This is a genomic window from Micromonospora sp. NPDC047730 (assembly GCF_043204765.1).
Taxonomy (GTDB): domain Bacteria; phylum Actinomycetota; class Actinomycetes; order Mycobacteriales; family Micromonosporaceae; genus Micromonospora.
Genome location: NZ_JBIDCU010000011.1, coordinates 1 through 227,216, shown reverse-complemented (window position 1 = coordinate 227,216; position 227,216 = coordinate 1). Strand labels below are relative to the sequence as shown.

The window sequence follows — 227,216 nt, the reverse complement described above, 5'->3', positions numbered from 1 at the left end:
CGTTACCCGCCCCGCTCCGGAGCCGCCCGGCAGCGGTCCCGCGGTCACGAACCGCCCGCGCGGAGGGCGTCGCGGGCGTCCATCAGGGCGAAGCCGAGCAGGTTCGCGCCCTGCCACGCCTGCGGATCCTCCGCGCGCGGATCGTCGGCGGCCAGCCCGATGCCCCAGACGCGGTCCACCGGGCTGGCCTCCACGAGCACCCGCTCGCCGGTGGCCAGCAGGAACGCCCGCAGGTCGTCGTGCTGGCCGAACTTGGCGACGCTGCCCGCCACCACGATGTCGTAGCGCCGGGCCGCCCAGGTCGCCTCGTCGAAACCGCGCACGCGGCGGCCGAGCGACTTGGCGCGGTGCGGGTGCCCGGCCGCCAGGACCTCAGCGGCGACGTCCGCGTCGCCGAACAGCATCGCCTTGTGCCACATCATCCAGTGCTCGGCGGTGGCATACGTCCGGCCGCCGTCGCGGAACGGGGCCGGCCACCACTGGCTCAGGCAGCCGGGCCCGACGCCGCCGTCGCGGCGCGGCCGGTGGCCCCAGAAGTGCAGGTAGCGGACCCTCTCGCCGGCCTGCGTGGCGGCGACGAGGGCGGCGACGGATCGCGGCGACATGCCGGAGAGTCTGCCCGACGGCTCCGACAGAACGCCGCACGTTTCTCCGGGGCGCCCTCAGCGGTCGCCGTCGTCGTCGGGCGCGTCGCCGGGCCGCCCGCGTAGCCGCCGTTCGCGCATGCCCCGGGCGAGCTCGGTCGCGAGGGCCTGCAGGGGCGGCGTCCAGAACCGACGGAAGTGGTCGAGCCACTGGTCGACCTCCCGCAGGGGCCGGGGGTCGACGGCGTAGAGCCGTCGGGTCCCCTCCGCGCGCACGGTGGCGAAGCCGTTGTCCCGCAACACCTTGAGGTGCTGCGAGACGGCGGGCTGGGAGATCCCGAACTCGCGCCGGATCACGTCGCACAGCCCACCGGCGGTCATCTCACCGTCGGTGAGCAGTTCGAGGATGCGGCGCCGCACCGGGTCGCCGAGCACATCGAAGGCGTGCACCCGTCATTTATATCAACTTCAACTTAATTAGGCGAGACCTGATGAACGCGGGTCGGTGTCGGAGACGCGACCCCAGGTCGTACGCCCGGGCTGCCCTGACCGCGACCAACCGCGCCACCCCGCGCCGGCGGTCGTCGCCCCTGGGGCCGCCGGCCCCCGGCGACGATGTCGCACCCGTGGTCCATGATCCTCGTCGTGACGGCGGCGCCGGGTCCATCCGGTGTCGGCGTGGTCACGGCGGCGCCGCGCGGCGGCGGACGGGAGGTTCGGACAGTGGCGGACGCGGAACTGGCCGCGTGGAGACGGCGCAGCACCGTGCGGGTGGTGCCGCCCGCACGGCCCCGCAAGCTGGCCAAGGTGCCCTTCGTGGAGCTGGCCGACGGGCGGTTGCAGGGCGTGGTGTCCTCCGGGTCGGACGTCGAGCGGGTCTACGTGTCCTCGATCGGGGCCGGCACCCACGCCTACCACTGCAGCACCAACAACAACCGCCCCTGTGGCGGGCTGCGCGGTGCCCTGTGCAAGCACCTGCACGCCCTCGTGGACGAGGCCGTCCTCCAGTACGGCGTCGACCGGGTCGCCCGCTACCTGCGGGTCGAGGTCGGCGACGGGGCGAGCAGCGGAGCGGACCTGACCGCCGCCCTGGACGCGCGGCACGAGCCGACGCCCGCCGCGGTCGTGTTCAGCCGCTTCCTGCGCCACCTGTCCTATCTGGAACTCCCCGGCAGCACGGCACCCCTGCCCGAGCTGCACTGGTTCCCGGCCACCGGGGCGGGCCGCTGATGCTCGGCACGCAGCTCGCCGTCCTGCGCGACGGCGCACCGACCGGTCTGACCGACGCCCTCGACCTCGTCGCCGGTCTCGACGGCGCCCTGGTTCGCGGGTTCGCCCGGGTCGACGAGGAGGACGCGGCGGCGCTGGCCGCGCTGGCCGGAGCGCTCGCCCCCACCCCGCTCGGCGACCTGGTGGCCGAGGCGGTCGGCAAGGTGACCGCCGGTTCGGTGACCGAGGACCATCTCGTCGCCCTCGCCGGTGCCCGGTGCGCGCTGCTCGGCGCGGCCCACGACGCGCTGCTCGGGCAGCTCGACACCGCCCTGGGCCGGGCGCGCGCCCCCTGGGCGCCGGGCCCGCCCGGGCCCGCTGCGGACGCGCCGCCGCCGCTCGCCGGCGTCCGCGCGTGGCTGCACGAGCTGGCGCTCGTGGGGTGGGGCGGCGTCGACCACGAGCTCGTCGCCGCGGCCGCGACGCCGATCGAGGCCGCGCTCGCCGAGCCGGGCCTGCGTCGGCTGGCGGTGCTGCTCGACGGCCTGGCCGCCGAGCTGCGGGCCTGCGCGCCGGTCGCCACGATGGCGCATCCGCCGGTCCGGCGCTGGGCCGACCTGTGGGCGCGGGGCCTGCTGCTCGCCCAGGACGCGGCGGCCGTGGCCGCCCCGCCGGCCGTCGAGGAGGTGTCCGGGCGGCTCCTCGTGCTCGGTGTCGACGTGCACGAGCACGACACCGCCGTGCAGGCACAGGTGCACGGCATCCTCGAGCCGGCCGATGGTGGGACGCCCCGCCTGGTCCGCGCCGCCGTCGGGGCGGTCAAGGTGGAGACGATCGTCGGGCCGGCGCTGTGGCGCCTGCTGGACGCCCACCCCGTGCTGTTGGCCGCGCTGGCCGAACGACGGGGCCTGACGGTCAGCGGCCTTCCGCTGCGCGGCGCCGATCTGATCTGGCGTGACGACCGGGCGCGACCCGGCGAGGCAGCCGACCCGTTCGCCACCGCGCGGGTCCTGCTGCCGGCGGCGGTCGCGGCGGCGCCGGCGCCGCTGGACCGGCACCCGGTCGGGATCGCCGAGCCCGTCCTGCTGGAGGGCTACACCGTGCGCGACGACGACGGCGCGCTCACCGTCGAGCTCGACGGCCACCCGCTCGCCGTCGCGGTCGACCGGCTGCCCTCCTGCGGCCCGCTCACGCCCGACCTGGTCGCGGCCTCGTCGGCGTGCCTCGGCCTGGTCCGGTGGGACGACGGCCGGTGGCTGCTCCAGCCGCTGGCGGTGCAGGCCACCGTCAAGCGCAAGCCGGTCGGCGCGCACGCCGGCGACTGGGCGTGCGGAGTCACCGACCCGAAGGCCGCCAAGGCCGACGCCAAGGCGGGCGACGCCGTGGCGGTGCTGCGCGAGCGCGCGGGACGGTTGCTGCGCCGATGACCGACTCCCTCGCCCCCGCGGACCACGCCGACGCCAACCGGCGCCAGGTGCTCTACTGGCGCCTGCTCGCCCGGCTCTTCGACCCCGACGAGCAGCCCGCCCTGGAGTCGGCCAGCATGGCGGTCGTCGACGACCTCGGCCTGCCGGCCGCCCTGCTGGACCCGGCGGTGTCGGTGGACACCGTCGTCCAGCGCTTCCCGGCCCTCGCCGCCGAGCTGCGCGGCCTGCTCCAACCGGAGCAGGACGCGGGCGCGGGCGCGCCGCCGGGCGGTGGGCCCACCCCGCCCGACCCCGCCGCCACCACGGACGCCGGGGCCGGCGCCGACACCGGATCGAGCGCCACAACGGGCACCGGATCGAGCGCCACGACGGGCACCGGGTCGGGCGTCGACCTCGGGTCCGGCGCCGATACCGGGTCGGGCGTCGACAGCGGATCGGGTGTCGACCTCGGGTCCGGCGCCGATACCGGGTCGGGCGTCGACAGCGGATCGGGTGTCGACCTCGGGTCCGGCGCCGACGCCGGGTCGGGCGGTGCGGGATCGGGCGGTGACGGGCCGGCGACCGGGCCGGGCGCCGCGGAGGTGCGCCGCGCCGCGCTGGTGTCGAAGCTGCTGCTCAACGTGTTCGCCACCGGCCACGGGGCGGTCGACGCCGGTCAACTGGCCCGGTGGCAGTCCGACGCGGGCTGGTTCGAGCAGGCGCTCGGCCTGGAGCCCGGGGGGCTGCGCCGGCAGGGCGGCACCGACGGCCTCGGCGGGGTGCTCGCCGGCCTGGAGGGCGACCTGGTCCGCCGGATGCACCTGCGGGAGGTGCTGGCCGACCCGGCGCTGGCCAGCCGGCTGACGCCGAGCATGTCGCTGATCGAGCAGCTCCTGCGGGACAAGGCCAACCTCTCCGGCGTGGCTTTGGCCAACGCCAAGGCGCTCATCCGCCGCTTCGTCGACGAGGTCGCGGAGGTGCTGCGTACCCAGGTCGCGCAGACCAGCGTCGGTGTCGTCGACCGGTCCGTGCCGCCGAAGCGGGTGTACCGCAACCTCGACCTCGACCGCACCATCTGGCAGAACCTGACCAACTGGAGCCCGGAGGACGAGCGCCTCTACGTCGACAAGCTCTACTACCGGCAGACGGCCCGCCGGGTCACGCCGGCCCGGCTGATCGTGGTGGTGGACCAGTCGGGCTCTATGGTCGACTCGATGGTCAACTGCACCATCCTCGCCTCGATCTTCGCCGGGCTGCCCAAGGCGGACGTGCACCTGATCGCGTACGACACGCGGGCGCTGGACCTGACGCCGTGGGTGCACGACCCGTTCGAGGTGCTGCTGCGCACCAACCTGGGCGGCGGCAACGACGGCCCGGTCGCGATGGCGCTGGCCCGCCCCAAGATCGTCGAGCCGAGGAACACGGTCATGGTGTGGATCTCGGACTTCTACGAGTTCAACCGCTCCCAGCCGCTGTTCGACGGCATCGAGGCGGTGCACCGCTCCGGGGTGCGGTTCATCCCGGTCGGCTCGGTCAACAGCTCGGGCCAGCAGAGCGTCAACCCCTGGTTCCGGCAACGCTTCAAGGACCTGGGCACGCCGGTGATCTCCGGCCACATCCGCAAACTCGTCTTCGAGCTCAAGAGCTTCCTCACCTAGGAGAACGAACCCCTCATGTCCGAGATGCTGCGTGCCCCCGCCGAGGTCAAGTACGCCGAGGAACTCGACTACCTGGAGTCGGTCGACACCGACCCGAAGCCGTTCTCGTGGCGGCTGAGCCCGCGGATGGTCCGACTGTTCGTCCTCGGCTCGGAGCGGGCCGACGGGCTCGACCGGGAGATCCCGCAGAAGTGGTTCGGCGACCGTACGTTCGTCGAACGGAGCATCGTGACCCTGGCGTCGGACCGGGGCCTGCTGCTGATCGGCGACCCGGGCACCGGCAAGAGCTGGCTCGCCGAGCTGCTGGCCGCCGCGGTCTGCCGCAACTCGACCCTGGTGGTGCAGGGCACCGCCGGCACCACCGAGGACCACATCAAGTACTCGTGGAACGTGTCGATGGTGATCGCCAGGGGGCAGTCCCGGGAGTCGATGATCCCGTCGCCGATCATGACGGCGATGGAGCAGGGCGTGGTCGGCCGGTTCGAGGAGTTGACCCGCTCCACCAGCGACGTGCAGGACGCGCTGATCTCGATCCTGTCGGAGAAGTACGTCTCCATTCCGGAGCTGGACCGCGACAACATCGTCTTCGCCAAGCCCGGCTTCTCGATCATCGCCACCGCGAACAGCCGGGACCGGGGCGTGAACGACCTCTCGTCCGCGCTCAAGCGGCGGTTCAACTTCGTCCGGATCCCCGTGGTGACCAACAAGCGCAGCGAGGCGGAGATCGTCCGCTTCCGCACCGAGGAGCTGCTGCGCCGGCACCAGATCACGCTCGACGTGCCGCCCACCCTGCTGGACATCCTGTTGCAGAGCTTCGCCGACCTGCGTGCCGCGGCCTCCTCGGCGACCAGCGACGACGAGAAGCTGGAGTCGGCGCTGTCCACCGCCGAGCAGATCGGCGTCCTGGAGGACGCCATCCTGCACAGCCAGTTCTTCGGCGACCGCACCCTGCGCGCCGCGACGCTGGCCGGGTCGCTGGTCGGCTCCCTGGCCCGGCGCAGCCCGGAGGACCTGGCGATCCTCAACAAGTACCTGCACGGGGTGGTGGAACCGCGCGCCAAGCAGGACGGCGGCCCCTGGGAGGGCTTCCTCGACGGCGGCCGCCAGGCCATCGCCTCCCTGTCGTGACCGCGCCCACCGAGGCCGGGCCGTTCGGTGAGCTGCGCCAGCAGCTCACCGCCGCCGCCACCGCCTTCGCCGACAGTCCGGGCGCCGTCGCCGACATCCTCGCCGGCATGGTCGACGACGTCGACCGTGCCCTCGGCGAGGAACTGGAGATCTTCCCGGTCTGCCACCACTCGCCGGCGTCCGCGCTGGCCATGGTCCGGCGGCTGCGCGCCAAGCAGCCGAAGGTGATCTACCTGGAGCTCTGCGAGGACCTCCAGCCGCTGCTGGGCGAGCTGCGCAACTGCCGCCTCCCGGTGGCGGTGCAGGCGTTCGCCTCCGAGCTGGAGGGCTTCCCGGCCGACTGGGGGCCGCTCAGCGTGGTCGCGCCGATCACCGAGGCCAGCGCCGAATACCAGGCCATCGCGTACGCGCTGGAGACGCCCGGGGTCGAGCTGGTCCTGGTGGACCGCTCCACCGACCACGTCTTCCAGTGGCTGCCCCGCCCACCCGGCACCGCCGACGATGCCCCGGCGGGCGGGGACGTCGAGCCGACCGCGCCGGCGGAGGAGGAGGCGGCCCTGCACGGGGACGCCGTCGGGGTCGAGATCGGGGACCTGCGGCCCCGCTTCGCGGAACTCGAGGCGTACCTGCTGCACCACGGCAAGGTGCGGCACTGGTCGGAGTGGTGGGACCAGTACGTCGAGCAGCCGCTCGCCGACGCCGACCACGACACCTACCGGCAGGTGATGCTGCTGATCGGCAGCCTGTTCCGGCGGCTGCGCCCGGCCGGGGCGGACCGGCGCGACCGCGACGAGGACCGGGAACGCCACATGTGGACCCGGATCCGGGAGCACCTGGCCAGTTCGGGTGCGGATCCGGCGGAGTGCCTGCACGTCTGCGGGGCGTTCCACGCCGCCAGCCGGGTCGAGCAGTTCGGCCTGCGTTCCGACGTCCCGTTCGAGATCAGCCCACGTACCGGCACCCGGTGGCACTACGGCTTGATCCCCTCCAGCCACTCCGCCATCGAGGCGCAGTTCGGGCTCGCGGCCGGGTCGGTGTCGATCGCCGCGGCGACCTGGACGAAGGCGGTCGCCCGGTCCGGGCTGTCGCCGTTCCAACTGGAGGGGCAGCGCGGCACCCGCACCCGCGCCGGGCGCCGCCGCGCCGCACCGGTCCCGGTGCCCGCCGCCCCGGTCGCCGACCGGCTCTCCGGCTACCTCGGGCGGCCACCGGCGGTGCAGGGCCTCGACGAGGCGGAGCTGCGGGGCTGGTGCGTCGACATCGTCCGGCTGGCCCGGCGCAACGGCTACCTGGCCAGCACCGCCGACGCCATCGCCGTCTTCGAGACCTCGATCCTCCTCGCCGGCCTGCGCAACCGGGCCCGCCCCACGCCGTACGACTTCGCCGACGCGGCGGTCACCTGCATCGAGAAGGACGTCGTCCCGGGGCGCCGGGACGTCCGCCGGCTCTGCGAGATCCTGTTCGGCGGCGACCGGATCGGCCAGGTGGGCTACGAGGCCCTTCCGCCGCTCGCCCGCGACGTCCACGACCGGCTCGCCCCGCTCGGGCTGGACCTGGAGAAGCGCCCGGTCCAGCGGGCGCTGCTGGACCTGCACGCCGACCCCGGGCTGGCGCCCTGCTCCGACCTGCTCTGGCGGCTGCGACACCTGCTGCCCCCCGACGCGGTACGACCCATCATGGGCGAGCGCCGGTTGGGGCACCGCTCGATCCAGGAGAGCTGGGACCTGGCCCTCGGCCGCCACCAGCGGGCGCTGATCGAGCTGGGCTACGAGGGCGTCACCGTCGAGCAGGTGCTGGAGCAGCGGCTGCGGCGCGCCGTCCGGGGCCCGGACGCCACGGCCTCGGTCGCGCTGGAGGCCGTCGAGGACGCCGTACGACTGCTCGACAGCCCGCGCCTGGTCGACGAGCTGGGCAACCGGGCGGTGGAACTGCTCGCCGCCGAACGCACCGTCGACGACGCCCCCGAGGTGCTGCGCCGGATCCGGCGGCTGCTGGCCCACCATCGCGCCACCGGGCCGCTGCCGGCCTGGTGCGAGGCGTTCGTGACCACCGGGTACGCCCACTACTGCACGCTGCTGCCCACGGCGTTCGTCGACGAGGGGAGCGGGGTCCGGCAGGTCGGCGCCATGCTCGGCTTCCTGTTCGGCATGGAGAGCCTGGCGCTTTCCCTGGGCTGCGACCGGTCCCAGCTCGAACTCGCCGTCGCGCAGTCCCACCCGGAGGCGCCGGCCAAGGTCGCGCTGCTCTGGGTCGCCCGGCACCAGCTCGGCCTGCTGTCCCTGGCCGAGCTGCGCCGGCGGTGCGCCGACCTGCTCGGCAACCCGCTGGTGGTGCCCGCCTTCCCGCAGTACCTCAGCGGCTTCGTGCAGGCCCTGGAGTCGGTGCCGGGGCTCGCCCCGTTCGTCGTGGAGGTGATGTCGTCCGCGTTCGCCCGGCTGCCCGATCCGGTCCTGCTGCCCTGGCTGCCCACGCTGATCACCACCCTGCGCGACCACGGCCCGGAACTGGTGCCGCTGCTGGTGCGGGAGGCGGGCCGTACCTTCCCCGCGTCGCTGCCTGCGCTGGACGCCTGGGTGCCGCCGTGGTCGGCGTCGGCGTCCCCGCCGGCGCCGGCGGTCCCCGCCGTCGCGTCCGGCCCGGTGGCCACCCTGCTGTCCGGCCACCCGCAGGCCGTCGACGCCGTCGCCGCCCTGCTCGGCTGCGACGGCGGGTGGCGCGAGGAGGCTGCCGCCACGCCCGCCACCCCGCCGGGGCTGACCGCCCTGCTGGCCACGCATCCGGCGGCCGCCGACGCCGTGGCCGCGTTGCTGACGGGCGAGCCGGGCTGACGGCGGGCCGGCGGGACGTCCGACCCGCACGGCGGGCCGATGGCGCTCGTCGGCCCGCGGGCGCGGACCAGCGTCGGCGAGCTGGTCCGGTCGCCGGATCTCGCGCGCGGGTTGTCGATCCGGGCTCGCCTCGTTCGTGTGGAGGATGAGAGGCCGGCGGTGGCGCCGGCCGTCGACACGAGGAGAAGCCATGAAGCAGTACCTGCTCAGCATCTACCAGCCCGGCGGCGAGGAACTGGTGGCCCCGGAGTTCCTGGCCGGGGTGATGCGCGAGCTGGGCGCGATCCGCGAGGAGCTGGAGGCGTCCGGGTGCTGGGTCTTCGGCCAGGGGCTGCACGCGCCGGACACGGCGACCGTGCTGCGGCCGTCCGACGGCGACGTGCTGGTCACCGACGGGCCGTTCGCCGAGGGCAAGGAGTACCTCGGCGGCTTCACCGTCATCCGGGCGCCCGACCTGGACGCCGCGCTGGCGTGGGGCCGCCGGTACGCGCTGGCCACCACCCTGCCGATCGAGGTGCGCCCCTTCCAGGGCGAGGACTGAGCGTGTCGGACGTGGAGGCGGCGTTCCGCGCGGAGTACGGCCGTGCGGTCGCCGTCCTGGTCCGCCTCCTCGGCGACCTCGACCTCGCCGAGGAGGCGGTGCAGGAGGCATTCACGGTGGCGGTGGCGCGGTGGCCCGAGACGGGGCCGCCGCCCAGCCCGGCCGGCTGGATCATCACGACCGCCCGGAACCGGGCGATCGACCGGCTGCGGCGGGAGGCGTCGCGGGCCGACCGGCACGCCCAGGCCGTCCTGCTGCACACCCGCGACGTGCCGGCCGGGGAGGGACCCGTGCGCGACGACCGGCTCCGCCTGATCTTCACCTGCTGCCACCCGGCGTTGGGCCAGGCGGCCCGGGTCGCGCTGACCCTGCGGCTGCTCGGCGGGATGGGCACCGCCGAGATCGCCCGGGCCTTCCTGGTTCCGGAGGCGACGATGGCCCAGCGGATCGTCCGGGCCAAGGCCAAGATCCGCGACGCCCGCATCCCGTACCGGGTGCCGGGGGACGCCGACCTGCCGGACCGGCTCTCCGCCGTGCTGGCCGTGCTCTACCTGATCTTCACCGAGGGGCACACCGCCAGCTCCGGCGACCGGCTGGTCCGCGACGACCTGTGCGCCGAGGCGATCCGGCTGGGCCGGCTGCTGGTGGAGTTGATGCCGGACGAGCCGGAGGCGCTGGGGCTGCTGGCGCTGATGCTGCTCACCGAGGCGCGCCGCCCCGCCCGCACCACCGCCGACGGCGTGCTGGTCCCGCTGGGCGAGCAGGACCGCCGCCGGTGGGACGCCGGGCTCGTCGCGGAGGGGCAGGCCCTGGTCCGCCGGTGCCTGCGCCGCGACCGGCCCGGTCCGTACCAGATCCAGGCCGCGATCGCCGCCGTGCACAGCGACGCGCCCAGCGCCGCCGGCACCGACTGGGCCCAGATCCTCATGCTGTACGACCAGCTCACCGCGTGTGCCCCCGGGCCGGTGGTGGCGCTGAACCGGGCCGTCGCGCTGGCCGAGGTGGCCGGGCCGGCGGTGGCGCTGGCCGCCGTCGACCGCCTCGACCTGGCCGGCTACCACGCGTTCCACGCCGTCCGGGCCGACCTGTTGCGCCGGCTGGGCCGGGCGGGGGAGGCGGCCGAGGCGTACCGGACGGCTGCGGAGCGGACGGACAACGCGGCCGAACGCGCCTTCCTGGCCGCGCGGGCGGTCGCGGCACGATCCGGCGTATAGCGCCGCCCGACGGCGGTCGCCCCGGCTCGCCAGCGCGCTGCGGGCGGCCGGGGCTGCGCTGCGGGGCCGCCGGGCCGCCGGGCCGTGCTGCGGGCCGCCGGGACAGCGCTGCGGGGCCGCCCGGCCGCCGGGCCGTGCTGCGGGCCGCCGGGACAGCGCTGCGGGGCCGCCGGAGCGTGCAGCGGGCCGCCGGCGGTCCCCGGGCACCGCCGGACGGCCGGGCGGCGGTGCCCGGCGTTTGCTCGCTCCCGGGGCCGGGAACGCGGGTCTCCCGGCAGCGCGGCGCCCCGGCGCGCCGCCCGACGAACGGACGCTCGACGGCCCATGACGTACCGCCCGGCAGTCACCACCGCGGTGCCCGACCTGGCCGCCCTCACCCTCGGGGTCGAGGAGGAGTACCTGCTGCTCGATCCCCGGACGGGGGAGAGTCTTCCGGTCGCCGACCGGGTGCTCGCCGCCCTGTCCGGGACGGCCCGGGACCAGAGCCGCCAGGAGTTCCGGCACAGCATGGTGGAGATGGTCACGCCGGTCACCGCCGACCTGACCGAGCTGCGCGCCCACCTGGTGGCGCTGCGCCGTTCGGCCGCCGACGCGGCCCGTGCCGCCGGGGCCCGGCTCGTCGCGGTCGGTGCCACCCCCGTGCACGAGCCGCACCGGACGGTACCGGACAAACCTCGCTACCACGCCATGTCCCGCCGCTTCGGCCCGGTCGCGCACGATCCGGCGGTCTGCGGCTGCCACGTCCACGTCGGGCTGCCCGACCGCGAACTGGCCGTCCAGGTGTGCAACCACCTGCGCCCGTGGCTGCCGGTGGTGCAGGCGGTCACCGCCAACTCGCCGCTGCACGACGGCCGCGACACCGGGCACGCCAGCTGGCGCTCGATGCAGCTGGAACGCTGGCCCAGCATCGGGCCGACCCCGCACTTCGAGTCGGCCGCCGACTACGACGCGACCGTGGACGACCTGATCCGCGCCGGGATCATGCTCGACGCCGCGATGGTCTACTGGTACGCCCGCCCCTCCACCGCGTACCCCACGGTCGAGATCCGGGTGGGCGACGTCTGCCCGGGCGTGGACGACACGGTGCTCGTCGCCGGCCTGGTCCGGGCGCTCGTCGCGACGCTGGCCGACGACGTCCGCGCCGGTGTTCCCGCCCCCCGGATCCGGGACTGCCTGGTCTCCGCCGCGCACTGGCGGGCCGCCCACGACGGACTGGAGGGCGACCTGATCGACCTGCGCTCCGGCGACGCCCGCCCCGCCTGGGACCTGGTCGACGAACTCGTCGCCACCGTCGCGCCCGCCCTGGCGCGCCACGGCGACCTCGACCACGTACGCGACCAGGTGGCCCGGGTGCGCCGGGACGGCAACGGCGCCACTCGGCAGCGCCGGGTGATGGCCCGCACCGGCAACGACGTACGGGCCGTCCTGGACCACCTGGCCGCCGAGACCCTCGCCTGCTGAAGCCGCCCGACCCCGGGTGCCGCCCCCGCCACGCGGCACCGGCGGCGCAGGGTGTGGGCCGAGGCGGGCCGGGGCCGTGCCGGTCAGCGGATGTCGTGGGACTGGAGCCACAGCTCCAGCAGGCCGAGCTGCCACAGCTTGTTGCTGCCGGCGGCGGCCTGCGCCCGGTCCGGCACCGCGAGCAGCTCGTCGAGGTACTCACGGCGGAACAGGCCGCGCTCCCTGGCGGCGGGGGCGGCGAGGGCCTCGGTGACGAGCTGCCGCACGGGGCCGTCGACGTTGCGCAGCGCCGGCACGGGGAAGTAGCCCTTCGGCCGGTCGACCACCTCGGCCGGCAGCACCTCCCGGGCGATCTCCTTCAGCACGCCCTTGCCGCCGCCGGCCACCTTGTGCTCGGGCGGGCAGGCCGCCGCGAGGGCGACCAGATCCTGGTCGAGGAAGGGCGTGCGCACCTCCAGCCCCCACGCCATGCTCATGCTGTCCACCCGCTTCACCGGGTCGTCGGGGAGCATCAGGTGGGTGTCCAGGCGCAGCACGGCGTCCAGCGCGGTGTCCGCCCCGCTCGCCGCCAGGTCGGCGGCGAGCAGTTCGCGGCTGGCGTCGCGGTCGCAGGCGTACGCGGGGCTGACCACCCGGCACAGTTCGGCGTGGTCCCGGTCGAAGAACGCGTCGGCGAAGGCGTCTGCCGCGCCGTCGCGGGGCACCCGGGCGAGGGGCTGGTGGTAGCCGTAGCCGGCGAAGACCTCGTCGGCGCCCTGCCCGGACTGGGCCACCTTGACGTGCCGCGCGACCTGCTCGGACAGCAGGTGGAAGGCGACCACGTCGTGGCTGCCCATCGGCTCGGTCATCGCGTGGACGGTCCGGCGTACCGCCGGGACCAGGTCGTCGTCGGCGAGCCGGATGCGGTGGTGGTCGGTGTCGAAGGCGCGGGCGACGAGGTCGGAGTAGTGGAACTCGTCGCCGACCTCGCCGCCGCGGCTGTCGAAGCCGATGCTGAACGTCTGGAGGTGGTGCTGCCCGGCCTCGGCCAGCAGCGCCACGATCATGCTGGAGTCCAGGCCGCCGGAGAGCAGCACGCCGACCGGGACGTCGGCGACGAGCCGCCGTCGAACCGCCGTGCGCAGCGCGCCGCCGATCGCGGCCCGCCAGTCCCGCGCGTCCATCCCGCCGTGGGCGGGGTCCCGGGCGTAGTCGGGCCGCCAGTAGACGTGCTCGCGGCTGCGCCCGTCGGCCTCCACGACCCGTACGGTGGCCGGGGGGAGCTTGCGCACGCCGCGTAGCACGGTGCGGGGCGCCGGCACGATCGAGTGCCAGGACAGGTAGTGGTGCAGCGCCACCGGGTCGATCGTGGTGTCCACGTCGCCGGCGCGCAGCAGCGCGGGCAGGGTGGAGGCGAACCGCAGCCGGCCGGGGGACTCGGCCAGGTACAGCGGCTTGATGCCGAGCCGGTCGCGGGCCAGCACCAGCCGCCGCCGCTGCCGGTCCACGAGGACCACGGCGAACATGCCGACCAGGTGGTCGACGAAGCGTTCGCCCCACTGCGCGTACGCCGCCAGGATCACCTCGGTGTCGCTGGTGGAGTGGAAGGTGTGCCCGGCCTCCCGAAGTTCGTCGCGCAGTTGCGGGTAGTTGTAGACGCAGCCGTTGAAGACCAGCCCCAACCCGAGGTCCTCGCGCACCATCGGCTGGCCGCCCGCCTCGGAGAGGTCGATGATGGTGAGGCGGCGGTGCCCGAGGGTCACCCAGCCGTCGTTCCACAGGCCCTCGCCGTCGGGGCCCCGGGACCGCATCGCCTCGGTCATCCGGGTCACCGCGTCGGCGTCGGGCGTCGACCCGTCGAACCTCGCCTCGCCACTGATGCCGCACATCGTCAGCGGTCACCGGCTTTCGGGGGAACCGGACCCACCGTCACCACTCCCGTCGGCGTCGCAGGTGGCGGACCACCCGCTCGCAGGGGCCCGGTCCCGTCGCCAGGACGGGCGGCTGGGCTACCCGACCCCGGGCGGGCCAAACCCCCGGCACGTGGCCCGGGCCGGCCCGCGGGGCGGTGCCGGCCCCGTCGGCGGCCGGTCAGTCGCGCAGCGTACGCAGGATGCGGGCGAGCTGTGCCCGGTCGGCCGGCGTGAGGCCACCGAAGAGGTCCTCGGCGGCGGCCCGGCGGGCGGCGTGGATGGCCTTGCCGGCCCGCGTGCCCTCCTCGGTCGGGGCGACCAGGGTGGCGCGCCGGTCCGCGGGGTCGGGTCGGCGTCGCACGAGGCCGCGCGCCTCCAGGTTGTCGACGACCTCGGTGGCCGAGCGCGGGGCGATGCGGAGGTGCTCGGCGAGCGCGCCGGGCCGCAGCGCGCCGTGCCGGATGAGCACGCCGAGCGCCCGGGACTGGCCGGGCGTGACGTCCCAGGGCGCGAGCGCCTCCCGGGTGCGGTGCCGAAGCCGCCGGGTCACCGCCCAGAACGCCTCGGCGAGGCCGTCCCCGGCATCGTCGGTGTCTCCGGTCACGGGAATACGGTAGCAGGAGGAGCTGTTGTTCCCTCATGTTGAGGTAACCTCAGCATCCCCGACGTGAGGAAGTACCCCTTGGAACCCCACCCCTCCGGCCGCGACCGCGGCCCCCGCAAGGTCAGCGCCGCCGAGAAGGCACAGGCCCGCCAGGTGTCGCTGCGGCGCATCGGCCGGCTGTTCGCCCGGCACCGGGGCGCGCTCGCCACGGTCACCGCGATCATCGTGGTGTCCTCGGTGCTCGCCATGGCCTCCCCCTTCCTGCTCCGCGCCGTGATCGACCGGGCCCTGCCGGAGCGCGACCTGGCGCTGCTCGGCTGGCTGGTGGCCGGCATGGTCGCGGTCGCCGCGGTGACCTCGGTGCTCGGCGTCCTCCAGACCTGGATCTCCACCCGGGTCGGGCAGCAGGTCATGCACCGGCTGCGCACCGACGTCTTCACCCACCTGCAACGGCAGTCGCTGGCGTTCTTCACCCGCACCCGCACCGGCGAGGTGCAGTCGCGGATCACCAACGACATCGGCGGCATGCAGAGCGTGGTCACCTCCACCGCCACCTCGATCGCGTCCAACCTGACCACCGTGGTGGCCACCGCGGCGGCGATGGTCGCGCTCTCCTGGCGGCTCTCGCTGGTCTCCCTCGTCGTGCTGCCGCCGGCCGTCTGGCTGACCCGCCGGGTCGCCCACCTGCGCCGCGAGATCACCGCGCGACGCCAGCGCGAACTCGCCGACCTCAACGTCACCGTCGAGGAGGGGCTGTCGGTCAGCGGCGTACACCTGGCGAAGACCCTCGGCACCGGCCCGGCGCTGGCCGCGCGCTTCACCGCCTCGTCGGCCCGCCTGGTCGACCTTGAGCTGCGCTCCGAACTCGCCGGCCGCTGGCGGATGGCCTCGATGAGCGTCGTCTTCGCCGCCATCCCGGCGGTCATCTACCTCAGCACCGGCCTGCCCGGCGCCGCCGGCACGCTCAGCATCGGCACCCTGGTCGCCTTCACCGCGTTGCAGGGCGGGCTGTTCCGGCCGCTGATGGGCCTGCTCAACGTGGGCGTCTCGGTGACCGCCTCGCTGGCGCTGTTCGCCCGGATCTTCGAGTACCTGGACCTGCCGGTCGAGGTCGACGACCCCGCCGAGCCGGTCGACGTCGACCCGCGCCGGGTCCGGGGCGACCTGCGGTTCACCGACGTCACCTTCAGCTACCCGGGCAGCGACACCGCCGCGGTCGCCGGGATCACCCTCGACGTGCCGGCCGGCACCGGCCTCGCCCTGGTCGGCGAGACCGGCTCCGGCAAGAGCACCCTGGCCGCGCTGGTCAGCCGGCTGCACGACCCGACGAGCGGCCGGATCAGTGTCGACGGCGTCGACCTGCGCGACCTGCGCCTGGCGGACCTGGCGGCGATCGTCGGCGTGGTCAGCCAGGAGACCTACCTGCTGCACACCACCGTGCGGGAGAACCTGCGCTACGCCCGCCCGGACGCCACCGACGCCGAGATCGAGGGCGCCGCCCGCGCCGCCCGGATCCACGACCTGATCGCCGGCCTGCCCGACGGGTACGACACGGTCGTCGGCTCGCGGGGGCACCGCTTTTCCGGCGGCGAGAAGCAGCGCCTCGCCATCGCCCGCACGCTGCTGCGCGACCCGCGCATCCTGATCCTCGACGAGGCCACCAGCGCGCTGGACACCGAGACCGAACGCGCGGTGCAGCGGGCGTTCGACGAGGTGGCCCGGGGCCGCACCACCATCACCATCGCCCACCGGCTCTCCACCGTGCGGGACGCGGAACGGATCGCCGTGCTCGACCACGGCCGTATCGTCGAGTCCGGCACCCACGACGACCTGCTGGAGCGCGCCGGCCGCTACGCGACGCTGGCCGCCTGACGGCCGGGGCCGCCGTCGGCGGTGTGCGTCGACACCCGACCCCGGGCCGCCCGCGCGGCCGGTGGACGATCACAATCAGGCGGTGCAGCGTCGGGGGTGGACATGGGCCCTGCTCGTCCTCGTGGCCGTCGTCGCGGCGGCCGGGACCGCCTGGGTCTGGTTGCGGTACGACTTCGAGAAGGTCAACTGGGCCTGGGGCGTGATCGCCGGTGTCATCGCCGTCTACGTCGTGCTGGACCAGGTCCTCACCAACCGGCAGGCCGGCTCGGCAGCGGCGGCGGTCCACCGCCGGGCGGCCGCGGACGAACTCTTCGAACTGGTCCGGCGCGAGCCGGGTGACGAGGCGCTGCTGCGGGCGGTCGACGAGCCGTACCCGCTCCCGGTGACCTGGCGTACCGCCGCCGAGCGGCTCCTGCCGTCCTGGCGGGCCATCGGCCGGTCCAGCGAGGCCGGTCCGATGGACCTGTCCGGCCGCCACGGGACACTGTGGAGCCGCTACCGGAGCATCCCGTCCGGGCGGTTGCTGGTGCTGGGACCGGCCGGATCCGGTAAGTCGGTCATCGCCCTGCGGATGGCGCGTGAGCTGCCGCCGCACCGGGACCCCGAGGCGCCCGTGCCGGTGCTGCTGCCCGTCGCGTCGTGGGACCCGACCGTGGAGACGTTCCGTGACTGGCTGGTGGACCGCCTCGCCCGGCGGTACACGCAGCTCGCACCCCGCCATCCCCGTCGCGTGGCGGTGCTGCGGGACCTGGTCGAGACGGACCTCGTCGTGCCCGTGCTCGACGGCCTGGACGAGGTGCCCGAGGAGCGGGTGACCGCCTGCCTCGAGAAACTCAACGAGTTGCCCACGCAGCGCTTCGTCCTGACCTGCCGGACGTCGGTGTACGAGAGGTACCTCGACCAGGGCGAGAGGGTGCGCGGCGCCGCGGTGGTGGTGATCGAGCCGCTGGTGCCGGACGAGGTGGCGGAGTACCTGGTCGACGCCGCGCCCCTGCACCAGGCCGGCAACTGGTCGACCGTCGCGGCGCGCATCGACGGCGACGCGGAGCTGAGCGGGGCGCTGGCCACGCCGTTGATGGTGGCGATGGCCCGCAGTGCGTTCGACCAGCCCGGCACCGACCCCCGCGACCTCGTGCCGCTGGCGGCCAGCCGGGGGCGGGGCGCCGTGGAGGACGAGCTGCTGTCCCGGGCGGTCGACGCCGCGCTGCGGTCGCGCCGGGGCGCCCAGGGGCTGCGCCGGTGGGAACCGGAGCGGGCCCGGCGCTACCTGACCTTCGTGGCCGCGCACCTGGAATCGCTCGGCGTCCGCGAGTTCCGCTGGTGGCAGCTGCCGGCCGCGCTGCCCCGGTTGTTCTGGGCCGTCGTCGGCGGCCTGCGTACCGGGCTGGCGGTGTGGCTGGCCCTCGCCCTCGCCGGGGAGGCCCTCCGGTCGGTGGCCGGGATGGTCGCCGACCCGGGCACCCGCGAGCTGCTCACCGCCCTCGCCGACCATCCCGCCGACCTGGGGGTGGCGGCCGCCGCGGTGGCCGTGCCGGCCGCCGCGCTGGGCGGTGGCGCCCGCGACCCGGGCAGCCGGCCCACCCGGGTGGTGTTCGTCGGCGGCCGGGGCGCGCTCCGCGAGGGGGTGCTCGACGGGCTGCTCCGGGGAGCGTTCTGGGGGTTCCTGACCTGGTTCGTGCTGTGGCTGTTCACCCCGCCGCCCGAGCTGGCCGCCGCGACGGGCCGGCTGCCCGGGCTGACCGGATGGCCGGTCGAGCTGCGCGCCGCGGTCGTGCTCGGCGCCGCCTGGTTCGCCCTCGTCGCGGTCCGGTCCGCGCTGCGGATAGACGTCGCCGCCCCGGCCGCGGAACTCGGGGCCACCGGCGTGGTCGAGACCGTCCGGGCCGACCGCGCGGCGACGATCGCGTCGGTGGTGCCGAGCGTCGCCGCCGGGTTCGTCGGTGTGCTGGCCGGCTCCGCGCTGCTGTGGGTGACCGGCCTGCTGCCCCGGCTGCCCTCGCCGCAGGCCCTCGGCTACGCCGGGCTCGGCGCGGGGCTGGGCTGGTGGGTGCACACGCGCGGGGACGGCGCGTGGGTCCGGTTCTGCCTGGCCCGGGTGGTCCTGGCGGCAGGCGGCCGCCTGCCGCACCGGCTGCTGGCGTTCCTCGGCCACGCCGAGACGGTCGGCCTGTTGCGGCACGGCGCCGGGGCGTACCGGTTCCGGCACGGCCGCCTGCAGAGCCGGCTGGCGGCGGGCTCGCTGGCGGGGCGGCGGGGCGGCCGGCCGCGCGAGGCATTCGGCGTCGAGCTGGCCCGGGCGGGGTTCTGGCCGGAGGCGCTCGGCGTGTTCGCCGCCGTCACGCGGGCCCGCGCGGCGAACGTCGGGCCGGCCGACGACCTCACGCTGGCCGCGCTGCGCAAGGCGCTGCTGGTGGGCGCCGCCGCCGGGGAGTGGAGCCGGCTGGGGGAGCTGTTGGCGCCCATGCCGGCACCGCTCGCGCGCACGGGTGCGACGCCGGCGGCGGCGCAGCGTCGGCGGGTGTCCGAGCTGGTTGCCGCCGCCGCGCCGCTGGCCGAGCTGCGGGCCGCCGCCGACGAGCTGCTGCGTGGGGAGGAGCAGGCGGGCGAGCCCCTGTCCGCCACCCGGGAGTTCCTGGCGGCCGTCCGCTACGCGGAGGGCGACGTCGACGCGGCTCGGGAGCACCTGGAGCGGCTGGTCGCGGTGGAGAGCGACGACGACGGCGCGGGCCGGTCGACGCCCCTCGGCGCGGGAATGCTGGCCCGGATCATGCTCGACGGGGACGGGGACACCGGCGCGGCCCTCGCCCTCTGCCACGAGCAGCTGCTCCTGGCCGACTGCCCCGACGACTCCGACGACCGCACCGATCCGCTGCTGCTCGTGCAGGCATGGTGCTGGTCGGTGGCGGTGCTGCGGCGCGTCGTCGACGAGCGGGCGGAGGTGCGCGACCGGCTCCGGGCCGTGCTCGCCGAGCGGCGGGCCCGCGGGCGGCGGATGGAGCTGGGCCGACGGGAGCTGGCCGAGATCGGCTTGCAGGCGTGCCACGCGGTGGTCGGCCACCCGACGCTGGGGGCACCTGCGGCGGCCGCAGCCCGCAGGCTGGTCGACGTGTTGTCCGCCCCCGACATCGCGGCGCGGACCCTGCGCCGCGGCGCCCCGATGTGGCACGACGGCTGACCGGTCGGCAGACTCCTGCCGCGTCTCAGAACCGTCTCGTAACGTGTCTCATTATTCGACGACCGGGTCCAGGTGGCGGTAGACGGTGGCCCGCGAGACCCCCAGCGCGGCGGCGATCTCGTCCGCCGAGTGGCTGCCGGCGGCGTGCATCCGCCGCGCCGCCTTGACCTGCTCCGGGCTCATCGCCCGCGGCCGGCCGGGCCGGCGTCGGCCGCTCGCCGCGCCGCCACCGTCCCCGGCCGCGCCCGGTTGGTCCCCGGGCGGCGCGCCGTCCAGCAGGCGGTGCACGCCGTCGAGCATGTCCGCCCGCAGCACCTCGTCGGGCACGTCGGCGAAGAAGACGACGGGGTCGCTGCACATGGCGACCGCCTGCACCGCCCGGACCCGCTCCCGCCGCCCGGCGTCGGGCCCGGCGATGAGGTCGTTGGCCCGCATCGCGATCCGCATCAGCCGGTTGAACGTGTCGCCGCGCGTGATCAGGGCGATGTCGTGGAAGAGCATGCCGAGCGGGCGGCGGTGGGTCAGCATGGTGTCCACCCAGCCCTCCAGCACCGCCCGACGCGCCCGCTCGGGCGGCCCCGCCTCGGCCGCGTCCAGCAGTGCCTCCAGGTCGGCGACCAGCGGCTCGACCAGGGCCGTGAGCAGGTGCTCCTTGGTGGGAAAGTGGTAGAGGATCGCGGCCTTGGTCAGCCGCAGCCGCTCGCCGATCTGGCGCAGCGGGGTGCGCTGGTAGCCGTGCTCGGCGAACAGGTCGAGCGCCGCGCGCAGGATCCGGGTGCGCGTGTCGTCGGGTGCCTCGACGGTCATGCCGGCAAGCCTAGCCGCGTCTGACCGGTGGGTGACACCACCGTTGATTCGGCTGACCATCGGTCAGTACAGTGGGGACGGTCGGCACCGCCAGCGGCAGGAGGGGTCATGCCCGTCATCTCCATCGACAACCTCGTCAAGACGTTCGGCAGCGTCCGGGCGCTCGACGAACTGGACCTGCGGGTCGAGGCGGGGGAGGTGCACGGCTTCCTCGGCCCCAACGGCTCCGGCAAGTCCACCACCATCCGGATCCTGCTCGGCCTGCTGCGCCGCGACGCGGGCGACGTGCGGGTGTTCGACGCCGACCCGTGGCGGGAGGCGGTCGCCCTGCACCGCCGGCTGGCGTACGTGCCGGGCGACGTGAACCTGTGGCCGAACCTCTCCGGGGGCGAGGCGATCGACCTGTTCGGCAAGCTGCGCGGCGGGCTCGACCGGCGCCGCCGCGACGCCCTGCTGGAGCGCTTCGACCTCGACCCGACGCGCAAGTGCCGCACCTACTCCAAGGGCAACCGGCAGAAGGTCGCGATCGTCGCGGCCTTCGCGTCCGACGTCGAGCTCTACGTGCTCGACGAGCCGACGTCCGGGCTGGACCCGCTGATGGAGGCCGTGTTCCAGGACGAGGTTCGCCAGCTCAAGCGCGACGGCGCCACCGTGCTGCTCTCCAGCCACGTGCTGGCCGAGGTCGAGGCGCTCTGCGACCGGGTCAGCATCATCCGCGAGGGTCGGTCCGTCGAGTCCGGCACCCTCGCCGAGCTGCGCCACCTGACGCGTACGGCGGTCACGGTCGAGACCGCGCGGCCGGCGACCGGCCTGGCGGCCCTGCCGGGCGTCCACGAGGTGCGGGAGGTCGACGGGCGCATCCACCTGGAGATCGAGCCCGCCCACCTCGACGAGCTGCTCGGGCACCTCGTCCGCTTCGGCGTCCGGGCCCTGACCAGCGCCCCGCCCACCCTGGAGGAACTGTTCCTGCGCCACTACGGCGACGAGCGCGCGGCCATCGCCGCCAACGGTCACCGGGCCGGCGCCGAGCGGCAGGCGGGCACCCGATGAGCGCGTTCACCGGCACCGGGCGGCTCGCCCGGCTCGTGCTGCGCCGCGACCGGGTCCGGCTCGCCGTCTGGGTGCTCGGCACGCCCCTGCTCGGCTACGCCCTCGCCGGGAGCGTCAAGGAGTTCTACCCGGACGAGGCGTCCCGGGTCGGGTACGCCACCACGTCGGCGTCCAGCCTGGTCGCCCGCGCGTTCAACGGCCCCATCGCCGGCACGGAACTCGGCGCGGTGGTGGTCGCCGAGACGTACGTGACGCTGGCCCTGCTCGCCGCGCTGCTGAGCACGTTCGCGGTGGTCCGGCACACCCGGCAGAACGAGGAGACCGGCCGGGCGGAGCTGCTGGGCGCCTCCGTCGTCGGCCGGTACGCGCTGCTCACCGCCGCCCTGCTGGTCGTCGTCGCGGCGAACGTGCTGGCGGCGGCCCTGCTCGCCGTCGCCCTGGCCGGCGCCGGCCTGCCGCCTGCCGGGTCCGTCGCGGCGGCGGCCGCCGTCGGCGGCGTCGGGGTGGCCTTCACCGGTATCGCCGCGGTCACCGCCCAGGTGTCGGTCACCTCGCGGGGCGCGAACGCACTCGCCGCCGCGACCGTCGGGGTCGCCTTCCTGCTCCGGGCCGCCGGCGACGTGCTCGGCGAGCAGACCGACGGCGGCCTGCGCGTGGTCAGCGCCTGGCCGTCCTGGCTCTCCCCGCTCGGCTGGGGCAACCAGGTCCGCGCGTACGTCGGCGAACGGTGGTGGGTGCTCGCGCTGCCCGTCGCGCTGCTGGTCGCCGGCGTGGCGCTCGCCTACGCCCTCGCCGACCGGCGGGACGTCGGCGCGGGGCTCGTCGCGCCCCGACGGGGGCCGGCGACGGCCGCGCCCCGGCTGCTCAGCCCCGCCGGGCTGGCCTGGCGGTTGCAGCGCGGCGCGCTGCTCGGCTGGGCGATCGGGGTGGCGGTGCTCGGGCTCTCGATGGGCATCGCCGGGGACGAGTTCAACGCCATGATCGAGGAGAACCCGGCCGCCGCCGAGGCGATCAGCGCGATGGGCGGCGGCGCGAAACTGATCGACGCGTACCTGGCGGCGATGCTGGGGCTGTTCGCGCTGACGATCGGGGCGTACGTCGTGCAGGCGCTGCTGCGCACACGCGGCGACGAGACCGACGGCCGGCTGGAGGCGATCCTGGCCACCGCCGTCAGCCGTACCCGCTGGCTGACCACCCAGGTGGTCGCCGCCACGCTCGGCGCGCTCGCCCTGGTGCTGCTGGGCGGCCTCACCACCGGGCTCGGCTACGGCCTGGTCACCGGCGACCCGCTCGGGCAGACCGCCGAGCTGGGCGGGGCGGCGCTGGTGCGGCTGCCGGCCCTGCTGGTGGTGGCCGGGGTGGTGACGGCGCTGTTCGGGCTGCTGCCCCGCTGGTCGGTGGCGCTGTCCTGGGCGGCGCTGATCGGGTTCCTGCTGCTCGGGCAGCTCGGCGCGGTGCTCGACCTGCCGCAGGCGGCGCTGAACCTGTCCCCGTACACGCACGTGCCGTCGGTGCCGGCGGTCGACCTGGCGGCGCTGCCGCTGGTCGTGCTGACGGGGGTGGCGGTGGTGCTGCTCGCGGCCGGCCTGGCCGGCTTCCGCCGCCGCGACGTCCCGAGCTGACCGTGTGAAAGGAAGGGACCCCTGTTAACGCATCCGGTAGTACAAGGGTCCCTTCCTAACATCTCGGGCGGGCCGCCGTGCTCACGGTCAGCCCAGCTCGGCGAGGACCTTCTCGACCACGGCGTCGGTGGCCAGGCCGTACCGGTCGTGCAGCGTCGGCAGGGCGCCGGCGGCCAGGAACTCGTCTGGCAACGCGACCGGCACGACCCGCTTGCCGAGCCCGGCCCGGACCACGGCCGAGGCGACCGTCTCGAAGAGCCCGCCGACCACCGTGTGGTTCTCCAGCGTGAGCACCAGCCGGTCGCTGTCGACCTCGGCCAGCACGGTCTCGCTGTCGAACGGCTTGATCGTCGGCGTGTGGACGACCGCCACGTCGACCCGGTGCCGGGCCAGTCGCTCCGCGGCCTGCAACGCCCGCATCGTCATCAGGCCGCTGGAGACGAGCACCACGTCGGCGCCGCCGCGCAGCACGGCCGCCTTGCCGAGCCGGAACGTGTAGTCGTACTCGTCGAGGACCGTCGGCACCTTGCCGCGCAGCAGGCGCAGGTAGGTCGGCCCGTCGCTCGCGGCGAGCTGGGGCACCGCCTGGGCGATGTCGACCGAGTCGCACGGGTCGACGATGGTCAGGTTCGGCATGCCCCGGAAGATCGCGATGTCCTCGGTCGCCTGGTGGCTGGGGCCGTACCCGGTGGTGAGGCCGGGCAGGCCCCCGACGATGTTGACGTTCAGGTTCGGCTCGGCGATGTCCAGGCAGAGGAAGTCGTACGCCCGCCGCGCGGCGAACACCGCGTACGTCGAGGCGAACGGCACCAGGCCGACCTCGGCCATGCCCGCCGCCGCCCCCAGCAGCAGCTGCTCGGCCATGCCCATCTGGAAGAACCGCTCCGGGTGGGCCTTGGCGAAGATGTGCATGTCGGTGTACTTGCCCAGGTCGGCGGTGAGCCCGACGATCCGCTGGTCCTGCTCGGCGAGGGCGGCCAGGGCGTGGCCGAAGGGCGCGTCCGCGGTCTTCTGCCCGGGGTCGGCGAAGGACGCGATCATCGCCGACGTGGTGAGTCGCTTCGGTGCCGTCGCGCTGGTCATCGTGCCTCTCCTGCCTGGTGTCCTGCCGTCAACTGCTGGCGGCACAGCTCCCACTCGTCCGCGTCGATCCGCATGAAGTGGGCCTTCTCGCGGGTCTCCAGCAGCGGCACGCCGCGCCCGATCCGGGTGTCGCAGAGAATCACCGAGGGGCGTCCGTGCGACTCGGCCTGCGCGGCGACCGCGTCGAAGGCCGCCAGCAGCGCCTCGACGTCGTTGCCGTCGACCCGCTGCGTGAACCAGCCCGACGCCGCCCACTTCTGCTCGGCCGGCTCGATCTGGAGCACGGACTCCGTCCGGCCGTCGGCCTGGAGGGCGTTCATGTCGACCAGCGCGGTCAGGTGGCCCAGCCGGTGGTGCGCCGCGCCCATGGCCGCCTCCCACGTCGAGCCCTCGTTCAGCTCGCCGTCGGAGAGGAAGTTGACGACCCGGGCCGCCCGGCCCTGGTGGCGCAGGCCGAGCGCCATGCCCACGGCGACGGTCAGCCCGTGCCCCAGCGAGCCGCCGGAGATCTCCATCCCCGGGGTGTACGAGGCCATGCCGGACATCGGCAGGCGCGAGCCGTCCGAGCCGTACGTCTGCAGCTCCTCGACCGGGACGATGCCCGCCTCGGCGAGGGCGGCGTAGAGCGCGATGGCGTAGTGGCCGGTGGAGAGCAGGAACCGGTCCCGGTCCGGCCAGTGCACGTCGTCCGGCCGGTGCCGGAGCTGGTCGATGTAGACGGCGGCCAGCAGGTCGGCGGCGCCGAGCGCCTGCCCGACGTAGCCCTGCCCCTGTGCCTCGCCCATGTCGAGGATGTGGTGTCGCATCCGGTACGCCGCGTCGCGCACCCGCTCGGCCCGCGCCGGCAGGGCGAGCCGGGCGTCGGATCGCGGTTCGCTGATGGTGGTCACGTCGTTCACGGTCCTTCGGATCAGACGAGGGCGGGCTGGGACTTGGCCGGTGTGGCCTGAGGGTCGCCGACCTTGGCCGGTGCGGTCTCGGGCGTGAAGGCGGCGGCGGCCGTGGAGACGACGCCGAGCAGCGTGAACAGCACCGCCGGCCCGATCCAGCCGATCCAGCCGTAGAGGGCGGTCGCCCCGAAGGGCAGCAGCCCGGCGACCAGGGAGGCACCGTTGTAGCCGAGCGAGATGCCCGAGGACCGGACGTCGCGGGGGAACTGCTCGGAGAACCAGGACGACTCGACCGCGAAGATCGGGTCGTGGCTCAGCAGCAGCCCCAGGGCCACCGCGACGATCACCATGATGACCGCCCCGGTGTTGATCAGCAGGAACATCGGGATGCCGAAGGCGATGGTGAAGACCGACCCGATCAGGAAGACCGGCTTGCGCCCGACGCGGTCGGAGAGCGCGCCGAAGAGCAGGTGGCTGCCGAGGCCGAGGGCGGAGCCGACCATCGTGCCGATCAGCACGTTCTGCTTGTCGGTCAGCTCGGCCAGCACCACGTACGAGAGCATGAAGCTGGTGGTGACGTAGTAGCCGCCGGTCTCCGCCAGGCGCAGCGTGACGATCTTGAGGATGACCCGCCAGTCCCGCCGGATGACCTCCAGGGCCGGGGCCTTGCGGATCTCGTTGTTCGCCTTCATCTCGGTGAAGTCGGGGGACTCGGCGACCCGCATCCGGATGAACAGGCCGACGGCGACCATCACGATGGAGAAGAGGAACGGCGCGCGCCACACCCAGCTGCCCTCGAACAGCGCCTCGCTGAGCAGGAAGGCGCCGTTGGCCAGCAGCAGCCCGGCGGGGATGCCGATCTGCGGCACCGCGCCGAAGAAGCCGCGGCGCCGGGCGGGGGCGTGCTCGACGGCCATCAGGACCGCGCCGCCCCACTCGGCGCCGAAGCCGATGCCCTGGACGATCCGCAGCAGGATCAGCAGGATCGGCGCGATCACGCCCGCCTGGGCGTACGTCGGCAGCACGCCGACCAGGACGGTCGCCACGCCCATGACGACCAGCGACCACATCAGGATGGTCTTGCGGCCCAGCCGGTCACCGTAGTGCCCGGCGAGGTAGCCGCCGAGCGGGCGGAAGAGGAAGCCGATGGCCAGCGTCGCGAACGACGCGAGCACGCCGACGAGCTTCTCCTCGGTGTGGAAGAAGACCGTGCCGAAGTACGCCGCCGAGGCGGTGCCGTAGATGAAGAAGTCGTAGCTCTCGACGGCCGTGCCGATCATCGAGGCGAACGAGACCTTGCCGGGGTTGTCCGGGCGTGTGGCCACGCCGGTGGCAGCACTCATTGTCCTGCTCCTTGCTGTTACCGATGGGGGTCGGTGGGGGACGGGTATGTCTCGATGACGCGCGAGTCGTCGCGCGTCGCCAGGCCGGCGTCGGCGGCCTGTTGGTAGCGCGCCCGGGCGATGTCCAGCAGCGGGGTGTCCGCATCGGCGGCGCGGGCGGCGGCGGCCACGAGGCCGCTGTCCTTGACGAAGATGTTGATGGTGCTGGTGACCTCGACGTCGGTGCCCCGCAGCATCCGGGGCCCGCGGTCGGAGAGCATCCACGAGCCGGCCGCGCCCTGCTCGACGAGGAACAGCACCTGCTCCCGGTCGAGCCCGAGCCGGCCGGCCAGGGCGAGCGCCTCGGCCGCCGCCACGATGTGCACCGCGCAGAGGTGCTGGTTGACCACCTTGATGGCCTGGCCGTCGCCGACCGCCGCGCCGACCGGCCGGACGGTGCCGAACCGGTCGAGCACCACCCGGGCGGCGTCGACGTCGGCCGCCGCGCCCGAGGCGAACAGGGTCAGCTCGCCGGTGCGGGCCCGCGCCACCCCGCCGGTCACGGGCACGTCGACGACCCGCGCACCGGCCGCCGCGAGCCGGTCGGCTTCCTGGCGTACGGCGTCCGGGCCCACGGTGCTCATCACGATCCACCGCTGCCCGGTCAGGTCCGTGGCGACCGCCTCGGTGACCAGGTCCGCGAGCTGGGCGGGGGTGGCGACCATGACCACCACGAAGTCCGCCCGGGGCGCGGCGGCGAACCGGTCGACGGCGGTCAGTCCGGCGGTTGCGGCCCGTTCCCGGGCGGCCGGCACCGGGTCCACGCCGGTCACGGGGTGGCCGGCGGCGACCAGTCGGCTCGCCATCGGCAGCCCGATGGCGCCGATGCCGACGAAGACGACGCTGGGGTTGCTCATCGCTGTCCCTCCGGTCCGGCGCCGGGTGGCGCCCTGTGCGGTCAGGCTGTTTTCGGGTAGCAGCCACCCGGTGCGCGGCCGGGATCGCCGCGTCACGGGTGGGTGTGCAGTGCTGTGGGCGGTAGGTGGCGGCCTTCCCGTCCGGGCTTCCCGTCCGGGCTTCCCGGCCGGGCCTACCGGCGGGGCTTCCCGTCCGGCGTACCGGCGTCAGGGGAGGCGGCGGTGAGGGAGGACCAGACCGTGAAGTGCCGGCGCATCGCGATCCGGGCGCCCTCGCCGTCGCGCTCGCCGATCGCCTCCACGATTCCGTAGTGCACGGTGTCGATCACCCGGGTCTTGCCCGTCTGGAGGGGTTCCCGCTCGACGGCGCGCCGGCGGCGCTCGACCACCTCGCTGCGCAGCGCGTGGCTCAGGCCGTCGTGCAGCAGTGTGAAGATCGGGTTGTCGACGATCCGGTAGAGCCGGCGGTGGAACTCCAGGTCCGCCTCCAGGGCGCGGTCGTCCTCACCGGCGGCGCTGGCCTGGACCATCTCGTCGACCAGGCCCCGCAGGGCGTCGACGTCGTCGGCCGTGGCCATCCGGGCGGCGGCCTCCGCGACCGACACCTCCAGCATCTCCCGCGCGGAGGTGAACTGGTCGTCGCTCAGGTGACCGAGCTGCCGGCAGAGGTCGAAGTAGAGCTGGATGAAGCTGGCGTCGGGCACGTCGAGGTAGGAACCCCGGCCCTGCGTACGGTCGAGGAAACCGAGGATCTCCAGCATCGACAGTTGCTCCCGCAGCGCGCCCCGGCTGACGTCCAGCGACGCGACCAGCTCGCGCTCGGTGGGCAGCCGGAGGCGGCCGGTCTGCGGCTCGGGGTTCGCCCGCTCGGCGAGGCTCTGCACCAGCAGCGCCAGGTCGGTGCCCATCCGCCCACCTCCGGGTGAGATTGGTCGTACCAATGCCCCGAGGTTATGTCGGCGTTACGTGCGCGTCAACAAATTGGTCCGACCTTTCTGCGGCAGGGTGTGGCGGGTGCGCCTCGGCGGCGCCACCGGCCGAGGGTGAGTCGGATGCGTAGAGTAAGGTGTCCGTGACTTGGGGTAGTCGCCGTTGGGGTCGGTTCGAGATGCCGGTGCAGAAGCACGATGCCCGTCCGGTGGCGCGGCCCTCGGGTCTGGTGCCACCGGCCGTCGCGCTCGACGGCGTGACGGAACTGCGGCTGCACGGGGTCGGGGGCACGACACCGGAGAACCTGCTCGCCGACGTGGCACCGCAGCTCGTCTCCGGCGACGGGGTGGCCGGCTTCTTCCGCACCGCCGACGCCAAGGGGCGCCACGTCGAGGCGTACTCCTGGGGCGGGCTGACCTCGCGCAGCGCCACCCGCGCGCTGTGGTTGCTGCTGCTGCCGTTCACGCTGGTCAACGTCGCGGGCTGGATGTGCACGCCGACGGCGTGGCGCGGCGCGCTCCGGTTCCGGGTGCACCGCGCGGTGGTCCGCTGGGCGGCGCTGGGCCTGACGGTCAACCTGCTGCTGCTCGTCGCGATGACCACGATGGACGTCGTCGCCTACCAGTGCGGCGTCCGGGTCGCCTGCGCCGACCGGTGGTGGCTGCGGTGGCTGCACACGGACGGATTCGTCGACCATCCGGCGCGCCGGATCCTCGTCGGCGCCCTGGTGCCGTTGCTGGTCGCGATCGGGCTGCTGGCCCTCAGCGGCCGGTCGCTGTCCCGCTACGAGCAGGTGCCGCCGCCGCAACGGGGCGAGTCGCTGCGGGCGATGAGCGACGTGACGCCGGCCCGGCCCGGGGTGGGCCTGGCCGACCCCGACTTCTGGAACGGCGGCGGCAGCGTCGCCCGGCTCGCGCTGCTGCACCTGGGCGCGGCCTGCGGCTTCGTCGGCTGGATCACCGCGTACACCGCCCGGTCGATCCCCCTGGCGGCGGGTGTGGTGCCGGCGTACGACGGACTGGCGACCCTGGTGACCTGGCTCGCGGCGGCGGCCGGCCTGGGCGCGGTGCTCCTGCTGACGCCGGCCCGGATCGGGCGGGCGGCGGCGCTCTCCGTCACCGGTCTCGGCCTGCTGGCGGTGACCGGGGCGGTGGTCGTCGCGCTGGCACAGCCGGCGGTCGCCCCGCCCGGGGCCGGCCGGTGGGCGCCGCTGCCGGGCATGCAGACGGCGGTGGACTGGACGTACGCCCTCTGCCTCGGCGCGACGGCGGCCGTGCTCGCGTCGGCCGCCGTCAACGGGCACCGGCGCGGGGCGTTCCGCTACGCCGGCCCGTTCGCGCTGACCGTGCTGGCGGCGGTGGTGCTCAACGCGGTCGGGGTCGGCACGATGATCCGCGTCGCCGACCTGCTCGGCACGGTCTCCAACCCCGGCACCGGCGACGGCCGCCCCGACCGGCTTTACGTCTACGACATGGTCTACGCCCTCACGCCCTACCTGACGCTGCTGCCGATCGCGATCGTGGTGGGCTTCGCGCTGGTGCAGGCGGTGGTGCTGTGGCGGGCAGCCGGCCCCGACCGCCGCCAGCGCATCCACGACGAGTACGCCGCCCTGTCGACACCGGAGCCGCCGAGCGCCTGGGACGCGTCCGCCCTGAACGAACCGGCGCGCCACAACCGAGCGTGGCCCGGCGGCTGGACCGCCCGGATCGCCCGGGGCCGGCAGTTGGCCGTGTTGGCCCGGGACGTCGACCTGCTGTTCAGCCTCCTGACCGTCGCCGCCCTCGCCGTCTTCGGGTACGTGCTGGTCACCGCCGGGGTCCACCACTCGCTGCCGTGGGCGCCGCGCGGCGCGCTCACCGTGTCGACCTGGCTCGCCGCCGGGGCGCCGGTGGCGGTGCTGACCCTGATGCTGCGAGGCTGGCGCGGGCTGGCGGACCGCCGCCATCTCGGCGTGCTGTGGGACATCGGCACCTTCTGGCCCCGCGCCTACCATCCGCTCGCCCCGCCGTCGTACACCGAGCGCGCCGTGCCGGACCTGCAGCGCCGGCTGTGGCGCGTCCACGACCACGGCGGCGCGGTGGTGCTGGCCGCGCACAGCCAGGGCACCGTCATGGCGGTCGCCGCGCTCCTGCAGGAGACCAGCCGGCCGCAGCGCGAGGGCCGGCCCGCCGGTCACGTCGCGCTGGTCACCTTCGGCAGCCCGCTGACCAAGCTGTACGCGTGGGGCTTCCCCGCCTACTTCGCCGACGGCGCGCTGGGTGCGGACCGGCCCACGGTGTGGCGGTGGCGGAACTTCTACTACGAGACCGACTTCATCGGCGGCCCGATCTTCCCGGACGACCCGGCGAACGAGATCGACCAACTGCTCACCGACCCGCCGACCGCCTGGTACGTGCACGGCCAGCAGCCACCCGTCCTCGGCCGTCACTCCGGCTACTGGACCGACCCCCGCGTCTGGGACCTGGTCGACCGCTACGCCGAGGAGTTGCCGCTGCCCGGGAACCCGCCACCCGCCCCCTGACCCGGACGCACTCGCCGGTGGGTCGTCGTGGCTGCGGACCCGCGCCGCCGGGCCTTCCCGCCGTGCGGCGGCCCCTACGCTCTCATCTGCTGGGCGGCCGGCACCGCCTCTGCCGGCAGGTGGCGGCGTGCCGGCGAAGAGCGGTGTCTGCGACTCCTGCGCGTAGGGACCGGTGACGGACGGAGGCCGGCGAGTCGGACGTAGACCTCGCGCTTGGCGGTCGCCTCGCCGCGACGGTCGAGGACGTAACCGGTCAGCCAGATCCAGCCGTCATACGTCGGTTGTTCGGACACCGAGACGACGCGGAAGGTCAGGGCGCGCTCCCCGGCGAACTGCACCGAGGCCCGGCCGTCGATGACGAGCAGGTCGCCGGGGGAGGGGCGCGCGGTCACCAGCGGCCGTGGTCGGGGTGTTCCTGCGGCGGCCGACACTCGCGCGCGTGCAGGGTCTGCCAGTCGCGCAGCGCCCGCCTCACCCGGTCGTTCTCCAGGGTGAGCAGCCGTACCGTCTCGTTGAGCATGGCGAGTTCGTCGGCCACCCGGGCCTGGAACTCGCGTACCTCCACCGGGTCGACGCCCCGTCGGCGGGCGGCGAACTCCCGGGTCCGCACCTCGTGGGGCGTCATCCGGCCCGGGTAGCCGCCTCCGGAGAGCCGGCCACCTCGATACACCTGAGCCACGACGATCCTCTCTCCGGGAAGGCGGGAGCGAAGGCTCCCTGCCGTGGGCATGGAAGGGCGGGTCGTCCGCGCGGGGGCCGCGGACGACCCGCCCGCTCCGCCGTCGCAGCTCTCGGGTCAGCGGTACGACAGCAGAGCAGCCCGTCGGGTCGGGGCGGGCACCCACGCCCGCCCCGACCGGGGGATGAGCCGAACTCGTTGCCACGCGAGGAGCGGCCCTCAATCAACTTATCTAGACAAGCTAGATGAGTCAACGCTGCTTGTTAGGCGCGTCGCGGTGTGATCGAATCGGATTGCCACGCGAGGAGTGCCATGCGAGACGTGCCGGACTACTGGCGCATCGCCGACGATGTGATCGCCGACGTCAGGTCCAAGAAGTTGAAGCCGGGGGACAGGCTGCCCTCGATCGCCGAGTTGCGCGAGAGGTATGGAGTCAGCCACGGGACGGTGCAGATGTCCTACGCCCGGCTGGAAGCGCTGCGCGTGATCCGTCGCCAACAGGGCAAGGGAGTCTTCGTCACCGACCCGAAGACCTGGATGCGGGAGCCGTAGCGGTCGGCGGGTCGCTCGGCGGCTCCGGAAGCTCCTGGCCCGGACGGTCCATGGTGCCGTCCGACCCGCCTCCTTCGTGTGGGGTGCCGTCGTGGCGCAACCGGTGGCCGAGCAGCTCCTCGATCCACTGGGCGGCGGCCTTCCGCCTCGCCGTCATCTCCTGAAGCGCCCTGGTCAGCTCGTCCTCCAGCCCCTGCGCCGCTTGGTCGGCGGCGAGGCCGTCGACGTGCCTCTGCAGGATCGTCATCCACCTGCGGCTGAGTTGCTCGGCGCTGCGGGCCTGTCTGAGGTGTACGTCGAGCTCGTGCTCCAGTTTCAGTCGCGCCTCCGCGTACGGTAGGAGAGCGGCCTTGACGCGGTCGTCGAGTTGCACCCAGGCGTCGGGCTCACACGTGAGCTTCCTGCCGTTCCGGGTGTAGGGCCACGGTTCCATCGCGCGCAGCCTCTGTTGCAACTCCTCTTCGAGTTCCCTGGCGGCGTGCGGTGGGAAGCTGCGGGAACGCTCGGCCGCGAAACGCGCCAACCTCTGCGTCGCGTGCGGCATGAAGGACTGGGCGTGCCAGCTCAACAACTCGGGATGCAGCCCAACGGACGACCAGGTGAACGTGGCCTGCACGGTGAAGGTGAAGACGTAACCTCGGGCCGGCACCACGATCGGCTCCGCCCTTCGTTGCTCGACGACCCGGCCGGGCGCGGGCGGGTCCGGCGCCGGGGCGAGTTCCAGCCGCTGGAGTGTGGCGTGCAGGCTCTTCCAGCGCTTCTTCGACCACTCGCCGACGTCTTTGCCCACGTCCCGCGCGGCCCCGAGCGCGCGGCTGCCGCGCTTCTTCCAGCCTTCCGAGGGTGTCGACTCGGGGCTGGGGGTGTCGGTCACGTCAGCCCTCCCCTCGTCGCGGTCTTCCTCTGCGTGAGCGGCCAGGCTGGGCGGCTCCCTCTGGTGCGGGTCCGGGCGGGGATGGGCTCCTGACCGACGAACGCCAGGGCGATGAGCAGCATCGACTCGTCGTCCGTGACGTGATGATCCGTCCTGAAGTTAACAAGGCGGCGGCCAGACTGGCTCCCGCCGCGCGGAGGTGAGAGCGTCCAATCAAGATATTTTGACAAATGCGGCTATCCGGGCATCTTGCATGCCATCCGGTGCCCCCGCGGCGGTGCCCGTCACGGCGATCGACATGTCACAGCCAGCCCTGCCCGCTGCTCCGAGAGCCCATCGACATGCGGCCCTGGCGGCCCTGGCGGCTCGCCGGGCTGGCCGGGCTCGTCGGGCTCGTCGGGCTGGCCGGGCTCGTCGGGCTGGCCGGGCTGGCCGGGCTCGTCGGGCTGGCCGGGCTGGCCGGGCTCGTCGGGCTGGCCGGGCTGGCCGGGCTGACCGGGCTCGTCGGGCTCGTCGGGCTCGTCGCGAGCGCACGAGCACGAGGTGGCGCTCGGCCTGGTCCATAGCACAGTCAGCCGCCCCTGCGGAGCCTGTCCACAGGCGGTCGCGTCGTCCACACCGGTGCCGATCGCGCTGGTGGGAAAGCGGACGGCGCGGCACCGTCGGGGCATGGACTCCGTCATCCAGGCGCTGGTCGAGCGCGGTGGTGGGCTGGTGACCCGGGACGCCGTGCTCCGGTGCCGACCACGCTCGACGCTGGAGAGCGCCTGCCGCTCCGGCCGCCTGCTCCGGCTGCTGCCCGGCGTCTACGTCGACGCCGCCCTGGTCGACAATCCGCAGCGCACCTCACCGGCCGCAAGAGCCGGCAGCGCTGTCGACACCGCACTGCTCACCCGGGCGATCGTGCCGCCGCTCGCCCGGATCGCGCCGGCCCTGGCCCGACGGGCGGCGCTGGCGTACGCCGACGGGCGGGGCGCACTGAGCCACCTCACCGCGCTCGACGTGTGGGGCCTGCGGCGGCAACCCGCGGGCGAGCCGCTGCACATCGACGTGCCGATCACGTCCGGGCTGCGCAACCGCCCGCACCTGCTCGTGCATCACCGGCGCCGGTTCGCCCCGCATCCCCCGCACGCGCTGGTCCGAAACGGCGCGCCGGTCACCCGGCTGGACCGGTCGCTGGTCGTCGCCTGGCCGCTGCTGCCCGTGGTCGAGCGCGCCGGCCCGGTCATCCGCGCCGTCAACGACCGACTGACCACGCCGGAACGGATCGGTACGGCGCTGGAGGGCGTGCCGAGACTGGCGGACCGGGCCACGCTGCGCGGGCTGCTGGACCGGCTCGCCGCAGGCTGCCGCAGCCCGCTGGAGATCTGGGGCCACGACCGGGTCTTCACGGGCCCCGGCATGCCGGCGTTCCTTCGGCAGGCGCGGGTGCAGGTGGGAGGCCGCGTCGTCTACCTCGACCTGTACGCCGAGGCGGAGCAGGTGAACATCGAGCTGGACGGCGCGACGACCCACGGCGACCCGCGCGAGCGCGAAATCGACCTGCGCCGGGACGCCCTGCTCGCCACCCGTGGCATCCTCGTGGTCCGCTTCACCCACCGCCGCCTGCTGCACCACCCTGACGACGTACGCCGCGAAACCCTCGCCATCCTCGCCACCCGGCGCCGGGCTCCCATGATCAGTTGATCGGAACCCGTCCGAATGCCCGCCTCGGCGACGGTTCTCCATCAACTGATCATGGGGCTGATCGGTGCGGCGGCGCGAGGCGCCGCCGCAGCGGGACGCGCGCCCCACCCCGGAGCATCGTCAGTTCGGGTGGACCGGTTGGTCGAGGATGGCGCTGAAGCGCTCCTCGGCCAGGTCGAGCTGGTCGAGGATGTGCCGCTTCACCGGCGCCGACAGGGGAGTGTCCGGCCGGGTGACGAGGTCCCGGTAGACCGGCACCAGCGGCCGGTACTTCGCCGCCGACGAGGCCACCTTCGGCCCGACGGTGTGGATGACGCCCACCCCGTTGTCGGTGAAGTCGGAGATCTTGATGACCCGCGCCCACGGCTCCCGGGCCAGGCTGGCCGCCACGTGCTCCCGGTACTGGACGTGCTTGTCGCGCCCCGGGTCGTACGCCGGGTTGGTGACCGCGCCGACCAGGCGGGCCACGCGCGGGCCGAACCGCTCGGCCAGGACGGCCAGCGCGGCGGCGGTCGGATCGTCGCCGGCGTGCTCGCCGGCCAGCTCGTCGGGGTGGTCCTCCACCGCGTCGTGCAGCAGGCCCGCCACGATCACGTCGACGTCGCGGACCTGGTAGTGGTGCATCATCCGGATCGCCACCCGCAGCAGGTGGTTCAGGTAGGGCTCGCGTACCCGCCGGTCGTCGCGGTGCAGCTCGGCGGCCAGGTCGAGGGCCTCGGTGAGCCGCTCCCGGGCGGCCTCGTCGAACGCGCGCAGCTCCAGCCGGAACCGGGCCAACAGGCCGGGCTCGCCGTGGATCTCGGTGATCGCGTGCATCGGCATGGTGGCCAGGTAGGCGGGAAACTCCATGCGCCACTTATAGCCGATCTTCACCATGCCGCGGGCCCCTGGCGTCGGGTGCCCGACGCACCGCCCCGCGTACGAGGGCCGGCGCGGGGCTCAGGCCCGGCCGTCGCCGGAGCGTTCGGCGGCGCCGCTGACCCGGACCGCCTTGACGATGGCCGGGATCGAGCCGATCAGCAGCACCAGCCCCCAGACGACGGCGACGACGGCGAAGACCAGCGCCCCGAGGTCGTCGACGACGCTGACCAGGATCACCGGCACCAGCCGGTGCAGGAACTCCAGCACGACGGTGCACAGCAGCGTGGTGAGGGCGAGCAGCACCAGGCCCTTGTTCTGCAAGAATCGGGGTTGGGCCGCCACGAGCAGCCCGGCCCAGGCGAGCTTGAGCAGCAGCACCAGCCCGAGCAGCACCGAGGCGTCGCCGACCGGGAAGAACCCCCACAGGGCCAGGTAGGCCAGCGTGCCGAACGGTGGGGCCAGGAACAGCGACACCATGACGGTCAGCTCGACGAAGGCGACCAGCAGCGCGACGAACGCCACGACGATCAGCACGATCGAGAAGACCAGCGTCGCGACACCCTGCACCCGGCCCTGGACCCGGTCCGGCAGCACCAGGCTCAGGCAGAACAGCCCGGTGCTCCAGACGGCGACCGCGTCGACCAAGGCCAGGTAGCCGGTGCCCCGGCCGGACGGCTCGCTGACCCCGGACACGTCGGCGATCGCCACGTCGAGCGTCCCGGCGCTGTCCCGCAGCGCCGCGCCGGCGTCGCCGCCGCCGACGAGCAGCCCGGCGCCGAGCTCGACGCCGAGCGCCAGGCCGACGGCGAGCATCGCCAGCAGCAGGAACGGCTTGCGCAGCTCACCCATGTCGGGCCTCCGATGGGTCAGGACGTGGTGACCGTGACGGCGCAGCCGCCGACGCCGGGGCAGCTCAGCAGCACGTCGGTGGCGCGGTCGACGGCGATCCGGGCGACCGCCCCGGTGCCGTCGGCGGCCGGCGTGACCTCGTCGCGGACGGTGAACTCGGCGTCCCCGGGAGCCGGCGCCTCCACCGTGAACGGGGCCGGGCTGCGCAGGACCAGCGTCCGCAGCCCGCCCGGGTCGGCCACGCGCAGCACGCAGGTGCCGGTGAAGACCAGCCGGCCGGCCTCGGCGCAGTCGGCCCGTACCGTCGCCGGGTCCACCGCGGCGCGCCCGCCGCCGAGCCGGCCGAGCCGCTCCACCAGCCCGGAGGGGTCGCCGGGGTCGCCGGTGTCGTCCCGGCCGGCCCCGACGGCGACCGCGAACAGCGCCGCGAGCAGCACGCCCAGTGCCGCGAGCAGCGCCTTCTGCCCGCCGCTCATCGGGCGTCGGCCGGCGAGGGGACCTCGGTGAACCGGATCGCGTCGACGCCGGCGAAGTAGCGGTCCGTGCCCTGGGTCTTGCCGACCACGACGAGCGTGACCCGGTGCGGCCCCCGGGTCAGCGCTACCGTGCCGACGTCGACCCAGTCCGTCTTCCGCACCTCGGGGGTGAAGCCGAGGAACGCGCCGCCGACCTGGGTGCCGTCGATGGTGAAGACCGTGTTGGCGTAGTCGAACGAGGTGGTGCGGACGGCGGCGAACCGCCAGGTGCCGTCGGCGGGGATCTCCACCGTCACGCTCACCTGGTCGCCGATCGCGCGGCCCTGGAAGAACAGCTGGGCGTCCTCCGACCAGGTCACCCCGCAGCAGTTGGGCTGGACCTCCACCGCCACCGACGAGCCCATCGGCGGCCCCAGCACCGCGCCGGCCACCAGGCTCTCCGCCTCGACGGTGACCACCCGCGGCTCGCCCGGCGCCGGTTCCCCGTCGCGGGCCAGCAGCCAGACCACCGCCGCGCCGACGACGAGGACCAGTGCCGCCGCGGCGGCGATCCACGGCCACGGCGTACGCCGGGGCGGGGCGACCGCCCGGACCTCGTAGGTGACCCGCCCGCTGGAGCGGGAACTCTCCTCCGGCGCGGTGTTCGCCGAGTACGCGAACCCGGTCATGTCGTAGCGCCGGGGCGCGGTGCCCGGCGGCACGGTCAGCCGGACCAGGAAGGAGACGGAGCCCTGCCCGGGCACCACCCGCTGCGGTTCGGTGACGGTGAACCAGGACCGCTGCGAGCCGTCGCCGGGCGCCACGTCGAAGACGACGGTGTCCGGGGCCGTGCCCGGGTTGGAGACGGTGAACGTCAGCTCGCCGGTGTTGCGGGCGTCCAGGGTGAACTGCTCGGCGGCGGCGGCGACCGCCCACTCGGTGGTCATGGTGGCTCCTCTGCGACGACGATCTCGGCGGTGGTCGACGCGGGCTTCTCCGCCTCGACGATGCGGGTGATCACGGCGAGCTGCCCGGCCGCGGCCGGCGGCACGGTGACCACGACGTGGAACGGCCGGTCCCGGGGCTCGTCGATGGCGAAGCCGCCCGTCCCGGTGGCCACCTCCAGGGCCCTGCGCATGCCGTACGGGGTGCCGCGCCAGCGGGCCAGCAGCGCGCCGTGGGACACCAGGTCCCGCAGCCGGCCCAGCGGCAGCGGTGGCGGGGCGTCCGGCCGGGGCGAGGCGACCACGTGGTCCATCGCCACCCAGCGGGCCAGGTAGGCGACCATCCCGTCCGGGGCCCGGTACGGGTCGAACAGCGCGTCGACGTCGGCGAGCACCGCCTCGTCCGGGGCGTGCAGCGCCTCCATGACGTCCAGCAGCGCCCACAGCACGCTGCCCGGCACGCAGGCCCGCTGGTACGCCGCGGGCAGCAGCCGCTCAATCGCCGCGCGTCGCATCCTGCCGCACCACCTCGATGTCGTGCTCGCCGGAGCAGAGCAGCCACGTGTCGGGAACGGTCACCACGTCGGCGGTGGCCTGGTTGGCGCTGGCCGCCCAGTCGACCGCGTCGGTGCTGCGGTGCACCCCGCGCTCGCCGCCGGCCAGGATCAGCCGGTCCGGGCCGCCGGTCGCGGCGACGGCGTCCACCGGCACGAACCGGGTGCGGTCCCGCAGCGGCAGCCCGCAGTTGACCGACACCGGCGCCCACTGTGGCGCGGCGGCGAGGGTGTCCAGCCGCAGCACCCCGCCGCTCTGCGTCGCCGCGACCGCGAGCGGCCCGGAGAACGCGAGGTCCCGGCAGGTGCCGCCGATCCAGCCGGACTGCACCGCCTGCCACTGCACGTCGGACTCGAACAGCCGGGCCCGGCGGCAGCCCTGCCCGGGCTTCTTCGGGTCCGGCTCGCCCGCGCCGCTCCACAACAGGGTGGCCGGGCCGTCGTACTGGACGGCGAGCACGCGGTTGTCGACGTTGGCCAGCCCGACGTGGGCGAAGCTGCCCGGGTGGCCGGCCTGGGTGGACAGGTAGACCCCGAACCCGGCCTGCGCGGCCACCGCCACGCCTGGCGCGCCCCGCTCGGAGACGAACGCGCGGACGGCGTAGAAGCCGCGGTCGGCGTCGCCGGGGTCGACCAGGATCTGCAACGGCACCGCGCCGGGCAGCAGGGAGACCTCGTACAGGCCGGTGTCGGTGGCGACCAGCAGCGCGCCCGCGCCGTCCCGGTCGATCCAGGCCAGGTCGGAGACCCGCGAGTCCAGGTCGGTCAGCAGCGACCACGTCTCGCCGAGGTCGGTGCTCAGGTGCACCCGGGACCCGCCGTCGGCGCGGACGGTGGCGACCGCCACCGAGCCGGGCCGGGGCACGATGCCGGGGCGCACCGGGGCGGGGGCGGGCGTCACCCGCAGCACCGTCTCGCCGTCGGCGAACCGGCCGGCCGGCTCCCAGCCGGCGCCCGCGTTGGTGGAGCGGAACAGCACCGGCCCGCGCCCGGCGTACCAGGTCCGCGGCTGGTACTGGTCCACGGCGAGGGTACGCACCTGCGCGTCGGGCGCCTCGTCGACGACGAAGCGGACCGACTCGACGTAGCGCACCCCCGGCTCGGCGTGCTCCAGCAGCCGGTACACGTTCGACGCGCGCAGCGGCTCGCCGAACGCCCAGCCGGCCGGGTTGAGCGGGGTCGGCAGCGGGCTGAGCGTGGAGTGCAGCCGGTCGTGGACGCGGCGGCGGACCGCCTCGACGTCCTCCTCCCGGCGCACCACCACGCGGGCCCGCACCGACACCGCCTTGTAGCGGGCCCAGGTCGCCCGGCAGGAGGTGCCCAGGGCGCGGCGGCGCTCCAGGTCCGCCTCGACCCGGGCGCGGGCCTGGTCGACCTCGTGCTCCCGCAGCACCGCCACCGGTAGCCGCCCGCCGGGCCGCGCCGTCTCCGGCACGTACGGCACCAGCACCACCTCCACCTCGCCGGGCCGGGCGAAGCTGTAGACGGCGGCGCGGGTGAAGGCGCGCGCCCGGGCCACGGCCCCGGAGCCGGTGGCGAGCACCTCGAAGTCCCGCGCGGTGACCGCCCGCTGCTGGGCGAAGAACTCGTACGGGCCGCGCAGCAGCGCCGACTCCATGGACTCCATCTCCCGCCCGCCGGCCGCCGGCGCGGGGTTGTCGACGCGGACCCCGGGCAGCGGGTCGCGCAGGCTGGTCAGCGTGTCGGCCGCCACGTTGCCCGCCGGCCCGCCGCCGGCCCGGTACCACAGCCGCACCTGCCGCCCGGCCGGCGGAACGGCGGCGACGGTCACGGGGCCGTCCGCCGGCGTGGCGCGGCTGCCCGGCGGGCCGGTCGCGGCTGCCGGGCCTCCCGGGTCGGCGGGGTCACGCAGGTCCAGGGCGGGGGCGAAGGTGACCGTGCCGGAGCAGCGGTCGACCAGGTAGACCCTGTCCTGCGGGCCGAGCCCGGCGAAGCTGTCCACCGGCCGCCAGATCTCGAACGTGCGGCCGTCGTGCTCCCGGGCGGCGGCGCCCAGCTCCACCGTCCCGGCCGGCACCTCGACGCCGAGCAGCAGGTCCAGCGGCTCGGCGGTGCGCGCCAGCGGCGCCCGGGCGGCGCGCAGCACCTGACCGGGCTGGCCGGTGCCGACCCCGAGCAGTTCCGCCTCCACCGGCTCGCAGTGGTGCATCCGGACGGTGACCTCGTCCTGCCCGGCCGGCAGCAGCGCCGGCTCGGTGGTGACGAAGACGACCGGCCGGGGGTCGGCCCCGCGCGCGGCGGCGACCCGGGTACCGGCCGGGATCCGGACCGGCCCGCGGTCGCCGCCGGACCGGGCGAACCGGACGTCCGCCCAGGCCACCGTCGGGGCGTGCCGGGCCACCCCGAGCAGGTTCAGGAACGCCACGTACGCCTTCTCGGGCAACTGGTTGAGCCGGTAGATCATCACCTCGGTGAGGTGCGCGAACGCCTCCAGCAGCGCGATGCCCGGATCGTGCGCGGACAGGTCGGTCCAGCCCGGGCAGGACTGCCGGATCCGCTCCCGGGCCTCGGTGACGAGGTCCAGGAAGGCGCGGTCGTCCAGGTGCGGCACGGGCAGCGTCATGACGTTCCTCCCTCCGGCGGCACCCGGCCGGGCGGTGGCGGGCCGCCGGCCGGGAGGTGACCGTCGTCGGGGGCCTCCCGCTCCGGGTCGTCGGCGGGCAGCAGGTCGACGGAGAACACCAACTGCCCCGGCGCGAGGCTGGCCCGGATCCGGTAGTCGAGCCGGATCACCAGCCGCCACTCCTCGTCGGGGTCGGGGCCGGCGTCGACGTCGAGGACCTCCACCCGGGGCTCCCACCGGGCGACGGCCGCCCGTACGTAGTGGATGGCCAGCCCGGCGGTGGTGTCGTCGTTCGGCGCGAAGACGAGGCGGTGCAGGCGGGAGCCGTACCCGGGACGCATCAGCCGCTCGCCCGGGGTCGTGGCGAGCAGCAGGAACAACGCCTGGCGTACGGTCTCGTCGCCCTCGGTCATGGCGAGGCCGCCGGCGGCGGTCAGCGCGAGCCCGCCGCCCCGCCCGGGGTCGAAGCCGGCGCCGACGAACCGGAAGGCCCTCACCGGTCCGCCCCCAGGAAGCCCTGCCGGGGGGCGCGTACCCGGTGGTGCACCAGGCCGGGCGGGGTGCCGTCGGTGAACCCGTCGAGGTGGGACAGGACCACCCGCCGGCCGCCGACACGCACCCAGTCGCTGTAGCCGACCCGCACCCGCAGGGTCCTCCCGCACGGCTTGATCGTCGGCCCGTAGTTCGGGCAGGCGGTGATCTCCCGGCCCTCCGGGTCGTCGTCCACCAGCACCGGCACGCCGGCGACGGTCACCCAGTCCTGCGAGGCCCGGTTGCCGACCCGCCCGTCGTGGTCGCACCTGATCAGCGAGTCGCGGTGGATCCAGCGCATCAGCCGCCTCCTTCGTGGTGGGCGCGGGCCAGCGTCCGGGCCCGCTGCGCGGCGGTCGCCGGGTCCTCGGCCGCCTCCGCATGCAGGAAGTCCACGCTGCGGGCGCGCACGACCATGGCCCGGCCGGGCGCGGAGAGCACCAGGTCGGTCGCGGCGTGCAGGGTGGCCAGTTCGGGGGTCAGCTCCAGCCAGCTGCCGCCCTCGGTGGCCAGCCGCAGGCTCCGCGCGGCGTCGTCGACCACGATCGACTGGCCGCGCGCCGTCCGCAGCGACCAGCGTCGCGCCCGCCCGTCGTCGACCCCCGCGTCGTACGCGCCGGCGGCGCCGAACAGCGCGCCGAGCACGATCCCGGACGCCGGCTCGCCCCCGGGCAGCACCACCAGCACGGCGTCCTCGGGGTCGGGCAGCGCCACGAGGCCCTTGCCGGGGCCGGCCCCGGGGCAGAGCACGGCCAGCCACCCGGCGTCGAGCCCCCCGTACGCGGGCAGCTCGACCCGGGCCCGGCCCAGCCCCTCGGGGTCGGCCACGTCGGTGACCCGGCCGAGGGTGACCACGGCCGGGGCGGGCGGCCCGGCCGGCGGGGCCGGGGGAGGGGCGGTGGAGAACCGGCTCAGCGGGCCGGCCGCGTCGACGGTGTGCACCACCTCGGTCAGCACGTACGTCCCCTCGACGGCGGCGGGCACGCCGGTGAGCGCGATCCGCCGGCCGGGCCGCAGCGCGGGGTCGGCGTCGGCCACCCCCTCGGCGGTGACCAGGGCGGCGACCCGCGCGTCCAGCCGCGCCTGGGCGAGCGCGGCCAACTCGTCGTCGCCCCGCCCGGGCTGGTCCACGGCGGTCCGTACGCCGTCCGCGCCCACGTCTGCCGGGTCGGGGTCGGCGACGATCCGCCGGCCGCTGCGGGCCGTGCCCACCTGCTGGCTGATCGGCTCGGCCCGCTGCGGGTGCCAGCCCAGCGCGCTGCTCTCCCCGCCGGCCGTGTCGAGGTTGGTCGACAGCCGCAGCGAGTGCAGCCCCCGGCCCAGCTCCAGACCGACCGGCTCGCCGTGGCCCTCCAGGGTCAGCAGGCGCAGCCGGTCGCCGTCGGCGACCACGTGCAGGCCGGCCCGCCCGGTCACCTCCCGCAGCAACTCCAGGTCGCTGTGCTGGTGCTGGGACAGCCGCTCCAGCCGGGGGCCGTCGGCCTCGGCGTGCACGGTCAGCCCGACGTCCCCGCACAGCTCGCGGGCCAGGTCGGCGGCGGTCACCGCCTCGAACACCCGCAGCCGCTGCCGCCGGCGCAGCCGGTGCAGCGCGTCGTACGCCCGCACCCGCAGCAGCGCCGCGCCGTCGGCCGCGTACTCGACCTCGACGCAGGTGACCTCGCCGGCGAAGAGGGCGTCGGAATGACCGTCCAGGCGCAGCTCCAGGCTCGCCCCGGTGCGCACCGGCGGGGTGAGCGCGGCGGCGCCGGGCGCGGTGGTCAGCGCCACCTCGCACTGGGTCGGCCGGTCGAGCCGGGCCGCCACCCGGGCCGACACCAGCCGGCGGGCCGCCCCGTCCGGCAGCGGAGCCCCGTCGAGCAGCACGGCGAGCGCGCGCGGGGCGGTCACGGCGCACCCGCCGGGGGTTGGGCGGCCGGGGCAGGCTGCGGCGGGACCGCCAGCGGCGTACTGGGTGGCACGGCGAGCGGGTCGGTGATCCGGTTGTGCTCGGCCAGCAGCCGCCACCGCAGCGGCGAGCCGAGCGCGTCGTGGGCGAGCAGGTCGAAGCGTACGCCCGAGTGGTCGGGCCCGGTCGCGCCGTCGCCGGCGGCCACCACGGCGCCGCCCGGCGCGGCGGTCGGGGTGCTCGCCGCGGCGAGTTCCGCCGCGAAGCCCTCCCGCGCCCGGTCGGCGTCCTCCGCGACCCGGACCAGCTTCAGCCGCAGCCAGGACCGGTGCGGCGAGCCGGTCGCGGTGAACGCGTCGAAGCGCTCGGCCACCGCGACGACGACACCCGGCACGTTCCAGGTCTTGCCCCAGACCAGCCGTACCAGCGGCGGCCGGAGCCAGCCGTGCTCGGTGGCGGAGTTCTCGGCGAGCATCCACAGCGGGCGGGTGAGCGCCCGCACGTCGATCGGTCGGACCTGACCCTCGGCGAAGTCCACGTCGAACAGCAGGTCCAGCACCAGCTCGGTGCGGCCCCCGCCGGTGAAGACCAGCGGGTCGTCGGCGAGCCCGGCCCCGGTGAGCTGCCCACCCGCGGCGCCCCGGTGGCGCACCCCGGCCAGCCGGGTCACCTGCACCGTCTCCGGGTTGAGCAGGCAGTCCACCCGCTCGCCGGTGGCGTCGATGAGGAAGGCGACCCGTTCCATCAGCCACCCGCCTGTTCCCGGTCCAGCCGGCGGACGCGCTCGTCGTCGAGGGCGGGCGCGGGCACCGTCCACAGCGGCCAGTCGTCCGGCAGCGCCGGCCACGGCCCGTCGGCCCGCTCCGACCCGCCGGCGCGCGCCGGTCCCGCACCGTCGGCGTCGGGCAGCGCCGGCCAGGGCGCGGTCGCGTCCGGCCGCCCCGACGGGGGTACGCCCGCCTCGCCGCCGCCGTCCCACCGGCCTCGGGTGCCGTCCCACCGGCCTGCCCGGCCTTCCCACGGCGCGGCTCTCAGCCCGGCGCCACCGACAGGATCGGGGCCTCCTCCGGTAGCCGCCGGCTGGTGTCGATGCCCGGACGCGGGTCGCAGCCGGTCGGCCCCTGGGTGTCCCGTCCCGTCGTACGACAGCGGAACCCGGGCCCCCGCCCCGGCTCCTGTCGCCGCTTCTCTGCCCGGGGTGCCTGACGACGCCTCCCGCGCCCTGGCCGCCCCGACGTACGCGGCGGCCCCGGTCGCGCCTCGGGACGCCGCAGATCTTGGTACGGAACGGCCGCTCCAGGGGCCAGTTCGTACCAAGATCTCGGGCGACGGCCCGTTGGCGTCGGGTGCCCCGCCCGTCGGGCCGTGGGTGCGTCGGTCGCCGGCCGACCATGGGCCCGTGCTGCCGCCGGCCGGGCGGCTGGTGGCCGGCGTGCCCCGGCGGGTCACCGCTTCCGGCGGGGGAACCGCCGGCCGGAGCACGGGCCAGCCGGCCGCCGCCGACGGTCGACCGACCGAGCCACCCCCTCCATTTCTCAGGCAGAGATCCCACCGGCCGGCCCGGCCCTCGGCTGTCGTCTGGGCGCCTGGCCGTCCGTCGCCACTTGTCCGCCCAACGTCGCCCGGCCGGCCGCCCCGCCTTCCCGGGCCGTCGTCGCCCGGCGAGTCGGTGCCGGCCGGCCAGCCGTCTCCGGTCGGCCAGTCCCGCCCGCTCGGCGGCACGTCTCCTGCCGACCAGAGGTCGCCGATCGACCGTCGGTCGCCGCTCCGCCAGACGCCTGCCGCCGGCGGGGTGTCCTCGTCACGCCCGCCCGATTCGTAGGGGTACGAGCCGGCAACGCCGGCCCGCGTCGGTCCCCACCCGGGTGGCACGGCGGGCGGTCGCGGGTCGGCCGTCCGGGGCGGCGGGTCGCCTGGCGGACAGTCAGCAGGGCGGATGGCCTGGTCCGCACCAACGGGACGGGTTTCGCCGTGGTCCGCGCCGACGGGCGGCGGGGGAGCGGGGTCGGCCGGGCCGAGGTCGAGGTCGAGGTCGCGCAGCAGTCCGGGGGCGTGCGCGGACACCACCCGCAGCCAGTGCGCCGGGGGCTGGCCGGGGCGGCGTGCCGGCACCTCGGTCCCCGTCGCGGCGGCCGGCGACCGGTCGGGCGGAGACCAGCCCTCGGGCGGGTACCTGTCGTCAGATGGATACCAGTCGTCGGGTGGGGACGGCGGGCCGGTTGCGGCCGGTCCGGCGGAGTCGACCAGCCGGGCCAGTTCGTCGACCGCCGTGGCAGTCGCGCGCAGCCGGGCGGCCAGCCAGCTACGCGGTGGTCGGCGCGGCGGCACCGCCGGTCTCCAGTTCCAGGCTCTCGTACCGCAGGGTGAGCGCCGCGATCGCCAGCTCCTGGCCGAGGGTGTTCAGGTGGGCGCCACGCCACCTCGTCGGCCAGGCGTTGATCAGGTTCCAGCGCAGCACCTCCGCCGTGCCGGCCGCGTCCAGCAGCACGATCGAGACGTTGCGCCGGCTCACCGTGCCCCGGGCCACCGCGTGAATCCAGTCCCACAGCTCCCGGGAGGCGGTGAGCCCGAAGTGCAGGGTCACCGGCGCGTACTCCACCTGGCCGGGGACCATCCGGATGCGGTCGTTGCCCTGTTCCCGGTACGGCACGCCGGGAATGGTCATCTCCAGGCCGCTGACCTCGGTGAAGTGGCCGTTGGTCACGCCGTTGACGAGGAGCTTGAAGTTGTAGGCCCGGTACGGGTCGACCGGGGCGCCCGGCTGCGGGGTGGCGGTGGTCGGCATGTCAGCCTCCGATCGTCTCGGTCTCGGCGCCGCCGGCCCACTGGCTCAGCCTGAACACCACGAACTCCGCCGGCTTGACCACCGCGATGCCGATGTGGGCGACGACCATGCCCGCGTCGCGGACGTCCGCCGGATTGGTCTCCTCGTCGCACTTGACGAAGAACGCCTCCTCGGGCGTACGCCCCAGCAGCGCGCCGTCGCGCCAGACGCGGGTGAGGAAGGCGCCGATGTCACGGCGGATGGACCGCCAGAGGGTGAAGTCGTTCGGCTCGAAGACCATCCACCGGGTGCCGTTGGCGATCGCCTGCTCGATGGCGATGCAGAGCCGGCGGACGTTGAGGTAGCGCCACTCGCTGGCCTCGGCGGCGAGGGTGCGGGCGCCCCAGACCCGGATGCCCTCGCCCGGGAAGTAGCGGATCACGTTGACGCCCTTGGGGTTGAGCACGTCGTGCTCGGGCCGGGTGACCAGGTGGGCGAGGTCGACGGCGCCGCGTACGGGCTCGTTGGCCGGCGCCTTGTGCACCCCGCGCAGGGCGTCCGTGCGGGCCCAGATGCCGGCCATGTGCCCGCTCGGCGGGGTGAGCACCAGCTCGCCGCTGAGCGGGTCGCGTACCCGCAGCCAGGGATGGTAGAGCGCGCCGAAGTCGGACTGCCGGGGCCGGCACGCCGTCGGCGCCTCGTCCCCCGACACGGACCCGCCGGAGCCGGACCCCGGGCCGCCGGAGCCCGCCGAGCCGGACCCACCGGACCCGCCGGAGCCCTCGGCCGCCTTGGGCGGCCTGCCGGTGGACGGCGTCGCCACCCTGGTCAGCGCCGAGATGTCCGTGACGTCCGGGGGCGGGTCGCAGATGGCCACCATCGTGCGGGTCCGCTCCGCCATGCTGAGCAGCGCCTCGTGCGAGACCGGGTCGTGGAAGCCGGGCGCGGCCACGATGGAGACCTCGTCGACGGCCTCCAGCAGTTGCAGGCCGCCGCGCCGCTTCCCGGTGCCGGTGATCTCGCCTCCCGCGCCGACGTTGACGACCCAGCAGCGGCTGCCGCCGTTGTCGAGGAAGCCGAAGACGGCCCGGGCCAGCGGGGTGCTCTCCAGGCGGTCCCCGTTGGCGTAGAGCCGCAGGAACTCCGTCCAGTTGTTGACCGCGACGGCTCTGCCGAGCTGCGCGGTGGGGTCCGGGGCGACCCCGACGAAGGCGGCCGTGCTGGTGCTGGCCGGTCCGATCGGGCGGGCGCCGCCGGGGACCTCCTCGACGTAGATGCCGGGCGAGAAGTAGGTGGGCATCGGTCCTCCCGGTGCGGTTCGCGGTCGGCGGCGTGGGACGTCCGCCGGAACGGGGTCAGCGGGGCGGGGGTGCGCAGACGATGACGATGTCGGGCTCGGTCGGGTCGACCTCGGCGGTGAGGACCCGCCCCCGGCCGGTGAGCCGCAGCCGTACCGGACCGGGGTGGTCGGGGTCGTGCGGCACCCCGACGACGCGGAACCGGCCGGCGGGGTCGGTCGTGGTGGCGCACGCCGTGCCGACGACCTCGATCCGCACGGCCGCGAGGGGCTGCTGCTCGGGCCCGACCACCCGGCCGTCGAAGGCCAGCATCTCCAGCTGCCGCAGCCGCAGCGGCCGCAGCACCGGCGGCGCCGGCGGCGTCGGGTGGGTGACCTGGGCCGGCACGTCGATGAGCAGGGCCGGGCGGGGTCCGGTGCCGAACGCCGCCCAGAGCCGCGGGTCGCCGGCCTCCAGCACGACGGCGCGCTCCCCGCCGGCGGTCGCGGCGGCGAGCACCCGGTCCAACCCGGGCAGCGCCGCCGGCCCGCCGGCGCAGAGCAGGTAGCGGACGGTGAAGCGGTACGGCTCCCGGCCGCCGCTGCCCCGGGTCTGCCGCGCCGGGCGCAGCTCCATCGGCCAGAGCGTGAGCCGGGCGGGGTCGTCGTCGGGGCGCGGCGGACCGACCGGGACGGGTTCCCCCGCCGCCCCGGCCAGCCAGCCGGCCAGCTCGGCGGTGGCCGTCTCGATCGGGCCGCGCCCCGGCGTGGTCATCGCGGCGGCGTCCCCTGGACGCGGTACGCGATGGCCTCGTTCCACACGTGTGGGTAGACGCCGATCTCGAAGTACCGGGTGAATCGGTTGATGGGTGCGTTGGTGTGGTCGTGGTAGAGCAGCCAGACCGGGGCGATGGTGAACAGCACGTAGTTGGCGAGCACCAGCGGGATGTAGAGCGGGCCGAGGATGCGCGCCTGGAGGATGTGCACGTCCTCGTGCCGCTGGATGCCCGGCCCGGAGCCGGCGCAGACCGTGCCGATGGTGGTGGCGTACCGGGGGGAGACGCCCTCGACCACGTTGACCCGGCAGCTGTGCTGCGAGGTGGGCCGGTCCAGCGAGTGCCCGACGAGCACGTGGGCGGCCAGGTAGACCGCGCCGACGACGGTGTTGAGCAGGCTCCAGGTGTGGTCGACGACGAAGAGGAGGACGCCCTTCGCGTCCGGCCCGTAGACCCGGGCCGAGGCGACCGCCCAGCCGAAGATCCCGCCGACGAGCAGGCCGGCGACCGCGCCGATCAGCAGCCCGACGGTGCCGCGGGCCAGTTGCCCGAGGACCGCGCCGGTGGCCACGTGGGCGACGGCGCTGAGGATTCCGTAGATCATGACGGCTCACCTCAAACCCAGGAGCGGAGGATGCGGGGCTCGCGTCCCTGCGCCATCCGGGTCGGCGACGCCTGGGTCGCCTGCCGGTTGCCGGGCGGGAGCTGGTTGATGCCCAGCGCGGCGGAGAAGATGACCAGCCCGTTGAAGAACGCGATGATCCACTTCTCGGCGCCGGCGTCCGTGGCGAACGCCGCGGTGAGGTAGGACAGCGCGAGCGCGATGCCCAGTGCGATCCACTTGCGGGCCTTGTCGCCGCTCGGGCCGATCAGCCCGCCGACGACGTTGGTGGCGAGCAGCGTCGCGGCGCTCGCGCCGGTGAGGCTGCCCAGGGCGGCCCAGGTGAAGAGATCGTTCATCGCCGATCTCCCTTCGGTTGTGCGGTGGTGCGACCGGGGTGTGGTGGTGGTGAGGCCGGCGGCTCCGGGGAGTCTCCGACGGGCCCGGTCCGCCGCCGGCGGGCGGCGGGCGGGAGGGGGTGGGGGCCTCAGGCGGGCCCCGGTGGGCCGGCCGCCGTCGGGTCGCCGGGCGACTGGCCCGGCGCGGCCGTCGGGCCGGTCGTCTGGCCCGGCGCGGCCGTCGGACCGGTCGCCTGGCTCGGGACGACCGGGCCGCCGGCCGCCGGCGCCGGCCGGCGCGAACGCCGCAGCAGCAGGACGACCCCGACGGCGACGAGCAGCAGGAGCGCCGCCGCGCCGGCGACCAGCAGCCAGGGGAACCCGCCGCCGTCGTCGCCCGCCGCCGGGGAGGCCGACGGCCTCGGCGGGGCCTCCGCGACCGCCCGCAGCTCGGTCGGCTTCTCCTGGTTGCTGCCGACCTTCCAGCTGACCGACCGGCCGTTGACCGTGCCGTTGGTGTCGAGGACCCGGCCGGGGAAGGTCACCGATATCTCGAACGACATCAACCGCATGAACGCCTGCTGATTCTGCGGATTCTGTTCCGCCACCTTCCCGCCGTATTTCTTCGGGTCGAGGGGAAGGGTGAAGCGGTAGAGATCGTCCTCTCGGACGAGCCGCACGCTCTCGCTGTTGAAATCGCGCAGCGGGGTGTTCCGATAGGTGATCTGGGAACCGAAGAGCTTGGCGTCCTCGTAGCGGGTCTCCTCGCCCGGCGGCAAGGCGGGAATGTTCTTCCGCAGCTCGGCGAAGCCGGCCTCGACGGTGCGGTTGCCCGAGGTCAGCACGCTCTTCTGGGCGGTCAGCAGGAGTTGGCCGTCGACCGTGTCGTCGGCGTTGACGGTCAGCCCGAGATTCAGTTGCATGCAGCCGGTCAGCGTGGCCGCCAGAACGAGACACGCCGCGACGCGGAGTGTCCTGCCGCGGATGTGTCCCGTATCCATGGGCACAGTGTGTGTGATCCGGATCACAATCAGCAGTCAGCGATCAGTCACAACGAAGTCGCCGATCTTACCTGGCCGCTGTCCCCTTCGGCCGAGGTCGAAAATCGCCGAAATCGATATCCTGAAGGTTTGGCCGAGGTCGCCGTTTTTCCCTCCCGCGAAAACGTCCCGCCGCCTGTCCCGGGGCGGGCGTGGACGCCGCCGAGAAGGTCGGCCGGCCGCGCGTCCTCGGGTCAGGGCGCGGTGGGCGGCTGCCAGTCCGCGTACCGGGCCATCGCGCGGAGCGACGCGCGGGCCGGGGTGAGCCGCAGCAGGGTGTCGCGCAGCGCGACGGCCGCCGGGTGGCGCAGTTGCTGACCGAACCGCCCGGTCCGGAACGACGCCCGGGCGACGGCCTGGCTGCGGCGCCGCCGCTGCCGGTCGTACGCGGCCAGCGCGGCGGGCACCGTCCCGGCCCCGCCGGCGCACACCGCCCCCAGCGTCACCGCGTCCTCGATCGCCTGGCAGGCGCCCTGCCCCAGGTTCGGCGTCATCGCGTGCGCCGCGTCGCCGAGCAGTGCCACCCGCCCCCGCACGTACGACGGCAGCGGCGTGGCGAGGTGGTGGATGTCGTTGCGCAGCACCGCCTCCGGTGGGGTCGCCGCGAGCAGCGCCGGGATCGGGTCGTGCCAGGAGCCGAAGCGCTCCCGGACCGCCGCCAGTTCGTCGGGCGCGTGCCCGCCGGGCGGGGCCGTGACGGCGCCGAACCAGTAGAGTCGGCCGCCGCCGACCGGCACCATGCCGAACTCGGCGCCCCCGCCCCAACTGATCGCGGTCGGGACCGGCCCGGGGAAGTCGACCACCGCCCGCCAGGCGGTCGTGCCCGCGTACGCCGGGGGCGGGGTGTCGGGCCAGAGCCGGGCGCGCAGCGCGCTGCGCAGGCCGTCGGCGCCGACCACCAGGTCGGCCCGGAGGCTGGCCGGCTCGCCGTGCCGCCGGTAGCGCACCTCGCCGGCCTCCGGGTCCACGTCGGACACCTCGGCCCCGGTGTGCACGGCCTCCGCCGGCAGCGCGTCGCGCAGGATGCCGTGCAGGGTCGCCCGGTGCACGCCCAGCGCGGTGGTGCCGAGCAGCCTGGTCAGCTCGTCGGCGTCCACCCGGGACAGCCAGCGCCCCCGCGCGGTGCGGATGCCGCCCGCCGCCCCGGCGTCCCCGCGCGCCCGGACCGCCGCCCCGACGCCGAGCGCGTCGAGGCCACGCACCGCGTTCGCCATCAGGGTCAGCCCGGCACCGACCTCGCGCAGCTCGGCGGCGCGTTCCAGCACGGTGACCCGCCAGCCGCCCCGATGCAGCGCGAGCGCCGCGGCGAGGCCGCCGATCCCGCCCCCGACCACGACCGCGTCCGACCCGACCATGACATCCCGCCCTTCTACGCCTGTAGAAGAGGCATACTACATCCGTAGAAATTGGCGTGGGGAGGGCGTGTGGCGGGGCGGACCAACCGGGTGGCGTTGCTGGCCGACGCGGCCATCGAACTGCTCGCCGAGGGCGGCATGCGGGCGCTGACCCACCGGGCGGTCGACGCCCGCGCCGGCCTGCCGCCCGGCAGCACGTCGGCGTACCTGCGCACCCGGCAGGCGCTCATCGAGGCGGTGGTGCGGCGCCTCGCCGACCTCGACCGGGCCGACCTGGCGGCCCGCGAGCTGCCCGCCGACGCGCCGCCCCCCACGCCGGGCCCCGCGCTGACCGGGGCGGACCTCGACCGGCTCGCGGACGGGGCGGGCGAGGTGCTGGACCGCTGGCTCACCGTCGGGCGCAGCCGCACCCTCGCCCGGTACGCCTGCCTCCTCGAGGCGGTGCACCGCCCCGAGCTGCGGCGGATCCTGGAACACGGCACCCTGCTCCGGGTGCAGGCCCGCGACCTGCTGGCCCGGGCCGGCGCCCCGGACCCCGACCGGCGCGGCGACCAGCTCGTCGCGTTCGTCGACGGGCTCCTCTTCGACCGCCTCGTCGGCGCCGGCGCCCTCAGCGCACCCCCGCCCGGCACCCCCGCCAGCCGCGCCGACCTGGCCGCCGCCGTCCGCGCCCTGCTGCGCGCCCTGACCACCACCTGACCCCGGCGCCCCGGCCGCGTTGCCCGGCGGGTCCCGGCGCGTCGCCCGACGCCCCGGCAGCGTCGACCGGCGGCCAGCCGGTGCCGGAGCGCACGACCCGGCAGCGGCAGCCGCCGCGCGTCCCGGCCGGGCGGGGAGGCGGGCGGTCAGGACGCGGCGAGGCGGTGGTCGCGCGGGGTGACCCCGCGGACCCGGCGGAACGCCGTGCTCAGCGCGAACGGGCTGCCGTAGCCGACCTTGCGGGCGACCGCCCCCAGGGTGGCGTCCGGCTCGCGGAGCAGGTCGGCGGCGAGCGCCAGCCGCCACCCGGTCAGGAACGTCATCGGCGGCTCGCCGACCAACTCGGTGAACCGGCGGGCCAGCGCCGCCCGGGAGACGCCCACCTCGGCCGCGAGGGAGGCGACCGTCCACGGCCGGGCCGGGTCGTTCTGGAGCAGCCGCAGCGCCGGGCCGACCACCGGATCGGCGGCGGCGACGTACCAGGCGGGCGCGGCGCCGGGGCGGGCGAACCAGGTGCGCAGCGCGGCGATCAGCAGCAGGTCGAGCAACCGGTCCAGGACCGCCCCCTGGCCGGGCGCGTCCCGGGTGACCTCCTCGGCGAGCAGGGGCACCAGCGGGCTGCGCCACTCCTCGCCCCCGACCACGAGCAGCGGCGGCAGGGCGGTGAGCAGCCGTCGGCTCAGCTCCCCGGGAAGCTGGTAGGTGCCGGTCAGCAGCACGGTCGCGCCGTCCGAGCCCGTGCCCCAGGTGCGTACGCCCAGCGACATCGTCTCGGCCAGCGGCTCCCCGCGCAGCGTGGTGCACCGCTGCCCGGGATGGATGACCACCTGCGGCGGGGTGGCCGGGTCGTCCGCCACGAGATAGCCGTCGGGCCCGCGCAGCACCGCCACGTCGCCCGGCCCCAGCGCGACGGGCGCGCCGTCGTCGGGCACCACCCAGGCCGCGCCCCCGACCAGGGCGACCACGGTCAGCGGGGCGCGGTCCTCGATGCGCAGCGCGAACGGGGGATCCAGCAGCGACCGGAGCAGGAAGGCGCCCCGGGCCCGCGGCCCGTCGAGCAGCCCGGTGAGCGGATCCATCCCGCGAGCGTAGACGAGCGCGCATGGCGCCGGCGGGCATGCGTCGTCCGGCGTCTCAGGCGTGGACCGACCGGGTCAGTCTGCGATCGTCAGCCAGTCGGCGGCGCGGTGGCGGATGTCGGCGGGCACCTCGTGCGGGCCCGGGAACTCGTCGTAGGTGACGTCGTAGCCGAGCGAACGCAGCCGGGGCACCAGGCGGCGGCTGCACACGTCGACCGGCAGGACCGGGTCGTCGGCGCCGTGCGAGACGTAGACGCGGGGTCGGCCGTGGGTGACCAGCGGCGCGGCGAAGCCGGGGGAGAAGGCCACCACCGCGTCGACCAGGTCGCCGTTGGTCAGGCCCAGCGAGAGGGCGTACGAGGCGCCGTCGGAGAACCCGCCGAACGCCACCTGCCCGACGGGGTAACCGGCGAAGGCCGTGGCCAGCAGCCCGTCGATCCGTCGGACGTCCACCCCGAAGCCCTCCACGATCAGGTCCCAGCTGCTCGACGCCGCCTGCGGGGCCACCAGCAGCAGTTGGTGCGCGTCGGCGACCGGCAGCAGCAGGTCCACGCCCTGCCGGGCCGAGCCGCCGGCCCCGTGCAGCAGCAGCACCAGCCGGTACGGCCGGCCGTCGACCGGCTCCGGGGCGTACACCATCGCCAGCGGCCCGCCGTCGGCGTCGGTCAGCGTCACCATGCCGGTGGCCGCCCGGGTGACGGGCGGCGCCGGACGCGCGGTGAGCCGGCCGTGCCGTGGGTTCTCCTCCGGCTGCCGGTGCGGCGCGGCGGGTTCGGCCACGGGATCACCGCTCCTCGTCCTCGGCGGGGGTGCGCCAGCGGTTACCCCGCTGCCCCGGGGTTAACCCTGCCGGGCCGCCTCCGGCGCGACCAGCGACCCCTGCCGGCCGAGGGCGCGCCGGCCCGGGCACGCCGGACACCGGACGGGAGGCGCTGGCCGCGACCGGCTCATCCGCTGACCCGGCGGACCAGCCGGGACGGGAACACCGTCGCCGGCGGCACCGGCCGTCCGGCCAGCACGGCGGTCGCCGCCGCCGTGGCGATCTGCCCCACCGGGTGCGTCGCCGTGGTCAGCGCGGGGGTGGTCATCGCGGCGAGCGGGATGTCGTCGAAGCCGGTGACGGCGACGTCCCCGGGCACCTGGACGCCGTCGCCGCGCAGCCCGTCGATCAGCCCCAGCGCGGTCGCGTCGCTGATCCCGACGATCGCGTCCGTGTCCGGCCAGCGCGCCAACACCTCCCGGGCCGCCGCCCGGCCCCGGTCCGCGCTGAAATCCCCCGGCACCAGCCGCACCGGCAGGCCCGCGTCGCGCACCACCCGGCGGTACGCGCCCACCGACCGGCCGGCGCAGGACAGCCAGCGGGGGCCGGTCACCATCGCGATGCGGCGGCGGCCGGTGGCGTACAGGTGCCGGACCACGGCCTCCGTGCCGCCGCCGTTGTCCACGTCGAAGGCGGGTACGAGGGCGGAGCCGATGCCGATCGAGGCCACCCGGCCGCGCAGCGCCGCCGGGACCGCCCGGAGCACCGCCTCGGTGGTGTTGACCAGGATGATCCCGCCGACGCCGCGGTCCTCGGCCAGCCGGCGCAGCCCGGCCGGCTCGCGCCTCGGGAGCCAGTGCAGCGCGACCCCGAGCCCGTACGGCGCGCAGACCCGGGCGGTCGCCCCGACCACCCGGTCGACGTACGGGTCGTCGAGAACGGTCGGGGCGACGCCGGAGACCACGACCACCAGCCGCACCCCGGTGCCCCGGACCAGCGCGCGGGCGGCCAGGTTCGGTGCGTACCCGAGCCGGTCGGCGGCGGCGGTGACCCGGTCGCGGGCGGTGGGCGAGGCGTAGCCGGTGCCGGCGATCACCCGCGAGGCGGTGGCCCGGGAGACGCCCGCCGCCCGGGCGACGTCGTCGAGTGTGGGCGGTCGGCCAGTCGTCGTCATGCCTGTCCTCCCCGTGGTCGCCGTCCCCGGCGCGGACGGTCGATGCGCATCATCTCTCTCGCGGGCCGGCGCCGGTAAGGGTGGGAAGGCGTTGTCCTGGCAGCGCTCTCAGGTGTGGGATCGTGCGGCAGACCGCCCGAGGCGAGAGGACGCCACCGTGAGCCGCACCACCGCCGCGCCCGCCGCGCCGACCCCGGCCGTACCCCGGGCGGTGCTGGCCGCCCGTACCGGCGTGGCGGTGGTGTTCGCGCTCAACGGCCTGGCCGTCGCCACCTGGTTCTCCCGGGTGCCCGCCGTCCGGGACGCGCTGGGGCTCAGCGCGGGCCGGCTCGGGCTGCTCCTGCTCGCCATGTCCGCCGGTTCGCTGCTCGCGATGCCCACCGCCGGCCTGGTGGCCCAGCGGCTCGGGGCGGCCCGCACGGTGGCCCTCGGCTGCCTGCTCGTCGCGGCCGGGCTGACCGTGGCCGGGGTCGCCGCCCCGGCCGGTTCCCTGGTCGGGGTCGCGGTCGGGTTGTGCGCGTTCGGCTACGGCTCCGGCATCTGCGACGTCGCCATGAACGTCGAGGGCGCGGCGGTCGAGCGGCGGCTCGGACGCACGATCATGCCCCGCTTCCACGCCGCGTGGAGCCTCGGCTCCGTGGCGGGCGCCGGGCTCGGCGCGGGGGCCGCCCGCCTCGGCCTGCCGGTCGCCGCGCACCTCGCCGCGCTGGCGGCGGCGGTGTTCTGCGGCACGCTGCTGGCCGTCCGGTCGTTCCTGCCGGCGGCCGAGAGCGGCACCGCCGCCGCTTCGGCCGCCCCGGCCGAGCGCCGCCGCGACCTGCTCGCCGCCTGGCGGGAGCCGCGCACGCTGCTCATCGGCCTGCTGGTGCTGGTGTCGGCGTTCGCCGAGGGCAGCGCCAACGACTGGCTCGCCGTCGCCTTCATCGACGGCCACGGCCTCAGCGAGGCGGCCGGCGCGGCCGTGTTCGGGGTCTTCGTCGTCGGCATGACCCTGGGCCGCACGGCGGGCACCGTCGCGCTGGACCGGTGGGGCCGCGTGCCCGTCCTGTCGGCCACGATCCTGCTCGCCACCGTCGGCGCGGGCGTGGCGGTGCTCGCCGGCTCCGGGCCGGTGGCGGTCGCCGGCGTCGCGCTCTGGGGGCTCGGCGCGTCGCTGGGCTTCCCGGTGGGGATGAGCGCGGCGGCCGACGACGAGCGGCAGGCGCCGGCCCGGGTCAGCGTGGTCGCCGTGATCGGCTACACGGCGTTCCTCGCCGGCCCGCCGCTGCTCGGCCTGCTCGGCGACCGGGTCGGCACGCTGCCCGCCCTGCTCGTGGTGCCGGTGCTGCTGCTGCCCACCCTGGCCCTGGTGCCGGCCACCCGCCCGCCGGCCCGCTGACGCGGCACATCCGCAGGGCACTCACACCCGGCTCGCAGCCGCCTCCCAGGAAACGGTGCTGCACTGGGAGGACGCCGAGGAGAGGAGCGGGGGGATGGGCTGGTTCAGTCGACGGTCGCGCGGCACCGACGCGGCCCCCACGAAGCTCGACCGCGAGGCGACCCGCGAGGACCTGGCCGCGCTGGAGGCGTTCGTCACCAGCCGCCGGGGCGTGGAGTTCTACCTGGAGCCGGAGACCACGGCGACCGACACCACCGTGGTGGCGATCGCCCACGACGGCGAGTGGATCCGCCGCCGCACCGGCTCGCCGCGCGCCGCCGGGTCGATCGCCCGCAAGCACGCGGTGCCGCTGTACGAGGCCGCCCGCACCGGCTACCCGGAGCGGATGCGGGCCTGGAACCGGGCCCACCCGGAGCGCCGCGTCCGCTGACCGTGGCGCCGCCGTGGCGTCACCGCCCGGCGGCGACCGCCGCGCGTGCCTCGTCCAGCGTCATCGGCGGCTGGTGGCTCGCGACGTACCAGTGGACGTCGTCGGCCAGCAGCCGGCGTACCAGGGCGAGGTCGGGCCGGTCCTCGGGGGTGCGCAGGTGCGCCGGCGGCGGATAGAAGCAGTCGCCGAGCAGCAGCACGCCCGAGTCCGGCACCGCCACCACCGTCGAGTCCGGCGCGTGGGCGCCCCCGACGTGCCGCACCCGCACGCCGACCGGCAGCTCCAACTCGTCGGTGAAGGTCCGGGTCGGCGGCAGCACCGCGAAGCCGTCCCACGAGTCGACCGCCAGCGCCCGGGCCCGGAAACTCGGGCCGAGCCGCGGATTCGCCCGCACCTGCTCCCGCAGGTACCGATGGCTCCACGGCCGGGCCGCCTCCGCACGCAGCAGCCGCTCGCCGGCGACGTGGCCGACGATCTCCACGCCGGGCCAGGCGCAGGCGCCCCAGACGTGGTCCCAGTGGTGGTGCGTGTAGACCAGCCAGCGGGGCGGGGGCAGCCCGGCGGCAGCCAGCGCGGACCGGATCTCCCGGGCGTGCGCGGGGCTCTGCCCTGCGTCGACCAGCACGCTGCCCCGGTCGTCGGCGACCAGGGCGACGCCGGCCTGGACGGCTTCCGGGTCCGGATCACCCGGGCAGAGCCAGACCCGACCGGCGAGGTGCTGGAACGTTACGGCGGCCATGGCGCACAACTCCCTGGATTCCGGACGACGCGGCGGACTGGCGCCCGATCGTAGGTGCTGGAAGCTCGACGGCTGTCCCCGAGGTCAGGAGCGCGCGTCCCGCCCGTCCGTGCCGGGCAGCTGTCGTCGGCCGCCCCTGCCTGGCGGCGCCACCCGGGGGGACGGGGCGGGCGGTAGGGTGTCCGGCATGGCTGACCGGTCGTCGGCCCTGGGCCGTCCCTTCTGGACATTCTGGAGCGCCGCCGCCCTGGCCAACCTGGGCGACGGCATCCGCGTGGCGGCGTTCCCGCTCCTCGCCGCCGCGCTGAGCGACGACCCGGTGGCGGTGGCCGCCGTGGCCGCGGCGCAGTTCCTGCCCTGGTTGGTCACCGGCCTGTTCGCCGGAGCGCTCGCCGACCGCAGGGCAGCCCGGGAGATCATCGCCGCCGCCGACGTGGGCCGGGTCCTGGTCCTGTCGACGTTGGCCCTGGCCGTCGCGACGGCCCGGCGGGGTCGGCCTCCGATCCCGTCGCGTTGACCCGGGGACCGGGGGTGTGGCAGCATTCGCGGCCTGACGGCAGTGAAGGAAGCCGGTGTGATTCCGGCGCGGTCCCGCCACTGTCACCGGGGAGCGATCCCCCCTCGTGAGTCACGGCCGTGCGTGCGCGGTTGGAAGACCGGGGGTGAGCGTCGATCCGGGAGCCAGGATACTTCGGCCGTCGGGAGTGACCCCAGGGCGTGGACACCCGAGGAGGACCCGATGACGCACCGCGTCTCCGCCATCGACGATCATCGTCGCATCGTGCCCGGCCGCCACAGCGCGCCGGCGAGCAGCCGTATTTCCGCAGCCCCGTCCGGCCGCCGCGGCGCGCGTCCGGCCGACCGTGGTGTGCCCGCCCCCGGTCGCCCCGCAGCGGTCGGGCGCGTCGCCCGTCCCTGACGCCCGCACCGCGCCGCCCGACCCCGTCGGCCCGCCGGTGAGCCGCTTCCCGGCCCGCCGTACCCGCTGAACCGCGCCCACCCCTCGTACCGCCCGATCGTCCTCGCGTCGATCCGGGCGTCACTCTCCGGAGCCGTCCGTGCGCATCCTGCTGCTGTCCACCGCCGACACCGACCTGCTCGCCGCCCGCGCCAGCGGCGCCGACTACCGACTCGCCAACCCCGCCCGGGTCGCCGCCGACGCCGTGCCCGCGCTGCTCGACGGCGTGGACCTCGCGGTCGTACGCCTGCTCGGCGGCCGGCAGGCGTGGCCGGACGGGCTCGCCACGGTGCTGGCCTCCGGCGTGCCCACGGTCGTGCTCAGCGGCGAGGCCCTGCCGGACGCGGAGCTGATGGCGGCCTCCACCGTCCCCGCCGGAGTGGCCACCCAGGCGCTGGCCTACCTGGTCGAGGGCGGCCCCGAGAACCTCGCCCAGCTCGCCCGGTTCCTCTCCGACACGGTGCTGCTCACCGGCGAGGGGTTCGCCCCGCCCGCGCCCACCCCGACGTACGGCGTCCACGGCGACCGGCCCGTGCGGCCCGACCGGCCGACCGTCGGGATCGTCTTCTACCGGGCGCACGCCCTCGCCGGCAACACCGGCTTCGTCGACGCCCTCGCCGACGCCGTCGACGCGGCCGGCGGCAACCCGCTGCCGATCTTCTGCGGCTCGTTGCGCGGCCTCACCGCCGGCGCGGGACCGCTGGGGCTCTTCGGCCGCTGCGACGCCCTGCTGGTCACCGTGCTCGCCGCCGGCGGCACGGTCGCCGCCGACGCCTCCGGCGGGGGCGACGAGGACGCCTGGGACGTGGGCGCGCTCGCCGCCCTCGACGTGCCGGTGATCCAGGCGCTCTGCCTCACCAGCACCCGCGAGCAGTGGGCCGGCAGCGACGCCGGACTGTCCCCGCTGGACGCCGCGATGCAGGTGGCCATCCCCGAGTTCGACGGCCGGATCGTCACCGTGCCGTTCTCGTTCAAGCGGATCGACGCCGACGGGCTCTCCAGCTACGTCGCCGACCCGGAGCGGGCCGCCCGGGTGGCCGGCATCGCCGTGCGGCACGCCCGGCTGCGGCACGTGCCCAACGCCGACAAGCGGCTCGCGGTCGTGCTCAGCTCCTACCCGACGAAGCACTCCCGGGTCGGCAACGCCGTCGGCCTGGACACCCCGGCCTCGGCGGTCCGGCTGCTCGCCGCCCTCGCCGAGGCCGGCTACCACCTCGGCGACGCCCCCGTGCCCGACGACGGGGACGCGCTCATCCACGCCCTCATCGCCGCCGGGGGGCACGACGTCGAGTGGCTCACCCCGGAACAGCTCGCCGCCGCCGAGGCGCGGGTGCCCGGGGCGACGTACCGGCGCTGGTTCGACCAGGCGCCGGCGGAGCTGCGGGAGCGGATGCTCGCCCACTGGGGGGAGCCGCCCGGCGGGCTCTACACCGACGGCGGGGACATCGTGCTGGCCGGGCTGCGCTTCGGCAACGTGGTGCTGCTGATCCAGCCGCCGCGCGGCTTCGGCGAGAACCCGATCGCCATCTACCACGACCCGGACCTGCCGCCGAGCCACCACTACCTGGCCGCGTACCGCTGGCTGGCCGCGCCCGCCACCGACGGCGGCTTCGGCGCGGACGCGGTGGTGCACCTGGGCAAGCACGGCACCCTGGAGTGGCTGCCCGGCAAGGGCCTCGGGCTGGCCGCCGACTGCGCCCCCGACGCCGTCCTCGGCGACCTGCCGCTGGTCTACCCGTTCATCGTCAACGACCCCGGCGAGGGCACCCAGGCCAAGCGCCGCGCGCACGCCGTCGTCGTCGACCACCTGGTGCCGCCGATGGCCCGCGCCGAGACGTACGGCGACCTGGCGAAGCTGGAGCAACTCCTCGACGAGTACGCCACCGTGCAGGCGCTCGACCCCGCCAAGGTGCCCACCGTGCAGGCGCAGATCTGGGCCCTGGTGCGCGCCGCGGAGCTGCACCACGACCTGCACGCCGAGGACATGCCGGCCGCCGAGGACTTCGACGACTTCGTGCTGCACCTCGACGGGTACCTCTGCGAGGTCAAGGACGTGCAGATCCGCGACGGCCTGCACATCCTCGCCGCCGCGCCCACCGGCGAGCCCCGGGTCAACCTCGTCCTCGCCGTGCTGCGCGCCCCGCAGGTCTGGGGCGGCGCCCGTGCCCTGCCCGGCCTGCGCCAGGCCCTCGCCGCCGCGTACGGGCTCGACGAGCAGGAGCTGCTCGCCGCGCCGGGCCAGCGGCTGGCGCTGCCCGAGGCGCTGACCGACACCGTCGACGGGCCGGCCGGCACCGCCGCCGACGCCGTCGACCTGATCGAGGCCCTCGCGCGCCGGCTGGTCGTCGGCATGGAGACCCTCGGCTGGGACGCCGACAAGGTCGACGCCGTGGTCGAGGAGGTCACCGGCCGGGCCGTCCCGGACGCCGCCGCCGTGCTCCGCTTCGCCGCCACCGAGCTGGTGCCCCGGCTGGACCGTACGACCGACGAGATCGACCGGGTGGTGGGTGCGCTCGACGGGCGGTTCGTGCCGCCCGGCCCGTCCGGCTCGCCCACCCGGGGCCTGGTCAACGTGCTCCCCACCGGCCGGAACTTCTACTCCGTCGACCCCAAGGCGATCCCCAGCCGCAACGCCTGGGATGTCGGGGTGGCCCTGGCCGACTCGCTGCTCGCCCGGCACCTCGCCGACACCGGCGAGTACCCGCGCTCCGTCGGCCTGACCGTCTGGGGCACCAGCGCCATGCGCACCCAGGGCGACGACGTCGCCGAGGTGCTCGCGCTGCTCGGCTGCCGTCCCACCTGGGACGACCGCTCCCGCCGGGTCACCGGCGTGGAGGTGGTGCCGCCGGCCGAGCTGGGCCGCCCCCGCGTCGACGTCACCGTGCGGATCTCCGGCTTCTTCCGGGACGCCTTCCCGCACGTGGTCGCGCTCATCGACGACGCGGTGCGGTTGGTCGCCGCCCTGGAGGAGCCCGCCGAGCAGAACTTCGTCCGCGCGCACGTCGCCGCCGACCTCGCCGAGCACGGCGACGAGCGGCGGGCCACCGCCCGCGTCTTCGGCTCCAAGCCGGGCGCGTACGGGGCCGGGCTGCTGCCGCTGATCGACTCCCGCAACTGGCGCAGCGACGCCGACCTCGCCGAGGTGTACGCCGTCTGGGGCGGCTACGCCTACGGCCGGGGGCTGGACGGGCGGGAGGCGCGCGCCGACATGGAACGCTCCTTCGCCCGGATCGCGGTGGCGGTGAAGAACCAGGACACCCGCGAGCACGACATCGTCGACTCCGACGACTACTTCCAGTACCACGGCGGGATGGTGGCGATGGTCCGTCACCTCACCGGCGCCGCCCCGGCCGCGTACGTGGGCGACTCGGCGATGCCGCACGACGTGCGTACCCGCACCCTCGGCGAGGAGACCCGGCGGGTGTTCCGGGCCCGGGTGGTCAACCCGAAGTGGATCGCCGCGATGCGCCGGCACGGCTACAAGGGCGCGTTCGAGCTGGCCGCCACCGTGGACTACCTGTTCGGCTACGACGCCACCGCCGGCGTCGTCGACGACTGGATGTACGAGCACCTGGCCGCCGCGTACGTCTTCGACGAGACCACCCGGGAGTTCCTGGAGCAGTCGAACCCGTGGGCGCTGCGCGGCATCACCGAGCGGCTGCTCGAGGCGGCCGACCGGGGCCTGTGGGCCGAGCCCGAGCCGACCACCCTGGACCGGCTCCGCGAGACGTACCTGGCCAGCGAGGGCGACCTGGAGGACCGGCAGTGAGCGCGAGGAGTGAGCCGGTCCTGCGAGCCCCGCAGTCGCGAACGGAAAACGACACAGTGACCACCTACCCGTTCAGCGCGGTGCTGGGCATGGACGACATGCGGCTCGCCCTGCTGCTCAACGCGGTTTCCCCGGCGATCGGCGGGGTGCTCGTCCGCGGCGAGAAGGGCACCGCCAAGTCGACGGCCGTGCGGGCCCTGGCCGCGCTGCTGCCGCCCGTGGAGCGGGTGGCCGGCTGCCGCTTCGCCTGCGACCCGGCCGCCCCCGACCCGTCCTGCCCGGACGGCCCGCACCCCGACGCGCCGGCGGCCGAGCGGCGTCCCGCCCGGCTGGTGGAGCTGCCGGTCGGCGCGGCCGAGGACCGGGTGGTCGGCTCGCTCGACTTGGAGAAGGCGCTCGGCGAGGGCGTCCGCGCCTTCGAGCCGGGCCTGCTCGCCGCCGCCCACCGCGGCGTGCTCTACGTCGACGAGGTCAACCTGCTCCACGACCACCTGGTCGACCTGCTCCTCGACGCCGCGGCGATGGGCCGTTGCCACGTGGAGCGGGAGGGCGTCTCGGTCAGCCACGCGTCCCGGTTCCTGCTGGTCGGCACGATGAACCCGGAGGAGGGGGAGCTGCGCCCACAGCTGCTGGACCGGTTCGGGCTGACCGTGGAGGTCGGGGCCAGCCGCGACCCCGCCGTACGCGTCGAGGTGGTCCGCCGGCGGCTCGCCGCCGACGCCGACCCGGCCGGCTTCGCCGCCCGCTGGGCCGACGCCGACGCGCAGGTCGCCCGCCGGGTCGCGGCCGCCCGGCAGCGGCTGGAGCGGGTGCTGCTGCCCGACGCCGCGCTGCGCCGGATCGCCGAGGTGTGCGCGGCGTTCGACGTGGACGGCATGCGCGCCGACATCGTCACCGCCCGCACCGCGCTGGCGCACGCCGCCTGGCACGGCCGGGACGTGGTCACGGTGGAGGACGTCCGCGTCGCCGCCCGGCTGGCGCTGCCGCACCGCCGCCGCCGGGATCCGTTCGACACGCCCGGACTGGACGAGAAGCGCCTCGACGAGGCCCTGGACCGGGCCGGCGACGACGACCCCGACGACGACCCGGGTGGTCCCGGCGGTCCCGGCGACGGCCCGTCCGGCGGGCCCGACGGTCCCGGCCCGGACGGCGGCCCGGGCGGCCCCGGGCGAACCCCGGACGACGGCGGATCCGGCGGGACACCGCCGGCCGGTCGCGACGAGCCGGGCCCCGGGCACGGCGACGCCGCCGGCGGGGACGGCGGCGACGGCCCGGAGCCCGCCAGCGGCGACCCGGCGCAGGGACGGTACGACGACGACCGGGCCAGCCCGGCCGACGGAGGCCCGGTCGACGGCGGTGGGCCCGGGCCGACCGGCTCGGCGGACGGCCGGCCCGGCGCCGGTGGGCAGGCGGTGGCCGTACCCCGGCAGGGGCTCAGGGCGCGGCTGCTCACCGCGCCCGGGATCGGCGACGGGGTGCCCGGCCGACGCTCCCGTGCCCGCACCGGGCGGGGCCGCACCACCGGGGCGCGGGTGCCGGCCGGCCGGGCCGGGGTGCTGCACCTGCCGGCGACCCTGCGGGCCGCCGCCCCGCACCAGGGCGCCCGGGGGCGCGTCGCCGGGCCGCTGCGGTTGCGTCCCGACGACGTCCGCGAGGCCGTCCGTGAGGGACGCGAGGGCAACCTGGTGCTCTTCGTGGTCGACGCCAGCGGCTCGATGGGTGCCCAGGCGCGGATGGCCGCCGTCAAGGGTGCCGTGCTCGCCCTGCTCACCGACGCCTACCAGCGCCGGGACAAGGTCGCGGTGGTCGCCTTCCGGGGAGCCGCCGCGCAGACCCTGCTGCCGGCCACCTCCTCGGTGCTCGCGGCCTCGACGCGGCTGGCCGAGCTGCCCACCGGCGGGCGCACGCCGCTGGCCGAGGGGCTGCTCGCCGCCGCCGACCTGCTGCGGGTGGAGCGGCTGCGCGACCCGAAGCGCCGCCCCCTGGTGCTGGTCGTCACCGACGGCCGGGCCACCGCCGGGGGGCGCCCGCTCGACCGGTCGGCCCGCGCGGCGGCCGTGCTCGCCGCCACCGGCGCCCCCTGCGTCGTCGTGGACTGCGAGAGCGGCCCCGTCCGCCTCGGCCTGGCCCGCCGCCTCGCCGCCCAACTCGGCGCCGACCACCACCGGCTCGACGAGGTCGCCACCGCCCCCCTCACCACCCTCGCGGCCGGCCGACCGACACCCGCGCCGGAGTCCCCTCGCGGGCGGTCCGCCGCAGATCTTGGCAGGAAGCGGCCCCCCGAGGGGCCCTCCCCTTCCAAGATCGTCACTGCCGCCGCCTCCACCGCCGTCAACGCCGCCACCATCGCCGTCGCCGTGGCGCAGAACAGGAGTGTTGCCTGATGCCGCAGGGGAAGCCGTCCCACGTGCCCGCCGACGGGTTGACGACGCGGCAGCGGCGCAACCGGCCGCTGCTCGTCGTTCACACCGGGCAGATGAAGGGGAAGTCGACCGCCGCGTTCGGGCTGGCGCTGCGCGCCTGGACCGCCGGGCTGCCGATCGGGGTGTTCCAGTTCGTCAAGAGCGCCAAGTGGCGGGTGGGCGAGGAGAACGCCTTCCGCGCCCTCGGCGAGGTGCACGAGCGCACCGGGCAGGGCGCCCCGGTGGCCTGGCACAAGATGGGCGAGGGCTGGTCCTGGATCCAGCGCGGCGGCGAGGCCGACCACGCCGCCGACGCGCTGGAGGGCTGGCGGCAGATCCAGCGCGACCTGGCCGCCGAGCGCTACGGCCTGTACGTGCTCGACGAGTTCACCTATCCGATGAAGTGGGGCTGGGTGGACGTCGACGAGGTGGTCGACACCCTCGCGAACCGCCCCGGGTTCCAGCATGTCGTGATCACCGGCCGCGACGCCGACCCGCGCCTGGTCGACGCCGCCGACCTGGTCGCCGAGCTGACGAAGGTCAAGCACCCGATGGACGCCGGCCAGAAGGGCCAGAAGGGCATCGAGTGGTGACGGTCGAGCCGTGGGCGCTGCCCCGGGTGGTGGTCGCCGCACCCGCCAGCGGGCACGGCAAGACCACCGTCGCCACCGGGCTGCTCGCCGCGCTGCGCCGCCGTGGCCTGGCCGTCAGCCCGCACAAGGTCGGCCCGGACTACATCGACCCCGGCTACCACGCGCTCGCCGCCGGTCGCCCCGGCCGCAACCTCGACCCGTGGCTGGTCGGCGAGGAGCGGATCGCGCCGCTGCTGCGGCACGGCGCCGCCACCCCGACGCCGGCCGACATCGCCGTGGTCGAGGGGGTGATGGGGCTGCACGACGGCGCGGTCGGCCGCCGCGGGTACGCCTCCACCGCGCACGTCGCCCGGCTCGTCGACGCGCCGGTGCTGCTGGTGCTGGACACCACCGCGCAGGGCCGTTCCGCCGCCGCGCTCGCCCTGGGCATGGCCGCGTTCGACCCCGGCGTGCGGATCGGCGGGGTGATCCTCAACCGGGTCGGCTCGCCCCGGCACGAGTCCCTGCTGCGCGACGCCCTCGCCGAGGTGGACGTGCCGGTGCTCGGGGCGGTCAGCCGCGCCGCCGAGGTCGCCGCCCCGGCTCGTCACCTCGGGCTGGTGCCCGTCGCCGAGCGGGCGCCGGAGTCGCTGGCCATCGTGGCCGCCCTCGCCGACCTCGTGGCGTCCACCGTGGACCTCGACGCGGTGCTCGACCTGGCCCGCACCGCCGGGCCGCTGACCGCGCCCGCCTGGGACCCGGCCGCCGCCGTCGGCGGCCCCGCCGGCGGCGAGCGCCCGGTGGTCGCGGTCGCCGGCGGGCCCGCCTTCACCTTCTCCTACGCCGAGACCGCCGAGCTGCTCGCCGGCGCCGGCGCCGCCGTCGTTCCCTTCGACCCGCTGCGCGACGCCGGCCTGCCCGCCGGCACCCGCGCGGTGGTCGTCGGCGGCGGCTTCCCCGAGGCGTACGCGCCGCAGCTCGCCGACAACGCCACGCTCCGCGCCGAGCTGGCCGGCTTCGACGGCCCGGTCGTCGCCGAGTGCGCCGGGCTGCTCTACCTCGGCCGGTCCCTCGACGGCGTACCCATGTGCGGCCGGCTCGACCTCACCGCCCGGATGACCGACCGGCTCACCCTCGGCTACCGGGACGCCGTCGCCGTCACCGGCTCCCCGCTGCACCGCCCCGGCGACCCGGTACGCGGCCACGAGTTCCACCGCACCGCCACCGACCCGGGGCACGGTGACCGGCCGGCGTGGCGCTGGGACGGCGCCGACCACGGCTTCGTCGCCGGCCGGGTGCACGCCTCCTACCTGCACACCCACTGGGCCGGGCACCCGCACGCCGCCCGCCGCCTGGTCGAGGCGGCGAGCCGGTGAGCGCGCAGGAGCACGGCGAGCGGGTGGCCGGGCACGACGGCGGCGAGCCGGTGAGCGCGCGCGGCGGGACGCCGGGCGGGGACGCCCCCACCGCCACGCTGACCGGGGTGGGGGTCGGTCCCGGCGACCCGGAACTGCTCACCCTCCGGGCGGTCCGGGTGCTGGCCGAGGCCGACCTCGTGTTCGTACCGGTGCTGGACCGCCTCGCCGCGGACGGCGACGCGCCGCCCGGGCGGGCCGAGACCACCGTGGCCGCGCACGTCGCGCCGGACCGGCTGCGCCGGCTGCCGTTCGCCCTGGACGACCGGGGCGGGGTGACCGCGCGCCGGGAACGGGCTTGGGACGACGCCGCGCGGGCCGTGGTGGACGCGGTCGACGGCGGCGCCCGCGCCGTCGCCTTCGCCACCATCGGCGACCCGAACGTCTACTCCACCTTCGGCTACCTGGCGCAGACCGTCCGCGCCCGCCGCCCGGCGGTCGAGGTGCGCACGGTCCCCGGGATCACCGCCATGCAGGACCTGGCGGCGCGCAGCGGCGTCCCGCTCTGCGAGGGCCGGGAGCCGCTGACCCTGTTGCCGGCCACCGCCGGGCTGGCGCTCTTCGCCGACGCGCTCGCCGGCCCCGGCACCGTCGTGGCCTACAAGGGCTGGCGGCGGCACGCCGATCTGGTCGCCGAGCTGCGCCGGCAGGGCCGCCTCGGCGACGCGGTGCTGGGCCGGGGCCTCGGGCTGCCCGACGAGCGGATCGGCCCCGTCGCCGACGCCGCCGACGACCTGCCGTACCTGTCGACGCTGCTGGTCCCGGCCCGCCGGGACCGTAGAGGAGGAAAGCTGTGACCACCGCGCCGACCGCGGACCGCGCCGACGACGGCGGGCCGACCAGCACGGGCAAGGTGTGGTTCGTCGGGGCCGGCCCCGGCGCGGCCGACCTGCTGACCCTGCGCGCCGCCCGGGTGATCGGCGCGGCCGACGTGGTGGTCTGGGCGGCCAGCCTGGTGCACGCCGACGTGCTCGCCCACGCCCGCCCCGACGCGGAGATCGTCGACTCGTCGCGGCTGCCGATCGAGGGGGTGCTGCCGCTCTACCGGCGGGCCGCCGCCGAGGGGCTGACCGTGGCGCGGATCCACTCCGGCGACCCGGCGCTGTGGGGCGCGGTGCAGGAGCAGCTCGACCTGTGCCGGGCGCTCGGGCTGGCCGTCGAGATCGTCCCGGGCGTCTCGTCGTTCACCGCCGTCGCGGCGATCGTCGGCCGGGAACTCACCATCCCCGAGGTCGCCCAGTCGGTGATCCTGACCCGGCTGGAGGGCGGCAAGACCCCGATGCCGCCGGGCGAGCGGGTCCGCGAGTTCGCCCGGCACGGCACCACCATGGCACTGTTCCTCTCCGCCGCCCGCTCCGGGCAGGCGCAGGCCGAGCTGCTGGCCGGCGGCTACCCGCCCGACACCCCGGTCGTGGTGGCGTACCAGGCGACCTGGCCGGACGAACTGGTGGTGCGGTGCGCCCTCGGCGACCTGGAGGCCACGGTCAAGGAGCACAAGCTCTGGAAGCACACCCTCTTCCTGGTCGGCCCGGCGCTCGCCGCCGCCGGCACCCGCTCGCACCTCTACCACCCCGGGCACTTCCACACGTTCCGGCGGGCCGAGCCGGCCGCCCGCGCCGACCTGCGCCGCGCCCGGGCCACCGGCGGGACGGCGGGGGACGGGCACACCGGATGACGTACGCCGAGCCGCCGCTGCGCGAGCCGGACCTGCCGCGTACGGCGAAGGTCCGGCCCACCGCGCTGCGCACGGGCTGGACCACCGGCGCCTGCGCGACGGCGGCGGCGAAGGCGGCGGTGACCGCCCTGGTCACCGGCGTGCCGCAGCGGGAGGTGGAGATCGGTCTGCCCGCCGGCCGCCGGGTCCGCTTCCCGGTGGCCCGCTGCGAGGTCCACGCCGGCACGTCGGCGGAGGCAGTGGTGGTCAAGGACGCCGGCGACGACCCCGACGTCACGCACGGCGCCGAGCTGACCGTCACCGTCGGCTGGCGGGACGTGCCCGGGCTGCGGCTCGACGGCGGGCCGGGCGTCGGCACGGTCACGAGGCCGGGACTCGGGCTGCCCGTCGGCGGGCCGGCGATCAACGAGACCCCGCGCCGGATGATCGGCCAGGCCGTCGCCGAGGTGGTCGACCTGGCCGAGGTGGGCGTCCGCGTGGTGGTCAGCGTGCCGCGCGGCGAGATCATGGCCCGCAAGACCACCAACCGGCGGCTCGGCATCCTCGGCGGCATCTCCATCCTCGGCACCACCGGCATCGTGCGGCCGTTCTCCACCGCCTCCTGGCGGGCCAGCGTGGTGCAGGCGGTGCACGTGATGGCCGCCCAGGGGGAGCGGACGGTGGTGCTGTGCACCGGCGGGCGCACCGAGCGGGCCGCCCGCGCGCTGCTGCCGGAGCTGCCCGAGGTGTGCTTCGTCGAGGTCGGCGACTTCACCGGCGCGGCGGTCACCGCCGCCGTCGGCGACCGGATGACCGGGGTGGTCTTCGTCGGCATGGCCGGCAAGCTGGCGAAGCTCGCCGCCGGCATCCTGATGACCCACTACACGCGGTCCAAGGTGGACCTGTCCCTGCTCGGCGACGTCACCGCCGAGGCGGGCGGCGACCCCGACCTGGTGGCGGCGGTCGCCGCGGCGAACACCGGGCGGCACGCGTACGAGTTGTGGGAGGCCGCCGGGTTGCTCGGCGCCGCCGGTGACCTGCTCTGCCGGCGGGTACGCCAGGTGCTGCTCCGGTTCGCCGGGAACGCGGTCACCGTCGACGTGGCGATGGTCGACTTCGCGGGCGACCGGGTCGTCGCCTCGTCGGGCCGGTGGGCGGCGTGACCGGGAGCCCGCCCGCCGGGGGCGCCGGGCCGGCCGTGACCGTGGTGGGGATCGACGCCGGAGGGGGGCCGCCGCACCCCGCCGCCGCGCCCGCGCTCGCCGGGGCCCGGCTGGTGGTGGGCGCGGCCCGGCACCTGGCCGCCGTACGCCTGCCGGCCGGCGCCGACACCGTCGCCCTCGGGCCGCTCGCGCCGGCGCTGGACCGGCTGGCCGCCGCCGTCGCCGCCGGAACGGAGGCGGTCGTGCTGGCCAGCGGGGATCCCGGGCTGTTCGGCGTCGTCCGGCGGCTGCGGGCGGCCGGGCTGCCGCTGCGGGTGCTGCCGGCCGTGTCCAGCGTGGCCGCCGCGTTCGCCCGCGCCGGGCTGCCCTGGGACGGCGCGGCCGTGGTCACCGCCCACGGCCGGGACCCGCGACCGGCGCTGAACGCCTGCCGGGCGCTGCCCGCCGTCGCGGTGCTCACCGCGCCCGGCGCCGGGGCCGCCGAGCTGGGCGCCGGTCTGGTCGGCTGGGCCCGCCGGCTGGTCGTAGCCGAGCACCTCGGCACCGACGCCGAGCGGCTCACCGAGACCACCCCCGAGGCGGCCGCCGCCCGCGTCTGGGCCGACCCGCACGTGCTGCTCAGCCTCGCCGGGGAGCCCGGGGCCGCCGGGATGCGGGCGGACAACCAGCCGGCCGCCGCGCCGGCCGGCGGGTGGGCGCTGCCCGAGTCCGCCTACGCGCACCGCGACTCGATGATCACCAAGTCGGAGGTACGCGCCCTCGCCGTGGCCCGGCTGCGCCCCCGCCTCGGCCGACTGGTCTGGGACGTCGGCGCGGGCAGCGGCTCGGTCGGCATCGAGTGCGCCCTGCTCGGCGCGGCCGTGGTCGCCGTCGACCGCGACCCGACGGCGCCGGTGCGCGCCAACGCCGCCCGGCACGGCGTCGACGTCAGGGTGGTGGTCGGCGCCGCCCCCGGGGCGCTGCACGGGCTGTCCGACCCGGACGCCGTCTTCGTCGGGGGTGGCGGCACCGACGTGCTCGCCGCCGTGGCGCACCGCCGGCCGGACCGGGTGGTGGTGACCCTCGCCGCCGTCGACCGGGTCGCCCCGGCGGTCGGGCTGCTGCGCGCCGGCGGCTACGCCGTGGAGGGCGTCCAGCTCTCCGCCGCCCGCCTCGCCGACCTGCCCGGCGGATCCATCCGACTCGCGGCCACCAACCCGGTGGTCGTCCTCACCGGGGAGCGCCCGTGAACCACCCGCCCACCGCCACGGACCAGCCGACCCGGATCGGCCTGGTCGCCGCCACCGCTGCCGGGCGGCGGCACGCCCGCACCCTCGCCGACGCCTGGCCGCACGCCCGCCTGGTCACGGCGGACACCGTCGCGGACGCGCTGCGCGCCGCCTGGGCCGAGTGCGACGCGGTGGTGGCGTTCCTGGCCACCGGGGCGGTGGTGCGCATCCTCGCGCCGCTGCTCGGCGACAAGCACACCGACCCGGCCGTGGTGGTGGTCGACGAGGCGGCCCGGCACGCGGTCGCGCTGCTCGGCGGGCACGCCGGGGGCGCCAACGACCTCGCCGGGCGGGTCGGCGCGGCGCTCGACGCGCGGCCGGTGGTCACCACCGCCACCGACGCCGTCGGCATGCCCGGGCTGGACACGCTCGGCTGGCCCGTCGAGGGCGCCGTCGCCGCCGTCAGCCGCGCCATCCTCGACGGCGAGCCGGTCACCCTCGTCGCCGACGCCGCCTGGCCGCTGCCCGCCCTGCCCGACAACGTGCGCCCCGCCCCGGCGCCGTCCGGACCGGTCGAGCCGGCCGGGTCCGCCCCGCCGGCCGGCCCGGTCCCGCCCGGCGAGCGGGTCGAAGCCGGCTCCGCGCCGGCCGGGCCGACGGTCGGCGGGTACCGGCTGCTGGTCAGCGACCGGGTGGTGCCGCTCGACGACCGGACGGCCGTGCTGCGGCCTCCGTCGCTGGTCGCCGGCGTGGGGGCCAGCCGGGGTGTGCCCGCCGCCGAGGTGCGCGGCCTGCTGGACCGGGTGCTCGCCGAGGCCGGCCTCAGCCCGGCCAGCCTGCGGCACCTGGCCAGCGCCGACATCAAGGCCGACGAGGCGGGCATTCGGGCGACCGCCGACGCGCTCGGCGTACCCCTGGTGACGCATCCGGCGGCGGAGCTGGCGGCGGTCGACGTGCCGCACCCCAGCGAGGTGGTCCGCGCCGCCGTCGGCACCCCCAGCGTCGCCGAGGCGGCGGCGCTGCTCGGCGGCGACGCCGCGCTGCTGGTGCCGAAGACCGCGACGGCCATGGCCACCGTGGCGGTCGCCCGGCACGCCCCGCGCGGCCGGCTGGCGATCGTCGGCCTCGGGCCCGGCGCGCCCGACCTGCGCACCGCCCGCGCGGTGGCCGAGCTGCGCCGCGCCGCCGTGGTCGTCGGCCTCGACCAGTACGTCGACCAGGTCCGCGACCTGCTCCGCCCCGGCACCCGGGTGCTCGCCAGCGGCCTGGGCGCCGAGGAGGAACGGGCCCGTGCCGCCGTCACCGAGGCCGTGGCCGGTCACGCCGTCGCGCTGGTCGGCTCCGGCGACGCCGGCGTGTACGCGATGGCCAGCCCCGCCCTGGAGTACGCCGACGAGCGGATCGACGTGGTCGGGGTGCCCGGGGTGACGGCCGCCCTCGCCGCCGGCGCCCTGCTCGGCGCGCCGCTCGGCCACGACCACGCCTACCTGAGCCTGTCCGACCTGCACACCCCGTGGGAGGTCATCGCGCGCCGGGTGGCCGCCGCGGCCGAGGGCGACTTCGTGGCGCTGCTCTACAACCCGCGCAGCCGCGCCCGCGACTGGCAGCTCGGCGCGGCGCTGGAGGTCTTCGCCGCGCACCGGCCGCCGGACACCCCGGTCGGGGTGGTGCGCAACGCCAGCCGACCCGACGAGCGGGTGCACCTGGCCACCCTGGCCGACCTCGACCCGGCGCTGGTCGACATGTACAGCGTCGTGGTGGTGGGCAGCAGCCAGACCCGGGTGGTCGCCGGCCGGATGGTCACCCCTCGGGGGTACCGGTGGCGGCGGTGACCATCGGCGCCTGCCAGGGCTGCGGCGCCTGCCTGCTCACCTGCCCGACGCACGCCATCCGACCGGTGCCCGGCGGCCTCGCCGTCCGCGCGGACCGCTGCACCGGCTGCCTGGAATGCCTGGAGATCTGCCCGGTGGACGCCATCCGCGCCACCGGCACCGACGAACGTGGAGGAAGCCGATGAGCCCGACCGCGGTCAGCGCCGCACCCCCGGCCGGCCGGTGGAGCCGCGCCGAGCGGGTACGCCTCGGCGGCATCGTGCTCGCCGTCGCCGTGCTGCACGTCGCCGGCTGGAGTCTCTACCTGTACTGGAACAACCAGCCCGCCGCGGCCGGCGGCCTCGCCGGGGCCGGCACGCTGGCGTACCTGCTCGGGGTGCGGCACGCCTTCGACGCCGACCACATCGCGGCGATCGACGACACCACCCGGCTGATGCTGCTGCGCGGTCGGCGCCCGGTCGGCGTCGGCTTCTTCTTCGCCCTCGGGCACAGCGGGGTGGTGCTGCTGCTGGCGCTGGTCGTCGGCCTCGCCTCGGCCAACCTCGCCGGCCCCGGGCTGGCCGAGGCCCGCGAGGTGGGCGCGACCGTCGCGATCCTCACCGCCACGCTGTTCCTCGCCCTGGTCGCGGTGCTCAACGCGGCGGTGCTGGCCGGCCTGGCGCGGCTGTGGCGGCGGCTGCGCCACGGCGACCTGGACGAGCGCGAGCTGGACCTGCACCTGCTCAACCGGGGGCTGGTGCAGCGGGTGCTCGGCTCCCGGGCCCGCGCGCTGGTGCGCTCCTCCTGGCACATGGCGCCGGTCGGGTTCCTCTTCGGCCTCGGCCTGGAGACCGCCAGCGAGGTGACCCTGCTCGCCCTGTCGGCGAGCACCGCCGCCGCCGGCGGGCTGCCCGTGCTCGCCCTGCTCACCCTGCCGCTGCTCTTCGCCGCCGGGATGTCCGCCATGGACACCGCCGACAGCCTGCTGATGAGCCGCGCCTACTCGTGGGCGTACCGGCACCCGGCCCGGCGGCTCTACTACAACCTGGCCACCACGGCGGTGACGGTGCTGGTCGGCGGCCTGGTCGCCAGCGTCTACGCCGCCGGCCTGCTGGTCGACCACCTCGGGCTGTCGGCGCTGTCCTGGTACGCGGGGATCGCCGACCACTTCGAGCAGCTCGGGTACGCCGTCGTGGCGCTCTTCGTGTTCGCCTGGGCCGGCGCGGTGGCGCTGTGGAAGCTGCGCCGCTACGACGAGCGCTACGGTGCCGGGGCGGTGCGGCCGTGAGCCGGGCCGTGCACCCCATCGAGCGGGAGTCGTACCGGATCCTGCGCTCCCGGGTGGACCTCGCGCACCTGCCGCCGCTGACCCGGGCCGTCACCGAGCGGGTGGTGCACGCCAGCGCCGACCTCGACTACGTCACCGACCTGGTCTGCGACGAGGCGGCCCTGGCCGGCGGGCTGGCCGCCCTGCGCGCGGGCGCGCCGGTGGTCACCGACGTGGCGATGGTGGCCGCCGGCATCACCGGTCGGCGGAGCGTCTGCCCGGTCGCCGAGCCGGCCGCCGCCGACCTGGCCCGCGCGGCCGGGATCACCCGGTCGGCGGCGGCGGTGCGGCTCGCCCTGGAGCGGGTCGGCCCCGGCGCGGTGTGGGTGGTCGGCTGCGCACCGACCGCGCTGGAGGAACTGATCACCCTGGACGCCCGGCCGGCGCTGGTCGTCGGGCTGCCGGTGGGCTTCGTGGGCGCCGCCGAGTCGAAGGCGGCGCTGCGGGCCAGCGGCCTACCCGGGGTGTCCAACCGGGGCGAGAAGGGCGGCTCGGCGGTCGCCGCCGCCGCCCTCAACGCCCTGCTGTACGTGGAGGAGGAGCAATGATCGCTCTGGTCATCGTCGGGCACGGCACGCGCAGCGCGGCCGGGGTCGACCAGTTTGTGGCGTTCGTGGAGCGGGTCCGCCGGCGCGCCGCCGGCGCCGTCGGCGACGTCGAGGGCGGCTTCATCGAGCTGTCCCGGCCGCCGCTGACCGACGCGGTGGGCGCGCTCGTCGACCGGGGACACCGGTCGCTGGTGGCGCTGCCGCTGGTGCTGACCGCCGCCGGCCACGGCAAGGGCGACATCCCCGCCGCGCTGGCCCGCGAGCGGCAGCGCCACCCCGGGCTCAGCTACGCCTACGGCCGGCCGCTGGGCCCGCACCCGCTGCTGCACACCGCTCTGGAGCAGCGGATCGACGCCGCGCTGGCCGGCGCCGATCGGGCCGGCACCTGGGTGGCGCTGATCGGGCGCGGCTCCACCGACCCGGACGCCAACGCCGAGGTGGCCAAGGTGGCCCGGCTGCTCTGGGAGGGGCGCGGCTACGCCGGCGTCGAGCCGGGCTTCATCTCGCTCGCGGAGCCGTCGGTGCCGGCGGTGCTGGACCGGCTGCGCCGGCTCGGCGCGCGGCGCATCGTCGTCGCGCCGTACTTCCTCTTCGCCGGCGTGCTGCCCGACCGGATCGTCGCCCAGTCGGCCGACTTCGCCGCCGCCCACCCCGAGCTGGACGTGCGGGTGGCCGACCTGATCGGCGACTGCGACGCCCTCGCCGACCTCGTCCTCGAACGGCACGCCGAGGCGCGCCGCGGCGACATCCGGATGAACTGCGACACCTGCGCGTACCGGGTGCTGATGCCGGGCTTCGCCGACAAGGTGGGCCGGCCGCAGACCCCGCACGACCACCCCGACGACCCGGTCGACGGCCACGGCCACCACCATCACGGGGACCACCACCAGCACGGGGACCACCACCACGGTGGCCGTCACCACCACCGCGACCAGCGGCCCGGCCTGCGCCCGGGACAGGTCGCGGTCGTGGGCGGCGGCCCCGGCCCCGACGACCTGATCACCGTACGGGGGAAGGCCCTGCTGGACAGCGCCGACGTGGTGGTCGCCGACCGGCTCGCCCCGCGCGGGCTGCTCACCGGGCTGCGCCCGGACGTGGTGGTGGTCGACGCCGCCAAGGTGCCGCGCGGGCCGTCGATGCCGCAGGACACCATCAACGACACCCTGATCGCGTACGCCCGCGCGGGCAAGCGCGTGGTCCGGCTCAAGGGCGGCGACCCGTACGTCTTCGGCCGGGGCCACGAGGAGGTCCAGGCGTGCGCCGCGGCCGGGGTCGAGACCGTGCTGGTTCCCGGGGTGAGCAGCGCGCTGGCCGTGCCGGCCCTGGCCGGCGTCCCGGTCACCCACCGGGGCGTCGCCCACGACGTCACCGTCGTCTCCGGGCACCTGCCGCCGGGGCACCCCGACTCCCTGGTGGACTGGGTGGCGCTGGGCCGGTCCCGGGGCACCGTGGTGCTGCTGATGGCGGTGGACACCATCGCCAAGATCGCGGCGGTGCTGGTGGAGCACGGCCGCGCCCCGGACACCCCCGTGCTCGTCGTGGCCGACGGCGGCCAGCCGGAGCAGCGCACCTGGTCGTCCCGGCTGGACGAGGTGGGCGGGTTGGCCGCGCGGGAGGACGTCCGGCCGCCGGCGGTGTTCGTGCTCGGACCGGTGGTGCGGCTGCGGGAGACCGGCATGGCGGCCGGTCAGCCGGTGGCCGCGCGGGCGAGGGCGTAGCCGGCGGTGGCCGCGGCGAGGCCGGCGGCGACGCTGAGGGCCATGTTGGCCAGCGCGGCGTGCCGCCGTCCCGCCCGGGCCAGCCGCAGCGTCTCGTAGCTCAGCGTGGACCAGGTGGTCAGCGCCCCGCAGAAGCCGGTGCCGACCAGCGCCGTGAGTGCGGGGTCCGCCGGCAGGCCGGTGACCGCACCGAGCAGCAGCGACCCGACTACGTTGACCGTCAGCGTGCCCCACGGGAACCCGGTGCCGAAGCGGGCCTGCACGGCCCGGTCGGTGAGGTAGCGCAGCGGGGCGCCGAGCGCCGCGCCGAGCGCCACGAGCAGGGCGGTCAACGGCCGCTCCGGGCGAGCAGCCGCCCGGCGGCGGCCTCGCCGGCCCAGACCGCGAGCAGCGCGCCGACCAGCGTGGCGCCGAGGGCGGCCAGCGCGGTGCCGGGGGCGCCGGCGAGCAGCGCCTGGTGCGCGTCGACCGCGTAGGTGGAGAAGGTCGTGTACCCGCCGAGCACGCCCACGCCGAGGAACGGGCGGGCCAGCGGTCGGCCGCCGCCGACGTGGCCGAGCACCGCCATCAGGACACCGATCAGCAGGCACCCGCTCACGTTGACGCAGAAGGTGGCCCAGCCGAACGTGGCGGGGGAGTGCGGGACGGCGGCCTGCAGGCCGGCCCGGGCCAGCGCGCCGAGCACACCCCCGGCGGAGACGGCGGCGAGCACCGCCGCCGGGTGCGCGGTGAGTTCGTCGCGGTCGGCCGGGACCCGAAGGTCGACGTCCGGGTCGACGCGCGACGGCTCGGACGGGCCGGTCACGTCTCCTCCCACGGTGCCGTCGGCCGCCATCCGGCCGTCGCCGCAGCATACGCCGGGTCGGCCGCGGACGGCCGACCCGTGCCGTGGTGCCCCGCCGTCAGCGCACCGCCGCGACGGCGGCGTCGGCGCCGCCGCGCCAGACCACGCCGGCCTCGGTGAAGCCGGCGTCGGTCAGCGCCGCCAGGTGCCAGGAGGCCGGCGGGTTCCACTCCGGGCTGTGCCCGGTCGGGTAGATCTCGCGCCGCCGTTGCACCAGTGGGGCGAGCGCCGGGTCGGCCGCCGCCCGCTCCCACCAGTCCGACCAGGAGAGCACGGCGCCGCTGGCGTAGCGGGCCTCGCGCCGGGTCCGCGCGCTGTCCAGCAGGCGCTTGGTCAGCTCCGGCAGCGCGTCGTCGGGCATGTGGTCGGCGTTGAGCAGGATCCCGCCCGGGCGCAGCACGCCGTGCAGCTCGGCGTAGAGGCGGGCCAGCCGGTCGCCCGGCAGCCAGTGCAGCGCGGTGGCGGTGAGCACCGCGTCGTACTCCCGCACCGGCAGCGCGGTCGTCCACTCCGGCTGCCCGAGGTCGGCCTCGACCACGGTGACCCGGTCGCCGAACGTCGACCTGGCGATGGCCAGCAGCGCGGGATCGAGGTCGACCAGGGTGATCTCGGCGTCGGGGAAGCGGCGCAGCGCCCGGGCCGAGATGGTGCCGGTGCCGCCGGCCAGGTCGAGCAGGCGGGGTCGCCCGCCGTCGAGGATCGCCTCGACCGCGTCGAGCATCGCGGTGAACCGGTGCTCCCGGTCCGGCAGGTACGCCTCCTGCTGCCGGTCCCAGCTCTCCTGCCAGGCGGCGACGTTGCTGATGTAAGGACTCATAGCGATGAGGCTAGTTACCGTTCCGGAGCGCTGTCCAGACCTTGTTGCCAATAATTTGCAACAGCGAGAAGATTGCAGCGGGATGGTCCGGGTCGGGGCGGCGGGGCCCGGCCCGACCGGCCCCGCTGCCGCCGGTCGGTCAGGTCGAGGCGACCAGTTCCCGCTCCGCCGGCCGCGCCGCGGCCTGCCGGCGGGCCAGTCGCAGGGCGGCCAGCAGCACGCCCAGGCCGGCCAGGGTGACCGCCGCGCCCGCCCAGATCGGGGCGGTGTAGCCGAGCCCGGCCGCGATCGTCGTCCCGCCCACCCACGCGCCGAGGGCGTTGCCGACGTTGAAGGCCGCGATGTTCGCCCCGGAGGCCAGCGTCGGCGCCTGGTGGGCGTACCTCATGATCCGCATCTGCAACGGGGGAACGGTGGCGAAGCCGAACCCGCCCATCAGCAGCAGCGAGGCCACGGTGAGCGGCCGGCTGCCGGCGGTCAGGGCGAAGAACGCGAGCACCACGGTCAGCGCCGCGAGCACGACGACCAGGGTGCGCGACAGCGACACGTCGGCGGCGCGACCGCCGAGCAGGTTCCCCACGAACAGGCCCACCCCGAAGAGCACCAGCAGCCACGGCACCGTCCCGGTGGCGAAGCCGCTGACCTCGGTCAGGGTGTACGCGATGTAGGTGAACGCGCCGAACATGCCGCCGAAGCCGAGGACGGTCACCGCGAGCGACAGCCACACCTGCGGATGGGTGAAGGCCCGCAGTTCGCCGCGGAGCCCGTCGGCGGGGCGGTCGGCGTCGCCGGTCGGGCGGGCCGGGACGAGCAGGGCCAGGCCGGCGAGCGCGACCACGCCGATGCCGGTGATCGCCCAGAACGTCGACCGCCAGCCGAGATGCTGGCCGAGGAAGGTGCCGAACGGTACGCCGAGCACGTTGGCCGTGGTCAGCCCGGCGAACATCAGCGCGATGGCGCCCGCGCGCCGGGCCGGCGCGACCAGTCCGGCGGCGACCACGGCGCCGATGCCGAAGAACGCCCCGTGGCAGAGCGCGGCCACGATCCGGCCGGCCATCATCACGCCGTAGCCGTCGGCCAGGGCGGAGAGCAGGTTGCCGATGATGAAGAGCGCCATCAGGCCGAGCAGCACCGGCTTGCGCGGCAGCCGGGTGACCGCCGCGGTCAGCGCCACGCCGCCGATCGCGACGCTGAGCGCGTAGCCGGAGATCAGCCACCCGGCGACCGACTCGGTCACCGCGAAGTCGGCGGCCACCTGGGGCAGCAGCCCCATGATCACGAATTCGGTGAGGCCGATGCCGAAGGCGCCGACGGCCAGCGCGAGCAGTCCACCGGGCAGGGGCCGGTTCCGTCCAGACATGGTCTTCCGTTCCAGGAGAGAGGCAGATAGCTGGCGCATGCAACTACACGCGGAAGCAACAAAATAGTTGCACGCGCGGGATAACGGCGCAAGCCTGTTAGGCTGGGGGTCGACCAGGTCACACCGCGAGGAGGTCGGATGGGCATCGGCGACGACGCCGTGGAGGTACGCGCACAGGGCTGGCGCACCCTCGCCGCGCTGCACGGCCTCATCGAGGCGTCCCTGGAACGCGCGCTCCAGGCCGGGCACCAGCTCTCCGTGGTCGAGTACACGGTGCTCGACGCGCTCTCCCGCCAGGACGGCTGGCACATGCGAATGCGGCAGCTGGCCCGGGCCGCCGCGCTCTCCGACAGCGCCACCACCCGGCTGGTCACCCGCCTGGAGGACCGCGGCCTGCTCACCCGGGTCCTCTGCGCCGACGACCGACGCGGCATCTACACCGAGCTCACCCCCGCCGGGTGCGAGCTGCTCGCCCAGGCCCGGCCCACCCACGACCGGGTGCTGGCCGAGGCGCTGGCCGAGGCCGAGGCCGCACCGGAACTCGCCCCGCTGGTCGACGCGCTGCACCGGCTCCCGGCGTCCCGCTGACCCGCCGATCCGCCGATCCGCCGTTTCGCCGCGCCGTTTCGCCGCGCCGTTTCGCCGCGCCGTTTCGCCGCGCCGTTCCGCCGCGCCGACCCGCCGACCCGCCGTTTCGGCAGCGCCGAGCCGGGGCACATGCCCGACAGGGGATCGTCGAGAGGGGGTCGTGATGGCGGATACGACGACGCCGGCACAGGTGCGTCCGTCCGGTCCAGCGTCCGACGGGGGAGGTCCGCGCCGCAACGCCAGGCGGGCCGGGGGGCCGCCGTTCCGGAAGCCGCGCTGGCCCCGGGCGTACGCGTTCGCGCTGGTGACCGGGGCGCTGTTCCTGTTCTCCTGGATCGGACAGTTCGTCTTCCAGGCGGTGGCGGAGAGCAACGAGGCGAGCCAGCACGGTCAGTCCTTCGCCTGGGCGGACTTCCTGCCGCAGTTCCTCGCCTCCACCTTCGAGAACTGGCAGTCCGAGTTCCTCCAGCTGATCTGGCAGGCGGCCGGCCTGGCCCTGTTCTACTACTGGGGATCCTCCCAGTCCCGCGAGTCCGACGAGCGGATCGAAGCCAAGCTGGACGCGCTGCTGCGCGAGCGCAACCTCGACCCGGAGAACCCGTGACGTGTGGGCGGCGCCACCGCGCCGCCCGTTGACCTAAACCCCGCTTCACGTCCGAGGCTGGACCACGTCGGCGAGCGATGTGGAGGGTGACATGCGGGTGATCGAGGTGGCGACGTTCGGCGGGCCGGAGGTGCTGGCCCTGACCGAGACCCCCGAGCCGGTACCCGGTCCGGACGAGGTCGTGGTCGAGGTGTCCGTCGCGGACGTGCTCTGGGTGGAGACGATGATCCGACGCGGGCAGGGCGGCGAATACTTTCCCGTCCGGCCGCCGTACCGGCCGGGGGTCGGGGTCGCCGGCACCGTCGGCGCGGTCGGCGCGGGGGTCGACCCGGGCCGGATCGGCCGGCGGGTGGTCACCAGGACCGACGAGCGGGGTGGCTACCTGGAGCGCGCCGTGGTGCCCGCCGAGGGGCTGGTGCCGGTGCCCGACGGGGTCTCCCTGCCGGCCGCGGCGGCGCTGCTGCACGACGGGACGACCGCGTTCGGCCTGCTCGACCTGGTGCCGGTCCGCCCCGGGGACCACGTGCTGGTCACCGCCGCCGCCGGCGGCCTCGGCGTGGTGCTCGTGCAGGAGGTCCGCGCCCGAGGCGGGTTCGTCGTCGCGGCGGCCCGGGGCGCGGCCAAGCTCGACGCGCTGCGCCGGCTGGGCGCCGACGTCGTGGTGGACTACGCCGAGCCGGACTGGACGCTGCGGGTCCGGGCCGCGACGGACGGCCCGCACGTCGTCTTCGACGGTGCCGGCGGCGACTACGGCCGGGCGGCGTTCGACCTGGTGCGCGACGGCGGGCGGTTCTCCGCGCACGGCACCCCGGCCGGGGAGTTCGCGGTGCCCGCCGCCGAGGCCGCGCGCGCCCGGGGCATCACCGTCACCGGCATCGGCGACGTCCAGTTCACCCCCGAGCAGGCGCGCCGGCACCTGCGGGCCGCGCTCGACGCCACGGCGGCGGGGCGGATCGCGCCCCTGGTCGGCCAGACCTTCCCGTTGCACCGGGCCGCCGACGCCCATCGGGCGATCGAGGAGCGTGCCGCGATCGGCAAGACGCTGCTCACCGTCTGACCGCCGGGCCCGCCGGCCGTCCCGGCCACCGGTGGTGCCGCGCCGCCGGCCGGCGTACGGTACCAAGATCGGCAGGCGGGGCGGCCCGGTTCCGGGGCGATCCGGAGGTGTCGGCACGCGACCGCCGCCGCCGCGCCAGCGTGACGTGCAGGAGGCACCGATGCAGGACCGCACCCCGCGCCCCGAGGACCTGGAGCCGATCGAGCGGGCGAGCGTCGACGAGCTGCGGGCGGTGCAGCGGGAGCGGCTGCGCTGGTCGCTGCGGCACGCGTACGACAACGTGCCGCACTACCGCCGCGCCTTCGACGCCGCCGGGGTGCACCCCGACGACTGCCGGGACCTGGCCGACCTGGCCCGCTTCCCGTTCACCGGCAAGGCGGAGCTGCGGGAGAACTACCCGTTCGGCATGTTCGCCGTGCCGCGCGAACGCATCGCCCGGCTGCACGCCTCCTCCGGCACCACCGGCCGGCCGACGGTGGTCGGCTACACCGCCGACGACCTGCGGACCTGGGCCCGGCTGATGGCCAGGTCGATCCGGGCCGCCGGCGGCCGCCCCGGCGACCGCGTGCACGTCGCGTACGGCTACGGGCTGTTCACCGGCGGGCTCGGTGCGCACTACGGCGCGGAGGAACTGGGCTGCACCGTCATCCCCGTCTCCGGCGGGATGACCGAACGCCAGGTGATGCTGATCCGGGACTTCGAGCCGGAGGTCATCATGGCGACCCCCAGCTACCTGCTCGCGATCGTGGACGAGATGGAGCGGCAGGGGATCGACCCGCGCGCCACCTCGCTCCAGGTCGGTGTCCTCGGCGCGGAGCCGTGGACGGAGGACATGCGCCGGGAGATGGAACAGCGCCTCGACATGCACGCCGTGGACGTCTACGGCCTCTCCGAGATGATGGGCCCGGGCGTGGCCAACGAGTGCGTGGAGACCAAGGACGGGCCGCACCTGTGGGAGGACCACTTCTATCCGGAGATCGTCGACCCGGTCACCGGGGAGGTGCTCCCCGACGGCGAGCGCGGCGAGTTGGTGCTCACCTCGCTCACGAGGGAGGCCATGCCGGTCGTCCGCTACCGCACCCGCGACCTGACCCGGCTGCTGCCCGGCACCGCCCGCCCGATGCGCCGGATGGAGAAGATCACCGGACGCAGCGACGACATGATGATCGTGCGCGGGGTGAACGTCTTCCCCACCCAGATCGAGGAGCTGATCCTGCGTACGCCGCAGCTCTCGCCGCACTTCCAGTGCGTCCTCGGGCGGGAGGGGCGGATGGACACGCTGACCGTCCGGGTGGAGCGGCGGGCGGGGGTGGCCGCCGAGGCCGCCGAGCGGGCCGGCGGAGCACTGGTCGGGCTGGTCAAGAACACGATCGGAGTGAGCGTGGCGGTCGAGGTGGTCGCCCCGGACGGGGTGGAGCGGTCGATGGGCAAGATGCGGCGGATCGTCGACCAGCGGCGGGGCGCCTGACATGGCGGGACGCAACGCCGCGTACGAGATGTTCGACGCCGACGCGGCGTCGAAGGGGCTCGGCATCGAGCTGGTGGACGCCGCCGACGGGGCGGCGGTGGCCCGGATGCGGGTGACCGGTGCGATGGTCAACGGCCACGCGATCGCCCACGGGGGCTTCGTCTTCCTGCTCGCCGACACCGCCTTCGCGCTGGCCTGCAACAGCCACGGTCCGGTCACCGTCGCCGCCGGCGGCGAGATCACCTTCGTCCGTCCCGCCCGCGAGGGCGACCTGCTGACCGCCCGCGCCACCGAACGCACCCGGTACGGCCGCAGCGGCATCTACGACGTCACCGTCACCCGCGACGGCGGCGAGGTGGTCGCCGAGTTCCGGGGCCGCAGCCGCACCCTGCCGACGCCCGCCGGCTGAGCCTCGCGCCGCCGCCGATGCGCCCCACCTCGCCGCCCCCACGAGCGTTACCGGCGCGGCTAGCATCGGGGCGGTGCGAGTTCTGGTGGTCTCCGCGCCGTTGATCGGGCACGTCTTCCCCCTGCTGCCGCTGGCCGCCGCGCTGCGTGCCGCCGGGCACGAGGTGCTCGTCGCCACCGCCGCCGACGGCCTGCGGGCGGAGCAGTCCGGGCTGCCGGTGCGCGATGTCGCGCCGGCGTTCGACTTCGGCCGGATCGCCCGGGGCGTCATGCTGCGCCACCCGCTGATCGCCCGGGCCGAGCTGGCCGGCACGGCCGGCACCCGGGGCGCGGCGCTGCTCTTCGGCGCGGTCAACGACCAGATCGCCGACGGGGTGGTCGCCGTCGCCGCGGGGTGGAAGCCCGACCTGGTGGTCCACGAGCCGTTCGCGGTGGCCGGCGCGCTCGCCGCCGCGACGCGCGGGGTGCCCGCCGTACGCCAGGAGAACGCCCTCTTCGACGGCCGGGAGCTGGTCCGGGTCACCCTCGCGCGCCTGGGCGGGGCCCTGCGCCGGCACGGCCTGACGGAGCTGCCGCCCCCGGCCGCCGCGATTGCCGTCGCCCCGCCCAGCGTGCGGCACCAGGACGGCTGGCCCATGCGCTACGCCGCCCACGCCGGCGGCGGCGAGTTGCCGGGCTGGCTGCGCGAGCCGGGGGAGCGCCCGCGGGTGCTGGTCAGCCGCAGCACCGTCGCCGGCCCCGGCAGCGCCGGGCCGATGCCGGCGGTCGTCGCCGCCGCCGACCGGGTCGACGCCGAGTTCGTCCTGGTCCGCCCGGACGCACGGCTGGCCCGCCGGGCGCTGCCCGGCAACGTGCGCACCGTCGACTGGATTCCGCTCGCCGAGGCCCTGCCGGCGAGCGCGGCGCTGGTCCACCACGGCGGCGCGGGCAGCGTCTTCACCGCGCTGACCGCGGGGGTGCCGCAGCTGGCCACCGTCGGGCCCGGCGACCGGCGGCACAACGCCGAGCTGGTGGCGGCGCGCGGCGCGGGAATCGCGGTCCGGGCCCGCGACATCACCGCCGACACCCTGACCCGGCTGGTCGGCGATCCGGCGCTGCGCGACGCGGCGAGGCAGGTCAGCGCCGAGATCGCCGCGATGCCGGGGCCGGCGGAGCTGGTGCGCCGGCTGGAGTCGCTGGGCTGACGCCGTCCCGCCCGCGCGGCGGCCCGTTCCGGTCGGGGGTGTGAGGCAGGATGCCTCCATGGGACATGTCGTGCTGTTTCACTCCGTCTACGGGCTGCGGCCGGCCGTGCTGACCGCCGCCGACCGGCTGCGCGCCGCCGGGCACACGGTCGTCACCCCCGACCTCTATGGCGCGCCGGCCGCAGCGACGGTGGAGGACGGCTTCGCCCTGCTCCGCAAGATCGGCCAGGACGCCGTGCTGGACCGGGCCCGGGAGGCCCTGCGCGAGGCGCCGGCCGACGCGGTGCTGGCTGGCTTCTCGATGGGCGCGGGGGTGGCCGGCGCGATGCTCGCCGAGCGTCCCGACGCGGCGGCGTTGCTGCTGCTCTCCGGCGTCGGCGGCGAGCCGGAGTCGGTCCGGCCGGGCCTGCCGGTGCAGCTGCACCTGGGCGACCCGGACGACTACGACGCGGAGCCGGAGGTCGCGCAGTGGCGGCGGGCGATGACCGACGCCGGCGCGGAGCTGTCCGTCCACCGTTATCCCGGCGTCGGGCACCTCTACACCGACCCGCACCTGCCCGACCACGACGCGACGGCCGCCGCGCAGACCTGGGAGCGGGCCATCGCCTTCCTCGCCGACCGCTGACCGGACTCCGGCGGGGCGGGCCGCCGGCCCGCTGAGCCGCCCCGGGCCGGGCCAGACCGACCGCCCAGCCGGGGCGGGCCGGGCCGGGCCGGCCGGGCCGCTCAGCCGAGGCGGGCCAGGTCGTCGGCGGAGAGTCGGATCGCGCCGGCCGCCACGTTCTGCGCCAGGTGCTCCGGGTCGCCGGTGCCGGGGATGGCCAGCACGTGCCGCCCCCGGTGCAGCGTCCAGGCCAGGCGGACCTGGTGCGGAGTCACCCCGTGGGCGCGGGCCACCGCGCGCACCGCGTCGTCGTGCTCGCCGGTCGCGCCCGCCTCCCGCCCGGCGCCGGCGATCGCGAAGAACGGCACGAAGGCCACTCCGCGCTCGCCGCAGACCCGCAGCAGGTCGTCGGCCCACCGGTTCGTGTCGAGGGCGTACGCGTTCTGCACGCAGACCACCGGCGCGACGGCCTGCGCCTCGTCCAGGTGGTCCACCCGCACGTTGGACAGGCCGAGGTGCCGGATCAGCCCGGCGTCGCGCAGCTCGGCGAGGGCGGCGAAGCGCTCCGCCACCGAGTCCCGCCCCTCGCGCCGGACGATCCGCAGGTTGACCACGTCCAGGTGGTCCCGGCCGAGGCGGCGCAGGTTCTCCTCCACATCCCGGCGCAGCTCGGCCGGGGCCAGCTCCCGGTGCCGGTTCGCCGCGTCGAACGACGGCCCGACCTTCGTGGTGATGACCAGGTCGTCCGGGTACGGCGCGAGCGCCTCCCGGATGAGTTCGGTGGCGTACCGGCGCGGGCCGGTGCCGACGCCGAGCGGCCCGCCCGGCGAGACGTAGAAGGCGGCGGTGTCGATGTGGTTGACGCCGAGCTCGACCGCCCGGCGCAGGACGCGGAGGGCGCGCGCCCGGTCGGGGTCGGCGGTCAGCCGCATCGACCCGAAGCCCATCCGGTGCACGGTGCGGTCGCCGAGGGTCCAGGTGCCGGCGGCGGAGGCGGTGATCTCTTCGACAGGCATCAGGCGAAGCTAGCCAGGGGGACCCGGCCCGCGCACTCGGTCAGCCGCCCGATACCGCCCGGGGCCGGCACCGCCTTAACATGGATCGTGGGGGAGAGAAGGCCCTCTGTCACGCCGCCGCCGACGCCCCGCGCGGCAGCCCCCACGCCGACCGCCATTCGCGGCGCCTCCGCCAGTCCGACCGTGCCGGCCGGGCCGACGGGGCGCGGTCGCGTTCGACGGGCACGGCGGAGGACGAGGCGGCCCCCGACGCGGTTACGGCCGCCGCGGCGAGCCGGCGGGCCGGCGCCGCCGGATCCGAGGGCTGCCCGGCCCACCCGGCGATCGCGGCCCGCACCGCCCTCGGCAGCCGGGCGTACGCGACCTCGCGCAGCACCGGGTCGGCGACCGCGTACCCGCCGCCGGCGCGGCCGACCAGCAGGCCCGAGGCGGCGAGGGCGCGCAGCTCCGGCACCGCCCGGGCGGGCGACCAGCCGAGCAGGTGCCCCACCGCCGACGCGGTGACCCCCGCGCCGAGGGCCGCGACGCCGAGGGCCGCCACCGCCGTCAGCGCCGCCCGCCGGACGCCGTCGAGGCGGTCCAGCCGGGCGTCCACCTCCCGGCGCACCGACTCGGGCACGGGCGGCAACGCGGTCGGCGCCATGTCGGTCGGCGCCACGTCGAGCGACGCCACGTACGCGGCGGCCCGGCCGGGGTTGCCCCCGACCAGCGGCAGCAGGCGCGCGGCCTCCGCCGCCGGCCGGTCGACCCGGCGCAGCAGGTGACGCAGCAGCCGGCCGGTCTCCACCGGGCGCAGCGGCGGCACGTCCAGCCGCTGCCGGCGGTCCCGGGCCCCGGGCAGCACGTCCGCCCACTCGGGACGGTGCAGCACCACGACCGCCAGCGGCAGGGACCGGGCGGTGGCCGCCGCGAAGAGCCGGTGCATGAAGCGGTTCAGCTCCCCGGTGGCCCGGTCGAGGTCGTCCACCGCCACCACCAGCGGCTCCCGGGCGGCGAGCGACAGCAGCACCTCCCGCGCCACCTCGGCGCCCCGCGCGGCCTCATCGGCGGCGTCCGGGCCCGCCAGGAGTCCCTCCAGCGCGGACACCGCCTCGGTCAGGCCGGCGGGCGGCACCAGGCCCGCGAGGGCGGCGGCGAGCCGACGGCGTACGACCGGAGGTGGGTCGTTCGCGCGGAGGGCGGCGGCCCCGCGCACCAGGTCGGCGACGGGCGCCAGGGCCTCCGGGCACGGCGGGCAGTGCGCGACGCACCAGCGCACCGGCACGTCGTCCACGGTCGGGACGGCGTGCCGCAGCTCGTGCAGCAGCCGGCTGCGCCCGCTGCCGGCGGGACCGACCAGCGACAGCCAGCGCGGGCTGCGGTCCCGCACGGCGCGGACGATCAGGTCCCGGGCGGTGGCGAGTTCCCGCCGTCGCCCGACCAGCGGGCCCTCGTGCGGGGCCGGGGCCGGCCGGGTGGCGCCGGTGGCGTGCCACACGTCCACCGGCAGCGCCTTGCCGGCGAGAGCCACCGGCGGCACGCGGCGCTGGTCGATCAGCCCCACGGTGGCCCGGTGGGTGGCCGCGCAGAGCGCCACGCCGCCCGGCGGTGCGTACTCCTGCAACCGGGCGGCGGTGCTGGTCACCGCGCCGCTGGCCGCGCCGTGCCCGCCGTCGTGTGTCGCGGCGAGGTCCACCAGCGCCTCGCCGGTGGCCACCCCGACCCGGACCCGCAGCCGCGGCGCGCCGGGCACGGGACGCCGGTCGAGGGCCCGCTGGATGTCCAGCGCCGCCCGCACCGCCCGGTACGCGTCGAACCCGTCGGACTCGCGCGCGCCGAACAGCGCCATGACCGCGTCGCCGACGTACTTCTCGACCACCCCGTGCCACCGGCGCAGCACCCCGGCGACGGTGGCGAAGTAGGCGCGCTGCAGGGCCCGTACGTCCTCGGGGTCGAGCCGGTCGACGAGCGCGGTCGACCCGACGATGTCGGCGAACAGCACGGTGACCATGCGTCTCTCCTCCGGTGCCGGCCAGCCTGCCGACGCGACACGTTGCGGACCGGCGACGATGGTGAGCATGGGCATCGCACCCGCCTTTCCCCCCGTTGCCTGCCGACGCCTCGGAGACTGTCACCTGTGGGTCGACGGGGGATCTGCAGAACGACGTATGTCGGCCAGCCGCAACCTCCGGTCGCAATGTCGACGCGACGGGTACCACAGGGGCAGAAGACCCGTAGAACGGTGCGCGGACGTGTGACTAGGCTGCGTGCCATGGCCAGCGATGTGGACGCCGCACCGCTCGTCGGCCGGGCCGACCTGGTGACGACGGTACGGTCCGCGCTGCTCGACGAGGTCGCGCAGGGGCACACCGCCGCCGTCTTCCTCACCGGCGAGAGCGGCGTGGGCAAGACCCGGCTGCTGCGCGAGGTGGGCGCCCGGCTGCGCGACGCGGGCGCCCTGGTGCTCACCGGCTCCTGTCTGGACATCGGCGACGCGTCCCCGCTGCACCCGCTGCTGCAGGCGTTGCGCCGCTTCGACGCCGAGCTGACCGGCTCCCACGCCCGGACGTCCTCGGCCGTCCGCGGCCTCCTGCAGATGTTCGCCGACGAGACCGCCGGCCCGGACGGCGCCGGGGCGCTGCTGGAGCGGGTCTCCCGGGGGCTGCACCTGATCGCCGAAGGGCGCCCGCTGGTGCTCGTGCTGGACGACCTCCAGTGGGTCGACCGCAGCACCCGCCAGTTGCTGCTCTATCTGCTCGCCGGCCTCGGCGACCTCCAGTTGTCCGTGCTCGCCGCGGTGCGGGCCGAGTCGTTGCAGGGCGCGCACCCGCTGCGCCGGGTGCTCACCGAGCTGCGTCGGCTGCGCTCGGTGCGGGTGCTCGACCTGGCCCCGTTGGACCGGGCCGGCACCGACCAGCTCGCCGCCGCCGTGGTCGGCCGACCGCTCGCGCCTGAGGCGGCGGAGCTGGTGTGGCGGCGCAGCGGCGGCAACCCGTTCGTGGTGGAGGAGCTGGCCCGCGACCTGCGCGACGGCCGGGACGGCCTCTCCGACACGCTGCGCGAGATCTTCCTGGCCCGGGTCGACGCGCTGCCCCAGCACGCGCACGCCGTGGTGCACGCGGTCGCGGCCGGCGTCGAGCCGGTGGAGCACTGGCTGCTGGCGCGGGTGACGCGGCTGCCCGAGGACGAGCTGATCGAGGCGGTCCGCGCGGCCGTCGCGCACCGGCTGCTGGTGGGCGCGGACGACGGCTACCGGCTGCGGCACCGGCTGGTCGCCGAGGTGCTGGAGCACGAGCTGCTGCCCGCCGAGCGGGCCGCCCTGCACCGCCGCTACGCCGAGGCGCTCACCTCGGCCCCGGCGGAGCTGCACCAGGCCCGCCTGGCGCACCACTGGCGGCTGGCCGGTGAGCCGGCGCGGGCGCTGCCGGCGGCGACGGCGGCGGCCCGGGAGGCCGAGCGGCTGCACGGCTGGGCCGAGGCGCACCGGCACTGGTCGGTCGCGTTGCAGCTGGCCGGCTCGCCCGGCGTGGGTCCGCTGGACGTGGACCGGGTGACCCTGCTGGAGCGCGCCGCCGAGGCCGCCCACCACTGCGGCGAGCACGCCCGCGCGCTGACCCTGATCGAGGAGTTGGCCGGCTCCGGCGCCGACCGGTCGACCTGTGCGCTGCACATCCGGCGGGCCCGCTACCTGGCCGCCGTCGGCCGGTCGGCGCTCGCCGAGGCGGAATACCGGCGGGCCCTGGAGGCCGCCGACTGCACGCCCCGGGAACGCGCCACCGCCGCCGCCCACCTGGCCGAGCTGCTGCTGCACCTCGGCCGGTACGCCGACGCCGGACGGCGGGCCCGGGAGGCGCTGGAGCTGTCCGCCGCGGTCGAGGGCTCCACGTCGGAGGTCGTGCTGGCCAGCGCGGCCCTCGGGTTCTCCGAGGCGTACCTGGAGGACCCGGACGCCGGGCTGGCGGTGATGCGCCGGGCGCTGGAGACCGCCGAACGGTCCGGCCGCCCCGAGGACGTGGCCTGCGCCTACCTGCACCTGGCCGAGCTGTTGACCGGGCCGCTGAACGTGCTGGAGGAGGGCGTCGTCGTCGCCCGCCGGGGTGCCGAGCGGGTGGCCGAGCTGGGCCTCGGCCGCACCTGGGAGACCCGGCTGCTGGCCATCGCCACCAACGGGCTGTTCCGCGTGGGCCAGTGGGCGGAGGCGGAGAAGGTCGTCGCGGCGGCGCTGCGGCACCGCCCCTCCGGCGCGGACGCGGTCGAGCTGCTGCTGGCCCGCTGCCGGCTGTCGGTGGGCTACGGCGACATCGCGGCCGCCGACCGCGACCTGGACGCCGTGGCCACGGTGCTCGCCGGCGGCGGGGCGCGGCACGTGATTCCGTTGCTCACGCTGCGGGCGGGGCTGGCCATGTGGCAGGGCCGGCACGACCTCGCCCGGCAGGCGGTGCAGCGCGGCCTGACCGAGAGCCGCTCCGACGACGTGGGCATCCTCGCCGCGCTGGTGTGGCACGGCCTGCGGGCCGAGGCGGAGGCGCACGCCAGCCGGACGATCGCGGTGGACGAGACGGCGGTGCGGCGGCTGCGGGAGGTGGCCGACCGGGTGGCCCGCAAGAGCGAGCACGCGGCCCGCCCGGTGCGCGACGTGGTCGACGGGTTCCTGGCGCTGTGCGCCGCCGAGGTGAGCCGCCTCGACGGCAGCGACCCGGAGCTGTGGGCCCGGTCCGTGGCGCAGTGGGACCGGCGCCACCACCCCTACCCGGCGGCCTACTCGCGGCTGCGTCAGGCCGAGGCGCTGCTGGCCCGGCGCAGCCGCAGCGCCACGGCGGGCAAGCTGCTGCGGCAGGCGTACCAGGTGGCGCAGGGGCTCGGCGCGGTGCCGTTGACCTCGGAGATCCGGACCCTCGCGGGCCGGGCCCGGGTGGCGCTGGAGGACCGGCCGGTCGCGGGCGAGCAGACCGCCGGCCCGGACGGCGACGAGTTGGCGGTGCTGACCGCGCGGGAGCGGGAGGTGCTCGCCGCCGTCGCCGAGGGGCTGACGAACCGGGAGATCGGCCAGCGGCTGTTCATCAGCGAGCGGACCATCGGCGTGCACGTCTCGCACATCTTCGACAAGCTCCAGGTCCGCACCCGGGTGCAGGCCAGCGCCATCTTCCTGCGTAACCGGCCCACCTGACGCGCGTACGGATACGTCGTTCTACTGATCCGGCCGACGGTCGTCGGCTGGCAGGCTGTGCAGCGTCGCCGACGGCACGGGGTGCCGGGAACCACTGTGGAGGAGAGATGACGGAACCGGTGTGGGGGCCCGTGCATCGGGACGTCGTCGACCTGCTCGCCGACCACCCCGCCGACGTGCCGGCGGTGGTCGACCACCTCACCAAGCTCCAGGACCTGCTGGTCCGGCTGCCTCCGCTGGAGGCGAGCTGCCCGCTGGCCGACTTCAACAAGCTCTATCTGACGATCACCGAGAGCGTGTTGAACGGGCTCTACGACGACCGGTTCTCCGACCCCGTGTTCCTGTCGCGCCTCGACGTGGAGTTCGCCGCGCGCTACTTCGACGCGATGCGGCTGTGGACCGACTCCAGCCCGGGCACGCCGAAGGCCTGGACGTGCCTGTTCGAGCGGATGCGCGGGCCGGACGCCCGCCCGCTGCCGTCGGCGGCGGCCGGGGTGAACGCGCACATCAACTTCGACCTGCCGTTCGCGCTGGTGACCACGTTCGACAGCCTGGAGTCGGAGCCGGTCGACGGCACCGAGCAGCATCGCGACTACCTCGAGATCAACAACATCTTCGCGGACAAGATCCCCGGCCTGCGGCGCGGCTACCTGGAGCGGTGGCAGCTGCTCATCGACATGCTCAACGGCGACATCGACGACTGGTACCAGGGGGAACTGGTCGAGTACACCCGCGACGTCGCCTGGCGCAACGCGCAGAAGATCTGGCGGTGCCGGCACGACCCGGCCGCCCACGAGTGTGAGCGCGCGCGGTTGGACGACACCGCCGCGGCGCTCGGCCGGCTGCTGCTCTCGCCCCTCGGGGCGTTCCTGCAGTAGCCGGGACGGGGGGTCCCCGCGCTCCGCACCGGCACACGGCGGAGCGCGGGGACGCGTCCGCGCCGCGCCGCGCGCACGGCCGCCCGTCGCCGCCCCGCCCGCCATCCGCCGAGGCCGGTCGGGCGCGCCGCCGGCCGCGCCGGGTGGCGCGCTCAGGGGCGTTTCGACCTGCTGCGGTACGCCGCCGCGGCGGCTGCCCGGTTGGTTACAGCTCGCAGCAGACGCGCTGCCGGGCCGACACCCGGGACGACCGGGCGGCCTGGCTGGCCGGGCGGCTGGCACCGGCCGGCTGAGGGCGGCGCCGACGGCGGCCGGGCCCGGGGGGGTGCCCGGCCGAAGTCGGCGCGCGGCGGGCGGGTCCGGGGGGTGCCCGGCCGCCGTGGCCGCCCGGCGGGCGGGCCGTGGTCGGGGGTTGGGGGGGAGGGCCGGCCGGCTCGGGGGGTGTCGGCCGGTCCGCGCGGGGTACGCCCGCGCCGGCCGGTGTCGGCCGGTCCGGCCGGCGTCCCCGGCCGGCCCGTCCGTCCGGGAGGCCTCCCGACTCGTGGAAGGGCGCTCCGGGTTCGCCGTTCCGGCGGGCGGCCGGCGGGAGACCGCCTACGGTCGGGTCAGGACGGCCGAGGGGCGGGGACGGGGGATGGCTGACGAGCACGGGGCGGGGTCGCGGCGCACGCGCGGCCGCCGCCCGCCGCGCGGCGGAATGGACCGGGAGCTGCGCGCCGCGCGCGATCCCACCCACCCCGGCCGCCGCGCGGGTCGCCCGGTCGCCGTTCCGGAGGTCGTGGCCAGTCCCAGCCGGCCGGTGGCGCCGCCCAGCCCGCTGCGACGGTGGCTGTTGACGCACCGGGTGCAGCCGGTGGGCCCCGAGTCGGCGGAGGGCCAGGCCCGCTCGCACGCCTGGTGGCAGGTCATGTGCCTGACCGGGGTGGACTACTTCTCCACCCTGTCGTACCTGCCGGGGATCGCGGCGGTCGCGGCCGGGGCGCTCTCCCCGCTGGCCACCCTGCTGATCGTCGCGCTGACGCTGCTGGGCATGCTGCCGATGTACCGGCGGGTGGCCCGGGAGAGCCCGCACGGGCAGGGCTCGGTGGCGATGCTGGAACGGCTGCTGCCGTTCTGGCGGGGCAAGGTCTTCGTGCTGGTCCTGCTCGGCTTCGTGGCCACCTCCTGGATCATCACGATCACCCTCTCCTCGGCCGACGCCACGGTGCACCTGCTGGAGAACCCGCTGCTGCCCGAGGGCGTCGGCGGAACGGCGGTCGCCGTCGGCGTCACCGTCGTGCTGCTGCTGGTCCTCGGCGGCGTCTTCCTGCTCGGCTTCCGGGAGGCGGTGGCGGTGGCCATTCCGCTGGTCGCCGTCTTCCTGGCGCTGAACGCGGTGGTCGTCGCGGTCTCGGTGGCCGAGATCGCGGCGAACCCGGGGGCGCTGGCGGGCTGGACCTCGGCGCTGAGCGCGGGTCGGGGTCCCGGCGAGGTGGTGGTGACCGCCGTGCTGGCCTTCCCGCTGCTGGTGCTCGGGCTCTCCGGTTTCGAGACCGGGGTCAGCATGATGCCGCTGGTGGCCGGGGAGGGGCCGGACCGCGCGGCCCGGTTTGCCGCGCGGATCCGCAACACCCGCCGGATGCTCGCCACCGCCGCCCTCGTCATGTCGGTCTACCTGGTCTCGACCTCGCTCGTGACCACGGTCCTGATCCCGCCCGGTGAGTTCGCGCCGGGCGGGGCCGCCAACGGCCGGGCGCTGGCGTACCTCGCCCACGAGCACGTCGGCGAGGTCTTCGGCACCGTCTACGACGTCAGCAGCGCGCTCATCCTCTGGTTCGCCGGCGCCTCCGCGATGGCCGGCCTGATCAACATCGTGCCCCGCTATCTGCCCACCTACGGCATGGCGCCGGAGTGGGCCCGCGCGGTGCGGCCGGTCGTGATCGTCTACACGCTGGTCAGCATCGCGATCACCGTGGTGTTCCGGGCCGACGTCAACGACCAGGCCGGGGCGTACGCCACCGGGATCCTCGCCATGATGGTCTCCGCCGCCGTGGCGGTCACCATCTCCGCGGCCGGCCGCCGGGAGCGCGTCGCCGCCGTCGGCTTCGCCGTGCTCACCCTGGTCCTGTTGTACGCCCTGGCCGAGAACGTCATCGCCAAGCCGGACGGCATCACCATCTCGGTCCTGTTCATCCTCGGCATCGTCGCGGTCTCGCTGGTCTCGCGGGTGAGCCGGACCACCGAGCTGCGCACGGAGCGGATCGAGTTCGACGAGCCGGCCCGCCGGTTCGTCGCCGACTCGCTGGCGCACGACGGCCGGCTGCACCTCATCGCCCACAAGCGGGCCCGGGGCGCGGTGAAGGAGTACACGATCAAGGAGCGGGCGCAGCGGGGGATGAACCCGGTCCCCGGCGAGGGCGACATCCTGTTCCTGGAGATCGAGGTGGTCGACCCGTCCGAGTTCAGCCAGGTGCTGCGGGTCCACGGCGTGGAGGTCGGGGGCTTCCGGGTGTTGCGGGCCAGCAGCCCGGCGGTGCCGAACGCCATCGCGGCGATCCTCCTGGCGCTGCGCGACGCCACCGGCGTCCGCCCGCACGCCCACTTCGAGTGGTCCGAGGGGAACCCCCTCGCGCACCTGCTGCGCTACCTGATCCTCGGTCGGGGCGACACCCCGCCGGTGGTCCGGGAGATCCTCCGCAAGTCCGAGCCGGACCCGGCGCGTCGGCCGGGCATCCACGTCGGCGGCTGACCCCGGCACCCCGCGCCGGCCTCGGGCCGGACAGCCGTTCTCGACCGTCTCAAGATGAATCGTACGTTTATTCATCTTCGACTGACTTGCCCGAGTTTCGCTCGTATTGTGGCCTTCGGTGGCTGTCGGGATGTCAGTCACCCCGCGCCCGGTTCGGGCCGGCCGTGTCATGCACCGAGAGGCAGGGGAAGCCTGATGTCGACGTATCAAGGGAACCGGCGAGCGGCACCAACCAGGCGACGGTCCCGGTGGTTCTTAGCCGGTGGGCTCGTGGCGGGCACCCTGGTGGCCGGGGTGGCGGGCGGCGTCGCGGTGGCCGCGGGAGCGCTGCCCGTCGCGCCGGAGACGCCGTCCCTGGTGCTGCGCGGCGACGACTCCGGCGCGGAGCACCGCGACGACCGCCGCGAGCAGGGCCGCGCCGCCCTCGGCGGGCAGCCCTCCGGCGATCCTGCCGGGCAGCCCTCCGGGGCTGCCGCCGGGGAGCCCTCCGGCGACCGGTCGGGCGACTCCGCCGGGGAGCACCGGGGCGGGGAGGAGGGCCGGGACGGGTACCCGGACCCGGGGCCCGGGGCCGGGCGCCGCGCGGAGGTCGCGGTGCCGTGCGACTCGACGAAGCTCATCGCCGCGCTGGTCCGCGCCAACGCCGAGGGCGGTGCCCACCTGCGGCTCGCGCCGAAGTGCACGTACGAGCTGACGCACGCCTTCCAGCAGCCCGACGACTACGACGGCGGGATCCGGGACGCCCGGGAGGCGGCCGACAGCGCGGAGAACCCGGGCGACGCCGAGGCCCCGCCGCGCAACCCGCAGCACGACAGGGCGGGGCTGCCGGTCATCTACCACCCGATCACCATCCGGGGCGAGGGCGCCACGATCGAGCGGGACGTGCACGCCGAGGCGTTCCGGTTCTTCACCGTCCGCGACGGCGGGGAACTGACCCTCTCCGACGTCGTGCTGCGCAACGGCCTCTCCGCCGCCGAGGGCGGCAGCATCCACGTCGTGCACGGCGCGTCGGCGGTGGTCGAGCGCACCGCCGTCGTCGGCAGCACCTCCCTCTCCGCGGAGGGCGGCGGTGGCGGGATCTTCAACGACGGCAACATGGTGGTCGTCGACAGCACGTTCGTCGACAACCACGCCGCCGGCAAGGCGGGCAAGGGCGGGGGCCTGCTCAACGGCGGAGTGCTGACCCTGCGCACGTCGGACTTCCGGAACAACACCGCCGTCGCGTACGGCGGCGGCCTCGGCAACTACCGCGGGGCCGCCGAGGTGCGGAAGAGCACCTTCACGCACAACAACGCGGCGCAGGGCGGCGGCATCGCCAGCTTCTCGGCCCGCACCAGGGTGGCCGACAGCAAGGTGCTCGGCAACACCGCCCAGACCGGTGGCGGCATCGCCAACTCGGACGCCCTGATCTTCCTGCGCGGCCTGGAGGTGCGCGACAACACCGCCACCGGCAACGGCGGCGGCATCTCGACCTCCCAGGGCCTGCTTCCGCTCGACGACAGCGTCGTCGCCGGCAACACCGCCCGGGGTGCCGGCGGCGGCGTCTACGCCGCGAAGTCCAACCTGCTGGTCCGCCACAGCGAGGTCGACCGGAACCACGCCGTCGGCGCCGCGTCGACGGGCGGTGGAATCTTCGCGACCCAGGGTCAGGTCTCCCTCTACCGCAGCCGGGTGAGCGACAACACCGCCACGGGGAAGCCGGGCGGTCTCTTCGCCGACAAGGCCCGGGTCAGGGTCGACGACGAGACCGACATCGTCGACAACGAGCCCACCAACTGCGAGGGCAGCCGGGTGCCGGTGGCCAACTGCTTCCGCTGACCGGCCGCCCCGAGGGGCGCACCCGGCCCCGCTCCCGACGATCGTGAGGATCCTCGGCGGCGCGGGCCGGGTGCGCCCCTCGTCGCGTGCCCGCCGTCCGGACGCGCCCCTCCGCTCGCCGTCCGTCCGAGCTCGCCTGCGCGAGCTCGGCGGTCGGCCGCTCCGGCCGGGCCCAGCGACCCTACCGGGAGGTGGAGCCGCTGGCGGTGTAGCCGCTGCCCGGGAGAGGGCGCGGCTACACCGGTACGGTCCACGGGACCGGGTTCACGACGTGGGCGTCGTCACGGGCAGCTCGTCGGCCTGGTCGCGACCGCCGTGCTGTGCCGTCCGCCCCGGGACCGCCCTCGGTGAGGCGGGTCCGGGCCGGTTGCGTGCGGCGCGGAGCATGGTGGCGATCAGGATGGCCCCGCCCGCCGTCAGGACGACGCTGACCATCGCGGCGATCCGCATCTCGTGGGTGAAGGCGTCGAAGGCAACGCTCCGCAGCGCCTCCGCGGTCTGGTGCGGTAAGGCCGCGGCGGTGTCGACGGCGCCGCCGAGGGTCTCCTCCGCCGCGGCCAGCTCTTTGGAGGTGAGGCCCGCAGGGGCCTGGGACTCCATCTGCGAGCGGTAGACGGCGGTGCCGATGCTGCCGAGGAGCGCGATGCCCAGCGCTCCGCCGAACTCGGCGGAGGTCTCCGCCAGGGCGGAGGCCGCCCCGGCTCGCTCCGGCGGCGCGGCGGACAAGATCACCTCGGTGACGACGGCGGACACACCGCCGATGCCGATGGAGACCACGGCCAGTGCGCTGACCAGGTAGACGATGCCCGAGTCGGTCCGGATCAGGGACAGCGCGACGTATCCGGCGGTCGCCACCAAAAGCCCGGCGATCATCACGTTGGGCTTGCCGATACGCGGCGCCATCGCGGTGGCCAGGGCGACACCCACGGGCAGCACGAGGAACGTGGGCAGCGACCACAGGGCCGACTCGAACGGGCTCATGCCCAGGACGAGCTGCATGAACTGCCAGTTGAACAGCGAGAAGCCGATCATCGCGAAGGTCACCAGGGCGTCGATGAGCAGCGGCACGTTGAACCGGCGGGTGCGGAACAGCGCGAGGTCGATCATCGGGTTCACGGCCGTGCGCTGGCGGCGGATGAACAGTGCTCCCACGGCGAGTCCGGCGGCGATGCAGGCAGCCGGGGTCCATCCGAAGCCGTGCTTCGCCGTCAGCTTGATGCCGTAGATCACGGCGAGGACGGCCACCAGGGACAGCAGGGCGCCGAGCAGGTCGAAGCGGCCCGGCTTGGGATCGCGGTACTCGGGCAGCAGCAGCGGCCCGAGGAGCAGCAGCAGGATCATCACGGGGACGTTGATCAGGAAGACCGAGCCCCACCAGAAGTGCTCCAGCAGCAGGCCGCCGATGATGGGGCCGACGACGGCACCGCCCGCGAAGCCGGCCGTCCAGACGCCGACGGCGGTGGCCCGCTGCCGGTCGTCGTGGAACATGTTCCGGATCAGGGAGAGGGTGGAGGGGGCCAGCGAGGCTCCGGCGATGCCCATGAGCGCGCGGGTCGCGATCAGCATCTCGGGGCTGGACGCGTAGGCCGCGAGGACCGAGGCGAGACCGAAGGCCGCAGCACCGGTCAGCAGCACCCGCCGCCGTCCGATCCGGTCACCGAGGGTGCCCATCGTGATCAGCAGGCCGGCCAGCAGGAAGCCGTAGGCGTCCATGATCCACAGCAGTTCGGAGCTGCTCGGCTGGAGGTCGGCCGTCAGGGACGGGAGCGTGACGAACATGACGGACATGTCCATGGACGCCAGTACGCACGGCACCACCAGAACGGCGAGCCCGACCCACTGTCTGGTTCCGGCTCTCTTACGTTCTTCGGTCATGTCCTTCGCTCCTGCTCTTTCGGTTGGGACGGATTCCGTCACGCAGTGCGTACTTAGTACGCGCATAGCTGTGTACAGGATACGCACACGCGTGCGGGTGGCTGCAAATGTGTTTCGGGCCTGCTATTTTCCCTGCTTCATGCGCTCGCTTCGATGGCGGGATAGAATTTCGACACACCTTCGCCGGGTGTGACGAAAAGGAGTGTGGTGATGTCGGAGCAGTCGGCCTGCGCGTCCTGCGGAAAGACGCTGGAGCATGCGGAACGGGGGCGGCCGCGGCGCTACTGCTCCCGCGCCTGCCAGGCGCGGGCCTACCGGGGCCGTAGGACGGAGGCGCCGGCCGACGTCCTGGAGGCGAGCGACAGCGCACCCCACCTCACCGTCGAGCGCATCGTGCGGGCCGGAATCGACGTCGCGGACGCGGAGGGGCTCGACGCGCTGTCGATGCGCCGGGTCGCCACGGACCTCGGCGCGAGCACCATGGCCCTGTACCGGCACGTGGCGTCCAAGGACGATCTGGTGGCCCTGATGGTGGAGGCGGCGATGGCCGACGTCCCTCTGCCCGACGCGCCGCCGCGGAACTGGCGGCACGGCCTCGAACGAGCCGCCTACCGCGACTGGGAGCTGTACCACCGCCACCCGTGGATCCTGTCGAGGGTCCTGGTGACAACCCGCGCACACTTCAGCCCGGCACTCGCGGCGGACAGCGAAAGCACCTTCTCCTCCTTCGACGGACTCGGCCTCGAACCTGCCGACGCCTTCCGGTACATGTTCATGTTCGCCTCCTACGTGCAGGGTGTGGCGCTGACCTACGTCAGCGACGTGGAGGCGGAACGGCAGGCGGAAAGCACCACGCAGCGGACGGCGCACGCCCCGGACGAGGAACGCAGCCCGCTCTTCGAGTCCGGCGCGTACCCGCGGCTCGGCTCCGCGATGCGCGCGGGCGCCGCCCCCTGGGACCTCGACGCCCTGTTCGCCTCGGGCCTCGCCGGAGTCCTGGACGGCATCGCGGCCGATCTTGCACGGCGGGGCATCGAGGCCTGAGTCGCGGCGGGCGGTTTGTCACGCGGCCCGGATCGCTCCCGAGCAACTCGGAGTCCATCGCCCGGCGATCACCCGCAGTGTCGCCGAGGTGCGGCCGCTGCTGGCCGAGCGTGGCTGCTGGGTGCACGACGGAGTGCGGATACGGACCCTCGCCGACGTGGTGGCCTACCTGGACCATCACCCGTGCGCCTTGATGGACGCCACCGAGGTGCGGATCTGCCGACCGTTCCCGCCGCCCGCTCCGGCAAACGTGCCCCGCCTCCGGCGCGGGTTCGGTCCCGTCGACCTGACAGCCCATCCTCCTAGGATGCCTTAGGGGATGTGCGGTAGGCGGGCGGCTTGGCTGCCCCTCGGATGCCCGCCCGTCGCCCACCCCGGTGACGTTCCTAGGTTGGTCTACGGACGTCGTCGCTGCCGCGCCCGCGCCGCCGGCGGTTATCGCGTTGACGATTGCTCCGCGCCGTCACTAGGGTTTGCGTCGTGTCCAGCCCCGAGGCGTCCAGACGCCAGCCACCGGTGTCCGGTGGCTGGCCCTCGTTGACGTCGCACTAGGCGCTGTCGGAACCGGACAGCGTCCCTCGGGCGTCCCCGCCACCGATCGCCGTCATACCGGCTGCTCCCGGGCGTCACCTGCGCGTCACCACGTCGTGCCGCGTCCACGCACCCGGGAGGCCCTCGCGCGGTGGTCTCCGCGCCCGGCTGGACGGTTGTCCCGTGCGCCGCCCGGCCGTGGCCGCCGTGACCCACCCGCGTCCTCTTCATCCATCCACGACGCGGAATGTGGAGTGTCATGCCGTTCGCCATCTACCTGCTCGGACTGGCGGTCTTCGCCCAGGGAACGTCTGAGTTCATGCTGTCCGGCCTGGTGCCGGACATCGCCCGGGACCTGCACGTGCCCGTCCCGGCCGCCGGCGCGCTGACGTCGGCCTTCGCGGTAGGGATGATCATCGGAGCGCCGCTGATGGCCGCCCTCAGTCTGCGGTGGCCCAGACGTCGGGCGCTGCTGGTCTTCCTGACCGCCGTCGTCGTCGTGCACGTCGTCGGGGCGGTCACCGACAGCTTCGGCATGCTGCTGGCCACCCGGGTCGTCGGAGCGCTGGCGTACGCCGGGTTCCTCGCGGTGGGCTTGGCCACGGCGACCGACCTGGCCGGACCCGGGGCCAAGGGCCGGGCCGCCTCCGTGCTGCTCGGGGGTCTCACCCTCTCCTGCGTCGCGGGGGTGCCGGCCGGGGCGTTCCTCGGCCAGCTGTGGGGATGGCGCTCGGCGTTCTGGGCGGTGGCCGTCGTCTCGCTGCCCGCCGTCGTGGCCATCCGGCGCGCGGTCCCGGCCACGCCACCGGACGCGGCCGTACCGAGCGCCCGGCACGAGATTCGGGCGCTGCGCCGTCCCCGCCTGCTCCTGACCCTGCTCCTGGGCGCCCTGGTGAACGGGGCGACCTTCTGCACCTTCACCTACCTGGCGCCGCTGATCACCGACGTCAGCGGCTACGACCGGAGGTGGGTGCCGGTCCTGCTGGCCCTCTTCGGCCTGGGGTCGTTCGTCGGTGTGACGGTCGGCGGTCGCGTGTCGGACTCACAGCCCATGCGGGTCCTGGTGCCCGGTGGGGTGGCCCTGCTCGTCGGCTGGCTCCTGTTCGCGGCCACCGCGGCCAGCGCGCCCGCCGCGTTCCTGCTCGTCTTCGTCCAGGGGGCGCTCTCGTTCGCGGTCGGATCCACACTGATCACCCGGGCGTTGTACGCGGCCGTCGACGCGCCGTCCCTGGGCGGCTCCTTCGCGACCGCTGCCCTGAACGTGGGCGCGGCCGTCGGCCCCCTGCTGGGCGGGGCAGCCATCGGCGCGGGGCTCGGCTACCGGTCCCCGCTGTGGGTCAGCGCGCTGCTGGTGGCACTGGCGTTCGTCGCCGCCGTACTCACCTGGACGGTGTGGCGGGATGCCGGGACGGAGTCGCCCGCGCGGACGGTCGCTTCCTAGCCCGCGTCGCGGTCCCTCGGCGAGGCCGTCCACGGGTTCCGGCCCGCGCCACCCGCCAGGCGCGGGCCGGGGGCCGTCCTACTCGGAGGGCTGGGGCAGCTCGCAGTCGACCTTTGGGTTGGCGCCGATGTAGTTCAGCGGCCCGGCCACGATGGTCACCAGGATGGTGCCCGCCTCGGCGCAGTTGGTGTCGTCGCCGTTGTAGTAGCCGCGCTGGCCGGCGGCGACCGCGCCGATGATCAGCCAGATGACGACGATGACTCCGAATATCGACGTGCCGCGCATCGCTGCCTCCAGAAAGGGGTGTGGTGGTTCGAGGTGTCGAACGTTGTACCCAGTCGCGTGGAACGGCTAACGACGCCGCCGATCGACCGACCCGCCGGCCGCCCGGCAGGCCCCGCCGGCCTGACGGCCCGCCCCCGGCCGACCGCCCGGACCGGGGCGCGCCGGTGCGCTATCGGATCGGCGACCGACGGCCGCGCGCGGCAGCCCGGCGGGCGTACAACTGCGTCAGAAGCACCGCACAGGAGGACACCATGGACGCCCCGACCCCGCATCTGTACGTCGACCGCCCCGAGGACGTCGCCGTCGCGGCCCGCGCACTGGCGGGGGGCGCGGTGGTGGCGGTGGCGTTCGGGAACTTCTACGCGCTGGTGACCCGCCCGGACGCCGCCACCGTGCGCCGGGTCAACATCGCCAAGGGTCGGCCGGCCGACCAGATCGGCAGCATCACCACCGTCTTCGGGCGGATCCCCGCGATGTTCGACTGGGCGCGGCTGCCGCACCGGCTGCCCGCGCGCCGGGTGCGGCAGCTGATGGGCGTCCTCTACGGCGCGGGCCCGTTCGGCTTCCGCGGTCCGGCCGTCGACCGGCTGCCCGCCCACCTCACCCGGCACGACCGGGGCGTACGCACCACGCAGGTGATCGCGCCGGGGCTGGCCTGTCCGTCGAACGTGTTCTTCGCGCGGGCGGTCGGCGAGACCGGGGTGGACCACCTCCACATCACCTCGGCGAACCGTTCCCGGCACCTGACCGGGGTCGCGGAGGAGCCGGCGCACTGGAAGGCCGACGGCATCGCCGAGGACTTCGCCCACCTCGACGACCTGGTGGTGCTCGCGCACCGGGACGAGGCGGCGGCCCGGGCGGCGCACCCCGGGCACCTGCCGGCCTCGGTGACGCTGCTGTCGTTCCACGCCCCGGCCGGGGAGCCGGAGGAGCCGCCGGTGCTCACCGTCGACCGGCACGGCTCGCTGCACGTCGACGACGTGCGCCGGGCCGCCGCGCCGCTCGGCCTCCAGGTGCGGCTCGGCCCCACCGCCGGTCGGCGTCTGCAGGTCCGGGGGTACGCGGAGGCGCTGGTCTGACCGGGCACCGGATCGGCCGGTGGTGTTCGGCTCCCCACGAATGCCGCCCGGTGGCTGGTCGGCCTCCGCCCGAAATGCCCGACGTCGCGGCGTCCGGGTGAGCGGACGTCGCGACGTCGGTGGCATCGGGTGGATCCTGTCGTGGCGCCGTCCCGGCTCGCCGGGGAGCGGCGTCCGGGGCCGCCGTCGGTGCGGCGGCCCCCGGGTCAGGCGTCGTCGCCGCCGGTCGGCAGCGCGGCGGCCGCCTCCTGCGGGGCGCCCGCGAGTACCTTCGCCTGCTGGGGCCAGGTCGCCAGGCTCGGCGCGGCCCGCAGCCCGGCTCCCCGGATCGTCTCCCGCAGCGCGGCCTCGTCCAACTCCGCGAGCTGCCCGTACGTGCGGATGCCGGCGGCCTGCAGCGCCGCCGCCATCTTCGGGCCGACGCCCTGGATGCGGCGGAAGTCGTCGGCGTCCACGTCGGCCGCCGACCGCACCGGCGGAGTCGCCACCGCGCCGCGCGCGGCGGGCACGACCACCGGCTCGGCCGGTTCCTCCACCGGCTCGGCCGGCTTGCTCGGTTCGTCCACCGGGTCGGCCGGCTTGCTCGGCTCGTCCACCGGCTCGGCCGGCGTGGTCGCCGCCGGCGTCGCGTCCGGCCCGGCCGGGGCGGCGGGGGCCGGCTCCGCCGGGCCGGCGGCTGCGGGGACCGGCTCGGCCTCGGGCTGCGCCTGGGCGGGGACGGCGACGGCCCGGACGGGTTCCGGCTCGGCGGCCGGGACGGGCTCCGCCCCGCCGGTGCGCGCGGGCTCCGGCTCGGCGGCCGGGGCCTCGATCGGGGCGGCGGCCGGCACCGGCTCCGGTTCGGTCGCGGCGACCGGTTCCGGCTCGGTGGCGGTGGTCGGCTCCTCGGCCGGCTCGCGGTCGACGGGGCCGGTCACCCCGGCAGCGGCCGGCAGCACGACCTCGGCGTCCGGCCGGTCACCCGGGGCGGTGTCGCTCGGCGCGGCCGTCGCCACGGAGTCGGTGTCGGGCGCCGGCACCGGGTCGCCGGTGAGCGCCATGTCGGCCGGGTCGATCTTGTCGGCCCGCCCGGCGTCGGTGGTGACGACGGTGACCGGGGCGGCGTCGGCGTCGGCCGGGGCGTCGGGGGCGGGCACGGGGTCGGCGACGGCGTCCGGGGCCCGGTCGAGGGTCGCCTCGGGGCGTACCTCGTCGGTGGTGGCGGCGGGCGGCGGGTCGACCACCACGGCGGTCATGCCGGCGACCGGATCACCCTCCACCGTGGGCGAGCCGTGCCCGGCTGCCGCGCCCTGCCGGCCGCGCCAGAACCAACCGGCCGCCACACCCACCAGCAGGGCCACGATCAGTATCAGCCAGTGCCCGAAAGACCACGCCACGGCAGACCTCCTATTCGTTCGCGTCGAAACTTCGAGAAAAACTCGCCGCAGCTTCGCACACGCGTCGTTCGGGCGGCAGGCAGGATCGGCCGGTCACGGCGCATGTGGGACGGGTTGCACCGGCGGTGTCCGCCGGGCGACGGACCGTCGTCGCCCGGCGCCGTCCACGCACGGGGCGGGGTGGGCACGCGGGGACCCCGGCGCCGGGCGGGCGCCGGGGTCCGGGTCGGACGATCAGTCCTCCTCGCCGCGGTAGGTGTAGAAGTCGTTGACGAACTTGCGCGCCAGTCGGGGCACCCGGCTGGTGACGCCGAAGTAGCCGCGTGCGCCGAGCAGCGCGAGCCGGCCGACGACGGGCTTGTACATCCCGTCGTCGCCGTTGGTGCCGCTGCGGTTGAGCGAGTCGGCGACCCGGGCGAAGCCGTACGGCACCATCGCGGCCTCGTAGTCGGCCACCGCCTGGAGCAGCGTCTTGTCGCCGGCCGCGGCCAGCCGGAGCTGCCGGCAGAGCAGGGCGGCGTCGCGCAGCGCGGTGTTGGCGCCCACGCCGCGCCCCGGGGTCATGGTGTGGATGGCGTCGCCGAGCAGGGTGACGGTGCTGCTCTTCCACGGCGGCACCGGCTCGCTGGTGGACACCCGGATCGGCAGGGCGCTGCCCGGGTCGCTGCGGGCGAGCAGTTCGCGCAGGTGGGGGTGCCAGTTGCGGGTGAGTTGGAGGGCGAGCAGGACGAGTTCCTCGCCGCGGCGCTGCATGACGTCGGGCGGGAACCGGCGGGCGGTGCTCCAGATGACCAGGTTTATGTTGTCGCGGGTGGTGTCGTGGCGCAGCCCGGGCCAGTCGCGCAGCAGCGCGGCGTCGGCGGGGTCGACACCGGGTTTCAGCGTGCCGTCGCCGTTCCACTTGAACTCCATCACGTGCAGCACGCCCATCATCCCGCCGGTGCCGAAGATCAGCGAGATGCCCTGCTCGATCCGTTGCGGCAGCAGCTGGCGGGTGTGCGGGGTCAGGGGGATGCGGGTGGCGATGTTGATCGTGCCGGCGTCGCGGGTGACCGCGTGCGGCAGGTACTGGCGGCGCACGGCGGAGTGCGTGCCGTCCGCGGCGACGAGCAGGTCGCCGGTGGCGGTGCTGCCGTCGGCGAAGTGGGCGGTGACGGTGCCGTCGTCGCCTTGCTCGTACCGGGTGAAGGTCTTGTCGAAGTGGACCGCGTCCTCCATGCCGGTGAGCAGGACCTGGCGCAGGGTCATCCGGGCCACGGACCGTTCGGTGTCCACCGGGTCGGTGTCGGGGCGCAGGGTGAACGAGGCCGTCTGACGCATCCGCTGGGTGATGACGTTGAAGTAGCGGGGGGATCGGGCGCAGGTGGCCAGGTAGGTGTCGAACAGCCGTGGCGGCAGGCACTCCCGTAGGGCGCGGCTGCCGGTGGGGCCGATGCCGACGCGGTAGCCGAGCAGTCCCTCGCCGCGGGTGCGGTACTTCTCGTAGACGGCGACGCTGATTCCGGCGCGACGCAGGCCGTGGGCCAGGCACAGCCCGCCGGTGCCGGCGCCGATGATCAGGACGTGGGGTGGCCTGGGTGACATGGGCCGCCTCCGCTCAGCCGGCCGTGTGCGGGGACGGCGCGTCGGCGGCGTCCCAGCGGTAGAAGCAGCCGGCGATCGCGTCGCGTGGCGAGCGCCAGGTCGGCAGGTACGGCGAGGTGTGCGCGGACAGACGCTCGTTGACCTGGCGGTACAGCGGGTGGTTGCGGGCGCCGGCCAGGGCGTCCGGGTCGACGTCCGCGGTCTCCATCAGGTGGACGCACAGGTCGTGCAGGCAGTACAGGGACCGGTGCCGGACCCCGGTCAGGGCGGGCAGTTCGGTCGCGTCGGACTCGGCGAAGATCTGCGCGACCCGACCCTCCGCGCCCGGGATGATCCTGCTGACGATCAGTAGACGGCTCATGGGACCCCTCTCGCCGGTGGCGCTCCCCGAGCGGTGTCGGAGGCCACGGACTGTTGTGCGGCCAACCCTGCCCGGGCGGCTGTCACCTGCCCGTCACGCGCGCGGCCGCGCCGGTGACGCCGGTTCAGCGGGCGCGGGGCGCGACCCGGGCGGACGGCGTGCGGCGCGGCGGCGTCGGGGTGTCCCGGGTGGCCTCCCGGATGGGCGCGAGGGTGTCGTCGAGCAGCGCGGTCATGGCTGCGGAGGGTTCGAGTCGAAGTTCCCGCAGCAGCAGGTCGCGGTAGACGTAGAAGGCGTGCACGGCCTCGAAGGCGTTGCCCTCGGCGAGGTGGATGCGCACCACCAGCCGGTGCGGGGTCTCGCGCAGGGGCTCGGCGGCCATCGCCTCGAGGGCGGCCTCCAGGGCCTGCCCGTGCTGGCCCGCCGCCAGGTGCTGGCCGGCCAGTTCCTCCAGCATGTGCAGGCGCAGCTGGCGCAGCCGCTCCCGGTCGGCGAGGACCCAGTCGTCGTACCAGCCGGGGAGCAGGTCGTGCCGGCCGGCGGCGAGGGCGGCGGCGCACGGGTCGTCGCCGTCGCGCACCCGCGCGGCCGTGCCGATGAGGGCGTCGACGTCGACCTGGACGGTGGGGCCGAGGCGTACGGTGTCGCCGACGGTGGTGAGCGGGCAGCAGGGGTCCTGGCGCAGCCGCCACAGCGCGGTCCGCAGGGACGACAGCGCGCGGTCCTCGGGGGCGTCGGGCCAGAGCAGCCCGGCGAGGTGGCTGCGGGTGGCGCCGGGGCGCAGGCCGATCAGGGCGATGACCCGTTGCAGGCCGCGCGGCACCACGACGGGGGTGTCGCCGTGCAGCAGCCGGAAGCCGCCGAGCAGGTGCAGCGATATCTGCGTGCCGGGGCGGCGCCCGGTGGTCGGCATCGACGGATCAGCGGCCACGGCGGCACCCCCTGCGGAACGCTCGTCCCGACTCCTCTGCTGTCCCGGCGCGGCTGCCCTTGACCCCACTGTCGGGTCGCTCCGCCGCGGCGCGGCGTCGCGCGCCGCGGTCGCCGGGCTGACCGTGACGAAGATTATCAATCGCGGTCACTCTCGGTCAATATTTCAGGCGAGATCCGACTGTCGGCGACGCGTCCACGAGAACGGTTCTGAACTGCGGATAGTCCACCGTGGTGGGCGGTTGTTGTACAGCGGATACACAGCCTGCGTCAACGCAGCGTCACGAAGTGGCGTCGCCGGGCGGCGGGCTGCGGTGACGCCGCCGTGACGCCCGTGGCCGCATCGTGTCGCCAGTCGTCCGGCTCGGCCGGCGCCGTCGTCACCGACGTCGGACGCCGTGGAGGGAGGTCCACCCATGGACCGTTCGCTGATCGTCGCGAAGGTGGTGCCGAGCGCCGAGGCGCGCGTCGCCGAGATCTTCGCCGAGTCCGACGCGACGGAGCTGCCGCACCTGGTCGGGGTGCGGCACCGGTCGTTGTACCGGCTGGGTGACCTCTACGTGCACCTGTTGGAGACGGACGCGCCGGCCGGGGCGGCGGTCGAGGCGGCCCGGGGGCACCCCGAGTTCGTGCGGGTGAGCGCCCGGCTGCGCCCGTACGTTTCGCCGTACCTGCCGACGTGGCGGGAGCCGCGCGACGCCATGGCCCGGTGCTTCTACCGCTTCGACGCCGCGCCCGCCGGGCGGCCGTCGTGACCGCCACCGCGCCCCGGGAGGGGCAGCTCTGGTCCCGCTGCGGCGGCTGCGCCACCCTGCTGTACCGCAAGCGGCTGCGCCGCAACCTCGACGTCTGCCCCGAGTGCGGCACGCACGCCCGCCTCGACGCGCCGGAGCGGCTGCTCCAGCTCGTCGACCCGGGGTCGTTCACCGCTCTGCCGGACCGGCCGGCGGAGGTCGACCCGATCGGCTTCGTCGACCTGCTGCCGTACCCGCACCGGCTCACCGCCGCCCGGGCCGGCACCGGGCTGGCCGAGGCGGTCGTCTGCGGCACCGCCACCATCGGCCGGCATCGGTGCGCGCTCGCGGTGATGGACTTCCGCTTCCTCGGCGGCAGCCTCGGCTGCGCCGTCGGGGAGCTGATCACCCGGGCCGCCGAGCGGGCGCTGGAAGACGGCACGCCGCTGATCCTGGTCACCGCCTCCGGCGGCGCGCGGATGCAGGAGGGCGTCCTGTCGCTGATGCAGATGGCCACGGTCAGCCAGGCGATCGCCGCGCTGCGGGAGGCGGGGCTGCTCACCGTCAGCGTGCTCACGGACCCGACGTACGGGGGAGTGGCGGCCTCGTTCGCCACCAACACCGACGTGGTGCTCGCCGAGAGCGGGGCGCGGATGGGCTTCGCCGGTCCCCGGGTGATCCGGCAGGTCACCGGCCGGCCGCTGCCGGAGGGCTTCCAGACGGCCGACTTCCTGCTGCGGCACGGGCAGGTCGACATGGTGGTGCCCCGGCACGCCCTGCGGGGCCGGCTGGCGGCGCTGCTCGCCGCGGCCCGGGCGGGACGTCGGCCGGCGGTGCGTCCCGCCGTACCCCGGCAGGAGCCGTCGCCGGTCGTGGCGCGGCCGGCCGGCGAGGCGGGTGCCGCGACGGCGCCGGGCCCGGCCGACCCGCCGGGCGGCGACGCCTGGGAGACGGTGCGGCTGGCCCGGCACCCGGGCCGGCCGACCACGCTGGACTACCTGGAGTCGGCGTTCGACGGCTTCGTCGAGCTGCACGGCGACCGGCTCGGCGCGGACTGCCCGGCGGTGGTCGGCGGACTGGCCCGGCTGGACGGCCGGCCCGTCATGGTGATCGGGCACCAGAAGGGCCACACCACCGCCGAGCTGGTCGCCCGCAACTTCGGCATGGCCAGCCCGGCCGGGCACCGCAAGGCGCTGCGGCTGATGCGGCTGGCCGCCCGCCTCGGCCTGCCGGTGGTCACCCTGGTCGACACGCCCGGGGCGGATCCCGGCGTGGGCGCCGAGGAGCAGGGGCAGGCGGCGGCCATCGCGGAGAACATCCTCGCGCTCGCCGTGCTGCCCACCCCGGTCGTCGCGGTGATCACGGGGGAGGGCGGCAGCGGCGGCGCGCTGGCCCTCGCGGTGGCCGACCGGGTGCTGATGCTCCAGCACGCCGTCTACTCGGTGATCAGCCCCGAGGGCTGCGCCGCCATCCTCTGGCCGGATCGGGGTGCCGCCCCGCAGGCGGCGCGCGCCTTGCGGTTGACCGCGCCCGACCTGTGCCGCCTGGGGGTGGTCGACGACCTCGTGCCCGAGCCGGCCCCGGCCGCGCACCACGACCCGCAGGCGGCCGCGCGGGCGTTGGGGGCGGCCGTGTCGGCGGCCCTGCTGCCGCTGCTGGACGTGCCCCCCGCCACGCTGGTCCGGTGCCGGCGGCAGCGGTTCCGGCGCTTCGGCGCGGCCCGCCTCGGCGCCCGGGCGGGTGTCCGGTGAGCGCGGGCGGTGCCCCGGTCGACACCGCGCCGGCCGGCGCGGAGTCGGCGTCCGGGGTGGACGCGGTGCTGGCCGGGCTGCGGCGGCACGCCCGGGACCTGGTCGCCGAGCTGGCCGGCCCGGTCCGCCGGGTGCGGCTGCGCAGCGGCGACACGGTGCTGGAGGTGGAGTGGCACGGCGGGCCGCCCGCGGAGACGCCGGAGACGGTGCCCGCCCGGCCCGCGCCGCCGCCCGTGGCCGACGGCGAGCCGGGCCGGTACGCGGTGCGCTCGCCCATCGTCGGCACGTTCTACCGGGCGCCGGAGCCGGGCGCCGCGCCCTTCGTCGCCGTCGGCGACCTGGTCCGCCCCGGCCAGGTCATCGGCATCGTCGAGGCGATGAAGCTGATGAACGAGGTGACCGCCGACCGGGGCGGCCGGGTCGCCGAGGTCCTCGCCGCCGACGGCCAGCCGGTCGAGTACGACCAGCCGCTCGTCGCGCTGGACCCGGTCTGAGGCGGTGCGTGATGTTCGAGAAGGTGCTGATCGCCAACCGGGGTGAGATCGCCCTGCGGGTGCTGCGCGCCTGCCGCGAGCTGGGGGTGCGTACCGCCGTCGTCTACTCCACGGCGGACGCCGACTCCGCCGTGGTGCGCCTCGCCGACGAGGCCGTCCTGATCGGTCCGCCGGCCAGCCGGCGCAGCTACCTCAATGCCGCCGCGATCGTGGAGGCGGCCCGGCAGGTCGGCGCGCAGGCGGTGCATCCCGGCTACGGGTTCCTCTCCGAGGACGCCGACTTCGCCGAGATCTGCGCCGACAACGGGCTGACGTTCATCGGTCCGCCGCCGGAGGTGATGGCCGCGCTGGCGGACAAGTCCTCGGCGCGGGCGCTGATGCGCCGGGCCGGGCTGCCGCTGCCGCCGGGCAGCGTCGCGCCGGTGCCCACCGCGGCCGCGGCGGCGGAGGTGGCCGCCGAGGCGGGCTACCCGGTGATCGTCAAGGCGGCGGCCGGCGGCGGCGGCCGGGGCATGACCGTGGTCGCCACCCCGGCCGAGCTGCCCCGGGCGTACGCGCGGACCAGGGCCGCCGCGCAGGCCGCGTTCGGCGACGACCGGGTGTACGTGGAGCGGTTCCTGACCGGCGCCCGGCACGTCGAGGTGCAGTTGCTGTGCGACTCCCACGGCAACGGGGTGCACCTGGGCACCCGGGACTGCTCGGTGCAGCGCCGGCACCAGAAGCTGGTGGAGGAGGCGCCCGCCCCGGCGCTGTCCGCCGGCACCCTGGAGGCCATCGCGGAGTGCGCCCTGCGCGGTGCCCTGTCCGCCGGCTTCACCGGCGCCGGCACGGTGGAGTTCCTCGTCGACCCCGACGAGCGGTTCCACTTCCTGGAGATCAACTGCCGGATCCAGGTCGAGCACCCCGTGACCGAGATGATCACCGGGATCGACCTGGTGCACGAGCAGCTGCACATCGCCGCCGGGGTGCCGCTGCGCTGGCGGCAGGAGGACGTCCGCCCGCACGGGGTCGCCATCGAGTGCCGGGTCAACGTGGAGGACCCGGACCGCGGGTTCGCGCCGACCCCCGGCCGGCTGGACCGCTTCGTCCCGCCCGGCGGCCCGTTCACCCGGGTCGACACGCACGGCCACGCCGGCTACCTGTTCGGCCCGTACTACGACTCCCTGCTGGCCAAGGTGGCGGTGTGGGCGCCGGACCGGGAGCTCGCGCTCAACCGGCTGGAACGCGCCCTCGACGAGTTCGACATCGCCGGGCCCGGCGTCCGCACCACCATCCCGTTCGTCCGGCGGGTGCTCGACGACGCCGGGTTCCGCAAGGGCCGCTACTCCACCGGCCTGGTCGACCAGTTGCTCGCCGGCCCGTCCGACGCACACCACAGGAGGCTCCGTTGACCGTCACCCATGGCCGTCCGCTGACCGCCGAGATCACCGACATCCTGGTAACCAACTGCGGGCTGGACGCCGACGCGGCCGCCCGCGCCCCGGCCGCGTCCCTGGAGGAACTCGGCATGGACTCGCTGGCGCTGCTCGAACTCTCCGCCGTGGTCGCCGACCGGTGGCAGGTGCAGATCCCCGAGCAGGCCGGGCAGCTCAGCATCGCGGGCGTCGCCGAGCTGGTGGCCCGCCGCGCCGACCCGCCCGGACACACCGAGAACAGCGTGCTCATCGCCGCGCCGCTGCCGCTGGTCTGGGACGTCACCAACGACGTCGCCGGCTGGCCCGAGCTGTTCACCGAGTACGCCCGGGCGGAGATCCTGGACCGCGACGGCGACACGGTGCGGTTCCGGCTCACCATGCACCCCGACGAGAACGGGGTGGCGTGGAGCTGGGTCAGCGAACGCACCGCCGACCCGGCCACCCGGCAGGTGCGCGCCCGGCGGGTGGAGACCGGGCCGTTCGAGTACATGCGCATCCACTGGAGCTACGCGGAGGAGCCCGGCGGCACCCGGATGACCTGGGTGCAGGACTTCGCGATGAAACCGACCGCGCCGGTGGACAACGCCGGCATGACCGACCGGATCAATACCAACAGCGCCGTGCAGCTCGCCGTCATCAAGGAGAAGATCGAGCGGTTGGCCGCCGCCGACGGCGGTCGGGCCCCGGCCGGTGCCGACGGGTCGACGGGAGCCGGCGATGAGTGAGGACACCCTGCGGCTGGTCGCCGCCGCCGACGTCGCGCCGGACGGCCGCCGCGGCGGCGAGCTGCGGGTGCTGCTCGGCCCGAAGACCGTCGGCAGCACCTCCGGCTTCATGGGGGTGGCGACGCTGCGCCCGGGGGAGCGGATCGCCGAGCACTACCACCCCTACAGCGAGGAGTTTCTGTACGTCGTCCGGGGCACGATCACCGCCGACCTGGACGACGAGGCGGTGCCGCTGGCCGCCGGGGAGGCGCTGTTCGTGCCGCGCAACGTCCGGCACCGGCTGCGCAACACCGGCGACGAGCCGGCCGAGGTCGTCTTCCACCTGGGACCCCTCGCACCCCGGCCGGAACTGGGCCACGTCGACACCGAACTCGTCGAGCAGCGGGGCGGGTCGTGAGCGCGAGGAGTGAGCCGGTGTTGCGAGCCCCGCAGTCGCGAACCGAGGTGGCGTCGTGAGCGCGAGGAGTGAGCCGGTGTTGCGAGCCCCGCAGTCGCGAACCGAGGTGGCGTCGTGACCGGGCGCCGCACGGTCGTCACCGGCGTCGGGGTGGTCGCGCCGGGCGGCGCCACCCGGGACAGCTTCTGGAAGACCGTGACCGCAGGGCGTACGGCCACCCGACGGATCACCTTCTTCGACCCGTCGCCGTTCCGCTCCCAGATCGCCGCCGAGTGCGAGTTCGACCCCGACGCGGCCGGCATCACCCTCGCCGAACGGCAGCGCGCCGACCGGTACGTACAGTTCGCCCTGGCCTGCTCCATCGAGGCGCTCGCCGACAGCGGCCTGGAACTCACCGACGCCGAACGGGAGGTCACCGGCGTGGTGCTGGGCACCGCCGTCGGCGGCACCATGGCGCTGGAGCAGGAGTACGTGCGGGTCAGCGACTCCGGCCGGCGGTGGCTGGTCGACCACGCCCTCGGCGGGCCGTACCTGTACCCGGCGCTGGTGCCGAGCACCCTCGCCGCCGACGTGGCCGTCCGGCACGGGCTGCACGGCCCCGCCCAGGTCGTGTCCACCGGCTGCACCTCCGGCATCGACGCCATCGGCTACGCCCACCAGCTCGTCGTCGACGGGGAGGCCGACATCGTGCTGGCCGGGGCGTCGGACTCGCCGATCTCCCCGGTCACCGTCGCCTCCTTCGACGCGATCAAGGCGACCAGCCCGGACAACGACGACCCGGCGCACGCCTCCCGCCCGTTCGACGCCGACCGGCACGGCTTCGTCCTCGCCGAGGGCGCGGCGGTGCTGGTGCTGGAGGAGTGGGAGCACGCCCGCCGCCGGGGCGCGCACGTCTACTGCGAGCTGGCCGGGTACGCCAGCCGCGCCAACGGCTTCCACATGACCGGGCTGCGCCCGGACGGGGTGGAGATGGGCCTGGCGATCACCGACGCGCTGCGCCAGGGCCGGCTGTCCCCGCAGGACGTCTCCTACATCAGCGCGCACGGCTCCGGCACCCGGCAGAACGACCGGCACGAGACGGCGGCGTTCAAGCGGGCGCTCGGCGAGGCCGCGTACGGGGTGCCGATCAGTTCGATCAAGTCGATGGTCGGGCACTCGCTCGGCGCGATCGGCTCGATCGAGATGGCCGCCTGCGCCCTGGCCATCGAGTACGGCGTGGTGCCGCCCACCGCCAACTGGGCCACCCGGGACCCGGAGTGCGACCTGGACTACGTGCCCAACGTGGCCCGGGAGACCCCGGTGGACGTGGCCCTGTCGGTGGGCAGCGGCTTCGGCGGCTTCCAGTCCGCGATGGTGTTCCGGCGGCTGGCGGCGGCGGCGTGAGCGCCCGGGCCGTGGTCACCGGCATCGGGGTGGTGGCCCCCAGCGGCGTCGGCGCCGACGCCCACTGGCGCACGGTCGCGGCGGGAACCCGGTGCACCGGCCCGATCACCCTGTTCGACCCGGCGGACTACCCGACCCGGGTCGCCGGTGAGGTGCCAGGCTTCGACGCGGCGGCGTACGCCGACACCCGGCAGCTCGTGCAGACCGACCGCTGGACGCACCTGGGCTTCGCCGCGACCAGGCTGGCGTTGGCCGACGCCGGGCTGCCCGAGCGGGCCCCCGAGCCCTACGGCTGGGCGGTGACGCTGGCCAGCTCGTCCGGGGGGAACCTGTTCGGGCAGCGGGAACTGCAACGGCTGTGGGGCGGCGCCACCTGTACGGTGGGGGCGTACCAGTCGATCGCCTGGTTCTACGCCGCCAGTGTCGGGCAGCTCTCCATCCACCACCAGTTCAAGGGGCCGTGCGGGGTGCTGGTCGCCGAGTCCGCCGGTGGGCTGGACAGCCTCGCCCACGCGGTGCGCACCGTGCGCCGGGGCACGCCGGTGGTGATCGCCGGGGCGACCGAGTGCCCGCTGAGCCCGTACGCGCTGACCTGTCAGCTCCGCTCCGGGCTGCTCAGCGACGTCGCCGACCCGGAGGTGGCGTACCGGCCGTTCGACCGGTCGGCCGGCGGCTACGTACCGGCGGAGGGTGGGGCGGTGTTCGTGGTGGAGGAGTTGGGGCACGCGCTGGCCCGGGGCGCCCGGGTCTACGGCGAGGTGACCGGCTGGGGCGCCACCCACGACGCCGCGCACACCGGCCCGGACGCCGGCGGCGACTCCGCCCGGTACGCCCGGGCGATGCGGCTGGCCCTGGACCGCTCCGGGGTCACCGCGGACGAGGTGGACGTGGTGGTCCCCGACGCCCTCGGGGTGCCCCGCTTCGACCGCGCCGAGGCCGAGGCGCTGCGCGCGGTCTTCGGCGACCGGCCCCCGCCGGTGAGCACGCACAAGGCGCTGACCGGCCGCGCCCACCAGGGCGGCTCCGCGTTGGACGTGGCCACCGCGCTGCTCGCGTTCCGCCACGACACGCTGCCCGCCTCCGCCGGTCCCCGCGAGCCGGCGCCGGGCTGCGAACTGGACTTCCTGCGGGCGCCCCGGCAGCCGCACAGCCGGCTGGCGCTGGTCTGCGCCCGGGGTTTCGACGGTTTCAACAGCGCGCTGGTGCTGCGCGGAGCGCCACCGGCACCGAGGGGAGCAGCGGAATGAGCGGGACACGGGCTCGGGTCGTCTTTCTCGTGCGGGTGGCCGAGGAGCGGACGGCGGACTTCCTGCGGGCGTACGAGGCGGTGCGTCACCTGGTCGCCGACGGTGTGCCGGGGCACCTGGTCGACCAGGTGTGCCGGTCGGCGGCGGACCCGGAGCAGTGGCTGATCACCAGTGAGTGGGAGTCCCTGGCCGACTTCGAGGCGTGGGAACGCAGTCCCGGGCACCGGGAGCTGGTGCGGCCGATGCGGGAGTGTTTCACCGACGCCCGCTCGCTGCGTTTCGTCGTCCACGCGCAGACCCCCGAGGTGGCGCGCGTCTGACCGCCCGGCGGCACGCCGTGCCGCAGCATCACCGGCGTACGTCTTCCTGCTTCTCGCGATCTGGTGCCGAGGTCCTCGGCACCAGTCTGCTCAGGGCGACCGACGGGTTCACCCGGCTCTGGCCGGCGCTCGGCCTGGCCGTGCTCAACGTCGGCGGCGCGCACCAGGGCGACGCGCGACGGAACCGGAGGGAGCGCGCCCGCACGCCCGTCGGTCGGACAGGTCCTCGGCCGCCTGGGCCTGAGTGGGCCCCCGGCGGTCGCCGGGGTCCCGTCGCCGGGTGAGACCCCACGCGACCCGTGGGCCTGCATGCCGTGCGGACGGGCCGGTGGGCCAATGCCGAGCTGCGGACGCAGCTCACCCATAGTGAGCGGCGCGCTGCCGTACGCGCCCGATACTGCCTGTCCGATCGAGGGTCTGCAATCCGGCCAGCCGCTTTTTTTGATCTAGCCATTTGCATCTAGTAATGGTTCTTGCGGCTGTCGTAGTGTTCCCGCAGCACCCCGAAAGATGCACCCTATGGGCGTACTCGCCCTATTTCAGGCTGGGCGGTGGACGGCGGTGAGCATGGATCGTCCGACGGAAAATCCTGCGGCAGGGACCCCGGAATGGGTCGACGACGTGTTGCTCGCAGGTCCTGCGAACGACATTTGTCTGCGACTTCCGGAACCGGTGGAGCGGGGCACGTTGCGGCGTTTGGTCGGCGATGCGCAGACCCGTCTCGCCGCCGCCGGACTGCGTCCCGGCGGGGCCGCCGCGCTCCGCCTGCCGCCGTCGCTGGCGTACGTGGTGAACCTGCTGGCCACCTGGCGCACCGGGGCGCAGGCCGTCCTGCTCGACCACCGCCTCACCGACCACGAGGTGGACCGGGCGCTGGAGCGGCTCACCCCGCAGGTGGTCGTGGCCCCGGTGCGCAGCGGCGGCGGGGCGCTGCGCATCTTCGTCGACGTCACCGAGGGCGTCACCCCGTACGCCGACCGCCCCGCGGTCAGCGGGCACGCGGTGATCCAGCTCAGCTCGGGCTCCACCGGACCGTCCAAGGTGATCGGTCGCACCGCCGACGACCTCGTCGCCGAGGTGCACCGCTACACCCGCATCGACGGGGTGGCGCTGCCCGGCGAACGGATCATCCTGCTGCCCTCGATGGTGCACGTGCTCGGCCTGGTCGGCGGCCTGCTCTACGGCCTGCACGCCGGCGTCGAGCTGGTGCCCCCGGAGCGGCTCAGCGGCGACGCCGTGCTGGCCGCGATCGCCGCCGACGACTCACCGGCCACCGTGCTCGGCGTACCGTTCCACATCGGACTGCTCGCCTCCACCCGGCCCACCGGACCGCTGCCGCAGTTCAAGCGGATGACCACCGGCGGCGAGCTGGTCCCGGCCGCCGTCGCCCGCGCCTTCACCGACCGTTACGGCGTGCCGCTGGGCAACATGTACGGGATGACCGAGGTCGGCGTCATCGGCACCGACCTGTACGGGCGGCACCGCCCGTCGATCGCCCCCGCCCCCGGCATCGAGGTCCGCGAGGTCGACGGCGAGCTTCGGGTCAGCTGCCCCGCCTCGCCGTACGTCGGGCTGAGCGACCCGACCCGCTGGGCCGACGGCTGGCTGCACACCCGCGACGCCGGCACGGTCGACCCCGACACCGGGCTGGTCACCGTGCGCGGGCGGCTCGACTCGCAGGTCTCCGTCGGCGGCCTGAAGGTCGACCTCACCGAGGTGGAGACGACCGTCGCCGGGCTGCCCGGCGTCGCCGCCGCCGTGGTCGTCTGGGACAACGGCATCACCGCGTACGTGCAGCCGGACGGGCCGCTGTCGGAGGAGGTGCTGGACAAGCTGCTCGCCGAGCGGCTGGCCGGCTACAAGCGGCCGCGCACCCTGCACCTGCTGGATCAGCTGCCCCGCACCACGACCGGCAAGCTGGTCCGCTCGGTCGACGCGCTCCGGGCAGCGGCGACGTGACCGCTCCGCGGCGCCGCCCCGATCGTCCCGTCCCCGTCCACCTGGACCTCCAGCACCTCGACCGGCGGCGCGTCGGCGCCGACCACCGCGACCGCCACGACGAGGCCCCCGCCGACCGGCGGGTGCCCGACGCGCAGCCCCGCCACGCCGGGCACCGGCCGCAGCTCGCCGCCCGCCGGCGGTGCGGTGTCCGCGCGCCGGGGCGTGCCGGCAGCGGCGGGCACCGGCATCCGCCGGCGCAGGCCGCCGTCGCGCAGCCCCACCCCGAGCGCCTTGCCCACCGCCTCCTTCGCGGTCCACAGCCGCAGGAAGTCCGCCGCCCGGCCGCCGGCGGGCCGCCCGGCCAGCCAGGCCGCCTCGGCCGGGGCGTACCACCGCCGGGCCAGCGCCAGGGCGGGCAGCGGCCGGGACCGCTCCACGTCGACCCCGACCGGGCCGGCCAGCCGGGTGGCGACCACCACCACCCGGTCGGCGCGGCTCACGCTGACCGACACCTGGGCGTCCACATCGGACGAACTGACGAGCGGTCGCCCGTCCGGGCCGTGGCCCACCACGATCTGCGCCTCCGCGCGGCCGAGCAGCGTGGCACCCGCCCGCCGCAGCAGCCGCCCGGCCGGGATCGGCCGACCGCCGTCCCCTCGGCCGACCCACACGTACACGGTGTCCCGACCGGGCACCGGTAACTGGCTCACGGAAAGAGGTTAACCATGCGAGCCGAGATCCGCGCCTTCGTCGTCGAGCAGCTCGAGGACATGAACTACGACGTCGAGGGCATCGACGACGAGACCACCCTCGGACCGTCCGGGGTGGACCTGGAGTCGTTGGCCCTCGCCGACCTGGCCGTGCGGGTGGAGGACCGCTACGGCCTGAAGTTCGCCGACGACGAGTCGGAGAAGCTGGCCCTGATGACGGTCGGCGAGTTCACCACGATGGTCGCCGACCGGGTCGCCGGGGCGACGAGCGACGACTCCTGATGGCCGGTCAGCCCGACCTGGGGCGAGCTGACCTGGTGACCATGCTCGCCGAACTCACCGAGAAACCGGCCGCCGAGGTCGGCGACCGGATCGGCTCGATGGAACTGGCCTGGCTGGTGCACCTCGTCGAGCAGCGCTACGACCGGCGGCTCGACCTCACCGACGACCAGCTCGCCGGCATCCGTACCGTCGACGACGCCCTGGCGGTCTTCCGGACCTCCCTGACCGCCCCCGCCGATGGCTGAGCGGGCCGCCGTCCAGCTCACCGGCGTCCACGCGACCAGCGCGCTCGGCAGGGGACCCGACGCGCAGCTCACCGGCGTCCTGGCCGGGGCGCCCGCGTTCCGGCCGGTGGACCGCTTCGACACGGCGTCGCGGCGGGTCGACGCCGCCGCCACCCTGCCCGACGTCGGCGACCTGGCCGACGAGCTGGCCGAGGCGGTCGACGCCGCCTGCCGAGCCGCCGGGCTCGACGCCGGCCGCCGGGCCGGCACGGCGCTGCTGCTGGCCGTGCACGGCGGCGCGGGCGTGCCGGCGCTGACCACCGGCCTGGCCGCCCGGACCGGGCTCACCGGCCCGACCCGGGCGTACACCACCGCCTGCGTCTCGGCCAGCAGCGCGGTGGCCGACGCCGCGGCCCTGATCCGGCGGGGCGACGTCGAGCGGGCGGTGGTCGCGGCCGGCTACCTGGTCGAGCCGGACCAGTACGCGCTCTTCGACGCCGGCCGCGCCCTCGCCACCGACGGCGCGGTGCGCCCGTTCAGCGCCGGCCGCACCGGGCTGCTGCTCGGCGACGGGATCGCCGCGGTGGTGCTGGAGTCGGCGGCCGTCGCCCGGGCGCCGGTGGCCGACCTGCTCGGGTGGGGCCGGGCCGGGGACGCGTTCCACCCCTGCCAGCCGGAGCCGGGCGGGCGCGGCCTGGCCCGCGCCGTCGCCGCGGCGCTGTGCCGGGCCGGGCTGGCGGCGGAGGCGATCGGGTACGTCAACGCCAACGCCACCGGCACCGGCTACAGCGACGCCTCCGAGGCGGCGGCGCTGCGCGCGGCGCTCGGCGCGGCGGCGGCGCGGACCCCGGTCAGCTCCACCAAGGCGCTGCACGGGCACGCCCTGGAGGCCTCCGGCCTGCTGGAACTGGTGGTCACCGTGCTCGCCCTGCGGCGCGGGAAGCTGCCCGTCAACGCCGGCTGGCTCGGCCCCGATCCGGCCTGCCCGGTCGACGTCATCCGCGACGCGCCCCGGCCGGCCGCCACCGGGTACGCGCTGAGCCTCAACGCCGCCTTCGGCGGTGCGAACACCGCCCTGCTGGTGGGCGCCGCGTGAACGCCGGAAGCGGGCCCGCCGGCACGCGCCCGGTCGGCACGCGCCCGGACAGCGGCCAGGCAGTCGCCACCGGCCGCCTCACCGTGCTGGCCGAGGCGGCCTGGCCCGAGCCGGGCGACGGCGCGCCGCCGCCGGTGCCCGGTTTCGTGTACTCCAGCTTCCCACCCCTGGTCGCGGCGGTCGCCGAGCGTTGCCTTACCCGGGCGTACGACGGGCGACCCGCACCCGACGGGGAGCGGACCGCGGTCGTGCTGGCCAGCGCGGCGGGGGACCGGGCCAGCGCGGCGCAGGTGCGCGCCACGGTCGCCGCCGGCAACCGGCCCGGGCCGCTGTTCTTCTTCCAGTCGGTGCCCAACAGCGTGGCCGGGCACGTGGCCGCCCGCTGGGGGCTGGGCGGGCCCGTGGTCTGCCTCGCGCCGACCGGGGACCCGCGCGACGAGGGGATCGCCGAGGTCGACCTGCTGCTGCACGACGGTGACGCCGACCGGGCGTTGCTGGTCCTGATCGAACAGGCACCGGACGACGGCGGTGCGCGGGGCCCGGGCGGGGAGCCCGGCGCCCGGGCCGTCGCGGTGCTGCTGGGGGGAGGAACGCCATGAGGACCAGGGGACTACGCGGGACACTGGCCACCGACGAGGGGATCGGCGCCGGCAACGTGCTGGCCCGGGTGCTGGCGCACGGCGCCGACCCGCAGGGGCCGGGGCTCACCTTCGACACCGCCGTGGACGGCCACCCGGCCGAGCGGCCGCTCACGCTGGGCCGGCTCGACGAGCGGGTCGCCGCCCGCGCCGCGTGGCTGCACGAGCGGGGGATCAGGCCGCGCGACCCGGTGGCCGTCTGGGCCACCGCCGCCGCCGACATGGTGCTCAGCTACCTCGCGCTGACCCGGCTCGGCGCGATCCCGGCGCTGATGAACGGCAGGCTGCGCCCGGAGATCGCCGCCGAGTACATCCGCCGGCTGCGCGGCGTCGGGGTGCTCGCCGACGACGCGCACACCGCGCTGCTGGCCGGGCACGACCCCGGCGTGCCGGTGATCGGCACCCCCGCCGAGGCGGGCACGGGCGACCCGGCCGCCGCGCCGGCGCACTACCGGCACCACGCCGACGACCCGGTCGTCATCACCCACACCTCCGGCACCACCGGGGTGCCCAAGGCGGTCCTGCACTCGCACGCGAGCCTCTTCGCCGCGACCCGGCACCTGCTCGCCATGCCACAGGCGCAGGGCACCAACCGCATCCTCAACGCGCTGCCCGCCCCGCACACCGCCACCGTGCTCATGGTCAACCAGGCCCTCGGCAACCGGGCGGAGATGTTCCTGCTGTCCGACCAGGGCGGTGAGCGGGTGCTGGACGCGATCCAGCGCTGGCGCCCCGACGGGGTGTTCGGCTTCTCCGTCACCTGGGCGGAACTGGCCCGCTTCGACCTGTCCGCGTACGACCTGGACTCGGTGTCGCTGTGGTTCAACACCGGCGACTGCTCACACGAGCCGCACGTGCGCCGGCTGGTCGCGGTCGGTTCCCGGGACGTGGTGACCCGCGACGGGATCACCCGGGTGCCCGGCTCGGTCTTCATCGACGGGCTCGGCTCCAGCGAGATGGGCCACTCGATGTTCCACATCACCCACCGCACCGACACCGACCGGTACGGCCGCTGCATCGGCCGCCCCTACCGGTTCGCCCGGGTCGCCGTGCTCGACGCCGCGGGCGAGCCGGTGCCGACCGGCGAGGTGGGCTGGCTCGGCATCGACTCGCCGTCGCTGTTCCGCGGCTACTGGAACGACTCGGTCACCACCCACCGCTTCCGCCGGCGCGGCTGGTACCTGACCGGCGACCTGGTGTACGCCGACGACGAGGGCCGCTACTACCACCTGGACCGGGCCGTCGACTCGGTCGACGCGGGCGACGGCCGGCGGTTCTACACCGCGCTGTCGGAGGAGCGGATCCTCGCCGCCTGCCCCGACGTCACCGACTGCACGGTGGTGATCGTCGCCGAGGCCGGCCGGGTGGTCACCGACGTGCTGCTGGAACTCGCCGCCGGCGCCGACGACGCCGAGGACCGCACCGCGCGGGTCCGGGCGGCCCTCGGGCCGGACGTCGGCGCGACCCTGCGCCGGGTGGTGCCGGTGCGGCCCGCCGACCTCCCGGTCACCGTCACCGGCAAGGTGCGCAAGGTGGCCCTGCGGGAGCGCTATCTCACCGAGGCGCCGTCATGACCGCCGTCATCACCGGGATGGGGCTGTTCACCCCCGTCGGCCGGGGCGTCGCGGCGACGTTCGAGGCGCTCCGCACCGGGCGGTCCGGGCTGACCCGGCCGCCGGCCGGGCACCCCGCCGCCGGGTCGCTGGAGGTCGCCGGCCTGCTCCCGGAGATCGACCCGCGCACCGTCGCCTCCGGGCCGGAGACCCGGGTGCTGGACCGGATCGTCGTGCTCGCCCTGCTCGCCGCCGCCGACGCGCTCTCCGACGCCGGCATCGAGGTGGGCCGGGACGTGGACCCGGGCCGGATCGGGGTGATCGTCGGCGGGGTCGGCGGGATGTCCACCCTGGAGGCGCAGGTGCTGGCCCGGGCCGAGCGGGGCCGCGCCGCCGTCAGCCCGTACCTGCTCACCGGAATCCTGCCGAACATGCCGGCGGCGCGGATCGCCATCGCGTACGGCATCCGCGGCTACACCTCCTCGGTCGGCACCGCCTGCGCCTCCGGCGCCCAGTCGGTCGCCGACGCGGTCCGGCTGATCCGTGCCGGGGAGGCCGACGTGGTGCTCTGCGGGGCCAGCGAGGCGCCGCTGTTCCCGACGTTCGCCGACACCTTCGGCAACGCCCGGGCACTGGCCCGGGGTTGGGACGACCCGACGGCGGCGAGCCGGCCGTTCGACGCCCGCCGCAACGGGTTCGTCCTCGCCGAGGGCGCGGCCCTGCTGGTGCTGGAACGCGCCGAGCACGCCGCCGCCCGGGGCGTCACCGGCTATGCCGAGGTCGCCGGGTACGGGGCGACCACCGACGCGTACCACCCGACCGCCCCGCGGCCGGACGGCGCCGGCGCGGCGGAGTGCATGCGGCGCGCGCTGGCCAGCGGCGGCGTGCCCGCCGCGCGGGTCGGCTACGTCAACGCGCACGGCACCGGCACGAAGCTCGGCGACATCGCCGAGACCACCGCCCTGGCCGAGGTGTTCGGCGACGGCGGCGTCCCGGTCAGCTCCACCAAGGCGCTCACCGGCCACCTGCTCGGCGCCTCCGGGGTGCTGGAGACGGCGGCCACCGCGCTGGCACTCGGCCGGGGCCTGCTCCCGCCGACGCACAACCTCGACGACCCGGACCCGGCCTGCCCGGCGGACCACATCCGCAAGGAGCCGCGGGCGACGGACACCGGCTACGCGCTGACCAACTCCTTCGGCTTCGGCGGCCAGAACGTGAGCCTGCTGCTCGCGCGGGCCGCCCGGCCGAGGGCCTGAGACACGCTCCACCCCGGGCGGGGCGCGCCCGGGCGGCAGACCACGGGGGACCCGTGGAAAGGGCTGAGGACATGGACATCCGTGGAATAGACCACATCGAACTCTACGTGGGGGACGCCCGGCAGGCGGCCTTCTACTTCGGCCGGGCGGTCGGCTTCCACCTCTGCGGCCAGGGCGGTCCCGAGACCGGGCTGGCCGACCAGCGGTCGCTGCTGCTGTGCCACGCCGACATCCGGATGGTGCTGACCTCCGGGCTCACCGCCGAGCACCCGGCGTCCCGGTACGTGCAGCGGCACGGCGACGGCATCGCCGTGGTCGCGCTGGAGGTCGACGACGCCGCCGACGCGTACGCCGAGCTGGTGGGCCGCGGGGCGGCGGGGGTGACGCCGCCGACCACCTGGACCGGGCCGGCCGCCGAGGTGGTGACCGCCGAGGTGGGCGGCTTCGGTGACGTGCTGCACCGCCTGGTGTCGCGGCGCGGCGACCGGACCGAGTTCCTGCCCGGGGCGGTCGAGTTGACGCCCCCGGCGGGCGGCAGCGACGACAAGCTGCTCGCCGAGATCGACCACCTAGCGGTCTGCGTGCCGCCGGGCCAGCTCGACGAGACCGTCCGGCACTACCGCGAGGTGTTCGGGTTCGCGGAGATCTTCGCCGAGCACATCGAGGTCGCCGGGCAGGCGATGAACTCCAAGGTGGTGCAGAGCCCGTCGGGGCGGGTCACCCTGGTGCTGCTGGAGCCGGACCGCAGCCGCCGGCCGGGGCAGATCGACGCCTTCCTCGACCAGCACGCCGGCGCCGGGGTGCAGCACCTCGGGCTGCGCACCGACGACATCGTCACCGCCGTCGGCACCCTCGCCGACCGGGGGGTGCGCTTCGCCGGCACCCCCGGCAGCTACTACGACGCCCTCGAGGCGCGGGTCGGCCGGGTGGACGCGCCGCTGGACCGGCTGCGCGACCTCGGTGTGCTGGTCGACCGCGACCACGGCGGGCAGCTGCTGCAGATCTTCACCGAGTCCATGCACGTGCGCCGCACGCTCTTCCTGGAGCTGATCGAGCGGCGCGGGGCCCGGACGTTCGGCAGCGGCAACATCAAGGCGCTCTACGAGGCCAAGGAACGGGAACTGGCCGCGGCGGGGGCGAGGACCGCCGTCGCGGCCGCGACACTGCAGGAGGTGCGGGCGTGACCACGACCGAGTTCGAGCCGACACTCACCGCCGAGGAGGAGGCGCTGCTCCCGTCCGACGAGGACGTCGCCTTCTACGCCGAGCACGGCTGGTACCTGTCGAAGAAGCTGTTCACCGACGACGAGGTGGACGCCCTCACCGCGGCGTCCGACCGCTACTACGACGGCGAGCGGCACCGCCGCCTGCCGGTGCGCCCGCCGAAGCTCGCCTACTGGGAGCCGTCGAAGGGCGCGGTGCAGCGGCACAACGACTACGTCCACCACGAGCACGACGGGCTGGGCGCGATCCTGCGCAAGCCGCTCGTCGGCGCGGTCGCCGCCCGGCTCGCGCGGGCCACCGAGATCCGCGTCTTCCAGTCCACGCTGATCTACAAGCCGCCGATCTCCGGCGAGCCGTCCAACATCGTGCCCTGGCACTTCGACAAGCACTACTGGGCGTCGTCGTCGTCGGAGAACATGCTCACCGCGTTCATCCCGTTCCACGACTGCGGGGAGGAGATGGGCACCATCACCATGGTCGACGGCTCGCACCGCTGGCAGGAGATCGGCGCGGACGACACGGTGGTGCGCCACTTCGCCGACCGCGACCGCGACCAGCTGGAGGAGATGCTCGCCGAGAACGCGGCCCACAACGGCGCCGAGATCCGCAAGGTGCCGATGGTGATCCCCAAGGGACACGTGAGCTTCCACCACTGCCGCACCTACCACGGCAGTGGCGCCAACGTCAGCGGCCGCCCGCGCCGGGCGATCTCGCTGCACCTGCAGGACGGCGACAACGCCTGGCGGGAGTACCCGCTCTCCGACGGCACGCGCGCCGCGTACAACCACGACGTGCTGGTCCGCCGCACCCCCGACGGGCGGCCGGACTACGCGGACCCCGAATACTGCCCCGTCATCTGGCGCCACCGCGCCCCACAGGGAGGCTGACATGTCACGGTACGACTGGGGAAGGACGCACCCGGGCATCGAGCGGCTGGAGAAGGCGGTGACCGACCGCCGCGACGTGGTGGTCCGGCACCCGCTCTACGCCAACCTCGACACCCACGAGGCGCTGGTCACCTTCATGGAGCACCACGTCTTCGCCGTGTGGGACTTCATGTCGCTGCTGAAGTCGTTGCAGCGGCAGCTCACCTGCGTCACCGTGCCGTGGATCCCGACCGGCCCGACCGGCAGTCGCCGGCTCATCAACGACATCGTGATGGTGGAGGAGAGCGACGAGCTGGGCGACGGCTACATCAGCCACTTCGAGCTGTACGTGCAGGGCATGCGGGAGGCCGGCGCCGACACCACGGCCGTGGAGAGGCTGATCGACCTGCTGCGGGCGGGCCGGCCGGTGGCCGAGTCGCTGGTCGAGGCCGGCGTGCCCGGGCCGTCCGCCGCGTTCGCCGCCACCACCTGGCGGATCATCGAGGAGACCCCGGTGCACTGCCAGGCGGCGGCGTTCGCCTTCGGCCGGGAGGACCTGATCCCCGACATGTTCACCCAGGTCGTCGCCGTCAACGAGCGCAGCCGCAAGCTGAACACGTTCGTCGACTACCTGGAGCGGCACATCGAGGTCGACGGCGAGCAGCACACCCCGATGGCGATGCAGATGCTCGCCGACCTGTGCGGCGACGACGACACCAGGTGGCAGGAGTGCGCCGACACCGTCAACACCGCGCTCGCCGCCCGGGCGAAGCTCTGGGACGACATCCTCGCCGCCGTGAAGGAGGGGCGCGAGCGGTGACCGACGCCGACCCGGTCCGGCTCTACCGGACGGTACGGCTGATCCGCCGGTTCGAGGAGCGGGCCATCGAGCTGGTCCGCTCCGGGCACGTCGTCGGCGGCATCCACCCGTACCTCGGGCAGGAGGGGATCGCCGCCGGGGTGTGCGCCGCCCTGGGTGCCGACGACGTCGTCGCCGGCACCCACCGGGGGCACGGGCACGTGCTCGCCAAGGGCGCCGACCCGGCCCGGATGCTCGCCGAGCTGTGCGGCCGGGTCACCGGCCTCAACGCCGGCCGGGGCGGCTCGATGCACGCCGCCGACTTCGGCGTCGGCGTGCTCGGCGCCAACGCCATCGTCGGCGCGTCCGGGGCGATCATCACCGGCGCCGTGTGGGCGCGCCGACGGCGCGGCGACGACACCGTCGGGGTGAGCTTCTTCGGCGACGGCGCGGTCAACGAGGGGATGCTGCTGGAGGCGTTCAACCTGGCCGCGCTGTGGCGGGTGCCGGTCCTGTTCGTCTGCGAGAACAACGGCTACGCCACCACCATGCCCGTCGCGGGCGCGGCCGCCGGCAGCATCCCCGGCCGCGCCGCCGCGTTCGGCATCCCGGCCGCCGTCGTGGACGGCCAGGACCCCGAGGCGGTACGCGACGCCGCGGCGGCCGCCGTCGACCGGATGCGCGCGGGCGGCGGCCCCGAGCTGATCGAGGCCCGGACCTACCGGTTCGACGCCCACCACACCTTCGAGCACGCGGTACGCCTCGACTACCGCCCGCCCGACGAGGTGGCCCGGGGCCGGTCCCGGGACCCGGTGGACATCCAGGGCGGGCGGCTGCCCGCCGACGCGCGGGCCGAGGTCGACGCCGAGGTCGAAGCCACGCTGGACGGGGCCGTCGAGTTCGCCCTCGCCGGCGGAGAGCCGGACCCGGCCGACGCCCTGGCGCACCTGTACGCCAGCGGGCTGACCGCCCGCACCGGAGGTGGGTAGATGCCCAGACTGTCCTACCGCAAGGCGCTCACCCGGGCGCTCGCCGACGAGTTGGCCCGCGACGAGTCGGTGTTCCTGCTCGGCGAGGACATCCGGGTGGCCGCCTCGAACGTCACCGCCGGGCTGTTCAAGCGGTTCGGCCCCGAGCGGGTGCTCGACACCCCGCTGTCGGAGCAGGCGTTCACCAGCTTCGCCACCGGGGCGGCACTGGCCGGGATGCGGCCGGTGGTCGAGTTCCAGATCCCGTCGCTGCTGTTCCTGGTCTTCGAGCAGATCGTCAACCACGCGCACAAGTTCCCGCTGATGACCGGCGGGCAGTGCGCCGTACCGGTCACCTACCTGGTGCCCGGCTCCGGTTCCCGGACGGGCTGGGCGGGCCAGCACTCCGACCACCCGTACAGCCTCTTCGCCCACGTCGGGGTGACCACCGTGGTGCCGGCCACCCCGGCCGACGCGTACGGGCTGCTGGTGTCGGCGGTGCGGTGCGACGACCCGGTGGTGGTCTTCGCCCCGGCCGGGGCGCTCGACGTCCGCGACGACGTGGACCTCGCCGCGCTGGCTCCGGTGCCGCTGGGCCGGGGCCGGGTGCGCCGCTTCGGCGACGACGTGACCGTGGTCGCGGTCGGGCACCTGGTGCACGACGCCGTCGCGGTCGCCGAGGAGCTGGCCGACCAGGTGTCGGTGGAGGTGTTCGACCCCTGCACGCTGTACCCGTTCGACTGGGACGGGCTCGTCGAGTCGGTGTCACGCACCGGGCGGCTGGTGGTGGTGGACGACTCCAACCGCTCCTGCGGCATCGCCGGGGAGATTATCGCGACCGTGGTCGAGCGGGTGCGCCTGGTCGCGCCGCCGCGCCGCGTCACCCGCCCCGACGGCGCGGTGCTGCCGTTCGCCCCGGCGCTGGACCGGGCCGTGCAGCCGAGCCGCGAGCAACTCCTGGCCGCCATCCAACACGTGATGAAGGACTGATGTATGACCGACGCTGACTACCGCTGGCCCTCCGCCGCGCAGGCGTGGCTCGACCTGCCCGCGCCGATCCGCGCCGAGATGGTGGCCGCCGGGGCGGAGTCCTGGCGGGAGATCTTCGACGGCCGGGCCACGTACAACAAGCAGTGGCGGCTGGCCCGGCCGCCGGTGATGGACGAGACCTCCCTCGGCGTGCTCAACGCCGTCTCCGACCGCCTCGCCCAGCTCGTCTTCGAGGCGTGCCGGCGGCGGGCCGGCACGGCGGGGGAGCTGCGCCGGCTGCTGAACGTGCCCGACGGCGAGACCCGGCTGCTCGACGACGACGAGCCGCTGACCGAGGCGCTGCTGGAGGCGTTCCGGCCGGACGTGCTGCTCTCCGACGGGGTGCCCCGGTTCGTCGAGTACAACATCGACAGCAGCCTCGGCGGGGCGTTCGACGCGGACACCACCGTGCGTCGCTTCGTCGACGTCTACCGGCGGCGCGGCCTCACCGACCGGGTCGGCCTGGCGGCGGCGCCCTCGGCGGTGGACCAGCGGTTCGCCGCGATCCGCGCCGGGCTCGGCCTGCCCGAGGGCGCCCGGGTCGCTATGCTGATCGACTTCGACGCCGAGTACCCGGGCCTGGACGACCCGCAGCGCTTCTTCCGGCTGCTGTCGCCGGTGGTCGAGCGGGCCGCCGCGTCCGGCATGGACCTGGTCATCGCGCCGGTCTCCCAGGTGACCCTCGACGACGGGAAGCGGCTCGTCGCCGGGGGCGCCCCGGTCGACGGGGTGTTCCGCCTCTTCGTGCCCAACCGGGTCACCCCGAGCGCCGGGGTGGACGCCCTGGAGGCGGGGCTGGCGGCCGGGACGGTGCCGATGTGGGTGTCGGCGGCGGCCTGGCTGATCGCCAACAAGCGGGCCTTCGCCTGGCTGTGGGAGGGTGCCGACGCGCTGGCGCCGGCGGACCGGGACCTGGTCCAGCGGTACGTGCCACGGACCTGGTCGCTGACCGCCGACCTGCTCGACCGGGCGGTGGCCGACCGGCCCGGCCTGGTGGCGAAGCCGGCCGACGGCTCCGCCGGGGTGGACGTGCTGATCGGCCGGGAGACCGACACCGACACGTGGCGGGACGGGCTGGCCCGGGCCGTCGAGCGGGGCGGCTTCATCCTCCAGGAGTACGTGAAGGCCGACGACGTCCCGCTGGACTTCGTGCACATCGAGACCGGCGAGACGGTCAGCGCCGAGGTGCCGTACAGCATCGCCCCGTACCTGTTCGGCCGCCGGGCCGCCGGCGCCTGCATCCGCACCGGCTTCCCCGGCTGCGACGGGGTGCTCAACCTGGCCCGCGGCGTCCTCCTCTCCGGCCTCCTGGTGGTCGACTGAGCTGAGCGGCAGACGGTGGGACGGCCGCTGCCGGTCGTCCCACCGGGTAACGCGCTTCCCCGCAGGGGTGACGCCGGGGCAGGATCGCCGGGTGGGCGGGGCGAGGGTGGGGCTGACGGTCGACCAGTTGCGCCCGGTGGCGCGGGCGGCGTGCGGACGTCGGTCCCTGTGGTCGGCGGAGCGGTTGGCGGGCGGCACGAAGAAGGGCGTCTACCGGCTGACCCTGGACGACGGCTCCACCGTCGTCGCGTACGTGTGGCACCCGGCGGAGGACTACTGGCCGGCGCGGGCGGTACCGGAATCCGACGACCTGTTCGGGCATGCCACCGGGGCCGGCCTGTTCGCGGCGGCGCACCGGGAGTTCGCCGCCGCCGGGGTGCCGGTGCCCCGGCTGCTGCTCGCCCCCACCGCAGGCCTGCTGCCGGGCGAGGTCGCCGTGGTGCAGGACGTGCGGGGCGGCACCCTGCAGGACCTGCGCCGGCACGATCCGCGACGTGCCGAGGCGGTGCTGGCCCGGCTCGGCGACGCCGTCCGGAGCATGCACGCCCGCCGGCGCGACCGGTACGGCCGGCCGGGGCTCGACGGGCCGGTGCCGGGCCGGCCGGTGGAGCGGCTCGTCCTCGACCGGGCGCTGCGCGACCTGGCCGAGGCCGCCGCCCGCGTCGAGCGGATCGCGGCCGTGCGGCAGCGCCTCGCCGACGCCCTCGCCGAGCGGTACGCCGCCGTGCCGCCCCGATCCCGGTACGGCCTGGTCCACGGTGAACTCGGCCCGGACCACGTGCTCGTTGACGACCGGGACCGCCCGGTGCTGGTCGACATCGAGGGCGCCACGTTCCTCGACGTGGAGTGGGAGCATGCCTTCCTCGAACTGCGCTTCGGCGACGACTACCCCGCGCTGGCCGTCGACGGTCTCGACGGGCACCGGCTGCGCCTCTATCGGCTCGCGCTGCACCTGTCGCTGGTGGCGGGCCCGCTGCGGCTGCTCGACGGCGACTTCCCGGACCGGGCCGGCATGCTGGCCATCGTCGAGCACAACATCACCCGGACGCTGGCCCAGCTCGCCTGAGCCGTCGTGGCCGCCCGGGGTTACCGGCCCGCCACTGGTCGCTATCCTCTCGGCATGTCCGTCGACCTGGAGGCCACCCTGCCGCGGCCACTCACACTCGCCACCGTGATGGACGCGGCGCAGGGCACGCTCGCCGAGCTTCTCGGGCTGGACGCGGCACCGCGGCTGCGCCTCCTCGCTGACCGGCGTTACGAGCAGGGACGACGCCTCTCCGAGGGCCGGCAGGTGGATCGGGCGGAACTGCGGTCCACCGTCATCGGTGAATCCGTCGACCACGAGGTCGACGCGATATCGCACTCGGTCCACTACGAGGTCGACGTCTCCGGCGGAAACGACACGGTGTGGATGATGGTCATCCACCACCTGTCTGAGGCCGGCGGCGGAGTCGAAGCCGTCCTCAGCCCCAGCCGCACCTGCGTCGGTGTCGTCACGGCGACGGCCCTGGCGCTGGCCGTCGCCAGCAGCGCCGGCGGGGAGTTCGTCGACGAACAGATCGGCATGCTGCGGCCCCGCTCGTCCGATCCTGCCCACGTCATCGCCGCGACCCGCCTACCCCCTGGCAGTGACGACTTCGTCAGCGCCTGCGAACGGTACCTCCGTCAGTTCTCCCACCTGAACGGCTGGCCCAGGAGCCTGTCGATGCCCTGACCGGTCGCCAGCCCCGATGCGAGATCGAGGCCCGGCGGGGCGTGGTCAGCGACGGAGGGTTGTGGAAGGCGACTCCCCGAAGCGGGACCGGTACTCGCCGGCGAAGCGACTGAGGTGGGCGAATCCGTGGTCGAGGGCGACGGTCGTCACGGACGCCCCGGGTCCGGCCGCGCGCAGCGCGGCGTGGACCGCGTCGAGCCGGCGGGCGCGCAGGTACGCCATCGGGGTGGTCTGTAGCTCGCGGCGGAAGCATTCCTGCAGCGTCCGTACGCTCACCCGAAGTGCCTCCGCGACGTCGCCGACCGTCAGTGCCTCGCCGTGGTGCTCCGTCATCAGTGCGCAGGCGCGTCGGACGAGGCGCCCGGGTGCCGGGTGCCTCGCCGGCCCGGCGAGCAGGTCAGTGTACGTGTGGCGGTGGGTCAGCAACAACTTGCCGATGAGCGCCTGCTCGAAGCGGCCGACGACCTGCGGGTGGTCGAGGAGGGAGGCGCCCTTCGGCTGGGACAGCTCCTCGGCGAGGAAGTCCACCCCGCGGGCCCAGGCCACCGCCGCGGGCGTGCTCATGGTCATGCCGACGTCGAAGTGGACCTGGCCGTCCACGGGTCGGCCCAGCAGTCGGGCGAGTTCCCGGTCGACCGTCTGCCGGTCGGCGTAGAAGATCCGGTGCGGAGACGCCTCGGACCAGTGCATGTCCGAGGCGTCATAGGGAGAGAGGACGGAGGCGGTGTCGGGCGTGGAGGCCACGGTACGCCCGGCGTGCCGGACCTCCGCCCGGCCGCCACGGGGAATCTGCACCAGGTAGAAGGTCTCCAGCGCGGCCGGCTGGATCCGCACCGCCTGCGCGTAGTCGAGGTCGACGACGCCCACGCCGCCCGACCGGCGGGCCGTCATTCGCAGGCGGACGCTGCGGACGCCCGGCTGGGGCGTGAGCCGGTGCGGACAGAAGACACGACCGACCTCCGTGCGGGCGCGCTCGATGTCGTCCGTCCTGACCGTCGTGGCAGCCATCTGGCACCTCCTGATGGGGCCGGGGCGGCTGCGCATCGCCGGTGACCCGCACGGAACCGTCGGTTCGCCCGGACCGGCGGCCCCGCGCCGAGACGCCCTGCTGTGCCGAGATTAGGACCGGGGGCAGCGTGATCAGCAGAGGCGTGCTCCAAACCCGACACCAAGGGCGCCGGGAAAAGTGCCCAAGTTGCGCGATGCGGATGCCGCGCGCGTCCAGCGGATAGCAGCCCTGCCGTCGTGCTCGTTAGCGTGCGATCGCCGCCGGCGCCCCGCTGTCGCGGCTCCCGTCAACGGGTCGCAGAGTCTGTGGAGGTTCGCCATGAGGATCGCCGTCGTCGGTGCTGGATTCGCCGGCCTGAGCGCAGCGAAGGTGCTGCGGCAGAGTGGCTTCGAGGTCTCCGTGTTCGAGAAGGCGCCCGACGTCGGAGGCGTCTGGAGCAGCACCCGGAGATACCCCGGCCTTCGCACGCAGAACAACAAGGGCACCTACCACCTCTCCGACCTGCCGATGCCCGCTCACTACCCGCAGTGGCCGTCGGGCGAGCAGGTTCAGCAGTACGTCGAGAGCTACGTGGACCGGTTCGGGCTCCGCCCCGTCCTGCGCCTCTCCACGGAGGTCGTCGCCGCGAAACTCGTGGACGACGAGACCGCGTGGCTGATCGCGTCACGACCGACGGGTGGGCGGGACCCGGCGACCTGGGAGCGGTACGACCACCTCGTCGTCGCCAACGGCATCTTCTCCGAGCCGCTCATCCCGCCCTTCGAGGGCCGTGCGGACTTCGTCGCCGCGGGGGGACGTGTTCTGGCCTGCGGGGAGTTCCACGATCTCGAGGCGGCGCGGGGAAAGCACGTCCTCGTCGTCGGGTACGGCAAGTCGTCCTGCGACGTGGCGGTCCCGCTGAGCGACGTCGCCGCGCGGACCCACGTCGTCGCCCGCCAACTGCTGTGGAAGATGCCCAAGAAGCTCGGCGGAGCGGTCAACTACAAGTACCTTTTGCTCACCCGGATGGGTGAGGCGCTGTTCCGGTACATCCGCGTGCAGGGCTTCGAGCGGTTCCTGCACGGCCCGGGCAACGGTCTGCGCCGCGGCATGCTCGACAGCGTGGGGTCGGTCGCGACCCGGCAGCTCAAGCTGCGCGAGCTGGGTCTCGTGCCGAACGGGACCTTCGAGGACATCGCGCGAAGCACCGTCAGCCTCGCGACGGACGGTTTCTTCGAGCGGGTCGCCGACGGTCGGATCAGCGTCCACCGCGATCGCCAGATCGGCGAACTCCTGGTCGACGGGGGGCGGCCGGCCGCCCGGCTCACGGACGGCACGGTGCTCCCCGCCGACCTGGTCATCTGCGGCACCGGGTTCCGGCAGCACGTGCCCTTCTTCGACGCCGCCCTGCACGCCCGGCTCGAAGACGACGACGGCAACTTCATGCTCCACCGCCAGATCCTGCCGGTCGACGTCCCGCACCTGACCTTCGCCGGCTACGACTCCTCGTTCTTCAGCCCGCTGAGCGCCGAGATGGCAGCGGTCTGGACGGCCGCCCATCTACGGGGAGGGATCGCGCTGCCGTCCAGGGAGCGGATGCGGGAGCAGGTGCGTACGCGGCTGGCCTGGATGGCGGCGCGGACCAACGGGCAGCACGCCCGCGGCACGAGCATCATCCCGTTCTCGATGCACAACATCGACGAGGTGCTCGACGACCTCGGGCTCAACCTCGGCCCGCTGGCCCGCGCCCGCCAGTGGCTGCTGCCCGTCGACCCGCGCGCCTATCGGAGGGTCACGCCCCGCATGATCCGGCGCACCGCCGCGACGGCGCCCCGGGAGTCAGTGAGCCAGCCGGCCTGACAGGGGGAAGGAGCAGCAGCCGCGGGGATCCTCACCGAGCCGCCCCGTCCGCGCTTCGGGCGGTCGTGAGGTGGGCGCCGAGGCGGCGGACGGTCTCGGCGGCGGCGACGGCGTCGCTGCGGGCGCTGCCGTGCCGGCCGTCGCTGCTGTAGATCGACGGGTCGGCGGTGAGCGGGTGGTCGGTGAGCCGCACGTGCAGGGTGCCGAGCCGTTCGGCGAGCGCGCCGGTGTGCGCGGAGAGCCGCCGCATCCGCTCGGCCAGGCCGGCCCGGTGCCGCTCGGGCACGGCCGGGCTGTGCGAGACGTCGAACATGCCGACGGTGATCACGTCGGCCCCCGCGGCCCGCAACGCCTCGATCATCGCGGTCAGCTCGGCGTCGACCGCGTCCGCGTCGTACGCCGGGTGGAAGGCGTCGTTGCCGCCGCACACCACCAGCGCCAGGTCGGGCCGGAACGCCAGCGCCGGGGCGAGCTGGGTGGCGCGCACCTCGTGCGCCCGCAGCCCGCGCAGCCCGAGGTTCAGGTACGCCAGCTCCGGCCGGACGGCCCGCAGCTCGGCGGCGACGCGGTCCGCCCACTGCACCTCGGGATAGCCGTCGACGGGCTCGCAGAGCCCCTCGGCCACGCTGTCGCCGAGCACCGCGAAGCGCCGCCACGGGTGGTCGCGCAGCAGGGCGACGCTCTCCCCGTCGCGGAGGCACCACGGATCCGTCGATTCGGTCAGCGTCGATGGCATGAGCGCACGCTAGTCGACCGGGTCGCCGCCGGCCAGCGGCCCGTCGGGCAGGCGGCCTCCGCCAGGTGGACGCTCGTGCGCTCCTCGTGACGAGTGGCGACAACGATCGGCGTCGAGCCCTTTACCTCCTGTGCGGCCGATGGAAATATGTGTCCATCGATCGATAGACAGTCGGTCCAGCCCTCCCTGGAGGAACGCGTGAGACTCACTCGACGTGGCGTGATGTCCGCCGTCGCCGTCGCCTGCCTCGGCGCCACCATGGCCGTGTCGCCGGCCCACGCCGCGCCCGCCGTCCTGACCGCCGACGGAGCGGCCAGCCTCGCCGCCGGCCTCGGTCCCGACCGCACCGCCGGCTCCTACGTGGACGCCGCCTCGGGGCGTACGGTCGTCGCCGTCACCGACGAGGCCGCCGCCGCCAGGGTCCGCGCCGCCGGCGGCGTCGCCCGCCTGGTCACCCACAGCACGCGCGCCCTGGAGGCCGCGCAGTCCCGGGTCGACCTGGGCGTCACCGGCACCGCCCTCTGGGTCGACCCGGTCAGCAACCAGGTGGTCGTCGGCGTGGACAGCACGGTCGGCGCCGCCCAGTCGGCCCGCATCCGCGCCGCGGTGGCCGCCGCCGGCGGCACGGCCCGGGTCACCCCGCTCGCCGGCACACTGAGCATGCGGATCTCCGGCGGCGACGCCATCTACGGCGGCGGCTACCGCTGCTCGCTCGGCTTCAACGTGCGCAGCGGCAGCACCTACTACTTCCTCACCGCCGGGCACTGCACGGACGTGGTCTCCGCCTGGTACGCCAACTCGGCCCAGAGCACCAAGCTCGGCGACCGCACCGGCACCAGCTTCCCGGGCAACGACTACGGCATCGTCCGCTACACCAACACCTCGATCGCGATCGACGGCTCGGTGGGCTCGCAGGACATCACCGCCGCCGGGAACGCGTCCGTCGGCCAGCAGGTGACCCGGCGGGGCAGCACCACCGGCACCCACAGCGGCACGGTCACCGGCCTCAACGCCACCGTCCGGTACGCCGAGGGCACCGTGCGGGGCATGATCGCCACCAACGTCTGCGCCGAGCCCGGCGACAGCGGCGGCCCGCTCTACTCCGGCAGCATCGCGCTCGGCCTGACCTCGGGCGGCAGCGGCAACTGCCGCACCGGCGGCACCACCTTCTTCCAGCCCGTCACCGAGGCGCTCAGCAAGTACGGCGTCTCCGTGTTCTGACCCGACCGACCGTGGCGCCCCGGCGGATCCCGCCGGGGCGCCACGTCGCGTCGGGCATCATGGCGGCATGGTGCAGGTGGCGGTGTGCGGGCCGGCGACCGCGTCGGGCGCCGAGCTGGCGTACGCCCGCCGGGTGGGCGAGCTGCTCGCCGAGCGCGGCGCCACCGTGCTCTGCGGGGGCGGTGGCGGGGTGATGTCCGCCGTCGCCGCCGGCGCCCGTTCCCGGGCCGGCCTGGTCGTCGGCGTACGCCCCGACGACGGCACCGCGCCCGGCCCCGTGGCGGACGTGTCGGCCACGGTCGTCACCAACATGGGCCAGGCGCGCAACGCGATCCTGGTGTGGAGCGCCGACGCGGTGATCGCGGTCGGCGGCTCGTGGGGGACGCTGTCGGAGGTGGCCCTGGGCATGCGGCGCGGCGGCATCCCGGTGGTGGTGCTCGGCGGGTGGCGGATCGTCGACGCCGACGGTGTGGCCGTCGACGGCCCGCTGCACGTCTCCACCCCCGAGGAGGCGGTCTCGGCGGCGTTGCCGCGTTGACGTCGCCCCGCCCGCTGGCGGCCGGCGCGCCGGGGCGGATCAGACGTGCTGCCCGGCCCGGTACGCCGCCGCGAGGCGCTTCGGCGCACGCTCCTGCCACGCTTCGACGACCAGCTCGGTCAGCTCGTCGGGGTCGATCCGGTCGAGCCGGACCAGGACGACCGGGCAGCCGTCGAAGTGCGGGGTGGCGAAGTAGACGCCGGGGTCGTCGGCGAGCAGCGCCTCCTTCGCCCCCAGGTCCGGCACGCGCACGCCGAGCACCGGGCCGTCGGGCGCCGCCGCCCCGAGGGCGTCGAGGTCGGCGCGGCGCAGCGGGCGCTCCCAGACGAACGCCCGGTCCCGGACCTTCCACGCCGGGGCCCCCTGGTAGGAGGGGTGCTCGCTGGTCTCCGGCAGCCCCAGCGCGATCCGGCGTACGTCGTCCCACGTGGCCATGTCCGGACCCTACGCCTGACCGACGACGCGCGGTTCCCGCTCGGCCGTCGCGGGGGCCGACCGGGGGCGGAGGCCGGGCAGCAGCGGCAGCAGGGTGACCACCAGGCAGAACGCGGTCATCACCAACAGAGCGGGGCGGAGGCCGAGCGCGGTCACCGACCAGCCGCCCAGCAGCGCGCCCAGCGGCAGGCCCGCGAACGCCAGCGACCCCGCCAGCCCGATCACCCGGGTCTGCAACTCGGGTGGCACCCGCTCGTAGATCGCCACGCCGAGCAGCGGGTTCACCGCCGCGATGCCGATGCCGGACGCGAACGTCACCGCCAGCACCACCGCCAGCTCCTCGCTCAGCGCCAGGACCAGCAGCCGCGGGGCGCCGCTGACCGCCGCCCCGACCACGAAGGCCAGGTACCGGGGCAGCCGCGGGCCGTACGCGGTGAACAGCAGGTTCCCCAGCAGGGCGCCCGCGGAGAACGCGCCCAGCACCAGGCCCAGCCCGACCGGGCTGCGCAGCACGTCGGCCACCCAGAGCGGGATGTAGACGGCGACGCTGGCGTTGACCACCATGTTCAGCGCCGAGATCACCAGCAGCATGGTCAGCAGCATCCGGTCGTGGCCGAGGTAGCGGAACCCGCCCGCCAGCGCGCGCAGGTAGCCCTCCGGCCGCCCGGGCGCCGCCGGGGGCGCCGGCGGTCGGACGAGGAGCCCGACCAGCAGCGCGCAGACGGCGAAGCTGGCGGCGTCGATGAGGATCGCCTGGGTCACGCCGAACCACCAGATGAGCAGCCCGCCCAGCCCCGCGCCGAGGAGGGTGACCACCCGGCCGAGCCCGTCGTAGACGGAGGTGAGCCGGATCAGTCGCACCCCGGCGGCCTCGGCGGCCGGGCGGAACATGACGTGCTTGACCCGGTCGCCGACGCCCCGCAGCGCGCCGACCACGGCGACCAGCGCGACCAGCGCGCCGAAGCCCAGCCACGGGGTGAGGGCCACCGCGACCATCAGCCCCGCGCTGCCCACGTCGACCAGGATCGAGGTGCGGCGCAGCCCGATCCGGTCCGCCCAGGGAGTGCCCAGCGCGCCGGAGAGCAGGTAGGGCAGCGTCTCGGCGGCGGCCACCACGCCCATCTTCGCGGGGCTGCCGGTGGTCTCCAGCACCAGCCACGGGATCGCCACCACCGAGACCCGGCTGCCCAGGTTCGAGATCAGGTCGGCGGCGACCAGGGTGGTCAGTTCCCGCCGGGGCGTCACGCCAGGCTGCCGATCGACGCCTCCGGGTGCTCCACCGCGCTCGGGTGGGCCTCGGCGTACCGGGCCCGCAGCGCGCGCTTGTCCACCTTGTTCGAGCGGTTGAGCGGCAGCCGGTCGACGAACTCCACCCCGCCCGGCGCCCAGGTGTCGCTGAGCGCGGCGGTGACCAGGTCGATCAACTCCCGCGCGGTCACCGTCGCGTCGGGCGCCGGCACCACGTAGGCGTACGGCAGCTCGCCGGCGACCTCGTCCGGCACGCCGATCACCGCCGCCGCGCGGACCTGCGGGTGCCCGGCCAGGAGGTCCTCGATCGGGCGGGAGTAGATCGGCCAGCTACGCCGCCGGGTGAGGATCCGGTCCTGCAACCGGTCGACGAGGTAGAGGTAGCCGTCGGCGTCGACGTGCCCGATGTCGCGGGTGCGGACCCAGCCGTCGACCAGCGTCTCGGCGGTCAGCTCGGGCCGGCCGTGGTAGCCGGCGAAACGCAGGTCGGTGTGCACCCACACCTCGCCGTTCTCGCCGGGCGGCAGCACGGTGCCGTCCTCGGCGCGGATCTCGACGCGCACGTCCCCGTACGGCCGACCGCAGGAGCGCAGCCGCTCCGGGTGCTCCGGGTCGTCGGTCAGCCCCGGCAGGGCGGTGATCACCACCGCCTCGCTGAGTCCGTACACGATGCGCAGCACCGGGCCGAAGCGGGCGATGGCCTGGCGCAGGCGGGCGGGCGCGGCGGGCCCGGCGCCCACGTTGAACATGAACATGGCGGAGAAGTCCGCGCCGTCCAGCGCCGGGTGGTCGAGCACCTCGTAGAGCATCGGCGGGGTGACGAAGGTGGAGTTGATCCGCTCCCGCCCGACGGTCTCGATGAACCGCGCCGGGTCCCAGCCGTCGCGGGGGAACAGCACCCCGCCGGTGAACAGGTTGAACAGCGTGGTGATCTGGCCGCTGGCCAGCCACATCGGCGAGTGCGACAGGTGCCGCAGCAGCGGGTACCCGGCCGCGCGGAAGTCGGCGGCCAGGGCGAGGATCTGTGCGTAGAAGCTCTCCCGGTGGTGCACCAGCTTGGGCGTGCCGGTGGTGCCGCTGGTCTGGAGGAAGGACTCCGGCGCCGGCGGTCGCGCCGGCAGGTCGTCCCCCGCCGTGGGGGGCCCGCCGGCGGTCAGGTCCCGGCCCGCGCCGCCCGGACCCAGGCAGAAGACCGGCACGCCGGGCAGCCCGGCGGCCAGTTCCGGGCCCAGGCTCGCGGGGTCGCGGGCGTCGTAGACGAAGGCGTCGGGGCGGGCCAGCCGGACGAACTCGTCCACCTCGCGGCGGGAGGTGACCGGCGCGATCCACATCGTCCGGCAGCCCAGCAGGTGCAGGGCGAGCTGCACCAGCGGCGCCTCCACCGGGTTGCCGAGCGCGACCAGCACCCCGTCGCCCGGCCGTACGCCGTGCCCGCGCAGCGTCGCGGCCAGCCGGCGCACCTCGGCGGCGACGTCGGCGTAGCTGAGCCGGTGCCCGTCGCCGACCAGCGCCTCCCGGTCACCGAAGTCGGCGAACAGCTCCAGTGCCCGGTGTACGTAGCCGTCCCGTCGCTCCGGTCCGTCAGTCATCCCGCAGCCCCCATCGGCGAAGAGGAGTGGCCGTCCGCCGGCCAACCCGGGGACGTGTACACCGCGTCGGCGGGCCAGATCGCCGGCGCGGCGGGTGGGCGCGCGCCTCGGCGACCGCACCGCCGCCGTCCGTGAGCGTAGGCACCACCGCCTGTCACGGGACAGAGACCGAACGGCGTTCCGGCCAGACCGGAGGACATTTGATCACGTCGATCAGGTTGATTGACGCCCGTAAAACGGGGCGGCTAGGTTTCTGGACCATCGTCCAGGCGGTGCCGTCAGCGGACGGCCCTGGGCTGCCAACGATGGAGGTTCAATGTCGACCCCGAAGAGATGGCCTGTCATCGCGTCCGCGGCCACGCTGTTGATCGCGGGAACCCCTGCGGTGGTGGCCAGCGCCGGCCCGCCGGACGCCGAGGCGGCCCGCCAGCAGCGGACGGTCTGGGCGGGCAGTTGGGCGGCCGCGGTCACCCGGGGCAACGCGACCGGCCTGACCAACAACGGCCTCAACAACCAGAGCGTCCGGATGGTCGTGCACACCAGCGTGGGCGGACCGCAGTTCCGGGTGCGACTGAGCAACATGTACGGCGAGCAGGCCGTCAAGGTCGGCCGCGCCACCGTGGCGAAGCCGAACACCGCGACCCCCGACGACCTGTCCGACATCGACACCTCGACCCTGCGGGAGCTGACCTTCGACGGGGCCACCTCCGCCACCATGAACCGCGGCGCCGAGCTGCTCAGCGACCCGGTCGCCCTGCCCGTCGGCGACCAGCAGGATCTGGTGGTGACCCTGCACTTCCCGACGCCGACCGGGCCGGTGACCTTCCACGGCCAGTCCCGGCAGACCAACTTCATCGGCGCCACGGACCTCACCTCCGCCGCCGACGGCGCCGGGTTCACCATCCGGCCGAACTGCTGCTGGTTCTTCCTGTCCGGCATCGACGTGCAGCGCCGGCACAGCCCCGGCTCGGTGGTGGTCTTCGGCGACTCGATCGCCGACGGCAACGGCAGCACCGTCAACGCCAACAGGCGCTGGCCGGACCTGCTCGCCGACCGCCTCGTCGACGCCCGCCCCGACGTACGCACCCCGGGCGTGCTCAACCTGAGCCTGGCCGGCAACCGGCTCAACCACGAGGGCACCGAGCCCGGCGCGGGCGGCTTCCCCGGCTACCACGAGCTGGGCCCCAACGCCCTGGCCCGGCTCGACGAGGACGTCTTCGCCCAGACCGACGCCCGGACCGTCGTCACCCACCTGGGCATCAACGACATCTGGATGTCGGGCGACTCCGCCGAGAGCATCATCGCCTCGCTGCGGCAGGTCAACCAGCAGGTGAAGGCGCGCGGCCTGCGCAGCCTGGTGTCGACGCTCACCCCGTACGAGGGGCACGGCAACCCGGGGGTGTGGACGCCCGAGAAGGAGGCCACCCGGCAGGCGGTGAACGCGTGGCTGCGCGGCAGCGACGAGTTCGACGGGCTGCTCGACTTCGACCGGGTGCTGCGCGATCCCGCCCAGCCCAGCCGGCTGCTGCCCGCGTACGACTCGGGTGACCACATCCACCCGAACGACGCCGGCAACCAGGCGATGGCCGACGCCGTGCCGCTGCGACTGCTCGGCTTGTGACATCCGGCGCGGGCGGCGGGGCCACCCCCGCCGTCCGCGCCACCGTTCCTGGGGGGGGGAGACCGATCGACGTGGACGTCACGCAACTGCTGACCCGTCTCTACAGCGACGAGGGCCGGCAGGACCCGTATCCCTGCTACGCGGGGCTGCACGAGCTGGGGCCGGTCAGCCCGGTGCCGGCGCGCGCCGAGCACCGGTCGGTCGCCGCCGTCGCCGTCGGCTACGAACTGGTCAGCCAGGTGCTGCGCGACCCGGAGTGGTACAAGCAGCCGCCGCCGGGCTGGCAGGAGCAGGAGGTGCTGCGCACCCTCCAGACCTCGATGATGTTCGTCAACCCGCCCGACCACACCCGGGTGCGGGCGGTCTTCGCGAAGACCTTCACGCCGCGCCGGCTGGGCGCGCTGGAACCGGCCGTGCACCGGGTCGTGGACGGACTGCTGGACCGGATGGCCGACGCCGGGGAGACCGGGTTCGACTTCGTGGCGGAGTTCGCGTACCCGATGCCGGCCCTGGTGATGGCCGAGTTCATCGGCATCCCCGCCGGTGAGCTGGACTTCTACCGGCAGCGGGTGGAGCGGATCGACGAGTTCCTGGACGTGGCGGGCAAGACCCCGCAGCGGCTCGCCGCCGCCAACACCGCTGCCGCCGAGCTGCGCGACTTCTACGCCGACCTGATCGCCCACCGGCGCCGCCAGCCGGGCGAGGACCTGATCAGCGGGCTGGTGGAGGCGGTCGACTCCGGCGACGTGGGGCTCACCGCCGACGAGCTGGTCAGCAACCTGATCGTGCTGTTCAACGCCGCCTTCGTCACCACCGTCTACATGTTCAGCAACGGCCTGCCGCTGCTGCTGGCGCACCCCGACGTGGCCGCCGCGCTGCCCGGCGACGACGCGCTGGCCCGGGGCGCCGTCGACGAGATCCTGCGGCTGGAGGCCCCGGTGCACTTCCTGGCCCGGGCCGCGCCCCGGGACACCGAGCTGGGCGGGGTGCCGGTCGCGCGGGACGAGAACGTCCTGCTGATCATCGCCGCCGCCAACCGCGACCCGGCCCGGTTCCCCGAGCCGGACCGCTTCGACCCGCGCCGGCCCGGCCCGCCGTCGCTCGCCTTCGGCGTCGGCCTGCACTTCTGCCTCGGCGCGGCGGTGTCCCGGCTGGAGGGCCGGCTCGCGCTGCCGAAGCTGCTGGCCCGCTTCCCCCGGCTCGCGGTCGCCGAGCCGCCGACGTACAGCGGCAGCCTGTTCCTGCGCGGCATCGACAAGCTGCTGGTCCACGCCGGAGGGGAGGCCGCGTGAGCGTCCACCCGCAGGTCGCGGCGTACCGGACCGCCCGCGCGGCGGCCGGCATCCCGCCGCTGTACACGCAGACCCTCGCCGAGGCCCGCGCCGCCGACCTCGCCGCGATCCGCGCCGGCGGCGGCGCGGTCGAGCCGGTGCACGAGGTACGCGACACGCACGTGCCCGGCCCGGCCGGCGACCTGCCGGTGCGCATCCACCGGCCGGCGGGGGAGGGGCCGCTGCCCACCCTGGTCTACTTCTTCGGCGGCGGCTGGACGCTGGGCAGCGTCGACACCGCCGACGGCATCTGCCGGCGGCTGGCCAACGCGGTGCCCTGCCAGGTGGTCACTGTCGGCTACCGGCTGGCCCCGGAGCACCCGTTCCCGGCCGCCGTGTACGACTGCCACGCGGCGGCCCGGTGGATCGCCACGCATCCCGAGGAGTTCGGCGTCGACCCGCGGCGGCTGGCGGTCGGCGGGGACAGCGCCGGGGGCAACCTCGCGGCGGCCGTTACCCTGCTGGCCCGCGACGGCGGCGGGCCCGCGCTCGCCGCCCAGTTGCTGGTGTACCCGAACACCGACCAGACCGGGGAACCCGGCGGCGACGGCGAGGACCCCCTGCTGTTCAACCGCCGCTCGGTCGCCTGGTACCGCGGCCACTACTTCGCCGACCCCGCCGACGCGCGGCACCCGCTGGCCTCGCCGCTGCTCGCCGAGGACCTGAGCGGCCTGCCGCCGGCGCTGGTGATCACCGCCGAGCACGACCCGCTGCGCGAGGAGGGGGAGCGGTACGCCCACCGGCTGCGCGACGCGGGCGTGCCCACCACCCTCGCCCGGTACGCCGGCATGATCCACGGCTTCTTCGCCATGCCCGGCGCGTTCGACGACGGCCGCCGCGCCCAGGACCGGGCCGCCGAATTCCTGCGGGCGCGGTTCGGCCTCCCGACCGGCGATGCCGGCCCGGGAACGGTGGCGGCGGCCGCGGGTTCCCGCCCGGCGTCGAGCCGGCCGGCGGCGGGAACGGGGGCGAGCGATGGCTGAGACCGTGCTGCCCCGGCAGGACGTGCCGCCCGGCGAGCCGCCCGCGCCCGCCGGGCTGGCCGACTTCGCCGAGCGGGCCCGGGCGGTGCTCCCGCCCGAGGTGTGGGACTTCGTCGACGGCGGCAGCGGCACGGAGACCACCCTCGCCGCCAACCGGCGCGCCCTCGACCAGGTGGCCGTGCTGCCCCGCGTGCTGCGCGGCGTGGCCGCCCCGCGTACCGACGCGCGGCTGCTCGGCGCCCCCTGCGCCCTGCCGGTGGCGGTGGCGCCGATGGCGTACCAGCGGCTGGTGCACCCCGACGGGGAGACGGCGCTCGCGGCGGCGGCCGGCGCGGCCGGTGTGCCGTACGCGGCCAGCACGCTGAGCAGCGTGCCGATCGAGGAGATCGCGGCGACCGGCGCGGCCGTCTGGTTCCAGCTCTACTGGCTGCGGGACCGGGCCCTCGTCGCGGATCTGCTGGACCGGGCGCACGCGGCCGGGTGCGGCGCGCTGATGGTCACCGTGGACGTGCCGATCCTGGGCCGGCGGCTGCGCGACGTCCGCAACTTCTTCGCCATCCCGCCGCACGTCGTCGCCGCCAACCTGCCGGTAGGGCGGGACGCGCTCGCACACGCCGCCACCCCGGGCGTCTCGGCCGTCGCGGCGCACACCGGCGAGGTCTTCGCGCCCGCCTTGGGCTGGGCCGACCTGGACTGGCTGCGGGGCCGTACCGCCCTGCCGCTGGTGGTGAAGGGCATCCTGGACCCGCGCGACGCGGAGCTGGCGGCGGCCGCCGGGGCGGACGCGGTGGTGGTGTCCAACCACGGCGGCCGCCAGCTCGACGGCGCACCGGCCACCGCCACCGTGCTGCCCGAGGTGGTGACGGCGGTGGCCGACCGGTGCGAGGTGCTGCTGGACAGCGGCGTGCGCGGCGGCGTGGACGTGCTGCGCGCGCTCGCTCTCGGCGCGCGGGGGGTGCTGGTCGGCCGGCCGTTGCTGTGGGCGCTCGCCGCCGGGGGCCGGGCCGGGGCGGAGACGGCGCTGGAGTTGCTGGCCGGCGAGTTCCGCGACGCGCTGGCGTTGGCCGGCTGTGCCGACCCGGCGGCCGTCCGCGAGCTGCGCGTGCTGAGGGAGGGCTGAGCGGTGGCCGAACCGGTGGACCTGCACGTCGCCGACCTGCATCCGGCGGTCGACGACCCGGCGCTGAACTCGATGAACTTCCTCAACGAGGTGGCCCAGCACTATCCCGACGCGGTGTCGCTGGCGGCCGGCCGGCCGTACGAGGAGTTCTTCGACGTCGCCGCGCCGCACCGGCACCTGGAGACGTTCCGCCGGCACCTGGCCGACGATCTCGGGCAGAGCCCCGCGCAGGTGCACCGGACCCTGTTCCAGTACGGCCGCACCAAGGGCATCGTGCACCACCTCGTCGCCCGCAACCTCGCCGTCGACGAGAACATCACGGTCGACCCGGAGGCGGTCGTGGTGACCGTCGGCTGCCAGGAGGCGATGTTCCTGGTGCTGCGGGCGCTGCGGGCCGACCCCCGCGACGTGCTGCTCGCCGTCGCCCCGACGTACGTCGGGCTGACCGGCGCCGCGCGGCTGCTGGACCTGCCGGTGCGGCCGGTGGCCGGCGGCCCGGCCGGGGTGGACCTGGCCGACCTGCGGGAGCAGGTGCGCCGGGCCCGGGCGGCGGGGCTGCGCCCCCGCGCCTGTTACGTGATGCCGGACTTCGCCAACCCGTCGGGCACGAGCATCGGGCTGGCCGACCGGCGGCGGCTGCTCGACCTCGCCGCCGAGGAGGACCTGCTGCTGCTGGAGGACAACCCGTACGGTCTCTTTCCGGCCGGGGACGCGGGGCGGCTGCCGACGCTGAAGGCGTTGGACACCGCGCGGCGGGTGGTCTACCTGGGTTCGTTCGCCAAGACGGTGCTGCCCGGCGCGCGGGTGGGCTACGTGGTCGCCGACCAGCGCGTCGCCGGCTCCGACGGCTCGGTGGGCCTGTTCGCCGATCAGCTCGCCAAGATCAAGAGCATGGTCACGGTGAACACCTCGGCGATCGCCCAGGCGGTGGTCGGCGGCGCGCTGCTGGAGCACGGGTGCAGCCTGGTGGCCGCCACCGCCCGGGAGCGGGCCGCGTACGGCCGGAACCTGCGCCACCTCGTCGACGGCCTGGCCCGGCGTTTCCCGCCGGGCGCGTCGCCGGTGCGCTGGAACGTGCCGGCCGGCGGGTTCTTCGTGGTGGTCACGGTGCCGTTCGCGGTCGACGACGCGTTGCTGCACCGCTCCGCCCGCGAGTACGGGCTGCTCTGGACGCCGATGGCGCACTTCTACGACGACGGCGCCCCGGTCGACGCGCTGCGGCTGTCGGTCAGCGCGGTCACCCCGGCGCAGATCGACCTGGGCCTGGACCGACTGGCGGCGCTGGTCGCCGACGAGACGACCGCCCGGTCGCGGGCGCTCGCGGTCACCCCGCGAACGGCCCGCTGATCTCGCCGGAGCCGCGTGGGATCAATCGGCTCGCGACCAGGTGGGTGGTGGGCGGCCACTGTTCGCCGTCCAGCCGCCGGAAGATCAGCGACGCGGCGACGCGGCCCATCTCCGACGGGTCCTGCGCCACGACGGTGACCGCCGGCTGGAGCAGGTCGGCCAGCGGGAAGTCGTCGAAGCCCACCAGGGCGACGTCGTGCTGGCGACCGAGCTGTTGCAGGGCCCGGATCGCGCCGATGGTGACGAGGTTCTGGGAGGTGAACAGCGCGGTGGGGCGGGGGTGTGCGGACAGCAGCCGGCGTACGGCCTCCTCGGCCTGCTCCTCGGTGTGCAGGTCGTGCACCGCGAGTGAGGGCGTCGGCGGGATGCCGTGGTCGCTGAGCGCTTCCTTGAAGCCCTGGAACCGCTGTCGGGCCGTCGGGATGGTCCGCAGGTCGCCCAGGTACGCGATGGTGCGGTGGCCGTGCCGGACGAGATGCCCGACGGCCATGGCGGCGCCCTCGTGGTTGTCGGTCAGGACGGCGTCGACGGCCAGCCCCACCGGCGGGCGGTCGACGAACACCACCGGGGTGCCGGCGTCGACCTCACCGGCCAGGTAGCTCTGGTTGTCGCTGGCCGGCGCGACGACCAGGGCGTCGGCCTGCCGCATGGTGAAGGCGTGGATCAGGTCCCGCTCCCGCGCCGGATCCTCGTCGACGCTGCCAGCGAAGATCAACACCCCGCGTTCCCGCGCGGCGTCCTCGAGGGCCCGGTGCAGGGCGGCCGAGAACGGGTTGGCCACGTCCTCCAGCACCGCCGCGATCGCGGCGCTGCGACCGCTGGTGCGGCGGAGACTGCTCGCGGTGAAGTTCGGCCGGTAGTCCAGTTGGGCGATCGCCCGCTGGACGGCGGCGGTCTTCGGGGCGGAGACGCCCGCCTCGCCGTTGACGACCCGCGAGACGGTCTTGGGGCTCACTCCCGCGAGCAGCGCGACGTCCCGCAGCGTGGGTCGCGCCCGGGTTGCGGTCGACGTAGCGGAGGCGGCACCGTGCATGAGCGCTCCTACCGGACGGGTGCTGCGGCGGCCGGGGGCCGTTGACCGTACCCCCGGCCGCCGATGATCGACTCCCAGGTTATCGCCACACCGAGCGCAACGGCCGCACGGTGAGCGAGCGCACCACCACCTGACCGCCCTCGGCGAACAGGCGGGTCTGGTCGCTGGACGCCGCCGGGAAGACCTGGTCGGTGATCGTGGTCTGACCCGCGCCGCCGAAGACCTCGACGGAGGAGCGGTCCACGTAGATTGTCATCCGCACGCGGTTCCCGTCCACGGTCAGCGGGCCGCTGTGCACGCCGGGGAAGAGCGGACCGACGTCGACCCGGCCCGACCGGGTCCGGTCGACGAAGAGGCGTCGTGCCGCTACGTCGTACCCGACCACCGTCCGTTCGTCGCCGCCGCCGCGCACGTGTAGGCCGAAGCGGTCGGCGTCGCGCAGCTCGAACTCTGCCTCGATCTCCAGCACGTCGCCGTCGGCGGCGGGCGGCAGGTCGGTTACGCCGGGTCCGAGGGTGGCGTCGCGCAGGGTGAAGGCCGTTCCGTCGCCGCGCAGGCCGCGGACCTGTGCCGCCGGTCGTTGGACCAGCCGGACCGCACCGTCGATCGTGGACAACCCGAACTCCCGGGGCAGGGCCATGGCGCCGCGCCAGGGCGAGGTCGGGACGTTGCCGGCGTACTGCCAGTTGTTCATCCAGCCGATCAGGATCCGCTTGCCCCCGGGGACGCCGTGGTAGGAGACGGCGGCGTAGTAGTCCTTGCCGTGGTCCACCCAGTCGTAGCGCTCCAGCTCGCTGGCCGCCGGCCGGTCGCCGGCCATCACGTGGTCGACGAGGATGTGTCCCCAGCCGCCCGAGTTGAAGTCGTTGATCTCCAGGTGCGCCCGCCGGCCGGCCAGGTCGCGCACGTCCCAGGCCACCCAGTCCAGGCGTTCGCTGTCCTTGCCGGTCGCGGTACGGACGACCTCGCCGTCGACGACGAGGTTGACTGCGGTCTCCACCGACCTCGGCAGCACCGGCGCGTCGGTGGCGATCAGGTGGTCGACCAGCAGGTGCCCCCAGCCGCCGGTGTGCTCGTCGACCACGCGCAACTGGGCGCTGCGGCCCCGGAACTCGGTCACGTCCCAACTGCGCCAGTTCACGAAGCCGGAGAAGTTTCCGGTGCCGGTGCGGACCACCTCGCCGTCGACGAGCAGCTCCACCACCGTCCGGGGCGTGTCGGTGCCGAGGTGGCCGCCGGCGCCGACGAGAACGCTCAGGTGGTTCCGGTCGATGGTGAACGCCGGCGAGGTCAGCGTGCCCGTGGTCGTGTCCGCCTCGAAGAAGGTGGTGAGCAGCTTGTCGCCCACGTGGCCCCGCTCGGACCGGGCCGGGCCCACCACCGGTGCGCGGTTGCGCAGGCCGCCGGTCGCCGTCCAGCCCGCCTGCTCGTACGTCCGGCCGTCGGGGAACTCGAAGTCGAGCACCGGCTCGGCGTCCTCGGGCACGAACGCGGTGGTCGTGTCGGGCAGGTGCGGGTGCGCGCCGCCACCGACGAGGAGGTTCAGGTAGTCCTGCCGGAGCGTGAACTCGGGGGAGACCAGGCGTCCCTTCGGGGCGTCGAAGTCGAGGAAGCTGTTGACCAGGGCGCGGCCCTGGAAGCCGCTGACCCGCTGCTGGCCGGGGACCGTGCCGGGGTACGGGGCGGCGCCGAAGGGCCCCGGCCCGAGTGCCGGGTCGTTCTCGACCGTCCAGCCCGCGTAGCCGTCCTCGAAGTCGGCGAGGAGCGTCCCCGTCGGCGGGGCCGGGTCGCCCGTCACCACGTTGTCGGCGGTGAAGGTGGTGCCGTCCCAGTCGCCGACGAAGTACTGCGCGCCCGATCCGCCGGCCACGGCGCCCGGGTTGAGGTTGACCACCAGCACCCACTTCGTGCGGTTCGGGTCGCCGTCGACCGGCAGTTCGAACAGGTCCGGCACCTCCCACACGCCGCCGACCGCGTTGGCGGGCCCGAAGTCGCTCAGGTGGGTCCAGGACCGGAGGTCGTCGGAGCGGTAGAAGCGCACCTTGTGCTCGGTGGCCAGCACGATCGCCATGACCCAGTAGCCGGCGTCGGCGTCCCAGAAGACCTTGGGGTCGCGGAACTCCCGCGAGCCGAGGTCGAGCACGGGGTTGCCGGCGTACCTCGTCCACGTGCGTCCCCGGTCGGTGCTGTACGCCAGGGACTGCGCCTGGATGCCGGTCGCCGGGTACGCGCTGGTGTAGACCGCGACCATCGCCGGTGCGCCGGGCCGGCCGAAGCCGGAGGTGTTCCGTTCGTCGACCACGATCGAGCCGGAGAAGACGTGCTCGTCGGCCGAGTACGGGATCGCGACCGGCAGCTCCTCCCAGTGGAAAAGGTCGCGGCTCACCGCGTGCCCCCACGACATGTTGCCCCACCGCGCGCCCTCGGGGTTGTACTGGTAGAAGAGGTGCCACTCGCCCTGGTACCACACCAGGCCGTTCGGGTCGTTCATCCAGTTCCGCTCGGGACTGAAGTGGATCTGCGGTCGGTGCGGCTCGTCCCTGGTGCCGGGCGGCGCGCCGCTGGCGGTGGTGCCGGGCAGTGTCGCCATCAGGGCCGCGGTCGTGAACGCCGCGGCCAGCAATCGACGGACCCTCATCCACACTCCTCCGTCCTTCGGGGGGCGCCCGCCGTCGAGACGCGCCGGGCGGCGAACGTGGAGCGAATGCTGTGCGGTAGCTGACATCGTTGTCAAGGGCACCCGGCGTGTTACTACACGATTACGAGAAAGTGCATCAAGATGTATTGACACCGTGGCGTTGCTCACTGGAAACTCCGCTGACATCGTTGTCGAGCCGGTCCGGCGATCCTGGCCGGATGTCTTGTCGAGGAGAGAACATGATCCAGCGCACGGGCCGCCGTCGGGGCGCCCTGCTGCTCGCCGCCGTCGCGGCCACCAGCATGGTCGCCGGCGGCTGCGGGGACAGTTCCGGCGGCGCGGGCTCCGCCGGTGGCGGCACCGTCGCCGTCTCCCTGATCACCAAGAACTCCACCAACCCCTTCTTCGTCGCCATGCAGCAGGGCGCGAAGAAGGCCGCCGAGGCGGAGGGCGTGAAGCTGACCCTGGCCGCCGGCAAGGAGGACGGCGACGAGGCCGGCCAGGTGCAGGCCATCGAGGACGCCATCGCCCGCGGCGACGAGGGCATCCTGATCACCCCGAACGGCCCCGGCGTCAACCCCGCCATCAAGAAGGCCCGGGACGCCGGCCTCTACGTCATCGCGCTGGACACCCCGCCCGACCCGGCCGACACCGTCGACATCACCTTCGCCACCGACAACTTCAAGGCCGGCGAGCTGATCGGCAAGTGGACCGCGAGCCAGCTCGGCGGCAAGCCGGCGACCATCGCGATGCTGGACCTGTTCAACGACAAGGTCGTCTCCGTCGACTACAACCGGGACCAGGGCTTCCTGACCGGCATGGGCATCGACACCGCCGACCGGAAGAAGAACGGCGACGAGGCGAAGACGGGCAACTACTCCGGCGGCACCTACACCATCGCCTGCAACGAGCCGACCAACGGCGCCGAGGACGGCGGTCGTACGGCCATGGAGAACTGCCTGACCCGCAACCCCGACATCAACGTCGTCTACACCATCAACGAGCCCGCCGCGGTCGGCGCGCACAAGGCGCTCCGGGCCGCGGGCAGGACCCAGGGCGTCCTGGTCGTCTCCGTCGACGGCGGCTGCGACGGCGTACGGCAGGTCAAGGACGGGGTCATCGGCGCGACCTCCCAGCAGTACCCGCTGAAGATGGCCGAGCTGGGCGTGCAGGCGATCAAGAAGATCGCGAACGGCGGCGAGAAGCCGAAGGTCTCCGACGGCCTGGACTTCTTCGACACCGGCGTCACCCTGGTCACCGACAAGGCGACGACCGGGGTCGAGAGCATCACCAGCACCGACGCCGCCCAGCGCTGCTGGGGCTGAGCCACCGCCGCCCGGCCGGGGTGTCCGAAAGCATCCCGGGGCCCGGCCGGGCAGGTCGTCCGCCATCGACAACGGCAGGAGTACGCGTGACCACCACGTCACCACCGACCACCGCCGCGCAGCAGTTCGCCCTGCGCCGGCACTCACCGCTGCAACGCGTCCAGCACCTGCTGCACGCGCACCCCGCGATCAGCCCCTTCCTCGTGCTGGTCGTCTCGTTCGTCGTCTTCTCCACCATCAACCCGCGGTTCGCCTCGCCCAACTCCCTGTCGCTCGTCCTGCAGCAGGTGGCGGTCATCGGCGCGCTCGCCGTAGGCCAGACGCTGATCATCCTGACCGCGGGCATCGACCTGTCGGTCGGCGCGATCGTCATCCTGGCCATGATGCTCTCGGCCAAGCTGGCCGAGGGGCAGGGCCTTCCCGGCGTGCTCGCGATCCTCCTCGCCATCGCGGTCGGCGCGGCGGCGGGAGCGCTCAACGGGGCACTCGTGACCCGGCTGAAGCTGCCACCCTTCATCGTCACGCTCGGCACGCTCAGCGTCTTCACCGCCGTCGGCCTGCTCTACTCCGGCGGGCAGAGCGTGCAGGCCACCGACCTTCCGCCGGTGCTCAGCTGGACCGGGGAGTCCTTCCCGGTGGGACCGTTCCGGATCACGGCCGGCGTCGTCGCGGTGGTGCTGCTCTACCTGGCGGTCGGGTACGCGCTGGCCAGGACGGCCTGGGGGCGGCACGTCTACGCGGTGGGCGACGACAAGGAGGCGGCACGGCTCGCCGGCATCCGGGTCGACCGGGTCCTGCTGAGCGTCTACCTCGTCGCCGGCGCGATCTACGGCCTCACCGCCTGGATCCTCATCGGCCGTGCCGGCGCGGCCAGCCCCAACGCCATCACCGACGCGAACCTGGAGAGCATCACCGCCGTGGTCATCGGTGGCACCAGCCTGTTCGGCGGGCGCGGTGCGGTGCTCGGGACCCTGCTCGGCGCGTTGATCGTCGGGTTCTTCCGCAGCGGACTGTCGCTGGCCGGGGTCGACGACCAGTACCGCGTCCTCGCCGTGGGCCTGCTGGTGATCCTCGCCGTGGCCGTCGACCAGTGGATCAGGAAGGTGAGGGCATGACCGCCACCACGCACACCCCCGACGGGCGGACCGGCGCGGCCGACACGCGGCGGCGCTCGCCGGTGCTGTCGGCGCGAGGTCTGGTCAAGACGTTCGGCAGGGTCGTCGGTCTCGACGGGGTCGATCTCGACCTCTATCCCGGCGAGGTCCTGGCCGTCATCGGCGACAACGGCGCGGGGAAGTCGACGCTGATCAAGTGCCTGACCGGCGCGCTGACCCCGGATGCCGGAGAACTGTTCCTGGAGGGCAGGCCCACGCAGTTCAAGCGGCCGCAGGACGCCCGGGACGCCGGCATCGAGACGGTCTACCAGACGCTCGCCGTGGCGCCGGCGCTGGACATCGCGACCAACCTCTTCCTCGGCCGGGAGAAGCGCCGGCGCGGCCCCCTCGGCTCGATCTTCCGGATGCTCGACCAGAAGGGCATGCGGCGCGAGGCCGCCCAGGCCCTCGCCGACCTCGGCATCGGCACCCTGCAGAACGTGGGGCAGGCGGTCGAGACGCTTTCCGGCGGGCAGCGCCAGGCGGTCTCGGTGGCGCGCGCAGCGGCCTTCGGCAGCAAGGTGATCGTGCTCGACGAGCCGACCGCCGCCCTCGGCGTCAAGGAATCCAACCAGGTGCTCCGCATGATCGAGGAGGTCCGGTCGCGAGGGCTGCCGGTCATCCTCATCAGCCACAACATGCCGCACGTGTTCGAGGTCGCCGACCGCATCCACATCCAGCGACTGGGTCGCTGCGCGGGCGTGGTGACGCCGGCGTCGCACACGATGCCGGAGGCGGTGGCGATCATGACGGGCGCGACCACCCTCGAGGAGACCCCGGGCCGGACCGCGGCCTGAGGGCCGCTCCGCACATGGCCGGGGCTCGGCGCAGCCTCGGGAAAGGACCACTGTGATCACTGTTGTCGGCGAGGCCCTGGTGGATCTGATCGAGGACCCACCGGGGGAGGCCGTCGCCCACCCCGGGGGCAGCCCGGCGAACGTCGCCGTGGCCCTGGCCCGCCTCGGCCTGCCCACGACCCTGCTGACCCAGCTCGGCGACGATGCGTACGGGCGGTTGCTCCGCGCCCACCTGGCCGACAACGGCGTGCGCCTCGACCCCGCCTCGGTGCCGGACCTGCCGAGCACCAGCGTGGCCCGGACGCATGTGGACGCGGACGGTCAGGCGGGGTACGACTTCCGCATCGCGTGGCGGTCCTTCCCGCGGACGGCCGTGGCCGGCGTCGGCGTCGGCGCCGACTGCCTGCACACCGGGTCGCTGGGCGCGGTCCTGCCGCCCGGCGCCGACGACGTGCGGGCGCTGGTGCACGCCCGGCGGGCCACCACGATGATCAGTTACGACCCGAACTGCCGGCCGTCGCTGATGGGGGACCGGTCGGCGGTCCGGAGCCGGGTCGAAGACCTGGTGGCGGCCAGCGACATCGTCAAGGTCAGCGACGAGGACCTGGCCTGGCTCCATCCGGGGCGCGGGCACGAGCAGGTCGGGCGGGAGTGGCTGGACCTGGGCGCGCACCTCGTGGTGGTCACCCGGGGTCGCGGCGGGGCGTGGGGGGCCACCCGGCACGGCGAGGTGCGGGTGGACGCCCGGCCGGTGGAGGTGGTGGACACGGTCGGGGCCGGTGACGCGTTCACGGCGGGACTGCTGGCCGCGCTGAGTGACCTGGGACTGCTCGGCGCGGCGCGGCGCGGGGCACTCGCGGCGGCGGGCCGGGACGACGTCGCCGTCGTGCTCCGCCGCGCCGCCGACGTCGCCGCCTGGACCTGCCGTCGGCGGGGGGCCGACCCGCCCACGCGGGCCGAGCTGGCTGCCGGGGAATCCGCCGGTGGACCGCTGCGGGTCGGTTGAGAGCTCGCCCGCAGGGCCGTCCACAGTAGTCGGTCGCGGCCCGGCATCTCGGCGCTGACACACCGCGTTCATCGCACGGCAAAGCGCGACTGCCTGTGTTTCGCCGTCCTCGATGGACACCCATAATGGACGTCATGATCGCTTGGGAGTACGCGTTGCTGGTCCGCCGCTATCAGGGGCAGGGCCGCAACTTCCATGTCAGCTTCATCTGGTACGGCCCGGACGGGACGCGTCGGGACATCACCGCGTACGGCGACACCGCGATCGCGCACCTCAACCGGGCCGGCCGGGAGGGCTGGGAGCTGGTCTCCGCCGCCGAGGACGTGAACAACATCCAGGGCAGCACCGAGGTGCACCGCTACCACCTGAAGCGGCCCATCGCCTGACCGGGCGGGGCGGGCGGTCAGTCCCGGCGGTCCTGGCTGAGGAAACCGGGCTCTCGCGCATTTGTCGGCTCCTGATCCATGGGGTGACGCGTGTGTGGAGGGGCGCCGAGCCTACGTGTGTCGATGTATTGGGATCAACGACTGCGGTAGCGTTGCCTCCCGCCGTCGCTGAACCGCCGCCCCGCCGGGCGCCGGAGCGGCGCGGCGGGAGGAGGAGCGGTGGCGCAGCCGGCAGCCGGGGTGCCCGGGCACGTCGTCGGGGTCGACTTCGGCACCCTCTCCGGCCGGGCGGTCGTGGTGGACGTCGCCGACGGCGTCGTGCGCGGCGAGGCCGTGCACGCGTACCGGCACGGGGTGATCACGGAGCGGCTGCCCGACGGGACGCCGCTGCCGCCGGACTGGGCGTTGCAGCACCCCGACGACCACCGCGAGGTGCTCCGGGTCGCGGTGCCCGCCGCGCTGCGGGCCGCCGGCGTACGCCCCGAGGACGTGCGCGGCATCGGCGTCGACGCCACCTCCTGCACGATGCTGCCCACCCGCGCCGACGGCACCCCGCTCTGCGAGCTGCCCGAGCTGGCCGGTCGGCCGCACGCGTATCCGAAGCTGTGGCGGCACCACGCGGCCCAGCGGCAGGCCGCCCGGATCAACGACGTCGCCGCCGCGCGCGGCGAGACCTGGCTGCCCCGCTACGGCGGGCGGGTCTCCGCCGAGTGGCAGCTCGCCAAGGCGCTGGAGGTGCTGGAGGAGGACCCGGCGGTCTTCGACCGCGCGGAGCGCTTCATCGAGACGGCGGACTGGCTGGTCTGGCAGCTCTGCGGGCGGGAGACCCGCAACGTCTCCGCCGCCGGCTTCAAGGGGCTGCGGCAGGACGGGCGGTACCCGTCGGCGGAGTTCCTGCGCGCCGTGCACCCCCGCCTCGACGGGCTGCTGCCCCGGATCGACGGCCCGCTCGCGCCGCTGGGCGCCCGGGCGGGCGGGCTGACCGCCGAGGCGGCCCGGTGGACCGGGCTGCCGGTGGGCACCGCCGTCGCGGCCGGGTCCATCGACGCGCACGTCACCGCCGCGGCTGCCCGCGCGGTCGAGCCGGGCCGGATGCTCGCCGTCCTCGGCACCTCCACCTGCCTGATCATGAACGCGGCGGCGTACCACGAGGTGCCCGGGGTCTGCGGCGTGGTCGACGGCGGCGTCACCACCGGTTCGTGGGGCTACGAGGCGGGGCAGAGCGGCGTCGGGGACATCTTCGCCTGGTACGTCCGCACCGGCCTGCCGGCCGACTACGCCGACGAGGCGCGCCGCCGCGGGCTGAGCCCGTACGAGCTGCTGGACACCCTCGCCGCCGACCAGCCGGTGGGCGGGCACGGGCTGCTGGCGCTGGACTGGCACAGCGGCAACCGGTCGGTGCTCATGGACCACGAGCTGAGCGGGGTGCTGGTGGGGCTGACCCTGGCCGCCCGGCCGGAGGAGATCTGGCGGGCGCTGCTGGAGGCCACCGCGTTCGGCGCCCGGACGGTGGTCGACGCGTTCACCGCCGCCGGCGTGGCCGTCGACGAGCTGACCGTGGCCGGCGGGCTGACCCGCAACCGGCTGCTGCTGCGGATCTACGCCGACGTCATCGGCCGGCCGCTGCACGTGGTCGACTCCGCGCACCCGGCGGCGCTGGGCGCGGCGATCCACGCGGCGGTCGCCGCCGGGGCGTACCCGGACGTGCCGGCCGCCTCGGCGGCGATGGGCGCCGCCCGCCGCGAGACCTGGCACCCCGACCCGGCCCGGGCGGCCGCCTACGACGAGTTGTACGCGGACTACCGCGCGCTGCACGACCACTTCGGCCGGGGCGGCACCGACGTCCTGCACCGCCTCCGCGCCCGCCGCCACCGCGCCCACCGCCCCTGACGCTCCCACCCGCACCGCCCGCCGGCCGGGGACGAGGGCGGGACGGGGACGCCCCCGCGCGGCGGGGCCGGGCGGGGGCGTCGGGGCGGGTGCCCGGGTCAGCCGAGGTCGACGGCCGGGTAGAGCGGGAAGCCCGTGAGCAGGTCGCTGGCCTGCTTGCCGACCCGGTCGGCGACGGCCGGGTCGAGGACGTACTTGGCCTTCGACGGGGTGCCGTCCGGGTTCGCACCCGGCTTGGTCTGGCTGAGCACGGTGTGGATCAGCTCCGCCGTCTCGTCCATCTGTGCCGGGCCCAGCCCGCGGGTGGTCAGCGCCGGGGTGCCGATGCGGATGCCGGAGGTGTACCAGGCGCCGTTCGGGTCCTGCGGGACCGAGTTGCGGTTGGTGACGATGCCCGAGTCGAGCAGCGCCTGCTCGGCCTGCCGGCCGGTCAGCCCGTAGCCGGTGACGTCGATGAGCACCAGGTGGTTGTCGGTGCCGCCGGTGACCAGCTTGCCGCCCCGGCGCAGCAGCCCCTCGGCGAGGGCCTGCGCGTTGGCGACGATCCGCTGGGCGTAGTCGGCGAAGTCGGGGCGGCGGGCCTCGGCCAGGGCGACGGCCTTGGCGGCCATCACGTGCGGCAGCGGGCCGCCGAGCACCATCGGGCAGCCCCGGTCGACCTGGTCGGCCAGCTCGGGCTGGCAGAGCACCATGCCGCCGCGCGGGCCGCGCAGCGACTTGTGCGTGGTGGTGGTGACGATGTGCGCGTGCGGCACCGGGTCGAAGTCGCCGGTGAAGACCTTGCCGGCGACCAGGCCGGCGAAGTGCGCCATGTCGACCATGAAGGTGGCGCCGACCGAGTCGGCGATCTCCCGCATGATCCGGAAGTTGACCTTCCGGGGGTACGCCGAGTAGCCGGCGACCAGGATCAGCGGCTTGAACTCGCGGGCCGCCTCGGCGACCCTGTCGTAGTCGACCAGCCCGGTGGCCGGGTCGGTGCCGTAGCTGCGCTGGTCGAACATCTTGCCGGAGATGTTCGGGCGGAAACCGTGGGTGAGGTGGCCGCCGGCGTCCAGGGACATGCCGAGCATCCGCTGGTTGCCCAACTCCCGGCGCAGCGCGAACCAGTCGGCCTCGGTGAGGTCGTTGACCTGCCGCACCTGGGCCTTCTTCAGCGCCGGGGACTCCACCCGGTCGGCCAGGATCGCCCAGAACGCGACCAGGTTGGCGTCGATGCCGGAGTGCGGCTGCACGTACGCGTGGGCGGCGCCGAACAGCTCCCGGGCGTGCTCGGCGGCGAGCGCCTCGACGGTGTCCACGTTCTGGCAGCCGGCGTAGAAGCGGCGGCCGACGGTGCCCTCGGCGTACTTGTCGCTGAACCAGTTGCCCATGGCCAGCAGGGTGGCCGGGGAGGCGTAGTTCTCGCTGGCGATGAGCTTGAGCGACTCGCGCTGGTCGGCGAGCTCGGCGCCGATGGCGTCGGCCACCCGCGGCTCGACGGCGCGGATCACCTCGAGGGCGCTGCGGAAGGCGGTGGATTCGGCGTTCGGCGACATGCGACCTCCAGTGACGTGCGGAAGGCCCAGGCGCTCGGCATGCGTCCTCATGACGGGACCGCTTCCCGATGGTTCTCCATCCCCACGCGCCAGTCACGGCCCACCGCCGATCCTACCGGGTCGGCCGGGCGCGCCCCGGCCCACCTGGGGACCGCCGCACCCGCGGTGTGGTGCATCGATCGGCGCGCGGCCCGCGCGGTTCGCGGTCGTCACCGGCGGCGCATAGGATCGCGGTCATGGCGGGGGAGGACGGCGGGGGCGGCAGCCTGCTCGCCATCAGCGACCTGCACGTGGGGCACCCGGGCAACCGGGCGGTGGTGGAGGGGCTGCGCCCGGGGTCGCCGGACGACTGGCTGATCGTCGCCGGGGACGTCGGCGACACCGTGGCCGACGTCGAGTGGGCCCTCGGGCTGCTCGGCGACCGCTTCGCGCGGGTGGTCTGGGCGCCGGGCAACCACGAGCTGTGGACCCCGCCGGCCGACCCGGTGGCGCTGCGCGGGGTCGCCCGCTACCAGCACCTCGTCGACCTGTGCCGGCGCCTCGGCGTGCTGACCCCCGAGGATCCGTATCCGGTGTGGCGGGGGTCGGGCGGGCCGGTGCTGGTGGCGCCGCTGTTCCTGCTCTACGACCACAGCTGGCGCCCGGAGGGGTTCGACACCCCGGAGGCGGCGCTGGCCGAGGCGTACCGGACGGGGATCGTCTGCACCGACGAGTTCCTGCTGCACCCCGACCCGTACCCGAGCCGGTCGGCGTGGTCCGCCGCCCGGGTCGCCGAGACCGCCCGCCGGCTCGCCGCGCGGGAGCCGGGGCTGCCGACCGTGCTGGTCAACCACTGGCCGCTGCTGCGCGAGCCGACCCGGATCCTGCGCTATCCGATCTTCGCCCAGTGGTGCGGCACCGAGGCCACCGCCGACTGGCACCTGCGCTTCGACGCCGCCGCGGTGGTCTACGGCCACCTGCACATCCCCCGCACCACCTGGCACGACGGGGTGCGGTTCGAGGAGGTGTCGGTGGGCTACCCGAGGGAGTGGCGGTCCCGGGCCGTACCGCCGGCGCTGCGGCGGATCCTGCCCGCGGCCCCGGCGTGACGACGGACCCCGGCGCACCGGGGCCCGTCGGAGGCGGTCGGCTCAGGCCGTCACGGCGTCGAGCGACTTCTTGATCGCCTTCGGGTCGGTCGGCTTGCGCGGCGCGTCCGCGCGCAGCTCGATCATCCGCTCGCCGATCTCCTGGAGCTGCTTACGGCCGAGCGCCTCGCGCACCTTCGGGAACCACTCCTGCTCCTCCTCCTCGACGTGGTGCAGGACACTCTCGATCAGCACCGTGGTCTTGGCGTTGAAGCGCTCATCGTCGGCGTCCATGGCGAACAGTTCGGCGCAGAGCACGTCGGCGACGTGGTGCTCCTCGTACGACTCGAGGATGTCGTCCTCCAGGTCGGGCAGGAGCTTGCGGACCTCCGGGTACATCACCTCGTTCTCCAGGTAGGTGTGCACCGTGAGGGCCTCCAGGATCTGGCTCACCAGCTTCTGCCGCCGCGCGGCCGGTCCCTCCTCGGCATCCTGGAACGCCTTGAACAGACGGCGCATCTCCTTGTGGTCCTCTTTCAACAGGACGATGGCATCGGTGGACACCGTTGACCTCCTCGGCTCGTCGGACGCCCCCTCCCGTACCCCGGCCGTGAGCAGCGAAAACGGATGGGGCCCGGCGGATCACCGCCGGGCCCCACCACGGGTCGTGCCGTGCTGCTACTTCACCACGTTGTACGCGTTGACCATGCCGGCGCCGTAGAACGAGTTGCGCTCGCCCCCCGTGCAGGTGGCCGGGAAGCCCGGCCGCGGCTCCCAGACCCCCTCCTCGCAGGGGACCGACTCGGCGGTCCGCTCCAGGAAGGACGCCAGCTGGCCCGGCGTCATGCCGGGGTGGGCCGACAGGGCCAGCGCCGCGACGCCGGCCGCGTGCGGGCTCGACATCGACGTGCCCTGCTTGTAACCCCAGCCGTTGGTCTTCGTCGCCGTGTCGAAGGTGGTCGACAGGATGCCGTCGGTCGGGGTCGGGCTGACGCCGTTGGTGCGGAACCGGGTGTCACCGCCGGGCGCGGTGACGTCCACGACGCCCAGGCCGTACGAGGAGTAGTAGCTCTTCTTGCCGGTCGGGGCGACCGCCGAGACGGTCACCACGCCCGGCGCCTCGCCCGGCAGGACGAGGCAGGAGTTGGTGAGGTCTTCCCGGGTCTCCGGGTCCTCCGTCGGCGGCAGGTTGTTCGGGCTGCCGGTGTCGGTGATCTTGTGGGCGAGGTCCCAGTTCGAGTTGCCCGCCGACGCGACGTGGAGCACGCCCTTGCTCTGCGAGTAGCGGATGGCCCGCTGCACGGCCTGCCACACCGGGCGCTGGCGCGCGTCGTTGCGGCAGTTCAGCTCCCACGGGTCGATGAAGTAGCTGTTGTTGGTTACCTGCATGCCGTGGTCGGCCGCCCACATGAAGCCGCAGAGCGCGGCCTCGGGGTAGATGAACCGGTCATCGTTGACGACCTTGACGGCGGCCACCTTGACACCCGGCGCCACACCGGTCACGCCGACGCCGTTGACGGCGGCGGCGATGGTGCCGGCCACGTGCGTGCCGTGGTCGGAGACGGTCGGGTTCCAGGCCGCCTCGGTGGTGTCCGCGACACCGCCGACGCAGGACGCGCTCCTGTCCTTGGCGATCTGGTCCTTCAGGTCGGGGTGGCTGGAGGAGATGCCGCTGTCCAGCACGCCCACCACCACGCTGGCGCTGCCGGCGTTGACGGCGTGGGCCTGCGGGACGTCGATCATCGGCATGTCCCACTGCTGACCGAACATGGGTTCCTTGGTCGGGTCGGCGGTCGCGTTCGCCGCCACGGCCGCGGAGACCTCCAGGGTCTCGCCCTCCTCCAGGGCGGTGCCCAGGCCGGCGGTGGACGCCACCGAGTCGACGCCCGCGCCCGCCACGTCCGTGACGAAGTCGGGGTTGGCCGACCGGACGACGAGCACGCCGATCTGGTCGTAGCTGGCCACCACGGTGCCCTTGGCGGCGGCCACGCGGGCGGCCGCCTTGTCGGTCTTCGCGCCCTGCGGGGCGAGGACCAGGAACGTGGTGTCCGGGCCGGCGGCCGACGCCGCCGGGGCGAGCCCGCCGGTGACGGCGAGGCCGACACCGAGCGTCACGGCGGACGCGGCAGCCAGTGTCTTGCGACGGAGGTTCTTCACACAGACTCCCAGGGGGCTGTTTCCAGCCGGATACGCCCCCTGGCGGGGAGCGGCCGGCGGGAGGCGGGCGGGGGTGCCCTCCTCCGACCCACCAGCGTAGGAGCGGAGTGTGGCGTTACACACATCCGTTCGGCCAGACAAGGAAGTGTCAGACGGTGGCGAGGGTGTGGGGAATCTCGTCCAGCAGCTCCCGGGCGAGGAACCCGATCCGGCCGAACCGCGGCACCAGCCGCTGGCCGCTCACCGCGTGGGCGAACGCCGCCCAGCACGCGGCCTGCGCCGGCTCGGCACCCCGCGACAGCAGCCCGGCCAGCAGTCCGGCGCGGACGTCCCCGCTGCCGGACGTGCCGAGCCCCGCGTCGCCGCTCTCCTCCCGCCAGCTCCGCCCGTCGGGTGTGGAGACGTGGCCGTAGAGCGAGACCACGGCGTCGTACCGGCCGGCGAGCTCGATGGCCTCGGCGTCCAGGTCGTCGCTCGGGTCCCGGCCCAGCAGGTGCCGCGCCTCGGTGAGGTTGGGGGTGAGCACCACCGGCCGTCCGGACCCGACCAGCAGGTCCGGGGCGTGGCTGAGCGCACCCAGGGCGTACGCGTCGAGCACCAGCGCCGTCTCCCGGGCGGCCGCGTCGAGCACCAGGCGCAGCAGCGCCCCCGTCTCGTCGATGTCCTTCAGGCCGGGGCCGAGGGCGACCACGTCCGCCTCGGCCACCAGGTCGCCCAGCAGTTCGCCGGGCCCGCCCGCGACCGCGCCGTCGGCCTTCTCGGGCAGGCCCACCACCAGCGCCTCGGGCACCTGGATGCTCAGCGCGGCGGCGGTGGACTCGGCGGCGGCGAGCTGGAGCACCCCGGCCCCGGCCCGCAGCGCGGCCACGCCGGCGAGCAGCACCGCCCCGGGGGTGAACCGGGAGCCGCCGACCACCAGCACCGTGCCCCGGGCCTCCTTGCCCCCGGTCGGCACCGGCAGCGCCCAGTCCCGTAGCAGCCTGGGGGTGATCACCAGCGTGTCAGACCGGTTCGGCATGGACCTCGTCCTCCCTGGTCGGCCGGGCGCCCTGGGCCCGCAGGTGGCCGACGTCGTTGAACACGTCCAGGCTCAGCCGGCCGTCGGCCCCGGCGGACCAGCCGGTGATCGAGCAGTTGGCGATGACGTGCTCCCGGGTCAGCGCCATCAGCTCCGCCTCGGTCAGCCCCTCCACCAGGTAACGGGTCAGGAAGACCAGGGCGTCATGGCCGAACAGCAGCGCCCGCCGGCCCTCGTGGTCGCGGCGCAGGTCGCCGAGGAGGGCGCGCAGGCGCAGCGCCACGTCCGTCCAGGACTCGCCGCCCGGCGGCCGGTAGTAGAACTTGCCGAGCCGGTCCCGGCGCGCCGCCTCCTCCGGGTGGCGCCGGCGCGCCCCGTACCCGGTCAGCCCGTCCAGGATGCCGAGTTCCCGGTCGCGCAGCCGCTCGTCGCGGGTGAGTGGGATCCCGGTGCCGGCCAGGGCCAACTCGGCGGTCCGCACGGCCCGCAGGTACGGCGACACCACCGCGACGTCGGGCCGGCGGGCCTCGGGCAGCCCGGCCAACCAGCGCGCGGTGGCCCTGGCCTGCTCCTCCCCGGTCGGGCTCAGCGGCACGTCCGCGTCCCGGTGGGTCAGGTCGATCAGCTCGGCGCCGGACGCCTCGGCCGCGGTGGCCGCCACGTTCGCCGTGCTCTCGCCGTGCCGGACGATCCAGAGCGCTGCCAGTTCCGCCATGCGGCACCCCCTACCCGAGGCCCGCCCCGGATAACCGCCCCCCGCCGCCGCGGCGGGCGGCGGGACGTTCAGGCCGCCGGGCAGCGGGCGAAGAGGGTGGTGAAGCCGGACTCGACGCGCTCCACGCCGAGCACCAGGCCCGCGCCCTCCCCGGCGATCGTCAGTTCCAGCTCCTCGTCCACCTGGACCGACTCGAAGCTCGACCAGTCGAGCACGACGTGGTCGCGCCGGGCCTGGAACATGTCGCCGTGGTCCACGAAGACGCGCCACCGGCCGGCGCCGTGCCGCGGCACCGCGCCCGCGTGCTCGGTCTCCCGCCGGTAGCCCGGCACGAAGTCCTCGTCGTGCAGAACCTCGTCGATCAGCGAGGCGGAGACGTCGGTGACGGTGAATCCGCCGGCCGCGTCGAGGGTGAGCACGTCCCGTTCCGGGCCGCACCAGACACCGGTGACGTCGGCGGCGGCGGTAGGCGGTGGCTCGCCCGCGCAGCCGGCGGCGACAGCCACCAACGCCAGCGACACGTACCCCGTCCGTCCGCGCACGAACGCCCCCCTCCGCCCCGGCATGGTAGTCCCGCCGCCGGGCGTGAACGGGACCAGGCCGGGTAAGCGCTGCTGCCACCGAACGGCGAAGAGCGAGATGGGGAGGTACGTCCGTGGCAACCATGACCAAGGAAATGATCAGCCCGGTCAAGGACCAGAACTACGACCTGATCCACGTCCTGCAGATGTCGTTGCAGCACATCTGGAAACTGGACACGTATATCGCCGACGCGGAGTCGCGGGGCGACACGGAACTGGCCACCTGGTTCCGGAAGATGCAGGAGAACAACCGCAAGGCGGGTGAGCAGGGCAAGAAGATGCTCATGTCGCGCCTCCAGGAGGAGATGAGCTGAGTTCGGCCCGACGTGGCCGGGCGGCCGGAGACGGGCCGCCCGGCCATCTCGCGTACGCCCGGCGTACGGGGCAGCGCGGACGGCGGTCGACCGGCAGAATGTCCATCCGGGTCGCACGGGATGGAGCCGCCGATGACGGTCGTCAGGGGTCTGCGGGAAGCACTGGTGCTGTTCGTGATCGCGCTCGTCGTGGTCGCGGCCGCCGCCGGGGTCTGGGTCGCCCTGGGCGGCGGCGACTTCGTCTACCGCTTCGGCATCGCCCTCGTGGTGGTCGGGGGGCTGCTCGGGATCACCGGTGACCTCACCCTGAGCCGAATCGGCATGATGGGGGCGCGCGCCACCTTCGGCGTGGCACCCGAACGCGAGGCCGCCGGCGAGGGGCGGGTGCTCACCGGGATCGGGATCTTCCTGTTCGTCGGTCTGCCGCTCATGGCCGTCGGCATCATGCTGATCGCCTGAGACTGAGCCCGACGGCCGCCGGCCGGGTCGGAGGCGCGCTTCGCCGGGGGCCGCGACGGGCCGTGCCGACCGGCCCGCCGGGTTACGGTGTGGGGCGTGGCGACGCCGGCCGAGGAGATCAAGGTGGGGGAGCGGCTGGTCCGCGTCTCCAGCCCCGACAAGCCGTACTTCCCCGAGCTGGGGCTGACCAAGCTGGACGTGGTGCGGTATTTCCTGGCCGTCGGCGACGGCGTCCTGCGCGCCCTGCGGGACCGGCCGACCATGTTGGAGCGGTGGCCGCGCGGCGTCTTCCCGGGGGCGAAGATCGGCACCCGGCAGGACAACCGGGGCGACGCCTTCTACCAGAAGCGGCTCCCGGCGGGGGCGCCCGAGTGGGTGCGCACCGCCCACATCACCTTCCCGAGCGGGCGTACGGCCGACGAGGTCGCGCCGAGCGAGCTGGCCGTGGTGATCTGGGCGGCGAACCTCGGCACGCTGCGCTTCCACCCGTGGCCGGTCTCCGCCGCCGACGTCGAGCGGCCCGACCAGCTCCGGATCGACCTCGACCCGATGCCGGGGGTGGGCTTCGACCAGGTGGTGCCGGTGGCCCACGAGGTGCGCGCGTTCCTCGACGAGCTGGGGCTGACGGGCTATCCGAAGACCACCGGCGGGCGGGGCCTGCACGTCTACCTGTCGATCGAGCCCCGGTGGAGCTTCGGCGAGTGTCGGCGGGCGGTGCTGGCGCTGGGCCGGGAGATGCAGCGCCGGCTGCCGGAGCTGGTCACCACCACCTGGTGGCGGGAGCAGCGGGACCGCCCGGTCTTCGTCGACTACAACCAGATGTCCCGGGACCACACGATGGCCTCGGCGTACTCCATCCGCCCCACCCCGCAGGCGCTGGTCTCCGCGCCAGTGGACTGGTCGGAGCTGGACGACGCGCGGCCGGAGGACTTCGACGTCACCACGATGCCGGCCCGGTTCGCCGAGCGCGGCGACCCGCACGCGGGCCTCGACGACCGGCGCTTCTCGCTCGAGCCGCTGCTGGAGTTGGCCGACCGGGAGGGGCTGGAGGCCCCGCCGGAGCGCTGAGCCCGCCGGCCACGGCGGACCGCGGCCGCAGTGCCGGGCCCGCCGGCCGCCGCGGGCCCGGCCGGCGGGCCGCCGGAGCGGCGAGCCTGCCCGGCCAGCCCGGCGCTCACTCCCACGGGCTGCGGTCGCCGTCGAACTCGTCGAAGACCAGCCAGGTGCGGGTGGACAGCACCCCGGCGATGCCCTGCACCCGGCCCAGCACCACGTCCCGCAGCGTGGCGTTGTCCGGCGCCCGGACCAGGGCCAGCACGTCGTGGTCGCCGCCGAGCAGCGCGGCGTGCTCGATGTAGCGCACCCGGGCCAGCTCCGCCGACACCTCCCGCCAGGTGTTCTGCTCGATCTTGAGCGCGACGTACGCCGAGGTGCCCAGCCCCGCCGCCTCGGGCGCGACCTGGGCCCGGAAACCGGTGATCACCCCGTCGCGCAGCAGCCGCTCCACCCGCGCGTACGCGTTGGTGCGGGAGATGTGGATCCGCTCGGCGAGGGTGCGCACGGAGGTGCGGCCGTCGCGGACCAGTTCGTCGAGGATCCGCCGGTCGACCTCGTCCAGGGGGCGGGCCGAACGTCCCGTTCCGGCGGTCGACTCCGCGCTCGGCCCGGACTCCTGGCTCATCTCGATGCCTCCCGCATGCCATCCGTCCCGCGTTTGTCATGGATCTTGAGTCAATCATCCGACGGCAGGAGCATAGGCCCACCACACGTCCCAGGAGGTCCCGCCGTGACGACCACACCCGAGGCGGTCCGCAGGGCATCCCCGCACAGGCGCCGGGCGGCCACCCCGCCCGACCCGGCCAAGCCGCTGCTGCCGGCCACCGAGCCGGTCCGCCTGCTCGATCCCGCCGGCACGCCGCTGCCCGCCCACGCCGACTACCCCGAGCCGCCCGTCGAGGCGCTCGCCGACATGTACCGGCGGATGGTCATCGGCCGCCGCTTCGACATCCAGGCCACCGCCCTGACCAAGCAGGGCCGGCTGGCGGTCTATCCGTCCTCGCGCGGCCAGGAGGCCTGCCAGGTCGGCGCGATCCTCGCCCTGCGCGAGGACGACTGGGTCTTCCCGACCTACCGGGAGTCGATGGCGCTGGTCTCCCGGGGCATCGACCCGGTCGAGGTGCTGACCCTGCTGCGCGGCGACTGGCACTGCGGGTACGACCCCGCGGCCCGGCACACCGCCCCGCAGTGCACCCCGCTGGCGACCCAGTGCGTGCACGCCGCCGGGCTGGCCTACGGCGAGGCGTACCAGGGGCGGGACACCGTCGCGCTGGCCTTCATCGGCGACGGGGCCACCAGCGAGGGCGACTTCCACGAGGGCGTGAACTTCGCCGCCGTGTTCAAGGCGCCGGTCGTCTACTTCGTGCAGAACAACAAGTACGCCATCAGCGTCCCGCTGTCCCGGCAGACCGCCGCGCCGTCGCTGGCGTACAAGGGCGTGGGCTACGGCGTGCCCAGCGAGCAGGTCGACGGCAACGACCCGGTGGCCGTCCTCGCGGTGCTCACCCGCGCGGTCGCGCACGCCCGCGCAGGCTTGGGGCCGTTCCTCGTCGAGGCGCACACCTACCGGATGGAGCCGCACACCAACGCCGACGACGCCACCCGTTACCGCGACGGCGCCGAGGTCGACGCCTGGCGGGACCGGGACCCGGTCGCCCGCCTGGAGACGTACCTGCGGGCGCGGGACGTGCTCGACGACGCGCGGGTCGCCGCGATCGCCGACGAGGCCGAGGCGTACGCCGCCGACCTGCGTACCCGGATGAACGCGCAGCCGACGGTCGACCCGATGAGCCTCTTCGACCACGTCTACGCCGAGCCCACCCCCCAGTTGGTCGAGCAGCGCGAGCAGGTCCGCGCCGAGCTGGCCGCCGCCGCAGACGAGGAGGGTGAGCGCTGATGGCCACCCTGACCATGGCGAAGGCGCTCAACGCCGCGCTCGCCGACGCGATGCTCGACGACGACCGGGTGGTCGTCTTCGGCGAGGACGTCGGCGCGCTCGGCGGCGTCTTCCGGATCACCGACGGCCTCCAGGCCCGGTTCGGCGACAAGCGCTGCTTCGACACGCCGCTCGCCGAGGCCGGCATCGTCGGCTTCGCCGTCGGGCTGGCCATGTCCGGGCTGCGCCCGGTGGTGGAGATGCAGTTCGACGCGTTCGCGTACCCGGCGTTCGAGCAGATCGCCTCGCACGTGGCGAAGCTGCGCAACCGCACCCGGGGCGCGCTCAGCGTGCCGATCGTCATCCGGGTGCCGTACGCCGGCGGCATCGGCGGGGTCGAGCACCACTGCGACTCCAGCGAGGCGTACTACGCCCACACCCCCGGCCTGAAGGTGGTCACCCCGGCGACGGTCGAGGACGCGTACTCGCTGCTGCGCCAGGCGATCGACGACCCCGACCCGGTCGTGTTCATGGAGCCGAAGAAGCTCTACTTCTCCAGCGCCGACGCGGAGCTGCCCGCGACCGCCCCGCCGATCGGCCGCGCGGTCGTGCGCCGCCCGGGCCGCGACGCCACCCTCGTCGCGTACGGGCCGGCGGTGCCGGTCGCGCTGGAGGCCGCCGAGGCCGCCCGCGAGGAGGGCTGGGACCTGGAGGTGGTGGACGTGCGCAGCATCGTGCCGTTCGACGACGAGACCGTCACCGCCTCGGTCCGCCGCACCGGCCGGTGCGTGGTGATCCACGAGGCGCAGGGCTTCGCCGGGGTCGGCGCCGAGATCGCCGCCCGGGTGCAGGAACGCTGCTTCCACGCCCTGCACGCCCCGGTGTTGCGGGTGTCCGGCCTGGACATCCCCTACCCGGCGCCGATGCTGGAGCACACCCACCTGCCGTCGGTGGACCGGATCCTCGACACGGTGGCCCGACTCCAGTGGGACGACCAGCCGGACGGGCGCTGGCTGACCCGGGGGAGCGCGGCGTGACCACCGTGGACGGGACGCAGGTCTTCCTCCTGCCCGACCTTGGGGAGGGGCTGAGCGAGGCCGAGATCGTCGAGTGGCGGGTCGCCGTGGGCGACGTGGTCACGGTGGACCAGACCGTCGTCGAGGTGGAGACCGCCAAGGCCGTCGTCGACGTGCCCTGCCCGTACGCCGGGCGGGTCGTGGCGCTGCACGGCGCGGCGGGTGAGGTCCGCCCGGTCGGCCAGCCGCTGGTCACCATCGCGCCGGTGGGCGGCGACGGCGGGGCCGGCGACGAGCCCGCCGGGCACGCCACCTACCGCGAGGAGGAGCGCGCCGGCTCCGGCAACGTCCTGATCGGGTACGGCACGGGCCACGGCGGCTCGGGGCGGCGGCGTCGCCGGCCCCGCCTCGCGGTCGCCCCCGACCCCCGCCCGGCCGAGCCCCTGGCGGCGCCCGCCGCCCCGGCGGTGGCGGCGGACCGCCCGCACGACGCGGCGCCCCTGGTCATCTCGCCGATCGTGCGTCGGCTGGCCCGCGAGCACGGCCTCGACCTGGCCGCGCTGCGCGGCACCGGCCCCGGCGGGGTGGTGCGCCGCGCCGACGTGGAGGCCGCCGTGGCCGAGGCCGCCTCGCCGGCCGCCCGGCTCGCCGCGGTGCCGGACCAGCCCGCCGGGCCGGCCGCGCCGGAGGCGGCGGACGTGGTCGTCCCGTTGACCGGCATCCGCAAGGCGATCGCCGACAAGCTCTCCCGCAGCCGGCGGGAGATCCCCGAGGTGACCATCTGGGTGGACGTCGACGCCACCGGGCTGCTGGAGACCCGGGCCGCGATCAACGCGGCGACCCCGGACGCGCCGGTGAGCATCCTGGCCCTGCTCGCCCGGATCTGCCTGTCCGGGCTGCGCCGGTTCCCGCAGCTCAACGCCCGCGTCGACACCGAGGGCGAGCGGATCGTCCAGTCGGCCGGGGTGCACCTGGGCATCGCCGCCCAGACCGACCGGGGGCTGGTCGTGCCGGTGCTGCGGGACGCCCAGCGGCTCACCACCGCCGAGCTGGCCGCCGAGCTGACCGCGACCACCTCGGCGGCCCGGGCCGGCACGCTGCCCCCGGCCCGGCTCACCGGCGGCACCTTCACGCTGAACAACTACGGCGTCTTCGGCGTCGACGGCTCCACGCCGATCATCAACCACCCCGAGGCGGCGCTGCTCGGGGTGGGGCGGATCGTGGACAAGCCGTGGGTGGTGGACGGGCAGCTCGCGGTGCGGAAGGTGACCCAGCTCAGCCTGACCTTCGACCACCGGGTCTGCGACGGCGGGGTGGCGGGCGGTTTCCTGCGGCACGTCGCCGACTGCGTCGAGCAGCCGGCGCTGCTGATCGCCAACGTCTGACCCGCTGCGACGGCCCCGGTTCCGCCTCCCGGCGGTGCCGGGGCCGTCGCCGTCGCGGCCGGCGTTTCCCCGAATGCGGTCCGGGAATGCGGGCCTGGCTGTCCCGCCGAGGGGAGGACGAGGTGGCGTACCCGGACATGCCCTCCGCCGGCGGCGTGCGCCGCTACGCGGTCGCCGGTGCCCCGCTGCTCTGCGACGCCCGGGAGCACGGCCTGGTGGGCGACGGCGAGACCAACGACCAGCCGGCCCTGGCGGCGCTGGTGGACCGCCTCGGCGACGCGTACGCCGCCGACGGCCGGGTCCGGATCATCTACTGCCCGCCGGGGGTGTACTCGATGCGGGACTCGGGCACCGTCTGGCGTTCCGGGGTGTCGCTGATCGGGGCCGGCCCGGGGGCGACCCGCTTCGTGCTCAGCAACGCCGGCAACCGGGCCGATCCCGCGCCGCTGGCCTTCCACACCGCGCAGCAGCACGGGGCCGGCCGGGAGCGCCACCTGGCCGACTGCACGTTCGCCGACTTCGAGATCGACGGTTCGGGCGTGGCGTCGGCGGACTACAACCCGCTGGCCAAGGGTCTCGGCCTGCAGTACGTCGTCCGGGGCATGTTCCGCAACCTGTACATCCACCACACCGCCGCCACCGGCCTGGGCTGCGACTTCCTCCAGGACTGCCTGATCGACGGGGTGCTGGTGGTCGGCTGCGGGCGGCTGGACAACGGCACCGAGATGGGCGGCGCGGGCATCGGCATCGGCATCGGCGGCTGGGGCAGCGTCGAACGGTTCAACATCGTCAACTGCAGCGCGGTGGCCAACGCGACGAACGGGATCTTCCTGGAGTTGCAGGAGGCGAATCACCTGCGCCCGCGCGGGGTGCGGATCATCGGCTGCCACGCCCAGGGCAACCGGTTCGGTATCTCCGACTGGGGCGCGAACGGTCTGATCGTCTCCGCCTGCACGATGACCGGCAACCTGGAGGCGGGCTTCCACGTCTCGGCGAAGGGCACCACGCACACCGCCGGGCGGGGTGGCCTGCTCACCGACTGCGTGATCGACGGCAACCTGGGCGACGGGGTCAGCATCGGCAACACCCCGGGCCCCTACACGATCCGCGGCAACCGGATCAGCGGCAACGGCCGGTACGGCTACCACCAGCGCAACCTCGGCGGCGTGGAGCAGCGGATCGCCGAGGAGATCGTCATCGAGAGCAACGACTTCTACGGCAACAGCGCCGACGCCATCCGCATCGACCGCCCGCTCCGCGACATGATCCTGGTCGGCAACCGGATCCGCAACAACGGGCGGCAGTGCGCGCCGGCGATGAGCGGGCACGGCGACTCGGTGCGCTACAGCGAGCGGAAGGTGGTGGACCGGCGGGCGACCTGGCCGAACGACGGTCACCGGGGCAAGGTGGTGCGCGTCGGCGACGGGATCGCCATGGTGGCCGCCAACGACGACACCGAGCTGACGCTCGCGCCGATTCGCCCCGACGCCTCCAGCGGGTGGAGCGGGGGCACGCCGCTGCCGGGAACGCCGTACGAGCTGCCGGCCGGCCCGCCGGTGCGGGCCGGCATCACGATCAACGCGGCGGTCGACTCGGCCACCATCCGGGGAAACCGGATCTGGGACAACAAGCACCCGAGCACCCAGAACCACGGCCTCTGGATCACCGACGAGGGCAGTTGCGTGGACTGCCGGGTGGAGGACAACGACCTCGCCGGCAACGCCGACTCCGCCATCCGCATGGACACCCCGCCGGTCGGCGGCCGGTGGGAACGCAACCACGGCGACGACGACTGGACCTGAGCCGGCGCCACACGGGTGGCCGAGGTCGCCCGGCCGTTGCCGTCGCCACCGGCACGAGGCCGGGGCGGGGCACCGGGGGTGGGTCGGGTGGGAACGGCGCGGGGCGGCGCAACCGGGACGCGGCGGCATGGCCGGGCTCCGGCGGTGCGGGTCCGGGCGATCCCGGACGGATCCGGAAACGGGGGCACCCGGACTCATTCCGCGCAGTCCGGCAAATGCCCCCCATAATTGCGTTTCCCTTTTCGCCGAAAATTGCGCGCCCATCCGGGCGGTATGGAGAGAATGTGGCGGAGGACGCCAATTAACGGGGGGACGCATCATGAAGTTGAGGCGGCGACTGACGGTTCTGGCCGTGACCATCGCGGCCACGCCGTTGGCCCTCGGCGGGTGCACCGCCGACCGCAAACCGGGTGCCGGGTCGGCCGAGGGCCGGGCGGCGGCCCCGGAGCTGGCCGTGACGCCCGCCGACCGCGCCCGCGAGGTGCCGGTCAGCGCCGAGGTGGGGACCGTCGTCAAGGGCGGACGGGTCACGTCGGTCCGGATCACCGACGACAAGGGCGCGGAGATCAAGGCGGAGCCCCGGGAGGACGGCTCGGGCTGGGTGCCGAGCAGGCCGTTGCAGCCGCGGCGCACCTACACCGCGGAGGTGACCGCCACGGGCGACTCGGGGAAGACCACCACCCGGAAGACCACCTTCACCACGATGCCGAAATCGTCGAAGCCGGAAATCACCAGCACGTTGTATTTCGCCGGCAACCGGACGTACGGCACCGCCATGCCGGTGACCGTCGCCTTCGACCCGCCCATTCCGAAAGAGGCCAGGGCGGACGTGCAGCGCCGATTGTTCGTGAAGACCGACCCGCCGCAGCCGGGCACCTGGTCGTGGGTGTCCGACGGCAGCCAGGTCTATTACCGGGCCCCCGATTTCTGGCGCCCGGGCACCACGATCAGCGTCCGGGCCGGGCTGGAGGGCCTGCCGATCGGCAAGGACCGGGTCGGCGACTCCGACCGGACCGCCACTTCCAAGATCGGCCGGCAGGTGGCCCTGGAGATCGACAACGCGACCAAGCAGATGTCCGTGGTGCGCGACGGCAAGGTCGTCCGCAAGATCCCGGTCAGCATGGGCAAGCCGAGCACGCCGACCTCCAGCGGCAAGATGGTGATCATGGAGAAGCACGAGCAGACGACGTTCGACACCCGGGGTTCGGCCGACCCCTACGTGGTCGACGTCGAGGACGCCCAACGCCTCACCTGGGGCGGTGAGTTCATCCACGCGGCGCCGTGGTCGGTGGGGGACCAGGGCAACACCAACGTCTCGCACGGCTGCACCAACGTCTCCAACGAGGCCGCGGACTGGCTGATGGGCGTCACGCAGGTCGGCGACCTGGTGACCATCAAGGGCACCGAGGTCGAGTTGAACGAGGGCAACGGCTGGACCGCGTGGAACGTCGGCTGGGACGAGTTCGCCAAGGGCAGCGCGCTGCCGGTGCCGGCCGGGCTCCGGCCGGCCCCGTCGCAGGCCCCGCACCCGGGCGCCGTGGCCGGGGGCTCGCCGGTGCCGGCGCCGTCCGTCCGCGGCGGCTGACCCGGCCGTACGCACACCGGGGACCGGTCCGCCGCCAGGCGGGCCGGTCCCCGACCTGCCGAGCCGGCGGGACACGGTGTGGCACCCGCCGGCTCTCGACGCCGGGCGGCGGCGCGGGTGGGCCGGAGCTCACCGCGGCGGTGCGGTCCTCCTCCCTGAGGAGGATCAGGGAGGCCCTCGGGGGTGACCCTGGGTGGACCCGGATCCCGTCCCTGGGCAGGGCGGAAATGTCGGTGGTGGGGGCTAGATTCGTCGGCATGGGGCAGCGTGAGGACAGGTTCCACGTCGAGGTCAGCGTGGACGACTACGTGGTGGACGTGCGGGCGATCGGCGAGGTCGACATCGCCACGGTCGCCGCGTTCCGCTCCGCGCTCTGGGCGGCCCCCGCCCGGCCGGTGCTCCGGCTGGATCTCTCGGGCGTCCGCGTGCTCTCCGCCGCCGGGGTGCGGGCGCTGGTCGCCGCGCACCTGCGCATCCGCGCCCGGGGCGGCGAGTTGGTGCTGCTGCACCCCGACCCGGTGGTCGCGCGGGTGTTGCGGGCCACCGGCCTGCACCGGGTCATCCCGATCGTCGACGCCTGCGCCGACCGGGAGCTCGTGGCCTGCTGACCACCCCCGACCGATCGGGGTGCGTGTGCGGCCCGGGGCCGACCGCGCGCGGGCGGGTCGGCCCCGGGCCCGTGCTCAACGGCTCAGCGCACGCCGACCAGGTCGACGACGAAGACCAGGGTCTCGCCCGGCTTGATGACGCCTCCGGCGCCCCGGTTGCCGTAGCCCAGGTGCGGCGGGATGGTCAGCCGGCGCCGGCCGCCGACCCGCATGCCCACCACGCCCCGGTCCCAGCCGGCGATGACCTGCCCGGCGCCGAGCCCGAACTCGAACGTCTCGCCCCGGTTCCAGGAGGAGTCGAACTCGCGGCCGGTGGAGTGCGCGACCCCCACGTAGTGGACGTCGGCCAGCTGCCCCGGCTGGGCCTCCGGTCCCTCGCCGACGGTGATGTCCTCGATGACGAGATCGGCGGGCGGCGCGCCCTCGATCGGGCCCACCTCGGGCTTGCCGGAGCGGGCGCCTGCTGCCTGGTTCATACGGGAGTCTCCTGCCGTTTCGGTCCTGATGTCCCGGTCACCATCCTGCCGGATGGCGACCGGTCGGCGCGCGGCGGTCCCGGGAGCCGCTCGTGTGCGTCGACGTGTCGGCGATGCGCGAGCCCCTCGGCGCCGCCGGGCCGGAGAGCCGGGTCCGGCCAGGCGCGACGACTCGGGCGTACGCACGGACCAGCGGGCGTCACCGGTGGTGACGCCCGCTGGGTGAGGTGCCGGACCAGGTCAGCGGAGCCAGGGGAACCGCCGGACGAGGGGGAGCTTCGCCCAGGCCGCGCCCAGGCCCAGGGTGGCGCCGGCGTTGACGAGCGCGAGACCGACCAGCAGGGCCGCGTTGAGCAGGTGGTCGTCGAGGAAGGGGTTGTTCTCGGGGGGCAGGACGACCGTCCACATCATCACGTAGAGCACCACGCCGGCGACGGCGGCGACGCGCATCCCGATGCCGAGCAGCAGCGCCACGCCGATCGCGGCCAGGCCGGCCATGAAGAGAACGTCCGCCCAGGCGGCCCCGGCGATGCCGTTGTAGAAGCCCTTGAAGGGGCCGGCCGCGCCGAAGGTCAGGAAGCCCTTGGTGGGGCTGCCGCCGTTGATCCAGGCGTTCTTCGCCTCGGTGGCGTGCCCCAGGCCGAAGACCTTGTCCAGGAACGCCCAGAGGAAGGTCCAGCCGAGGGCGATGCGGATGCCGGCGAAGACGTACCGGGTGGCACGCTCCCGGGTGGTCTCGGCGGGGTGCCGGGTCTGTGTCGCAGGGGCGATGGTCCCGGCGGTGATCCGTTCGGTCGTGGTCATTGTCTCCACGTCCCTTCGTGTGCCTCGCACCGCGCTTCCCGGTGGCATCTTCATTGGACACCCGCCGACGCTCGCCGGGCAGGGCCGACCGGGCCCCGTCGGACCGGGACCTTGGGCCCCTTCCACACCGGTCCACCCGGCCGTGCCGACCCGGTCTCGCGACCCTGACCCGGCGGGCGGTCGTGGCCATACCGTCGCAGGTGCCAACGGCAGGGAGGTCGTGATGAGGACGTGGCAGGTGGGCGACGTGATGACGCGGGACGTCGCGACGGTGGGGGAGGAGACCCCCTACCGCGAGATCGTCGACGCGCTGGTCCGGCGGGGCATCAGCGGCGTGCCCGTGGTGGACGGGTTCCGCCGGGTGCTCGGCGTGGTGTCCGAGTCGGATCTGCTGCACAAGGTGGAGCGGGCCGGTCACCCGGACGAGCGGCGGATCTTCGAGGGGCGGCGGCGCCGCAGCGCCCGGGAGAAGGCCGACGCGCTGCTGGCCCGCGAACTGATGACCGCGCCGCCGGTGACCACCTGGCCGGAGGCGACGATCTCCGCCGCCGCGCGGCAGATGGACCGGGAGTCGGTGAAGCGGCTGCCGGTGCTCGACGATCTGGGCCGGCTCGTCGGCATCGTCACCCGGGGCGACCTGCTGCGGGTGCACCTGCGTACGGACGCGGAGATCCGCGAGGACGTGGTGCAGGAGGTGCTGCGCCGGGTGCTCGCGGTGCGGGACGGCCTGGTCACCGTCCAGGTGCGCGACGGTGAGGTGACGCTCGACGGCCGGCTGGACCGGCGCAGCGCGGTCGAGCTGGCGGGGCGGCTGGCCGGGCAGGTCAGCGGCGTGGTCCGGGTGACCAGCACCATCGCGTACGACGTCGACGACCGCACGCTGGTCGAGCGGGACGCGGACCGGGCCACCCCGGTGGCCTGACCGGCGACGCCCGGGCCCCGCCGTCCGGGCGGGGCCCGTCGGCGTGCCGCCCGCCCGGCCCGCGCACCCCCCCCGGCCGACGGCAGCCGGCACCTGAGACCCGGGAGCCGCCGGGCAGCGGCGACCGGGCCTGGCCGGCGCCCGCCGACTTGCCCGGACGGCCGTCGGCCGGTGGGCGGCTCGCCTAGGCTCGGGGGCGGGCGCGGGGTGGCTCCGCCGCCGAGCCCCGCGCCACGGGACCGCGCCCGCGCCGGAACCGCCGGGCATGCGGCGCGCGCGGGAAGCGGAGCCGCCCTGTCCCGTCGCGGGTGGGGAGGGCGCCGGGTGGACGAGGCGATGTTCGCGGCGCCGCTGTGGGCCTGGGCGGCAGTGGGCGCGGTCATCGCCGTCATGCTGGCCGTGGACCTGCTCTCCCACCGCGACAACCACGTGATCGAGCTGCGCGAGGCGCTGGTGTGGAGCGGCGTCTGGATCACCGCCGGGCTCACCTTCGGCCTGGTGGTCTGGCTCTGGTGGGGCGGCGAGCCGGCCGTGGCGTACTTCTCCGGCTACCTGCTGGAGAAGGCGCTCTCGGTCGACAACGTCTTCGTCTTCGCGCTGCTGTTCGGCTACTTCCGGGTGCCCGCCGGTTACCAGCACAAGGTGCTCTTCTGGGGGGTCGTCGGGGCCCTCGCGTTCCGGCTGGCCTTCATCTTCGCCGGTGCCGCGCTGCTGGAGCGGCTGGCCTGGGCCGGGGTCGTGCTCGGTGCCTTCCTGGTCTGGACCGGGGGGCGGCTCGCGGTGCGCGGCGAGCCGGACGTCGAACCGGACCGCAACGTCGCGGTCCGGGTGTTCCGGCGGCTGGTCCCCACCGAGCCGCGCTACCACGGCGGCCGGTTCACGGTCCGGGTCGACGGCCGGCGCAGGGCCACCCTGCTGCTGGTCGCGCTGATCGCGATCGAGGCCACCGACGTGGTCTTCGCGATCGACTCGGTGGCGGCGATCCTGGCCATCACCACCGACACGTTCCTGGTCTGGACGGCGACGGCGTTCGCCGTGCTCGGGCTGCGCAGTCTCTACTTCTGCCTGGCCGGGCTGCTGCGGCACTTCGGCTACCTGCGGTACGGGCTGGCCGTGCTGCTGGCCTTCGCCGGGGCGAAGCTGATCCTGGCCGAGACGCCGGTGGGGAAGCTGCCGGTCTGGCTCACCCTCGCGGTGGTGGTGCTGACCCTGTCGGTCGCGATCGGCTGGAGCGTGCTCGCCGCCCGTCGGGAGCGCCGGCACGCGGGCGCCTGACCCGACGGGCGCGTCGACCGACGGGCGACGTGCCCGGGCGGTCAGCCCGGCCGGACGACCGGGTCGGCGAGCTGGGCGGAGAGCAGGGCGGGCGCCGCGGCCAGGGACGGGCCGTACCAGGTCAGGTGCCGCCCGGAGAGCAGCGCGCACGGGATGCCGGGAAACGCCTCCGGCCCGTCGTCGGCGGTGAACCGGTACGGCTCGTCCGGCAGCACCACCAGCTCCGGCTTTCGGGCGCGCAGCTCCTCGAGGCTCGGACGGGGATAGCGTTCGGCGTCGTCGGCGTACAGGTTGGTGACGCCGAGTCGGCGCAGCACGTCCCCGGCGAACGTGTCGGCGCCCAGCACCACCCACGGGCGACGCCAGACCGGCACCACCGCCCGGCGGGGCGGCCCGGCCGCCGGCGGGGCGGCCCACGCCCGGCGGGCCGCCGCCAGCCACTCCGGCTCCGCCGGCGCGCCCAGCTCGCGGAGCAGGTCGCCCAGCTCGGTCAGCGCCTCGTCGACGGTCCGCGGGTAGGTGACCCGCACCGGCACGCCGGCCGCGGCCAGGGCCTCGGCGTCGACGCGGCGGTTCTCCTCGACGTTGAGCAGCACCACGTCCGGTCGTAGCGCGAGCACCCGGTCCAGGTCGGGGTACTTGCTGCCACCGACCCGCGCCACGTCCAGCCCCGCCGGGTGGGTGCACCAGTCGGTGGCCCCGACCAGCAGGTGGGGCAGGGTCAGCGCCACCGCCTCGGTCAGCGACGGCACCAGCGACACGACCCGCACCGCGCACCCCCTGTCGACAACCGGTCCCGCTCGATCATGCCCCGGCGGCGGGGGCCAGCCACTCCTGCCGGGTCAACGCGTACTCGACCTCGCCGTGCTCCGCCCCGTCGATCATCTCCGGCCAGTCCCCGACGTACGTGCGCACGAAGCGCAGCCCGGACTTCTCCATCACCCGGCGGGAGGCCGCGTTGACGGCCATCGTGTTCGCGGTGACCCGTTGCACGCCCAGCTCGGTGAAGCCCTTGTCGATCAGCGCCCGGCAGCCCTCGGTGGCGAGGCCGCCGCCCCAGGTCGCCCGGCGCAGGCGGTAGCCCAGCTCCACCTCGCGGGCGTCGCCGTCGCGTGTCGGGCGGAACTCGAACCAGCCCAGGAACTCGCCCGACCCCCGGCCCAGGGCCGCCCACCAGCCCAGCCCCGGCGGCCGCCGGTAGTGGGCGAGGATCCGGGGCAGGGTGCGCTGCCGGACCACCTCCGGCGGGGTGGGACGCCCGCCGGTGAGGTATCGCATCACCTCGGGGTCGCCGTCCAGATCGACGAGGAGTTCCGCGTCGTCGGGGGTGAACTCGCGCAGCACCAGCCGGTCGGTGCTCAGGAAGAGCGTCACCGGCCCATCCCACCGGGCGGCCCCGGGCGGCTCAACCGAATTCCCCGCTCGTGCCGCCCCCGCCGCACCACCCCGGCTCCGGCCATGATCGACGGCCTAGACTCGCTCCGGGCCGACGAGTCGGCCCGGGCGACGGCAGGACGGACGGATCACGCGGATGACGAGCACCGGTGGCGGGGACGGTTCCTGGCTGCGCGCGGTGACCGGGGACGGCGGTCGCGGCCCGCTGCTCACCCGGGCCGGCCAGCTCGTGTACGGCGCCCGCCGCCTCGGCGAACTCGCACACGGGCGTCCGACCGGCATCACCGGCCACCAGTGGAGTACGGCCACCCGGGAGGGCTACGACTTCGTCGTCTGCGCCGCCGACACGGCCCGGCCGGTCTTCGCCGTGGAGGTCGGCCCGGTCGCGCCCGCCGGCTCCGCCGGGCAGCGCGCCGAGCGGATGAAGAACGTGGTCGCCGAGGCGGTCGGCCTGGCGGTGCTGCGGATCGGGTCGCCCACGTTACGCGCCGACGAGCACGGGCGACGGATCGTGGCGTACGTGCTCGACGCCCGCGCCTACGCGGCGCTCGGTGCGGGGGAGCCGGAGGCGGGGGAGGTGCCCCCGATCGGGTTCCGCGACATCTTCGGCCGGCTGCCCGACGGGCGGACGGGCCACGTCAACGACCTCGGCGCGCTGGCCCGGGCCGCGGCGGTCGACGCGTACGTGTCGCGGAGGCTGGTGGACCCGATCGTCCGGGGGCTGCACCTGAGCTGGCGGGGCGGGCCGGCCGAGGGGTGGAGCTGGGTCGAGGTGCGTCCCGGCGCCTGCCTCGTGGAGCGGGTGACGGTGCACGAGCAGCGGGTCTCCGCCGGCGTGGACCCGGCCCGCCTGGCCGAGGACCTGGCGGCGATGGCCGTCGGCCAGCGGCTGCGCGAGCTGGAGACGGCCGAGCCGGTCCTGACGCCCCGCGAGGAGCTGCTCGCCGACATCCGGCTGCTCGAGTCGCGGCGCGACGAGATGGCGCACGGGTTCGCCTTCGCGCACCTCTGCGCGGACTGACCCGCCCCGGCGCACCCCGGCGGTCCCCGCCTGTCGTCAGGCCACGGCTGCCGCCGTCCGGCCGGGGGCGGCGGCCGAGGTGGCACCGGCCCGCAGGGCCTCGATCCGCCTGGCCCGGGGGCGGACCGCGAGGAGGTTGCCGGCGGCGACCAGCAGGGCCAGACCGAACAGGCCCAGCCATAGGGCGTCGGTGGAGAACCGGGCGGCGACCAGCCCGCCGAGGGTCGGCCCGGCGAAGCTGGCGAAGGCGTAGCCGAGCGAGTAGACCCCCTGGTAGCGGCCGCGCTGCGCCGCCGGCGACAGGTCCGCCGTCAGCGCCGAGTTCGCCGGGGTCATCAGCATCTCGCCGAGCGTCCAGACGGCGACCGTGAACGCGTAGAACCACACCGCGTCGGCCAGCGCGGTCAGCGCGAAGCCGGCGCCGACCACCACGACGGCGGCGGCGATGGTGCGGGACCGGTCGAAGCGGCCGACCAGCCGGGGCACGAAGAGCTGCCCCAGTACGATCATCAGCCCGTTGACCGCGATGACCGGCCCGTACGCCGACGCCGGCAGGCCGTCGGCCTGCAACGCGACGGGGAGCATCACGCTGCCCTGGATGCAGAGCCAGGCCAGCCCGGTGAGGGCGGTGAAGGTCAGGAAGACCCGGTCGCGCAGCACCGTGCCGAGCCCGCCGGAGTCGGCGCGGGTGAACTGCCCGACGGTGACCGGGGCGGGGCGCGACTCGGGCACCTTCAACCCGATCAGCGCGGCGGTGCCGAGCAGCACCGCCGCGTTGACCAGGAACAGCAGCAGCGGATCGGCGCGGACCAGCAGGCCGGCGACGGTCGCGGCGACGGCGAACCCGATGTTGATCGCCCAGTAGTTGAGCGTCAGGGCGCGCAGCCGGTCCCGCTCGCCCACCACGTCGATGATGGTGGCGGTGAAGGCCGGTCGGGCGACGCCGAGGAAGAGCCCGAGCAGGAGGGTGAGCGCCGCGACCGCCGTGGGGTGGTTGCTCAGGCCCAGCGACACGGCCGCGGCGGCGGCGGCCACGTTGCCGGCCAGCATTGCCGGCCGCCGCCCCCACCGGTCCGCGACGACCCCGCCGAGCACGCTCCCCGCCGCGCTGCCGGCCCCGTGCAACCCGATCACCACTCCGGCGTACGCGGGGCTGAAGCCCCGCACCGAGACCAGGTAGACGCCGAGGTAGATGGCGACGAAGCTACCCAGCCGGTTGATCAGCGTGGCCGTCCAGAGGTACCAGAACGTGCGGGGCAACCCGCCGGCCGTCTGGCTCCACCAGCGCGTCATCCGCCACCCCCGAGATGCGTTTGCGTAATGCCCGACAAAGCTGTCGCTCATTACACTCCGGGGGTGCGACGGTCTCGGGTCGCGCGGGCACGAATCGTGGCGGTGATCACCCGCGCCCGGGGCCGCCCGGGTCGCCACCGGCCGCTTCGCCGCCTTGGGCGGGTCGCCGGTCCTCGGGCCGGATCCCGGTTCCGTCCGGTCGCGGGAATCCGCCCGGCGCGGTCACTCGGGGGTCGCCCGGCGATCCGTGGGGGCCGCTCGGCGAATGCGCCGCCCGCGAATGCGTCCGCCGCCGGATGCGGGCCGTGCGAATGGGCGGCCGTGGGAAAAGACCGGCGGGGCCCCGCTGATTCCGCAGCGTGACCCCGCGTGGACGCGAGCGTGAACCCGGCGCCAGGTCAGCGGTTCTTGTACGCCTCGGCGACCTCGACCGGGATGCGGCCGCGCTCGGAAATCTTGTAGCCGTTCTTGACGGCCCATTCCCGGATGGCCCGGTTCTGCTCCCGGTCCATTCCCGCGCCGCCCGGGGTGCCCGCCCGGCGGGGTGCCCGCCCGACGTCGACGGTGCCGCGCCCGATCCGCCGGCCAGCGCTGATGTACGGGTCGAGGGCCTTGCGCAGCACGCCCGCGTTCTCGTCGGAGACGTCGATGGTGTACGCCACGCCGTCCAGACTGAACTCGACGGTCCGGTCAGCCTTTCCGCCGTCGAGGTCGTCGGTCAGAACAGTGATTACTTTTCTCGCCATCGCCAATTACTCCCTGTGTGGGGCGGGGTGTGGTCAAAGTTTGACCTATCGCACCGCAATTGCGCAACAATACGCGTCGTTTTCATTTCGGCGGGTCGCGTTATCGCGGGAAATCGGCGCGGCCGGCGCAAAGGCGGGGGAGTTCGGGTGGCCAGCACGTCGGCGTGGCCGGCGAGCGCCGCGGCCTCGGCGCCGGTGCGTGAGCTGCTGCTCCCGGACGCGCCGGGTGGCGCGGGGAAGTGGTCTGGGTCACAGTGCGGAACAAGGGGAACGCTTTGTTACTTGAGTTGGACACGCTCAACTCAACGCGATAGCAGGTGTTCGATGGCAACTCTTCCGGTACTGCCCCTGACCGACGCCGTGCTGCTGCCCGGCATGGTCATCCCGGTGACCCTCGACCCCACCACCCAGGCCGCTGTCGACGCGGCCCGCGCCACCGGCGAGGGCAAGCTGCTCGCCGTACCCCGCCTCGATGGCGAGTACGGCCCGATCGGCGCGGTCGCCACCATCGAGAAGGTGGGCCGGCTGCCCAGCGGCGAACCGGCCGCCGTCGTCCGCGGCCTCTCCCGCGCCCGGATCGGCTCCGGGGTCCCGGGACCCGGCGCCGCCCTCTGGGTCGAGGCGACCGAACTCGACGAGCCCGCCCCCGCCGGCCGCGCCCGCGAACTCGCCCGCGAGTACCGCGCCCTGATGACGTCCGTGCTCCAGCAGCGCGGCGCCTGGCAGGTCATCGACGCGATCGAGCGGATGACCGACCTCTCCGAGCTGGCCGACTCGGCCGGCTACGTCTCCTGGCTCAGCCTCGCCCAGAAGACCGAGCTGCTCGCCGCGCCGGACGTCACCGCCCGGCTGGAACTGCTCGTCGGCTGGGTGAAGGACCACCTGGCCGAGCAGGAGATCGCCGAGCAGATCAACACCGACGTCCGCGAGGGGCTGGAGAAGTCCCAGCGGGAGTTCCTGCTCCGCCAGCAGCTCGCCGCCATCCGCAAGGAACTCGGCGAGGACGAGCCGGACGGCTCCGCCGACTACCGCGCCCGCGTCGAGGCCGCCGACCTGCCCGAGAAGGTACGCGAGGCGGCGCTGCGCGAGGTCGGCAAGCTGGAGCGGGCCAGCGACGCCTCCCCGGAGGCGGGCTGGATCCGCACCTGGCTCGACACGGTGCTGGAGATGCCGTGGAGCACCCGTACCGAGGACAACACCGACCTGGCCGCGGCCCGCGCGGTGCTCGACGCCGACCACGCCGGCCTGGCCGACGTGAAGGACCGCATCCTGGAGTACCTCGCGGTGCGCAACCGGCGCGCCGAGCGGAACCTCGGCGTCGTCGGTGGCCGCGGCTCCGGCGCGGTGCTCGCCCTGGCCGGCCCGCCCGGTGTCGGCAAGACCAGCCTCGGCGAGTCGGTCGCCCGCGCGCTCGGGCGCAACTTCGTCCGGGTCTCCCTCGGCGGTGTCCGCGACGAGGCCGAGATCCGGGGCCACCGCCGCACGTACGTCGGCGCGCTGCCCGGCCGGATCGTGCGCGCCCTGCGCGAGGCCGGCTCGATGAACCCGGTTGTGCTCCTCGACGAGGTCGACAAGCTGGCCGTCGGCTACTCCGGCGACCCGGCCGCCGCCCTGCTGGAGGTGCTCGACCCGGCGCAGAACCACACCTTCCGCGACCACTACCTGGAGGTCGACCTCGACCTCTCCGACGTGCTCTTCCTGGCCACCGCCAACGTGGTGGAGACCATCCCCGGCCCGCTGCTGGACCGGATGGAGTTGGTCACCCTGGACGGGTACACCGAGGAGGAGAAGGTCGCCATCGCCCGGGACCACCTGCTGCCCCGGCAGCGGGAACGGGCCGGGTTGACCGTCGAGGAGGTCGGCTTCGGCGACGACGCCCTCGCCCGGATCGCCGGCGAGTACACCCGGGAGGCCGGCGTGCGCCAGCTCGAACGGGCGCTGGCGAAGATCCTCCGCAAGGTCGCGGTGGCCCTGGCCACCGACCCGGCGCCGGTCCGTGTCGACGCCGACAACCTCGCCACCTACCTCGGGCGGCCGAAGTTCACCCCGGAGTCGGCGGAGCGGACGGCGGTGCCCGGCGTGGCGACCGGCCTGGCGGTCACCGGCGCCGGCGGCGACGTGCTCTTCATCGAGGCCACCAGCATGGAGGGCGAGCCGGGGCTGACCCTGACCGGCCAGCTCGGCGACGTGATGAAGGAATCCGCGCACATCGCGCTGTCGTACCTGCGCTCCAACGGGCGCCGGCTCGGGCTGGACCCGAACGCCCTCGCCGGGCGGCGGATCCACCTGCACGTGCCGGCGGGCGCGGTGCCCAAGGACGGCCCCAGCGCCGGCATCACCATGGTCACCGCCCTCGCCTCGCTGGCCGCCGGCCGGCCGGTGCGGCCCGAGTTCGGGATGACCGGTGAGGTGACCCTCTCCGGCCGGGTGCTGCCCATCGGCGGGGTGAAGCAGAAGCTGCTCGCCGCCCACCGGGCCGGCCTGACCGAGGTGATCATCCCGGCCCGCAACGAGCCGGACCTCGACGACCTGCCGGCCGAGGTCCGTGAGGCGCTGACGGTCCACACCCTCGCCGACGTCGCCGACGTGCTCGCCCTGGCGCTGCGCCCCGCCGACGTCGACGCGGACGCCCTGGGCGGCCAGGCATTGACCGCGGCCTGACCGGCCCGTCACCCGGCGGCCCCCGTCACCCGGCGGCCCCCGGCGCCCACGGGGCGCCGGGGGCCGCCGCGTGTGCGGGTCCCGCCGGTCAGGCGCGGCCCAGCCCGAGCCGTCGGGCGTACCGCCCCATCGTGCGGGACAGCCGGGCCGGTGCCGAGTCGGGCGCGGGGATCCCTATCGGGCGGACCCGACCGTTGTGCAGCGCGGTGAACCGCCACCCCGCCGGCGTCCGCACGGCGACCAGGGTCTGGCGGGACAGCCGGCGCCGGGGCAGCCGGGAGCGCCAGGGCATCAGCACCGAGCCGGTGCCGTGCACGACGGCCACGTCGGCGGTCACCGCCCGGATCGACTCCACCTCGCCGACCAGCGCAGATCCGGCGAGTACGCCCCGGAAGAGCCGGTCGTGCGCGTCCTGCATCGGTGCCCGTCCGGCCGCCCGGGTGCCGTCGTACGAGACGTAGTCGGAGTCCTCGGTGAAGCAGGCGCCGTACGCGACCGCGTCGTTGTCGGTCCACGCCCGTAGCAGCCGGTCGAACAGCTCGCGGATCTCCCTGCGGTCGTTCTCGGTCATGGTCGCTCCCTGCTAAAGTTCGACTGTCGAAATCTAAGCTAGCAGGAAGATTCGAATGTCGAAAAGTGAGCTGGTGTACCGCGTGGCCCGGGAGATCCGGCTGCTGCAGCAGAGCTTCGACGCCTTCGACGAGGCGGCCGCCGGCCGGCTGGGGATCAACCGGACGGATCTGCGGGCGCTGGACGTCGTCCTCGGCCACGGGCCGGTGACGGCCGGCGAGTTGACGGCGGCGCTGCGGCTCAGCCCGGCGGCCACCACCACCGTCATCGACCGGCTCGAACGGGTCGGCCTGGTGGCGCGTACCCGGGACGCCGCCAACCGGCGTCGGGTGCTGGTCGAGGCGACCGAGGCGGCCCGGGCGGCCGAGCAGAGGATCTACCGGCCGGTCGGCGAAGCCGGCCTGCGGGCGCTGACGCGGTACGACCACGGACAGCTCGAGACGATCGTCGACTTCCTCACCACCGCTCGCGCCGTGCAGCAGGAGCACGCCGAACGGGTGGCCACGGAGCCGGCCGACTGACCGCTGCGCGAACGCGACGAGACCCCCGCCCGGAACGGCGGGGGCCTCGGTGCGCGCGTGCTGCTTGTCGCCGGTGGGGACGGTGGTGTCGTCGTCAGCGCCGGTCGCGCCGGTCGCCGAAGTCGCGGTCGCGGCGCTCGCGCCGGTCGGCCCCGTCGAAGCGGCGCTCGCCGCCGCCGTCACCGTCACGATCCCGGCGTACGGTCGCCTTGCGGCCCTTGATCGTGCTGCCGCGCAGCCCCGCGATCACCTCGTCGGCCACGGCGTAGGGCACCTCCACCAGCGAGAACCGGTCGGCGATCTCGATCGAGCCGATGTCCCGGCCGCTGACCCCCGTCTCGCCGGTGATCGCGCCGACCAGGTCCTGCGGGCGGACCCCGGCACGCCGGCCGAGGCCGATGAAGACCTGCGTGGTGCCGCCGGTGCGGGGCCGGCCACCGCCGCGCCGCTCGCCCCGGCCGCCGCCCTCCGGCCGCCCCTCGCGCGGAGCCCGGACCGGCACCTGCGGGATCTCCTCCTCGTCGTCGGCGCCCGGCGAGGTCGCCTCGTGCGCCAGCTTCACCGCCGCGAGCGCCACCTCCACCAGGTCGAATTCGTCGGTCAACGACTCGACGATCGCCCGGTACGGGTCGAGGTCGTCCTCCAGCAGGCTCTCCCGCAGCGCGCCCTGGGTCAGCTCCAGCCGCCGGGTGCGCATGTCCGCCACCGTCGGGATCTTGTCGATGGTGATCCGCTGGCCGGTGACCCGCTCGATGGTCTTGAGCATCCGGTGCTCGCGCGGCTCGGCGAGGGTGATCGCCACGCCCTCCCGCCCGGCGCGGCCCACCCGGCCGATCCGGTGCACGTACGACTCGGGGGCCGACGGCACGTCGTAGTTGACGACGTGGGTGAGCTGCTCGACGTCGAGGCCGCGGGCGGCCACGTCGGTGGCCACCAGCAGGTCCGCGGTGCCCGTGCGCAGCCGGCCCATCACCCGGTCGCGCTGCTCCTGACTCATCCCGCCGTGCAGCGCCTCGGCCCGGTAGCCCCGGCCGTTCATGGTCTCGGTGAGCCGGTCGACCTCTTCCCGGCTGCGACAGAAGACGATCGCCGCGGTGGGGGACTCGACGTCCAGCACCCGGCCCAGCGCCGCCGGCTTGTGCGCCCGGGCGACGATGTACGCGCTCTGCCGCACCCGGGGCGCCTCCCCGGCCACCGGCTGCTCCCGGGCGATGAGGATGCGCACCGGGTCGGTCAGGTGCTGGCGGGCCAGCCCGTCGATCCGCGCCGGCATCGTCGCCGAGAACAGCACCGTCTGCCGCTGCGCGGGCGTGTGCTCCAGGATCGCCTCGATGTCCTCGGCGAAGCCCATGTCGAGCATCTCGTCGGCCTCGTCGAGCACGACCGTGGCCAGTGAGCCCAGGTTGAGCGTGCCCCGGGCGATGTGGTCCAGCGCCCGGCCCGGGGTCGCCACCACCACGTCCACGCCCATGTCCAGGGCGCGCAGCTGCCGGCCGATCGGCTGGCCGCCGTAGATGGGCAGCACCCGGGTGCCCAGGTCCTTGCCGTAGCGGTGGAACGCCTCCGACACCTGCACCGCCAGCTCCCGCGTCGGGACCAGCACCAGCGCCACCGGGTCGCCGGGCCGCTCGTCGGGCATCCGCTGCAGCAGCGGCAGGGCGAACGCGGCGGTCTTGCCCGTACCGGTGGCCGCCTGCCCGAGCAGGTCCCGCCCGGCCAGCAGGGGAGGGATCGCCTCCCGCTGGATCGGCGTGGGCTCCTCGTAGCCGAGGGCGGACAACGCGCCCAGCAGCTCGGCGCGCAGTCCGAGATCCGCGAAGGCGGTCACCTCGTCGGTGGTGTCCGGGGAGGGGTCGGTCGGTGGGTCGTGCCGTACGGGTGCGGAACTCATGCGGCAAGCTTTTCATCATCGCCGGCCGGCGGTTCCGGCGACCGGCACAACAGCCCGCCGGGGTGGGTCGCCGCCCCGTGCCGGCGACCCACCCCGGTCGGGGTCAGCGGGTCAGCAGAGCCAGCACGACGGCGAGCCCGACGACCATGTCGAAGACCGCGCACCACTCGGCGTAGCCGCGCGGGACGACCCGGTTCGCGCGGTGGTGCACCACGTCCCAGGCCGCGTGTCCGAGCCAGCCGGCGGCCACCAGCCAGCCCGCCAGCCCGTGGTCGACCACGGCGGCGACCAGCGCCAGCGCCGCCCAGCCGGCCAGCCCGGCCACCTGGAGGACGAGCACCCGGCGCTCGCCCAGCTGCCCGCGCGCCGCGCCGATGACCAGGTAGGCCGCCGGCAGCGCCAGCAGGAACAGCGCCGGGGGCACCCACGGGGAGAGGAGCATGTCCAGCGTCACCAGCAGGGCGAGCCCCGTCGGCCAGCGGCGCACCAGCGCCGCCAGCAGCCGGTGACGCGGAACCACGCGGGCGGCGGCCGGGTGCCGGGCGTACTCGGCGCGCCGCCGCAACACCGCGAGCGCCATCGCCGGGAGCATCAGCAGGTGGCTGCCGAGGAGCAGGGCGTCCGCGCCGACCAGCCCGGCCCGGAACGGTACGAACAGCACCAGGACCGGCAGGTACATCGCCGCGATCATCTCCCCGACGGCGGCCCAGGAGTGCCTCCGGTACCGCATCCACACCGCCATGCCGACGCTCATGTCCGTCGCCATCAGCACGGCGCCGACGTCGGCCCGTCCGAGGTCGGGGGAGACGCCGAGCGATGTGCCCACGGCCGCGCGGAGCGGCCCGAGCAGCAGCATGCCGGCGATCATGGCCAGCGCCATCTCCAGCAGGTGCCGCAGGAGCGCGGCGCGCGGTCGCGCGTGACCGACGTGCGGCGTCGTCGGGTTGGCGTTCGTCGTCGTCTCCGTCATGCCACCGAGCCTGCGGCCGGACGGGCGCGCCGGACACCCGCGCCGTGTCACCGGTCGACCGTGCGGAACGCACCGCCGATCCGTGCATCCCGCGTACGGCGGTGGGCCGCCGCCACGCCCTACCATTCGGACCGTGGCGTTCGACCCGACGGTGTCCGGACCGGACCGGCGCCTGCGCCGGGCCCGGACCGGTGCGCTGGTGTCCCTCGCCACCGGGGTGGCCTCCGGCCTGTTCCTGCCCGCGATCGGGCTGGCCCGGGAGCCGTCGGGCCTGCGGGTGGCGCTCGGTGCGGTCGGGCTCGCCGCGGTCGCCGCGGTGCTGGCCGTGGCCCTGTACGCGACCGTGACACCGGACGTGGCGGACCGGGTCCGCCGCCGGTGCCGCGTGGCGTTCGCCGCCGTGGCGGTGCTGAGCGTCCCGCTGGTGGCGCCGGTCGCCGCCGGAGCGTGGCCCACCTGGGCCTGGCTGGGCGCGGCGGTCGTCGGCGCGGTGCCGCTGGTCGCCCGGTTGCGGATGGTGGTTCCCGTGGCGGCCGCCACCCTGCCGGTCGCCGCGGCGGTCGCGACGGCGACCGGGACGCCCGTGGGTCGGTCCCTGGCGATCAGCGGCGGCGTCGGCCTCGGCATCGCCGCGGTGAACGGATTCCAGGTGTGGTTCTGGGAGCTGCTGGTGCAGGCCGACCGAGGGCAGGTCGCCCAGGCGAGCCTCGCGGCGGCGCAGGAGCGGCTGCGCTTCGCCGGCGACGTGCACGACCTGCTCGGGCACCACCTCACCGTCATCGCGCTGAAGGCCGAACTCGCCGCCCGGCTCGCGGCCACCGACGCGGAGCGGGCCGGCCGGGAGGCGGCCGAGGCGCAGCGGCTGGCCGCCACCGCACTGACCGAGCTGCGCCGCACGGTGCACGGCTACCGCCGTGTCGACCTCGCCGAGCAGGTCGCCGCAGTCGGGCAGGTGCTGCGCTCCTCCGGGGTGCGGTGCACCGTGGTGCCGCCCGCCGGCGAGCTGCCGGCGGAGGCGGCCGCCCAGCTCGCGGCGGTGCTGCGAGAGGCCGGCACCAACGTGCTGCGGCACAGCCGGGCCGGCTGGTGCCGGATCGAGATCGACCAGGAGGCGGACGTGGCGCGGATGACGGTGACCAACGACGGCGCGGGCGCGGCCGGCGCGCCCGACCGGCACAGCCACGGCCTGCGCGGGCTGGCCGAGCGGCTGGCCACCGCCGGCGGGGAACTGCGCACGCACCGGGAGGACGGCGTCTTCACCGTCGAGGCGACCGTCCCGACGGCGTCATGATCCGGGTCCTGCTCGCCGACGACGAGGAGCTGATCCGGGCCGCCCTCGCCGCCCTGCTCGACCTGGAGGAGGACCTGACGGTGGTGGCGCAGGCGGCCGACGGCGGGGCCGCCGTGACCGCCGCCCTGGCGCACCGCCCCGACGTGGCCGTCGTCGACCTGGCGATGCCCGGCCCCGACGGCTTCCAGGTCGCCGCCGAGCTGGCCCGGGTGCTGCCGTCCTGCGCGGTGGTGATCCTCACCGGCCAGGGTCGGCCGGCACACCTGGCCCGCGCGCTCACCGCCGGGGCCCGCGGGTTCCTGCCCAAGGGCGCGCCCGGCGGGGCGCTCGCCGACGTGATCCGGCGGGTGCACGCCGGCGGCCGGTACGTCGACCCGGCGCTGGCCGCCGACGCGTTGACCATCCCGCCGTGCCCGCTGACCCCGCGCGAGCTGGACACGCTGCGGCTGGCCGAGGACGGCGCCCCGGTAGCGGTGGTCGCCCGCCGGGCCCACCTGTCCAGCGGCACGGTCCGCAACTACCTCGCCGCGGCGGTGCAGAAGCTCGGTGCGACGAGCCGGGCGGAGGCGGCGCGGACGGCCCGGGACAACGGCTGGCTCTGACCGGCCGCCCGCCAGCCTGGCGGCTCTGACCGGCGGACCCCCTGCCGCCCCTCGACGGCAGGGGGTCCGATCCGCTCAGCGGTGGAAGCGCACGTAGTCGAACTGCGCGGTGAGCGCCGGATCGGCGCCGCCGTGGGCGACCAGCCCGATCCGCGGGGCGGTGTCGGCCGGGAAGGCCCACACCCCGCCCCACGTCCAGTTCCGCCCGTCCCGGCTGGAGCCGGCCCGGAACTCGTGCTCGCCGGTGGCCGGGTCGACCCGGTGCGCCAGCCGCAGCCAGGTGGTGGTCGCCGGGGTGCCGACGATGTTGCCGCCGTAGACCGGCCGGCCGGCGAAGGGCAGTTCGTAGCCGTACTCGACCTGGCGGGTGTTCCAGATGGCGACCTGCGCCAACCGGGCGAAGCGGTCGTCGTCGACGTAGGCGACCAGGCCGGCCTGCTGGTAGTTGCGCACGGTCTCCTCGCCGAGGTCGAGCGTCACCTTCGTCTCCACCACGTAGTCGCCCGTCGGCGCGTCGCGCAGCAGCACGCCGGCGCTGTTGCCGGTGCCGGTCAGGTCGGCGCCCTGCACCGGCCAGCGCAGCGCGCCGCCGGACACGGTGGCCGCCGGGTCCGGCCGGACCCACCGCCACGCCGGGTCGAGCCCGTCGGTGAACTCGTCGGAGAACGCCGGCAGCAGGCCGCCGGCCCGGGGCTCGGGCGCGGCGTGCCGCACCGGCCGGTGCAGCCGGGCGACGCTGACGTTGTCGAACCCGGCGTCCCCGCCGGTGGCGGTCAGCGCGATCCTGCCGACGACCGGCCCGTCCAGCCGCAGCGACAGCGCCGCCACCTGGTCCCCGAGCCGGGCCGGGCTCAGCTCGGCCGTGAGCTGCCGGCCGCGTACCTCGACGGCGAGGTTGTGCCCGGCCGCCGCGTCGAAGCCGGCGGGCAGCGGCGCGCTCGCGGTGCGGGCGCCGTCCCGGGCGACCAGCCTGCCGGCGGCGGTGTCCACCCGCACCGCGACACGGGCGCCGAGGGTCAGCCCGGCCGCCCCGGTGACGGCGGGCCGCAGGTCGGCCTCCGCGCGCAGGTCCCCGCCGACGGACGTACGGCCGGTCAGCGTGCCGCTGCCGGTGAGCCGGCCGCCGGAGACCCGCCAGTCCCCGGCGGTGCCGCGCCAGCCGGCGAGGCCGGCGTCGAAGCGTTCGTCCACCCGGCCGGTGGTGACCGGCGCGGGCCGGGCGCCCTCCGACGGGCCGGCGCCGGCGTTCACGGTCGGCCAGCCGTCGATCCAGTCGAGGCGGTCCAGCAGCATCGGCCGCTCGTTGATGCCGAACGGCTCGTCCAGGTACGGGTCGGCCCGGTCGATGGCGTGGTAGACGATCCAGTCCTGGCCGGACAGGTCGGTCAGGAATCCGTTGTGACCGGTGCCGATCCAGCGGTTGCCGTTCTGGGCGAGCACGGGGGTGCCGCCGGCCCGGGAGGCGGTCAGCGGGATGCCGTCGCGGTCGACAAACGGGCCGCGCGGGCTGCGCGACCGGCCGACGTGGACGGAGTAGCCGGTGGCCGGGCCGGCACAGCAGTTGGCGGTGGAGGCGAACAGGTAGTACCAGCCGTCGCGGCGCAGCACGTAGCTGCCCTCGAACTTGTTGTCGATGGCGACCGGCGTCGGCGCGCCGACGGCGCGCAGCCCGTCGGGGGAGAGTTCGGTGACCGAGATGCCGCCGTAGTAGCTGCCGTAGTAGAGGTAGTGCCGGCCGTCGACGTCGGTGAACTGGCTCGGGTCGATGGTCCACAGCCAGCCGCCGCCACCGCCGGGGCGGGGCGCGACCACGGGCTCGTCGGCGAAGGTCCACGGGCCGGTCGGGGTGGGCGCGGTGGCCGCGCCGACGGCGAAGTCGCCGCCGTCGGGGGAGACGGTGGTGTCGGTGACGGTCACGTACATGACCCAGCGGTCGCCGACCCGGCGCACGTCGGGGGCCCAGAAGCCGGCGCCGGGCGCCGCGTACGCCGGGCGCTGGTCGGCGCCGAAGGCGTCCCCGACGTACTTCCAGTCGACCAGGTCGGCGGAGCGGGCGGTGGGCACCCGGTGGAAGGTCCCCTCGCCCTCGCGCAACGGGTCGGTGGTGCCGTACGCGTACCAGAAACCGTCCTCACCACGGACGACCACCGGGTCGGCGAAGGTGTCGGCGAACCCGGCCGAGACCGGGTTGCGGTAACGGGGGTCGGGCGCGGCGGCGGCCGGCGCGGACGCCGTTCCGGCCAGGGCCAGACCGATGACGGCGACGAGCGCGCCGGCGCGGCGGAGATGTCCCATCAGACCTACCTCGGGTGGGGGAGAAGTCGACCTGGATCACTGGGTCCGTTTCTACAACGTTGGATACAACGTTGTAAAGGCGGAAGGCGACACTTCGGTGGGCACCGGAACGTGCCCGTGCCAGCATGGTTCCGTGACCACCACCGCCACGGACGGCCCGACCCTGGCCCGGCTCGCCGCCCTGCTCGCCGACGACACCCGGGCCCGCATCTGCCTGGCCCTGCTCGACGGCCGGGCGTGGGCGGCCGGCGAGCTGGCCCGGCTCGCCGGGGTGGCGCCCTCCACCGTCAGCGATCACCTCACCCGCCTCGTCAGCGGCGGGCTGCTGGTCCAAGAGCGGCAGGGGCGGCACCGTTACGTCCGGCTCGCCGGTCCCTCGGTGGCCCAACTGATCGAGGACCTGGCCGGCCACGCGCCGGCGCGGCCCCAGCCCGTCCGCTCGCTGCGCGCCGCCCGCGCCGACGCCGCCCTGGCGTACGCCCGCACCTGCTACGACCACCTCGCCGGCCGCCTCGGCGTGCTGCTGCGCGACACGATGCTCGACCGCGGGCTGCTCGACGGCGCCGACGGCCTGGCGCTGACCCCGGCCGGGCTGGGCTGGCTGGACGGGCTCGGGGTGCCGGTCGCGCCGCTGCGGTCCGCCCGCCGTCCCCTGTTGCGCGACTGCCTGGACTGGACCGAACGCCGCCCGCATCTGGCCGGCGCGCTGGGCGCCGCGCTGTGCACCCGGTTCCTCGACGCGGGCTGGCTCACCCGAGGCGGCGGCCGGGCCGTCCGGCTTACCGCGGCCGGCGGTCCCGCGCTGGCCGCCGCGCTCGGCCTCGCCCCGGCCGACCTCGCGCCCGCCGCCGCACCGGATACCGGCGGCGGCCGCGCCTGACCCGACTCGCGCCTGACCCGACTCGCGCTGAACCCCGGAACGTGCGGCCCCAGGGGTCCGTGCCCATTGGTCGGCGTCCCGCCGATGCCCCGCCCCGTCCGGCGGCGCCTTCGGATTCGACCCCTGAGACCGACGGCGGGCAAGTCCGCCGCCAATCTCCTTACCGACGGTGACGGATCAGGGATGTCACTCTCTGTGGCGGTCGGCGATCCAGTCGTCCGGTTCACCCTGGCCCCTTTGCTCTGCACCCATCCACGCACCACAGGACTGACCTGGCGATCCATTGGTCCGGTGCTGGTTGAGCGGGCAAGCTTCGTTGACTTTCCGTAGCTGGCGCGGCCGCGGGTGCAGAGCAAAGGGCGTGAGGTAGCGGTGGCCGGTTGGCTCGGGCCGCCACGTTGCGTGTTCGTCCCGCCTTGCGTCAGCCGGCCGCCACGATCCGCGGCGTGTCCTTTGGGCCTGCTGAGCAGAGGCGGGCCAGGGCATCCGCGATCCGGCCGCGATCCGGCCGCGATCCGGCCGCGATCAGGCCGCCACCGGGCGCGCGGCCCCGGCGTCGGCCGGAGCAGGCTCCTGGCCGCTCGGCCCGGAGGCGTGGCACCGCGCGCCGGGTGGCCGACGTTTCGGCGGGCGCCGAATGCTTTCGGTCCTACCGTCGTGGGGTGACTGTCGACGACCTCGTCATCCCGCCCGCACCCGGCACCCCGATGAACGAGCGCTGTGCCGCCTTCCACGCCCTGCACCACGCCGACCGGCCGCTGCTGCTGCCCAACGCCTGGGACCACGCCAGCGCCGCCGCGTTCGCCGCGCGCGGACACCCGGCGGTCGGCACCACGAGCCTCGGGGTGGCCGCCGCCGCCGGGCTGCCGGACGCGGCGGCGGCCACCCGGGCGGAGAACCTCCGGCTGGCCCGGGCGCTGCGCGGCCTTCCGGTGCTGCTGAGCGTCGACATGGAGGCGGGCTGCGCCGACGACCCGGCGGCCGTCGCCGACCTGGCGGCCGAGCTGGCCGCCCTCGGGGTGGTCGGGATCAACATCGAGGACGGCCGGGCCGACGGCACCCTCGACCCGCCGGCGCTGACCGCGGCCAAGGTGGCCGCCGTCAAGGCCGCGGCGCCGGCCCTGTTCGTCAACGCCCGCACCGACACGTGGTGGCTGGGGATGCCCGACCCGCTGCCGGCGACCCTGGCCCGGGCCAGGGCCTACGCGGATGCCGGCGCCGACGGGATCTTCGTGCCGGCGGCGCCGGACGCCGACACCATCGGCGCCCTCGTCGCGGGGATCGACCTGCCGCTGAACGTGCTGTACCGCCCGGGCGGGCCCACCCTCGACGAGCTGCGGGCGATCGGCGTGGCCCGGGTGAGCACGGGCTCGCTGCTGTTCCGGGCCGCGCTCGGCGCCGCCCTGGACGTCCTGGACGCCGTCAGGTCCGGCGCCGCGCCGGACCGGGAACCGCCCTCGTACGCCGAGGTGCAGCGGTTGAGCGGCGCGTCCCGGCCGTAGCCGTTCGTGCCCGCCCACGCCCCGGAGCTGGCCCTTAGGAGGAGATAAGAGGATTGTTCGTACTTATCCCGTCGCGCCTGGTTACGTTGTGCGTAGGGCGATGCACACAGTGATGTCGTGACGGGAGAGAGGACCCGACCATGCGAGTGCCCAGCCGAAGTCCGGGGCAGCAGCCCGGGCCCTCCGTCACACCCGCAGCCCGCGCCCGCCGGCGGGTGCCCGGCACGCCGCCCCGCCCCGCCCCGCCGGACCTCGACGCCTACCGGGCGGCCGTCGCCGACCTGCTGGTCGAGGTGGGCGCCCTGGCCGGGGCGTCCTGCACGGCGGCGCGGCAGGTGCTGATCGACGACCGGCTGCGCGAACCCGCGATCGCGGCGGTGCTCGACGCCACCCCCCAGGGGCTCGTGGGTGCCCGCGAGACGCTGCTGCTGGAGATGGCCCGCTACCAGCCCAATCCGCGCAGCTCCGCCGCCGACCTCACCGCACTGGTCCGCATCTACCTGCTCTCCCGGGTCGACGTGATGTGGTGGCGCGACGCGCCGACCTTCCTCACCGACGCCCAGGTCGACGCCAGCCCCGACCTGGTCGACCTGGAGTGGCTGCGCCGCCGCGACCTGCTCCGCTTCTGCTACACCGAGCAGCCGAAGACGCTGTTCGGACGCGGGATGCGGGCGGCCCGGCGCCGGCTGCGGCCCGACGCCACGCCGCGCACCGCCGGGCTGCGCTTCCGGCGGGCCCGCCGGGAGGTCGTGGCGCTGCTCAACGACATCGGCCGGGAGTTCGCCGCCAACACCCCGCCCGCCACCCCGCCGCTGTGGGTGACCAGCCTGGTCCGCAGCGCCGAGCACCAGCACCGGCTGCGCCGCCTCGGGTACGCCGCCATGGTCCCCAGCGGCCACTGCATGGGCTGGGCGGTCGACGTCGAGCTGGCCTGGTTCGACCGCTTCGGCGTCCGGGACACCCTCGCCGAGCTGCTGCTGGCCCGGCAGCGGGCCGGCGAGGTCAACGTGGTCGACGAGGGGCAGGCGTGGCACCTGTGCCTCGCGCCCGCCAGCGGCCGGCGGCTGCGCCGGGCGTACGAAGCCGAGATGGGGGTTTGAGTCGATGTGCGGCATCGCGTTGAGCCTCGGCCCCGAGGCCGACCCGGCGATCTTCCGGCGGATGCTCGCCACCCTGGCACCCCGCGGCGAGGTCACCGAGGCCCGCTACGAGAACGGCCTGCTCGCCGGCACCCGACGGCTGAAGGTGGTGGACCGGGAGCGCGCCGTGCAGCCGTGGACCTCCGTCGACGAGCGGTGGCTGCTCTGCTACAACGGCGAGGTCTTCAACCACCACGAGCTGCGCGCGGAGCTGGTTCGGCTCGGGCACCGATTCCGCAGCGCCAGCGACACGGAGGTCGTGCTCGCCGCGTTCCTGCAGTGGGGCGAGGGCATGGTCACCCGGCTGCGCGGCGAGTACGCCTTCGCCGTCGTGGAACGGGCCACGGGCCGCGCCTGGCTGGTCCGGGACCCGCTCGGCGTGAAGCCCCTGTACTGGGCCCGGACCCCCGGCTGCCTGCACGTCGCCAGCGAGGTGAAGGCGCTGGTCGGGCACGGCGTCCCGATCGGCGAGGTGCCGCCCGGGCACCACGGCTGGGCCGAGCCCGACGGGCAGGTCCGGCTGCGCGCGTACGTCGACCTGCTCACCCTCGGTGACGGGCTGTCGGTGGTGGACGACCCGGACGAGGCCGCCCTGCTCGTCCGTGCCGTCCTCACCGACAGCATCCGGACGCGGGTCGACACCGACCTCGCCGTCGGGGTGGTGCTCTCCGGCGGGCTGGACAGCTCGCTGGTCCTGCTGCACGTGCGCGAGATGCACCCTGACTGCGTCGCGGTCACCGTCGGGGTGCCGGACAGCCCCGACGTGGCGTACGCGCGGCGGTTGGCGCGGGACCTGGGGGTGCCGCACGAGGTGGTCGAGCTGCGCCCGCGCGACATCCGGCTGGCCGACGTCCGGGAGGCCATCAGGATCTCCGAGCTGACCGAGTACGGCGACATCATCAACGCGGTGGTCTCCGTGCCGCTCTTCCGCCGGCTGCGCGAGCTGGGCGTGAAGGTGGTGCTGACCGGGGACGGCTCGGACGAGCTGTTCGGCGGCTACCCGATGTACCACGAGGTCGACCCCGAGGCGTCCCGCCGGCTCTTCCTGCACAAGATCCGCAACCTCTGCCGTACGGAGTTGCAGCGTGTCGACCGGGCCAGCATGGGGTACGGGGTGGAGGCCCGCGTGCCGTTCCTCGACCTGAGTGTGGTGGAGCTGGCGATGCGGCTGCCGATCGGGCTGAAGATGCGCGAGGGGCAGGAGAAGTGGATCGTCCGGCGGGCCTTCGCCGACCTGCTGCCCGACTACGTCCGGCGCCGGCCGAAGAACCCGATGTCGTACTCGTCCGGCCTGCACGAGCGGGCCCGGCTGTACAAGCCGCTCTTCGCCCGACTGCACCGGTCGTTCGGCTACCACCTGCTGGAACCGGTCCGCCGCGACTTCGACAGCGTGCTCACCCGCTGCGGCAACGATCTCGACCGGGCGCTCGCGGCCGGCCGGGCCCGGCCCGACTACACGGTGCTGGAGCACGCCCGGGACCTGGTGGGCGCGGCGAAGTGGAACGCCGCGCCGATGGTGCGCCGGCTGGTCGGCCCGCGCCGTAACCGGGGTGACGAGGCCCCGCTGCCGGGTTGACGGAACAGGTGCAGCCACGTACACGGCCGGCGGCCCTCGTGGCCCTTGCCGAATGCGAAGCGCAGGGGTGCGTCGGACCGTCCACAAGGCCCCTCCGGGGCCACGGCACCGACGGTCGGGCCGGGCGGGCGCGAGCCGAGGACTGCGCCGCCCGGCCCGGGGTAGAACCCGAGCCATGACGGAACTGGACGTGGTGGTGGTCGGGCAGGTGGCGCGGGACCTCGTGCTGCTGGTCGACGAGGTGCCGGAGGCCGGCGGCAGCGCCCTCGTGCGGCGCCGACGCGAGCTGCTCGGCGGCAAGGGGGCCAACCAGGCCGTCGGGCTCGCCCAGCTCGGCGCGTCGGTCGGGCTGCTCGCCGTGGTCGGCGACGACGAGGTGGGGGAGCGGCTGCTGGCGCAGGCGCGGGCCGACGGGATCGACGTCGCGCGGGTGCTGCGCCGGCCCGGCACCCGTTCCGGGCTCATCGTCGACGTGGTCGACGCCGAGGCCCACTGGCGCTACCTGGAGGACCTGCCTGGGGCCACCCTGCTCACCCCCGAGGACGTGGCCGGGGCGGCCGACGCGCTGCGCGCCGCGCGGGCCGTCCTGGTGCAGCTGCAACAGCCGGCGCGGGCCGCCCTGGTCGCGGCCCGGACCGCCCGGGAGGCCGGCCGGCTGGTCGTGCTCGACGGCGCCCCGACCGACCCGGCCGACGCCGACGAGTTGCTCGCCCTCGCCGACGTGCTGCGGGCCGACGCGCAGGAGGTCGAGCTGATCACCGGCGACGCGCCGCGGGACGCCGAGGGTGGGCTCGCCGCCGGGCGCAAGCTGCTGCGGCGCGGCCCGTCCCTGCTGGCGATCGAGGTGGCGGGGGAGGGCAACGCGTTCGTCTGGCCGGACGGCGAGCTGTTCCTGCCGCTGAGCCGGACACCCACGGTGGACAGCACCGGCGCCGGGGACGCGTTCGTCGCCGCGCTGACCGTCGGTCTGCTGCGCGGCGAGCCCCGCGACCGGGTCGCCCGTCACGCCGTGGCGGCCGCCGGCGCCACCGTCGGCCACCCGGGCGGCCGCCCGGCACTGACCGACGAGGCGATCCGGGAGCAGCTCGACCGGATTCCCGCCGGCTGACCGTCCGGGTCGCCGGTGCCGCGCCGGGGCGACCGATCGGGCGGTGGACAACCCTCGATTCCTGCCCTAGCGTCCAGAGGATATGCGGAGGACTCTCCTGGGCGCCGGTGTCGCCCTGCTGCTCGCCGTGACCGCCTGTTCCAGCGCGGAGCCCGGTCCGCCGGCGTCGCCGGGAGCACCGACGCCCGCCGGCACGCCCAGCGCCTCCCGGCAGGAGCCGGGCGAGGTCGAGAAGACCCTGGCCAGCCTGCGGAAGGTCAACGACCTTCCGATGTACGAGATGACCTACGTCGGGGCGTACGACGCGACGGTCGGCACCGACGCGCGCCCGGCGAAGGCGTTCGGCTGCTCCCTCTTCGCCGCCACCGGCGACCCGGCCCGGCCGTTGTTCGCCCGCAACTTCGACTGGGACGCCAACCCGGCGCTGGTGCTGCGCACCGATCCTCCGGACGGGTACGCCTCGATCTCCGTGGTGGACATGTCCTACCTCGGGGTGGGCCCCGACCCGACCGGCGACCGGCGGCTGCTCAACGCGCCGCTGCTGCCCTTCGACGGGATGAACGAGCGGGGGCTGGCAATCGGGCTGGCCGCCGACGACGGCGCGCGGGCCGTCGCCGACCCGGGCAAGGCCACCGTCGGGTCGGTTCGCATCCAGCGTCTGGTGCTCGACCATGCGGCCACGGTGGACGAGGCGGTGGCCGTGTTCGGGCGCTACAACCTCGACTTCACCGACGGGCCGCCGCTGCACTACCTGCTCGCCGACGCGACCGGGGCGTCGGCCGTGGTCGAGTTCGTCAACGGGAAGATGTCGGTCGAGAAGGGTCGGGGCGACTGGCGGGCGCTGACCAACGTGCCGGTCGTCGGGGTGGACGAGCAGCGTCGCCGGGCCGACCACCGCTACGGCGTGATCGCCGCGGCCCTCGGCCGGACGGGCGGCACGGCGGACGCCCCGGCGGCGTTCGAGATCCTCAACGACGTACGCCAGTCGCACACCCGCTGGTCGGTGACGTACGGCCTGCGCAGCGGCGAGGTCCGGCTGACCACCGCGACCGGCGGCGGTGAGCGGCGTTACCAGCTCCCGGTGAGCTGAGCTTCCGCACGTCCCCGGCGAGGGAACTGGCTGCACCCGGAACGCGGGCGGGCCCGGCCCCCGAGGTGGGGGCCGGGCCCGTCGGCGCGCTGTGCGACTACCAGCCCAGGTAGCTGGGCTGGGTCTGCACGTTCAGCTCGCGGTACCGGACGAGGTTCGCCGTCCAGGTCCGCCAGTCGGTCAGCTTCAGGACGTCGAAGCCCTTCTGCATGTCGTTGGAGTAGATGTAGCCGTTGTAGTAGTACGCGGACCAGGAACCCCCGCCGGTCAGCCGCTCGGTCGACAGCGGGCCCCGCTCCCAGAACGCGATCTCCTGCGGGTTGGCCGAGTCGGTGAAGTCGAAGACCGAGATGCCGCCCTGGTACCACGCCTGGACCATGATGTCGCGCCCGAGCACCGGGATCAGCGAGCCGTTGTGTGCCACGCAGGTCTCGGTGTCCGCGTTGGGCCGGGGGATCTTGAAGTAGCTGCGGAAGATCATCGTCCGGGCGTCGCCGCTACCGGTGATGTCGTAGATGGCGTCGGCGCCCCGGTTGGGACCGATGGCCTCGTTGCAGGTGGCCGCGCCGCCGCCGCCCAACTCGTCGGTGAAGATCACCTTGGTGCCGGAGTTGTTGAACGTGGCCGAGTGCCAGAACGCGAAGTTGACCGTGTCGCGGACCTGGTTGATGACCCGCGGAGCCTCCCGGTCCGAGATGTCCATCAGGATGCCGTCACCCATGCAGGCGCCGGCGGCCAGGTTCTTCTCCGGGTACGCGGTGATGTCGTGGCAGCCGGTGGTCGCCGACCCGCCCGGGCGGCCCTCGTAGCCGCCGTCCGGGAAGAGGTTCGGCGTGGCCACGACCGCCGCGTCGGTGGGCTTCTTCAGCGGCACCTTGACGATGGAGATGGAGTCGTGCGGCGGCTGGCAGTCCGGGAACTCCGCCCGCGGGCTGTACGACGAGACGTACAGGTAGACCGTCTTGCGGTCCGTGCCCGGCACGAGGGTGTGCGTGTGCGAGCCGCAGGCCGTCTCGACCGCCTTGATGTAACGCGGGTTGGCCTTGTCGCTGATGTCGAAGATCTTGATGCCCTCCCAGGACTCCTTGACCGTCGCCGACGATCCGGTGCTGTTGCAGGAGTCGTCGCTGCGGGGCGCGTCGGTGGAGAGGAAGAGCAGGTCGCCGTGGACGGAGATGTCGTTCTGCGATCCGGGGCAGTAGACCTGCGACACGACCGTCGGCGCGGTCGGCCGGGAGATGTCGTAGACGACGAACCCGTTGTAGTTGCCGGCGAAGGCGTAGCGGCCCTGGAAGGCGAGGTCGCTGTTCGTGGCGTCCAGCGGGGCCTGCTTCGGCAGGTTGGCGACCTGCCGAAGGTTGGGGCTGCTGACGATCTCGTCGACGCCGGGGATGGTGTAGGTGGTGTCCACCGTGCCGGAGGGTGCCGCGACCCCGGCATTCCCCGGTGGGGCGGTGGCGACGCTGGCGAGGAGGAGGCCGGCCGCGGCCAGGCTCACGGTGGTGAGCCGCCGGGCCCGCGGCGTGCGAAGTGTGATCATCGGCGAGGCCCTTCGCAAGGGGGTGACGATTGTCGACACCTTACCGTCCGATGAGGTGCGTCGATGTGACTTGGGTCACATGTTGGTGTCTCCGTCAATGGATACGATCGCCGTGACCTCTAGCGGGGGAGTGGCCCATGACCAACCGACGCGCACGGATCCTGGCCGTCGTCACATCCGTGTTCGTGGTGTCGGTGGTGGCCGTCGTCCTGTCCCGGTCCGGCGACGACTCGACCGCGCCCTCCGCGCAGCCGGTTGCCGCCCCCGCCTCGGCGTCGGCGCCCGTCGACCCGGCCCGGCCCGCCGTGATCGTGCCGGGCCGACCGGGGGAGACCGCCGCGGTCCGTCCCGCCGAGGAACTGCGCGACGCCGCCCCCACGTCCCGGCACAACTCCATGGACGTCTGGTTCGTCCGGATGATGATCCCGCACCACGCCCAGGCCCTGGAGATGGCCGCGCTGGCCCCGGACCGCGTCGCCGACCCGGATCTACGCGCCCTCGCCGAGCGGATCCGGGCCAGCCAGGGCCCGGAGATCGGCATGATGCGGGGCTGGCTGCAGACCCGCGGGCTCTCCCCGGACGTGCCGGGGCACGACCACGGGACGATGCGGGGCATGCAGTCGCCCGAGGCGATGCGCCAGCTCGCGGCGGCCCGGGGCGCCGAGTTCGACCGGCTCTTCGTCAGGATGATGACCGAGCACCACCAGGGCGCGGTCCAGATGGCCACCGACCTGCTCAAGGTCGGCGCCGACCTCACCCTGTCGGAGTTCGCCAACTCCGTCGCCACCGAGCAGGCCGTCGAGATCGACCGGATGCGCGACGTGCTGGCCCCCTGACGCGGCTGGGTGGTCCCGCCGGGCGCGCGGTGACCCGTGGGCGGCGGCACGTACGCTGGGTGACCGTGAACCGCACGATCTTCGGCCGCCCGCTGCGCAGCGTCGCCTTCGACGTCTTCGTCGCCGGCCTGGTGGTGCTCTTCGGCCTCGCCGGCCTGGTGAACCAGCCCGGTGGGTGGCAGGCCGCCCTCGTCGGCGCCGCGATGGCGGTGGCGTTGCTGTTCCGCCGGTCCCACCCGTCGGCGGTCGCCGCCGTCGTGGCGGTGCTCGCGCTGGTCCAGGTGTTCGCCGGCTGGGGCCCACTGGCCTTCGACGTCGCGGTGCTGGTCGCCCTCTACAGCGTCGTGAAGTACGCCGACCGGCTCCGTGACGGCATCCTCGCCGGGATCACCGCCGCCGTCGGGGTGGTCCTCGCCGCCATCCAGACCGAGAGCACCGTCGCCTGGTGGGCGACCGCGATCTATATCGGGCTGGTCACCGGGGCGGTCTGGCTGGTCGCGCTCAACGTGCGGACCCGCCGGCTCTACGTGCTCAGCCTCGAGGAGCGGGCCGCCACCCTGGAGCGGGAACGCGAGGCGGAGGCGCGCGCCGCCGTCGCCGGGGAGCGCACCCGCATCGCCCGGGAGCTGCACGACGTGGTGGCGCACAGCATGGCGGTCATGATCGTGCAGGCCGACGGGGCGCGGTTCATGCTCGACCGCGACCCGGAGACCGCCAGGAACGCGGTGAAGGTGGTCGCCGACACCGGGCGCCAGGCGCTGGAGGAGATGCGCCGGCTGGTCGGCGTACTGCGGGAGCCGAGCCCGCCCGACGCGGCGGCCGACCCGGGCGCGGCGGCCGAGCCCGGCGGCGCGGGGCTGGTCGCCGACCCGGAGCACCGCCGGCTGGCGCTGACCGAGCTGCCCGCCCTGCTCGACCGGTTCCGCGCCGCCGGCCTGCGGGTACGCCACACGGTCACCGGGGAGCCCGTGCCGCTGCCGGCCGGCCTGGAGCTGACCCTCTACCGGGTGGTGCAGGAGGGGCTGACCAACGCGCTCAAGCACGCCGGGGTCGGTGCCGGCGTCGAGGTCACCCTCGACCATGCCCGCGACGCCGTGGTGGTCCGGGTGCTCGACGACGGGCGCGGCCGCCCCCCGGTCAGCCCGGCCCCGTCCGGCGGGCACGGCCTGGTCGGCATGCGCGAGCGGGTGAGCGTGTACGACGGCAGCCTCACCGCCGGTCCGCGGCTGGCCGGGGGCTGGCAGGTCGAGGCGCGGCTGCCGCTACCGTCGACGTCCGGGACGACGGAGGTGGTGGCGGCATGACGGTCCGCGTGGTGATCGTGGACGACCAGGCGCTGGTCCGCGCCGGCTTCCGGATGGTGCTGGACTCCCAGCCCGACCTGGAGGTCGTCGGCGAGGCGATCGACGGCGCCGACGCGCTGCGGGTGCTGGCCCGGGTCGAGGCCGACGTGGTGGTGATGGACGTCCGGATGCCGACCATGGACGGGGTGGAGGCGACGCGCCGGATCTGCCGGGACCGTCCTGCCGGTTCGCCCCGGGTGCTCGTGCTCACCACCTTCGACACCGAGGCGGACGCCTTCGCCGCGCTCCAGGCCGGCGCCAGCGGCTTCCTGCTCAAGAACGTCCCGCCGGAGGAGCTGCTCGCCGCCATCCGGGTGGTCGCCCAGGGCGACTCCGTGGTCGCCCCGTCCATCACCCGCCGGCTGCTCGACCGCTTCGCCGGCAGGCTCGGCCCGGGCCCGGCCGAGGACCCGCGCCTCGCCCAGCTCACCGAACGGGAACGGGAGATCCTGCTGCTGGTGGCGCAGGGGCTCTCCAACGCCGAGATCGCCGCCCGGGTGCACGTCGCCGAGGCGACCGTGAAGACGCACGTCGGGCGGATCCTGGCCAAGCTCCAGCTCCGCGACCGGGTGCAGGCGGTGGTGCTGGCGTACGAGAGCGGCCTGGTCACCCCGGGCGGCTGAGTCGGCGTACGACCCAGGTCGTACGGGTCCGCCCCGTCGGGGCCGCCCAGGGTCGCAGCGGGGTCGAGCGCGTGGGTGGACGCCCGCGGGCCGCCGCGCCCATAGCGTCGGAGACGTCCCAGTCACGATCTCCACGGGGAGCTCCACGTGTCCGTCGCACCTCCCGCGCACGCCACCGCCGGCGTCGCGGTCTCCGCCCGCGGCCTGTCCAAGCGGTACGGGGCCGGCCAGGCCGCCGTCGTCGCCCTCGACGGCGTCGACGTCGACTTCGCCGCCGGCCGGTTCACCGCCATCATGGGCCCGTCCGGCTCCGGCAAGTCCACCCTGATGCACTGCCTCGCCGGCCTGGACCGTCCCACCGCGGGCAGCGTACGCATCGGCGACGCCGATCTCTCCCGGCTCGACGACAAGCGGCTCACCCTGCTGCGCCGCGACCGGGTCGGCTTCGTGTTCCAGAAGTTCAACCTGCTGCCGGCGCTGACCGCCGAGGAGAACATCGTGCTGCCGCTGGCGATCGCCGGCCGCCGGCCGGAGCGGGCCTGGTTGCGCCAGGTCGTCGCCGCGGTGGGGCTCGCCGACCGGCTCGGTCACCGGCCGGCAGAGCTCTCCGGCGGGCAGCAGCAGCGGGTGGCGGTCGCCCGGGCGCTGATCACCAAGCCGTGGGTGATCTTCGCCGACGAGCCGACCGGCAACCTGGACTCGCGCTCGGGCGCGGAGGTGCTGCGCCTGCTCCGCGAGGCCGTCGACACCCTCGGCCAGACCGTGATCATGGTCACCCACGACCCGACGGCCGCCGCGCACGCCGACCGGGTGCTCTTCCTGGCTGACGGCCGGCCGGTGCGGGACCTCACCGCGCCGACCGCCGAGCGGGTGCTCGACACCCTCGCCGGCCTCGACTCGGCGCGCGTGCCGGCCGCCGGCCGCGAGGCGGTGGCCCGGTGATCCGGCTGACCCTGCGCCAGCTCCGCGCCGAGGCGCTGCGCCTGCTGCTCTCCTCGCTGGCCATCGTGCTCGGCGTCGCCTTCATCGCCGGCACGCTGATCTTCGTCGACGGAATGCGCGCGGGAGCGTACGACCGGGCCGGGACGTTCGATCGGCACACCGACCTCGCCGTCTACTCCGCCACCAAGGACCCGCTGCCGACCGCGCTGGTCGACCGGGTGCGCGCGCTCGACGGGGTCGCCGCCGCCGAGGGGGAACTGCTCGGCTCCGGCGGGATCGTCGGCGCCGACGACCGCCCCGTGCTCGGCTACGCCGTCCTCGCGGCGGTCCCCGTCGACCCGGCGCTGCGCTCGTACGACGTGGTGGCCGGGCGGCTGCCCGACCGCCCCGGCGAGGTGGTGCTGGACGCGCCCACCGTGGCCGAGGAGGGCTTCACCCTCGGCGGGCCGGTACGCGTCGGCGGCAGCGGGGGAGAGGCCCGCCCGTACACCCTGGTCGGCACGGTCGACGTGGCCGGCACCCCCCGCGACGTCGGCGGCCCGTTCATCGGTCTGGTCGGTGCGGACGCCATGGCCGTGACCGGGCAGCGGGGCTACGACCGGATCATGGTGGCCGCCGACCCGGGCGTGACCGACGCGGCGCTGGCCGACCGGGCCGCCGAGGCGGCCGGAGCCGGCGCGACCGTCAAGACGCGCCAGCGCATCCTCGACGACGCGGTCGAGGACGCGGTCCGCGACCTGCGGCAGTTCAACATGGTGCTGCTGACCTTCGCCGGGGTCGCGGTGGTGGTCGCCGGGTTCGTCATCGCCAACACCTTCGCCATCGTGCTCGCCCAGCGGACCCGGCGCACGGCGCTGCTGCGGCTCGTCGGCGCGACCCGGGGGCAGCTGTTCCGGGCGGCGCTGCTGGAGTCCGCCGTGATCGGCGCCGCCGCCTCCGCGGCCGGCGTGCTGCTGGGCGTCGCCCTGGCCGGCGGCATGAACCAGCTCATGACGAGGGTGGACGCGCCGGTCTCCGGCGGGCTCACCCTCACCGCCCCGACCGTGCTGCTCAGCCTGCTGCTGGGCACCGCGATCACGGTCGGCGCCGCCCTGCTGCCCGCGTGGCGGGGCACCCGGGTGCCGCCGGTCGCCGCGCTCACCGACGCGGCGGTCCAGCCCGCCCGCGGTGCCGGCCGGCTCCGGCTCGCCGTCGGTGCGCTGGTCTTCGTCGCCGGCATCGCCGCGTTGGTGGCGGCCGCGTCCGCGGTCCAGGTGGTGCTGGTGGCGCTCGGCGGGGTGCTGACCTTCTTCGGCATCGTGCTGTTCGGGCCGGTGCTCGTCCCGGCGCTGGTGCGGGTGCTGGGCTGGCCCGCCCGGAAGCTGTTCGGCGCCACCGCCGGCCTGGCCGTGGCCAACGCCGTGCGCAACCCGCGCCGCATCGCGGCGACCGCGACCGCCCTGGTCATCGGCATCGGGCTGGTGTCGGCGTTCGTGGTGGGCGCGCGCAGCACCAAGGACGGCATCGAGCGCAGCGTGGACGCCGAGATCGGGGTCGACTGGCTGGTCACCGGGATCGGCGGCGACCTGCCCGCGCCGCTCGTCGGCGAGCTGCGCGCCCGGCCCGAGCTGGCGGTGGTGCACGAGCAGCGCAGCGCCGTCACCGCCGACGTCGAGGTCCGGGCCGCCCATCCCGCCCTGGTCGGCCGGACGCTGACCGGGGTCGTGGCGGGCGACGTCGACCGGCTCGCGCCCGGGTCGGTGCTGGTGCACCGGGAGTTGGCGGAGGCGCGGGGCTGGACGACCGACTCCACCGTCACCGTGCGGGGCCGGTCGTTCCGGGTGGCCGCGGTCGTCACCGACGACGGGCCGGTCCTGGCCGGCAGCTCCGTCCCGGCCGGTCACGTGATCGACGTGGTGGACGCCGACTTCACCGCGCTCTTCCCCGCCGAGCGGGGTTACCTGGCCGAGATCGACCCCGCCGACGGCGTCACCGCCGACCAGGCCCGGGCCGCCATCGAGGCGGTGGTCGCCCGCTACCCGACGGCCAACCTGATGGACCAGGGGGCGTACAAGAAGATGCTCACCAGCACGGTCGACATGCTGCTCGCGTTCGTCACCGCGCTGCTCGGCCTGGCCGTGGTGATCGCGCTGGTCGGGGTGGCGAACACGCTGAGCCTGTCGGTCGTGGAGCGGACCCGGGAGAACGCCGTGCTGCGGGCGGTGGGCCTGACCCGGGGCCGGATGCGGGCCGTGCTGGCCGTCGAGGCGGTGCTGATGGCGCTGGTCGGCGCGCTGCTCGGGGTGGGCCTCGGCACCGGCGTCAGCGCGGCCGCGATGGCCCTGCTGGCCCGGATCAGCGGGGACTTCGCCGTGGTGCTGCCGCTGGGGCAGCTCGGGCTGATCCTCGGGGTCGCCGTGGTGGCCGCCCTGGCGGCCTCGGTGCTGCCGGCCCGCCGGGCGCTGGCCCGGCCGGTGGTCGAGGCGCTCGGCGACCAGTGACATCCGCCGGCCGGTCCCGTCGCCCGCCCGGGTGGCGGGACCGGCCAGCGGTGCCGGGTCTAGAGGTGCTCCACCACCGGCCCGGAGCACCGGTTGCGGGAGTCGAAGACGTACCGGGCGTGCCGGACGACCAGGTCGTAGTCGAAGACGTCGTGGTCGGTGACCACCACCACCGCGTCCGCCGCCCGGATCTCCCGCTCGGTCAGCTCCACCACGAGGACCCCGCCGGGGATGTGGTGCGGCTCGGCGTACGGCTCCACCGCCCGCACGTCCGCGCCGAGCGCCTGTAGGCGGCGGGCCACGTCGATCGCGGGGGAGTCGCGCATGTCGCCGGTGTTCTTCTTGTACGCCAGCCCGAGCAGCAGCAGCCGGGCCCCGCTGATCGTGCGGCCGGTCCGGTTCAGCCCGCCCATGATCCGCTGCGCCACGTGTTCGGGCATCTCGTGGTTGACGTCGTTGGCCAGCTCGATGAACCGGAACTGCCGCCCGAGGCGCCGCTTGACCTGCCATGACAGGTAGCACGGGTCGATCGGCAGGCAGTGCCCGCCGACGCCGGGGCCCGGCCGGAACGGCATGAATCCGAACGGCTTCGTCTCGGCCGCCTCGATCGCCTGCCAGACGTCGATGTCCAGGTGGTGGGAGAGCATGGTCAGCTCGTTGATCAGGGCGATGTTGACCTGGCGGAAGGTGTTCTCGATCAGCTTGGTCAGTTCGGCCACCTGGGTGGAGCCCACCGGCACGGTCCGCTCCACGATCCGCCGGTAGAACCCGTCCACCCGGGCGAGGGAGTCCGCGTCCACCCCGGAGACGACCTTCGGGGTGTTCTCCAGCCGCCACGTCTGGTTGCCCGGGTCGATCCGCTCGGGGCTGTAGCCGAGGTGGAAGTCGCCCGGACTGCGCAGCCCGCTGGCCGACTCCAGCAGCGGGCGCAGCAGTTCCTCCGTGGTGCCGGGGTAGGTGGTCGACTCGAGCACCACCGCGCAGCCCGGCCGGACGTACGGGCCGATGCCGATGCCGGCCTGCTCGACGAAGCTGAGGTCGGGCGTGCCGTCGCGCAGCGGCGTGGGCACCGTGATCACGCAGATGTCGAAGCCCTCGGCGTCGGCGTACTCGGTGCTCGGGTGGTACCGGCCGCTGGCCAGCGCCCGGCCCAGCCGGTCGGCGGGGATGTCCTCGACGAACGACTCGCCCGACGCGAGCCGCTTGACCCGGTCGGAGTCGACGTCCAGGCCGATCACGTCCAGGCCGGCCTCGACGGCCCGCATGGCCAGTGGCAGGCCGACGTACCCCTGGCCGATGACGACCAACTTCTCAACGCTCACCCGGACTCCCGAGGCAGACGGAAACAACCTGCTTGGGAGCCTAGAGCGATCTCTGTACCCGTAAGTCCGTTTTGGGATTACCGGTGCTGCCGGGGTACGTGGAGTGTCGACAGTGCGTCACCGGAGCGCCCGAACGGCGGGATCGCCGCCGGCGCGCGCGGCGGCACGGGTGCCGAGATCAGGCCGAACGGTCCGTCGCCGCGCCGCCGCCCCCGCCACCCGGCGGGTTGTTCGTGTCGTCCGACGGGGTGCTCGGCCCGCCGCTCGGCGTCGCGGGCCCCGTCGGCGGGCCCGAAGAAGAGCCGCCGCCGGGCGGCGTCGGATCCGTGCTGCCCGTCGGCCCCGGGGATTCCGGGCCGGCCGTCTGGCTCGGCTGGGGCGACTCCGGCGGCACGGTGGCCGACGGCGACGGGCTGGAGGTGGACCCGGCGGGCCGGAACGGCCGACCCCGGTCCGGGTTCTGCGTCTGCTCGGTCGGCGCCTCCGCGCTCGGCACGGCGGCCGGCGCCGTCGTCTTCGGCACGTTCACCGCGGGCGCGTCGGTGTCCCTCGTCGCGCCGAGCGCCGCGCCGAGGCCCGCCAACGCCACCAGCACCGCCGCGGCCGCGCCCACCAGGGGGCCGCGGCGCTTCTTCCGCCCGGCCGCGGCCGGCACGACCGGGACGTCGGTGCGGGTGCCCGGGTCGGCGCCACGCAGCGCGGCGACGCCGGGGGCGGGCACCATGGCGGTCGCCGCCGACGGGTCGGAGACCGCGGCGCGGGCGGCCTGGGCCATCGCGGCCCCGCTGCTGAACCGGTCGGCCGGATCCTTCGCCAGGGCGCGGGAGACCAGCGCGCGAACGGCCTCCGGGATGTCGTGCGGCAGCTCCGGTGGCTCGTCGTCGAGGTGCCGGACGGCGACCTGGAGCGGGTTGTCGCCGGTGAACGGCGGGCTGCCGCTCAGGCAGCAGTAGGCGACGGCACCGAGGGCGTAGATGTCGGTGGCCCCCGAGACCGGCCGGCCGGCGGCCTGCTCGGGCGCCATGTAGAGCGCGGTGCCGGGCACCGCGTTGGTGCTGGTGATGCTCGTGACGTTCGTCGACCGGGCCACGCCGAAGTCGACCAGCACCACGCTGCCGTCCTCCTGGACCAGCAGGTTGCTCGGCTTGACGTCGCGGTGCACGATCCCGCCGAGGTGCGCGGCGTGCAGGGCCTGCGCGACCTGGGCCACGATCGCCATCGTCTCGCCGACGTCGAGCCGGCCGGCGGCCTCGATCCGCTTGGACAGCGGCTGGCCGGTCACGAACTCCATGACCAGGTAGTCGGCCCGGCCGCCGTCGGGCAGGTCGTCCTCGCCGCAGTCGAAGACCTGGACGATGCCGGGGTGCCGCAGAGCGGCCATGATCCGTGCCTCGGCGCGGAAACGGGCGATGAAATCGGGGTCGGAGACCAGGGCGGGCAGCAGGACCTTGACCGCGACCTGACGGCCGAGGACCAGGTCCTTGGCCCGCCAGACGTCGCCCATGCCGCCCGTGGCGACACGCTCGTCCAGGCGGTACCGACCGCTGAGTACGACCTCCGATGACAACACAGCACCACCGTACCCAGAGCGGCGGAGAACGGCGCGCGGTGAGCGGGCCGGCCCACCGGCGCGGGCCGCCCCGTCGGGGGCTGTGTGCCGGCGGTCGCCTCCGATATGGTGTGACCGTCCGGGGACGCCCCGTGACGAGATCCGCCCGTCGCCACCGTACGCTGGACGAACGCCCCTCCAGCACGGGCGCAGCGTCGCGGGCGCGCGCCGCGTTACGGCGACCCGCCACCCGATCAGGTAGATAATTCTCACTCTTTTGCCGACCGGGGCCGACTTGTCCGATCGGCCCGGTGCTCCTACCGTTAGCCCGACTCGGGCCCGCCCCACGGCGTCGCCGGCGCCGCGCCGCCGGCCGTGCCGCCGTGGCGAGAGTCCAGAACTACCGTCCGGGCCGCCGCGGTCCCGGGCGTGACCAGGTCAGCGGGGGGCTGAGGGTGCGGGATCAGGTCCGGGTGCCGGACCGTGCTGGCGTCGCGCACGCCCGGGTCGGCGTGCGCCACCCCGGCGCGTCCGGGAAGCGGAAGTGGCGGTCCCGTGTCCGCTGAGCTGAACGACGCGGTCGCGGCGGCGCAGGCCGGCGACGAGGACGGCTTCCGCTTCCTCTACCGCAGCCTCCAACCCGGTCTGCTGCGGTACCTGACCGCCCTGGTCGGCGCCGACGCCGAGGACGTCGCGTCGGAGACGTGGCTGCAGATCTCCCGCGACCTGCCCAGCTTCACCGGCGGCGAGTTCCGGGCCTGGACGGTGACCATCGCCCGCAACCGGGCCATGGACCACCTGCGGCGGCAACGCCGCCGCCCGTCGCTGCCGGTGCCGGTGCAGGCGCTCAGCGAGCTGGCCGGCGACGCTGACACCGCCGAACGGGCCGGCGAGACCATCGGCACCGAGGCGGCGCTGGCGTTGATCGCCACCCTGCCGCCCCGGGAGGCCGAGGCGGTCCTGCTCCGCGCCGTCATCGGGCTGGACGCCGAGACCGCCGGGCGGGTGCTCGGCCGCCGGCCCGGTGCCGTGCGCACCGCCGCCCACCGGGGTCTGCGCCGCCTCGCCGCCCTGATGACACGCTACGACCTGTCCCAGCCGCCGGCCGACACCGAGGGAGCCACCCCGCCGCGTCCGCGCGCCGGTCGGCGGCAGGCGCCGCACGCCGAGCCGGCGGACGGTTGACGTGAGGGGAATCAGATGACCTTCCGCCGGCACGAGCGGCCCGCCGACCGGGCCGAGTCCGACCGGCTGCTCGACGCGGCCCGCGCCGGCTCGCCCGACGCCGGCCCGGAGTCGCTCGCCCGGCTGCTCTCGGCCGCGGCGGCCCCCGCCCGCCCCGGCGAACTGGCCGGCGAGGAGGGCGCGCTGGCAGCCTTCCGGGCCGCCCGCGCCGCCGCGCCCGCCGCCACCGCCGCGACGCGGCCACCGCGCGGACGCCGGTTCACCGCCGGCGCCGTGGCCTGGGCCGCCGGAATCGCGGTCACCGCGACGGCGGGCGCCGCCTTCGCGGCCGTCACCCTGGACCGCCCCGACGAACCGGCCCCGCCGCCGCGCCCGGCCACGCCAGCACCGGCCACCACGGGTACGGAGCAGGGTGGGTCGACCGGCGCCACCGGCAGCGGCGGCACCCCCTCCGACGCGCCCACCGACGGCTCGCGCGGCCCGTCCGCCGCCCCCACGTCCGGTGCCGCCACCCCCGGCGCCCCGGGCGGTGGCGGGCCACGACCGCCGGAGCAGCGCACCGAGCAGATGTGGGGGCTCTGTCAGGCGTACCTGGCCAAGCCGCCGGCCCAGCGGGAGAAGGCGCTGGACAGCTCCGCGTACGCCGGCGTGGTGACCGCGGCGGGCGGCCGGGAGAACGTCGACGACTTCTGCCGGGAGCTGGCGCTCGAGGCCGAGCCGAAGAACGCCGAGCCCACGACGGCACCGTCCCCGGAGGCGACCGGCTGATTGCCCTGCTCGTTCCGGCCGACCCCGCGAAATCCGTCTGTTAGAAACAGAAGTGGTGGGCCGCCGACGCCCTGCCGATGACGGTGGGCGGCGCTACGGTGGCACGGTCCGGAAGTCGGCGCGGGGAAGGGAGCCCGTCCTGTGGTGACGTCGCCGGAACTCGACCGGAGCATCGTCCTGCGGGAGCGCGCCGCAGCCGCCGGTCACCTCGCCCGGATCTGCTTCAAGACCGGCCCGCCGACCCACACCGGCGTCGAACTCGAATGGACCGTGCACGACGCCGCCGACCCCGCCCGCCCCGTCGACGGCGAGCGGCTCCGGGCGGCGCTGGGGCGGCACAGCCCCCCGACCCTCGACCGTGCGAGCCCCGCCGCACCGCTCCGTCACGGTGGCACCGTGACCGTCGAGCCCGGCGGGCAGTTGGAGATCTCCACCGTGCCCCGCACCTCGCTCGCCACCCTCGTCCAGGCCACCGACGGCGACATCGCCCAGCTGAGCGGCCTGCTCGCCACCGCCGGGCTGGTCCTCGGGCAGAGCGGCATCGACCCCCACCGGCCGCCCCGGGCGGTGGTCGAGACCCCCCGCTACCGCGCCATGCGGCACGTCTTCGACCGGCGTGGCGCCGCCGGCCGGACGATGATGTACAGCACCGCCGGCCTGCAGGTCTGCCTGGACGCCGGGGAGCCGGAGCACCTGCCGGCCCGCTGGGCGACGGCGCACGCGCTCGGGCCGCCCCTGCTGGCCGCCTTCGCCACGGCCGCCCGGCACGCCGGCCGGGCCACCGGCTGGGCGTCCGCGCGCATGGCGGCCTGGTTCGCCATCGACCCGGCCCGCACCCGGCCGGTGTGGACGCCGGCGCGGGCCGACGTCGACCCGGTCGCCGCCTGGACCGACTACGTCCTCGCCGCGCCGCTGCTCTGCGTACGCGGTGGCGGTCCCGACTGGACGCCGCCGCCGGCCGTCAGCTTCGCCGACTGGGTCGACGGGGCGCTGCCCCGACCGCCGACCACCGACGACCTCGACTACCACGTGAGCACCCTGTTCCCGCCGGTGCGCCCCCGGGGCTACCTGGAGCTGCGCTACCTCGACGCACAGCCCGGCCGGGGCTGGGCGGTCGCGCTCGCGGTGGTGGCCGCCCTGCTCGCCGAGCCCGGCACCGTGCACGCGGCCCGCGCCGTCGCCGGCCCGGTGGCGCACCGCTGGCGCGCCGCCGCCCGGCACGGCCTGCGCGACCCGGCGCTGGCCGCCGCCGCCGTGGAGCTGTTCGACCTGGCCCTGACCGCCCTGCCCCGGCTCGGCCTGCCGGCGGCCCTGCACGACGACATCGACCGAGGCGTACGGCGGCGACGGGCCGCCGCGGGGAGGAGGCACGCGTGACCGGAGCGACCACGCAGCGGCCGGGCGCGGAGCGGTTGCGCAGCCGGATCGCGGCGGAGCTGGAACGCACCCGCGCCCGCACGGCGCTGCTGACCGAGGCGGTCGACGAGGCCGACCTGGTGCGGCAGCACTCGCCGCTGATGTCCCCGCTGGTGTGGGACCTCGCGCACGTCGGCAACCAGGAGGAACTCTGGCTGGTCCGGGACGTGGGTGGCCGCGAGCCGGTCCGGCGGGACATCGACGACCTGTACGACGCGTTCAAGCAGCCCCGCCGGGACCGCCCGTCGTTGCCCCTGCTGCCGCCGGAGGAGGCCCGCGCCTACCTGCTCACCGTCCGGGACAAGGTGCTCGACCTGCTGGACAGGGTGGCGTTCACCGACCGTCCGTTGGTCGCCGACGGCTTCGCCTTCGGCATGATCGTGCAGCACGAGCAGCAGCACGACGAGACGATGCTCGCCACCCACCAGCTCCGCGCCGGCCCGGCGGTGCTGCACGCCCCGCCGCCGCCGGAGCCGCGGACCCGGGTCGGCGGCGAGGTGCTGGTGCCGGCCGGTGAGTTCACCATGGGCACCGACACCGACCCGTGGGCGCTGGACAACGAGCGCCCCGCCCACCGGGTCCACCTGCCGGCGTACGTCATCGACGCCACGCCGGTGACCAACGGCCGCTACCGCGAGTTCATCGCCGACGGCGGCTACGACGACCCGCGCTGGTGGAGCCCAGCCGGTTGGCGGCACCGCCGGGAGGCGGGGCTGTCCGCGCCGATGCACTGGCGGCGCGACGGCGACGGCTGGGCCTACCTGCGCTTCGGGCGGTGGGCCCCGGTCCGCGACGACGAGCCGGTGGTGCACGTCTGCCACCACGAGGCGCAGGCGTACGCGGCCTGGGCCGGCAAGCGGTTGCCGACCGAGGCGGAGTGGGAGAAGGCGGCCCGCTGGGATCCGGCCACCGGCCGTTCCCGCCGCTACCCGTGGGGTGACGACGACCCCACCGCCGAGCACGCCAACCTGGGGCAGCGGCACCTGTGGCCGGCCCCGGTGGGCGCCTACCCGGCGGGCGCCTCGCCGCTGGGCGTGCACCAGCTCATCGGCGACGTGTGGGAGTGGACCTCCACCACCTTCCGGGGGCATCCGGGCTTCACCGCGTTCCCCTATCGCGAATACTCGGAGGTCTTCTTCGGCGACGACTACCAGGTGCTGCGGGGCGGGTCGTTCGGCACCGACCGGGTCGCCTGCCGGGGCACCTTCCGCAACTGGGACTACCCGATCCGGCGGCAGATCTTCAGCGGCTTCCGCTGCGCCCGCGACGCCCGGCCAGAGGAGTCGCAGCCGTGAGGACGGCCGCCTGATGTGCCGCCACCTGGCCTACCTGGGACCGCCGGTCACCCTGCGGGAGTTGCTGTTCGACCCGCCGTACGCCCTGGTGCGGCAGTCCTGGGCGCCGCGCGACATGCGCGGCGGCGGGACGATCAACGCCGACGGCTTCGGCGTCGGCTGGTATCCGGGCTCGGGCGAGCCGGTGCGCTACCGGCGGGCCCAGCCGATCTGGAGCGACCCCACGATCGCGCAGCTCGCGGCGGTCACCTCCGCCGGCGCGGTGCTGGCCGCCGTCCGTTCCGCCACGGTCGGCATGGCGGTGCTCGACGGGGCCGCCGCCCCGTTCGCCGAGGGGCCCTGGCTGTTCAGCCACAACGGCGTGGTGCGGGGCTGGCCCGACACGATGGTCCCGCTCGCCGGCACCCTGCCCGTACGTGACCTGCTCACCCTGGACGCGGCCACCGACTCGGCGCTGCTCTGGGCGCTGGTCCGGCACCGGCTGCGGGCCGGGGTGAAGCCTGCCCGCGCGATCGCCGAGACCGTGACGGCGGTGGCCGTGGCGGCCCCCGGGTCCCGGCTCAACCTGCTGCTCACCGACGGCCACACCGTGGTGGCCAGCGTGGCCGGGCACGCGCTGTCGATCCGCGCGACCCCGGCCTCGGTGCTGCTGGCGTCCGAACCGCACGACGACGACCCCGGCTGGCAGGCCGTGCCGGACGGACAACTGGTGGAGGCGACCGCGACGGGGGTGCGTCTGCGCGCCCTCGCCGAGGTCTGACCGCCGGCCGACAGGGACGTTCCGACGACGAAGGGGAAGACATGGGCGCCGAGCCGCTGGAGATCCACCTCGAGGAGCAGGACCTCGGCCGCAGCCTGCGGGAGGACGTCCGCGCCGGCCTGACGGCCGAGCCCAAGTGGCTGCCGCCCAAGTGGTTCTACGACGCCCGTGGCAGCGAGCTGTTCGAGGAGATCACGCGGCTGCCGGAGTACTACCCGACCCGGGCCGAACGCGCCGTGCTGGCCGAACGGGCGGGCGCGATCGCCGAACTGACCGGCGCGAAGACGCTGATCGAGCTCGGTTCGGGCTCGTCGGAGAAGACCCGGCTGCTGTTGGACGCGTTCACCCGGCGGGGCGGCCTCGGCACGTTCGTGCCGCTGGACGTGTCGGTCAGCGCCCTGCGCCAGTCCACCGTCGAGATCGCGGCCGACTACCCGGGGCTGCGGGTGCGCGGCATCGTGGGGGACTTCACCCGTCACCTGGGCCGGTTGCCGACCGGCGGGCGGCGGCTGGTGCTCTTCCTCGGCGGCACCATCGGCAACCTCCTGCCGGCCGAGCGGGCGCGGTTCCTGGGCGCGATGCGGGGCGCCCTGGAGGCGGGGGACTGGCTGCTGATCGGCACCGATCTGGTCAAGGACCCGGCGGTCGTCGTGCCGGCGTACGACGACGCGGCCGGGGTCACCGCCGAGTTCAACCGCAACGTGCTGCGGGTGGTCAACCGGGAGTTGGGCGCCGACTTCGACCCGGAGGCGTTCGCCCACGTGGCGCTCTGGGACCCGGCGCGGGAGTGGATCGAGATGCGGCTGCGCGCGCTCCGGCCGATGCGGGTCCGGGTGCTCGACCTGGCGGTCACCTTCGCCGAGGGCGAGGAGTTGCGCACGGAGGTGTCCGCGAAGTTCCGGCCCGAGGGCATCGCCGCGGAGCTGGCGGCGGCCCGCTTCGGCGTCCACGACTTCTGGACCGACCCGGACGGCCTGTTCGGCGTCACCCTGGCCCGCGCGGAGTGACCGGGACCGGCCGGCCGGCGGCGCGTGACGATCTTCACCCGTGGCGCCCGGCCCCGCCGGTGGTCGGCTAGGCTGGGCGGCGCGAAGGGGAGTAGCCCCCAATGTCGTGGTCGACACACTGGTGCGTTCCGCATCCGGCCACGCGGCCTCGTCATCGGGGCGGGCGAGACCTTCGACTCAGGCTGTCGCAGCCGGGTCGAGGGCGCCCCCGTACCTCCTCCCGGCGTGATCCGGAAGGATGTCATGGAAGGTTTCCTCGTCGCGCTGGTGGTCAGCTTCGGCGTCATCTTCGTCGCCGAGCTGGGCGACAAGTCCCAGCTGATGGCCCTGACCTTCGCCACCCGCTTCAAACCCGTACCGGTCCTGATCGGCATCACCGTCGCCACCGCCGTCGTGCACCTGGCCTCGGTGGCGATCGGCTACGGCCTCGGCGCCGCGCTCCCGACGGAGTGGATCTCGCTGGTGGCGGGCCTCGCGTTCCTCGGTTTCGGCGCGTGGACCCTGCGCGGGGACACGCTCACCGAGGAGGAGAAGCGCAAGGCCGAGAAGACCAGCAAGTCCGCCATCGTGGCGGTGTCGGTCGCGTTCTTCCTGGCGGAGCTGGGCGACAAGACCATGCTCGCCACCATCACCCTCGCCACCAAGTACGGCTGGTTCGGCACCTGGCTCGGCTCGACGGTCGGCATGGTGGCGGCGGACGCGCTGGCCATCCTGGTCGGGCGGATGCTCGGCCGGAGGCTGCCGGAGAAGACCATCAAGTACGGGGCCGCCGCGCTCTTCGCCATCTGCGGCCTCTGGCTGATCCTGGAGGCGGTCGCGCAGCTCACCTGATGCCCCGACTACCGCCCGGCGGGCCGGGTAAGGCCAGCGGGTGGGCGTCGAGGAGGTGCTGCGCCACGGCTACCAGTTGCTGGTCACCGCGGTGGAGGTCGCCGGCGCGGTGGTCATCTTCGTCGGCGCGGCCTGGGCGGCGCTGCGGTTCGTGGTCGAAGGGCTGCGGCACCGCAGCGCCGCCGTGTTCACCCCGATCCGCCTCTCCCTGGGGCGGTTCCTCACCCTCGGGCTGGAGTTCCAGCTCGCGGCGGACATCCTGCGTACGGCGGTCTCGCCGACCTTCACCCAGATCGGGCAGCTGGCGGCCATCGCCACCATCCGGACCGCGCTGAACTACTTCCTCGGTCGGGAGATCCGCCAGGAGCAGCGGCAGGTGGGGGAGACGGAGCACGCCAGGTGACCCGTGTCCTGGCCACCGCCACCACCGCGCTGGCCACGCTCGCCGGCCTGGCGGCGCTGGTCGGCACGCGTTCCTGGCGCTGCGCGCTGCGGGTACTGCTGGACCTGCTCACGGCCGCCGGCCTGCTGCGGCTGGCCGTCGACCAGGGCTGGGCGGAGCTGGCGGCCGCGGCGGCGATCGTCCTGCTGCGCCGGCTGCTGTGGGCCGCGCTCACCGGCGCGGCGCCGCCACGACTATCGGCGGCCTCCAGCGGGCAAGAGGATCACCACCTACCGTTGCGGTAGGAGGCGAAACCGGAGAAAGCGGGAGGACTGCCGACATGAGCAAGCATGACGAGCCGAACGAGTACGGCTTCGCCGGAGACGCCACCGCCCCGCAGCCGCCGGCCGGCGGGCGGGCCGACGAGCAGGACCGGGCGGAGGAGGTGGCGGTGCCGGCCGACGACCTGATGGAGCCGGTCAGTGACGCCCTCGCCGACGAGCAGGAGGAGCGCCGGGCGGCCGAGCGGCGCCGCTGACCCGTCCGGGCTCCGGCGGGCCGGTTGTCGTTCCGCCGGAGTTCCGCGCGGCTTCCGGCCGCAGCCGTCCCGGATCAGCCCTCGGCCGTCCCGGATCAGCCCTCGGCCGTCCCGGATCAGCCCTCGGCCGTCCCGGATCAGCCCTCGGCCGTCCGGGTCAGCCGTCCCCGCGCTGGTAGACGTCCGGCACGCCGTCGCGGTCGGCGTCCACGGCCTCCGCCTCGGCGATCCGCCGGTAGGCGGCGTTGCGCCGGACCAGCACGACCGCGGCGAGCAGCGCCGCGATCACCGAGCCGGTGAGCACAGCCGCCTTGACGTTGTCGTCGGCCGCGCTGCCGGCGCCGAACGCGAGTTCGCCGATCAGCAGGGAGACGGTGAACCCGACCCCGGCGAGCAGCGCCACCCCGAGCAGGTCGGCCCAGGTGATGTCCTCGTCGAGCCGGGCCCGGGTGAAGCGGGCGAGCAGGAACGTCGAGCCGAAGATCCCGACGGCCTTGCCGACCACCAGGCCGGCGACGACGCCGATCACGATCGGGTCCGTGACGATCGCGCCCAGGTCGGCGCCCCGCAGCGACACCCCGGCCGCGAAGAACGCGAAGACCGGCACGGCGAAGCCGGCGGAGACCGGGCGCCAGCGGTGCTCCAGGTGCTCGGCGAGCCCGTGCGTGTCGCCGTCCCTGCCCAGGACCGGCACCGTGAAGCCCAGCAGGACGCCCGCCACGGTGGCGTGCACCCCGGAGGCGTGCACGAGCGTCCACGCGGCCACCGCGAGCGGGATCAGGGCCCACCACCAGGTCCTGCGGCGCTGCACGAGCAGGCCGAAGAGTGCGATCGGGGCGAGCGCGGCGAGCAGCGGCAGCGGGCTGAAGTCGTCGGTGTAGAAGATCGCGATGACGGTGATCGCGAGCAGGTCGTCGACCACCGCGAGGGTGAGCAGGAAGGCCCGCAGGCCCTGCGGCAGGTGGGAGCCGATGATGGCCAGCACGGCCAGGGCGAAGGCGATGTCCGTCGCGGTGGGAATGGCCCAGCCCCGCAGGCCGTCGCCGCCGGCGGCCAGGTTGACCGCGACGTAGATCAGCGCCGGTAGCGCCATTCCGCCGACCGCCGCGATCACCGGCAGGGCCGCCCGCCGCGGGTCCCGCAACTCGCCGACGACGAATTCCCGCTTCAGTTCCAGCCCGACCACGAAGAAGAAGACCGCGAGCAGGCCGTCGGCCGCCCAGGCGGAGAGGCTCAGGTCGAGGTGCAGCGCAGCCCCGCCGGCCCACGGCACCCAGCCGCCGAGGGTCTGGTAGGCGGACTCCCAGGGCGAGTTCGCCCAGACCAGCGCGATCACCGCGCCGAGCAGGAGGAGACCGCCGCCGACCGTCTCGGTCCGTAGCACGTCGGCCAGGAAGCGGGCCTCCGGCCAGGACGTACGCGAGAAGAGCCGGCGGGTCGGGCGGGAGGGGTCGGTGTGCGGGGCGCGGTCGCTCATGGGTGAGGTCCACCTTGGTGTCGGGGCAGCAGGGGGCAGCTGCCGACCAGGCTTCCCGGCACACCGTCACCGACCCTATCCATCGCAGCCGCCACCGGCGAGTCGGGACGGTTCGTCGTCGGAGACGTCACGCCCGTTCGTTTCTCCCCGCGTCCCGGGACGCCGCACGCCCGTTTGTCGGTTGGCGGGTCGGTCGTAGATGTCAAGGGGTGAAAATGCATAACTCAGGACATAGGTCGTATGAGTCGCTTTAATGGTTTCACGAGATTATGTCGACCTTGGGGGTTTTCGTGAAGTTCTTTGGCGTTACCGGCCTGGTACGGAGGCGCGCCTGATGGACCTGTACCGCCAACTCCGCCTCGTGCGCCGGCACTGGTGGATCGTGCTCCTCACCGTCATGGTCGCGCTCGGCGTCACCGCCCTCGTCACCGTCCGGGCCCAGCCCCGGTACGTCGCCTCGGTGACCTTCTTCGTCACCACGCCGAGCCAGGGCGTCACGGACGCCTACCAGGGCGGCCTCTTCCTCCAGCAGCGCGTCAAGTCGTACGCGGAGCTGCTGACCAGCGACCGGCTGGCGCAGAGCGTGGTGGCCGAGAACGCGATCGGGCTCACCGCCGAGGAGGTCCAGGGTCTGGTCAGCACGTCCACCGAGACGGGCACCGTCCTGCTGCGCGCGTCGGTGACCGATACGGACCAGAACCGGGCGCTGAAGGTCACCGAGGCGCTCTCCGCGAAGTTCGTGGAGCTGGTGCAGAAGGTGGAGACGACCCAGGACGGCAAGGCAGGCCCCATCAAGATCGAGGTGGTCAGCGGGCCGCGGGTCAGTTCGAGCCCCGTCTCGCCGCAGCCGGTCCGCAACGTCGTCATCGGGACGCTGCTGGGGCTGCTCGCCGGCGTGGGCCTGGCGATCCTGCGCGGGGTGGCCGACGTCCGGTTGCGCGACGCCGCCGCCCTGCAGCGCACCACCGGCAGCCCGCTGCTCGGTGAGATCCCGTTCGAGAGCACGGCGAAGTCGGAGCCGTTGATCGTGGGCGACGCGGCGAACTCCGCCCGCGCCGAGGCGGTCCGCAAGCTGCGCACCAACCTGCGCTTCGTGGACGTGCACGAGCCCGCCCGGGTCATCGCGGTCACCAGCGCCCTGCAGGGCGAGGGCAAGACCACGCTCTCCTGCAACCTGGCGATCGCCCTGGCCGAGGCCGGCTGGCGGGTGCTGCTGGTCGACGCCGACCTGCGCCGGCCGAAGGTCGCCGACTACCTGGGGCTCGACGCCGGCATCGGGCTCACCGACGTGCTCGTCGGCGACGTCCAGGTCGGCGACGTGGTGCAGCGCTGGGGCGACAAGTCCCTGCTGGTGCTGCCGAGCGGCTCGGCGCCGCCCAACCCCAGCGAGCTGCTCGGCTCGAAGGCGATGGCGGACCTGCTGCTCGCCCTGCGGGAATCGGCCGACATCGTCATCATCGACACCGCCCCGCTGCTGGCGGTCACCGACGGCGTGGTGGTGGCCGTGCAGGCCGACGGCGCGCTCCTGGTCTCCCAGCAGGGACGCACCTCACGGACGCAGGTGGCCGCCGCCGCGCGTTCCCTGCACTCGGTCTCCGTCCGGCTGCTCGGCTGCGTGCTGAACATGGCCAAGGTGGCCAAGGCCGAGGCCTACCAGTACGAGGCCTACCGGGTGGTGGCGGCCGGCGGGCCCGCGGACGTGCCGGCCGACCGGGCCAAGACCGCCCGGCACGCGGAGCGGATCGACGGCGTCAGCGACCGCACGCAGGAACTCACCCGGCTGTCCCGATGAGCGCCGCGAGGGGTCGCAGGGACCGTTCGATCTCCTCGGCGCAGCGTCGGAAGTCGGCGGCGGTCCCGCCGATCGGGTCCACCAGGTCGTCCGCGTCGGGGGTGGCGGGTTGCAGCCGCCCCCGGGCGCGGGCGGCCGCCCGGACCGCGGCCCGCACGGGCCCGTCGGTCGGGTCCGCGACCGCGTCGTCCGCCGGATCCGCGGCGTCCGCGGCCTCGGCCAGCCGGGCGAACTGGCGCAGGGTGAACGTCCGGTGCAGCGCCGCCGGCGCGAGCGCGGTGCAGACCGAGCGCTGGCGTCGGGTGGCCGCCAGGACCAGCGTCGCCCCGACCAGGTGCTCCCCGCGCAACCGTCGGGTGCGGAAGCCGGTGGGGTCACCGCCGGCCCATGTCGCCACCTCCGCCGCGTACGGGTGCATCGGCAGGCCGTCGACGGCGTCGGTGCCCGCGCTGGAGACCACGACCGGCTGCCCGGCCAGCAGGCGGCGGGCGAGGTACTCGGCCATCGGGGACCGGCACAGGTTGGCGTGGCAGACGAACAGCACGCGGTCGACCATCTGGACCCCTCTCGTCGGTGCTCGCGCGGGCAACGCCGCGCCGGCCGCCGGCCGTCGGTGCCGGCCGGACGCGGAGGGGATGCGGGCATCGTACGCGGGATCGACGCGTCCACCACGCCGTGCCGCGCCGAACCGCCCGACCCGGACGGAGGCGCGCCGATGAGGATCGGGATCCTGTCCTACCACTTCCCGCCCGAGCCGGCGTTCATCCCGGGCAGCCTCGCCGAGGAACTCGCGGTGCGGGGACACGAGGTGAAGGTGCTGACCGGCTTCCCCGATTATCCCGGGGGGCACGTCTACCCGGGGTGGCGACAGCGGTGGCGTCACGAGACCCGCAGCGAGCGGCTGACCGTCCGCCGGGTCCCGCGCTACAGCGCCGGCGACGGGTCGCTGCGAACGCGGATGGCCGGCTACCTCTCCTTCGCCGGCAGCGCCACGCTGACCGGTCGGCCGTTCCTCGCCGACGTCGACGCGCTCTACGTCCACCTGCCGCCGGCGACCGCCTTCGCCGCCGCGGGCCTGCTGCGGCTGCTGGGCCGGGTGCCGACCGTCGTCCACGTGCAGGACGTCTGGGCGGCGGACGAGCCGACCGGCGCCGGGAACGGGCGGTGGGCCGCGCGGATCGGCGCGGCGATGACCCGGGCCTACCGTGCCGCCGACCGGATCGCGGTCTCCGCGCCGTCGCTGCGGGACAAGGTCGTGGCCGCCGGCGCCGACCCGGCCCGGGTGCAGGTGGTGCTCAACTGGACCGACGAGCGGATCTTCCAGCCCGCGCGGCCCAGCGGGGCGGCGCGCCGGCTGGTGCGCCGCGACGACCGCTGCGTGGTGATGCACGCCGGGACCATCGGCGCCCGGCAGGGCCTGGAGACGGCGGTACGGGCGGCGGCGGCGCTGGACCGCACCATGGACCTCGTCCTGGTGGGCTCGGGCGCGGACGAGCGGCGGGTGCGGGGGCTCGCCGCCGAACTGCGCGCCGACAACGTGCGCTTCGTCGAACGCCGGTCTCCGCTGGACATGCCGGAGCTGTACGCCGCCGCCGACTATCAGCTCGTCATGCTGCGCGACCTCCCGGAGCTGCGCAGCACCCTGCCGGCGAAGCTCCAGGCGGCGTTCTCCTGCGCCGCGCCGGTGGTGGCCTCGGCCGGCGGCGACACCGCCGAACTGGTGGAGCGGGCCCGGGCCGGGCTGTCCTGCCCGCCGGAGGACTGGGCGAGCCTGGCCGACCGGTTCTGGCTGGCCGCCACCATCCCGCCGCCCGCCCGGGTGGACATGGGCCGGCGCGGCCGGGAGGCGTACCTGCGGGAGATGTCCATGCCGGCGGGCGTGGACCGGATCGAACGCCTGCTGTACGAGGCGGCTGCCGGCCGCGCCACCGGCCGCTGAACCGCGAGCAACCCTCGCGTACCGGCCAATACCGTCATCTACCGGCGAAAACGATCGTTACCTGTTAGGAACAGGCGGAGGAATAGGGTCTTCTGTCCGTTTCCGCGAAGGGACGTGTGGTGTGACGGAGAGCCAGAGAACGCGCCGGCGGCGGGGCCGGCCCCGGCGGCGTCGGCAGCTTCGCCGGGCACTTCTCGCCTGCCTCGTGGTGGGTTCGCTGCTCCTGGTGACGGGCGGCTGGGTGGGCTTCCGGGGCTGGCAGGCCCGCGCCCACCTGCTCAACGCCGCCGGGCTGGCCCGGGAGCTCAGCGCCCAGGTGGTCGGCGGTGACACGGCCCGCGCGCAGCGCACCCTGGCCGCGCTCCAGGAGCAGGCGGGCAAGGCCAGGTCGGCGACCGGCGACCCCGGCTGGTGGCTCGGCCGGCACACCCCGTATGCCGGGGACAACCTGGCCGCCGTGCGGCAGATCTCGGTCGCCGTCGACGACCTGGCCCGGCAGGCGTTCCCGCTGCTGCTCCGCACCGACCTGGCCAGCCTGGTGCCGGCGGGTGGGCGGCTCGACGTGGCCCGGCTGCGGACGGTCTCGGCGGAACTGGCGACCGTCAACGCGGCCGTGCAGGGCACCCGGAGCAGCCTGGCCACGGTGCCCACCGACGGCCTGGTGAGCCAGGTCCGGCAGGCGCTCGTCGACCTGCGCGGGGAGATCGACCGCCTGGCGGGCCTCACCGCCGCGGCGGACCAGGCCACCCGGCTGCTCCCGCCCCTGCTGGGCGCCGCGGGCCCGCGCACCTATCTCGTGGTGTCCCAGAATCCGGCCGAGCTGCGCGCCACCGGCGGCATGATCGGCGCGTACGCCGTGATCCATGCCGACGACGGCCGGGTCCGGATGGGGCGGCAGGGCAGCAGCAGCACGCTGGGCCGGTTCCAGCCGCCGTTGAAGGTGCCCGCGGAGGTGCGTCACCTCTGGGCCGACCTGCCGGGGATCTATCCGGCGGACGTCAACCTCACCCCGCACTTCCCGACCGCCGCCGCGCTCTACCGGGAGATGTTCCGCCGGCGTACGGGGACCACGGTGGACGGCGTGCTCGCCGTCGACCCGGTGGTGCTGTCGTACCTGCTGAAGGCCACCGGCCCGGTGATGGTGCCCGGCGGGCTCCCGCTGGCCGCGGAGAAGGTCGTCCAGACGGTGCTCGGCGACAGCTACCAGCGGATGGACAACGAGGAGCAGGACGCCTTCTTCGCGGCCTCCGCCGCCGCCGTGTTCGACGCGCTGGTCACGAAGAAATACGACCCGAAGGGGTTATTGTCCGCATTTGACCGTGCTGTCACCGAACGCCGGATATTGTTCTGGAGTGCCCGACCCGAAGAGCAACGGACGATCGGCGACAGCCGAATGGCCGGGGTGCTTCCGGAGAAGGACGTCGTGCCGACGGTCGGCGTGTTCCTCAACGACGGCAGCGGCGCGAAGCTCGGCTACTACCTCCGGCAGACGGCGACCCTCACCGTCGGCGACTGCCGGACCGACGGCCGCCGGGAACTCCGGCTCCGGGTCACCCTGCGTTCGTCGGCGCCCAAGTCGGGTCTCAGCAAGTCGGTCCTCGGCCTCGGCCTGGCCGGCGACCCGTACACCGCCCGCACGTTGGTGTCGGTGTACAGCCCCGCCGGCGGGACCGTGCTCACCACCCACCTCGACGGCGTCGAGACGGCGGTGGGCAGCGGCACCGAACGGCGCCGCCAGGTGACCACGGCGAACGTCGAGGTCGGCCCGGGAGGCTCCCGCACCTTGGAGGTCACCGTGCTCACCGCGAAGACCGGCGTCGGTACGGCCGAACTGTGGCTGACCCCCACCGCCACCCCATGGACCACCCAAGTTGTTTCCGCACCAAGCTGTGACCAGTAGGAGGGAACCAATCATGCGGCTATCCCGCATCATCATGGCGCTCGCGGTCGGTCTGGCCGTGGTGGCCGCGCCGTCCGCCGCGGGGGCGGCGCAGCCGCAGCCGGCGCCGAGCGAAACCCAACCACCGCCCTACGCGCCCGGCCCCGCGACCCTTGCGGTGAGCCCGACGACCGTCGTGGTCGGTCAGACCGCCACGCTGATCGGCACCGGCTGGACGCCGGGCGAGACGGTCGTGATCACCGCCAGCACGGCGCCGCTCGCCGCCCCCGTACTGGGCACCGAGCAGGCGCGGCGCAGCAACGGCGAGCTGGTCGCGATGGCGCCCGTCTCGTTCCAGCAGGCCCCGCAGCCGAACCCGAGGAGCTGGGAGGTCACGGCCGACGACGAGGGCGAGTTCCGCACGACCTACACGCCGCGCCACCACGGCACCTACACCTTCCGCGCCCGCGGTGAGTCGTCGGAGAAGGTGGCGACCGCGACGCTGACCGTGCTGAAGAAGCACTCCCCGGCGCCGCTGCCCGTCACGGGTGACAGCCTGAGCACCCCGATGAAGTTCGGCGGCGGCCTCGTCGGCGCCGGCGCGGTGCTTCTGCTGCTGTCGCTGGTCTGGCGCAAGCGCCACCGCTTCGGCATGGGGGCCGCGCGCTGACGGTGAGCGCCTTCCGGGCAGTGCCCGGGCACCGCGAAACGGCTGACGCCCGTCGGGAGGTTTCCCGGCGGGCGTCGGCTTGTTCTCTGGTTCCTGCTTGCTGATGGTCGTGGTGTGGGGTGTTGGGTTGCGGTGCGTGGTGGTGGGGGTGTGGCCCGCCGTGCCCGGCTCCGGGCGGTCAGGCTTGATCCCTGCGCCGGGCACGGCGGGCCACACCCCGTCGGTGGTCGCGCGCCGTCCGTGCCTGGCTGTCCGTTGTCCGGCATTGGCCGTGGGGGAGGCCCGTCGGGACGCCCGTCGGGAGGCGACGGCGATGGGTTGGCGAGCTGTCCACCGCGAGGTCACGGCCCGTCGGCCCGCTCTTGACCGGGGCGGTGGGGTGGGTGCGGTGGGCGCTGTCGAGCTGCCCCGTCTGTGGGACCACCCCCCGTCACAGCAGGCTCGATTGCCTGCCGGGGCACGTTGTGCCCCGTCTGTGAGGGCAGGTCGACAGGGGTCGGGTGGCAGTGTCCCGTGGGTCCGGTTCGGGGTGTGACCGGGGGCATCGTGGGGGCGGAATCGTGGCCGGGTCGGGGTCGTTACACCCTGCGTACGGCCGAGCAAGACCAACGCCGCCGCCGCGACGGGCTGGCGTGCAGACCCCCGGAATGATGGTGGGCCGCCGGTCGTTACACATGGTCCCGGCCCGGCGAGGGCAACCCCCCGCCCCGCGACACGGGCCGCTCCCGGTCTCCAGAGGGCCGGTCTGATTCTTCCCGGCGTGTGACGCCGGATCCCCCGATTTCTTTGAGCGCCGGACGGTGCTTGCACCCTCGCTGAACCCCCCTTCGGCGTGTGGTGCCAACCCCCGAATGGAGCATTCTGATGAACACGATCCTGCGTAAGAGCGTTCTTGGTGTTGCTGGTCTGGCTTTTGCCGGTGGTGTGTTCGCCGGTCCGGCTGCTGCTCACGCCG

At 75.1% G+C, this 227,216-nt stretch carries 199 protein-coding genes, 4 pseudogenes and 2 riboswitches; of the genes and pseudogenes, 127 read left to right on the top strand and 76 right to left on the bottom strand.

Translation table 11 applies throughout. From position 1 onward, the window contains the following. Positions 1-44: 44 nt before the first annotated feature. Positions 45-605, bottom strand: coding sequence for an NADAR family protein (locus tag ACGF5G_RS24355; protein WP_393266497.1), 561 nt, complete (start codon positions 603-605; stop codon positions 45-47). Between the two features lie 57 nt (positions 606-662). Further along, the gene (locus tag ACGF5G_RS24350; RefSeq protein WP_357461723.1) at positions 663-1,034 is read right to left on the bottom strand and encodes a metalloregulator ArsR/SmtB family transcription factor; all 372 of its coding nucleotides are present in this window, start codon (positions 1,032-1,034) and stop codon (positions 663-665) included. Between the two features lie 273 nt (positions 1,035-1,307). Here ACGF5G_RS24350 and ACGF5G_RS24345 point away from each other — a divergent pair, with 273 nt between their 5' ends. From ACGF5G_RS24345 to ACGF5G_RS24310, 8 genes are all read left to right on the top strand, one after another. Next, positions 1,308-1,814 carry a hypothetical protein gene (locus ACGF5G_RS24345; protein ID WP_393266495.1) on the top strand — a complete coding sequence of 169 codons (507 nt, stop codon included), beginning with the start codon at positions 1,308-1,310 and terminating at the stop codon, positions 1,812-1,814. Beyond that, on the top strand, positions 1,814-3,220 hold the full coding sequence (locus tag ACGF5G_RS24340; RefSeq protein ID WP_393266492.1) for a hypothetical protein: 1,407 nt from the start codon (positions 1,814-1,816) through the stop codon (positions 3,218-3,220). Before ACGF5G_RS24345 ends, ACGF5G_RS24340 begins: the two co-directional genes overlap by 1 nt. After that, on the top strand, positions 3,217-4,857 hold the full coding sequence (locus ACGF5G_RS24335; protein ID WP_393266490.1) for a VWA domain-containing protein: 1,641 nt from the start codon (positions 3,217-3,219) through the stop codon (positions 4,855-4,857). Before ACGF5G_RS24340 ends, ACGF5G_RS24335 begins: the two co-directional genes overlap by 4 nt. 15 nt (positions 4,858-4,872) lie before the next feature. Further along, positions 4,873-5,985 (top strand): AAA family ATPase, encoded by a 1,113-nt coding sequence (locus ACGF5G_RS24330; protein WP_393266487.1) that lies wholly within the window; start codon positions 4,873-4,875, stop codon positions 5,983-5,985. After that, complete coding sequence (locus ACGF5G_RS24325) at positions 5,982-8,813, top strand: hypothetical protein (RefSeq protein WP_393266485.1); 2,832 nt, start codon at positions 5,982-5,984, stop codon at positions 8,811-8,813. Before ACGF5G_RS24330 ends, ACGF5G_RS24325 begins: the two co-directional genes overlap by 4 nt. A gap of 190 nt (positions 8,814-9,003) precedes the next feature. Further along, positions 9,004-9,354, top strand: coding sequence for a YciI family protein (locus ACGF5G_RS24320; protein ID WP_393266484.1), 351 nt, complete (start codon positions 9,004-9,006; stop codon positions 9,352-9,354). Between the two features lie 2 nt (positions 9,355-9,356). Next, the gene (locus tag ACGF5G_RS24315; RefSeq protein ID WP_393266481.1) at positions 9,357-10,568 is read left to right on the top strand and encodes an RNA polymerase sigma factor; all 1,212 of its coding nucleotides are present in this window, start codon (positions 9,357-9,359) and stop codon (positions 10,566-10,568) included. A gap of 324 nt (positions 10,569-10,892) precedes the next feature. Beyond that, positions 10,893-12,029: a glutamate--cysteine ligase gene (locus ACGF5G_RS24310; RefSeq protein WP_393266479.1), complete on the top strand. Its 1,137-nt coding sequence runs from the start codon at positions 10,893-10,895 to the stop codon at positions 12,027-12,029. 83 nt (positions 12,030-12,112) lie between these two features. Here ACGF5G_RS24310 and ACGF5G_RS24305 read toward each other — a convergent pair whose 3' ends face one another. After that, positions 12,113-13,897 carry an N-acetylglutaminylglutamine amidotransferase gene (locus tag ACGF5G_RS24305; RefSeq protein WP_393266476.1) on the bottom strand — a complete coding sequence of 595 codons (1,785 nt, stop codon included), beginning with the start codon at positions 13,895-13,897 and terminating at the stop codon, positions 12,113-12,115. Between the two features lie 202 nt (positions 13,898-14,099). Beyond that, positions 14,100-14,525 (bottom strand): MarR family winged helix-turn-helix transcriptional regulator, encoded by a 426-nt coding sequence (locus ACGF5G_RS24300; protein ID WP_393266473.1) that lies wholly within the window; start codon positions 14,523-14,525, stop codon positions 14,100-14,102. 78 nt (positions 14,526-14,603) lie between these two features. On the opposite strand from ACGF5G_RS24300, the gene ACGF5G_RS24295 reads away from it, so the two are divergent. Continuing rightward, a complete protein-coding gene (locus ACGF5G_RS24295) occupies positions 14,604-16,397 on the top strand; it encodes an ABC transporter ATP-binding protein (RefSeq protein ID WP_393266606.1) in 1,794 nt (597 codons plus the stop codon). 82 nt (positions 16,398-16,479) lie between these two features. After that, entirely contained in the window at positions 16,480-19,572 is a 3,093-nt protein-coding gene (locus ACGF5G_RS24290) for an NACHT domain-containing protein (protein ID WP_393266471.1), read from the top strand. Positions 19,573-19,623: 51 nt separating this feature from the next. Here the strand turns inward: ACGF5G_RS24290 and ACGF5G_RS24285 are convergent, their stop codons facing one another. Next, positions 19,624-20,379, bottom strand: coding sequence for a TetR family transcriptional regulator (locus tag ACGF5G_RS24285; protein WP_393266469.1), 756 nt, complete (start codon positions 20,377-20,379; stop codon positions 19,624-19,626). 108 nt (positions 20,380-20,487) lie between these two features. Here ACGF5G_RS24285 and ACGF5G_RS24280 point away from each other — a divergent pair, with 108 nt between their 5' ends. Then, positions 20,488-21,429: an ATP-binding cassette domain-containing protein gene (locus ACGF5G_RS24280; protein WP_393266466.1), complete on the top strand. Its 942-nt coding sequence runs from the start codon at positions 20,488-20,490 to the stop codon at positions 21,427-21,429. Then, positions 21,426-23,051 carry an ABC transporter permease gene (locus ACGF5G_RS24275; protein WP_393266463.1) on the top strand — a complete coding sequence of 542 codons (1,626 nt, stop codon included), beginning with the start codon at positions 21,426-21,428 and terminating at the stop codon, positions 23,049-23,051. The genes ACGF5G_RS24280 and ACGF5G_RS24275 overlap by 4 nt, the downstream gene beginning before the upstream one ends. A gap of 87 nt (positions 23,052-23,138) precedes the next feature. Here ACGF5G_RS24275 and ACGF5G_RS24270 read toward each other — a convergent pair whose 3' ends face one another. The 5 genes from ACGF5G_RS24270 to ACGF5G_RS24250 form a co-directional block, all read right to left on the bottom strand. After that, positions 23,139-24,134, bottom strand: a complete 996-nt coding sequence (locus ACGF5G_RS24270) for a transketolase family protein (RefSeq protein WP_393266460.1) — start codon at positions 24,132-24,134, stop codon at positions 23,139-23,141. After that, complete coding sequence (locus ACGF5G_RS24265; RefSeq protein WP_393266458.1) at positions 24,131-25,024, bottom strand: transketolase; 894 nt, start codon at positions 25,022-25,024, stop codon at positions 24,131-24,133. The genes ACGF5G_RS24270 and ACGF5G_RS24265 overlap by 4 nt, the downstream gene beginning before the upstream one ends. 20 nt (positions 25,025-25,044) lie before the next feature. Beyond that, complete coding sequence (locus tag ACGF5G_RS24260; protein WP_393266456.1) at positions 25,045-26,367, bottom strand: MFS transporter; 1,323 nt, start codon at positions 26,365-26,367, stop codon at positions 25,045-25,047. A gap of 17 nt (positions 26,368-26,384) precedes the next feature. After that, a complete protein-coding gene (locus ACGF5G_RS24255; RefSeq protein ID WP_393266454.1) occupies positions 26,385-27,359 on the bottom strand; it encodes an NAD(P)-dependent oxidoreductase in 975 nt (324 codons plus the stop codon). Positions 27,360-27,436: 77 nt separating this feature from the next. Next, a complete protein-coding gene (locus ACGF5G_RS24250; protein ID WP_393266452.1) occupies positions 27,437-28,171 on the bottom strand; it encodes a FadR/GntR family transcriptional regulator in 735 nt (244 codons plus the stop codon). A 164-nt stretch (positions 28,172-28,335) separates the two neighbouring features. Between ACGF5G_RS24250 and ACGF5G_RS24245 the strand changes: the two genes are divergently transcribed. Continuing rightward, on the top strand, positions 28,336-30,714 hold the full coding sequence (locus ACGF5G_RS24245) for a hypothetical protein (protein WP_393266450.1): 2,379 nt from the start codon (positions 28,336-28,338) through the stop codon (positions 30,712-30,714). 74 nt (positions 30,715-30,788) lie between these two features. Here the strand turns inward: ACGF5G_RS24245 and ACGF5G_RS24240 are convergent, their stop codons facing one another. Next, a complete protein-coding gene (locus ACGF5G_RS24240) occupies positions 30,789-31,106 on the bottom strand; it encodes a hypothetical protein (protein ID WP_393266447.1) in 318 nt (105 codons plus the stop codon). Next, on the bottom strand, positions 31,103-31,339 hold the full coding sequence (locus ACGF5G_RS24235) for a DivIVA domain-containing protein (protein ID WP_393266604.1): 237 nt from the start codon (positions 31,337-31,339) through the stop codon (positions 31,103-31,105). The genes ACGF5G_RS24240 and ACGF5G_RS24235 overlap by 4 nt, the downstream gene beginning before the upstream one ends. A gap of 366 nt (positions 31,340-31,705) precedes the next feature. Between ACGF5G_RS24235 and ACGF5G_RS24230 the strand changes: the two genes are divergently transcribed. Next, a complete protein-coding gene (locus tag ACGF5G_RS24230; RefSeq protein WP_393266444.1) occupies positions 31,706-31,945 on the top strand; it encodes a winged helix-turn-helix domain-containing protein in 240 nt (79 codons plus the stop codon). On the opposite strand, the gene ACGF5G_RS24225 is transcribed toward ACGF5G_RS24230, so the two are convergent. After that, entirely contained in the window at positions 31,911-32,819 is a 909-nt protein-coding gene (locus ACGF5G_RS24225; protein WP_393266441.1) for a hypothetical protein, read from the bottom strand. The genes ACGF5G_RS24230 and ACGF5G_RS24225 overlap by 35 nt on opposite strands. A 341-nt stretch (positions 32,820-33,160) precedes the next feature. Here ACGF5G_RS24225 and ACGF5G_RS24220 point away from each other — a divergent pair, with 341 nt between their 5' ends. Together ACGF5G_RS24220 and ACGF5G_RS24215 are read left to right on the top strand one after the other, a co-directional pair. Continuing rightward, on the top strand, positions 33,161-33,385 hold the full coding sequence (locus ACGF5G_RS24220) for a hypothetical protein (RefSeq protein WP_393266438.1): 225 nt from the start codon (positions 33,161-33,163) through the stop codon (positions 33,383-33,385). A gap of 103 nt (positions 33,386-33,488) precedes the next feature. After that, a complete protein-coding gene (locus ACGF5G_RS24215) occupies positions 33,489-34,505 on the top strand; it encodes an endonuclease domain-containing protein (RefSeq protein WP_393266436.1) in 1,017 nt (338 codons plus the stop codon). 120 nt (positions 34,506-34,625) lie between these two features. Here the strand turns inward: ACGF5G_RS24215 and ACGF5G_RS24210 are convergent, their stop codons facing one another. From ACGF5G_RS24210 to ACGF5G_RS24130, 17 genes are all read right to left on the bottom strand, one after another. Further along, positions 34,626-35,354 carry an HD domain-containing protein gene (locus ACGF5G_RS24210; RefSeq protein ID WP_393266435.1) on the bottom strand — a complete coding sequence of 243 codons (729 nt, stop codon included), beginning with the start codon at positions 35,352-35,354 and terminating at the stop codon, positions 34,626-34,628. A gap of 90 nt (positions 35,355-35,444) precedes the next feature. Then, the gene (locus tag ACGF5G_RS24205) at positions 35,445-36,215 is read right to left on the bottom strand and encodes a hypothetical protein (protein WP_393266432.1); all 771 of its coding nucleotides are present in this window, start codon (positions 36,213-36,215) and stop codon (positions 35,445-35,447) included. 17 nt (positions 36,216-36,232) lie between these two features. Beyond that, positions 36,233-36,691 carry a hypothetical protein gene (locus ACGF5G_RS24200; RefSeq protein WP_393266429.1) on the bottom strand — a complete coding sequence of 153 codons (459 nt, stop codon included), beginning with the start codon at positions 36,689-36,691 and terminating at the stop codon, positions 36,233-36,235. Beyond that, positions 36,688-37,617 carry a hypothetical protein gene (locus ACGF5G_RS24195; protein WP_393266426.1) on the bottom strand — a complete coding sequence of 310 codons (930 nt, stop codon included), beginning with the start codon at positions 37,615-37,617 and terminating at the stop codon, positions 36,688-36,690. The genes ACGF5G_RS24200 and ACGF5G_RS24195 overlap by 4 nt, the downstream gene beginning before the upstream one ends. Beyond that, positions 37,614-38,129, bottom strand: a complete 516-nt coding sequence (locus ACGF5G_RS24190; RefSeq protein WP_357460080.1) for a phage tail protein — start codon at positions 38,127-38,129, stop codon at positions 37,614-37,616. The genes ACGF5G_RS24195 and ACGF5G_RS24190 overlap by 4 nt, the downstream gene beginning before the upstream one ends. After that, positions 38,110-40,752 carry a putative baseplate assembly protein gene (locus ACGF5G_RS24185; protein WP_393266424.1) on the bottom strand — a complete coding sequence of 881 codons (2,643 nt, stop codon included), beginning with the start codon at positions 40,750-40,752 and terminating at the stop codon, positions 38,110-38,112. Before ACGF5G_RS24185 ends, ACGF5G_RS24190 begins: the two co-directional genes overlap by 20 nt. Beyond that, positions 40,749-41,249, bottom strand: a complete 501-nt coding sequence (locus tag ACGF5G_RS24180) for a GPW/gp25 family protein (protein WP_393266422.1) — start codon at positions 41,247-41,249, stop codon at positions 40,749-40,751. The genes ACGF5G_RS24185 and ACGF5G_RS24180 overlap by 4 nt, the downstream gene beginning before the upstream one ends. After that, positions 41,246-41,584: a hypothetical protein gene (locus ACGF5G_RS24175; protein ID WP_393266419.1), complete on the bottom strand. Its 339-nt coding sequence runs from the start codon at positions 41,582-41,584 to the stop codon at positions 41,246-41,248. The genes ACGF5G_RS24180 and ACGF5G_RS24175 overlap by 4 nt, the downstream gene beginning before the upstream one ends. Then, positions 41,584-43,173 carry a contractile injection system protein, VgrG/Pvc8 family gene (locus ACGF5G_RS24170; RefSeq protein WP_393266417.1) on the bottom strand — a complete coding sequence of 530 codons (1,590 nt, stop codon included), beginning with the start codon at positions 43,171-43,173 and terminating at the stop codon, positions 41,584-41,586. The genes ACGF5G_RS24175 and ACGF5G_RS24170 overlap by 1 nt, the downstream gene beginning before the upstream one ends. Then, positions 43,170-43,916 carry a hypothetical protein gene (locus tag ACGF5G_RS24165; RefSeq protein WP_393266414.1) on the bottom strand — a complete coding sequence of 249 codons (747 nt, stop codon included), beginning with the start codon at positions 43,914-43,916 and terminating at the stop codon, positions 43,170-43,172. Before ACGF5G_RS24165 ends, ACGF5G_RS24170 begins: the two co-directional genes overlap by 4 nt. A gap of 1,557 nt (positions 43,917-45,473) precedes the next feature. Then, positions 45,474-45,956, bottom strand: coding sequence for a phage tail protein (locus ACGF5G_RS24160; protein ID WP_393266412.1), 483 nt, complete (start codon positions 45,954-45,956; stop codon positions 45,474-45,476). A gap of 1 nt (position 45,957) precedes the next feature. Next, the gene (locus tag ACGF5G_RS24155) at positions 45,958-47,235 is read right to left on the bottom strand and encodes a phage tail sheath family protein (protein WP_393266409.1); all 1,278 of its coding nucleotides are present in this window, start codon (positions 47,233-47,235) and stop codon (positions 45,958-45,960) included. Between the two features lie 55 nt (positions 47,236-47,290). Beyond that, positions 47,291-47,986: a carboxypeptidase-like regulatory domain-containing protein gene (locus ACGF5G_RS24150; RefSeq protein WP_393266406.1), complete on the bottom strand. Its 696-nt coding sequence runs from the start codon at positions 47,984-47,986 to the stop codon at positions 47,291-47,293. Continuing rightward, positions 47,983-48,591: a glycine zipper family protein gene (locus ACGF5G_RS24145; RefSeq protein WP_393266404.1), complete on the bottom strand. Its 609-nt coding sequence runs from the start codon at positions 48,589-48,591 to the stop codon at positions 47,983-47,985. The genes ACGF5G_RS24150 and ACGF5G_RS24145 overlap by 4 nt, the downstream gene beginning before the upstream one ends. Positions 48,592-48,602: 11 nt before the next feature. Further along, positions 48,603-48,947, bottom strand: coding sequence for a hypothetical protein (locus ACGF5G_RS24140; protein ID WP_393266402.1), 345 nt, complete (start codon positions 48,945-48,947; stop codon positions 48,603-48,605). A 128-nt stretch (positions 48,948-49,075) separates the two neighbouring features. After that, positions 49,076-49,849 (bottom strand): LppM family (lipo)protein, encoded by a 774-nt coding sequence (locus ACGF5G_RS24135; RefSeq protein WP_393266399.1) that lies wholly within the window; start codon positions 49,847-49,849, stop codon positions 49,076-49,078. A 311-nt stretch (positions 49,850-50,160) separates the two neighbouring features. Continuing rightward, positions 50,161-51,321: an FAD-dependent monooxygenase gene (locus tag ACGF5G_RS24130; RefSeq protein ID WP_393266396.1), complete on the bottom strand. Its 1,161-nt coding sequence runs from the start codon at positions 51,319-51,321 to the stop codon at positions 50,161-50,163. Between the two features lie 69 nt (positions 51,322-51,390). On the opposite strand from ACGF5G_RS24130, the gene ACGF5G_RS24125 reads away from it, so the two are divergent. Beyond that, positions 51,391-52,020 carry a TetR/AcrR family transcriptional regulator gene (locus ACGF5G_RS24125; protein WP_393266393.1) on the top strand — a complete coding sequence of 210 codons (630 nt, stop codon included), beginning with the start codon at positions 51,391-51,393 and terminating at the stop codon, positions 52,018-52,020. 146 nt (positions 52,021-52,166) lie between these two features. On the opposite strand, the gene ACGF5G_RS24120 is transcribed toward ACGF5G_RS24125, so the two are convergent. The 3 genes from ACGF5G_RS24120 to ACGF5G_RS24110 form a co-directional block, all read right to left on the bottom strand. Further along, a complete protein-coding gene (locus tag ACGF5G_RS24120; protein ID WP_393266391.1) occupies positions 52,167-53,099 on the bottom strand; it encodes an AraC family transcriptional regulator in 933 nt (310 codons plus the stop codon). 75 nt (positions 53,100-53,174) lie between these two features. Then, positions 53,175-53,879 (bottom strand): phospholipase, encoded by a 705-nt coding sequence (locus ACGF5G_RS24115; protein WP_357700535.1) that lies wholly within the window; start codon positions 53,877-53,879, stop codon positions 53,175-53,177. A 167-nt stretch (positions 53,880-54,046) separates the two neighbouring features. After that, a complete protein-coding gene (locus tag ACGF5G_RS24110) occupies positions 54,047-55,033 on the bottom strand; it encodes a LacI family DNA-binding transcriptional regulator (RefSeq protein WP_393266388.1) in 987 nt (328 codons plus the stop codon). Positions 55,034-55,190: 157 nt separating this feature from the next. Here ACGF5G_RS24110 and ACGF5G_RS24105 point away from each other — a divergent pair, with 157 nt between their 5' ends. Together ACGF5G_RS24105 and ACGF5G_RS24100 are read left to right on the top strand one after the other, a co-directional pair. Continuing rightward, on the top strand, positions 55,191-56,411 hold the full coding sequence (locus ACGF5G_RS24105; RefSeq protein WP_393266386.1) for an MFS transporter: 1,221 nt from the start codon (positions 55,191-55,193) through the stop codon (positions 56,409-56,411). 94 nt (positions 56,412-56,505) lie between these two features. Continuing rightward, the gene (locus ACGF5G_RS24100; protein ID WP_357460044.1) at positions 56,506-56,841 is read left to right on the top strand and encodes a hypothetical protein; all 336 of its coding nucleotides are present in this window, start codon (positions 56,506-56,508) and stop codon (positions 56,839-56,841) included. 19 nt (positions 56,842-56,860) lie between these two features. Here the strand turns inward: ACGF5G_RS24100 and ACGF5G_RS24095 are convergent, their stop codons facing one another. Beyond that, positions 56,861-57,580, bottom strand: a complete 720-nt coding sequence (locus ACGF5G_RS24095) for an MBL fold metallo-hydrolase (RefSeq protein ID WP_393266383.1) — start codon at positions 57,578-57,580, stop codon at positions 56,861-56,863. Between the two features lie 187 nt (positions 57,581-57,767). Between ACGF5G_RS24095 and ACGF5G_RS24090 the strand changes: the two are divergent. The 14 genes and pseudogenes from ACGF5G_RS24090 to cobA form a co-directional block, all read left to right on the top strand. Continuing rightward, positions 57,768-58,058: pseudogene (locus tag ACGF5G_RS24090) on the top strand (MFS transporter); the annotation flags it as partial. Positions 58,059-58,142: 84 nt separating this feature from the next. Further along, a riboswitch (cobalamin riboswitch) is annotated at positions 58,143-58,272 on the top strand. A gap of 366 nt (positions 58,273-58,638) precedes the next feature. Further along, entirely contained in the window at positions 58,639-62,307 is a 3,669-nt protein-coding gene (cobN, locus tag ACGF5G_RS24085; protein ID WP_393266381.1) for a cobaltochelatase subunit CobN, read from the top strand. After that, positions 62,304-64,514 (top strand): annotated as a pseudogene (locus ACGF5G_RS24080) (VWA domain-containing protein); the annotation flags it as partial. The gene cobN and the pseudogene ACGF5G_RS24080, both read left to right, overlap by 4 nt. Positions 64,515-64,690: 176 nt before the next feature. Beyond that, on the top strand, positions 64,691-65,302 hold the full coding sequence (gene cobO, locus ACGF5G_RS24075; protein ID WP_091095266.1) for a cob(I)yrinic acid a,c-diamide adenosyltransferase: 612 nt from the start codon (positions 64,691-64,693) through the stop codon (positions 65,300-65,302). After that, positions 65,299-66,657 (top strand): cobyrinate a,c-diamide synthase, encoded by a 1,359-nt coding sequence (locus ACGF5G_RS24070; protein ID WP_393266378.1) that lies wholly within the window; start codon positions 65,299-65,301, stop codon positions 66,655-66,657. Before cobO ends, ACGF5G_RS24070 begins: the two co-directional genes overlap by 4 nt. Positions 66,658-66,707: 50 nt before the next feature. Then, positions 66,708-67,493 (top strand): precorrin-2 C(20)-methyltransferase, encoded by a 786-nt coding sequence (cobI, locus tag ACGF5G_RS24065; protein ID WP_393266601.1) that lies wholly within the window; start codon positions 66,708-66,710, stop codon positions 67,491-67,493. Beyond that, a complete protein-coding gene (cobM, locus tag ACGF5G_RS24060) occupies positions 67,490-68,371 on the top strand; it encodes a precorrin-4 C(11)-methyltransferase (protein WP_393266376.1) in 882 nt (293 codons plus the stop codon). The genes cobI and cobM overlap by 4 nt, the downstream gene beginning before the upstream one ends. Then, positions 68,368-69,513: a cobalt-precorrin-5B (C(1))-methyltransferase gene (locus ACGF5G_RS24055; RefSeq protein ID WP_393266375.1), complete on the top strand. Its 1,146-nt coding sequence runs from the start codon at positions 68,368-68,370 to the stop codon at positions 69,511-69,513. The genes cobM and ACGF5G_RS24055 overlap by 4 nt, the downstream gene beginning before the upstream one ends. Beyond that, positions 69,501-70,742: a precorrin-6y C5,15-methyltransferase (decarboxylating) subunit CbiE gene (cbiE, locus tag ACGF5G_RS24050; RefSeq protein WP_393266374.1), complete on the top strand. Its 1,242-nt coding sequence runs from the start codon at positions 69,501-69,503 to the stop codon at positions 70,740-70,742. Before ACGF5G_RS24055 ends, cbiE begins: the two co-directional genes overlap by 13 nt. Beyond that, positions 70,739-72,553, top strand: coding sequence for a precorrin-3B C(17)-methyltransferase (cobJ, locus tag ACGF5G_RS24045; protein ID WP_393266372.1), 1,815 nt, complete (start codon positions 70,739-70,741; stop codon positions 72,551-72,553). Before cbiE ends, cobJ begins: the two co-directional genes overlap by 4 nt. Further along, a pseudogene (locus tag ACGF5G_RS24040) lies at positions 72,541-72,764 on the top strand (DUF362 domain-containing protein); the annotation flags it as partial. The gene cobJ and the pseudogene ACGF5G_RS24040, both read left to right, overlap by 13 nt. A gap of 48 nt (positions 72,765-72,812) precedes the next feature. Then, positions 72,813-73,820 (top strand): HoxN/HupN/NixA family nickel/cobalt transporter, encoded by a 1,008-nt coding sequence (locus ACGF5G_RS24035; protein ID WP_393266598.1) that lies wholly within the window; start codon positions 72,813-72,815, stop codon positions 73,818-73,820. Then, positions 73,817-74,407, top strand: a complete 591-nt coding sequence (locus tag ACGF5G_RS24030) for a precorrin-8X methylmutase (RefSeq protein ID WP_393266369.1) — start codon at positions 73,817-73,819, stop codon at positions 74,405-74,407. Before ACGF5G_RS24035 ends, ACGF5G_RS24030 begins: the two co-directional genes overlap by 4 nt. Beyond that, the gene (gene cobA, locus ACGF5G_RS24025) at positions 74,404-76,125 is read left to right on the top strand and encodes a uroporphyrinogen-III C-methyltransferase (RefSeq protein ID WP_393266367.1); all 1,722 of its coding nucleotides are present in this window, start codon (positions 74,404-74,406) and stop codon (positions 76,123-76,125) included. Before ACGF5G_RS24030 ends, cobA begins: the two co-directional genes overlap by 4 nt. On the opposite strand, the gene crcB is transcribed toward cobA, so the two are convergent. From crcB to ACGF5G_RS24005, 4 genes are all read right to left on the bottom strand, one after another. Continuing rightward, positions 76,095-76,457 (bottom strand): fluoride efflux transporter CrcB, encoded by a 363-nt coding sequence (gene crcB / locus ACGF5G_RS24020; protein WP_393266365.1) that lies wholly within the window; start codon positions 76,455-76,457, stop codon positions 76,095-76,097. The genes cobA and crcB overlap by 31 nt on opposite strands. Next, entirely contained in the window at positions 76,454-76,960 is a 507-nt protein-coding gene (locus ACGF5G_RS24015; RefSeq protein ID WP_393266363.1) for a fluoride efflux transporter FluC, read from the bottom strand. The genes crcB and ACGF5G_RS24015 overlap by 4 nt, the downstream gene beginning before the upstream one ends. A 67-nt stretch (positions 76,961-77,027) precedes the next feature. Then, positions 77,028-77,786 (bottom strand): class I SAM-dependent methyltransferase, encoded by a 759-nt coding sequence (locus ACGF5G_RS24010; protein ID WP_393266361.1) that lies wholly within the window; start codon positions 77,784-77,786, stop codon positions 77,028-77,030. A gap of 139 nt (positions 77,787-77,925) precedes the next feature. Next, positions 77,926-79,146 carry an MFS transporter gene (locus ACGF5G_RS24005; RefSeq protein WP_393266360.1) on the bottom strand — a complete coding sequence of 407 codons (1,221 nt, stop codon included), beginning with the start codon at positions 79,144-79,146 and terminating at the stop codon, positions 77,926-77,928. A gap of 138 nt (positions 79,147-79,284) precedes the next feature. Here ACGF5G_RS24005 and ACGF5G_RS24000 point away from each other — a divergent pair, with 138 nt between their 5' ends. From ACGF5G_RS24000 to ACGF5G_RS23970, 7 genes are all read left to right on the top strand, one after another. Continuing rightward, positions 79,285-79,734, top strand: a complete 450-nt coding sequence (locus tag ACGF5G_RS24000) for a MarR family transcriptional regulator (RefSeq protein ID WP_363707415.1) — start codon at positions 79,285-79,287, stop codon at positions 79,732-79,734. A gap of 163 nt (positions 79,735-79,897) precedes the next feature. Next, positions 79,898-80,338 (top strand): DUF6766 family protein, encoded by a 441-nt coding sequence (locus tag ACGF5G_RS23995; RefSeq protein ID WP_393266357.1) that lies wholly within the window; start codon positions 79,898-79,900, stop codon positions 80,336-80,338. Between the two features lie 91 nt (positions 80,339-80,429). Continuing rightward, complete coding sequence (locus ACGF5G_RS23990; RefSeq protein ID WP_393266356.1) at positions 80,430-81,395, top strand: zinc-binding dehydrogenase; 966 nt, start codon at positions 80,430-80,432, stop codon at positions 81,393-81,395. 160 nt (positions 81,396-81,555) lie between these two features. Continuing rightward, positions 81,556-82,863, top strand: coding sequence for a phenylacetate--CoA ligase PaaK (gene paaK / locus ACGF5G_RS23985; RefSeq protein ID WP_393266354.1), 1,308 nt, complete (start codon positions 81,556-81,558; stop codon positions 82,861-82,863). 1 nt (position 82,864) lies between these two features. Beyond that, entirely contained in the window at positions 82,865-83,272 is a 408-nt protein-coding gene (gene paaI, locus ACGF5G_RS23980; protein ID WP_393266352.1) for a hydroxyphenylacetyl-CoA thioesterase PaaI, read from the top strand. Positions 83,273-83,345: 73 nt separating this feature from the next. After that, positions 83,346-84,455 carry a nucleotide disphospho-sugar-binding domain-containing protein gene (locus ACGF5G_RS23975; protein ID WP_393266349.1) on the top strand — a complete coding sequence of 370 codons (1,110 nt, stop codon included), beginning with the start codon at positions 83,346-83,348 and terminating at the stop codon, positions 84,453-84,455. Positions 84,456-84,513: 58 nt separating this feature from the next. Continuing rightward, positions 84,514-85,080, top strand: coding sequence for a dienelactone hydrolase family protein (locus tag ACGF5G_RS23970; RefSeq protein ID WP_393266346.1), 567 nt, complete (start codon positions 84,514-84,516; stop codon positions 85,078-85,080). Positions 85,081-85,181: 101 nt separating this feature from the next. Here ACGF5G_RS23970 and ACGF5G_RS23965 read toward each other — a convergent pair whose 3' ends face one another. Both ACGF5G_RS23965 and ACGF5G_RS23960 read right to left on the bottom strand, forming a co-directional pair. Then, complete coding sequence (locus ACGF5G_RS23965; protein ID WP_393266344.1) at positions 85,182-86,075, bottom strand: aldo/keto reductase; 894 nt, start codon at positions 86,073-86,075, stop codon at positions 85,182-85,184. A gap of 109 nt (positions 86,076-86,184) precedes the next feature. Beyond that, positions 86,185-88,065: an AAA family ATPase gene (locus tag ACGF5G_RS23960; RefSeq protein ID WP_393266342.1), complete on the bottom strand. Its 1,881-nt coding sequence runs from the start codon at positions 88,063-88,065 to the stop codon at positions 86,185-86,187. A 261-nt stretch (positions 88,066-88,326) separates the two neighbouring features. Between ACGF5G_RS23960 and ACGF5G_RS23955 the strand changes: the two genes are divergently transcribed. From ACGF5G_RS23955 to ACGF5G_RS23940, 4 genes are all read left to right on the top strand, one after another. Further along, positions 88,327-91,221, top strand: coding sequence for a helix-turn-helix transcriptional regulator (locus ACGF5G_RS23955; protein ID WP_393266339.1), 2,895 nt, complete (start codon positions 88,327-88,329; stop codon positions 91,219-91,221). 107 nt (positions 91,222-91,328) lie between these two features. Further along, positions 91,329-92,099: a DUF5995 family protein gene (locus ACGF5G_RS23950; protein ID WP_350707455.1), complete on the top strand. Its 771-nt coding sequence runs from the start codon at positions 91,329-91,331 to the stop codon at positions 92,097-92,099. Positions 92,100-92,733: 634 nt separating this feature from the next. Beyond that, positions 92,734-94,827 (top strand): amino acid transporter, encoded by a 2,094-nt coding sequence (locus tag ACGF5G_RS23945; protein WP_393266337.1) that lies wholly within the window; start codon positions 92,734-92,736, stop codon positions 94,825-94,827. A gap of 195 nt (positions 94,828-95,022) precedes the next feature. Beyond that, entirely contained in the window at positions 95,023-96,645 is a 1,623-nt protein-coding gene (locus tag ACGF5G_RS23940) for a right-handed parallel beta-helix repeat-containing protein (RefSeq protein WP_393266335.1), read from the top strand. Positions 96,646-96,909: 264 nt separating this feature from the next. Here ACGF5G_RS23940 and ACGF5G_RS23935 read toward each other — a convergent pair whose 3' ends face one another. After that, a complete protein-coding gene (locus ACGF5G_RS23935; protein ID WP_393266333.1) occupies positions 96,910-98,520 on the bottom strand; it encodes an MFS transporter in 1,611 nt (536 codons plus the stop codon). 210 nt (positions 98,521-98,730) lie between these two features. Here ACGF5G_RS23935 and ACGF5G_RS23930 point away from each other — a divergent pair, with 210 nt between their 5' ends. Together ACGF5G_RS23930 and ACGF5G_RS23925 are read left to right on the top strand one after the other, a co-directional pair. Beyond that, entirely contained in the window at positions 98,731-99,564 is an 834-nt protein-coding gene (locus tag ACGF5G_RS23930; RefSeq protein WP_393266330.1) for a TetR/AcrR family transcriptional regulator, read from the top strand. A 790-nt stretch (positions 99,565-100,354) separates the two neighbouring features. Then, on the top strand, positions 100,355-101,536 hold the full coding sequence (locus ACGF5G_RS23925; protein ID WP_393266327.1) for a Cmx/CmrA family chloramphenicol efflux MFS transporter: 1,182 nt from the start codon (positions 100,355-100,357) through the stop codon (positions 101,534-101,536). A 78-nt stretch (positions 101,537-101,614) separates the two neighbouring features. Here ACGF5G_RS23925 and ACGF5G_RS23920 read toward each other — a convergent pair whose 3' ends face one another. Further along, positions 101,615-101,821 (bottom strand): hypothetical protein, encoded by a 207-nt coding sequence (locus ACGF5G_RS23920; RefSeq protein WP_393266324.1) that lies wholly within the window; start codon positions 101,819-101,821, stop codon positions 101,615-101,617. A gap of 251 nt (positions 101,822-102,072) precedes the next feature. On the opposite strand from ACGF5G_RS23920, the gene ACGF5G_RS23915 reads away from it, so the two are divergent. Continuing rightward, positions 102,073-102,900: a hypothetical protein gene (locus ACGF5G_RS23915; protein ID WP_393266322.1), complete on the top strand. Its 828-nt coding sequence runs from the start codon at positions 102,073-102,075 to the stop codon at positions 102,898-102,900. A 206-nt stretch (positions 102,901-103,106) separates the two neighbouring features. On the opposite strand, the gene ACGF5G_RS23910 is transcribed toward ACGF5G_RS23915, so the two are convergent. From ACGF5G_RS23910 to ACGF5G_RS23895, 4 genes are all read right to left on the bottom strand, one after another. Then, positions 103,107-104,276, bottom strand: a complete 1,170-nt coding sequence (locus ACGF5G_RS23910; protein WP_393266320.1) for a hypothetical protein — start codon at positions 104,274-104,276, stop codon at positions 103,107-103,109. Positions 104,277-104,510: 234 nt separating this feature from the next. Continuing rightward, complete coding sequence (locus ACGF5G_RS23905) at positions 104,511-105,860, bottom strand: FAD-dependent oxidoreductase (protein WP_393266318.1); 1,350 nt, start codon at positions 105,858-105,860, stop codon at positions 104,511-104,513. Positions 105,861-105,873: 13 nt separating this feature from the next. After that, positions 105,874-106,221 (bottom strand): TcmI family type II polyketide cyclase, encoded by a 348-nt coding sequence (locus ACGF5G_RS23900; protein WP_393266316.1) that lies wholly within the window; start codon positions 106,219-106,221, stop codon positions 105,874-105,876. Between the two features lie 124 nt (positions 106,222-106,345). Then, complete coding sequence (locus tag ACGF5G_RS23895; protein WP_393266314.1) at positions 106,346-107,152, bottom strand: BTAD domain-containing putative transcriptional regulator; 807 nt, start codon at positions 107,150-107,152, stop codon at positions 106,346-106,348. Between the two features lie 415 nt (positions 107,153-107,567). Between ACGF5G_RS23895 and ACGF5G_RS23890 the strand changes: the two genes are divergently transcribed. From ACGF5G_RS23890 to ACGF5G_RS23845, 10 genes are all read left to right on the top strand, one after another. Continuing rightward, positions 107,568-107,906 carry a TcmI family type II polyketide cyclase gene (locus tag ACGF5G_RS23890; protein ID WP_350707477.1) on the top strand — a complete coding sequence of 113 codons (339 nt, stop codon included), beginning with the start codon at positions 107,568-107,570 and terminating at the stop codon, positions 107,904-107,906. Next, complete coding sequence (locus ACGF5G_RS23885; RefSeq protein WP_393266311.1) at positions 107,903-109,636, top strand: acetyl-CoA carboxylase carboxyltransferase subunit alpha; 1,734 nt, start codon at positions 107,903-107,905, stop codon at positions 109,634-109,636. The genes ACGF5G_RS23890 and ACGF5G_RS23885 overlap by 4 nt, the downstream gene beginning before the upstream one ends. Next, positions 109,570-110,130, top strand: a complete 561-nt coding sequence (gene accB / locus ACGF5G_RS23880; protein WP_393266308.1) for an acetyl-CoA carboxylase biotin carboxyl carrier protein — start codon at positions 109,570-109,572, stop codon at positions 110,128-110,130. The genes ACGF5G_RS23885 and accB overlap by 67 nt, the downstream gene beginning before the upstream one ends. An 11-nt stretch (positions 110,131-110,141) precedes the next feature. Then, entirely contained in the window at positions 110,142-111,521 is a 1,380-nt protein-coding gene (locus tag ACGF5G_RS23875) for an acetyl/propionyl/methylcrotonyl-CoA carboxylase subunit alpha (RefSeq protein ID WP_393266305.1), read from the top strand. After that, positions 111,518-112,270, top strand: a complete 753-nt coding sequence (locus ACGF5G_RS23870; RefSeq protein WP_393266302.1) for an SRPBCC family protein — start codon at positions 111,518-111,520, stop codon at positions 112,268-112,270. The genes ACGF5G_RS23875 and ACGF5G_RS23870 overlap by 4 nt, the downstream gene beginning before the upstream one ends. After that, the gene (locus ACGF5G_RS23865; RefSeq protein ID WP_357701335.1) at positions 112,263-112,667 is read left to right on the top strand and encodes a cupin domain-containing protein; all 405 of its coding nucleotides are present in this window, start codon (positions 112,263-112,265) and stop codon (positions 112,665-112,667) included. Before ACGF5G_RS23870 ends, ACGF5G_RS23865 begins: the two co-directional genes overlap by 8 nt. Before the next feature lie 114 nt (positions 112,668-112,781). Further along, positions 112,782-114,050 carry a beta-ketoacyl-[acyl-carrier-protein] synthase family protein gene (locus ACGF5G_RS23860; protein ID WP_393266299.1) on the top strand — a complete coding sequence of 423 codons (1,269 nt, stop codon included), beginning with the start codon at positions 112,782-112,784 and terminating at the stop codon, positions 114,048-114,050. After that, positions 114,047-115,297, top strand: a complete 1,251-nt coding sequence (locus ACGF5G_RS23855) for a beta-ketoacyl synthase N-terminal-like domain-containing protein (RefSeq protein ID WP_393266296.1) — start codon at positions 114,047-114,049, stop codon at positions 115,295-115,297. The genes ACGF5G_RS23860 and ACGF5G_RS23855 overlap by 4 nt, the downstream gene beginning before the upstream one ends. Next, positions 115,294-115,617 carry an antibiotic biosynthesis monooxygenase family protein gene (locus ACGF5G_RS23850; RefSeq protein WP_393266293.1) on the top strand — a complete coding sequence of 108 codons (324 nt, stop codon included), beginning with the start codon at positions 115,294-115,296 and terminating at the stop codon, positions 115,615-115,617. Before ACGF5G_RS23855 ends, ACGF5G_RS23850 begins: the two co-directional genes overlap by 4 nt. A gap of 567 nt (positions 115,618-116,184) precedes the next feature. After that, positions 116,185-117,576 carry a class I adenylate-forming enzyme family protein gene (locus ACGF5G_RS23845; RefSeq protein ID WP_393266290.1) on the top strand — a complete coding sequence of 464 codons (1,392 nt, stop codon included), beginning with the start codon at positions 116,185-116,187 and terminating at the stop codon, positions 117,574-117,576. Here ACGF5G_RS23845 and ACGF5G_RS23840 read toward each other — a convergent pair. Further along, positions 117,507-118,268 (bottom strand): 4'-phosphopantetheinyl transferase family protein, encoded by a 762-nt coding sequence (locus tag ACGF5G_RS23840; RefSeq protein ID WP_393266287.1) that lies wholly within the window; start codon positions 118,266-118,268, stop codon positions 117,507-117,509. The genes ACGF5G_RS23845 and ACGF5G_RS23840 overlap by 70 nt on opposite strands. 15 nt (positions 118,269-118,283) lie before the next feature. On the opposite strand from ACGF5G_RS23840, the gene ACGF5G_RS23835 reads away from it, so the two are divergent. The 14 genes from ACGF5G_RS23835 (at position 118,284) to ACGF5G_RS23770 (ending at position 131,239) form a co-directional block, all read left to right on the top strand. Continuing rightward, positions 118,284-118,550: an acyl carrier protein gene (locus ACGF5G_RS23835; protein ID WP_393266285.1), complete on the top strand. Its 267-nt coding sequence runs from the start codon at positions 118,284-118,286 to the stop codon at positions 118,548-118,550. After that, positions 118,550-118,795, top strand: coding sequence for an acyl carrier protein (locus ACGF5G_RS23830; RefSeq protein ID WP_350685990.1), 246 nt, complete (start codon positions 118,550-118,552; stop codon positions 118,793-118,795). The genes ACGF5G_RS23835 and ACGF5G_RS23830 overlap by 1 nt, the downstream gene beginning before the upstream one ends. Then, on the top strand, positions 118,788-119,870 hold the full coding sequence (locus ACGF5G_RS23825) for a beta-ketoacyl synthase N-terminal-like domain-containing protein (protein ID WP_393266282.1): 1,083 nt from the start codon (positions 118,788-118,790) through the stop codon (positions 119,868-119,870). The genes ACGF5G_RS23830 and ACGF5G_RS23825 overlap by 8 nt, the downstream gene beginning before the upstream one ends. 83 nt (positions 119,871-119,953) lie before the next feature. After that, a complete protein-coding gene (locus ACGF5G_RS23820) occupies positions 119,954-120,469 on the top strand; it encodes a beta-ketoacyl synthase chain length factor (protein WP_393266595.1) in 516 nt (171 codons plus the stop codon). Beyond that, entirely contained in the window at positions 120,466-122,082 is a 1,617-nt protein-coding gene (locus ACGF5G_RS23815) for a class I adenylate-forming enzyme family protein (protein WP_393266279.1), read from the top strand. Before ACGF5G_RS23820 ends, ACGF5G_RS23815 begins: the two co-directional genes overlap by 4 nt. Further along, a complete protein-coding gene (locus ACGF5G_RS23810; protein WP_393266277.1) occupies positions 122,079-123,317 on the top strand; it encodes a beta-ketoacyl-[acyl-carrier-protein] synthase family protein in 1,239 nt (412 codons plus the stop codon). Before ACGF5G_RS23815 ends, ACGF5G_RS23810 begins: the two co-directional genes overlap by 4 nt. Positions 123,318-123,388: 71 nt before the next feature. Continuing rightward, complete coding sequence (gene hppD / locus ACGF5G_RS23805) at positions 123,389-124,501, top strand: 4-hydroxyphenylpyruvate dioxygenase (RefSeq protein ID WP_393266274.1); 1,113 nt, start codon at positions 123,389-123,391, stop codon at positions 124,499-124,501. Continuing rightward, positions 124,498-125,427, top strand: a complete 930-nt coding sequence (locus ACGF5G_RS23800) for a phytanoyl-CoA dioxygenase family protein (RefSeq protein ID WP_393266272.1) — start codon at positions 124,498-124,500, stop codon at positions 125,425-125,427. Before hppD ends, ACGF5G_RS23800 begins: the two co-directional genes overlap by 4 nt. 1 nt (position 125,428) lies before the next feature. Then, positions 125,429-126,226, top strand: a complete 798-nt coding sequence (locus tag ACGF5G_RS23795; protein WP_393266269.1) for a DUF3050 domain-containing protein — start codon at positions 125,429-125,431, stop codon at positions 126,224-126,226. Next, the gene (locus tag ACGF5G_RS23790) at positions 126,223-127,194 is read left to right on the top strand and encodes a thiamine pyrophosphate-dependent dehydrogenase E1 component subunit alpha (protein WP_393266266.1); all 972 of its coding nucleotides are present in this window, start codon (positions 126,223-126,225) and stop codon (positions 127,192-127,194) included. The genes ACGF5G_RS23795 and ACGF5G_RS23790 overlap by 4 nt, the downstream gene beginning before the upstream one ends. After that, a complete protein-coding gene (locus ACGF5G_RS23785) occupies positions 127,195-128,163 on the top strand; it encodes an alpha-ketoacid dehydrogenase subunit beta (RefSeq protein WP_393266263.1) in 969 nt (322 codons plus the stop codon). It abuts the gene before it with no gap. Between the two features lie 3 nt (positions 128,164-128,166). Continuing rightward, a complete protein-coding gene (locus ACGF5G_RS23780) occupies positions 128,167-129,525 on the top strand; it encodes a hypothetical protein (protein WP_393266260.1) in 1,359 nt (452 codons plus the stop codon). Positions 129,526-129,616: 91 nt separating this feature from the next. Beyond that, a complete protein-coding gene (locus ACGF5G_RS23775) occupies positions 129,617-130,591 on the top strand; it encodes a phosphotransferase family protein (RefSeq protein ID WP_393266257.1) in 975 nt (324 codons plus the stop codon). A 54-nt stretch (positions 130,592-130,645) separates the two neighbouring features. Beyond that, positions 130,646-131,239 (top strand): hypothetical protein, encoded by a 594-nt coding sequence (locus tag ACGF5G_RS23770; RefSeq protein ID WP_393266255.1) that lies wholly within the window; start codon positions 130,646-130,648, stop codon positions 131,237-131,239. A gap of 45 nt (positions 131,240-131,284) precedes the next feature. Here the strand turns inward: ACGF5G_RS23770 and ACGF5G_RS23765 are convergent, their stop codons facing one another. Next, positions 131,285-132,247 carry an AraC family transcriptional regulator gene (locus ACGF5G_RS23765; protein WP_393266252.1) on the bottom strand — a complete coding sequence of 321 codons (963 nt, stop codon included), beginning with the start codon at positions 132,245-132,247 and terminating at the stop codon, positions 131,285-131,287. Positions 132,248-132,566: 319 nt separating this feature from the next. Here ACGF5G_RS23765 and ACGF5G_RS23760 point away from each other — a divergent pair, with 319 nt between their 5' ends. Then, positions 132,567-134,087 carry a flavin-containing monooxygenase gene (locus ACGF5G_RS23760; RefSeq protein WP_393266250.1) on the top strand — a complete coding sequence of 507 codons (1,521 nt, stop codon included), beginning with the start codon at positions 132,567-132,569 and terminating at the stop codon, positions 134,085-134,087. Positions 134,088-134,118: 31 nt separating this feature from the next. Here the strand turns inward: ACGF5G_RS23760 and ACGF5G_RS23755 are convergent, their stop codons facing one another. Then, positions 134,119-134,823 carry an SGNH/GDSL hydrolase family protein gene (locus tag ACGF5G_RS23755; protein WP_393266248.1) on the bottom strand — a complete coding sequence of 235 codons (705 nt, stop codon included), beginning with the start codon at positions 134,821-134,823 and terminating at the stop codon, positions 134,119-134,121. A gap of 222 nt (positions 134,824-135,045) precedes the next feature. On the opposite strand from ACGF5G_RS23755, the gene ACGF5G_RS23750 reads away from it, so the two are divergent. Together ACGF5G_RS23750 and ACGF5G_RS23745 are read left to right on the top strand one after the other, a co-directional pair. Beyond that, positions 135,046-136,044: a S1 family peptidase gene (locus ACGF5G_RS23750; protein ID WP_393266245.1), complete on the top strand. Its 999-nt coding sequence runs from the start codon at positions 135,046-135,048 to the stop codon at positions 136,042-136,044. A gap of 67 nt (positions 136,045-136,111) precedes the next feature. Continuing rightward, entirely contained in the window at positions 136,112-136,582 is a 471-nt protein-coding gene (locus ACGF5G_RS23745) for a dethiobiotin synthetase (RefSeq protein WP_393266242.1), read from the top strand. Between the two features lie 39 nt (positions 136,583-136,621). Here ACGF5G_RS23745 and ACGF5G_RS23740 read toward each other — a convergent pair whose 3' ends face one another. Genes ACGF5G_RS23740 through ACGF5G_RS23730 form a run of 3 tightly spaced genes read right to left on the bottom strand, consistent with a single transcriptional unit; the run spans position 136,622 to position 139,854 of the window. Continuing rightward, positions 136,622-137,017: an MmcQ/YjbR family DNA-binding protein gene (locus ACGF5G_RS23740; RefSeq protein WP_393266239.1), complete on the bottom strand. Its 396-nt coding sequence runs from the start codon at positions 137,015-137,017 to the stop codon at positions 136,622-136,624. 9 nt (positions 137,018-137,026) lie between these two features. Beyond that, the gene (locus ACGF5G_RS23735; protein ID WP_393266236.1) at positions 137,027-138,262 is read right to left on the bottom strand and encodes an MFS transporter; all 1,236 of its coding nucleotides are present in this window, start codon (positions 138,260-138,262) and stop codon (positions 137,027-137,029) included. Beyond that, a complete protein-coding gene (locus tag ACGF5G_RS23730) occupies positions 138,259-139,854 on the bottom strand; it encodes a class I adenylate-forming enzyme family protein (RefSeq protein WP_393266233.1) in 1,596 nt (531 codons plus the stop codon). The genes ACGF5G_RS23735 and ACGF5G_RS23730 overlap by 4 nt, the downstream gene beginning before the upstream one ends. Before the next feature lie 343 nt (positions 139,855-140,197). Between ACGF5G_RS23730 and ACGF5G_RS23725 the strand changes: the two genes are divergently transcribed. The 5 genes and pseudogenes from ACGF5G_RS23725 to ACGF5G_RS23705 all read left to right on the top strand — a co-directional run bounded on the left by ACGF5G_RS23725 (position 140,198) and on the right by ACGF5G_RS23705 (position 146,256). After that, the gene (locus ACGF5G_RS23725) at positions 140,198-141,475 is read left to right on the top strand and encodes an SGNH/GDSL hydrolase family protein (protein WP_393266593.1); all 1,278 of its coding nucleotides are present in this window, start codon (positions 140,198-140,200) and stop codon (positions 141,473-141,475) included. A 71-nt stretch (positions 141,476-141,546) separates the two neighbouring features. Then, positions 141,547-142,767, top strand: a complete 1,221-nt coding sequence (locus ACGF5G_RS23720) for a cytochrome P450 (RefSeq protein ID WP_393266230.1) — start codon at positions 141,547-141,549, stop codon at positions 142,765-142,767. Next, a pseudogene (locus ACGF5G_RS23715) lies at positions 142,764-143,708 on the top strand (alpha/beta hydrolase); the annotation flags it as partial. The gene ACGF5G_RS23720 and the pseudogene ACGF5G_RS23715, both read left to right, overlap by 4 nt. A 73-nt stretch (positions 143,709-143,781) precedes the next feature. Next, positions 143,782-144,909, top strand: a complete 1,128-nt coding sequence (locus tag ACGF5G_RS23710) for an alpha-hydroxy acid oxidase (RefSeq protein WP_393266228.1) — start codon at positions 143,782-143,784, stop codon at positions 144,907-144,909. A 3-nt stretch (positions 144,910-144,912) separates the two neighbouring features. Beyond that, a complete protein-coding gene (locus tag ACGF5G_RS23705; protein WP_393266225.1) occupies positions 144,913-146,256 on the top strand; it encodes a PLP-dependent aminotransferase family protein in 1,344 nt (447 codons plus the stop codon). Here the strand turns inward: ACGF5G_RS23705 and ACGF5G_RS23700 are convergent. Then, positions 146,234-147,289, bottom strand: a complete 1,056-nt coding sequence (locus ACGF5G_RS23700) for a LacI family DNA-binding transcriptional regulator (RefSeq protein WP_393266222.1) — start codon at positions 147,287-147,289, stop codon at positions 146,234-146,236. The two genes, ACGF5G_RS23705 and ACGF5G_RS23700, sit on opposite strands and share 23 nt — an antisense overlap. A gap of 79 nt (positions 147,290-147,368) precedes the next feature. After that, positions 147,369-149,927, bottom strand: coding sequence for a GH32 C-terminal domain-containing protein (locus ACGF5G_RS23695; protein WP_393266219.1), 2,559 nt, complete (start codon positions 149,925-149,927; stop codon positions 147,369-147,371). A gap of 239 nt (positions 149,928-150,166) precedes the next feature. On the opposite strand from ACGF5G_RS23695, the gene ACGF5G_RS23690 reads away from it, so the two are divergent. The 6 genes from ACGF5G_RS23690 (at position 150,167) to araB (ending at position 156,485) form a co-directional block, all read left to right on the top strand. Then, positions 150,167-151,252, top strand: coding sequence for a substrate-binding domain-containing protein (locus ACGF5G_RS23690; RefSeq protein ID WP_393266216.1), 1,086 nt, complete (start codon positions 150,167-150,169; stop codon positions 151,250-151,252). An 86-nt stretch (positions 151,253-151,338) separates the two neighbouring features. After that, entirely contained in the window at positions 151,339-152,367 is a 1,029-nt protein-coding gene (locus ACGF5G_RS23685) for an ABC transporter permease (RefSeq protein WP_393266213.1), read from the top strand. Beyond that, positions 152,364-153,203: an ATP-binding cassette domain-containing protein gene (locus ACGF5G_RS23680; protein ID WP_393266211.1), complete on the top strand. Its 840-nt coding sequence runs from the start codon at positions 152,364-152,366 to the stop codon at positions 153,201-153,203. Before ACGF5G_RS23685 ends, ACGF5G_RS23680 begins: the two co-directional genes overlap by 4 nt. Positions 153,204-153,255: 52 nt before the next feature. After that, positions 153,256-154,209 carry a carbohydrate kinase gene (locus ACGF5G_RS23675; RefSeq protein WP_393266208.1) on the top strand — a complete coding sequence of 318 codons (954 nt, stop codon included), beginning with the start codon at positions 153,256-153,258 and terminating at the stop codon, positions 154,207-154,209. Positions 154,210-154,334: 125 nt separating this feature from the next. Continuing rightward, entirely contained in the window at positions 154,335-154,595 is a 261-nt protein-coding gene (locus tag ACGF5G_RS23670) for a hypothetical protein (RefSeq protein ID WP_357699352.1), read from the top strand. A gap of 219 nt (positions 154,596-154,814) precedes the next feature. After that, positions 154,815-156,485 (top strand): ribulokinase, encoded by a 1,671-nt coding sequence (araB, locus tag ACGF5G_RS23665; protein ID WP_393266205.1) that lies wholly within the window; start codon positions 154,815-154,817, stop codon positions 156,483-156,485. Between the two features lie 98 nt (positions 156,486-156,583). Here the strand turns inward: araB and ACGF5G_RS23660 are convergent, their stop codons facing one another. Beyond that, positions 156,584-158,020 (bottom strand): glycine hydroxymethyltransferase, encoded by a 1,437-nt coding sequence (locus tag ACGF5G_RS23660; protein WP_393266204.1) that lies wholly within the window; start codon positions 158,018-158,020, stop codon positions 156,584-156,586. A gap of 17 nt (positions 158,021-158,037) precedes the next feature. Continuing rightward, positions 158,038-158,127, bottom strand: a riboswitch (ZMP/ZTP riboswitch). Between the two features lie 129 nt (positions 158,128-158,256). Between ACGF5G_RS23660 and ACGF5G_RS23655 the strand changes: the two genes are divergently transcribed. Beyond that, positions 158,257-159,108: a metallophosphoesterase family protein gene (locus tag ACGF5G_RS23655; RefSeq protein WP_393266202.1), complete on the top strand. Its 852-nt coding sequence runs from the start codon at positions 158,257-158,259 to the stop codon at positions 159,106-159,108. A 42-nt stretch (positions 159,109-159,150) separates the two neighbouring features. Here the strand turns inward: ACGF5G_RS23655 and ACGF5G_RS23650 are convergent, their stop codons facing one another. The 5 genes from ACGF5G_RS23650 to ACGF5G_RS23630 all read right to left on the bottom strand — a co-directional run bounded on the left by ACGF5G_RS23650 (position 159,151) and on the right by ACGF5G_RS23630 (position 163,519). Next, positions 159,151-159,651, bottom strand: coding sequence for a hemerythrin domain-containing protein (locus tag ACGF5G_RS23650; protein ID WP_393266200.1), 501 nt, complete (start codon positions 159,649-159,651; stop codon positions 159,151-159,153). Between the two features lie 114 nt (positions 159,652-159,765). Continuing rightward, positions 159,766-161,244, bottom strand: coding sequence for a S8 family serine peptidase (locus ACGF5G_RS23645; RefSeq protein ID WP_393266198.1), 1,479 nt, complete (start codon positions 161,242-161,244; stop codon positions 159,766-159,768). Between the two features lie 148 nt (positions 161,245-161,392). After that, the gene (locus ACGF5G_RS23640) at positions 161,393-162,262 is read right to left on the bottom strand and encodes an NAD(P)H-hydrate dehydratase (RefSeq protein ID WP_393266197.1); all 870 of its coding nucleotides are present in this window, start codon (positions 162,260-162,262) and stop codon (positions 161,393-161,395) included. After that, on the bottom strand, positions 162,246-162,977 hold the full coding sequence (locus tag ACGF5G_RS23635; RefSeq protein ID WP_393266194.1) for a histidine phosphatase family protein: 732 nt from the start codon (positions 162,975-162,977) through the stop codon (positions 162,246-162,248). Before ACGF5G_RS23635 ends, ACGF5G_RS23640 begins: the two co-directional genes overlap by 17 nt. 68 nt (positions 162,978-163,045) lie before the next feature. After that, positions 163,046-163,519 (bottom strand): hypothetical protein, encoded by a 474-nt coding sequence (locus tag ACGF5G_RS23630; protein WP_393266191.1) that lies wholly within the window; start codon positions 163,517-163,519, stop codon positions 163,046-163,048. Positions 163,520-163,641: 122 nt separating this feature from the next. On the opposite strand from ACGF5G_RS23630, the gene ACGF5G_RS23625 reads away from it, so the two are divergent. The 3 genes from ACGF5G_RS23625 to ACGF5G_RS23615 all read left to right on the top strand — a co-directional run bounded on the left by ACGF5G_RS23625 (position 163,642) and on the right by ACGF5G_RS23615 (position 165,399). Next, positions 163,642-163,872, top strand: coding sequence for a hypothetical protein (locus tag ACGF5G_RS23625; RefSeq protein WP_357699478.1), 231 nt, complete (start codon positions 163,642-163,644; stop codon positions 163,870-163,872). A 132-nt stretch (positions 163,873-164,004) separates the two neighbouring features. After that, complete coding sequence (locus ACGF5G_RS23620) at positions 164,005-164,331, top strand: hypothetical protein (RefSeq protein ID WP_350707556.1); 327 nt, start codon at positions 164,005-164,007, stop codon at positions 164,329-164,331. 96 nt (positions 164,332-164,427) lie between these two features. Then, entirely contained in the window at positions 164,428-165,399 is a 972-nt protein-coding gene (locus ACGF5G_RS23615; protein WP_393266189.1) for a DNA polymerase domain-containing protein, read from the top strand. 106 nt (positions 165,400-165,505) lie between these two features. On the opposite strand, the gene ACGF5G_RS23610 is transcribed toward ACGF5G_RS23615, so the two are convergent. Then, the gene (locus ACGF5G_RS23610; protein ID WP_393266187.1) at positions 165,506-166,012 is read right to left on the bottom strand and encodes an Lrp/AsnC family transcriptional regulator; all 507 of its coding nucleotides are present in this window, start codon (positions 166,010-166,012) and stop codon (positions 165,506-165,508) included. Positions 166,013-166,117: 105 nt separating this feature from the next. Here ACGF5G_RS23610 and pdhA point away from each other — a divergent pair, with 105 nt between their 5' ends. The 6 genes from pdhA to ACGF5G_RS23580 all read left to right on the top strand — a co-directional run bounded on the left by pdhA (position 166,118) and on the right by ACGF5G_RS23580 (position 173,659). Further along, a complete protein-coding gene (gene pdhA / locus ACGF5G_RS23605; RefSeq protein ID WP_393266184.1) occupies positions 166,118-167,284 on the top strand; it encodes a pyruvate dehydrogenase (acetyl-transferring) E1 component subunit alpha in 1,167 nt (388 codons plus the stop codon). Next, positions 167,284-168,300 (top strand): alpha-ketoacid dehydrogenase subunit beta, encoded by a 1,017-nt coding sequence (locus ACGF5G_RS23600; RefSeq protein WP_393266182.1) that lies wholly within the window; start codon positions 167,284-167,286, stop codon positions 168,298-168,300. The genes pdhA and ACGF5G_RS23600 overlap by 1 nt, the downstream gene beginning before the upstream one ends. Continuing rightward, on the top strand, positions 168,297-169,664 hold the full coding sequence (locus ACGF5G_RS23595; protein ID WP_393266179.1) for a dihydrolipoamide acetyltransferase family protein: 1,368 nt from the start codon (positions 168,297-168,299) through the stop codon (positions 169,662-169,664). The genes ACGF5G_RS23600 and ACGF5G_RS23595 overlap by 4 nt, the downstream gene beginning before the upstream one ends. A gap of 137 nt (positions 169,665-169,801) precedes the next feature. Beyond that, a complete protein-coding gene (locus tag ACGF5G_RS23590) occupies positions 169,802-171,466 on the top strand; it encodes a right-handed parallel beta-helix repeat-containing protein (protein WP_393266591.1) in 1,665 nt (554 codons plus the stop codon). Positions 171,467-171,785: 319 nt separating this feature from the next. After that, positions 171,786-173,051, top strand: coding sequence for an Ig-like domain-containing protein (locus tag ACGF5G_RS23585; protein ID WP_393266176.1), 1,266 nt, complete (start codon positions 171,786-171,788; stop codon positions 173,049-173,051). Positions 173,052-173,308: 257 nt separating this feature from the next. After that, positions 173,309-173,659, top strand: coding sequence for an STAS domain-containing protein (locus ACGF5G_RS23580; protein ID WP_393266173.1), 351 nt, complete (start codon positions 173,309-173,311; stop codon positions 173,657-173,659). 83 nt (positions 173,660-173,742) lie between these two features. On the opposite strand, the gene ACGF5G_RS23575 is transcribed toward ACGF5G_RS23580, so the two are convergent. Both ACGF5G_RS23575 and ACGF5G_RS23570 read right to left on the bottom strand, forming a co-directional pair. Continuing rightward, a complete protein-coding gene (locus tag ACGF5G_RS23575) occupies positions 173,743-174,135 on the bottom strand; it encodes an FKBP-type peptidyl-prolyl cis-trans isomerase (protein ID WP_357699385.1) in 393 nt (130 codons plus the stop codon). Positions 174,136-174,375: 240 nt separating this feature from the next. After that, entirely contained in the window at positions 174,376-174,948 is a 573-nt protein-coding gene (locus ACGF5G_RS23570) for a hypothetical protein (RefSeq protein WP_393266170.1), read from the bottom strand. A gap of 214 nt (positions 174,949-175,162) precedes the next feature. Here ACGF5G_RS23570 and ACGF5G_RS23565 point away from each other — a divergent pair, with 214 nt between their 5' ends. Together ACGF5G_RS23565 and ACGF5G_RS23560 are read left to right on the top strand one after the other, a co-directional pair. Then, entirely contained in the window at positions 175,163-175,861 is a 699-nt protein-coding gene (locus ACGF5G_RS23565) for a CBS domain-containing protein (RefSeq protein ID WP_393266167.1), read from the top strand. 336 nt (positions 175,862-176,197) lie between these two features. Next, entirely contained in the window at positions 176,198-177,136 is a 939-nt protein-coding gene (locus ACGF5G_RS23560; RefSeq protein ID WP_393266589.1) for a TerC family protein, read from the top strand. A gap of 41 nt (positions 177,137-177,177) precedes the next feature. Here ACGF5G_RS23560 and ACGF5G_RS23555 read toward each other — a convergent pair whose 3' ends face one another. Both ACGF5G_RS23555 and ACGF5G_RS23550 read right to left on the bottom strand, forming a co-directional pair. Continuing rightward, the gene (locus ACGF5G_RS23555; protein ID WP_393266166.1) at positions 177,178-177,906 is read right to left on the bottom strand and encodes a helical backbone metal receptor; all 729 of its coding nucleotides are present in this window, start codon (positions 177,904-177,906) and stop codon (positions 177,178-177,180) included. 34 nt (positions 177,907-177,940) lie between these two features. Next, on the bottom strand, positions 177,941-178,510 hold the full coding sequence (locus ACGF5G_RS23550; RefSeq protein ID WP_393266163.1) for a GNAT family N-acetyltransferase: 570 nt from the start codon (positions 178,508-178,510) through the stop codon (positions 177,941-177,943). A gap of 157 nt (positions 178,511-178,667) precedes the next feature. On the opposite strand from ACGF5G_RS23550, the gene ACGF5G_RS23545 reads away from it, so the two are divergent. Further along, on the top strand, positions 178,668-179,552 hold the full coding sequence (locus ACGF5G_RS23545; protein ID WP_393266160.1) for a hypothetical protein: 885 nt from the start codon (positions 178,668-178,670) through the stop codon (positions 179,550-179,552). Between the two features lie 36 nt (positions 179,553-179,588). Here ACGF5G_RS23545 and ACGF5G_RS23540 read toward each other — a convergent pair whose 3' ends face one another. Both ACGF5G_RS23540 and ACGF5G_RS23535 read right to left on the bottom strand, forming a co-directional pair. Further along, positions 179,589-180,845 (bottom strand): MDR family MFS transporter, encoded by a 1,257-nt coding sequence (locus tag ACGF5G_RS23540; RefSeq protein ID WP_393266158.1) that lies wholly within the window; start codon positions 180,843-180,845, stop codon positions 179,589-179,591. A 398-nt stretch (positions 180,846-181,243) separates the two neighbouring features. Further along, on the bottom strand, positions 181,244-181,591 hold the full coding sequence (locus tag ACGF5G_RS23535) for an Lsr2 family protein (protein WP_357699401.1): 348 nt from the start codon (positions 181,589-181,591) through the stop codon (positions 181,244-181,246). Positions 181,592-181,915: 324 nt separating this feature from the next. Between ACGF5G_RS23535 and lon the strand changes: the two genes are divergently transcribed. Next, the gene (lon, locus tag ACGF5G_RS23530) at positions 181,916-184,252 is read left to right on the top strand and encodes an endopeptidase La (RefSeq protein ID WP_393266155.1); all 2,337 of its coding nucleotides are present in this window, start codon (positions 181,916-181,918) and stop codon (positions 184,250-184,252) included. An 88-nt stretch (positions 184,253-184,340) separates the two neighbouring features. On the opposite strand, the gene ACGF5G_RS23525 is transcribed toward lon, so the two are convergent. Continuing rightward, a complete protein-coding gene (locus ACGF5G_RS23525; RefSeq protein WP_393266152.1) occupies positions 184,341-184,823 on the bottom strand; it encodes an SgcJ/EcaC family oxidoreductase in 483 nt (160 codons plus the stop codon). Positions 184,824-184,878: 55 nt separating this feature from the next. On the opposite strand from ACGF5G_RS23525, the gene ACGF5G_RS23520 reads away from it, so the two are divergent. Next, a complete protein-coding gene (locus ACGF5G_RS23520; protein ID WP_393266149.1) occupies positions 184,879-185,343 on the top strand; it encodes a MarR family winged helix-turn-helix transcriptional regulator in 465 nt (154 codons plus the stop codon). A gap of 94 nt (positions 185,344-185,437) precedes the next feature. Here ACGF5G_RS23520 and ACGF5G_RS23515 read toward each other — a convergent pair whose 3' ends face one another. Both ACGF5G_RS23515 and ACGF5G_RS23510 read right to left on the bottom strand, forming a co-directional pair. Beyond that, positions 185,438-187,234, bottom strand: coding sequence for a DEAD/DEAH box helicase (locus ACGF5G_RS23515; protein ID WP_393266146.1), 1,797 nt, complete (start codon positions 187,232-187,234; stop codon positions 185,438-185,440). Between the two features lie 103 nt (positions 187,235-187,337). Continuing rightward, positions 187,338-188,204 carry a hypothetical protein gene (locus ACGF5G_RS23510; protein WP_393266143.1) on the bottom strand — a complete coding sequence of 289 codons (867 nt, stop codon included), beginning with the start codon at positions 188,202-188,204 and terminating at the stop codon, positions 187,338-187,340. Between the two features lie 133 nt (positions 188,205-188,337). On the opposite strand from ACGF5G_RS23510, the gene ACGF5G_RS23505 reads away from it, so the two are divergent. Continuing rightward, positions 188,338-189,495 carry a sensor histidine kinase gene (locus tag ACGF5G_RS23505; protein ID WP_393266140.1) on the top strand — a complete coding sequence of 386 codons (1,158 nt, stop codon included), beginning with the start codon at positions 188,338-188,340 and terminating at the stop codon, positions 189,493-189,495. Beyond that, the gene (locus ACGF5G_RS23500; RefSeq protein WP_350681505.1) at positions 189,492-190,097 is read left to right on the top strand and encodes a response regulator transcription factor; all 606 of its coding nucleotides are present in this window, start codon (positions 189,492-189,494) and stop codon (positions 190,095-190,097) included. The genes ACGF5G_RS23505 and ACGF5G_RS23500 overlap by 4 nt, the downstream gene beginning before the upstream one ends. A gap of 75 nt (positions 190,098-190,172) precedes the next feature. Here the strand turns inward: ACGF5G_RS23500 and ACGF5G_RS23495 are convergent, their stop codons facing one another. Beyond that, the gene (locus ACGF5G_RS23495; protein ID WP_393266138.1) at positions 190,173-192,392 is read right to left on the bottom strand and encodes a family 43 glycosylhydrolase; all 2,220 of its coding nucleotides are present in this window, start codon (positions 192,390-192,392) and stop codon (positions 190,173-190,175) included. Between the two features lie 133 nt (positions 192,393-192,525). Here ACGF5G_RS23495 and ACGF5G_RS23490 point away from each other — a divergent pair, with 133 nt between their 5' ends. From ACGF5G_RS23490 to ACGF5G_RS23465, 6 genes are all read left to right on the top strand, one after another. Then, positions 192,526-193,272: an ArsR/SmtB family transcription factor gene (locus tag ACGF5G_RS23490; RefSeq protein ID WP_393266136.1), complete on the top strand. Its 747-nt coding sequence runs from the start codon at positions 192,526-192,528 to the stop codon at positions 193,270-193,272. A gap of 662 nt (positions 193,273-193,934) precedes the next feature. Then, positions 193,935-194,774 carry an isocitrate lyase/phosphoenolpyruvate mutase family protein gene (locus ACGF5G_RS23485; RefSeq protein ID WP_393266133.1) on the top strand — a complete coding sequence of 280 codons (840 nt, stop codon included), beginning with the start codon at positions 193,935-193,937 and terminating at the stop codon, positions 194,772-194,774. Positions 194,775-194,914: 140 nt separating this feature from the next. Then, complete coding sequence (locus ACGF5G_RS23480; protein ID WP_393266130.1) at positions 194,915-195,874, top strand: DUF5715 family protein; 960 nt, start codon at positions 194,915-194,917, stop codon at positions 195,872-195,874. 4 nt (positions 195,875-195,878) lie between these two features. Continuing rightward, complete coding sequence (locus ACGF5G_RS23475; RefSeq protein ID WP_393266127.1) at positions 195,879-197,489, top strand: asparagine synthetase B family protein; 1,611 nt, start codon at positions 195,879-195,881, stop codon at positions 197,487-197,489. Positions 197,490-197,664: 175 nt separating this feature from the next. After that, positions 197,665-198,597 (top strand): PfkB family carbohydrate kinase, encoded by a 933-nt coding sequence (locus ACGF5G_RS23470; RefSeq protein ID WP_393266125.1) that lies wholly within the window; start codon positions 197,665-197,667, stop codon positions 198,595-198,597. Positions 198,598-198,679: 82 nt separating this feature from the next. Further along, entirely contained in the window at positions 198,680-199,687 is a 1,008-nt protein-coding gene (locus ACGF5G_RS23465) for a linear amide C-N hydrolase (protein WP_393266122.1), read from the top strand. 97 nt (positions 199,688-199,784) lie between these two features. On the opposite strand, the gene ACGF5G_RS23460 is transcribed toward ACGF5G_RS23465, so the two are convergent. Further along, positions 199,785-201,227, bottom strand: a complete 1,443-nt coding sequence (locus ACGF5G_RS23460) for an LVIVD repeat-containing protein (RefSeq protein WP_393266119.1) — start codon at positions 201,225-201,227, stop codon at positions 199,785-199,787. A gap of 137 nt (positions 201,228-201,364) precedes the next feature. Between ACGF5G_RS23460 and ACGF5G_RS23455 the strand changes: the two genes are divergently transcribed. The 5 genes from ACGF5G_RS23455 to ACGF5G_RS23435 all read left to right on the top strand — a co-directional run bounded on the left by ACGF5G_RS23455 (position 201,365) and on the right by ACGF5G_RS23435 (position 207,451). Next, positions 201,365-202,063: a DUF305 domain-containing protein gene (locus ACGF5G_RS23455; RefSeq protein ID WP_393266117.1), complete on the top strand. Its 699-nt coding sequence runs from the start codon at positions 201,365-201,367 to the stop codon at positions 202,061-202,063. A 59-nt stretch (positions 202,064-202,122) separates the two neighbouring features. Next, positions 202,123-203,367, top strand: coding sequence for a sensor histidine kinase (locus ACGF5G_RS23450; RefSeq protein ID WP_393266114.1), 1,245 nt, complete (start codon positions 202,123-202,125; stop codon positions 203,365-203,367). Continuing rightward, entirely contained in the window at positions 203,364-204,029 is a 666-nt protein-coding gene (locus tag ACGF5G_RS23445; RefSeq protein ID WP_393266112.1) for a response regulator, read from the top strand. Before ACGF5G_RS23450 ends, ACGF5G_RS23445 begins: the two co-directional genes overlap by 4 nt. A 147-nt stretch (positions 204,030-204,176) precedes the next feature. Beyond that, the gene (locus ACGF5G_RS23440) at positions 204,177-204,971 is read left to right on the top strand and encodes an ABC transporter ATP-binding protein (protein ID WP_350707619.1); all 795 of its coding nucleotides are present in this window, start codon (positions 204,177-204,179) and stop codon (positions 204,969-204,971) included. Then, entirely contained in the window at positions 204,968-207,451 is a 2,484-nt protein-coding gene (locus ACGF5G_RS23435; protein ID WP_393266110.1) for an ABC transporter permease, read from the top strand. Before ACGF5G_RS23440 ends, ACGF5G_RS23435 begins: the two co-directional genes overlap by 4 nt. A 59-nt stretch (positions 207,452-207,510) precedes the next feature. Here the strand turns inward: ACGF5G_RS23435 and ACGF5G_RS23430 are convergent, their stop codons facing one another. Both ACGF5G_RS23430 and ACGF5G_RS23425 read right to left on the bottom strand, forming a co-directional pair. Beyond that, positions 207,511-208,773, bottom strand: coding sequence for a nucleotide sugar dehydrogenase (locus tag ACGF5G_RS23430; protein ID WP_393266107.1), 1,263 nt, complete (start codon positions 208,771-208,773; stop codon positions 207,511-207,513). A 178-nt stretch (positions 208,774-208,951) separates the two neighbouring features. After that, positions 208,952-210,343, bottom strand: coding sequence for a serine/threonine-protein kinase (locus ACGF5G_RS23425; RefSeq protein ID WP_393266104.1), 1,392 nt, complete (start codon positions 210,341-210,343; stop codon positions 208,952-208,954). A gap of 534 nt (positions 210,344-210,877) precedes the next feature. On the opposite strand from ACGF5G_RS23425, the gene ACGF5G_RS23420 reads away from it, so the two are divergent. The 10 genes from ACGF5G_RS23420 (at position 210,878) to ACGF5G_RS23375 (ending at position 218,504) form a co-directional block, all read left to right on the top strand. Then, the gene (locus ACGF5G_RS23420) at positions 210,878-211,507 is read left to right on the top strand and encodes an RNA polymerase sigma factor (RefSeq protein WP_393266101.1); all 630 of its coding nucleotides are present in this window, start codon (positions 210,878-210,880) and stop codon (positions 211,505-211,507) included. 15 nt (positions 211,508-211,522) lie between these two features. After that, the gene (locus ACGF5G_RS23415) at positions 211,523-212,275 is read left to right on the top strand and encodes a hypothetical protein (protein ID WP_393266099.1); all 753 of its coding nucleotides are present in this window, start codon (positions 211,523-211,525) and stop codon (positions 212,273-212,275) included. Between the two features lie 141 nt (positions 212,276-212,416). Then, on the top strand, positions 212,417-213,652 hold the full coding sequence (gene egtA, locus ACGF5G_RS23410) for an ergothioneine biosynthesis glutamate--cysteine ligase EgtA (protein ID WP_393266097.1): 1,236 nt from the start codon (positions 212,417-212,419) through the stop codon (positions 213,650-213,652). Then, positions 213,649-214,986: an ergothioneine biosynthesis protein EgtB gene (egtB, locus tag ACGF5G_RS23405; protein WP_393266094.1), complete on the top strand. Its 1,338-nt coding sequence runs from the start codon at positions 213,649-213,651 to the stop codon at positions 214,984-214,986. The genes egtA and egtB overlap by 4 nt, the downstream gene beginning before the upstream one ends. Before the next feature lie 13 nt (positions 214,987-214,999). Next, entirely contained in the window at positions 215,000-215,746 is a 747-nt protein-coding gene (egtC, locus tag ACGF5G_RS23400) for an ergothioneine biosynthesis protein EgtC (RefSeq protein ID WP_357699454.1), read from the top strand. Between the two features lie 41 nt (positions 215,747-215,787). Then, the gene (gene egtD / locus ACGF5G_RS23395; protein WP_393266091.1) at positions 215,788-216,753 is read left to right on the top strand and encodes an L-histidine N(alpha)-methyltransferase; all 966 of its coding nucleotides are present in this window, start codon (positions 215,788-215,790) and stop codon (positions 216,751-216,753) included. Positions 216,754-216,996: 243 nt separating this feature from the next. Then, a complete protein-coding gene (locus ACGF5G_RS23390) occupies positions 216,997-217,584 on the top strand; it encodes a TMEM165/GDT1 family protein (RefSeq protein WP_357699458.1) in 588 nt (195 codons plus the stop codon). Between the two features lie 40 nt (positions 217,585-217,624). Next, positions 217,625-217,987: a DUF1622 domain-containing protein gene (locus ACGF5G_RS23385; protein WP_393266088.1), complete on the top strand. Its 363-nt coding sequence runs from the start codon at positions 217,625-217,627 to the stop codon at positions 217,985-217,987. Then, the gene (locus tag ACGF5G_RS23380; protein WP_393266086.1) at positions 217,984-218,271 is read left to right on the top strand and encodes a hypothetical protein; all 288 of its coding nucleotides are present in this window, start codon (positions 217,984-217,986) and stop codon (positions 218,269-218,271) included. The genes ACGF5G_RS23385 and ACGF5G_RS23380 overlap by 4 nt, the downstream gene beginning before the upstream one ends. Before the next feature lie 35 nt (positions 218,272-218,306). After that, positions 218,307-218,504 (top strand): hypothetical protein, encoded by a 198-nt coding sequence (locus tag ACGF5G_RS23375; RefSeq protein WP_393266084.1) that lies wholly within the window; start codon positions 218,307-218,309, stop codon positions 218,502-218,504. Between the two features lie 157 nt (positions 218,505-218,661). On the opposite strand, the gene nhaA is transcribed toward ACGF5G_RS23375, so the two are convergent. Further along, on the bottom strand, positions 218,662-219,981 hold the full coding sequence (gene nhaA / locus ACGF5G_RS23370; RefSeq protein WP_393266082.1) for a Na+/H+ antiporter NhaA: 1,320 nt from the start codon (positions 219,979-219,981) through the stop codon (positions 218,662-218,664). A 334-nt stretch (positions 219,982-220,315) separates the two neighbouring features. Here nhaA and ACGF5G_RS23365 point away from each other — a divergent pair, with 334 nt between their 5' ends. Beyond that, the gene (locus ACGF5G_RS23365) at positions 220,316-221,773 is read left to right on the top strand and encodes a polysaccharide biosynthesis tyrosine autokinase (protein WP_393266079.1); all 1,458 of its coding nucleotides are present in this window, start codon (positions 220,316-220,318) and stop codon (positions 221,771-221,773) included. On the opposite strand, the gene ACGF5G_RS23360 is transcribed toward ACGF5G_RS23365, so the two are convergent. After that, a complete protein-coding gene (locus tag ACGF5G_RS23360) occupies positions 221,754-222,329 on the bottom strand; it encodes a low molecular weight phosphatase family protein (protein WP_393266076.1) in 576 nt (191 codons plus the stop codon). The genes ACGF5G_RS23365 and ACGF5G_RS23360 overlap by 20 nt on opposite strands. A gap of 159 nt (positions 222,330-222,488) precedes the next feature. Between ACGF5G_RS23360 and ACGF5G_RS23355 the strand changes: the two genes are divergently transcribed. The 3 genes from ACGF5G_RS23355 to ACGF5G_RS23345 all read left to right on the top strand — a co-directional run bounded on the left by ACGF5G_RS23355 (position 222,489) and on the right by ACGF5G_RS23345 (position 226,261). Continuing rightward, complete coding sequence (locus ACGF5G_RS23355; RefSeq protein WP_393266074.1) at positions 222,489-223,712, top strand: glycosyltransferase family 4 protein; 1,224 nt, start codon at positions 222,489-222,491, stop codon at positions 223,710-223,712. Positions 223,713-223,920: 208 nt separating this feature from the next. Further along, a complete protein-coding gene (locus ACGF5G_RS23350; protein WP_393266071.1) occupies positions 223,921-225,612 on the top strand; it encodes a DUF4012 domain-containing protein in 1,692 nt (563 codons plus the stop codon). A gap of 13 nt (positions 225,613-225,625) precedes the next feature. Next, on the top strand, positions 225,626-226,261 hold the full coding sequence (locus ACGF5G_RS23345) for a hypothetical protein (RefSeq protein ID WP_393266068.1): 636 nt from the start codon (positions 225,626-225,628) through the stop codon (positions 226,259-226,261). Positions 226,262-227,216: the final 955 nt, after the last annotated feature.

Coding starts and splice junctions, on each gene's coding strand:
- ACGF5G_RS24110 (WP_393266388.1), bottom strand. CDS start 55,033: ATGACGACGACTGGCCGACCGCCCACACTCGACGACGTCGCCCGGGCG.
- ACGF5G_RS23475 (WP_393266127.1), top strand. CDS start 195,879: ATGTGCGGCATCGCGTTGAGCCTCGGCCCCGAGGCCGACCCGGCGATC.
- ACGF5G_RS24280 (WP_393266466.1), top strand. CDS start 20,488: ATGCCCGTCATCTCCATCGACAACCTCGTCAAGACGTTCGGCAGCGTC.
- ACGF5G_RS24250 (WP_393266452.1), bottom strand. CDS start 28,171: ATGGGCACCGACCTGGCGCTGCTGGTGCAGAGCCTCGCCGAGCGGGCG.
- ACGF5G_RS23955 (WP_393266339.1), top strand. CDS start 88,327: ATGGCCAGCGATGTGGACGCCGCACCGCTCGTCGGCCGGGCCGACCTG.
- ACGF5G_RS24355 (WP_393266497.1), bottom strand. CDS start 605: ATGTCGCCGCGATCCGTCGCCGCCCTCGTCGCCGCCACGCAGGCCGGC.
- ACGF5G_RS24000 (WP_363707415.1), top strand. CDS start 79,285: ATGGGCATCGGCGACGACGCCGTGGAGGTACGCGCACAGGGCTGGCGC.
- ACGF5G_RS23825 (WP_393266282.1), top strand. CDS start 118,788: ATGGCTGAGCGGGCCGCCGTCCAGCTCACCGGCGTCCACGCGACCAGC.
- ACGF5G_RS23355 (WP_393266074.1), top strand. CDS start 222,489: ATGAGGATCGGGATCCTGTCCTACCACTTCCCGCCCGAGCCGGCGTTC.
- ACGF5G_RS23565 (WP_393266167.1), top strand. CDS start 175,163: ATGAGGACGTGGCAGGTGGGCGACGTGATGACGCGGGACGTCGCGACG.
- nhaA (WP_393266082.1), bottom strand. CDS start 219,981: ATGAGCGACCGCGCCCCGCACACCGACCCCTCCCGCCCGACCCGCCGG.
- hppD (WP_393266274.1), top strand. CDS start 123,389: ATGGACATCCGTGGAATAGACCACATCGAACTCTACGTGGGGGACGCC.
- ACGF5G_RS23415 (WP_393266099.1), top strand. CDS start 211,523: ATGACCTTCCGCCGGCACGAGCGGCCCGCCGACCGGGCCGAGTCCGAC.
- ACGF5G_RS24205 (WP_393266432.1), bottom strand. CDS start 36,215: ATGGGTGAGCTGCGCAAGCCGTTCCTGCTGCTGGCGATGCTCGCCGTC.
- paaK (WP_393266354.1), top strand. CDS start 81,556: ATGCAGGACCGCACCCCGCGCCCCGAGGACCTGGAGCCGATCGAGCGG.
- ACGF5G_RS23945 (WP_393266337.1), top strand. CDS start 92,734: ATGGCTGACGAGCACGGGGCGGGGTCGCGGCGCACGCGCGGCCGCCGC.
- ACGF5G_RS23540 (WP_393266158.1), bottom strand. CDS start 180,845: ATGACGCGCTGGTGGAGCCAGACGGCCGGCGGGTTGCCCCGCACGTTC.
- ACGF5G_RS24155 (WP_393266409.1), bottom strand. CDS start 47,235: ATGCCCACCTACTTCTCGCCCGGCATCTACGTCGAGGAGGTCCCCGGC.
- ACGF5G_RS23470 (WP_393266125.1), top strand. CDS start 197,665: ATGACGGAACTGGACGTGGTGGTGGTCGGGCAGGTGGCGCGGGACCTC.
- ACGF5G_RS23765 (WP_393266252.1), bottom strand. CDS start 132,247: ATGGCTGCCACGACGGTCAGGACGGACGACATCGAGCGCGCCCGCACG.
- ACGF5G_RS24095 (WP_393266383.1), bottom strand. CDS start 57,580: ATGGCCGCCGTAACGTTCCAGCACCTCGCCGGTCGGGTCTGGCTCTGC.
- ACGF5G_RS23890 (WP_350707477.1), top strand. CDS start 107,568: ATGGACCGTTCGCTGATCGTCGCGAAGGTGGTGCCGAGCGCCGAGGCG.
- ACGF5G_RS23960 (WP_393266342.1), bottom strand. CDS start 88,065: ATGGTCACCGTGCTGTTCGCCGACATCGTCGGGTCGACCGCGCTCGTC.
- ACGF5G_RS24175 (WP_393266419.1), bottom strand. CDS start 41,584: ATGCGCTGGATCCACCGCGACTCGCTGATCAGGTGCGACCACGACGGG.
- ACGF5G_RS23770 (WP_393266255.1), top strand. CDS start 130,646: ATGTCCGTCGACCTGGAGGCCACCCTGCCGCGGCCACTCACACTCGCC.
- ACGF5G_RS24100 (WP_357460044.1), top strand. CDS start 56,506: ATGGGCTGGTTCAGTCGACGGTCGCGCGGCACCGACGCGGCCCCCACG.
- ACGF5G_RS23560 (WP_393266589.1), top strand. CDS start 176,198: ATGTTCGCGGCGCCGCTGTGGGCCTGGGCGGCAGTGGGCGCGGTCATC.
- ACGF5G_RS24120 (WP_393266391.1), bottom strand. CDS start 53,099: ATGGATCCGCTCACCGGGCTGCTCGACGGGCCGCGGGCCCGGGGCGCC.
- ACGF5G_RS23750 (WP_393266245.1), top strand. CDS start 135,046: ATGTCCGCCGTCGCCGTCGCCTGCCTCGGCGCCACCATGGCCGTGTCG.
- ACGF5G_RS23795 (WP_393266269.1), top strand. CDS start 125,429: ATGTCACGGTACGACTGGGGAAGGACGCACCCGGGCATCGAGCGGCTG.
- ACGF5G_RS23465 (WP_393266122.1), top strand. CDS start 198,680: ATGCGGAGGACTCTCCTGGGCGCCGGTGTCGCCCTGCTGCTCGCCGTG.
- ACGF5G_RS24260 (WP_393266456.1), bottom strand. CDS start 26,367: ATGAGTGCTGCCACCGGCGTGGCCACACGCCCGGACAACCCCGGCAAG.
- ACGF5G_RS23500 (WP_350681505.1), top strand. CDS start 189,492: ATGATCCGGGTCCTGCTCGCCGACGACGAGGAGCTGATCCGGGCCGCC.
- ACGF5G_RS23950 (WP_350707455.1), top strand. CDS start 91,329: ATGACGGAACCGGTGTGGGGGCCCGTGCATCGGGACGTCGTCGACCTG.
- ACGF5G_RS24220 (WP_393266438.1), top strand. CDS start 33,161: ATGCGGCCCTGGCGGCCCTGGCGGCTCGCCGGGCTGGCCGGGCTCGTC.
- ACGF5G_RS24150 (WP_393266406.1), bottom strand. CDS start 47,986: ATGACCACGCCGGGGCGCGGCCCGATCGAGACGGCCACCGCCGAGCTG.
- ACGF5G_RS24235 (WP_393266604.1), bottom strand. CDS start 31,339: ATGACGCCCCACGAGGTGCGGACCCGGGAGTTCGCCGCCCGCCGACGG.
- ACGF5G_RS23730 (WP_393266233.1), bottom strand. CDS start 139,854: ATGACTGACGGACCGGAGCGACGGGACGGCTACGTACACCGGGCACTG.
- ACGF5G_RS23785 (WP_393266263.1), top strand. CDS start 127,195: ATGCCCAGACTGTCCTACCGCAAGGCGCTCACCCGGGCGCTCGCCGAC.
- ACGF5G_RS23375 (WP_393266084.1), top strand. CDS start 218,307: ATGAGCAAGCATGACGAGCCGAACGAGTACGGCTTCGCCGGAGACGCC.
- ACGF5G_RS23680 (WP_393266211.1), top strand. CDS start 152,364: ATGACCGCCACCACGCACACCCCCGACGGGCGGACCGGCGCGGCCGAC.
- ACGF5G_RS23900 (WP_393266316.1), bottom strand. CDS start 106,221: ATGAGCCGTCTACTGATCGTCAGCAGGATCATCCCGGGCGCGGAGGGT.
- ACGF5G_RS24330 (WP_393266487.1), top strand. CDS start 4,873: ATGTCCGAGATGCTGCGTGCCCCCGCCGAGGTCAAGTACGCCGAGGAA.
- cobA (WP_393266367.1), top strand. CDS start 74,404: ATGATCGCTCTGGTCATCGTCGGGCACGGCACGCGCAGCGCGGCCGGG.
- ACGF5G_RS23710 (WP_393266228.1), top strand. CDS start 143,782: ATGGCTGAGACCGTGCTGCCCCGGCAGGACGTGCCGCCCGGCGAGCCG.
- ACGF5G_RS24285 (WP_393266469.1), bottom strand. CDS start 20,379: ATGACCGTCGAGGCACCCGACGACACGCGCACCCGGATCCTGCGCGCG.
- paaI (WP_393266352.1), top strand. CDS start 82,865: ATGGCGGGACGCAACGCCGCGTACGAGATGTTCGACGCCGACGCGGCG.
- cobO (WP_091095266.1), top strand. CDS start 64,691: ATGCCGCAGGGGAAGCCGTCCCACGTGCCCGCCGACGGGTTGACGACG.
- ACGF5G_RS23655 (WP_393266202.1), top strand. CDS start 158,257: ATGGCGGGGGAGGACGGCGGGGGCGGCAGCCTGCTCGCCATCAGCGAC.
- ACGF5G_RS23480 (WP_393266130.1), top strand. CDS start 194,915: ATGCGAGTGCCCAGCCGAAGTCCGGGGCAGCAGCCCGGGCCCTCCGTC.
- ACGF5G_RS23780 (WP_393266260.1), top strand. CDS start 128,167: ATGACCGACGCTGACTACCGCTGGCCCTCCGCCGCGCAGGCGTGGCTC.
- ACGF5G_RS23535 (WP_357699401.1), bottom strand. CDS start 181,591: ATGGCGAGAAAAGTAATCACTGTTCTGACCGACGACCTCGACGGCGGA.
- ACGF5G_RS23510 (WP_393266143.1), bottom strand. CDS start 188,204: ATGACGGAGACGACGACGAACGCCAACCCGACGACGCCGCACGTCGGT.
- ACGF5G_RS23935 (WP_393266333.1), bottom strand. CDS start 98,520: ATGACCGAAGAACGTAAGAGAGCCGGAACCAGACAGTGGGTCGGGCTC.
- ACGF5G_RS23460 (WP_393266119.1), bottom strand. CDS start 201,227: ATGATCACACTTCGCACGCCGCGGGCCCGGCGGCTCACCACCGTGAGC.
- ACGF5G_RS23815 (WP_393266279.1), top strand. CDS start 120,466: ATGAGGACCAGGGGACTACGCGGGACACTGGCCACCGACGAGGGGATC.
- ACGF5G_RS23830 (WP_350685990.1), top strand. CDS start 118,550: ATGGCCGGTCAGCCCGACCTGGGGCGAGCTGACCTGGTGACCATGCTC.
- ACGF5G_RS23620 (WP_350707556.1), top strand. CDS start 164,005: ATGACGGTCGTCAGGGGTCTGCGGGAAGCACTGGTGCTGTTCGTGATC.
- ACGF5G_RS23625 (WP_357699478.1), top strand. CDS start 163,642: ATGACCAAGGAAATGATCAGCCCGGTCAAGGACCAGAACTACGACCTG.
- ACGF5G_RS24200 (WP_393266429.1), bottom strand. CDS start 36,691: ATGAGCGGCGGGCAGAAGGCGCTGCTCGCGGCACTGGGCGTGCTGCTC.
- ACGF5G_RS24305 (WP_393266476.1), bottom strand. CDS start 13,897: ATGTGCGGCATCAGTGGCGAGGCGAGGTTCGACGGGTCGACGCCCGAC.
- ACGF5G_RS23875 (WP_393266305.1), top strand. CDS start 110,142: ATGTTCGAGAAGGTGCTGATCGCCAACCGGGGTGAGATCGCCCTGCGG.
- ACGF5G_RS24160 (WP_393266412.1), bottom strand. CDS start 45,956: ATGCCGACCACCGCCACCCCGCAGCCGGGCGCCCCGGTCGACCCGTAC.
- ACGF5G_RS23850 (WP_393266293.1), top strand. CDS start 115,294: ATGAGCGGGACACGGGCTCGGGTCGTCTTTCTCGTGCGGGTGGCCGAG.
- ACGF5G_RS23965 (WP_393266344.1), bottom strand. CDS start 86,075: ATGCCTGTCGAAGAGATCACCGCCTCCGCCGCCGGCACCTGGACCCTC.
- ACGF5G_RS24230 (WP_393266444.1), top strand. CDS start 31,706: ATGCGAGACGTGCCGGACTACTGGCGCATCGCCGACGATGTGATCGCC.
- ACGF5G_RS24165 (WP_393266414.1), bottom strand. CDS start 43,916: ATGGAACGGGTCGCCTTCCTCATCGACGCCACCGGCGAGCGGGTGGAC.
- ACGF5G_RS24340 (WP_393266492.1), top strand. CDS start 1,814: ATGCTCGGCACGCAGCTCGCCGTCCTGCGCGACGGCGCACCGACCGGT.
- ACGF5G_RS23585 (WP_393266176.1), top strand. CDS start 171,786: ATGAAGTTGAGGCGGCGACTGACGGTTCTGGCCGTGACCATCGCGGCC.
- ACGF5G_RS23600 (WP_393266182.1), top strand. CDS start 167,284: ATGGCCACCCTGACCATGGCGAAGGCGCTCAACGCCGCGCTCGCCGAC.
- ACGF5G_RS23445 (WP_393266112.1), top strand. CDS start 203,364: ATGACGGTCCGCGTGGTGATCGTGGACGACCAGGCGCTGGTCCGCGCC.
- ACGF5G_RS24275 (WP_393266463.1), top strand. CDS start 21,426: ATGAGCGCGTTCACCGGCACCGGGCGGCTCGCCCGGCTCGTGCTGCGC.
- ACGF5G_RS23610 (WP_393266187.1), bottom strand. CDS start 166,012: ATGAGCCAGGAGTCCGGGCCGAGCGCGGAGTCGACCGCCGGAACGGGA.
- ACGF5G_RS23525 (WP_393266152.1), bottom strand. CDS start 184,823: ATGACCGAGAACGACCGCAGGGAGATCCGCGAGCTGTTCGACCGGCTG.
- ACGF5G_RS23345 (WP_393266068.1), top strand. CDS start 225,626: ATGCGGCTATCCCGCATCATCATGGCGCTCGCGGTCGGTCTGGCCGTG.
- ACGF5G_RS23495 (WP_393266138.1), bottom strand. CDS start 192,392: ATGGGACATCTCCGCCGCGCCGGCGCGCTCGTCGCCGTCATCGGTCTG.
- ACGF5G_RS23970 (WP_393266346.1), top strand. CDS start 84,514: ATGGGACATGTCGTGCTGTTTCACTCCGTCTACGGGCTGCGGCCGGCC.
- egtD (WP_393266091.1), top strand. CDS start 215,788: ATGGGCGCCGAGCCGCTGGAGATCCACCTCGAGGAGCAGGACCTCGGC.
- ACGF5G_RS23915 (WP_393266322.1), top strand. CDS start 102,073: ATGGACGCCCCGACCCCGCATCTGTACGTCGACCGCCCCGAGGACGTC.
- ACGF5G_RS23635 (WP_393266194.1), bottom strand. CDS start 162,977: ATGGCGGAACTGGCAGCGCTCTGGATCGTCCGGCACGGCGAGAGCACG.
- ACGF5G_RS23670 (WP_357699352.1), top strand. CDS start 154,335: ATGGACGTCATGATCGCTTGGGAGTACGCGTTGCTGGTCCGCCGCTAT.
- ACGF5G_RS24210 (WP_393266435.1), bottom strand. CDS start 35,354: ATGGAGTTTCCCGCCTACCTGGCCACCATGCCGATGCACGCGATCACC.
- ACGF5G_RS23760 (WP_393266250.1), top strand. CDS start 132,567: ATGAGGATCGCCGTCGTCGGTGCTGGATTCGCCGGCCTGAGCGCAGCG.
- ACGF5G_RS23695 (WP_393266219.1), bottom strand. CDS start 149,927: ATGAGGGTCCGTCGATTGCTGGCCGCGGCGTTCACGACCGCGGCCCTG.
- ACGF5G_RS24270 (WP_393266460.1), bottom strand. CDS start 24,134: ATGACCAGCGCGACGGCACCGAAGCGACTCACCACGTCGGCGATGATC.
- ACGF5G_RS23390 (WP_357699458.1), top strand. CDS start 216,997: ATGGAAGGTTTCCTCGTCGCGCTGGTGGTCAGCTTCGGCGTCATCTTC.
- ACGF5G_RS23360 (WP_393266076.1), bottom strand. CDS start 222,329: ATGGTCGACCGCGTGCTGTTCGTCTGCCACGCCAACCTGTGCCGGTCC.
- ACGF5G_RS24055 (WP_393266375.1), top strand. CDS start 68,368: ATGACGTACGCCGAGCCGCCGCTGCGCGAGCCGGACCTGCCGCGTACG.
- ACGF5G_RS23920 (WP_393266324.1), bottom strand. CDS start 101,821: ATGCGCGGCACGTCGATATTCGGAGTCATCGTCGTCATCTGGCTGATC.
- ACGF5G_RS24135 (WP_393266399.1), bottom strand. CDS start 49,849: ATGCAACTGAATCTCGGGCTGACCGTCAACGCCGACGACACGGTCGAC.
- ACGF5G_RS23515 (WP_393266146.1), bottom strand. CDS start 187,234: ATGAGTTCCGCACCCGTACGGCACGACCCACCGACCGACCCCTCCCCG.
- ACGF5G_RS23925 (WP_393266327.1), top strand. CDS start 100,355: ATGCCGTTCGCCATCTACCTGCTCGGACTGGCGGTCTTCGCCCAGGGA.
- ACGF5G_RS23755 (WP_393266248.1), bottom strand. CDS start 134,823: ATGCCATCGACGCTGACCGAATCGACGGATCCGTGGTGCCTCCGCGAC.
- ACGF5G_RS23835 (WP_393266285.1), top strand. CDS start 118,284: ATGCGAGCCGAGATCCGCGCCTTCGTCGTCGAGCAGCTCGAGGACATG.
- ACGF5G_RS23365 (WP_393266079.1), top strand. CDS start 220,316: ATGGACCTGTACCGCCAACTCCGCCTCGTGCGCCGGCACTGGTGGATC.
- ACGF5G_RS23905 (WP_393266318.1), bottom strand. CDS start 105,860: ATGTCACCCAGGCCACCCCACGTCCTGATCATCGGCGCCGGCACCGGC.
- ACGF5G_RS23575 (WP_357699385.1), bottom strand. CDS start 174,135: ATGAACCAGGCAGCAGGCGCCCGCTCCGGCAAGCCCGAGGTGGGCCCG.
- egtC (WP_357699454.1), top strand. CDS start 215,000: ATGTGCCGCCACCTGGCCTACCTGGGACCGCCGGTCACCCTGCGGGAG.
- ACGF5G_RS23930 (WP_393266330.1), top strand. CDS start 98,731: ATGTCGGAGCAGTCGGCCTGCGCGTCCTGCGGAAAGACGCTGGAGCAT.
- ACGF5G_RS23455 (WP_393266117.1), top strand. CDS start 201,365: ATGACCAACCGACGCGCACGGATCCTGGCCGTCGTCACATCCGTGTTC.
- ACGF5G_RS23810 (WP_393266277.1), top strand. CDS start 122,079: ATGACCGCCGTCATCACCGGGATGGGGCTGTTCACCCCCGTCGGCCGG.
- ACGF5G_RS23745 (WP_393266242.1), top strand. CDS start 136,112: ATGGTGCAGGTGGCGGTGTGCGGGCCGGCGACCGCGTCGGGCGCCGAG.
- ACGF5G_RS24010 (WP_393266361.1), bottom strand. CDS start 77,786: ATGAGTCCTTACATCAGCAACGTCGCCGCCTGGCAGGAGAGCTGGGAC.
- ACGF5G_RS23740 (WP_393266239.1), bottom strand. CDS start 137,017: ATGGCCACGTGGGACGACGTACGCCGGATCGCGCTGGGGCTGCCGGAG.
- ACGF5G_RS24215 (WP_393266436.1), top strand. CDS start 33,489: ATGGACTCCGTCATCCAGGCGCTGGTCGAGCGCGGTGGTGGGCTGGTG.
- ACGF5G_RS24005 (WP_393266360.1), bottom strand. CDS start 79,146: ATGTCTGGACGGAACCGGCCCCTGCCCGGTGGACTGCTCGCGCTGGCC.
- ACGF5G_RS23660 (WP_393266204.1), bottom strand. CDS start 158,020: ATGTCGCCGAACGCCGAATCCACCGCCTTCCGCAGCGCCCTCGAGGTG.
- ACGF5G_RS24320 (WP_393266484.1), top strand. CDS start 9,004: ATGAAGCAGTACCTGCTCAGCATCTACCAGCCCGGCGGCGAGGAACTG.
- ACGF5G_RS23580 (WP_393266173.1), top strand. CDS start 173,309: ATGGGGCAGCGTGAGGACAGGTTCCACGTCGAGGTCAGCGTGGACGAC.
- ACGF5G_RS24185 (WP_393266424.1), bottom strand. CDS start 40,752: ATGACGCTGCCCGTGCCGCACCTGGACGACCGCGCCTTCCTGGACCTC.
- ACGF5G_RS23995 (WP_393266357.1), top strand. CDS start 79,898: ATGGCGGATACGACGACGCCGGCACAGGTGCGTCCGTCCGGTCCAGCG.
- ACGF5G_RS24130 (WP_393266396.1), bottom strand. CDS start 51,321: ATGGTCGGGTCGGACGCGGTCGTGGTCGGGGGCGGGATCGGCGGCCTC.
- ACGF5G_RS24140 (WP_393266402.1), bottom strand. CDS start 48,947: ATGAACGATCTCTTCACCTGGGCCGCCCTGGGCAGCCTCACCGGCGCG.
- ACGF5G_RS23845 (WP_393266290.1), top strand. CDS start 116,185: ATGGATCGTCCGACGGAAAATCCTGCGGCAGGGACCCCGGAATGGGTC.
- ACGF5G_RS23940 (WP_393266335.1), top strand. CDS start 95,023: ATGTCGACGTATCAAGGGAACCGGCGAGCGGCACCAACCAGGCGACGG.
- ACGF5G_RS24195 (WP_393266426.1), bottom strand. CDS start 37,617: ATGACCACCGAGTGGGCGGTCGCCGCCGCCGCCGAGCAGTTCACCCTG.
- ACGF5G_RS23690 (WP_393266216.1), top strand. CDS start 150,167: ATGATCCAGCGCACGGGCCGCCGTCGGGGCGCCCTGCTGCTCGCCGCC.
- ACGF5G_RS24015 (WP_393266363.1), bottom strand. CDS start 76,960: ATGGCGGCCGACGGCACCGTGGGAGGAGACGTGACCGGCCCGTCCGAG.
- ACGF5G_RS23545 (WP_393266160.1), top strand. CDS start 178,668: ATGACGAGCACCGGTGGCGGGGACGGTTCCTGGCTGCGCGCGGTGACC.
- ACGF5G_RS24190 (WP_357460080.1), bottom strand. CDS start 38,129: ATGCGACGCGCGGCGATTGAGCGGCTGCTGCCCGCGGCGTACCAGCGG.
- ACGF5G_RS23990 (WP_393266356.1), top strand. CDS start 80,430: ATGCGGGTGATCGAGGTGGCGACGTTCGGCGGGCCGGAGGTGCTGGCC.
- ACGF5G_RS24310 (WP_393266479.1), top strand. CDS start 10,893: ATGACGTACCGCCCGGCAGTCACCACCGCGGTGCCCGACCTGGCCGCC.
- ACGF5G_RS23640 (WP_393266197.1), bottom strand. CDS start 162,262: ATGCCGAACCGGTCTGACACGCTGGTGATCACCCCCAGGCTGCTACGG.
- ACGF5G_RS23700 (WP_393266222.1), bottom strand. CDS start 147,289: ATGCACGGTGCCGCCTCCGCTACGTCGACCGCAACCCGGGCGCGACCC.
- ACGF5G_RS23590 (WP_393266591.1), top strand. CDS start 169,802: ATGCCCTCCGCCGGCGGCGTGCGCCGCTACGCGGTCGCCGGTGCCCCG.
- ACGF5G_RS23865 (WP_357701335.1), top strand. CDS start 112,263: ATGAGTGAGGACACCCTGCGGCTGGTCGCCGCCGCCGACGTCGCGCCG.
- ACGF5G_RS23520 (WP_393266149.1), top strand. CDS start 184,879: ATGTCGAAAAGTGAGCTGGTGTACCGCGTGGCCCGGGAGATCCGGCTG.
- lon (WP_393266155.1), top strand. CDS start 181,916: ATGGCAACTCTTCCGGTACTGCCCCTGACCGACGCCGTGCTGCTGCCC.
- ACGF5G_RS24145 (WP_393266404.1), bottom strand. CDS start 48,591: ATGATCTACGGAATCCTCAGCGCCGTCGCCCACGTGGCCACCGGCGCG.
- ACGF5G_RS24335 (WP_393266490.1), top strand. CDS start 3,217: ATGACCGACTCCCTCGCCCCCGCGGACCACGCCGACGCCAACCGGCGC.